This is a genomic window from Rhizomicrobium sp. (assembly GCA_037200045.1).
Lineage (GTDB): Bacteria > Pseudomonadota > Alphaproteobacteria > Micropepsales > Micropepsaceae > Rhizomicrobium.
Genome location: JBBCHM010000002.1, coordinates 568,331 through 799,016, shown reverse-complemented (window position 1 = coordinate 799,016; position 230,686 = coordinate 568,331). Strand labels below are relative to the sequence as shown.

Below are 230,686 nucleotides of genomic sequence, written 5' to 3'. Positions count from 1 at the left end.
GGCCCGCGCATCGCGCTATGGGCCGCCGGTCTCGTCATCGCCCTGCTCGCCGCCGCGATCGTCTGGCTGTATTTCCTCGACTGGAACACGATGCGCGGGCCGGTGGCGCGCTACGCCTCGGCGCGGCTGCACCGGCCGGTGCGCATCGACGGCGATCTCGACGTCCATCTCTTCAGCTTCACACCCAGCGTCTCGGTTTCCGGCCTGAAGGTCGCCAACCCCGACTGGGCCGGCGCCGGGCAGGCCGCCGACATCGCGCATCTTGCCTTCAGCGTGCGGCTTCTGCCTTTTCTGTTCGGCCACACGATCCTGCCTTTGGTGCAATTCGACCGGCCGGACATCGTCGTTGTCCGCCGCGCCAACGGCATGACGAATTGGGATTTCGGCGGCGGCAATACCGGCTGGAACATCCCGCCGATCCAGCGTTTCCTGGTCCAGGACGGCCATATCCGGATCGACGACCGCGTGCGCAAGCTCCTGTTTACCGGCTCCGTCTCGTCACGCGAGACCGCCGGCGGCGGCGGCAGCGCCTTCCAGCTCACGGGCAACGGAACGCTCAACGGCAACGCGTTTATGGCTGAGGTGCATGGCGGGCCGCTGATCAACGTCGATCTCAGCAAGCCCTATGGCTTTCAGGCCGATATCCGCGCCGGCGCCACCCATATCGTCGCCGACGGCACCGTCACCCATCCCTTCCACCTCGGAGAATTCACCGCCACGACGACGATCTCCGGCGCGAACCTGTCGAATCTTTACGACCTGACGGGCCTCGCCATGCCGCAGACGGCCCCCTATCGCGTGTCGGGCACGCTGACGCGCGACGGCGCGCTTTATCAGTTCCGCGACTTCTCCGGCACGGTCGGATCGTCCGATCTGCGCGGCTCGCTGAAGGTCGATGCCTCCGGCGCCAAGCCGCTGGTGTCCGGAGCGGCGTCGTCGAAGGTGCTCGACTTCAAGGACCTCGGCGCGCTGTTCGGCGGCAAGTCGCGCGACGCGATCGCCACCGGCCGTCTGCTGCCCGATCTGCCGCTGCATGTCGACCGCCTGCGCCAGATGGACGCCGATGTGGACTACGACGCGCAGACCATCCGCAGCCGCGACTTCCCGCTGCGCGGCGTGCATACGCATATCGCGCTCAACAATTCCGTGCTGGTGCTGAAGCCGCTGTCCTTCCAGTTCGCCTATGGCAAGCTCGGCGGCTCATTGCGCATCGACGCGCGCAACGCCGTGCCGGTGACGAGCGTCGACGCCCGCGTCACCGACATCAAGGTCCAGCAATTCCTGGGCGGCGGCGGCGCGCCCGCGGCGACCGGATTGCTCGAAGCGCGCGCCCGGCTCGAAGGCGCGGGCGACAGCGTGCAGAAGGTCGCGGCGAGCGCGAACGGGCCGGTGACGCTCGTCATGCCCCGGGGCGGGTTCAACGAAAAGCTCGCCGAGCTGACCGGCATCGACCTGCTCGACGCGCTCCTGATCGGCGGCCGCAAGAACACGAATTTGCGCTGCGCCGTGGCGCATTTCGAGACGCATAACGGCGTCATGACGTCCCCGTATTTCGTGTTCGATACCGATCCGGTGCGCATCGAAGGCAAGGGCGCGATCGATCTTCGGGACGAGACCCTCGACATGACCCTGGCCGGCAAGCCCAAGGAATTTCGCATCGGCAGGCTGCGCGCCCCGATCCGGATCGACGGCCCCCTGGCGCATCCCCATGCCGGCATCGAGGCCGGCCCCCTGGCGCTGCAGGGCGGCATCGCGATCGCGCTGGGCATCCTGTTTCCGCCGGCCGCGATCCTGCCCTTCGTCGATCCGGGATTGGCGAAGGACGCCAACTGCGCCGGCCTCTTGACCGCGGCGAAGGCCCAGGGCGCGCCGGTTCACCGGTCCAGATAGGCGAATTCGCTGTCCTGCATCCAGTGCGCGCGTTCCAGATGCGTGCTGACGACATGGAGCGCCCAACCCGGATGCGCATCGACGCCGATGCGGAAATGGGCGCTGGCCATCTCGCGCAGCGAGGCGCCTTGCGCTTCGGCGTTCAGCAGCTCGTTGTAGAGATGGACGTTCCGCAGATCATAGGCGGTGACGGCGTCGCTCCACGGACAGGCGTTCCACAGCCGGATCGCATGGTCCGCCGGCCGTGGAGCGGGCAGGGGTGCCCGATCCGGCTGGCCGGCGTCGCAATAGGCCTGACACTCGCCGAGCTCCACGGCACCGCTCATGCGGCGGGCGGGAAGAACACCAGGGCGCGCACCTCGATGCTCTCGCGCGGCAGCGCGTTCGGCGGCGCCGTGGGATCGTCGAAGCCGGTATGCGGCGTGAAGCGGGACGGGATCGCCGTATCGGAATCGAAGCCCTTGATGAGGATGACCTCGTCGCGCTGCATGCGCGGGAAATAATACCAGCGGTGCTTCGGATTGAACTGCACCGCATAGGTCTCGCCGACCTTGTCCTTGTAGATCAGATCGCTCGCGATGAGATCGTCGGGCGCCACCGTCCGCGCGTCGAGCACGGCGAGCGGCGTGTCCTCCAGCGGGCCGCGGATCGGCCGCCAGACATTGACCTCGATGAAGCGGTTGCGCAGCCGCGCCGCCGCCTCCGGGCCGTCCAGATGGTCGGTGACGCGCCGGCGCCCCGACAGCTCGGTGTAGTCGTTGTGGACCCGCCGCACCGGCTCGCGCATGCCGGCGATGCCGGCCTCGAATTTGGGCAGCGAGCGGATCGTGTGATCGAAGATAATGACCTTCTCGCCGCCGGTCTCGCGCTTCAGGAACGCGTCGATCTCCGGATAATAGCGGTCGCGGATCTGGTCCTCGTCGTAGAAGTCCTCGACCGCGCTCTCGTGGCGGCGCAGCGCGAAGCCCTGTTCGTCGAGGGAGAGCGCGTCCGCCGCCGGCCGCGCGTCGCGGATCAGGACGTTGTCGATCGCGTTCACCTCGCCGTAGCGCGCCGGCACGCCGGGCGGCGGATCGAAGGTGTAGTTGTAGGGCTTCTTGTCGGTGCGAAGCAGGTAATTGAGCGTGGCGCGGACGCCGCCGAGCGAGTCGAGCTGATGAATGTTCATGCCGTCCTCCTGTCGTGTTAATACTATAGTTCATCAATAGACAAAGACAAGTAAGCAAAGCGCGCGGGGCCCATGCGCAAACGGGGGAGCTGTCGGCCGCGTCCGGCGCTAGGATGGCGGCGACATTCGAACCGGACGGCTCCCCATGACCGATCAACCCAGCATCCTCGTCGTCGGCGTCGGCGCCTCGCACGGCCTCGGTGCCGCCATCGCCCGCCGGTTCGCGGCCGGCGGGTTTTCCGTCGCCATCGCCGGACGGAACCGCGAAAAGCTGGCGCAAACGGAAAAGGAACTGGAGGAATCCGGGACCAAGGTCGCCGCCATCGTCGGCGACGCGGCGAAGGCGGGCGATGCGGCGCGTTTCGTCGCCGCCGCCGAACAGCTCGGGCCGCTGCGGGTCGTGGTGCACAATGCCGGCAGCAACAATCCGGCGCCGTTCCTGAACGTTGCGCCCGAGCAGTTCGAGCAGCATTGGCGCGAGCACGCGCTGGGTGGCTTTCACGTCGCGCAGGCCGCGATTCCGGTGTTCCTGGAACAGGGCGGCGGCACGCTGATCTTCACCGGCGCTTCGGGGAGCCTGCGCGGCAAGGCGAATTTCGCGCCCTTCGCCGCCGCCAAGGCGGCGCTCCGGGCGACGGCGCAAAGCATCGCGCGCGAATACGGTCCCAAGAACATCCATGTCGGCCATGTCGTCATCGACGGCGGCATCGAAGGCGACCGCCTGCTGTCCCGCGTTCCGCAGCTCAAGGACCAGCGCGGGCCCGACGGGCTGCTCAAGATCGACGCCATCGCCGAGGCCTATTGGACGCTGCATCACCAGCACCGCAGCGCCTGGACGCTGGAGCTCGATCTGCGCCCCTGGGCCGAGCCGTTCTGAGAAGGCGTCAGCCGACCGGCAGGCGGGCCAGGGCGTCCGCCACGCGGCGCACCGCGACGCCGGCGGCGGGAATGGCGCCGCCCATGGTCATGAAGCCGTGGATCATGTCGGGGAAGTAGAGCTGCTCCACCGCGACGCCGGCGCAGCCCAGCCGTCCGGCATAGGCGGCGGCCTCGTCGCGCAACGGATCGAACCCCGCATAGAGCACCACCGCCGGCGGCAAGCCGCTCAGGTCGTAGGCGAACAGCGGCGACAGCCGCCAATGCTGCGGCTTGACGAAATCGCGCACGTAATTCTCGCGATACCAGCGATAGAGCTTGGACGTCAGCAGATAGCCCTCGGCGAACGCCTTGTGCGACGGCATCGAGGCGCGCATGTCGAGGCACGGATAGAGTAGAATCTGGAAGCGCGGCTGCACCTCCGACCGCGCGTCGCGTTCGGCGAGGCACACGGCCGCCGCCAGATTGCCGCCCGAGCTGTCGCCGGCGATGCCGATGCGCGTGGGATCAACCCCCAGCCAGCGATGATTGTCGTGCACCCAGCGCAGCGCCTTGCGGGTGTCCTCGAACGCCGCCGGGAAGGGATGCTCGGGCGCCAGCCGGTAGCGGACCCAGATGACGACGCTGTCCGTGGCGTTGGCGATCTGCCGGCACAGCGGCTCATAGATTTCGAACGTGCCGACCGTCCAGCCGCCGCCATGCAGGTAGACGATCGCCGGAGACGCCGCGCGCTCGGCGCCGCCCCTCGGCCGGATGATGCGCAGGGAAGGCCCGTCCCCGATCCGCGGAAAGACCTGGAAGACCCGGTCGACATCTTCCAGCGGCGCGAGCAGCGGCCGCCGGCTTTCCTCATAGCGCCGCCGGACCTCCTCGATATCGGCGGAGGGCCTTGGGCCGTTATGCGCGAGTTGCTCGATCACCCGGAGCGCCGCCGGCGCCGGCGTTGCCGGCTCCACGCCCGGGATGAGGCGCAGGAGCTCGGCGCGCGGCGGGTACGATTCGGCGTCCAGCCTGCTCCCAACGCCGATCGTCATGGCTTGCGATCCGATTGAATTCGCCTTTAGTCTATCAAGTTAATATAGTAAGTCCAGTGCCACGGCCGGCGGACCTGTGAACTCTCCCGGCCGTCCCGCGACGAGGATGACGACATGCCGCGAAACGTCGATGGCGAATGGGGTGGCGACCTGTCCGGCTGTGCGGGGGAATGCCATATGGTGGCCGCTTGGCAATTGAAAAGCTCGCCGCTTTTTCTCGCGGGGATCGAGATCGAGGCGGCCTGCGATTGCGAGGCCCGGCGCGCCGCCCGCCCGCCGCGCCCCTGGTCCGGGCTCGGCCTTGCATTCACCCGCAAGGCGGCGACAATCGCGGCGTGGGTCCTTCGCGGCCCGCTTTCCAAGGGACGCAAGTGACGATGGGTTCCGCCCAGACGCCGATCGAAGGCTTTCACGCCCATGTCTACTACACGCCCGCGACCAAGCCGGCGGCGGCGCGGCTGCGCGACGCCATCGCCCGCGATTTCACGGTCGTGCTCGGGCGCTGGCACGACGTTCCGGTCGGCCCGCACGACGCGGCGATGTACCAGGTCGCCTTCGCGCCCGAAGCGTTCGCCGGGCTCGTGCCCTTTCTGATGCTGCACCGCGACGGGCTGAGCATCATGGTCCATCCGCTGACCGGCGACGATTACGAGGACCACGCGACCCACAGCCTGTGGCTCGGCGCCCAACTGCCGCTCCGCCTCGACGTGCTGCGGGCCGAATCGGCCGGCTAGCGCCATTCGGATAGCGATGTGCTAGACATTGCCGCGCGTTCTTGCGGATCGGGCGGGGGCGTTCTATATAGCGCGCAAGGGCTGACATGCTTTCCAACAAGGCAAAATACGCATTCAAGGCGATGTTCGCGCTCGCAAAGCTCGAACCCGGCGCCCTGCTGCAGGCGTGGGACATCGCCCGTCAGGAGACCATCTCCAAGAAATTCCTCGATCTCATCCTCCTGGAGCTGCGCGGCAGCGGGTTGGTGCGCACCGTTCGCGGCCAGCATGGCGGCTACGCGCTCGCCAAGCCGCCGAGCGAGATCACGCTCGGCCAGATCGTGCGGATCATCGACGGGCCCCTGGCGCCGATCGCCTGCGCCAGCGTCACCGCCTATCGGCGCTGCGCCGACTGCAAGGACGAGGCGGGCTGCCTGGTGCGCCAGAGCATGCGGCGGGTGCGCGACGCCGCGTCGGACATCCTCGACCACACCACGCTGGCCAGCGCCCTGGCGATGCAGAAGGCCGGCAAGGCGCGCGCCAAGGCCAAGCGTCCGCGCGCCGCCTGATCACCAGTCCAGCAGCGGGAACAGCGTGTCGGCGACCCAATGGGCGCGCCTCAGATGCGACCGCACCACGCCGCGCGCATAGGCATGTCCGGGATCGAGCCCGAAGATCGTCCGCGCCAGCTCCTCTTCCGTCGCGCCCTCGGACTCGTCGTGCAGCAGCCACGCATAGGTGGAAATGTGGCGCTTGTCGTAGTCCGAGACCTCTTCGCTCCACGGGCAAATGGTCCAGGTGCCGCGCGCCCTGATGCCGGGCGGCGGGCGGTACGGCGCGCGGCGCGCCGGCGCGGGAAAAGCCAGAACGGTCCCCATGTCCTCCGCCGGCCCCTCCGCTATTCCGCCGCGACCTTCAGGTCCGGCCGCCGGACTTCCTTGCGGCGCGTCAGGCTGTGGCGGCCGTCGGCGCCGAGCGGCACGTCGCCGTCGATCGTCACGCGATGCAGTTCGCGCTTCTCGGTGAAATCGCCGATGCCGTAATGCTGCGTCGCGCGGTTGTCCCAGATCGCCACGTCGCCCGGCGCCCAGTGCCAGCGCACCGTGTTCTCCAGCCGCGTGATGTGATCCTGGAAGATCGCGATCAGCCGCGCGGAATCCTCGCGGTTCAGCCCGACGATCTTCTGCGCGAAATTGCCGAGCAGCAGCGTGCGCTCGCCGGTCTCCGGATGGATGCGCACCAGCGGATGTTCGGTCTCGTACACCGTCGAGGCGAACACGTTGGCATGGTGCTTCAGCCGGTCGGCGGAGGCGTCGGGCCGCGCCGCGGCATAGTCATAGGCGTTGCTGTGCACCGCCCAGAGCTTGTCCGCCAGGTCGCGCAGCGGCGCCGGCAGGTGGTCATAGGCCGCGGCGGTGTTCGCCCACACCGTGTCGCCGCCCCTGGACGGCAGGATCACCGCGCGCAGGATCGAGGCCAGCGGATAGGCGTCCACGAAGGTCACGTCGGTGTGCCACTGGTTCGCGGCATAGGTGCCGTCGGACAGGATGTTCAGCGCGCTCTCCGTGCCCTCGATCTTCGGCACGGTCGGATGCGGCACGAGATTGCCGAGAAGCTTGCCGAACGCCTCCTGCCCGGCATCGTCGAGATGCTGCTGCTCGCGGAAGAAGAGGACCTTGTGGGTCAGAAGCGCCTGGCGGATGGCGGCGACGGTCTCGGCCGCAAGGTCCCCGCCCAGCTTGACGCCGAGAATCTCGGCGCCGATCCGTCCGGCGACCGGCCGGTGGGCCAGCCCCGTCGCGTCGCCCTTGCGGCTGATCTGCTCATGCAAGCCCATGTCGTTCTCCTGTGTGTGCGAGAGATGGTTGGGGGAGGGCGGACGGCGTACCGCGATCCGCGGCAAGCGGAATGCCGAGCGCGGCGAAGGCCACGCGCCGCGACGCCGGCTGCCGTTCCTTGCCCCGCTCCCACGCCGCCTTATCCAAGCGCCTCTCCGTCCTGCACGTGCGGCACTCTTACCACGGAATCCCCATCTTTCAACTAGACATTCATGCCGGGCGCGTTGAAAATCCATCTCATTGCTGGACATTCACCGCGAAAGGCGGGTTTGCGCATGCGCTCGATCACCAAGCTGGAAGTCGTCGGCTACGCAGTTTTCGCCGGCCTGTTCGCAGCGGTCCTGGCGCTGCGCCCCGCGCACGGCGCGGAAGCGCCGCTGCAACGCGCTCCGGCGGCGGACGTCAACCGCATGTTGAGAGCGAAGTTCGATCCGACAAACCCGCTCGCTGTCATGCCCGCGCCGGCGGGCATCCAGCGGGCCGCCGGATAGAGCCCGGGTTCCCGCTTGCGCGGGAACGACAGCGTTGGGCACATTGCTCCGACGGGCGAGTGCCGTTGGCTCGCCAGCATAATGGCCACCTGGAAATTCATCCAAAAACCGTGAAAAACTCCCGGCTTGAAGGTGCTGGAATATCGCCATGAAAGTGTATTTCGCCTCGGATCATGCCGGATTTGAAATCAAGAATAAACTTGTCGAATATGTCCGCGACCAACTCCATTGCGACGTCGAAGATTGCGGCGCCCTGGTAAACGATCCGCGGGACGACTACCCCGGAATCATCGCCGTTGCCGCCAGGAAACTTTCGGACGACGTCGCCGCGGGGAAAGACAGCCGTGCCATCGTCGCCGGGGCTTCCGGACAAGGCGAAGCGATCGTGGCCAACCGGTTCAAAGGCGTTCGCTGCGCGCTCTACTATGGTGACCCCGGGAACAGCCAAGTGGACGCGTCCGGAAAACATCTGGATATTCTCGTGTCGACGCGCGAGCACAATAACGCAAACGCGCTCTCCCTCGGCCTTCGGTTTCTGACGTTCGATCAAGCCAAGGACGCCGTCGCGCGCTGGCTCGCGGCGCCGTTTCCAGGAGAAGCGCGCCACGCGCGCCGGATCACGCAGACGGATCAGGTTTCGTAATAGCGACGCGGGCGGGCAAAGTAGGGTTGGCGTGGCGGCTGCTTTGCCCGCCCGCCAACAAAGATGGTGCCGGCTACAGGACTCGAACCTGTGACCCCCTGATTACAAAAAAGTTCTACGGGGTTAGTCAACGCATTGATTTCTAAGGCTTATTGGCCGAATTGTTACGGTAAGTAGTTGATACTGCTACTATTTCATTCCCTTCCGCGTATCGTCGCCATATCATCTGCCCGCCAACGCATTGCATTCGCTTTGCGCATATTTCGCATATAGGCAGGAGATAGCATGGCTAAGAGAATGCTGACCGATCAGATCGTCCGAGCGCTTCTACCCCCAAAATCCGGCATGAGTGTTCTCCGTGACGACAAGGTCCGGGGCTTGGGCGTGCGGGTCCTGCCGTCAGGAACGCGCGCATTCGTTCTGGACTATACCGCCAATGGGCGGCGGCGCATCTACACCATTGGAAAGTTCCCGGAGTACACCACCAATGGCGCGCGGGCCAAAGCCGCTGAACTAAAGGACGCGATCAAGCACCGCGGGGCCGACCCGGCGCGAGAAGCAGAGGACGCTAGGGAAGCGCCTACGGTGGCGGACCTGTGCGAGCGGTTCAAGGAAGAGCATCTTCCCAAGCTTCGGGCTTCGACGCGCAGTGACTATTCCCGCATGATGGAGAACGACATCCTTCCTCGGTTTGGGAAGCGCAAAGTCGTAGATATCAAGCGAGCCGATGTGGAGGGCCTTCACCGCGCGATCAAGGATCGCGACGCCCCGACCTCGGCAAACTTTTGCCTCGCGCTATGCAGCAAGCTTTTCAACTTCGCCATTGATGCCGAGTGGATCGAGAAGAACCCGGCCAAGGGCGTGAAGCGCAATCCGGTAGAGGCGCGAACCCGCTACCTAACGAAGGTGGAAATCATATCGCTGACGAAGGCCCTCAACGGGCATCCCGACCAGAACATTGCTGACCTGTTCCGCCTGCTGCTCTTGACCGGCGCCCGGCGCGGGGAAACCCGTTCGGCAACTTGGGACCAGGTTGATCTGGCCGAGGGCAACTGGACCAAGCCGAGTCACGCCACCAAACAAAAGCGCGAACACCGCGTTCCGTTGGCAGCACCGGCGCGCGCATTGCTTTCGAAACGACGGGCGCTAGCTGATGCCGATCTGAAACGCCTGAAGGTCGAAGTTGGTAAGGCCGCGCCGGAGGATCGACCCGCACTGGAAGAATGGCGGCGCAGAGTGGAAGGCTTCGTCTTCCCGGCGAAGGATGGCAAGAGCGGCCACGTAATCGACCTGAAGAAGCCATGGGCCGCTCTCTGCAAGAAGGCTGGCATTCCCCGAACCGGAAAGAATGCCGCCCGCATCCATGATCTGAGGCACACGGCGGCCAGCGTTTTGGCATCCAGCGGCGCAAGCCTACCTTTGATCGGACAGCTACTGGGCCATACCCAGGTCACGACGACAGCGCGCTACGCCCATCTCTTCGACGACGCGCAGAGAGATGCTGTAGAGCGTCTGGGCGCAGTCATGGCAGGCGGTCCAAGCGCCAAAATCGTTCAATTCAAAGCGCGCGGTCTGAAACGCAGCTAAATCGGGGCTTTCTGCGATTTCAGAGATTTCGCCAAAAATATTTATTTGGCGGATTTCCTCTACTTTCCATGCCAAACGCGCCGCATTCGGCCTCCAACAGCCGAAAACCTCGATGCCGTCGGTACGTCTTTTAGGCATGAAGCTTAGGAGACGTCAGTGGATGCACAGAAAGTTCAAGTAGCAAACCGTAAAGACAAGGCCGCGCGCAACGTGCCGCCCGTTCGCGTCAAGGATCAGCCAATGGAGCTGTTCGATGGGCGGTTGGTGAACAGCAAGGCCATTTGCAAAATCCTGCAATGCGGTCCCTACCGCCTGTCAATGATGATCGGCCTGCCAGATGGCATGCCGTTTATCCGCATCGGCGCGCGCAACTGGTTTGATCCCGAAGCGGTCCTCACTTGGCTGAAGACCCGGCAGGATCAAAAGAACCCCAAGTCAAAACGTCGCTAGGGGCGGCTGATGCCATCGGGAGTCGAACTGCGTCCGCAGTCTCGCTGGCTCGCGCGCAAGATCGCGCGCGACAGTGGGATCAGTGAAGCAGAGGCAGAGCGTGGGGTCTTGGAACTCATCGCGCGTGGACACCTGCGCATCATTCCAAACGCAGGCCCCGAGGGCACCGATGCCTTCGAGCCGATCATCAAAGGATTGCCCCAATGACCGCGCGAATGCCTCTGCGCACCGTGAAGGCAATCTGGCGGGACCAAGTTTGTGCCGACAACGGATTGCGGCCTGCGGCCTTCAAGATCGGATACGTCATGGCGGATTACATGACGATGGCAGAGTCAGCGGAAGAATATCGCCGCACCGGCAAGGTGATCATCTGGCCGTCGCAGGAGAGCCTGCACCTGCGAACTGAGCTTGCGCATGACACGATCCGATCAAGTGTGGCGCAGTTGATTGAACGAGGGCATCTACGAAAGCTGAAGCGCGGCAATCAATTCACAGGGTCGAACACGTATCGGATCATTCTGCGGGCTGGAGAAAGCAACTAGGAAAAATCGGCGATGCTGTCCCCTAAATATCCGCGATGCTCCCCCCTAAAAATCAGGTGCTAATCCTTCTTGAGTCAATCCGTTCTTATCGAAGCCGTTCTGAAAGAGAAATTGCGCTACGCGCGATTTACCTTCGGTTGGCAGGGCCATGAGGAAATGAAGATGGTTAGGTTCGATCAATCCGGGGAAGGAAGAAATCGGTTCCTGCGCAATCTTCACAGATCGCCCCTGAGACAGCGGGCATTCGATGTACTTGGAGAGGAAGGGCCGCGCCTGCTCGCAGAAATGAAAGAGGCTCACCCAGAGGACTTCGACGAATGGGCAAGGAACATCCTGCGCAAGTGCGCGCGCCTCGACAGCAAGCGCAGAAGACACCGCTACATCGCCGGCTGCATATCCAGGCACCGCCGCATCGAAGAGTTGTCGAAGTGGCAGGTAGACAATCCTGATCCGCACGACGTGCTTGATCTGGATGAAATCAGAATGATCGGCAGGGATGAAAGTCGGGCGTACTATGCGAAGGCAGTGCGCGTCGAATACGAACTGGTGGCGCTGTCCGAAGGAAGGGGAGGGTATAGTCTACTGATTGAGAGAATGGGTGCCGAGCGAGCTTGGAAGATGGCTACCCGCCTTATGGCGTTCATCGACGCTGATAGGTGCGCCGACCAGATCAACACAATCTTGACGTGCGCCGCGCGAGAGACAATTCGGTATCCTGAGCGCTACATCGCCAAGGTCATCGAGAATGAGCGAGGGGAATAGTTCAAGCGAAGCGTTCGGTATGACGAAAATCAGATCGTGCCGAATGAATGAGCGCGGCGATCTTCGACCATCTTTGCGCCGCGCCAAATCAGTTGCATGCGCAATGCCGCGATCCGGGCCATTCTGAGACGATCCAATCACTCTCCAATACATCGCCAACTTATCAATTATAAGGGGCCAATGACGCGCCAACGCTTGATATCATTGCTTTACCTTTGCATGTCGCCTTAGCCTTTCCGCGAAATATGCGCATCAAGTTTCGATGCCATGCGGATTTGCGGCCAAGAATGAAGCGGCGGACCCCAACGCAATGCTCGATCTGCAATCACCGGGAACATGCGTCGATTGATCTGGCGTTAGCGCGCGGCGTCTCGGTGCGCGCCCTGAAGCGCAGATACAAGCTTGGTATCGACTCACTCTATCGCCACGCCAAGAACCATCTGCCGCCGCAGCTCCGCGCCAGATTGATCGCAGGCCCAAGCATCGAAGGCGTCGACCTGGACCGGCTCCGCGAGACGGAGAGCCAGTCGCTCTTGATGAACCTAGTAGCCCTGCGCAATCGGTTGTTCTCCAGCCTCGATGTTGCAGAGGAGTGCGGCGATAGCGCGATGGTGGCGCGGGTCGCGGGGCAGCTTCATCGCAATCTCGAAGTGACCGGCGAACTGCTTGGCGACCTCTCCACCGGCAGCACGACCATCAACAACGTCTTGGTCCTGCCCGCCTACGTCGAGATGCGGGTGGAACTGGTCAAGGCCTTAGCGCCATTCCCGGACGCCCGGCAGGCCGTCGCAAAGGTCCTGCATCGGATCGAGAGCAAGGCCGCAGAGACAATCAGGACCAACGAGGAACGAGGGCTAGCCGCATGACCAAGGCAGCAGACCACATAGCGAACTTCCTGCAGATGCAGGCGGTCACCACGATCATCAGCGAGGAAGCGAAAAAGTATCCGTCACCGCCTGAGTATCCGAAGACGAATGACACGCTCGATTTTGCCACTGGCAAAGTCAAATCGAAACGGCCGGGCCTATGCTAGCCCGCGATCTCGCCCGGTCCTTGGATAGCGCCTACTGGTTTCAGGACGCGGGCATCATGCATCCCGATAACTGGCAGGTGCAGGCGATCCGTTCGCAATCGAAGCGCCAGCTTTGGAACGTCCACCGGCAGGGCGGCAAGAGTACGACCGCGGGCCTCAAGGCAATCGAGAAGGCGGTCGCCCAGCCCAACTCACCCGTGCTGGTTATCAGCCCCAGCCAACGGCAATCGGCGGAGACAGTCCGAACATGCCTATCCCTGCATTCGAGGGTCTGGGGTTTGCCAAGGATCGTCGGAGAGTCCGCCCATCGTCTTGAGTTGGAGAATGGCTCCCGGATAATCAGCTTGCCGTCCAGCGAGACGACTGTGCGCGGCTTCGCAAATGTCGCGCTCCTGATCCTCGATGAGGCTTCGCGCATTCCCGACGAGATTGTTGCCGCGTGCCGCCCGATGCTGGCGGTCAGCGATGGCGACATTATCGCCCTCAGTACGCCGCAAGGCCGTCGCGGCTTCTTCCACGATTGGTGGGAGAACGGCGGCACCACTTGGGAGCGCACGCGGATCACGGCCAACCAGTGCAGCCGCATCAGCCCTGCGTTCCTGGCCGATGAACGAAAGGCGCTCGGCGAGGCGCTTTATCGGCAGGAGTACCTTTGCGAGTTCGTGGAAAATGACGAGCAGGTCTTCCCGAGTGAAATCATTCGGGTCGCCTTCAGTTCGGAGGTTGTCTCGCTATGGCAATGACAACCAGCCGACAAATCAAACGCGGTCTCAAGGCTGTCTCGGAACACAGTTTTGTTCTGGCAGCAGATCTTGGTCAGAGCGCCGATCCAACAGCGATAGCTGTCATGGAGCGTGTTGTTACCTCGCACGTCTATTATAGCGGCCAAGAAACGGCAGCCGGCGAGACATTTGATGTTCGCTACCTGCGGCGGCTCCCGCTTGGCTTGAGTTACGTCGATCAGGTTCAGGAGATGGCGAGGCTCCTTGGTCGCCCGCCACTCAGCGAGGGCTGCGAGTTCGTGATTGACGCCACCGGCGTCGGTCGTCCCGTTGCCGATCTTTGGGATCATGGCGGGCACAAGCCGATCCGCGTCACGATCACGGGCGGTGATCGTCAGTCGGCGCGCGGCGTGCGGAATTGGCATGTGCCAAAGCAAACGCTGATTAGCGCTCTCGACGCCCGGCTACATTCCGGCCAGCTACGGTTTGCGGCTGATCTTGCTGAAGCGGGCGCGATGGCCGACGAACTCAAGAACTTCCGCCGCAGCGTCAGCGCCGCCGGTCGCTACTCGTATGACGCGCGAGTCGGCAAGCACGACGATCTGGTTTTGGCAGTTGCGCTCGCGCTCTGGGTCTTCGTCGGTAAACCAAAATACCAAACCGCCTCTGTCGGAAAATACTCGCTAACCTGAAAGGAGAATTGACATGCCTGCCTCATTCCCCGGTCGCTCCGGCCAACACCCGCAGCGCCATGAAATGTTCGAACAATGGGCCGCTCGCTTCCCGAATGCCGATGACGGCCTCTCTAGCGCGATCAAGACGCTCCTGGGCGGCTACCAGACGTTTCGCCAGCATCACGCGCGATATACGGCCGATGAAACGAGCACGCAGGGCGCTCGGCTTGTTAAGAGTTCGAAGGCTGCCCGCGCGATCCTGCCTCTCGTTGAAGCGCTCGATGTGGCGAATGAGGCCGCCATGCAACGGGCGGCGCATCTCGAGGCGATTACCGCGAAGGCCTACAATCCGCCGAACCCGCAATACCCGACTTGCATGCGCCATCAGGAAATCAGAGCGCACTTCAAGTCCCTGCCGAACGGTGATCGGCTGAACCTGTTGGAGGCAGCGCGCAAAGCGGGCGACGAGGACACTCTTCTGGCTGTCGCCAGTTGTCAGGCGTACCTCTCCGGCGTCGTCCCGGAGATGCATCAGTTTGTTCGCGATACCTTGATCGAAGCCCACGCACCGAACGAGGCGGCGGCACTGAAAGGCCTTCGCGAACAACAAGGCTACGCACAACAATTCCGCGACACGATGCTTCAGTCGGTTGCCGATACCGTCGATTTCAAGAAGGCCGATGAACTGATCGCGGCTGCCCGGGACGACCTGGCGGCCTGAACCTGCGGCGCGTTCCAACGCTGCTAGCCCGCGAAGGTGGGACCTTTCCTAGCAGCGCGCCGACGCAGAGGGGCCGGGCGGCATCCAACGTCCGGCCCCAACTCTTATATGCTGGGGCGGCGCGGGCCTTGGGTTGAGCGCAGCGACCGCCATCGACTCGAATTCCTTCCAATACAATCTGTAAAGCCGAGTCGCCGCGACGTATTGACATCTAGACTTCGACCCCACATAGTGTGCCGCAGAAGGGGGCGGGCCACCAGGGCATTGATTCTGGTGTTCCGCCTTATTGTTTTTGGGGCATCCCGTGGCAGAAGCAGCAGTCGGCAGTCAAACGCTCAACGAAAACAATGCCAAGAGCTTGTTCGCCGTGCTCGCACTGAACGCGGCGGCCTTCTATTTGGTGGAACACGCGATGGCGATCACGGTCGGAGACTGGATCGCCCTGGCGACGGGCTGGATGTCGGCATTGCCGGCTGGCGTGGGCGTCGTATTGACCGGAATTCTCAACGCGCAGATCGGCGACGAATTGAAGGCCCGGATGGTCTTTCTGCGTTGGCGGTTCCCGTATCCGGGCTCCGAAGCCTTTTCACGGTATGGCCCTCGTGATCCGCGCGTCGACATGGCCGCGCTATCGACCGCGTTCGGTCCGCTGCCCACCGAACGGAAGGAGCAGAACGCTCTCTGGTATCGCCTGTATCGGACGATCGCCAGCCATCCGGTCATCGAGCATGTGCATCGCAAATTCCTGTTCGCCCGCGACTATTCCTTCATCTCGCTGATCCTGGTCGTGATCCTGGGCGCCGCCGCCGCCGTGACCATGCCGATCAAGACGGCCGCCATCTACGTCATCGTCCTCGTCCTCCAATGGGCGCTCGCCACAAGAGCCGCAAATGTCAGCGGCCATCGATTTGTAACCACCGTCCTCGCGCAGAAAGGCGCGGGAAACTAACCAGAAAGGATTTGGGTAATGGGTATTTTTCACTTCTTGAACGTCAAGCAGGGCGACTGCTCCATCATTGAGCATCCGAACGGTCATGTAACCGTGATCGACGTCTGCAACGCGCGGCACGATTATTCCGCGCAAGACAATGAGCTGACCAAGTTTCTGAGGGCGGAGGCCGCGCGCCAGTCTCCGAAAGGGAATTTTGGGCAGAAGGAATTTCCTGTGAACCCGATCGAGTACATGCGGCGTCGCGGGATCAAGAGCATCTTCAGGTTCCTCCTGACGCATCCCGACATGGATCACATGGACGGCATCAAGGATGTCTTCGAGGCGTTCCCGGTCTACAATTTCTGGGACACGCAGAACACCTGCGAAGACAAGCCGTTCGGAAATAACGCACCGTTCCGTGAGGATGATTGGGACTTCTACAAATCGCTGCGCGACGGCACTTTGGTGAGCGCGCCCAGGCGCCTCACCCTTCATGCCGGTGACCGCGGCAAGTACTGGAACGAAGACGACAGCGGCACCGGCGGCGATGGCCTCCACATTCTCGCGCCGACGAAGGCGCTGATTGCGAGTGCCAACGAGAGGGGTGAGCACAACGACAGCTCATATGTGATTTTGTATAAGTCGGCGGCGGGCCGGATCATCATCGCCGGTGACTCCCATGACGATACCTGGGAACACATCCTCGCCAATCATCGCGCCGATGTCGAAGACGTCGATCTTCTCGTCGCACCTCATCATGGCCGCCACTCAGATCGTGACTTTGGCTTTCTGAACGTCCTGCGTCCGAAGCTCACGCTTTTCGGCAATGCATCTTCCGACCATCTTGCCTATGAAGCTTGGTCTAACCGCGGGCTCCAGGTGATCACCAACAACCAAGCCAATTGCGTGATCGTGGATACCAACGGGGCCACCATGCAGGTCTTCGTGACGAACGAGACCTATGCGCGGACCATGAACCAGTTCACGTATTTTTCGGCGGCGCACGGAGGCTACTTCATCGGTCAGATTGCCGTCGGCGCGCGCTCGGCCGCGTGACGCCGGTCGAGCTGCCGTCGCCGACTCGCAAGCCCGCGCTCTGGCGCGTGGTTGGCGGCGCGAAGCTATCCAAGGAGGGCCGGAAACAACGCCTCTCCTGCGCCTTCCTAGTGGGTCTGCGGGCATTTTGAGTTGCAGATAAATTGCGCATAAAATCTGCGTCGGATTATGCGCCAGATGTGGACTGCCGATTAAATAGTTGAATATATTGAATAAAACGGTGCCGGCTACAGGACTCGAACCTGTGACCCCCTGATTACAAATCAGGTGCTCTACCAACTGAGCTAAGCCGGCCGGCGTCCCCGGGATACTGAGATCGCGCCGCCTAGGCAAGCCGGCCGGCGGCCGCCGCCGCGACCTTTGCATTGCCGCCCCGCCCCCTTAAGGGTGGACGCGCCCGCGCATCCCGCTAATCTGCGCGCCCTTTTCGAGCCGGCCATGAAACGCGTCCTCATCACCTCCGCCATCCCGTCCGTCAACGGCGTCAAGCATCTGGGCAACCTCGTCGGCTCGATGCTGCCGGCGGACGTCTATGCCCGCTTCTGCCGGGCCAGGGGCTATGAGACGCTGGCGATCTGCGCCACCGACGAGCACGGCGCGCCCATCGAGCTCGCCGCCGCCGAGGACGGCATCCCCGTCGCCGAATATTGCGACAAATGGCACGCGGTGCAGGCCGATCTCGGCGCCCGCTTCGGCCTCTCCTGGGACCATTTCGGCCGCTCCTCCTCGGGCCAGAACCGCGAGCTGACCTGGCATTTCGCGCGCCGGCTGTGGGCCAACGGCCATCTCGACGTGCGCACCACCAAGCAGGCCTATTCGGCGACCGACGGCCGCTTCCTGCCCGACCGCTATGTCATCGGCACCTGTCCGCATTGCGGCTATGACCGCGCCCGCGGCGACCAGTGCGAGAACTGCACCCGGGTGCTCGATCCGGTCGACCTGATCGACCCGCGCTCGGCGGTCTCCGGCGCCAAGGACATCGAGATCCGCGACAGCGTGCATCTGTTCCTCAAGCAGTCGAAATTCGTCGACGAACTGCGCGCCTGGATCGCCGGCCACCGGAACGACTGGCCGGTGCTCGTCAGCTCCATCGCCAACAAATGGCTGGACGAGGGCCTGCAGGACCGCGGCATCACCCGCGACCTGGAATGGGGCTTTCCCGTACCCGACGACATCGCCGACGGCGCGCTCAAGGGCAAGGTGTTCTACGTCTGGTTCGACGCGCCGATCGAATACATCGCCGCCACCAAGGAATGGGCCGACAAGAACCAGCTCGACGACGCGGCGTGGCGAAGCTGGTGGTACGACGCCAAGGACGTCACCTATGTCGAGTTCATGGGCAAGGACAACGTGCCCTTCCACACCATCATCTTCCCCGCGATGATCCTGGGCACCGCCGAGCCCTGGCACAAGGTCGACCGGCTGAAGGGCTTCAACTACATCAATTACGACGGCGGCAAGTTCTCGACCTCCGGCAAGCGCGGCATCTTCATGGACGGCGCGCTCGACATCCTGCCGGCCGACTACTGGCGCTATTACCTGATGGCGAACGCGCCGGAGAGTTCGGACACCAACTTCACCTGGGAACATTTCGCCGGCGTCATCAACAAGGACCTCAACGACGTCCTGGGCAATTTCGTCAACCGGATCACCAAATACTGCGCGTCCAAGTTCGACGCCAAGGTGCCGGGCGAGGGCGCCTATGGGCCGGAGGAAGCCGCCGTCTGCGCCGAGCTCGACGCGCTGATCGCTCAGTACACGGATTATCTGGAGAATTGCGAATTCCGCAAGGCGCTCGCCGAGCTGCGCGCGATCTGCGTCGTCGCCAACGAATACATCACGCGGGCCGCGCCCTGGACCGCGATCAAGACCGACCGCGACCGCGCCGCGGCGGGCGTCCGCATGGGCCTCAACCTCGTGCACTTGCTGGGCCATCTGTGCTGGCCGGTGATGCCGACCATCGCGCGCCACATCCACCAGGCGATCATGGCCGCGCCGCCGATCGTCCCCTGGCCGGACGAGCCGATGGCGCGCTTCCTCGGCCAGCTCGAACCCGGCCAGCCGATCGATCCGCCGCCGGTGCTGTTCGCCAAGATCACCGACGAGCAGGTCGCGCAATGGCGGGCGCGCTTCGGCGGCACGTCCACGTGAGCGTCCGCCGCCTGACCGCCGACGATGCACAGGCGCTGCGCGACATCCGGCTCGAAGCGCTGCGCCTGCACCCGACCGCGTTCAGTGCCGATCCCGATGTCGAGGGCGCCTATCCGATCGCGCGCTGGCGCGACTGGACGGATACGCGCGTCTGGTTCGGCGCCTTTGTCGATGGCGCGCTCGCGGGCATCAACGCCTTCTCGACGGAGGCCACTTCGAAGAAGACGGCGCATGTCGCCCATCTGGGCGCGATGTATGTCCGCGCGGCCGCGCGCGGCTCGGGGACCGCCGACGCGCTGATGACGAACTTCATCGACTACGCGAAGGGCAGGGCGGAACAGCTTGTTCTGACGGTCGAATCCGAAAACGCCCGCGCCATCCGATTATACGAGCGCCACGGCTTCACGATCACCGGCCGCAAGCCGCGTTCGATGAAGATCGACGGGCTGTTCTACGATGAACTGGAAATGTGGCGGTCGGTCTGAGGCGACACGCGTGCTGTATGTCCAGCGCTGAGTTTCGGCGTCACAATAGTAAATCGGATTGGACGAGTACGGTTTCATAGATATTGATAACGTTGTCACCCGACAATTTCTGGCAGCTTTTATACTGTCCGTCCAGCGCCGATGAGCCAAGGAATTTCTCTTTCGCTTCCACTTCCTAGCTAGTAAAAGCAATCGCTTGAAAGATTAATTTTGGCCGATACGGCGGCGAGGAGTCGCAAACAAATTGGCAACCTAGGGGAGAGAAACACCGCTGCAATTTTATTCATCCGTTCAAAATGATATCGCACGTTTCCGTGAATGTCTCAAAGACAAAAAGTAAAATGTATATATTACAATGAGTTACTATGGAATATTCGTGGCAGAAATTGTACGGGAACGAATATTGATTTTTTCGTAACTTCTGGTACGTTTCCGCTGTAGTCGAAACAGAGTGTCACTGCCATGGCCGTTACTGCCGACCGTTCGGGCCCCTATGCTCCGCCCTCCGCGGTGTTGGAGATCATCACCCGCTATCGCAGTAGGGGTCTGGGAACGCCGATCACGGCGGACGTGCTTGGGCGTGTCGGGATCACCGAAAGTCTCCGCCCACGGACCTTGTACGCTCTGCAGGCGTTGGACTTGATTGATGAGAGCGGCGCGCCGACGCCAACACTGGAAAGCCTCCGTCTCGCACCACAGGGCGAATATCAGAAGCGTCTTGCCGAATGGTTGAACGGTGCATACGCCGATGTGCTGACGATCATCGATCCGGCAACGGCGACGGACACGCAGGTACGCGATGCATTCCGCAGCTATAATCCGCTTGGCCAGCAAGACCGGATGGTGACGTTGTTTTGCGGGCTATACGCTGCTGCCGGCATCAGGCCGGAGAAGTCGCCGGCACCGCGCACCACGCCGACGGCTAAGCCGCGAGGCCGCGCAGTCTCTACGCCGGCTATAAAATCGTCGTCGTTTGTCGCGGCGGGGCGCGAGAAGTCGCACATCCAATCTAATATGCCGCCAGCGCTTGCCGGCCTGATGGCGAGCATTCCGCAGGATGGTAAGGGATGGACGAAGGCGACGCGCGATAAGTTTGTCGCACTGTTCGGCGCGACGCTGGACTTTAGCATTCCGATCATCACGCAGGCCGAAGCGGACAAGGAAAATTCCGGCAGCGCATAGCCAGAAAACGAAATCAGGCCCGGTGTGCAATCACCGAAGCCCGATCCCGGCGGGTCACGCCCGCTAACCTCTAACCCCGTCCCAACCGGCGGAACCGAATCGAGGTGATGCTTAGTGCGGAAAGACCGCATGTTAAAAACGTAGGCTAAGGCCGCATCGGACGGGTCGTTCCCAAACGGTGCGGCCTTCGTCGTTTCTGTAACATAGTGACAGAATCTTACGCAAACCTGGGAGATGGCATGATCATGATTAAGTCGCCACCAGCGAACTTAAGTCGGTCGTCTAACCAGAGCACGGCGGGCAGCGAAATTTGCCCAAGCCATGCCGATACGCTGAAGGCACGAAGGCGAAACCATTTAGCACCCCCCTTGAACCGAGTCGGTCCAAGCACCATCTCCTCTAAATCCCAAAAATTGTAAGCGTTCGGACGGCGGTCGCACGCGGCGTCGGGAAGTCGGAACAACTACCCTCACCGAAACGGAAGGTGCATCAAGGCGCTGCGGGACGTTTCCCCCATTCGAACCGCCTTTCGCATTCGAATGCGCGCCCAGCCTTCTAAATCCGCGCCCAGCCTTCGCGGCCGAGCGCTTCCATCGGGCGGAAGCGGGTCTTGTAGGACATCTTCTCGCTGCCCTCGACCCAATAGCCGAGATAGACATGCGGCAGCCCGCGGCTCTTGGCGTCGCGGATGTGGTCGAGGATCATGAAGGTGCCCAGGCTGCGCGCGTCCTCGCCCGGATGGAAGAAGCTGTAGACCATCGACACGCCGTCGCGCAGCACGTCGGTCAGGGCGCAGGCGATCAGCGCGCCGGGCCGTCCGTCATTGGTCGGCCGGCGGTATTCGATGATCTGGGTTTCGACCGGTGTCTCCTCGACCATGGCGACATAGTCGAACAGTCCCATGTCCGACATGCCGCCGCCGGCGTGGCGCGAATCCAGATAGGTCCGCAGCAGCGCGAACTGCTCGCGTGTCGCCTCCGCCACGACCTCGCTGCGCACCAGGTCGGCATTGTGCTTTTCCACCCGCCGGAAGCTGCGGGAGATCTCGAACGCGTTGACCAGGATGCGGACCGAGACGCAGGCCGAACAGCCCTCGCAGGCCGGGCGGTAGGCGATCGACTGGCTGCGGCGAAAGCCGGAATGGGTCAGCGCCTCGCTCAGCGGCTGGGCGAAGGTGCCGGACAGCCGCGCGAACACCTTGCGCTCGATCCGGCCGGGCAAATAGGGGCACGGCCCGCCGGGCGTCAGGAAAAACTGCGGTACGCGTGCGTTATGCTGCTCGGTCACGTGCGAACCCGGACTCCCACCCCGCGACTATGACAAAACTTCGGGCGCGTACGCCAGTCCGGCGGTCGATCAGAGTTGATGGCCCGGCGCCACCGGCGGCGCCTCGCGCAGCAGGACGATGCTGAGCCGGCGGTTGGCCGAGGCGTTGGGGTCCTCCGGCAGGAGCGGCTCCGAGCCCGCCTTGCCGGCCACTTCATAAATGCGGTCCTGGACGAGGCCGCCCGATGTGAGCAGCGCCCGCGCCGCGTTGGCCCGCGCCGAGGACAATTCCCAATTGGTCATGCCGTTCGGCCCCTCGAACGGGGTCGCCTCGGTGTGGCCGCCGATCGACACCCGGTTCGGCAGCCGGTCGATGATCTTGCCGATCTCCGCCAGCAGCCGCTTGGTATAGGGCATCGGCTCGGCGGTTCCCGGCTGGAACATCGGCCGTCCGTCCTGGTCGACGAGCTGGATGCGCAGCCCCTCCGGCGTGTTGTCGATGATCACCTGCTTGGAGAGCGTCGCGATGTCGGGATTGTCCTGGATCGCCTGGTGGATCGCCTCGGCGGCGTGCTCGAAATCGCCGTCCTGGGTCGAGGCCGTGCCGGTGCCGTCGGCCGCGCCCGCCGCGCCCTGGCTGCTGGCGTCCGTCGCGCCGCCATGGGCGGTGCCGGCCTGGGTCGAATGAGTCGGCGTGGCGGGCGAGGTCGGGCTGTTCTTCTGGAACACCGACGCCGCGCCGCCGGCCTTGGAGCTGTCCTCGCTCATCACCTTGCCGCCGAGCACATTGCCGGCGCCGCTGACGGTTTCGGCGATGCTCTGCGGCGCGAAGTAATCCGCGATGCCGCGCTTCTGTTCGGGCGTGGTCGTGTTGATCAGCCACATGAGAAGGAAGAACGCCATCATCGCGGTCACGAAGTCGGCATAGGCGACCTTCCACGCGCCACCGTGATGGCCGCCGTGCCCGCCCTTCTTGATGCGTTTGATGACGACCGCGCCGTCGCTGGCCATGGCCCTTGATCCCGCTCTAATACCCGCAGACGGGTGGAGCGGTCTTTGCGCCGCGCCATGCCTCGCCTAACGTGCGAACAATGCCTGACCGCCGCTTAACCGAGTGTGAAACGCCATGACCTTCGATACCCGCGCCTTCCGCACCGCGCTGGGAAGCTACCCGACCGGCGTCGCCGTCGTGACCACCAAGGTCAGCGCCGAGCATCACCTGGGCATCACCGTGAATTCCTTCACCTCGGTCTCGCTCGATCCGCCGCTGGTGCTGTGGTGCATGGATCGCAAATCGGATCGTTACGAGGCGTTCACCAAGGCGGATTGCTACACGGTCAGCATCCTCGGCACGGCGCACCAGGACGTGTCGTCGCGGCTGGCGAGCCGGGGCAATCACAGCCTCGACGGAATCGCGCTCAGTGTCACCACACTCGGCCCGCCGGCGCTGGCCGATGCCCTGGCGGTCTTCGAATGCGAGGCGCAGACGGTGCACGATGCCGGCGACCACGCGATCCTGATCGGCCGCGTCGTCCATTTCGCGCGCCAGGACAGCGGCCCGCCGCTCGTCTTCTATCGCGGCAAATACGGCGCGCTGGCGCAGGCGACCTAGCGGCCTCGCGGCCCCTGCGGGGCGCCCCGAAATGCCTTTTTTCGCGGCTGTGCCCGGGATGTCACGCCGGAATGCCCCGAAACGGCATGCCGCGATCTGTGTCGCATTAGCTTCACAAATACGTCACTCCGCCGTTACCCACCGCTGAAAAGAAGCGCCGCGGAAGGGCACGACATCCGGGCAGACCCTTTCCAAACCATTTTGAAGAGGGGTTCCATGCAAGGGAAATCGTTTCTGCTGACCACGGTTGCCGTGGTCGCATTGGTCGCGTCGTCGGGGGCCGGCTTCGCGAAGTCGTCCGATTCGAGCTATTCGTCCGCGCCGCCGCCGGCCACCGCCGCCGGCCCGAGCAATGCCGAGCTCTCCGCGCGCATCGACGCGCTGGAAGCCGAGCTTGCCGCCGCCGAAGAGCATCGCAACGCCGACCACAGCCGCCTTTCCACGCTGGAGCAGAACTTCAACGACACGACCTGGAGCTTCGACAACGGCCGTCCGACCGTGAAGTCGGGCGACGGACGCTTCACGATGGCGTTCCGCGTGCGCTTCCAGAGCGACTTCGCCGGCTTCTCGCAGGACTCGACGCATCCCGCCGGCTTTGCCGGTCCGGGCGATCTGTCCTCGGGCGCCGTCATCCGCCGCGCCTATTTCGGCGTCGAAGGCAAGGTCTTCAACGATTTCTCCTATGAATTGCGCTTGAACGCGGGCGGCACCAATGGCGGCCTCGGCAACACGCCGGTTCCGGCCGGCACGGGCGGCGCGTACCCGACCGCCGGCGAAGGCGACCCGCTCCTGAACAAGGCGGTCATCACCTATACCGGCATCCCGCATTGGCACTTCAACGTCGGCGTGATCGAGCCGGCCTTCATGTTCGAAGGCACGACTTCCTCGGCCTCGCTGATCTTCCTGGAGCGCCCGGAGATCGACAACATCGCGGCCGACAGCTTCGGCGCGGGCGACTCGCGTCGCGGCATCGAAATCGGCTGGCAGAAGACCGACACGCTATGGGGCGGCGACAACCTTGCCGGCACCTTCGCCTATACCGGCAACAAGACGGGCTCCGCCAACAACCACGGCAATGGCGGCGACGAGAACAGCCAGATCCTGGGCCGCGTCTCCGAACGTCTGTGGACGGATGGCGTCGCGTCGAACGTCCAGATCGGCGCCAGCGGCGCGCATGTGTTCAGCTCCGGTTCGGTGACCCCCGGCGGCGTCGCCGGCTCGGGCTGCTCGACGGCGACCCCGCCGGTCTGCAGCAACGGCGGCACGGCGCAGTTCAATCTCCAGGATCGTCCGGAAATCCGCGTCGACGGCACGCGCCTGATCTCGACCGGCGGCATCAACGCCAAGACGGCCGACATGTTCGCGGTCGACTTCGGCGGCAACTGGAACAACTTCTTCCTCGGCGGCGAATATTCGGAGTTCACGCTCGACCGCAACCCGTCGCTGGGAAGTCCGGTGGTCATCGACCATCCGTCCTTCTCGGGCTGGTATCTGGAAGGCTCGTGGATCCTGACCGGCGAGGCCAAGCAGTACACGCCCGGCGCGATCAACAACGAAGTCGGCGGCTTCCAGGCCCCGATCCCGTCGGCGCCCTTCTCCTGGAGCGGCGATTCCTGGGGCGCCTGGGAACTTGCGGTGCGCTATAGCGACACCGACCTCAACTGGCACACCAATGTCGCCAGCGGCGTGTTCGGCGGCGACGAGAAGATCGTTGCGATCGCGCTCAACTGGTACATGAACCGCAATATCCGCCTGATGATCGACGACAATATCGTGACCGTGAAGAAGGGGACGCTCGCGATCCCGAATCGCGACGGACAGGACATGAACATCGTCGGCGTGCGTTTGCAGTTCGCAAACTAGTCGCAAGATTGGGGCATAACCGGAGAGTGCAAGGCTCTCCAGACCGAAAGAGGATCCAATGAGAATTTCGTTCAAACTAATCGCCACGGCGCTCGCGGGCATCGCGTTCGCCGCGACGGCCGCGGTCGCCGCGGAAATTTCCGGCGCGGGCGCGACCTTTCCCTATCCGATCTACGCCAAATGGGCCCAGGCCTATAAGGGCGTGAGCGGCGTCGGCCTGAACTACCAGTCGATCGGCTCCGGCGGCGGCATCGCGCAGATCAAGGCGCGCACCGTCACCTTCGGCGCCTCCGACATGCCCCTGCCGGCGGCCCAGCTCAACGCGGCCGGCCTGGTGCAGTTCCCCACCGTGATCGGCGGCATCGTGGCCGTCTACAACATCCCGGGCGTCGCCGCCGGCCAGCTCGTGCTGGACGGTGCGACCCTGGCCAACATCTATCTCGGCCACATCGTTCGCTGGGACGATCCGGCGATCAAGAAGCTCAACCCGGGCGTGAACCTTCCGAGCCAGGCGATCGCCGTCGTGCATCGTTCGGACGGATCGGGCACGACCTTCGTGTACTCGACCTATCTGTCGCGCGTCAGCGGCGAGTGGAAGACCAATGTCGGCGCGAACACCTCGGTCGATTGGCCGCTCGGCATCGGCGCCAAGGGCAATGAGGGCGTCGCCGGCAATGTGGCGCAGACCGCGGGTTCGATCGGCTATGTCGAATACGCCTATGCCCTGCAGAACCATCTGAAATACGCCCGCATGCAGAACAAGGACGGCAAGCTCGTCGAGCCGTCGCTTGCCACCTTCGGCGCGGCCGGCTCGCATGCGGATTGGGCGTCCGCGGCGCAGAACAACTTCTACATCATCCTCGTCGACCAGCCCGGCGCCGATTCCTGGCCGATCACGGCGACGACCTACATCCTGATGTACAAGCAGCCGTCCGATCTGGCGGCCTCGGCCGAGACGCTGAAGTTCTTCAAATGGGCCTACGCCAATGGCGACGACGCGGCGAAGAGTCTGATCTACGTGCCGCTGCCGGACAACGCGGTGCAGGCGATCGAAGCCAGCTGGAAGCAGATCCAGGGCTCGGGACAGTAAGAACACCTCCCTTGGTGTGAGGGCAGGGGCGGACGAAAGTCCGCCCCTGTTTTCTTTTGCGCGGGCCGCGCTCCATATTTCGCGCCATGACGCGCCTGACGATTCGCATCGACTTCGCCGACGGCACACAGCTCGGCCCCGGCAAGGTACGGCTCCTGGAGCTGGTGGCGGAGACCGGCTCGATCCGCAAAGCCGCGGCCCGCATGAAGATGAGCTATCGCCGCGCCTGGCTGCTTCTGAAGGCGCTGGACGATATGTTCGGCGAGAAGCTGTCCGAGACCGCAACCGGCGGCAAGGACGGCGGAGGGGCCCGCCTGTCGCCCCTGGGACGCACCGTGGTCGCGCGGTACCGGCGGGTGGAGAGCGCGGCTGGCGGCGCTGCGGCCCGGGACCTGAAAGCCCTGGCCAATGCCTTGGCGTCCCAGCGGAAAGGCCGAAGATCGGCGCCGCAGCGCGGCAAGAAATTCGAAAGGAAGCCGGCTTAAGGTCTTGTATGATAATATAACGTCCCTTATGTTATCACTGCTTAAGAATTTGAGCCCATGTCCGAATCGTTCGACCGCGATCTCCTGATCATCCTGCACGACGTGGCGCGGGCCATGCGCACCCTGTTCGACCAGAAGGCGCGTGCCAGCAACGCCATGACGCGGGCGCAGTGGATCATCCTGTCGCGCTTGGAAAAGCAGCCGGGCATGTCGCAGAACGAGCTGGCGGCGATCTGCGAGGTCGAGCCGATGACGGTCGCCCGGCTCGTCGACCGGCTCGAAGCCCGCGGCATGGTGGAGCGGCGCAGCGATCCCTTCGACCGCCGCATCCGGCGGCTTCATCTGTTGCCTGCGGCAAAACCGGTACTGGAAACCATCACCCATACGCGCGAGACGATGAGCGAACGCATCATCGCCGGCCTCGACGACAAGACCCGCGAAGAGCTGATCGACGCGCTGCTGGTGATCAAGGAAAATATCGCAAACGAAGCCCTGTCAGACCATGCGCTGGTAGAGGCCGGAGAATAGAAAGCACCGTCATGTCCGCTATGAGAACCGATTCCGTCGGCTACGCCGCGCCCGGCATGGGCACCCGCGTGCGCGATTGGGCCGCGTCGATTTGGGCCGACAAGGCCCGCCTGCGCCGCATCGCCATGATCTGGGGCCTGGCCCTCATCCTCGCATTGGCCCTCTATTTCTATCTGACCGGCGGCCGCTATGTGTCGTCGGACGACGCCTATGTGCACGCCGCCAAGCTGATGGTCTCGACCGACGTGTCGGGCCTCGTGCAGGACGTCGATGTGCATGAGGGCCAGCAGGTCAAGGCCGGCGACGTTCTCTTCCGCCTCGATCCCCGTCCCTTCCAGATCGCGCTCGACAACGCCAAGGCGGCGCTCGCGCAGACTGTCCAGGACGTCGAGGGCACCAAGGCGCAATACCGCTCGATCCTCGGCCAGATGGCGTCGCAGCAGGCCCAGGTCGACCTGAATTCCAAGACCTATGCGCGCTATCTCGCGCTGCAGCGCCAGAACGCCATCGCCGGCACCCAGGTCGATCAGGCGCGCGGCGCCCTGCAAAGCGCCCAGGCGATGGTCGTGTCGCTGCAGCAGCAGGCGCGCCAGACCCTGGCCCAGCTCAACAATAATCTCGACATTCCCGCGACCCAGACGCCGGCCTATATGCGCGCCTTGGCCGCCGTGGCCGAGGCGCAGCGCCAGCTCGACCACACGGTGGTGCGCGCCCCGTTCGACGGCATCGTCAGCGAAGTGGATTCGCTGCAGCCGGGCACGCTGGTGATCTCGGCGATGTCCGCCTTCACCACGACCAGCGCGGTCGGCCTCATCGCCAGCAAGAACGTCTGGGTCGAGGCCAATCTGAAGGAGACCGAGCTCACCTATGTCCGCAAGGGCAATCCGGTGGATTTCTCCGTCGACACCTATCCGGGCTGCGAATTCAGCGGCGTGGTGGATTCGATCAGCGCCGGCAGCGATTCGCAGTTCTCGGCCCTGCCGGCCGAGAACGCGAGCGGCAATTGGGTGAAGGTCGTCCAGCGCGTTCCGGTCCGCGTCCGCGTCACGAAGAATTCCTGCAACGTCCCGCTGCGCGCCGGCCTCAGCACGGTGATCTCGATCGACACCGGACATCGCCGCTGGTCGCGTCTGCTCGACAGCATCTGACAGAGATACCGCGATGTCGGCGCATGCAGCGACCATCCATACCGCCGACTCCTACGAGAACAAGGTAGAGCTGTGGATCGTGCTGGCCGCCTCGATGGCCGGCACGCTGATGCAGGCCCTCGACTCGACGATCGCCAATGTCGCGCTGCCCTATATGCAGGGCGAATTGTCGGCGTCGCGCGACCAGATCACCTGGGTGCTGACCTCCTACATCGTCGCGGCCGCGATCATGACCGCGCCGGTCGGCTGGATCGCCTCGCGCTTCGGCAAGCGCAACTTCCTCCTGGTCTCGCTGGCCGGATTCACCATCACCTCGATGATGTGCGGCGCGGCGCAGTCGCTCGAACAGATGGTCCTGTTCCGCCTGCTGCAGGGATGCTTCGGCGCGGCGCTGTCGCCGCTCAGCCAGGCGGTGATGCTCGATCTGTTTCCGCCGCACAAGCGCGGCAACATCATGGCGATCTGGGGCATGGGCGTGATGCTCGGCCCGATCCTGGGCCCGACGCTCGGCGGTTATCTGACCGAGGCCTATAGCTGGCGCTGGGTGTTCTACGTCAACGTGCCGTTCGGCGTCGCCGCCGTCACCGGCATCTGGCTGTTCTTCAAGGACAGTCCCCACGATCAGGGTTTGCGCTTCGACTGGTTCGGTTTCGGCGCGCTCGCCGTGGGGCTGGCTTCCCTCCAGCTCGTGCTGGATCGCGGCACCGACCAGGGCTGGTTCGGCTCGGGCGAGATCATCCTGGAGGCGCTGATCGCCGGCATCGGCATCTATCTCTTCCTCGCGCACATGCTGACGGCCTCCAAGCCGTTCATCCCGCCGGGAATATTCGCCGACCGCAACTTCCTGTTCGGCCTTGTGCTGATGTTCGCGCTCGGCGCCGTCTTGCTCGCGAGTTCGGCGTTGCTGCCGCCGTTCCTGCAAAATCTCGCCGGCTACAGCGTCTACCAGACCGGCATGCTGATGGCGCCGCGCGGCTTCGGCACGATGTTCGCCATGATGTTCGCCGGCCGCGTCGCGCTGCGCGTCGATCCACGTCTTCTCATGACGATCGGCGCCGGCATGCTGTCCTGGTCGATGTGGGACATGGCCGGCTGGACGCCGCAGATCGACGATTGGACGCTGATCTGGGTGACGTTCATCCAGGGTCTCGGCATGGGCCTGGTCTTCGTGCCGATGAATCTCACCGCCTTCGCGACGCTCGGGGCGCAGTACCGCACCGACGGCACGGCGCTGACCAATCTGATGCGCAATGTCGGCAGCGCCATCGGCGTCAGCGTGACGACCTCGGTGCTGGGAGACAGCGTCCAGGCCGCGCATGCGGCGATGGGCCAATACGCCTCGACATTCAATCGCGCGCTGGGCGTCAACGGTCCGTCGCTGATGATGAGCCCGCAGATCCCGTTCGGGCTTGCCAACCTGAACAACATGATCGAATACCGGGCGCAGGTGTTCGGCTTCCAGAACGATTTCCTGTTCATGTTCTATGTCAGCCTGCCGACCATTCTGATCATCTGGCTGATGAAGCGTCCGACGTTCCAGTCGGGCGCGCCACAGCCCGCCGCGGAGGTCATGGAATAATGCGCATCGCTTTCCTCGGTCTCGGCGTGATGGGCTACCCGATGGCGGGTCATCTCAAGCGCGCCGGCCACGATCTGACCGTCTTCAACCGCACCGCCGCCAAGGCCGAGCGCTGGGTCGAGGAGTTCGGCGGCGTCTCGGCGCCGACGCCGGCCGAGGCCGCGGCGAACGCCGATGTCGTGCTGGCCTGCGTCGGCCGCGACGCGGATGTCCGCGAAGTCGCCACCGGCCGGCACGGCGCCTTCATCACCATGAAGCGCGACGCGGTCTTCATCGACCACACCACCGCCTCCGCCGGTCTGGCGCGCGAGCTCGCGGAAGAAGCGCTGCGGCGCGGCATGTATTTTCTCGACGCGCCGGTCTCCGGCGGAGAGCAGGGCGCCAAGAACGGACAGTTGACGATCATGTGCGGCGGATCGGCCGCGGCCTATGCCAAGGGCGAGCTGGTAATGGCCGCCTATGCGCGGCAATGCCGCCTGATGGGCGAAGCCGGCGCGGGACAATTGACCAAGATGGTCAACCAGATCTGCATCGCGGGCCTGGTGCAGGCGCTGTCCGAAGGACTGAGTTTCGCGCGCGCCGCGGGCCTCGATCCCCTCGCCGTTGTCGAGGTCATTTCGAAAGGCGCGGCGCAGTCCTGGCAGATGGAAAATCGCCACGCGACCATGCTCTTGGGACAGTTTCGACATGGTTTCGCCGTAGAGTGGATGCGAAAAGACCTTGCGATCTGCCTGGACGAGGCGCGCCGGAACGGAACGACGCTTCCTGTTACATCCCTGGTGGATCAGTTTTACGCGGAGGTTGAGGCGATGGGCGGCAAGCGCTGGGACACGTCCAGCCTCTTCGCGAGACAGGAAGCACAGTGGAAGAAGGATTGATGGACAGCACAAATCCGGTCGCGCAGCCCGTGCGCACGCGGGCCTATCATCACGGTGATCTGCGCAACGCGCTTCTCGACGCGGCGCGGAAGATTCTCGAAGAAGAGTCCTTGGCGCAGCTCAGCCTGCGGGCCGTCGCGCGCCGCGCCGGCGTAAGCCATGCCGCTCCCTATCGTCATTTCCCCAATCATGAATCGCTCCTAGTCGAGCTCGCCATCGAAGGCTTCGTCGAGCTGCGCGGCGATCTGCAGGCGGCCGGCAGTTCGACCGGCGCCGAATCCGACCGCATCGCCAAGATCGGCGCGGCCTATATGCGCTTCGTGGTCCGCCGGCCCGAATTGACCAGCCTGATGTTTGGGCCGCAGCTTCCCAACCGCGACGCCTTTCCCGAGCTCGGTACCGCCGCCGACGCCATCGGCGCCGAAATCGGCGCGGCGCTGCACGATTCCGCGCTCGGACTTGCGGTCTGGGCCGCCGTGCACGGCCTGGCGATGCTAATCCTGCGAAACGTCATCGATCTGGGTCAGCGCAAATCCGGACTGGATGTGCTGCCGTCGCGCGCGGAAATCATCCTGCGCAGCCTGTTTTCGACCCGGCGGGATTGAGTTAATCCCACCTCTTTGGTGGGATACGCGCGGTAAACCAAAGCATGTGGAAGGCGTTGACCGGGAGGCGATTTACATCGCCTCTACTGGACGCGCGCATATCCATGCTTTATGAGCCCCGCCATGCGGAAAATCTCCATTGCGGCTTTCGCCCTTCTGTGGCTGTCGGGCTGCGGGGTGTTCGATTTCGGCCCGCCGCGGCAGAGCATGGCGGCGGTCAGCGAATCCTGCCGCGCCAGATCGGCGACCGAATTGTCGATGCACGGATTGGTGAACGGCGAGTCGTCCGAGGCGCGCGCCGCGATGTTCGACAAATCCTATCGCGCCTGCATGGGGGCGGAGGGCTATGACGTTTCGCCCGCGCCGTCAGTACGCCTTGAGTAGCCGCGCCGCGTCGCGGGCGAAATAGGTGAGAATGCCGTTGGCGCCGGCGCGCTTGAAGCCGAGCAGGCTCTCCAGGATCACGCGGTCGCGCTCCAGCCAGCCGCGCTCGATGGCGGCCATCAGCATCGAATACTCGCCCGACACCTGATAGGCGAAGGTCGGCATCTTGAACTCGTCCTTCACGCGGCGGACGAGGTCGAGATAGGGCATGCCCGGCTTGACCATCACCATGTCGGCGCCCTCGGCGATGTCGAGCGCGACCTCGCGCAGGGCCTCGTCGCCGTTCGCCGGATCCATCTGGTAGGTCCGCTTGTCGCCGATCAGCGCCTTGGCCGAGCCGACCGCGTCGCGGAACGGGCCGTAGAAAGCCGATGCATATTTGGCCGCATAGGCCATGATCAGGACGTCCTTGAAGCCGTTGGTCTCCAGCGCGGCGCGGATCGCGCCGACGCGGCCGTCCATCATGTCGGACGGCGCGACGATGTCGCAGCCGGCCTCGGCCTGGACCAGCGCCTGGCGCACCAGGATCTCGAGCGTCGCGTCGTTGTCGACATTGTCGCCGTCCAGCACGCCGTCATGGCCGTGGCTCGTATAGGGATCGAGCGCCACGTCGCACAGCACGCCGATCTGCGGCACCGCCTTCTTCAGCGCCCGGGTGGCGCGGCACACGAGGTTGTTGGCGTTGGCGCATTCGCGACCGTCCGGCGTCTTGAGCGACGCCTCGGTGAAGGGGAACAGCGCGATGACCGGAATGCCGAGCCTGGCCGCTTCCTCCGCCGCGGCGGGGACCTGATCCACCGACAGCCGCTCGACGCCGGGCATCGAGGGAACCGGTTCGCGCTTCTTGTCGCCATCGACGACGAAGATCGGCCAGATGAAATCCGACGCCGACAGCGTGTGCTCCGCGACGAGCTTTCGCGTCCAGTCGTGCCGGCGCAGGCGGCGCATGCGCAGGGCGGGAAAGCGGGCCTCGGTCATGCGCCTGTCTTGCCAAGTTGGGCCCGTCGGCGCAAGGCGTCGGCCCGGGCGGACCCGGTTGCGCGGCGGCGCGGCGCGGTCAATCCTTGGGCCAACATTCGGGAGCGGCCATGGATTTCGAGCTGAACGAAGACCAGCGGGCGGTCGAGGACGCGGCGCGGCGTTTCGCCAGGGACCGCCTCGCCCCCTTCGCGGCGCAATGGGACGCCAAGGAGATTTTCCCCGTCGACACCCTGCGCGAGGCCGCGGCGCTCGGCTTTGCCGGCATCTATGTGAAATCCGACGTCGGCGGCTCGGAGATGAGCCGGCTCGACGCCGCGATCATCATGGAAGAACTGTCCGCCGGCTGCACTTCGACCGCCGCGTTCATCTCGATCCACAACATGGCGTCGTGGATGATCGACCGCTTCGGCACCGACGAGCAGCGCAAGCGCTTCCTCCCGAAGATGGCGACGATGGAGAAGATCGCGAGCTATTGCCTGACCGAGCCGGGCTCGGGCTCCGACGCGGCATCGCTGAAGACGCGCGCCGTCAAGGACGGCGATGCCTATGTGCTCAACGGCGGCAAGGCCTTCATCTCCGGCGCCGGCGTCTCCGATATCTATGTCTGCATGGTGCGCACGGGCGAGGACGGTCCGCGCGGCATCTCCTGCCTCGTGGTGGAGAAGGGCACGCCGGGCCTTTCCTTCGGCAAGAAGGAGCGCAAGATGGGCTGGAAAAGCCAGCCCACCGCCCAGGTGATCTTCGAGGATTGCCGCGTGCCCGTCGCCAACCGCATCGGCGGCGAAGGCGAGGGCTTCCGCATCGCGATGATGGGCCTGGACGGCGGCCGCATCAATATCGGCGCCTGTTCGGTCGGCACCGCGCGCGCCGCGCTCCACGAGGCGCTCGCCTATGCCAAGGACCGCAAACAGTTCGGTCGCCCGATCGCCGATTTCCAGGCCAGTCAGTTCAAGCTCGCCGACATGGCGACGGAACTTGAGGCGTCGCGCCTGATGATCCGCAACGCCGCGGCGGCGCTGGATCGCCGCGATCCGGCGGCCACCATGCTCTGCGCCATGGCCAAGCGGTTCGCCACCGATACCGGCTTCAAGATCGCCAATGACGCGCTGCAACTGCACGGCGGCTACGGCTATCTGGAGGACTTCCCGGCCGAGCGCCATGTCCGCGACCTGCGGGTGCACCAGATCCTGGAGGGAACCAACGAGATCATGCGCGTGATCGTGGCGCGCGAGCTGTCGCGGCAACAATAATACGCTGCAATGCGGCGGTTTTTACCGCCTTTTAAGAAATCGCTCCTACTCTGTCAGCATAACAAAGGTGGGCTTCCGCAAAAAGCGGAAGGAAGACGATGACAGCATTCACGAAACCGCAGACCGCGGTGCTCGAGAGCGCCCGCGTGGAAGCGAAGTACTATCTGGAGACGCTCAATCTGGTCGAGCGTCTGCATCGCCAACTGCTCGATGTGATCAAGGACGAACTGGACCGCCGCGACGAGCGGGAGATCAACAGCGTCCAGGCGCTGCTCCTGTTCAATGTCGGCGACCAGGAGCTGACCGCCGGCGAGCTGCGCACGCGGGGCCACTATCTGGGCTCCAACGTGTCGTACAATCTCAAGAAGCTCGTCGAGTCCGGCTACATCCACCACGAACGTTCGGAAGCCGACCGCCGTTCGGTGCTGGTGCGCCTGACGCGCAAGGGCGAGGCGGTGCGCGACACGCTGCGCGAGCTGTTCGAGCGTCATCTGGGCTCGCTGAACGCGGTCGGCAATGTGGCGGCGAACGATCTGGACCTTTTGAACGTGACCTTGAAGCGTCTGGAGCGCTTCTGGATCGACCAGGTCCGCTTCCGGCTATAGGTATCTTTCCGAAGGGGCTCGTCAACACGTCGGAAAGGCCGGCGGTAGAGCATGCGCGTGCAATGTCTCACGCGAACCCAGCCATGGCCTCTCACGCCCAATACCTTCGGATCCAACCTCTCGGCGGGCCGCAGGCCGAATGGTGCGGCCGCACCGTCGAGCTTGTCGAGAAGCTTCACCGCGGCCTTCAGGAGCTGGTGAAGGACGAGCTCGATCGCCGGAAGATCCAGGACATCAACGGCGTCCAGGCGCTCATGCTGTATCACTTCAGCGAGGAAAGCCTCGCGCCCGGCGATCTGCGCGCCCGCGGCCACTACCAGGGAACGAACGCCACCTACAATCTCAAGAAGCTCGTCACCCACGGCTATGTCGATCAGAAGCCGTCGGAGACCGACCGGCGCTCGGTGCGGCTGTCGCTCACGGTCAAGGGCGAAGGCGTGCGCGCGGCGCTGCGCGCGCTCTTTTGCCGGCACGAGCAGTCGATGGGCGTGGTGGCGGATCTGCCGTCCGATTCGATGGTCGCGCTGAACACCCTGATGGGGCGCCTGGAGCGATTCTGGGTCGACCAGGTTCGCTTCCGCCTCTAGCCGCCCCGGCCGGTCCACGGGCGGTGATCCAGATCAAGGTATCCGGCGCCTCGCGCGGCCACGATGATGTGTGGCTCAAGGACCAGTCATGTGACAAAAGGCATAGGCTCCACCGGGCGGATTGGGGTATCTTCCGGCCCGGTTGAATCCGGCCGGGGCCGGCCCCAGGTAAGGTTGCACGGGACTGGAAATATGTCGTTTCCCTATCTCACCCGCTTCCGCGACGCGCTCGCCGGGCTGCGGCGCGAGGGGCGCTACCGCATCTTCGCGGACATCGTGCGCCAGCGCGGCGGCTATCCCAAGGCCGATTTCTATACCGATGCCGACAAGCGGCCGATCACGGTGTGGTGCAGCAACGACTATCTGTGCATGGGCCAGCACCCGGTCGTGCTCGCCGCCATGCACGAGGCGATCGACGCGACCGGCGCCGGCGCCGGCGGCACCCGCAACATCTCTGGCACCACGCACTACCATGTCGAGCTGGAGCGCGAGCTCGCCGACCTGCACGGCAAGGACGCCGCGCTGCTCTTCACCTCCGGCTATGTCTCCAACGACGCGACGCTCGCCACGCTCGGGAAGATCCTTCCCGGGTTGATCGTGTTCTCCGACGAGTTGAACCACGCCTCGATGATCGAAGGCATCAAACATGGCGGCATGGAGAAGCATCTCTTCCGCCACAATGATCTTCAGCATCTGGAGTCTCTGCTGGCTTCGGCCGATCCTGCGGCGCCCAAGCTGATCGCTTTCGAGTCGGTCTATTCGATGGACGGTGATTTCGGGAAGATTTCGGATTTCTGCGACCTCGCCGAGAAATACGGCGCCCTCACCTATCTCGATGAAGTCCACGGCGTCGGCCTCTATGGTCCGCGCGGCGCCGGCGTGGCGGCGCGCGACGGGGTGATGCACCGCGTCGACATCATCGAGGGCACGCTCGCCAAGGCGTTCGGGGTCATGGGCGGCTATATCGCGGCCTCGTCGGAGCTCATCGACTGCATCCGTTCCTTCGCGCCCGGCTTCATCTTCACGACCTCGCTGGCGCCGGCGATCGCGGCCGGCGTGCTCGCCAGCATCCGCCATCTGAAGGCCAGCGATGTCGAGCGCGGTCGCCTGCATGAGCGGGCCGCGCGGCTCAAGCGCCTGTTCGCGGAGGCCGGATTGCCGGTCATGGATTCGCCAAGCCACATCGTTCCGGTGTTCGTGGGCGACGCGGCGCTGTGCAAGTCGGTGTCCGACGCGCTGTTGCGCGATCACGCGATCTATGTGCAGCCCATCAACTTCCCCACCGTGCCGCGCGGCAAGGAAAGGCTGCGCTTCACGCCTTCGCCGATGCACAGCGACGCGATGATGGACGCGCTGGTGCAGGCGCTGGATCAGGTCTGGACGGCGCACCGGCTGAGTCGCGCCGCCTGATGCCGCCGGAAGACGGCGCGGTCTACGTTGAATTCGTCGTGCAGGGCAGCGTGGTCAAGGTGACGGCCGTCGATTCCAGGACGGGCACCGAGGCGAGCGTGATGGGGCCGGCCGGCGCATCGCGCACAGCCCTCTCCGACGCCGCGCTGCGCAAGCTGAATTACGTCCTGCGGAAAAAGAACGGCGGCGCCCGACCGCCGCCGTCCACCTAGCCCCGGCGGCGGCTCTTGGGCGGCGATGTGCGGCCCAGGCCGATTTTCTTGGCGAACTCGGACCGCTTGGCGGCGTAGTTCGCGGCGACCATCGGATAGTCGGCCGGCAGGCCCCATTTGGCGCGGTACTGGTCCGGCGTCAGCTTGAAGCGCGAGCGCAGATAGCGCTTGAGCATCTTCAGCCTTTTGCCGTCCTCCAGGCAGATCAGATAGTCCGGCGTGATCGACTTCTTCACGGGAACCGCGGGTTTCTGCGAGGTGACGAAGTCAACCCCTTCGATGCCGGAAAGTCCGCCCAAGGTGGGCGTGGACGCTCTTGATCATCGCGGGAAGGTCCCCGACCGCGACGGGGTTGTTGCTGACATAGGCTGCAACGATATCGCTGGCGAGCTTCAGAATTTCTTCGGAGCGCCCGACCGGCATGTCTTCGCTACTCATAGGTACACACCCTCTACTCATGGGTTTCAATCAACGTATTGGTATTGCTTGGTCTGGGCGCGAAATCAATACATACAAGTTACTTTGAGTGTGCGTGGATTGCCTGCGGCAATTTATTCTTTTCTATTTGAGTTAATGCCGGTTTCGACTTGAGTCGATTCGTTCGTCTTTGTGAGACAGCAATCCCATCGTCCCTTCGTCATGAAATCGCTGTCAACTCTCCTTGGGGAAGTCTTGGAGCGGCCAACATCTCGCCCGGCCTGACAGCGCCCAGGCGTCGCAGACCTGGGAGGGGCGGGGCGATCTGGCGCTAGATTTGGTAAAGGGGTAGGGGTATCCAGCCGGCTCCGAGGGGCCGCAGGTCCAACGGTATTCGAGGTCGCAATGGTGGCAGTCGCCGACGCTGCAGGAGTATTATTGTCAAGCTTTTTCAACGGCAAATTGGCCGAAACCGATCCCGATGTGGCGCGCGCCATCGCGCTGGAACTCGGCCGCCAGCGCGAGAAGATCGAGCTGATCGCGTCCGAGAACATTGTCTCGCGCGCGGTTCTCGAAGCTCAGGGTTCGGTGCTGACCAACAAGTACGCCGAAGGCTATCCCGGTCGGCGTTACTATGGCGGCTGCGAATTCGTCGACATCGCCGAGGAACTCGCGATCGGCCGCGCCCGGCAGTTGTTCGACTGCGACTTCGTCAACGTCCAGCCGCATTCCGGCGCGCAGGCCAACCAAGCCGTGTTCTTCGCCCTCATGCAACCTGGAGATATTTTTCTGGGCCTCGATCTGGCGGCCGGTGGCCATCTGACGCATGGGGCGCCCGCCAACCAGTCCGGCAAGTGGTTCAAGCCGGTGTCCTACACGGTGCGCCGCCAGGATCAGCGAATCGACATGGACGAGGTCGAAGCGCTCGCTCGCGCCCACAAGCCGAAGATCATCATCGCCGGCGGCTCGGCCTATCCGCGGATCATCGACTTTCCGCGCTTCCGCGCCATCGCGGACGCGGTCGGCGCCTATCTGATGGTGGACATGGCGCATTTCGCCGGGTTGGTCGCGGGCGGCGTGCATCCCAATCCGCTGGAGCACGCCCATGTCGTCACGACGACGACGCATAAGACGCTGCGCGGCCCGCGCGGCGGCATGATCCTGTCGCGCGACGCCGAGCTCGGCAAGAAGATCAACTCCGCCGTGTTCCCGGGCCTGCAGGGCGGCCCTCTGATGCACGTGATCGCCGCGAAGGCAGTCGCGTTCGGCGAAGCCCTTCGCCCCGAATTCAAGCTCTATGCGAAGGCCGTGGTCGACAACGCGAAAGTCCTCGCCGAGACGCTGCAGGCTGCGGGGGCTCGACATCGTCTCGGGCGGCACCGACACGCATCTGATGCTGGTGGACCTGCGCCCCAAGGGCGCCAAGGGCCGTGACACCGAGAAGGCGCTGGACCGCGCCGCGATCACCACCAACAAGAACGCCGTGCCGTTCGATACCGAAAAGGCCGGCGATCACCTCCGGCATCCGCCTCGGCACGCCCGCCGGCACGACACGCGGCTTCGGCACGGCGGAATTCCGCGAGATCGGAAAACTGATCGTCGAGATCGTCGACGCGGTCGCCAAGAACGGCGAGGCGGAGACGTCGCGGTCGAGGCCTCCGTCGCGGCGCGGGTGCACGATCTTTGCCACCGATTTCCCATCTACCCATAAACGAGAGCGACCATGCGCTGCCCTTTTGCGGACATGACGATACCCAGGTGAAGGACAGCCGTCCGAGCGAGGACAATTCGGCGATCCGGCGGCGGCGCCATTGCCCGAATGCGGCGGCCGCTTCACGACCTTCGAGCGCGTCCAGCTGCGCGAATTGATCGTGGTGAAGAAGAACGGGCGGCGCGAGCCCTTCGAGCGCGAGAAGCTCGAACGCTCGATGAACCACGCTTTGCGCAAGCGCCCCGTGGAGCGCGAGCGCATCGACCGCACCATCACCGGCATCGTGCGCCGGCTCGAAAGCATGGGCGAGAACGAGATCCCGTCGCCGGTGATCGGCGAGCTGATCATGCAGGCCCTGCAAAGCCTCGACAAAGTGGCCCTATGTGCGCTTCGCCTCGGTCTACAAGAATTTCGCGAGACCAAGGATTTCGAGATGCTGATCGGCGAGCTCGAAGGCGGGGACGACAAGACCTGAAAATCTTGTCGCGAGCGCCGATGGCCGAACCGTCAGTCCCAGAGCCCGTGCCAAGCCGGCGCGACGGCCGCGTGCGATGGTGGGACCTCTTCATCGCCTTCTTCGGCGGGACCTTCGCCGGCATCGTGCTGGCCGCGCTGGCGGGCGTCGCCGGCGTCCTGATCGCGATGCGATACGGTTTCCACCCGACGGCCGCGAACCTCACCGCCTTCCTGCGCACCAGCTTCACGGCCAACCAGGCGCTCATCGTGCTGAGCGATGTCGGCCTCCTGGTCGTCGTCTGGCTGGTGGCCCGCTGGCGGTTCGAGCGGCCGACGGCGCATTTCTTTTCTTCGGTTCGCGCGCCGGCTTTGTCTTGGCGGTCCTGAGCGGTCTCGGCTTGTCGATCCTGCTCAACGGCGGAAACGAGCTGCTGCAGCGCTTCCTGCATATCCGGTTCGAAGAGACCGATATCGAGCGCATGCTCGAACCGCACGGCGCCGGCCAGTTCGTGCTCGCCCTCGCGGTCATCGCGTTGTTCGCGCCCTTCGTCGAGGAGTATTTCTTTCGCGGCCTGTTCCTCTCCTGGGCGCTGCGCGCGACGGGGGGCGTGGCTGGGCACGCTGATCACCGCGCTCGGCTTCGCGCTGGCGCACGGACATCTCTTCATCCATCCCGGCCTTCAGGGTCTGGTATTCACCGCCGAGCTGTTCGCGGCCGCGTGATCCTGGCGCAATGGGTCGTGCGCACCGGCTCGCTGCGGACGTCTTTCGCGGCGCACGCCGCCTACAACGCGACCGCCATCCTGTTCTCGGTGTTCTACCCATGACGGCGGAGGCCGACCGCCGCCACATGCGCCACGCCATCGCGCTGGCGTCGCGCGGCGTCGGCCGCACCGGCCGGGTGCCTTCGGTCGGCTGCGTCCTCGTCGCGCCGGACGGCAGCGTCGTGGCGCGCGGTCGGACCGACGAAGCGGCCGCCCGCACGCCGAGGCGGTGGCTCTGCCGCGGCCGGCGCGGCGGCGCGCGGCGCGACGGCCTATGTGACGCTCGAACCCTGTTCGCATATCGGGCTGACCGGAGGCCCCTGCGCCGATCTTCTGATTCGCGGCCGGCGTGGCGCGCGCGGTGGTCGCTTGCGGCGATCCTGATCCGCGCGTGGACGGGCAGGGATCGCCAGGCTGACGGCGGCCGGGATCGCCGTCGATGTCGGGATCGAGGAACAGGCGGCGGCGCCCGCCCTCGAAGGCTTCTTCAGCCACATCCGGCGCGGCCGGCCTTTCGTCACGCTGAAGATCGCCCAGAGTCTGGACGGCAAGACCGCGACGTCATCCGGCGACAGCAAATGGATCACCGGCCCGCAGTCCCGCCGCTTCGGACATCTCCTGCGCGCGCGCAACGACGCGATCCTGGTGGGCATCGGCACCGCTTTGGCCGACGATCCGGAACTGACCTGCCGCATCGCGGGGTCTCGAGCGCCATTCTCCCCTGCGGGTGGTCCTCGACTCGCGCTTGCGGCTGAGTGCGACCGCGAAATTGGCGGAAGGAGCCTTCCGCAATCCGACGGTTGTCTTCACCACGATCGAGGCGGATGGTGCGAAGCTGTCCGCCAAGGGCGTCGAGATCGTCCGTGTCGCGCCGGACGCGCGGGGCAGACCGGACCTGAACGCAAATGCTGACCGAAACTGTCGAAGCGGAACGTTACGCGGCTGTTGGTGGAGGGCGGCGCCGCCGTCCACGCCGCCTTCCTCGACCAGGGCTGGCGGATGCGCTGGAGATATTCACCGCGCCGATGGCGCTGGGCGGCGGTGGGCACGATGGGATCGGTGCGCTGGCGGCCGCTACCATGGGCGCGGCGCCAAGGTTTACGCTGGAGTCGGTGCGGAAAATCGGCGCCGATCTGCTGGAAAGCTATCGGGCCAGAGCCTAAAAGGAGCGCCATGTTCACCGGAATTGTCACCGATGTCGGGTCGCGTGCGCCAGGTCGAGAAGCGCGGCGACACCCATGTCGTGATCGCGACCGACTACGACGTGTCGCGGATCGAGCTCGGCGCCTCCATCGCCTGCGCGGGCATCTGCCAGACCGTAGTCGACAAGGGCACCGCCAAAGACTGCTGGTTCGCCGCCACCGCCTCGGGCGAGACGCTGTCGAAGACCACGCTGGGAAGCTGGAAGCCGGGCGACGGCGTCAACCTCGAACGCCCACCATGCGGGTCGGCGACGAGTTCGGCGGCCATATCGTCAGCGGCCATGTCGACGGCGTGGCCGAGGTCAAATTGGTCCTCCCGGAAGGCGAATCCATCCGCGTGGTGTTCGAGGCGCCGGTCGCGCTGGCCAGGCTCATCGCGGCCAGGGCTCGGTGGCGCTCGACGGCGTGTCGCTGACGGTCAACGACGTCGACGGCGCCCGCTTCGGCGTGAACATCATCCCGCACACGCAGAAGGTGACGACCTTCGGAAAGCTGAAGCCCGGCATGAAGGTCAATCTCGAGATCGATCTTCTGGCGCGCTATGTGGCGAGGCTCGTGAAGGGATGAACGTCGCGGTCTATCACGATTACATTTCGAAGATCGAAGACGTCATCGAGGGACGCGCGCAACGGGCGCATGTTCATCCTGATGGACGCCGACGACGCGAGAACGAGGGCGACCTCGTCATCCCGGCGCAGATGTGCACGCCCCAGGCGGTCAATTTCATGGCCAGGTTCGGCCGCGGCCTGATCTGCCTGGCGCTGACGCAGGAGCGCGCCAACGACCTGAACATCCCGATGATGACCCAGGTCAACGGCACCCCGAACCAGACCGCCTTCACGATCTCCATCGAGGCCCGCGAAGGCATCTCGACCGGCATCTCGGCGCATGACCGCGCCCACACGATCTCGGTGGGCGATCGATCCGACCAAGGGCGCCGCCGACATCACCTCGCCCGGCCATGTTTTTCCGCTGGTCGCCCGCCATGGCGGCGCGCTGGTGCGGGGCGGGGCACACCGAAGCGGCGGTCGACATCGCCCGCCTGGCCGGCCTGATCCCGGCCGGCGTCATCTGCGAGATCATGAACGACGACGGCACGATGGCGCGGCTGCCCGACCTCGTGCCCTTCGCCCAGCTCCACGGCCTCAAGATCGGCACCATCGCGGATTTGATCTCCTACCGCCGCAAATACGACCACTTCGTCAAGCGCACGGTCGAAGGGCCGTTCGAAAGCCACATGGCGGCCTCTGGACGATGTATGTCTACGTCCAACGAGCTCGAATATGCCGAGCATATCGCGCTGGTGAAGGGCGATCTGTCGGGGCCGGAGCCGGTGCTGGTGCGCATGCACGCGGTCAACATCTTCACCGACATGCTGGACTGGAAGTCCGCCGAAACGCGACGTGCTGGGCGAATCCATGCGCATCATCGCCAAGGAGGGGCGCGGCGTCGTGGTGCTGCATGCGCACCACGCGTCCGACCTTCGTCTCCGACATCGTGACGCGGCGGGTGACCGAGGACATCGACCGCCGCCGGGTGAAGGAGTTACGGGCGTCGGCGCGCAGATACTGCTCGATCTCGGCGTGAAGGACATGGTCCTTTTGACCGACACGCCGGAGAAGAAGATCGTCGCGCTGGAAGGCTACGACCTCAACATCGTCGGCACGCACGCCATCCGCGGCGAGGAACAGACCCATGATTGAAAAGCCGAACATCCTGATCGTCGAGGCGCGGTTCTACACCCACATCTCCGACGCGCTGCTCGACGGCGCCACGGCGGCGCTGGAGAAGGCCGACGCGCATTTCGAGCGCCTCGCGGTGCCCGGCGCCCTCGAGATCCCGCCCGGCCATCGCCATCGCCGCGCGTTCGGGCGAGCATGGCGGGCGCGGCTATGACGGCTATATCGCGCTCGCTGCGTCATCCGCGGCGAGACCTATCATTTCGAGATCGTCTCCAACGAATCCGCGCGCGGCCTGATGGATCTCGGCATCAATCACGGCTTGTGCATCGGCAATGGCATCCTGACAGGTGGAAGACGAGGACCAGGCCCGCGAACGCGCCGCGGTCGAGATCGGCGACAAGGGCGGCGACGCGGCGCGGGCGTGTCTGGCGCTCGTCCACGCGCGCAATCGCCTCGGCGTTCACCGGTGACCGCCAAGGATTACGATTCCCGGCGCGCCGCGCGCCTGAACGCGGTTGCAGGCGGTCTACCAGATGGAGCTCACCGGCGAGGACGCGGAAACCGTCGCCCTCGAATTCATCGAGCATCGTCTGGGCCGCGAGCCGGAGATCGGCGGCGGCGAGGCCGACGCGGATTTCTTCGGAGCCATCGTGCGCGGCGTGCCGCAGCACCAGGTCGAGATCGACCGCTCCATCGCCAAGATACTGGCGGCGGACTGGCGGCTGGAGCGCGTGGATTCGATCCTGCGCGCCATCCTGCGCGCCGCGACCTTCGAGCTGATCGCGCGCCGCGACGTGCCCGCCCGGGGTGGTGATCGACGAATATGTCCGAGATCGCCCACGCTTTTTTCTCCGGCCGACGAACCGTCCTTCGTGAATGCCGCATTGGACAAGCTGGCGCACCGAAAACGCGCCGCCGAATTCGGCGAAACCCGCCGGACGGACGAATAGCAGTTCTAGGGAGCGCTACTCCCTACACAGTGCATACACACGATGGCTTGCGCATGGGCGCGGTGTTGTGTATATCTACACAAGCCGAGGGGGGGCGATGTGAACAAGCGTGGGACGATGACGCCTCGGGAGGTCGTCCGGCGGCTCATCGATGATGGCTGGGGTGGTGAAGCGCAAGGGCCCCGGCGACCACGTTCAGTACACGCATCCTTCAAGGCCGGGGCGCGTGACCATCGATATGGGCGCGCGGGATATCCCCTCGGAACCTTGCGCAGCGTCTTCCGGCAGGCCGGCTGGAGACTGGTAGCGGCGCCTATCTCGAGTTCGCCGATCAAGGAGGTCGCATGTCGAAAACGGTTTGGGCATTGGTTCACGAGGAAAAAGTGCGAAGCCGCACGGTGTACGGAATTTCCTTTCCGATTTTCCCGGCGTCGTATCGGCGGGATCGTCGGTCGACGAGGGCCATCGAGCGCGGCCGCGAGACGCTGGCGTTTCACGTTGCGGCATGATCGAGGATGGCGAACGCCTGCCGAATATCCATTCCCGTTCCACGGTGACCATCAGCGAAGGCGATCGCTCTTACGCCGGCGGTTTGGTGGCCGACAATGAAGGCGATATCGAACAATCCTATGCCACCGGCTCCGTGACGGCTGGCAACCACCAAAGTCTGGCGGGAGGGCTGGTGGGGTTCAACAATGGCCTCATCGGGCAGTCTTATGCCACCGGTGCCGTGTCCGCCGGCGACGGCGGAGCTTCTGTCGGCGGTCTGGCAGGCGCGAATGCCGGCCTCATCGGCGGGTCATATGCGACGGGTTCGGCCACGGCGGTGACGGCGGCGCTTGGGTCGGCGGTCTCGTCGGCACCAGTATTGGCGGCATCCAGCAATCCTATGCCACGGGCGCCGCGACGGCCGGCGATGGCGGGGCTTCTGTCGGCGGTCTGGCCGGCGAGAACGATGGTCTCATTTTGCAGTCCTACGCGACAGGCGCGGCCACGGGCGGCGACGACAGCGCCTGGGTGGGCGGTTTGGTCGGCGACAACGCCGGCGCCATCTTGCAAAGTTATGCGACGGGTGCGGCGCATGCCGGCCTGAACGGCGGCGGAGGCTTCGTCGCATCCGTCGGCGGATTGGTGGGCGAGAACGAGGACGGGGGCGCGATCGCCGAGTCCTATTCCACCGGCGCGGTGAGCAGCAGCGACCCGGCGGCGGCGGTGGGCGGCTTCCTCGGCAACAACGACGACACGATATCCTCGGATGTCGACGTCAATTATTTCGATACGCAGACCTCCGGCACCGCGTCTGGCAGGGGCGCGGGCAATCCGGTCGATGGCGTCACCGGCGAGACGACGGCCCAGCTTCAGGGCACGCTGCCCGCAGGCTTCGACAGCACGGTCTGGGGCACGGGTGCGGGGCTCTATCCGTATTTCCTGTGGCGATATCCGGCGACGCCGGAGGCGATCACGGGCGTCGCCTACAGCGATGCAAGCGTGACCCCGCTGGCGTCCGGTTCGGCCGGCGCGGTGAATGTGTCGGCGCTGGTCGACGGCACCGGCGTGGGCGGCGCCACGACGGGCGCGAACGGCTACTATTATATCCTGGTGTCTCACGGCACGCTGGCCGGCACGCAGCAGGTGCTGACCTATCTCGACGGCGCCTCCGTCGCCGCCAACACCTATGTCGACTCGCCGGCGGGCAATGTGACGGCCGATCTCTACGGCAACTATCTGCGCCTGCTGTCCCGCGCCGGCACAAGCTCCGCGATGTTCGGCGGCGTGACCGCGGCGATCGGCGGTAACAGCGGCAGCGATTTCCTGTTCGGCGGCGGCGGCCTTATGCCCGGCACCAATCTCGCGATTCAATCGAGCAATGGCGGCGGCCTGGTGCTCGACGACCTCCCGGATCTGAGCAGCGCCTCCCTCGTCCTGGACGCTTTCCGGTCCGGTCACGCAAAGCGTGGCGATCGCCGCCGCGAACCTGGATCTGCTGGGTGCGGGCGCCAGCTATGAGCTGACCGACAGCACCAACAACATCGGCACGCTGGCGGCCAACACCGGCACGGTATCCGTCGCCGATAGCGGCGATCTCGGAATCGGCACGGTGAACGGCACAGCGGGCGTGACCAGCACCGGTGCGGTCACCGTGACCGGCGCCGGCGACATCACCATCGCCACGGGCAGCCAGGTCACGGCCGGCACTGACGAGGACGTGGTGCTGGCCGCGGCCGGCGCCTTCGTCAACGACGAAGGCAGCGATGCCGTGAACGTCTCCGGCACCGGCCGCTGGCTGATCTATTCCAGCGCGCCCACCGACGACACGTTCGGCGATCTCGACAGCGGCAACACCGCGGTGTGGCACGCGACCTTCGCGACCTACGCGCCGGGCAGCGTGACGCAGAGCGGCGATCGCTACATCTTCGCCTATCGGCCGACGCTCACCATCACGACCGCCAACCTCACCAAGACCTACGGCAACGATGCCACCGCGGACGTGGCCGCGGACTATAGCGTGAGCGGTCTGCAATCCGGCGTGACCGGCGCCTTCCTCGGCGACACGGCGGCGGCCGTCTATTCGGGTGCGCCATCGGTGACGTCCACCGGCGCGGTGGCGACGGCCAGTGTGGCCGGGAGTCCCTACACGATCGCGGGAACGACGGGCACGTTGTTGTCGCTCGACGGCTATGCAATCAGCTTCGTGAACGGCGCGCTGACGGTCGATACGCGCCCGATCACGGTGACGGCGGACGGCCAGACGCGGCACTATGGCGATGCCAATCCTGCGCTGACCTATGTGGTGGGTGGCGACGGTCTCGCCAACGGCGACGCGTTGTCGGGCGGCCTGGCGACGGTTGCGGGCGCGACCAGCAATGCCGGCGATTTCGCCATCACCCAGGGTACGCTGGCGGCGTCGGCCAATTACGATCTGACCTATATCGGCGGCGTGCTGACGGTCGATGCGCGCCCGATCACGGTGACGGCGGACAGCCAGACCCGGCACTACGGCGATGCCAATCCCGTGCTGACCTACGCGGTGGGCGGCGGCGGCCTCGTCAATGGCGACGCGTTGTCGGGTGGTCTGGCGACGGCCGCAACGATGGCCAGCAGTGTCGGCGGCTATGCCATCACGCAAGGAACCCTGACCGACGCCAACAATACGAATTACGACATCAGCTATACCGGCGCCACGCTGAGCGTGACGGTGCGCCCGATCACGGTGACGGCGGACGACCTCACACGGCATTACGGCGACACCAATCCGGCGCTGACCTACGCGGTGGGCGGCGGGGGGCTCGTCAACGGCGACGCGCTTTCGGGTGGCCTGGCAACGTCCGCGACGACGACCAGCGGTGTCAACGGCTACGCCATCACGCAAGGCACGCTCGCGGCATCGGCCAACTACGATCTAACCTATGTCGGCGGCGTGCTGACGGTCGATGCGCGGCCGATCACGGTGACGGCGGACGACCTGACGCGGCATTATGGCGACACCAACCCCACGCTGACCTACGCGGTGGGCGGCGGCGGCCTCGTCAACGGCGACGCGCTTTCGGGTGGCTGGCAACGTCCGCGACGACGACCAGCAATGTCGGCGGCTACGCCATTACGCAGGGCACGCTGGCGGCGTCGGCCAATTATGCGCTGACCTATATCGGCGGCGTGCTGACGGTCGATGCGCGCCCGATCACGGTGACGGCAGACGACCTGACGCGGCACTACGGCGACACCAACCCCACGCTGACCTATGTGGTAGGCGGCGAGGGTCTCGTCAACGGCGACGCGTTGTCGGGCGCGCTGGCGACGGCCGCAGCGACAACCAGCAACGTCGGCGGCTATGCCATCACGCAGAGCACGCTGGCAGCGTCGACCAATTACGCTCTGACCTATGTTGGCGGCGTCCTGACGGTGGATGCGCGCCTGATCACAGTGACGGCGGACGACCTAACGCGGCATTACGGCGATGCCAATTCCGCGCTGACCTATGCGGTGGGCGGCGAGGGCCTGGTGAACGGCGACACGCTCTCGGGTGCGCTGGCGACGGCCGCAACGACAACCAGCAATGTCGGTGGCTATGCCATCACGCGAGGCACGCTGGCAGCGTCGGCCAATTATGCGCTGACCTATATCGGCGGCGTCCTGACGGTCGATGCGCGCCCGATCACGGTGACGGCGGACGGTCAGACGCGGCATTACGGCGATACCAATCCGACACTGACCTATGCGGTGGGCGGCAGCGGCCTCGTCAACGGCGATGTGTTGTCGGGCGCGCTGGCGACCTCTGCGACGACGACCAGCAATGTCGGGGGCTATGCCATCGCGCAAGGCACGCTAGTGGCGTCAGCCAATTATGCTCTGACCTATGTCGGCGGTGTGCTGACGGTCGATGCGCGCCCCATCACGGTGACGGCGGACGGCCAGACCCGGCACTACGGCGATGCCAATCCCGCGCTGACCTATGCGGTGGGTGGTGGGGGGCTCGTCAACGGCGACGCGTTGTCGGGCGCGCTGGCGACGACCGCGACGACGACCAGCAATGTCGGCGGCTATACCATCACGCAAGGCACTCTGACCGATGCCAACAATACGAATTACGACATCGGCTATACCGGCGCCACGCTGAGCGTGACGGTGCGCCCGATCACGGTGACGGCGGACGACCTGACGCGGCATTACGGCGATGCCAATCCCGCGCTGACCTATGCGGTGGGTGGCGACGGTCTCGTCAATGGCGATATGCTGTCGGGTGCGCTGGCGACATCTGCCGCTGGGACAAGCAGTGTCGGCAACTACGCCGTCACGCAAGGCACGCTGGCCGCGTCGGCCAACTACGATTTGACCTATGTCGGCGGTGTGCTGACGGTCGATGCGCGCCCGATCACGGTGACGGCGGACGACCTGACGCGGCACTATGGCGATGCCAATCCCCGCGCTGACCTATGCGGTGGGTGGTGGGGGGCTCGTCAACGGCGACGCGTTGTCGGGCGCGCTGGCGACGACCGCGACGACGACCAGCAATGTCGGCGGCTATACCATCACGCAAGGCACTCTGACCGATGCCAACAATACGAATTACGACATCGGCTATACCGGCGCCACGCTGAGCGTGACGGTGCGCCCGATCACGGTGACGGCGGACGACCTGACGCGGCATTACGGCGATGCCAATCCCGCGCTGACCTATGCGGTGGGTGGCGACGGTCTCGTCAATGGCGATATGCTGTCGGGTGCGCTGGCGACATCTGCCGCTGGGACAAGCAGTGTCGGCAACTACGCCGTCACGCAAGGCACGCTGGCCGCGTCGGCCAACTACGATTTGACCTATGTCGGCGGTGTGCTGACGGTCGATGCGCGCCCGATCACGGTGACGGCGGACGACCTGACGCGGCACTATGGCGATGCCAATCCCTCGCTGACCTACGCAGTGGGCGGCGAGGGCCTCGTCAACGGCGACGCCTTATCGGGCGCGCTGGTAACGGCCGCAACGACAACCAGCAATGTCGGCGGCTATGCCATCACGCAGGGCACGCTCGCCTCGTCGACCAATTACGCTCTGACCTATGTCGGCGGCATCCTGACGGTGGATGCGCGCCCGATCATGATCGCCGCGAACGATCAGAGTCGCGTCTATGGCGACGCCAATCCGGCGCTGACCTATGCAGTGGGTGGCGACGGGCTCGTCAACGGCGATATGCTCTCGGGCGCGCTGGTAACGGCCGCGACGACAACCAGCAATGTCGGCGGCTATGCCATCACCCAGGGCTCGCTGGCGTCATCGGCGAACTACACCATTGTCGGCTTCACCGGCGCCACGTTGACCGTGACGCCGGCCGCGCTGAGCGTGAGGGCAGACGACATCGCGTCCGTCTCGCTCGATGCAGCGACGCCGACGGCAAGTTACACGGGCTTCGTGCTCGGCCAGGACAGTTCCATCGTGACCGGACTCGAATACGGCCTCTTCCCGGTCGCGGACGATCCGCTGAAGTACAACATCGTGCCGTTCGGCGCGACCGCCCCCAATTATGCGATCATCTATTTCGCGGGTCTGCTAACGCTGACGCCCGTGGTGCCGAACGGCTCGACGGCACCGCTGATATCGGACGGCGGCTATCATGGCCCGTCCAGCTTCACGCTGACCGGCAGCCTGGGCACCTTCACATTGAGCAACGTGGTGACCGGCACGGTCGGATCCGACGACAATGTGCTTTTGTTCCAGGTTGGCCTGCCCGGAACGATCAGTCCGTTCAAGCCGGTCAGCATCACGGATTTTTCGAACGCCATAGACGCCACCGACCGATTGTTGTCCGCAGGATGATCCCAGGCGCCAAATCGAAGCGAAGCGTGCGCGCGGTCGTTGCCGGTCTGTGCCTGCTGGCCGGTCTTTCGGCCCTGTCGGCGGCGGCTCAGGATTTCAAACAGATCGCGCCCAAGGAACCGAAAACCCAGATGGCCACTCCGGTGACCGTGCCGCCGGAGGCAAACCCGGTCGTGCCGACGGCCGTGCGCAAGAAGCTGCTCGATTCGCTTCTCGGGCTGCGCTTCGTCGACAAGCTCGCCAAGGTCGTGCGTAACGGGGTCAAGGTCTCGGGCGTGGAGGTGGACGGCGGCCTGCCGTTGCTGAACCGCGATGAGATCAAGACCCAGCTGTCGGCCTTTCTAGGCCGGCCGCTCTACACCGATGATCTGCCGCGCATATCCGAAGCGGTCGTCAAATGGTATCGCGCGCACGACCTGCCGGTGGTCGATGTTGGCTTTCCCGAGCAGGACATCTCCACAGGTACCGTCCAGGCGGTCGTCACGGTCTATCGGCTCGGCCAGGTGCATGTCCAAGGCAATGAATGGTTCTCGACGCCGCTTCTGACCGGCGAAATGCGGCTCGAACCCGGCGACCGCATCGATTTCCAGACTCTGCGGATCGATTTGAACCGGCTCAACCGCAATCCGTTTCGACGTGTCAGCGCGGTTCTCGAGCGCAGCGCGACCACCGGCGCTACCGATCTGGCGCTCAAGGTCGACGATCGTCTTCCGTTTCGCGTCTATGCCAGCTTCGACAATGACGGTCTTCCGGTGACGAATCGCGAGCGCTACGGCGCGGGAATCAACTGGGGCAATGTTTTCGGCCTCGACCAGCAGATCTCCTATCAGTTCCTGACGAGCCCCGATCTGTTCCGCTCGCGTGATCGCGGGCCGGGGCATTCCGACAAGCCGCGGTTCACGGCCCATTCGCTCGACTATCTGGCGCCGCTGCCTTGGGGCGACGACATCGAGGCTTTCGGCTCCTACGTCGAATTGGTGCCCGATCTCGGGCAGAATTTCGATCAGGTCGGCCACAGCTTGCAGCTTAGCGTGCGTTATGTCGGCATCGCGCCGCCCTGGGACGGCCTGTCCCAGACACTCAAATTCGGTTTCGACTACAAGCGCAGCGACAACAATATCGCATTCGGCGGAACGCAGATCTTCGCCAACACGACCAATATAGAACAGTTCCTCTTGATCTACGACGGCACTTTGCCGGACGCCCACGGCCAGACCGCGATCGAAAATCAGGTCGTCTACAGTCCCGGCGGGCTTTCGAACGGGAATTCGACAGCCGTTTTCGCCGCTTCCGGGACGGCGGGCGCCAAGGCTAATTATCTCTATGACAATATCGAAATCACGCGCGTGACCTATCTGCCCTATCAGTTCAGCAGCGTCGTTCGCGTTGAGGGTCAGATCGCCGACGCCGAGCTCCTGCCCAGCGAGCAGCTCGGCGCCGGCGGAAACGACAGCGTGCGCGGCTATGACCCGCGCACGGTGGACGGCTCGCAAGGCGCGCTGTTCAGCGCCGAATTGCACGGCCCCGCATTCCATCCGCTGAAATCGATCTTCGACACCGATGTGCAGGATCAGGCGCAGGGGCTCGTCTTCTACGATATGGGCTTCGTCGCCTATCGCAACGCGCAGCAGAACCTGCCCAAGAGTGCGACGCTCCAAAGTGCCGGCCTCGGTCTGCGCTACGGCATCGATCGCTTCGTGGATCTGCGCGCTGACTATGGCTGGCAATTGCAGGCGCCGCCTGGCGGCAAGTCGGGCGGAAGCCTGCTCAATCTTTCGGTAACGCTTGCCTACTGATTGGACGCGACCCCTTCTTGATGGGGCCGCGCGCCGCCGAGGTTTCGGCAACCAACGGTCAGTCCAGCGATTTGCGAAAGCGAAAGACGCTCGCGGCCAGAAGCACCGTTGCAAGGATCGCGAGTGCGCCAAGCTCGGGCCAGAGGACCGTGAAACCGACGCCCTTGAGAAAACAGGCCCGGATCAAGATCAAATAATATCGAAGCGGGTTGACGTAGGAAAACCATTGCAGCGCACGCGGCATGCTGGCAATCGGAAAGCTGAAGCCCGACAGCGTGAAGAGCGGATTGACGACGAAGAAATTCGTCGCGAAGGCCTGCTGCTGGGTCGTGCAGATCGTCGAGATCAGCAGGCCGAGCGCCAGCGTGCTGAGAAGGAACAGCGACGTTCCCACCAGCATGACGAGCGGATCGCCGTTGAACGGCACCTGGAACCAGAGCATTCCGACCGCGGTGACGAGAGCCACCTCCCCGAGCCCGATGACGAAGAAGGGCAGCGTCTTGCCCAGAATGAATTCGATCGGCCGGATCGGCGTGACCATGATCTGCTCGAGCGTCCCCACCTCCCGCTCGCGAACGATGGCGAAGGCCGTGAGGTTGACGATGAGGGTGAGCGTCAGCGTGCCGATCACGCCCGGAACGAAGAACCATCGGCTGTTGGTGTCTTCGTTGTACCAGGGGCGCTGGTCGATCGTCACCGATGCCTGGCGCAGGCTCAGCCCGCCGCTCGTTCGATGCAGGAAATTGGCGGCATAGTCTTGCGAAAACGTCGCGGCGACCTGTCCGACATAGCCAAGGGCGATGAGCGCGGTGTTCGAATTGGTGCCGTCGACCGCCACCTGGACCGGCGCCGTCGCGCCCTTGCGGAGCAATTCGGCGAAGCCCGGATGGATCACGATGGCGATCGCCGCGTCGCCGCGGTCGATGATGCGGGTGACGTCGCCCTCGTTTTGCGCATACGCGGCGATGGAGAAGCGCCCGCTCGCCGTGAAATGCGACACCAAGTCCCGGCTTTCCTGCGAATGATCCATGTCCAGGATCACCGTGGAGACGTCGAACACCTCGAAGGTCGCGGCATAGCCGAAGACGAGCATCTGGATAATCGGCGGCACGATGAGGCGAAAACGCGCCCACCTGTCGCGCTTCAGCTCGATCATCTCCTTGATGAAGATCTGGATGATGCGGTCGAACATGGATCAATCCAAGGTCTTCTTGAACGCGCGGGACGCGAAGAACGCTATCACGGCCGCGTAGAGCACGAGTGCGAGAATCGGGCCGCCCAGTTGGACCAGGCCGAGCCCCTTGAGGAACACCCCCTTCAGGATCGTCACATAGTATCGCGCGTGAACCAGATAGGTTATCGCCTGGATCGGTACAGGCATCTGGTCGATCGGAAAGGCGTAGCCCGAAAGCAGCGTCGTCGGCAGCATCGTGAGCAGCAGCGCGATCTGGCTCGCCCCGAGCTGGCTTCGGATCGATACTGAGATCAGGTATCCGATGCCGAGCACGACGACAAGGAACAGCGCGGTCGTGGCGAAGAGCGTGAAGAACGCGCCGCGAAACGGCACCTGAAACCAGAATATCGCCAGCGCGATGCAGATACCGGCGTCGATGAGACCGATGCCGAAATAGGGCAGCAGCTTTCCCAGCATCACCTCCATCGGCGTCACCGGCGTCGAAATGAGAAGTTCCATCGTTCCGCGTTCCCATTCGCGCGACACGGTCAGCGATGTGAGCTGCGCGCCGACGAGTGCCAGGATCATCGCCGCCAGGCCCGGGATGATGAAATCCTTGCTTTCCAGGTCCTCGTTGAACCAGACCCGCGACTGGATCGCGATGGGCGTGATGGCCAAAGGTGGCCCCTGCGTGCCCGACGCATCAAGCTGCACCTTCGTGGAGAAGCTTGCCACGACGGCCTGGGCATAGCCGGCGGCGACACTGGCCGTGTTGTCGTCGGTCGCGTCGACGATCGCCTGAACGGAACTCTTCCCGCTGTCGTTGAGACGCAGGGAGAAATCCGGCGGGATCACGATCGCGATCCGGCACGTACCGTCGTCGATGGCGGCGGCGAGCTGGCGGTCATTCGCCAGGATTTTCACGACGTCGAAGTACTGCGACGCGGCAAAGTCCTTCAGTAGCAACAGGCTCTGCTGGCTTCCCTCCCGGTCCAGCGTGCAGAGGGGAACATGCTTGATGTCCAGACTCACGCCATAACCCAGCATGAACATCTGAACCACCGGGAGAAGCAGCGCGATCATCAGGCTGCGCGGATCGCGCCAGACCTGAAGCAACTCCTTGCGGGCGATCGCCCAGAGCCGGATGAAACTCATGGCGCGGACGCATTCGCCGGGGGGCGGGCAACGAGCCCGACGAACACGTCTTCGAGACCCGGCTCAATGGGCGAAATCCGCGTGATCGGAATGTTGTTCGTTTCCAAGGGACCGCGAATCGCCGCGTCGCCGGCCAGCGAGCCATCCGTCAGGACATGCAGGGCATCGCCGAAGGCCGCCACGTCGCGCACGCCCTTTGCGGCGCCGAGCACGTGCAAGGCGCGGCCGACGCTGCCGCATTCAACCAGAAACAGATTGCCGCTCAACGAAGTCCGCTTGAGCTCCGCGGGGCTGCCCGACGCGACGATGCGGCCCTGATTGATGAGAACAATGCGGTCGCAATATTCGGCTTCGTCCATGTAATGCGTGGTGACGAGGATGGTCACGCCGCTCGCCGCGAGGTCGTGGATCAGGTCCCAGAAGCGCCGGCGCGAGATCGGATCGACGCCGGATGTCGGCTCGTCGAGAAACAGGATCGGTGGGTTGTGCAGGATGGCACAGCCGAGTGCCAGGCGCTGCTTCCAGCCGCCGGCGAGCGAAGACACAAGGGCATCCTCGCGGCCGGCGAGCCCGGCCATGTCGACCGCGTAGCGAATGCGCTCGGCCAGCCTTTCGGCCGGAACGCGATAGATGCCGCCGAAGAAGCGCAGGTTCTCGATCACCGAAAGATCGCCGTACAGGGAGAACTTCTGGGACATATAGCCGATATGCTGGCGCGCGGCCTCCGGGCTGCGCGCCACGTCGATCCCCGCGACGAAGACCTGCCCCTCGGTGGGGCGCAGCAGACCGCACAGCACGCGGATGATCGTGGACTTTCCCGCGCCGTTCGGCCCGATGAAGCCGAGGATCTCGCCGCGCGCGACTTCGAAGCTGACATGATCGACGGCGACGAACGTGTTGAACCGCTTGGTGAGGTTGCGCGCAACGATGGGCGGCGCGGTGCGCCCGGCGCCGCTCATGCCGCCGCGTCCTTCCTCGGATTCTGCAAGGTGACGAACAGATCCTCTATGGTCGGCTCAACCCTCGTAAGCGAATCGAACGGAAGGCCGCTTGCGGCCAGCGCTTTTTCGATTTCTGGCATGCGGCGGTCGGCGTCGTCGACGACCACATGGATGCTGTTGCCGACGAGCATGGTATTCAGCACGCCGGGGCAGCCGCCGACCGTGTCCCTGATCGCGCGCGCGCTTCGCGACGCGATCGACAGGATCGCGCCCGGCATGTGCCGCTTGAGCGCGGCGGGCGTATCGCATTCGAGGAGTTCGCCCTCATACAGAAGGGCCAGGCGATGGCAGCGCTCCGCCTCGTCCAGATAGGCGGTCGATATCACGATCGTGAGGCCACCTTCGCGAAGGTCATATAGGATGCGCCAGAAATCGCGGCGCGAGACCGGATCCACGCCGGTCGTCGGCTCGTCGAGCAGGACGATCTTCGGTGCATGGATCAGCGCGCAGGTAAGGCCCAGCTTCTGCTTCATCCCGCCGGACAGCACACCGGCCAGCCGGTCGCGGAACCGGCCCATGTCGGACGCCGCGAGCAGCCGCGCCGAACGCTCCTCGCGCACCGCCCTGGGTATGCCGAACAGATCGGCGTAGAAACGGATGTTCTCGTCCACCGTGAGGTCTTCGTACAACCCGAAGCGCTGCGGCATATAGCTGAACCGCGCCTTGGCGAGGTCGGGGTTGGCCACGACATCCACCCCGTCGACGATGATCGATCCTTCATCCGGCCGCATCACGCCGGCCAGCATGCGCATGGTCGTTGTTTTTCCGGCGCCGTCCGGCCCCACCAATCCGAATATCTCGTTGGGAAGGACGGAGAAGCTCAGATGCGATACCGCCCTGTGCGGCCCAAAGCTCCTGCTGACATCGCGGATATCGATAGCCGGCGCGGCGCTCACGGCTTGCCTTCCGGGAGGAGTTCGATGCGCGCATCGGCCGGCAGTCCGGGAACCAGTTCGTGCGACGGATTCTCCAGATCGATCTTCACGCGATAGACCAGCGTGACCCGCTCGGCATGCGTCTCGACGCTCTTGGGCGTGAACTCGGCCTGCGAGGAGATGAAGGATATCCGGCCGCGATAGATCTTGTTCGGATAACTATCGGTGGTGACGGCGACGCGCTGGCCGAAGCGGATTTTTCCGATGTCGGGTTCGTTGACATAGGCCCGGAGCCAGACGTGATCGAGATCCGCCAGCGTGACGACCGGCGTCCCCGGCACCTCGACTTCGCCGAGCTCGGCCTGCCTCGTCAGGATGACGCCGTTGAACGGGGCGCGCAGAACCGTGTAGCCGAGCACGATCCGCGCCATGTCCAGGGCGGCTTGCGCGCTCTTCACATTCGCCACGCCGAGATCGGTATTGCGTTCGGCAACCCGCTCGAGCGCCCGATCGCGCTCCAATGTGGCGCCGGATTGGGTCATCGCGGTGCGCGCGAGATCCCTGGCCTGCGCCGAGGTGGCGTGCTGCGACCACAAAGACTGCTCCCGCCCGGCATCGACGGTCTTTTCCGAAAAGTCCGCCGCGTCGTCCGCGATGGTCTGTCTGGCCGCTTCGACGGATTGCCGCGTGGCGTCGAGCTGGCGCTGTGCCGCGTTCAGCGCGGCCTCGGCGATGACGACCTGCTGGCGATAGTCGCTATCGTCGACACGCGCCAGCACGGTGCCGGCGCTGACCGTCGCGCCCTCGTCGAACGGCAGAAGAACGATGCGCGACTGAACCGTCTTGAAGCTCAGGACGCTTTCATGGGCCTCGATGTCGCCGGAAACGACCAGGACGGAAGCGGAGCGGGAACCGCCGAACCAGCCGGCGTACCAGCCGACTCCCGCGACGACAGCCAGAGCGATGATGCCAAAGACCAGATAGCCGAACCGGCCGCGCACGAATGAAGACGTCCGCGCAAAGGCGGCATCGAGTCCTGTTCGCGGTGGAGAGATGTCTTCGGGCACGTATCTGGCGGACGGTTGATCGACATTCTCACTATCGCGCGTCGAGCGCAATCTTGCCTTGATCGAAATCAGCGCCGCGCCGCACGCCCGCGATTTGTCGTGCCAAAATGCGTCAGGGAACCACGACCACGCTGCAATTCGCCAAACTCACGAGCTTTTGGGATGTGCTGCCCAGCAACAATCCCTTCAGCCGCCCCCGCCCGCGCTTGCCGACCACGACGACGTCGCTCTTGCCCGCTTTCGCGGCAGCCAGGATCGCTGTCGCCGCATCGCCTTCCTCGGCCAAGGTTTTCGCCTTGGCGACGCCGTTCTTCGCCGCGATCGAACGGGCGCGCTCGAGCAGTGCCTTGGCCTCGGTCTCGAGGAGTTCGTCGAGCGCGATCTTCTCGATGCGCCGGAACCGCTCCAGATCGTCGCTGATCGCTCGATCCATCACGGTGATGATGGTCAGTTCACCGCCGATCGCGGCAGCCAGGCCTGCCGCCAATGCGACGGCACGGTCGCCGCCTTTCGAGCCGTCCGACGCCACCAATATCCGTTTCATGTTTTTATCCTCCCGACAGCCGCGGGCTCGCCTGCGTCATTTGAACGGAATTCAATTGAGATCGAGATCGCGGCGCGCGGGCTGACATGGATCAAGTAGCACAACGATAGTTGGGAGATAGTTGAGTGGTGCCCAGCATCGCTGCAGGAGTTCATGCATGAATAAGATAGCCGCTTCTTTCCTCGCCGCTATGCTTGCATCGAGCATGTGCATCGCGCCGCTCGACGGCGCGAATGCCGTCACCGCCGTCGGCTCGTTCGCTGGCGGCGGCTCCCACGGTGGCGGTTCCCATAGTGGTGGCCCCCATGGCGGCGGCGCTCATGGCGGGTGGCCACATGGTGGCGGCCTGCACGGCGGCGGTGGCAGAGGCCATGGAGGCGGACACTATCCGGGCGGATATGGCGGCGGTGTCATTTGGGTTGGCCCCTATTCCTATTGGCCTTACCCGACATATCCGTATCCCTATCCGGACAGCTATCCTTATCCCGATGCGCCGGATTCTTCCCCAACGTCGCCGGTGCCAACGCATGATGCATCCGACAACACGCCGTCCGGACCGTTCTGGTATTACTGCGACCAACCCAATGGCTATTATCCTTATGTGAAGGCCTGCGGGCACGATTGGAAGGCGCTGCCGATCGCGGCCCCGCCGCCGGCGACCGGCGCACCGATTTCCGACGGGACTTGGGAATGGTGCGATCAGGCGAAGGGTTATTTCCCTTATGTCGCCGCATGTCCGGGCGGCTGGACCGCCGTCCCCGTCACGGTTCCGCTTTCGGAAACCGCATCCGACACGCCGCCGATCCTGGCCGACTGGTTCTACTGCGACGATCCCGCAGGCTATATGCCCTATGTGGAAACCTGTGCGCGCGATTGGCGGGCCGTTCCCGCGATGCCGCCGCCGAACGCCGCCGCGCCCGCGACGCCTGTCACTCGCACACACTAAGGGATTCATGAACCTCCGATTAGGAGCCTGAACAAGGCCGGGCCGCCTGCGAACCTGCCAAGCCTACTTTGCCGCCAGAGCGGGCGGAGTGGCCGAGGAACTCGCCAGCCGTGCCGTATATTTCGCGAGGTCGGCTTGGTCCAGGATTTCGTGGGCGAGCAAGTCGGCGGCGCCTGCCTCCAGCAGCGCGCGGTTGCGCTCCAGAATGCCGCGGGCGACTTGGAACGCCTGCGCCACGAGAGCCTTGAGCGCCGAATCGATCGCGGTTGCGGTCTCGTCGCCATAGGCGCGCGGCCGCCAGGACATCTGCCCGCCAAGCATGGGCGCCGATTCCGATTCATAGGCCACCTGGCCGAGTTCGGGCGTCATGCCGAAGCGCATGATCATGCTGCGCGCAATGTCCGTGGCGCGGACGAGATCGTCCGCCGCGCCGGTCGAGACTTCGGCGAAGACAAGGCTCTCGGCGGCGCGCCCGCCCAGCAGCACGGCGATGCGGTTGAACAGTTCCGAACGGCCCAGCACGAAGCGATCTTCGGTCGGCCGCCGCATCGTATAGCCCAGGCCGGCAATACCGCGCGGAATGATCGAGACTTTCTGGACCGGATCGGTGCCGGGCAGGGCCATGGCGACGAGCGCATGACCCATCTCGTGATGCGCGACGATGTCTCGCTCGCGTTTGGTCAGGATGCGGCTCTTCTTCTCCAGTCCGGCGACGATGCGTTCGATGGCCTGGGTGAAGTCCTCGATGGTCGTCGACTCGCCGCCGCGCCGCGTCGCGACCAGCGCCGCCTCGTTCACGAGATTGGCGAGATCGGCGCCGGTAAAGCCCGGCGTAAGGCCGGCAATGGCTTCTACATCGATATTCGCGACGGTCTGGATATTCTTCAGGTGCACCCGCAGGATGTCGGCGCGGCCCTTCTTGTCGGGGCGGTCGACCAGCACCTGCCGGTCGAAGCGTCCCGCGCGCAGCAACGCCGGATCGAGAATCTCCGGCCGGTTGGTCGCGGCCAACACGATGATGCCGGCGCTGGGATCGAAGCCGTCCATCTCGGCCAGCAACTGGTTGAGCGTTTGCTCCTTTTCGTCATGGCCGCCGGTCGGAAAATCTATGCCGCGCGCGCGGCCCAGCGCATCGAGTTCGTCGATAAAGACGATGGCCGGCGCGCTGGCCCGCGCCTGTTCGAACAGATCGCGCACGCGCGCCGCCCCGACGCCGACGAACATTTCGACGAATTCGGATCCCGTGATCGAGAAAAACGGCACATTGGCCTCGCCCGCGACGGCGCGCGCCAGCAGGGTCTTTCCCGTGCCCGGCGGCCCGACCAGCAGAACGCCCTTGGGGATGCGCGCGCCCAGCCGGCCATAGATCTGCGGGTTCTTGAGGAAACCGACCACCTCGGCCAATTCCTGCTTGGCCTCATCCACGCCGGCGACGTCGGCGAACGAGACCTTAAGGTCGCGCTCGGCATAGATCTTCGCCTTGCTGCGCCCGACGGAGAGAAGGCCTCCCGACATCCCGCCTTCGCCCGCCATGGGGCGCAGAAGCAGAAACCAAAGAAAAGCGAACCCCACCATTGGCAGCAGCCAGGACAATAGGCTTCCGAAGATGCCGCGCCTTCTTCGCCAGAGAATTTGACGCCGGAATTCTGCAGGTCTTTCGCAAGGTTGCCGTCGACGCGTATCGTCGCAAATCCGGCGGGCCCACCCGGCTTTGGTTGCCTGTACTTGCCGGAGATCGTCGTGTCGCCGACAACGAGGTCGTCGATTTGACGCGTCTTCAGCAGCGTCTGAAAATCGCTGTAGGGGATCGCGGGATTGGCGCTCGACAGACCCGCGATGTCGTGCACGATCAGGATCACGAGCACCGCGCCCAGCAGATAGGTGAAGTTGAATTTGAACTGCCAGGGCTTCTTGTCGGCCATGGTCAGCGGCCGTACTCATCGCTGACGTCCAGCGGCACCCAATCGTCGCCGACCTTGTGATAGCCCCTCTTTACGGCAGCCCAAGCCACGCGATGGGCGATCTCTTCGCGGCGGGCGCCCTTATGCGCATAGCCTTGCCAGGCATGATTGAACGCCTCCCGAAAAATGCTCTGGGCATGCTCAGGCATATGCTGCCGGATCGCCGACGGCAGGTCGCTGTTGGCTTGATAGGGCATGACCAACAATTCAGAGGGTTCAGCACTACCTTAAGCCCCGATGATTTTTGTTTCTTGATGCAGATCACACAGGTTCTTCCGATGGCCCCAACGGGTCGAATGGCCCCCGACTTAAAACGCCGGCATCGCGATCAAACACTTTCGCTGAAGCGCGCGCGAGCGCATGCGTCCCCAGAGCTCCGCTTGAGCGACGCGACCGGGACAACGCTTCGTCGGTATTTGCATTGTGTTTTCGTAGTGCGCGCCGCAATCTCCGTGGAAAGAAATCGAGCGAGCGGTGTGATGATGAGTAGCCTTTCTAAGCAATCAGGCGATGATGAACAGTTTCACAGTCTGAAGGCCCTATTTGATTTGTCCGGGCGGACCGCACTGATTACCGGCGGATCGCGCGGCTTGGGCCTTCAGATCGCCGAGGCGTTGGGTGAATTCGGCGCGCATGTCGTGCTAACGGCCCGCAAGACGGACGAACTCGCTGCCGCCGTCGAACATCTTGGACAGCTGGGCGTCGGCGCATCGTCCGTGACCGCCGACATTGGGAACGCGGGCGACATCGACAAAGTCGTTGAAGCCGTCGCCGCCGCGGGCCGCGAGATCGACATCCTGGTCAACAATGCGGGTACCTCCTGGGGCTCGCCGAGCGAAGAATTTCCCCGGCACGCTTGGGACAAATTGCTGGCGGTGAACCTGACCGGGCCGTTCCTGCTGACGCAGGCGGTCGCCCGTCGCTGGATGCTGCCGCGCGGAAAGGGGCGCATTTTGAATGTCGCATCGGTCGAGGGTCTTGGCGGACATCACCCGCGCATGGTCGGCACCATCGCCTACAATGCGAGCAAGGGCGGCATGATCAATTTGACGCGCGCGCTCGCCGCCGAATGGGGGCCGCGCGGAATTACGGTGAACGCGCTGGCGCCGGGCTATTTCGCCTCCAAGCTCACCGCGTACACGCTGGACAATTTCGGGGACGAGCTGATCGCCGACACGCCGCGCGGCCAGTTGGGCGGCCCGGCGGATTTGAAGGGCGCTGCGTTGCTTTGCGTCTCGGATGCCGGCGCGCATATCACCGGGCAGGCCATCGTCGTGGATGGCGGCGCTTCGGTCATTTGATTTTGGCTCCGGCGAGCACATTCAACGCTCGCCGCTCCATCTTTTGCGCGCATCTTCGCGCAGCTCAGCCTTGGCGATTTTGCCGCCGGACGAGCGTGGCAAATCGTCAAGTACCACCAGATGTTCGGGGAACCACTCCTTGCTCACGCCGCGCAGGGCAAGATGCGCCGTTATGCTTTGCAGATCGACCGTGCGGCCCGGCCGCACCAGCGCATAGATGCAGACCCGTTCTCCCAGCACCGGGTCGGGCGCGGGAACGGCGGCCACCATCGCGATATCGGGATGGGTGGCGACTTCGGCTTCGACCGCCGGCGCGCTGATGTTCTTGCCGCCCCGGATGATGAAATCGGATGTACGCCCGACAACGCGCAGATATCCTTCCTCGTCGATCTCGACGATGTCGCCCATGAGCATGTGGCCGCTTTCGGTGAACAGCTTGCGATTGGCCTCCGCGTCGTCCCAGTAGCCGATGCATGTCGCCGGGCCGCGGCAGCCCGGCTGGCCGATGCGGCTTGTCTCCGTGATGTCCGCCAGCGTGTCGGGATCGAACAGGCGCACATCCATTTCCGGGATGATCCGGCCGGCGGTGCGCAGCCGCCGGTCGCGCGTGTCGGCGGCCGTGGTGCGGCTGAGCGCGCCGGTTTCGTTGGAGCCGTAGAATTGCAGCACCGCCGCGCCGGTCACGCGTTCGAATTCGGCCGCGCGCTCGAACGGCACCGCCTCTCCGCCGGTGAACATGGCGCGCAGCGAAGACAGGTCGCGCGGGCGTTCGGCCTGTGCATTGAGCAGCATGATGAACTGGGTGCTGACGCAGCAGAGCACCGTCACGCGCTCGCGTGCGATCAGGTCGAGCGCCGCATCGGCGTCGAACCGCGCCATCAGCACGGAGGGGCAACCCAGGGCGGCAGGCGAGAAATGCGCGGTCCACAAGCCGAAGCCGAACGGGCCCGGCACGATGGGCATGAAGATCTCGTCGTCGCGGAAGCCCGCGGCCGCCGCGGCCAGCTTGTGGAAATAGAACCAGCGATTCTGCGTGTGCATCACGCATTTTGGCAGGCCGGTCGTGCCCGATGTGGAGTTGATCAGGAACAGCTCGTCGGGGCCGAGCGGCCGCTCCGCCATGCCAGACGCGGGATGCGCAAGGCATTCCTCAAGCCGAACGACGCGCGGCTTGGCGCCATGCGCGGCCAGCATCTCGATGATGGTCGCGGTCTCGCGCAAGCCGAGGCGCTGCGTCGTGAGCAAAGTCCCGGCCTGCGTCCGCTTCAGGATGTGGGCGATCTCCGCCTCTCCCGCGCGCGCGCCGATCCCGACCGCGACAAGTCCTGCCCGCTCGCAGCCGACGAAGGCGGCATGCAGTTCGGCGCCGTCGGGCAGCAGCACGGCGATGCGGGCGCCTTTCGGCAAATCGAGGCGCAGGAGACTCTGCGCGATGCGATGGGACAATTCGGCATATTCGCGCCACGTCGTTCGCCTGTCGCCGACGATAAAAGCGGGTTGAAGGGGCGCGCGCCGCGTGAGTTCGTCAATGCGCTGAGCCAGAGTCTGGTCGCCCCACCATCCGGTTGCGCGATATTTGTCCGCGGTGGCTTGCGGGAAGCCCGGGAGGGACGTGCCGTCGCCATCACGCATGTGCAATCTCTTCCGTCGTCGTGAATGTATATTCGGGGCCGAGTGCGCCCTCGCACAGTAGGCAGGCGACGCGTGCGCGATGAAACCTCGCGCTGCCCCAGGCGCCGGCGAGCGCCAATGCTCGCTTCAGATGGAAATGCACGTCGATATCCCATGAGTAGCCCATGGCACCATGAACCTGGATAGCGGCCCGCGCGGCGAACTCCGCGGCTTCCAGGGCGGCAAGCTTCGCGTGGGACACCCTTGCGCGCGAGCGAACGGTTTGCGCGCCGATCCCCGCTGCCGCGACATACGTCACCGGCCGCGCGAATTCGAGCTTCACCTGGGCATTGGCGAGAAGATGCTTGACGGCCTGGTTCGCACCGATCGGCGCGCCAAACTGGAAGCGCTGCTGCGCGTGGGCGGCGGCCATGGCGATGCAGGCCTCGGCGATTCCAAGCCCCTGAGCCGCGGCGAAAAGCGCGCCACGGTCCAGCGCCAAATCCAGAAGCGCGGCGGCGCTGGCACCGGATACAAGCGGTATTTCGATACTCGGTTCCCAGGTCGCGACGGAGAGCCGTCGGAACGGATCGGCGCTCGCGACGGGCGTTAGCTTTACGGCATCGCGCGACACGAGATAGAGCGTTCCCTCGCGGACGAGCAGCAAGGCCTGCGCGGTGTCCGCGTCGCACAGGAATGGATTTTCCGGATGGCCGAACACCACAAGGATCTGTCCGGATATCGCGCTCGCGAGCGCGTCTCGTGCTTGCTGACTGTGGGCAACGTCCGCAAGAAGGGGCAGGGCAACGCCCGCCGCTTCCACCAGCGGTTCCGGCAACAGCGCGCGACCTGCGGTCTCCGCCAGCAGCACAAAATCGGCCTCCGACAGGCCAAGGCCGCCAAGGTTTTCCGGCACGCAGGCGCCCGACAGCCCCATGTCGGTCAGGATCCTCATGCGCGTCGAATCGTGGCTCGCGCCGGATGCGAGCAGCCTGCGCAAATCGGCGCCGCTGCATTTGTCGGCGAGCATGACGCGGAGCGCCTCCGCCATCATCCGGTTCTCTTCGGCGAATCTACAGTTCACGTGGTCTCAGCCTTTCGGAAGCCCAAGCATCCGCTCCGCGATGATGTTGCGCTGGATTTCGTTGGCGCCGGCATAGATCGGTCCGGCGAGCGAGAAGAAGAAGCCGTCGAGCCAGGGTGACGCGACGGAGGGCGCATCGCCGACGGCGCTTATCTCCGCGTTCGCGCCGAGGATCGAAAGGGCGGCGCGATGCAGCGCGATGTCGAGTTCGGACCAGAATATCTTGTTGCAGCTCGCCTCAGCCCCGATCTTGTCGCCGGCCATGATGCGCGCCGCGGTGGCGTAGACCGAACAGGCATAGGCCTCGGCATCCATCCAGGCGCGCAAGACGGCGTCGTCTATGGCGGGGTCCGGCGTGTGCGATCGGCGGCGCCACAGTTCCACCAGGCGCTTCGCCGTTGCCTGAAACCGGCCGGGGCTGCGTAGCATGAGGCCGCGCTCGAAGCCCGCCGTTGCCATGCAGACCTTCCAGCCTGCGCCTTCGTCGCCCAACCGGTTCTGAGCCGGTATCCGAACATCGTCGAGGAAAATCTCGGCAAAGCCCGGCTCGCCCCCGATCTGCCGGATGGGCTGCACCCGTACGCCCGGCGCATGCAGCGGGAAGAGGATCAGGGAAAGCTCCTTGTGCCGCTGCGAGGACGGATCGGTGCGGAACAGGCCAAACGCCCAATCGGCAAAGACGGCGCGCGACGACCAGATCTTATGGCCGTTGAGGACGTAGACGTCGCCGTCGCGCGTGGCGCTGGCGCGCACGGCGGCCAGATCGCTGCCGGCCTGCGGCTCGGACCAGGCCTGCGCCCAGATCTCGTCGCCTCGCGCCATGGCGGGCAGGAACCGCGCTTTCTGCTCCGGCGTGCCGAACTCCATCATGGTCGGCGCGAGCAAAAAAATGCCGTTCTGGTTCACCCGGCCCGGTGCCTGCGCGCGATAGTATTCTTCCTCGAAGATCAGCCACTCGATGAGGTTGAGACCGCGGCCGCCATATTCCTTGGGCCACGTGACCGTGCCGAAACCGCCGGCATGCAGGCGCCGTTCCCAGCTACGATGCGCTTCGAATCCTGCCGGCGTGTCGAAGGAGGCAAGCGGTTCGGCCGGAACGTTCTCCTCCAGCCACGTGCGAGCCTCGGCGCGGAATGCCTTTTGCTCGAAGGTGTAAGTCAGGTCCATCGCATGCGCCTCAAAATTCGGCCTTGTCGCCCTTGCTGACGAAGGCGTCGCGGGATTTCTGGCTGTCCGCGTGCATGTACATTTCCAGCGTGAAGCCCTGTTCGAAGCGGTAGTCGCGGTCGACATCGCGCGCTTCGATGCCGTTGAGCGCCTGCTTGGCCAGCACCAGCGCCGTTCGGCTCTTGCCGGCGATGACCCCGCAGAAGGCCCGCGCCTCTTCGACCAGCTCAGCCTTCGGCACGATCTTCTCGATCGCGCCCAGCCGCCAGGCTTCCTGCGCCGTAATGCGGCCGCCGGTGAAGAAGGCAGCGCGGACCTTGTGCAGCGGCAGCATGCGCAACAGGTGCGAAGCACCACCCATGGCGCCGCGGTCGATTTCGGGCAGCGCGAAATGGCAATCGTCGGATGCGATGATCGTGTCGCTCGCGCCGCACAGGCCGATGCCGCTGCCCATGACGAAGCCGTGCGCGGCAACGACGACCGGAACCGGACATTCGCGCACGGCCTTGAAGCTCAGATAATTGCCGCGGTTGAGAAGCGTGATGCGCTCGGGATGCGCCTGCATCTCCTTGATATCGACCCCGGCGCAGAAGCCGCGTCCCCGGCCGTAGATCAGGACGCAGTGAATATCTTCGCGAGCCCCAAGCTCGCGGACGTGGCCGGGAAACGCGTTCCACAGCGTCGAATCGAGCGCATTGACGGGGGGATGGTCCAGGATGATCTCGGCGATGCGACCGTGAATCTCGGTGGCGATGGGCATGACGTCCTCACGCTTGTGCTGCTGCGGCTGCGTACGGCGCCAGTGCCGCGATGCATTGCCGGGCTTCTTCTGCGATGCGATCCACCAGGTCGTGGCAGGTAGGGATCTCGTCGATCAGGCCGGCGATCTGCCCGCTGGGCAGGATGCCGTTCTCGGGTTCGCCTTCGACGATGGCTTTGCGTATCAGCGTCGGCGCGGTGCCCGCCATCATCGCTTGGGCCAAGCCGAGGCCGCCGCTTCTTCTCATTTTGCGGGCGGCGCTGAACAACTTAGGCCAGCTCGCGCCTGTTTGCCGCTTCATCGCAACGGCCGCCCGCAAGCCGCGCAGCCACATGGACCAGCGCCCGGATCGGTCGATGCGAGCCAGAACGCGGTTGCGGATCATCCGCTGGGGCAGGCCGTCCAGCTTGGTCGAAACCACGATGTCGCCAGCGTCGGCTGCTAGGTAGCGCTGTTTGGTGGCCGCAGGCACGGGACTTTCCTGCGTCAGAAGGAAGCGCGTGCCCATGGCGATTCCCACCGCGCCATAGGCGAGCGCGGCCGCAAGGCCGCGGCCATCCGCGAAGCCGCCCGCCGCGACCACGGGGACGGCAACCGCATCGAGCACCTGGGGCAGCAGCACGGTTGTCGCCACGCCGCCGGTATGGCCGCCACCTTCGCCGCCTTGCACGACAAGCATGTCCACGCCGAGCTCCTCCATTTTGCGCGCATGTTTCAGCGCGCCGACGGTGGGAACGCAGAGGATGCCGGCCTTGCGGAACCGGGCGATCGCCGTGGCATCCGGCCCGCGACCGAAGCTCACCGCACGGACGCGATGGGCGATGACGATATCCACGATCGCGGCCGCCTCGGGCTGGAACATGTGAAAGTTCACGCCGAAAGGCGCTTGCGTCTTTTCGCGGACCTCCGCGATGGCGGCTTCCAGTTCGCGCGCGGTCATCACCGCGCCGGCAAGAAAGCCGAACGCGCCGGCTTCACAGGCTGCGGCCACGAGCCGGGGTGTCGCGACCCAGCCCATCGCCGTCTGGATGACGGGATAGCGGCAGCCCAGGAGGCGCGTCAGCGGTGTCGTCAAGGCATTGCCCAACCGCGTTATCCCTGCGTCTTGTTCGCCTGCGCCATGGACTTGCCGTCCAGTCCCGCCAGGCTGTCGCCGCTCACCAGGTCGTTCTGGGCGTGCGCGAAATGGTGCATGTGAAAGACGGCGTCCATCGCCGTGCGCTTGCCGCGCAATTCCTCCACGTGATTGATCGCCTGCTTGCTCAGCCACACGCCCAGGCGCGGCTGCGCGGCGAGTTTCGCCGCCATGGCGCCGACTTCGTCCTTGAGCGCGGCGCGTGGAACCACCCGGTTGACCATGCCGAATTGCGCGGCGCGTTCGGCGGACATCCGCTCGCCCAGGAGCAGGAACTCCTTGGCAATGCGCGGCGGCAGCTCGAAGGCATGCGCGAAATATTCCACGCCGGGGATTCCCATCCGCACCACCGGATCCTGGAAGAAGGCATCGTCGGACGCGACGATGAAGTCGCACACCCAGGCCAGCATGAGCGCGCCCGCGATACAGGCGCCTTGCACCATGGCGATGGTCGGCTTGGGCAGGTCGCGCCAGCGCCGGCACATGCCGAGATAGACTTCCTGCTCGCGCGTGTAGAGAAGTTCGGCGCCGGGCTTGTTGACGTGATCGTAGAGCAGGTGGCGGCGCTCGAAGCTGTGATGCAGATCGCGGCCCGGCGTGCCGATGTCATGCCCGGCGGAGAAATGCTTTCCGGCGCCGCCCAGCACGATCACCTTGATCGCGTCATCGTCCACAGCCCGCCGGAAGGCGGCGTCGAGGGCGTAGGTCATCTGCGAGTTCTGGACGTTGTGATACCGCTCGCGGTTCATCGTGATCCACGCGATCGGGCCTTCCGCGACATAGATGACCGGCGCGTCCGTTTCGTAGACGACATCGGTCTTTTTCGGTTCGATGAGATCGCTCATGCCGGCTCCTTGGTCGCGACGAACGCGCCGTCGCTGTCGTCCTTGAACACGCCGAGCCGCAACCCGAGAGGATCGAGTCTGGTGCGGATGAGATCGAGCTGGGCGGGCGTGGGTGCCGGCGTCTGCGCGAGGCCGGGCGCCTTTTCCAGCGCAAAGCCGGTTTTGTCCTGCACGTCTTCGAACGAAACGCCGGGGTGCAGCGAACGCACGCGGATCGCATGGTCGGGGCCCTCGAAATCGAGCACCGCGAGATTGCTGACGATCAGCCGCAGATCGAGCTCGGGCGGTTTTTTCCCGTCCGGCCATCGGGCGGGGTTGTAACCGGCGGCCGACACGAAATCGACTTCGCCCGCCACGAAGGCGCGCTTGTTGTGCGTCGGGAGGAAATAGCTGTTGGGATGATGCACCGAATTGCCGGGATAGCCGCGCGAACCGAGCAGCGCCGTCTTGGGCCTGGCATGATCGCCGACAACGCTGATGTTCGCCTGGCCGAAGCGGTCGATCTGCGTCGGCAGGACGAAGGCGTGGCGTTTGCCGCCCCACAGCAAATCGAAGGTGCGCGCGTAGGAGGCCCAGCCTTCGAATTTCGGCTGATAGCCGTTTCGCGGGCCGAGCGGCACCGGCTCCGACACGAAAAACGCTTCGCTGTCGGTCATCAGCAGCGCGTCGTTGAAGGTGAGCTTTGCCAGTCCCGCGGCGAGGCGCGGGATGGGTGTGATGCCGGTCGCCAGAACTTCGCCATCGTGGCGCCAGGCTTCGGCCGCGGCGCAGATGCAAAGGTCGGCGAGGGCGTAGCCGTAAGTCATGGCGGGGCTCAATAGATGGGCGCCGGCAAGGCGCCGAGATTCTCGGCGCCGCCGACGCTGGCGAGATATCGTTCGGGCTCGACGGCGATGAATCGCGCGCGATATTCCTGCCAGGCGCCGGGCGCCGCGCTTGCGGCGTATTCCTTCAGATGCGCCATGTCGATGCCGTAGTCCGGTGTGGCGACCGTGGGATGCGCGCCGAAAGGTGCCAGGATCACGCCCTGCACGACGCTGCGTTCGAACGGGTTGAAACGGGCGTTTTCGGCGATGGCGAGATCTTCGGTGCTCACCAGGCGCTCGGTGGAGATGTAGGTGCGCTCCGCCGCCCTCGCCATCAATTCGTCGAAGAACGGGTCGGGACCCAGGATCAGCGCATTTCCGTGCCGGTCCGCGCGATGCACATGGATGAGCGCCGCATCGAGCCTCAGCGCCGGCATGGCCAGCAGAAGCTCGCCGTCGGCATAGGGGCTGCGGATCGTCTTCAATTCCGGCTGGTTGGCAATGTCGGTCGCGAGGCCGCTGCGGGATGGCAGAAACGGCAGATGCATGGCCGCGGCCCTCAGGCCCCAATGCACCATGCCTTCGTCCAGTTCCAGAATCTCGAAGGCGCCGGCCTGGCGCGCGGCGCGGAAATGCGGATCGAGCGGGATGTGATCCAGCGATACGAATCCGAAAACGAGCTTCCGGATCTTGCCCTCCGCCGCCAGGATGCCCACGTCCGGACCGCCATAGGAAACGACCGTCAGGTCCTTCAGGCCGGAGCGCGCGATGGCGCGCACCAGCGTCATGGGCTTGCGGCGGGTCGCCCAGCCACCGATGCCGATCGTCATGCCGTCGCGAAGACTCGCGACGAAGGCGGACAACCCGATTTGTTTATCGATCATGCATTTCGCTCATAGGGTGTTGCCCAGCCGCGCACCGTCCAGCGAGGCATGCAGCATGCGCCGCGGCGCCAGCGCGTCGCCGATGACATGGACCGGAAGTCCAAGGTCGCGCACCGCCCTCTCGAGCGCCGCGCCGGGAAAGCGATTGTCGGCACAGACGACGGCATCGATGTCGGCAAGGTTCGTCGTCGCGCCTGTCCAGACGTTCCGAAGGCTCAGCGCCCGATTTTCGAACGCGCCCGCGCGTGTGCCGGGAACGATGGCGACGCCTCGCGCGCTCAGCGACGCCAGAAGCGCGATGCGGCTAGCCGCCTCGACTTTTTCGCCCGGTGCCGCGGATTGGGTGACCAGCGTGACGCGGCATCCCATTTCGGCCAGCCGGTTGGCGCAGATGAGCGGGGGAAGGTGCTTGCCGACGCCGCCGTCGACCACGACATGGCGGCCCGATAGGGCGGGCGTGTTCATCGCAGCCACCGGATCGGTATATCCCGGCCGGGATGCACGCACGGCGCCTGTCGCCAGCACCACGACATCCGGCGAGAGCTGCACGATCAGCGCGGCATCCGCTTCAGTGTTCAGCCGAAGGTTGACGCCGCGCCGGCCGAGCATCGTGGTGGCATAGCGCAGATAGGCTGCGTAATCCGCCTGTTCGGTGCTTCGCGCCAGAAGCGCGGTCAGCCCGCCGATCTCGCCGTCGCGTTCGACGAGTTCGACAGGGTGTCCCCGTTCGGCGGCGGTCAACGCGCATTGGATACCGGCGGGGCCCGCGCCGATCACCAGCACGCGCAGCGCTTTTTCGGCCGCCTTCGGCATGCCGAGTACCTCCCAGCCGATCGACGGATTGGTGGGGCACGCCACCATCTGTCCGGTGTGGCATTCATTGCAGGCGATGCACGGGGTCGGAAGCTCGTCGGACTTCTGGAAATGCTTGGCGGCCAGGCGCGGCTCGGCGATCAGCCCGCGCACGATGCCGACAACGTCGGCTGCTTCGGACCGCACGATGTCTTCGGCAATGGCGAGATCGACGATACGGCCGGTGACGATGACCGGAACGGCAACGGCGCGCCGGACGGCGGCGGCTGCGGCGACGTTCGGCGGCGACCTCACGAAGCCAGGTGCGACATAGGGCAGGTTCTTCCCGCCCAGAAGGCCGGCATAGGTCCCGGCGGAAATGCTGATATAGGCGGCGCCCGATTGCGTCGCGCGCGTCGCGACATGGACGATATCTTCGAGGCTGAGGCCGCCCTCGGCATTGTCGGGCCCTGTCAATCGCAGGCCGACGGGGCAGGCGTCGTCGATGGCGTCGCGGACCGCGGCCAGGATCTCCAGAACGAGCCGGAGCCGGTTCTCCAGCGTGCCGCCATAGATGTCGTCGCGCTGGTTGAAGAGCGGCGACAGAAATTCGTGCAGCAGGTATCCGTGCGCGGCATGTAGTTCCAGCCCGTCGCAGCGCGCCTCCAGCGCCCGCCGCGCTCCCAAGGCATAGGCCTGAGTCAGATCGGCGATATCCTTGCGGGTGAGGGCGCGCGGAACATTGCCCTCGAGTTCGTCGGCAACCGCCGACGGTCCGACGGCCGGCTGATAGTTGTCGGCATGGCGGGCAGCGCCCGGATGATAGAGCTGGCCGATCGACTTGGCGCCATGGCGATGAACGGCGTCGCTCCACACGCGGTAGGTGCCGATCTGGCCGTCATAGAAAGTGCGGCCCTCGGCCGTGCGGGGGTGTGGTGGGACGGCGTCGGGCTCGGCGGCAAAGGGCGGCGCTGTCCGCCCCGGTCCGAAGGGAAACGGCGAAATCCCCAGCGCCCCGACGTTGAAGCCGAAGAGACCGACCCCACCCGCCGCCCGGGCCTCCAGATAGCCTAGGTAGCGTGCCTGCGGCAGGCGCGGCCCGTGCGTCGCCATCATGATCCGGTTGGGGGCGGTCATCGCCCCGATGCGGATCGGAGAATTGAGAAGTGAGGTCGTGGTCATGTGCCGGCTCCGGCAAAAGCACTAGCATTCTGTCTGACAGTCGGTCAAAATGATTGTGCACGGGAGGACACAAATCCCGGAATTCCGCAGAAAAGAGCCAGAGAGGGAAATCGGATGTCGAACACCACCGCGCGACCGCCTGCCGCTTTCGTGATTTCCATCACGCCGTTCGACCGGGACGGCCATATCGATGAAGCCGGCTTCCGCGGGCATCTGCGCCGGTTGGCCGCCGCCGGAATCGGCGTCTATATCGGTGGGAGCGGCAGCGGCGAGGGCTACACGTTGACCCCGGCGGAGACCCGCCGCCTATTGGACATCGGCGTGGAGGAATTGAAGGGCAAGGTGCCCGTGCGCGCGATGGGCGTGGAGCCCCGCACGCCCCGTCAGATGGTGGAATTCCTGGCGCTCTGCAAAGCCGCCGGCGTCGATGCCGCGCAAATCTATTCGCTCGACGTGGGCCACGGCCACCCGCCTTTGCAGGAGGAGGTCGCCAGCTATCTGACCGAAGCGCTGGAATCGACCGATCTTCCCGTCGTGATCTCCACCCACCAGTCGGTCGGCTACCGCGTGCCGGTGGAAACCATTTCGCGTCTGCTCGAGACCTATCCGCACATCATCGAGGTCAATTGCAGCCATCAGGATCTGCGCTATCTCGCCGACATCGTCGACGCTACGCGCGGGCGCGTGGGCGTTTTTGTCGGCGGGCCGGTTCAGGCCTTGGTCGGCTGGGCGCTCGGCGGGCAGGGCTATCTGTGCTCGGAAGGCAATCTGGCGCCGCATCTGTGCATGTCGCTGGTCCGCGCCTATGCCGCCAACGATTTGGAGGGCGTCATGCGCGCCTACGGAAAGATCGTGCGGCTGCACGGACTCATCTATGCCAATGGCGGGATCCGGGCGACCAAGGGCGCGCTCATAGATCTCGGCCTGCCCGGCGGCTATCCGCGCAAACCGCGCGCCGAGCTTCCGGCGGCGCAGCAGAAACAAGTGCGCGCCGCGATCGACGCGCTCGATATCGCGACGCTGGAAGGCTGGCGGGGCTGAGCCGGATCAGACGTTGACCATCTCGAGCGGCGTATCGAAATCCAGCCCGGTCAATTCGTAGCCACGGCGGAAATCGTCCATATGCCGGTGCATCCATTTGCCCGCGCCTTCGGGATCGCGCTTCTTGAGGAAGTCGAAAATATGCCGATGCGCGTCGAGCACGCGGCGATAGGTCTTCAGGCGCGGAAGTATGAGACGTCCGGCCGGAATGAACAGGGTGGTGACAGGCTCATGCGCCAGGATCAGGACGCGATTGCCGGTCGCGTTGACCAGCAATTCGTGAAATTTCCGGTCCAGGTCCACGAACCCGTCCGGCTTGTCTTCCAGCCCGGTTTCCAGACGCTCGACGCTCTCCTCCATCTCGGCGATGTTGGCCGAAAGCTTCGCAATGTCGGCCTCGGTGATGTTTCGCGCCGCGAATTCCGCCGTCGACGGCTCGATGACCATCGAGGCCTCCCACAATTCGCGAAAGGTAACGGCATGCAGGATCAGCGCGCGGCTCGCGGCCGAGGCCAGGTCGCGATAGCGCGGCGCGGCGATCCGGGGGCGCTTTCCGCCCTTGCGCTCCACCAACCCGCTTTTCTCAAGAAGGCGGATGCCCTCGCGCACCGTGGAGCGGTTAACCTTGAAACGCTCGGCCAACTGCAATTCCGCCGGCAACGGATCGCCGATCTTCAGGCGCCCCGCCAGGATCTCGCGTTCGATGGCGTCATGAACCAAGCGATAGGTCGGCGCCCGTTCCAGTGGCACCAGCCCACTTTCCTGCTTGGTCTCGATTACTGCCATGAGCGGAATCTCTCAGATTTCCCTTGATGGATATCCCCTGCGCTGCTTACAATGCAACTGTCGGACAAACGGACAATACGGCAGCGGATGAGCTGGTGAGCACGGAAAACGAAGTCCTTATCTCTTTTGCACCAGGCCGTGCCCGGGTCACCCTGAACAGACCTTCCAAGCTGAATCCTCTTGATTGGGCAACTATTGGGAAGTTGCGTGCCGCAGTTTCGGAAATCGAGGCGCGGAACGACATTGGCGTCGTCGTGATCACGGGAAGTGGCCGAAGCTTTTCGGCGGGCGGAGATCTGGAAGGCTATTTGGGACTCTACAAATCCCCAGAACGTTTCCAAGACTTCCTGTCGAAATTCCACGATCTTCTCGACACGATCGAGGCTTCGCCAAAGATCTACATTGCCGCCATCAATGGTGTGTGTGTCGCCGGCGGCCTTGAACTCTTGCTCGCCTGCGATCTGGCCGTGGCGGCCGACACGGCTTCCATCGGCGACGGACATCTCAATTTCGGCCAATTGCCCGGCGCCGGCGGATCGCAGCGCCTGCCGCGCGCGGTCGGCTTGCAGATGGCCAAATATCTCATGCTGACGGGCGAATTGCTGCCGGCGGCGGAAGCCCATCGCATCGGCCTGCTGTGCCGCGTATTTCCAGCGGCCGAACTCGACGGCGGCGTGGATGCGCTGGTGGACGGGTTGCTTGAAAAGAGCCGCACGGGCATGGCGACCGCGAAACGGCTCGCCAATCTGACGCTGAAGACGGATCAGGCATCGGGACTGAAGCAGGAGATCAGGATCGTCCATGATTATGCGACGACGCATCCCGACGCGGCCGAAGGTCTGATCGCCTTCAAGGAAAAACGCAAACCGGATTACGACAAGGGTTGAGCCATGTGGAGCCTACGCGACAAATACGCGATCGCAGGAATCGGCTGGACGGATTTCTCCAAGAAGTCGGGACGCACCGTCCGCAGCCTGGCGTCCGAAGCGTGCCTGAAGGCGATCGCCGACGCCGGCCTTGAAGCGGCCGACATCGACGGCGTCATCAGCTTCCACTTCAACGATTCCGCGCCGGCGATGGCGGTTGCCACCGAACTCGGCCTCGATAATGCCGGCTATGCCGTCGACTATCTGAGCGGCGGCAACGCCGCCAATCTCATCACCCTGGCCGCGACGGCGGCGATCGAAGCCGGACTTGCCCGCAACGTGCTGTGCTTTCGCGCGATGAACGGACGTTCCGGCTTCCGGCTGGGCGGTGGTCGCGATCTTTCCGCGCATGGAATCACGCAATACACCGCGCCCTTCGGCTGGATCACCTATCCGCAGGCCATGGCGATGTGGTGCCGCCGGCACATCATCAAATATGGCACGGCGCCCGAACAGCTCGGCGAGATCGCGGTCACTTTTCGGGAAAACGCAACGCGCAATCCGCGCGCCATGCAGCGCCAACCGATCACCATGGCCGACTATCTCGACTCGCGCATGATCGTCGAGCCGTTCCGCATGCTCGATATCTGCCTGGAAACCGACGGCGCCTGCGCCGTGCTGATCACCGGCACGGAACGCGCGCGCGACATGAAGAAGAAGCCGGTCTACATCATGGGCGGTGCCTATGGCGGCGGGCCGGACCAGGGCGAGGATCTGTTCGATGCGATCCGCTGGCCCGATCAATCCCACAACTTCGCCAAATACATCGCCGACGATCTGTGGCGCAGCGCCGGCGTCACGCAGCGCGACGTCGATTTCGCCGAGATCTACGACTGTTTCACCTACAGCGTGATCATGGCGCTGGAAGGCCTCGGCTTCTGCAAGGAAGGCGAAGGCGGCGCCTATGTGCAGGGCGGCCGCATCGCGCGCGGCGGCGAGCTTCCGCTCAACACCGCCGGCGGATTGCTGTCGGAAGGCTATATTCACGGTCTGAACCACGTCATCGAGGCGGTGCAGCAATTGCGCGGCGAGGCTGGGCCTCGCCAGGTGCCCGATGCCAGGATCGGCCTTACCACCGCCGGCGCGATGACCTGCGGCAGCGCGATGATTTTGCGGAATTGATCCATGACATATGCCAAGCCGTTGCCGGTCCCCGATCCCGAGAGCGCGCCCTTCTGGGAAGGGACGCGACGACACAAATTGCTGATCCAGCAATGCGGCAATTGCGGCCGCAATCGCTTTCCCCCCACGACGTTCTGCTCGCATTGCCGTTCGGACGCCGTACGCTGGCTGGAAGCGTCCGGGCGTGGCAAGGTTTTCAGCTGGATCGTCGTGCGCCACCCGGTGCCGAAAGATGTCTATGCGTCCGACGTGCCGTATGTCGTCGCGATCATCGAGCTGGATGAAGGCGTGCGGATCGTATCGAACATCGTCGAGTGCGATCCGTCGGACGTTCGGGCGGAGACGCCGGTACGCGTGATATTCCGCGACGTGACGGACAGCGTGACGCTCCCGCTCTTCGTGCCGGCATCTTCCTAGGTCGACGGTGAGGACAGCGTGCGCACGGGCATGAAAAATCCATATGAGGATTCGCCGTATCTGGCCAGGCTCGCCGCGCTGTCGCGCGACGAGCTTGAAGGCCTTCAATTGGTGAAGGTGCGCCGCCAGGTCGCGCGCCTTTACGATTCGAGCGCCTATTACCGACAGAAGATGCAGTCCGTCGGGCTGCGTCCGGACGATATCGAAACGCTCGAAGCGTTTGCGCAGCGCTTTCCGACATCGTCGAAGGCCGATTTCCTGGCCGACCAGCAGGCCGCGCCGCCTTTCGGCACGCGGCTCGGCATTCCGCGCACGGATGTTGCCCTCGTCAATCTGACGGGCGGCACTTCCGGGCAGGGGCAGGAGATTTATGGCCGCAGCCAGCGCGACGTGCACATGCTGGGCTATCTGCATGCGCTCGCCTGGCACCTGGCGGGTCTGCGCCGGGGCGACACCGTGCTGAACTGCGTGCCGGCCGGCGGGATGACCACGGGCGGCTGGGGGCCGGGCGAAGGGCTGCGCATCATCGGGGCGACCGGCTTTCATCCCGGCGGCAATATGTCGACCGATGCCAAGATCGATCTGATGCTGCGGCTGGGCGGTCTGAATTTCATCTACGCGTCCACCAACTATCTTCACACCCTGACCGACGCGCTGCTGCGCCGTGGCATTGTCCCGCGCGAGGCGTTTCCGGACATGCATGGCCTGTTCATCGCGGCGGAAGGTTACCCGGTCGAGTGGGCGCAGAAGATCGAAGAACATTGGGGCTGCGGTCTGCAGGAAGGCTATGGCAGCACGCAATGCGCCGGGTTCTCCGCATCGACGCTCGATCGCGGCGCCGTCACGCGCGGCGGTGCCCGCGGATTGATGCGGATGTTCGAATGGGAAACCCTGACCGAGGTCGTCGATCCGCAGACCATGCGTCCCGTCGCGTCCGGCGAGGCCGGCGAGATGGTCGTCACCAATCTGTCGATCGAAGGCACGCCGGTCATCCGCTTCCGGACCGGCGATGCGGCACGCTTTGTTTCTTACCGCGATGCCGGCGGCGGGCTCTGCTGGAACGCCATCGAATGCGGCACGATCGGCCGCTTCGACGACATGTTGAAGATCCGCGGAAACAACGTGTGGCCGAGCGCGGTCGACGCCGCGGTTTTCGCGTTTCCCGAGGTTGTCGAATATGCCGGCCGCGTGTTCACGACCCCGGACGGCAAGACCGATGTCGAGGTGCTCATCGCTTTCGCCGCGGGCGGCGCGGAACGGCTCGAGGAGATTCGCGCCGCGATCAAGCAGCGCACCAATGTGTGGATGACCCTGCGCGAAGTGGCGCGCTCGGAACTGCCGGAATTCGCTTATAAGGCGAGGCGCTGGAGCGACGAACGCCAGCAGGGCTACAAATTGTAAGGAGTACGCGCATGGTGCACGCGCAACAAAAGAGCGCCGATGACCTGACGATTTTGCGCGCCATGCTGGAAAAGGCCGAGCATCTGTGCCGATGCGACGACGGCCTGCTTGCCGGCCAGTACGAACATCTGCGCGAGCGCATTCGCGCGCTCATCGAGCTTCATATGCCGCTCGACTTGAAGAAGGACTAGGCCGATGTCCGAGACCTCGATCCTCGACAGTTTCCGGCTCGACGGTCGGGTTGCCGTCGTGACGGGTGCCGGCGGCGGTATCGGCTCGGCCGCCGCGCGCGCCTTTGCCCAGGCCGGCGCCGACGTGGCGCTCGTAGCCCGCGACCGCGCAAAATTGGAACGCGCTGCGCAAGCCGTGACGGGCGCAGGCCGGCGCGCCGTTATCGTGGAAGCCGATGTGACCGACGAGGCGGCCGTGAACCTGGTCGCGGAGAAGGTGCAGGCGGGGTTCGGCCGGGCCGACATTCTCTTCAACAATGCCGGCGTCACCGCGCCGAAGCTGATGACCGAACTTTCGGTGGAGGAATGGCGCCGCATCGTCGATGTCAACGTGACCGGCGCGTTCCTGTGCGCGCGCGCCTTCGTGCCGGTGATGGCCCGGAACAAGTATGGCCGCGTCATCAATATGGGCTCGGTTCTGTCCGGCCGCGGCATGGCCAACCGCACGCCCTATTGCGCGAGCAAGGCGGCGCTGGCGAATTTTGGCGCCTCCCTGGCCTTCGAGGTGGCCGGGGACGGCATCACGGTCAACACGCTGGGGGCGACGGTCATCGTGACCGACCTCAACCGCGATCTGATCCGGCTGCAGCCCGACTTGTATGACGGTATCAAGCGCCGGATCGCCGTCGGCCGGTTGGGCGAAGTGGGCGACCTTTTGGGGGCGCTGGTGTTCCTGGCCTCGCCCGCCTCGGCCTTTATGACCGGCCAGACGCTATATGTAGATGGTGGCTATACCGCCGGCTAAGGCGGATTGACCAACTGTCCGACAGTTTATAGCCTCCTTCAAAACAAGCACAGGGAGGAACAGCTATGACGGGCAAGACTGGGCTTCGCACACTCGCCGACGGGATCAGCTTTCCGGAAGGGCCGCGCTGGCGCCATGGCGCGCTGTGGTTCTCCGACATTCACGGCCATGCCGTGATGCATCTCACTGCGGACGGCAAACTCAGCAAGGTCGTCGGGATCGACGACCGGCCGTCCGGACTGGGCTTTCTCGCCGACGGTACGCTGCTGATTTCCGCGATGCTTGACCGCAAGCTCCTGGCGTTCAAGGACGGCAAGCTGTGGACCCATGCCGATCTTTCGCCGCACTGCGCGTCGTTCATCAACGACATGGTGGTGGACAAAGAAGGGCGCGCCTATGTCGGCGGCCGCAACGGCGGAGCCACGGGTTCGGCGACGGATAATGTCATTCTTGCGATGCCGGACGGCACCTGCCGGGTCGTGGCCGAAGACATGGTCGCGCCGAACGGTTCGGCGGTCACGCCGGATGGCGAGCACCTGATCGTCGCGGAAGCGCGCATCGGCCGCCTCACGCGCTTTCGCATCAAGTCCGACGGCTCCTTGACGAACCGCGAAACGATGGCGGAACGACCGGGCTTTGTCATCGACGGCATCTGCCTCGACGCCGAAGGCGCGGTATGGTGCGGCGGCGGCAATGTCGGCGCCTATCGCCTGGGCGCGGATGGAAGACTGCTCGACGAGATTCCCAATCCGGGGCGCGATACGCTGGCGCCCGCGCTCGGCGGCCCCAACGGGACGACGCTGTATCTCGCGACCACCGGCTTCGAACTGATCGACAATCTGCGGTACATCGGTTCGGACCGCCGCAAGGACGCCGAAGTTAATTCAAGCGGCCAGATCGACATCGTCGAAGTTTCCGTGCCGGGTGTCGAAGCGCCATGAGCGGCGCGGGCGATATCGCCGACGTCGTGATTGTCGGCAGCGGCGTGGCGGGGCTTTGCGCCGCGCGCCGCGCACAGCAGCTCGGGCTCCGCGCCATCGTGCTCGAGCGCCACGACAGCGCGCCGGGTTTTGGCAATGGACGCATTTCCGGTGGGTGGTTTCACGCCGCGATGTGGGATCCCAAGATCCGCACGCCTGACGAACTCTACAACAAGGTGATGGACGAAACCGGCGGGCACGCGCGCGCCGATGTCGTGCGCGCCTGGGCGAACAATGTGCGCCGGGCCTATCGTTTCCTGGCCGAGGAAGGCGCGCCGTTCGGCGTGCTCAATCCGGCCGAGGAGGCGATGCAGAACGTGCTGCTGCCCCAACGCGACTCCACCGTCGGGCGGGGCTGGCGCGACAAGGGGCCGGACATCCTGCTTTCGAAGATGCATGCCGCCTTCGTCGCCGCGGGCGGGGATCATCGCATCGGCCATCGCGCGGTGGCGGCCGAGCGGATCGACGGCGGCTATGCGGTGCGCGTGCGCACCGCGACATCCGACAGCTTTGTCCGCGGCCGCAATCTTCTGCTTTGCGATGGCGGCTTTCAGGGCAATCCCGAACTCGTCGCGAAATACATCACGCCGCACTACAAGCTGCGCGGATCGCCCAACGATACCGGCGATGCGCTGCGCATCGGCCTTTCGCTGGGCGCGAAATGCGTGAACATGGAGTGGTTCTACGGCTATGCGCTGTCGCGCGACGCGCTGACCGACGACCGGCTGTGGCCGCTGCCCGCGCCGGGCGCTCTGATCTATACCGGCCTGCTCGTCGACGGCCATGGCGAACGCTTCGTCGACGAAAGCGCGAAGGGCGAACGCGTCGCCAACGCGATCGCGCGGAGCCGCACGCCCGACAATTGCTGGGCGATCTTCGATTCGAGCATGTGGGAGCGCGAAGGCCGCTATGGCGATGTCCCCGCCAACCCGTTGTTCGTCGAACTGGCGGCGACGCTGTTAGAGGCCGGCACGATCGGCGAGCTGGCGGAGAAGGCCGGTCTTCCGCGCGACGCCGTCGTGCGCAATGTCGAAGCCGTGAACGCCTATTGGGCGAGCGCGGCCGGCCCCGCCGCACGTGCCTCGCTCTATGAGGTCACCGGCGTTCCGGGAGAGGAGGTCTTCGAAGGTCCGGCGCGCAAGAACGACGGCGCGGCTTCGGGCGCGGCGCTCCTCGCCCCGCCCCGCAGTCCGGGCGGCCGTGCCCTCAGTGTCCCGCCCTATTTCGCCATGCCCGTCATAGCCGGGATCACGTTTGCGATGGGCGGCCTGGCGGTGACCCCGGACGCCCAGATTGTCGACATGACGGACCGTCCGATCCCAGGCCTCTATGCGGCGGGCGGCGCGATGGGCGGCCTCCAGGGCGGGCCGCGTCTTGGCGTGGCCGGCGGTTGGTCGGAGGCGTCGACCTTCGGGATCCTCGCCGCGGAACGGATAGCGGCAGAAAAGTAACGGCTGGCGTCTTTCTGAGGCGGGCCGACACTCGCGTCTAGACGGAATTGTCCGACAGACCTACAGTATGACCAAATTCAGCCGATGGCTGAGGCGCTCGGGAAGGGGCGTTAAAAAATACCGGAGGAGCGAATGACGTACGACATTAGACGAAAAGTGCTGGCAAGCACGGCGATCGGGCTGGCGTTGCAGATAGGTGCCGTCTCGGGCGCCTGGGCGCAAACCGACACCGGAACGCCGCAGGCGGGTGGCGCCCAAATCGAAGAGGTCGTCGTCACCGCCCGCAAGGTCAGCGAAGACATTCAGCGCATCCCGGTGGCGGTCACGGCCCTGACCGGCGCGCAATTGGCCGACCAGACGATCGTAAGGCTGGAAGACCTGTCCAATGTGGTGCCGAATCTTATTCTGACCCCGTCCTCCGCGGCGGGCACGGGCGCGCTCGTCTATGTCCGCGGCGTTGGGTCCAATTCGAGCAGCCTCTATGCCGACTCGCCGGTTGCGGTCTATGTCGACGGCGTGCTGATACCGCATGGCGCCGGCCTGTCCTTCGACCTGCCGGACGTGGATCACGTCGAAGTGCTGCGCGGCCCGCAGGGCACGCTCTTCGGCCGCAACACCACCGGCGGTGCCGTCAACATCTATACGACCAAGCCGACGGAAGATTTCGGCGGCAGTCAGGTGATTTCCTACGGCAGTTACAACCAGATCATCTCGAAGACGGTTCTGAACACCGGCGAGATCGGCGACACGAACCTTTATGCCAAAGCCACGTTCGGGCACGACCAGCGTGACGGCTTCGCCAACGCGCCGGGCTTTTCCCGCGCCGATTGGGCGGGTTCGCGCAACACGAATTCGGCGAGCTTCGAGCTGTTGTGGAATGCGACCGACGCGCTGTCCTTCGATTATCGCTTCGACTGGTCGCACGCCGAACAGCGCCCCTATGCGCAGTTCGAATTCGCCGCGGCGACGCCGCTTGCCTATTACGGCAATTCACCCGCCAATGGCGGCGCGCCGTTCCTGGTCGGCACGAAATATATCGGCAAGGAATATCTCGATCCCCGCCTGCAGGCGAACCGGGTCGAGAACACGGGCAACGAATTGACCGTCGATTGGAACGTCTCCGACGCCTTCAACATCAAATCGATCTCCGCGACGCGCAGCCTGAGCCAGAATCTCTATCCGCAGTTCATGGGCAGCGCGGGTCTACTGGGCCCGGTCCTCAATCCCGCCAATCCGGCGAACCCGATCGAGCCCGTCGGTCCCTTCATCAATGTCGGCGAGCCGGGCCATCAGAACCAGTTCTCCGAGGAATTGCAGGTCACCGGCACGCTCGGCGATTTCAGCTATGTCGCCGGTCTCTATTACTTTCATGAGAAGATCGGCGAATACCTGCCGGCGGACATCACCTTCGTGCTGTCGCCGACGAGCGCGCTGCAGATCCACAAGAGCCGCCGATACACCAACAACGTCGATTCCCAGGCGGCCTTCGGACAGGTCTCTTATCGGCCGTCCTATTTCGACGAAAAACTGGAAGTCACCGGCGGGCTGCGCTTCACGACCGATCGCAAGAGCATGTACGAATACGACACGACGACCTCGGGCCCGTCGCCGGTGTCTCAGTACCTGCGCAACAGCTGGTCGAACCGCAGCGCGCTGTTGAGCGTCTCCTACCAGTGGACGCCGGAGCTGATGACCTATGGGCGTGTTTCAAATGCCTACAAGGCCGGCGGCTACAATCCCGGATCGCTGCAACCCGCCTACGCGCCGGAGCAGGCTCTGTCCTGGGAGGCGGGCGCCAAGTCGCAATGGCTGGACAACCGGTTGCAGGTGAATCTCGCCCTCTATGACACGATCTACACCAACATGCAGATCAGTCAGTTCAACGGCGTGAACGGCGCGTCGCAGATCGTGAACGCGGCCAAGGCGCATTTCCAGGGCGGCGAGTTGGAAGTGGTCGCGCTGCTCGGGGATTCCGTGCGCCTCAACGGCAGCCTCGGCTATGTCGATCCGGAGTTCGTGCATTACTTCAACATCGACGCGATGGGACATCCGGTCGACGTCGCCGCGCAGGCGCTGGTTTCCGGCGTGTCGCATTTCACGGCCAATATCGGCGCGGAATACGAGTTCCCGCATTTCAGCTTTGCGAGCCCGCGCATCCGCGTCGATTATGCCTATCGCAGCGCCCAGAACGCCTACACTCTGGCCAGCCTCAATCCCTACTCGGCCAATCTGCCGATCGACGTGGTTCGTGACCTGAGCGCGCATCTGATCCTGTCCGATATCGCGACGGGTTACAGCGAAGTGCCGCTTCAGGTGCAGGTCTATGGCGAAAATCTGCTCGATCTGCATCCCAGGACCGGGGTCGTGGACTTCGGCACCTCGCTCGGTATCGCGTCGGGCTATTACGACATAGGTCGAACCGTCGGAGTCGAATTGTCGGCCAAGTTCTGACGGCGAGCGGTCGCACTGATCGCCTGACGAAGCCGCCCGGACCATGCTTTCTATGGTCCGGGCGCGTACCGATGAAGGATGAGGCATGACGCTGGAAAGCGAAGAGGAAGTCCTTGCCGCCGAAGTGGCGCCGAAGGCGCCGCGCGAGGCCAGCATCGGCATGCCGTCCAATCCCACTCTTCGCATTCTGGCCTATGTGCTGTTGCTGTCCAGCTCGCCCTGCGCCACGCTGGTCTTCGCGGCGCTCGCCCCGATCTTGCCGACGCTGGCGGAGAATTTCGGCGGCGGCACCCGCGGGCCCTTCGTGGCGCAGATGATGATGGCGATGCCGGGCCTTGGCACGATCATCGGCGGCGCCCTCTCGGGATTCCTGCTGGAGCGGCTGGGCCTCAGGCGGGTTATGCTGGGCGGCCTCGCCATCTATGTCGTGACCGGGTCCGCCGGCCTCTATCTCAGCGACATGTGGCCTCTTCTGATCTCGCGCCTTCTGCTGGGCCTGGTGGTGGCGACCCATTCGACCTGCGTGATGATGCTGCTTTCCGAGTGGGCGGATGGCGGCCTCCGCGCCAAGCTGCTCGGCTATACGGGCGCGGTGTCGGGCATCGTCAGCGTCAGCGCGATCAATCTGTCCGGGGCGCTCGCCCATGCCGACGGATGGCGCGCGCCGTTCTACATCTATCTGCTGCCGCTGGTGTTCCTTCTGTGCGTCGCGCTGACCGTGCGCGGCAACCAGGCGCTGGTCGGTGCATCCCAGGCGAAAGAGAAAGGCGGCCTGACACCGCTGATACCGCTCTATCTCCTGATCCTCGTGCTCTATGTCGCCGTGATGATGTCGGCGATCCAGGTTCCGTTCCTGCTGGCGGCCGATGGGGTCAGCGAACCGACGACGCGCTCGTTCATGATCTCGCTGGGCTCGATCGGCAGCATGTCGGCAGGCATGCTGTTCGGCTGGATCTTTGCCTTTCTCGGCCGCAAATGGATCGTGGTGCTTTTCACCGGCCTGATGTCGCTCGGCTTCATCGTCGCCGGCACGGTCACGCACATCCCGATCGTCGCCGCCGCCTGCCTGGTTTTCGGATTCGGCTGCGGCATGACAACGCCGTTCACCGGCCATCTCATTCTGGAAAAGGCCGCGCCCGCCGTGCGGGGCCGTGCCGTGGGCCTGGTGTTCGTCATCGTCTCGGTGGCAGACTTCCTCAATCCGGCGGTCATTGCCCCGATCAGCGCTCAATTCGGCATTCACGGCGCCTTCCTGATTGCCGGCGTTTTGCTCGCGATAGCCTCCATCGTGCGTGTGTTCATGCCCACGCCGGCCGCGACCGAGCCCGGTCCGGCGACCGTGGCGGCGTCGCAACACTGAGCGCGCACCCTTGCGCCGCCATCCCGTTGCCGAGGGTGCTTTGGCCACATCGAAGCGCTTTCATCTCCGCTCGATGCTGAGGTAGCCGAGGCCCAAGGCCGGCAGCGCGCTTCCCATCATGATGATGCCGGCCCAACCGAAACGGAAATAGCACCAGCCGCTCGCGGCTGATCCGATGGCGCCGCCGATGAAGAAGGTGGTCATGAACAGGCTGTTGATCCGGCTGCGCTGGTCCGCCGCCAGCGCGTAGATCGCGCGCTGTCCAAAGACCAGGTTGGCCGAGACCGCGAAATCAAGGGCCATGGCACACAGCGTCACGAGAACGACGCCCGCCGTCGAACCGCCGCGCGCCAGCCCCGTCGCAAGGAACGACGCAACGGCCAGGAGCATCGCTCCCATGGTGCCGCTCCGCGTGAATCCTTTATCGGCCAAGCGGCCGGCAAGAGGCGGTGCCACCGCGCCCGCGACGCCAGCAAGCGCGACCAGGGCGATGCCGCGCTGCGATAGGTTGAACTGGGAACCCGTCAGCCATAAGGGCACGGCCGTCCAGAAGACGCTGAACGCGCCAAACATGAGAGCCTGATAGAAGGCACGGCGGCGCAGGACGGGGGTCGTCACGAAGATGCGGCCCATCGAAAGCAGCAAGGCGCCATAGCGTCCTTCGGACGTCGGCCGGCGCGGCGGCAACGCGAACCACAAAGCGATAAAGAGCAATGCGAGCAGCGCGGCCGAGATCTGGAAGATCGCCCGCCACGAGCCCAAGTTGGACGCAAAGCTCGACAACGGCCGTGCCAGCATGATGCCGAGCATGACGCCGCTCACCACCTTGCCGACCGCCTGGCCGCGTGTCGCCTCGGGCGTGGCATAGGTCACATAGGGTACGAGGATCTGGACGGCCGACGCCATGGCGCCGGCGAGGAAGGCCGTGCCGAGAAACTGTCCGGCGCTCGATAGGAGCCCGAGCAGCAGGACGCAGACCGCTTCGCCGCCGACCAAAGCCAGCACCAGACGCCGGTTCTCGAGCAGATCCGCGAGCGGCACCAGCAACAGCAATCCCGTGCCATAGCCGGCGAGCGGCAGCGTGACGATCAGACCAACACTCTGTTGCGGCAATCCAAGCGCCGCGCCGATCACGCCCGTCAAGGGCTGCGCATAATAGAGATTTGCGATCAGCACGGCGCAGGCCGTGCCGAGCAGCCACTGCAGACGAACGATGCCTCGGATTCCCATATGTTCGGCGGCCGCGCTCGCGGTTGTTCCTGACGATTGTCTTCAACCCGGAATGTTTTGCGCGGCTTCCCAAGATCGGTCGGCTGGCGCCGGCGCGGCGCGGCCCAGATTCTCCCGGCGCCACGCCGCCGGGGTCGCGCCCGTCACGCTTTTGAAGACCCGCGTCAGATGACCCTGATCCACGAATCCGGTCTCCAGCGCGATCTGTGCCAACGGCAACGCCGAGCCGAGTATGAGAGCCTGGGCGCGGCGGACCCGCCGCTCCTGCAGCCAACGGTGCGGCGACGATCCCGTCGACACCTTGAAAGCGCGATAAAAGTGCGACTCCGAAAAGCCGGTCAAAGCCGCGAGCTCACCGAGCCGAATTTGCCTGGGCAGGAACGCCTCGACGAATTCTTCGATCCGTTTGAGATTCCTCGGCGTCAGGCCGCCGCCACTATTCGTCGGCGTGGGCGCCCCGAGGTGCGCTTGAACAGCGGAGGTAAGCGCCGCGACGACGCATTCCGCATACAGATCGCCGAGCGGAAGGGCGGTCTCGCACTCGCCGGCCAGCAGGCCGGCGAGGTCGCGGATGCGGGAATCCTCGAACATGAGCAGGGCCGGCGATGCCGCGAAAGACGGCGGCCGGCCCGCCAGCGCTCCAAGCGTCGCCACGTCGAAATGCAAAGCGAGCCGGCGCAGATGCAAGACGTCGCTCGCATGTTCCCAGGCCGGGATATCGGGCGGCAGGATGTTCAACTGGCCTCGTCCGGCCCGGCCGCCGCGGCCGGGCCTGTCGGGCGCGAGGCGCATCTCGATCGAACGACCGACAAAGCCGAGCACGGCCGTGACGCGAAGCGTGCCGGCGGCGAACGGCTCCTTCCACGCCCCGTCCGGCCGCACATCGACCAGTTCGGCGGCCACTCCGCCCCATGTCCGGCGCGAGCGGATATTGCCGGCGGGGATCGTTCGGCACTGCGGCCGTTCGCCTGGCATCACGCCGCCCACGGGCCTCGGAAACGAAGTTCGCGTCGATATCGGGATTGCCGCGTGCATGACCGCCTCCTGCAGGAACGACGGCACGTTCGCAGAAGCCGTCCGGCGGCCAAAGACCAGTTCAAGCGAGCACGCGCTCCCTCGTTCGGGGGAGGCATTTGCCGCGGGGGGCTTGGATCAGAGCTCGATGATGCCGCGCTTCAGAGCGGTGGTGACGGCCTGCGTCCGGTCGGTGACGCCGAGCTTGGATAGGATGCTCTTGATATGGGTCTTCACCGTTTCTTCGGCGATCGACAGCTTTTCGGCAATCTGCTTGTTGGTCCGCCCCGTCGCCACGAGGCGCAGGATCTCGACTTCGCGGCCGCTGAGGGCATCGTCGCCGGCATGCTCGGCGATCTTCATCGCGATATCGGGCGGCAGCCTGCGTCCCCCCGCATGGACCGTCCGAATGGCGTCGAGCAGATCCTTGCGCAGCGCGCTCTTCAGAAGATAGCCGGCAGCGCCCGATTTGAGCGCGCGCAGAACCTGCACATCGCCGGAATAGGTGGTGAGCACGAGCAGGCGCGCCGCGGGAAATTCCTCCCGGATGCGACGGATGGCTTCGGTGCCGTCCATGTCCGGCAATTGGATATCCATCAGGGTGACGTCGGGCCGTAGCGCGCGGAACAGCTCGATCGCTTCGCCGCCCGTCGCCGCCTCGCCGGCCAGGGCGAGGTCCGGTTCCGACTGAAGCAGGCTCGCGATGCCTTGGCGCAGCATCGGATGATCGTCGACCACGAGGAGGCGGATGGGTTCGGTCGATTGCGGTGTGGACATGGCTCAGAGTCCCAGAACACGTCTCAGCGGCGACGGCCAAGCCGCCGCGCGCACCGGTCGCGCATAAGCGATTCGGGCCGGAACGACCAATTCGATCTCCGTCCCGATCGAGAGCGCGGTGGTGATCGTGAGGACGGACTGTATCCGTTCCGCGCGCTCGCGCATCCCCTTGAGGCCATAATGGCCCTCCCGCCCGCCGCGCACCAGCACCTCGTCCGCGATGCCGGCGCCGTCGTCGCGCACGCACAACCGGAATCGTCCGCGCCGATAGGACAGTTCGACCTCGATAGCGGCTGCATTCGCGTGCCGGCAGGCATTGATGAGCGCCTCGCGGCCGATCTTTAGGATTTCCTCGTGGATGACCGGATGCAGGCGGCGGGGCTGGCTGCGCTGCAAAATCCTGCAATCGGGCGTTCCCGAGGGCGACAGCTCGGCCGCGGCGTCCTTCAGATCGTTCGCGAGATCCCGATTTTCGCCGGCCACGCGCAGATCGTGGACGCTTTCGCGGCCTTCGATAAGGACATTGTCCGCGCGTTCGAGCACGCCCTCCATCTGTTGATGCATCGGCTCCTGCGCGGGGATGCGGTTTGCGATGGCCTGAAATTCCAGGATCAGGCCATGCACGCCTTGCAGCAGCGTGTCGTGGAGCTCGCGCGCGATGCGTTCGCGCTCCCGGAGCCGCTCCTCGAGCATGCCCGTCAGTCGCGCCGTCACCTGCCTGAGACGCAACGTATAGAGAAGCCAGAGCGCGCACAGCAGAAGCACCCCGCAGAGCGCGTAGAAAGTCTTCGTCTGGTAGAAGGCCGGCTGCACGGTGAAGGAAAGCGCGGCACCGGTCGTATTCCAGACGCCGTCATCGTTCGCGGCGATGACCCGGAAGCGGTAATCGCCCGGCGAAAGATTGGTGAAAAACGCCTGCCGACGCGCGCCCGCATCGGTCCAGTCCCTGTCCAGCCCCTCCAGCATGTAGCGGAAACGAACACGCTCCGGCACCGGCAGGCTGACGCCGGCATAGTCGATACGGATATCACCCGTTCCCGGCGGCAGGGCCGCTCCGGCAAGCGGAAACGCCCTGTCGTCGGCGACGAGGCCAAGGATCGAGACGGGCGGCGGCTTTGTGTTCAGACGCAGGCGGCGCGGATCGGCGGTCACGATGCCGTGGTTGGTGATGAACCAGAGCGTGCCGTCCGCGCCCGCCAACGCCGTATGCGCGATGCCCTGTTGGGCCGCCCCGACGACACCGTCGCGGTAGTCAAACTGGCGCCAGGGAAGCTGGTAATCCCGATCGCGCAACGCCCTTAGAAAGTCGTGCCGGTTCACGCGCACGATGCCGAAAATGCCGTTCAGCCATACCGCATCGTCGCCGGAGACCACGATGCCCGTGATGCCCCGGAACGGCGCAATCCGTTTGGCGCCGATCGTTTCGAACCGCTCGCCGTCGAATCGCGCCAGCCCCTCTTCGCCGCCGATCCAGACGGCACCATCCACATCGTCGATGGTCGTGATGGTTCCCACCGACAGTCCGTCGCGGGCGGAAAAGAATCGCGCCGTACCGTGGTCGACGAGCGCGGCAACGCCGGTCGAATAGCCGATCCAAAGGCGGCCCCGACGGTCGCGCAGCACTTTGCCGTAGCCTTGAGACGGCAAGGTAGGCCGCGCCTGCAGCGGCGACCATGCGCCGTCCTTGTACCGCATGATGCCATAGGGACGGAACGCGACGAGAAGGCTGCCGTTGGAATCTTCGGTCAGCACTTCGGTGCTGTCGGCCGGGATCGTGCCGGGCAACGGAACGGGCGTCAGCCGATCGCCGTCGAGGCGCGCGACGAGCCGGGATTTGAAATCGCGGTTGAGGCCAGCCAGCCAGATTGGGCCTTTCGGGTCCACGACGACGCTGCCAACGATGAGCGGGAGTGTGATTCCGCGGTCAATGGCCTGCGTGCTTCTCGCATGAAACAGCCCCACGCCGCTGGCGATCAGGATCGACCCGTCCGGTTCGCGGCCGAAGGCATAGCCCGAACCCAGCGGATCCGGTATCTGCTTGATCGGCGTGAAGGCGATGTCGCGGAACCTGTCCAAGCCCAGATTTGTGCCGACCCAGATATCGCGCTCCGAATCTTCAAGAAGCGGCACGGCGATATCCGCCGTCAATCCGCTTTTCTGATTGAAGACATCGCTGATATCGGCCCGCTGCAGCGCGCCGGCATGTGCCGAGGGATGCACGACCCGGAAGATGCCGCCGCGATCGGCATCGCTGGCCCAAAGGACGCCATCCCGGTCGAAGAGGAGCGATTTCGCGCGCAGGATGTCTCGCCCCGATCCTGCGGGGACGGGTGACGGCCGATCGAGCAGCCGCCCGCCCGGTCCCGTGAGCGCGAAGATGCCGGCGGACTGTTCGGAGATCCAGATCGTTCCGTCGAGGGTCTCGACCGGCCGGGCCCGCGCCAGGGCAGGCTCCAGCACGGTCTGGAAGCGCCGCGCATGCGGTCTCAGGCAAAGGATCGATTTGTCCGTCGTCACCCAAAGCGTTCCGTCATGCGAAATCATCAGGTACTGGGCGCCACCAGGCGGAAAATTCCAGTCGCTGCCGACGGTCTGCCACCGCCTTCCGTCATAGCGCGCCAAACCCTGCTTGGCCGCCGCCCAGACCACGCTGGACGCCTCGATCGCGATCCCGAAGACCCGTCCCGCGGGGAAGCCTTGCTGGACGGTGAAATTCGTCAGGTGTCCGTCCCTGAGCCGGCTCACCCCGCCGGCGTAATAGCCGATCCAAACATCGCCCGCGGACCGCGTGGCGACAGAGGTGATGTCCATCGACGGGAACTGACCGTTATCCGCCGGCTGGATGCGTTCGAACGTAACACCGTCGAAGCGATAAAGCCCGGCGCCCGTGCCCAGCCAGAGGAAGCCATCGGGGCCTTGCGCGAGTGCCCAGATATCGGGCGGCGCGCCGTCACCTGTCGACCAGGCCATGTGCTGGAACTGATCGATGGCGCGCGTGTTGTCGAGCGCCCGGCAATCGGCGACGGCGGCGACCCAGAGCAGCCATCCCAAGACGATTACTTTCAGGCAGAAGCCCATCGGCGAATTGCACCTTCGATGCGCCAATGCCGGGCGCCCGCGTGAGTGTCATGACATTTCATTCGGTCGGCAAGGCGCCGGCGCCGTTCGAGACGGCGGCCGTTTTCGCTTGCTCGGTCGGTGATCGGAAAATCCAAATCACGCAGGTTCGCTGCAATTTTTCCGGACAGCCGCTCGGCAAGAGTCCAAACCGGCGGCGCGTCGCCTTAAGGAGGAAAAAGTGTCGAAGAAGCTCGAAGGCAAGATTGCGCTCGTCACCGGCGGCTCGCGCGGCATCGGGGCGGCCATCGCCAGGCGTCTTGCCGCCGACGGAGCCAAGGTCGCCATCACTTACACGAAAGGCGCCGATGCCGCGGCGTCGGTCGTCGAGGCCATCAGGCGCACCGGCGGAACAGCGATCGCGATCCAGGCGTATGCCGTCGACGCCAAAGCCGTTAAGGCCGCGTTTGAAAAGACAGTTGCTACCTTCGGCGGTTTCGACGTGCTTGTGAACAACGCCGGCACGGCCATTCCGAAAAGGTTCGAGGAGGCGACGCTGGAGGAACTGGATCGCGTTATCGATCTCAACGTCCGCGGCACCTTCATCGCGACACAGGAAGCGTTGAAGCACATGAAGGACGGCGGCCGCGTCATCATGATTGGCTCTTGCGTGGGCGAACGCATGATGACCCCCGGGCTTGCGGCTTACGCGGCCACGAAGGGCGCGATCAAAATGTTTACACAGGGGTTGTGCCGGGAGGTCGGCGACCGCGGCATCACGGTCAACAATGTCCAGCCCGGCCCGATCGATACGGATTTGAATCCCGCCGCGAGCGAATGGGCGATCCCCCAGAAGGCCAATACGGCGCTCAAACGTTACGGCAGTGTCGACGATATCGCGGCGATGGTGTCGTTCATCGCCGGTCCCGAGGCTTCGTACATCACCGGCGCGAGCCTGACCATCGATGGCGGCACCAACGCCTGACCGATGCGAACCAAGTGCCTGAACCCGTCAATGTGAAAGGACCCAAGCCATGACCAATACCCTCTCCGGCAAGACCGCTCTTGTTACCGGCGCCTCCCGCGGCATCGGCCGCGCCACCGCTCTGGCCCTCGCCAAGGCCGGAGCGCAGGTGCTCGTCCACTACGGCAGGAATGCCGCCGAAGCGAACGCGGTCGTCGGCGAGATTCGCGACGCCGGCGGCCGCGCTCAGGCTCTAGCGGCCGATCTGGCCGCCGCGGACGGAGCGCACAAACTGGCGGCGGAGGTGCGCCGCATCGTCGGCGATCGTCTCGACATCCTGGTCGCCAATGCGGGCGTCGCCAAGTCCGCTCCGATCGAAGACTACACAGTCGAGGATTTCGACAACCTGTTCGCCGTCAACGTTCGCGCGCCCTTCTTCCTGGTCCAGCAGTTGATGCCGGTCCTGGGCAACGGTTCCAGCGTGGTCCTGCTCTCTTCGCTGGCCGCCCATGCCAATGTCGGAACGCTCTCGGCCTACGCGGCCACCAAAGGGGCCATCGACACGCTGGTGAAGCACTTCGCCGCGGCCCTGGGCGAGCGCGGCGTGCGGGTCAATGCGGTGGCGCCCGGCGTGGTGGAGACCGACATGTCAAGCTTCGCCGGCACCGAGGCCGGGCGGGAGATCGTCTTCGGGATACAAGCCCTCAAGCGCGTCGCCCAACCCGCCGACATCGCCGACGCCATCGCCTTTCTCGCTTCCGACGCCGCCCGCTGGGTCAGCGGCGACACGCTGCGCGTCGACGGTGGCTCGAAGCTTTGATCGCGCGCACCGCGCCGTTCCTGGACGCGTGACACATCAGCGGGGATGCGCTGGCCGGCACCGCGGTCGAGTTGGCACGAGACTAACCGTGGATGACGATCGCACCGGTGGTCGAAGACTTCACCGGCCGGTTTGATTTGCCGGCTTCCATGGCGGGGTGCCGCAAGATCGGCTTCTTTCCGGACTCGACGAGCGGCAACCTGAGAGCCCGTGGGCTCTCGTGAAATGCCGGCGCGCCCGGATGGCAGGTGCCTGTGCGCTATGTGAAATCCGGCCGGACGATCCCGCTTAACGGATGCGTCCCGGATGCCTTAGCATCGGCTGACCGGTCCAACCTCGCCAGCGCCATTCGGCCAAGATCCGCCCATGACCTCGACGCTCCAGATTTTGATTTCCCTGCTTTTCGTGATCGCCGGGGCTGCGTTCGCGGCGTCGCGCCTGAAAATCCCGCCATCCATACTTCTTGTCCTGACGGGCGTCGTGCTGGCGCTGATACCCGGATTGCCCCCGCTGCAGCTGGCGCCCGAACTGGTGCTGCTTCTGGTGCTGCCGCCGGTGATCTATTCGTCGGCCGTCGCGATGAGCTGGCGCGAATTTCGCTTCAATCTTCGGCCCATATCGCTCCTCGCGGTGGGCTGCGTCGTGTTCACCACGGGCGCGGTTGCCTGGGCGACGCACGCCTTTCTCGGCCTTCCATGGCCTGTGGGCTTTACCCTGGGCGCCATCGTTTCGCCGCCGGACGCCGTGGCGCCGCTTTCGATCGTCCGCCGCATGCAGCTTCCCAGGCGCCTCGCGGTCATTCTTGAAGGCGAGGGACTGGCAAACGATGCCACGGCGCTGATCCTGTATCGCTTCGCGGTCGTCGCGGTCAGCACGGGTTCGTTTTCCCTTGGTCACGCCGCAGGGGCGTTCGCCGCCATCGTCGTCGGCGAGATTCTCTGGGGCATCGCCATCGGCTGGGCAATGCTGCGATTGCGCGGCTGGGTCGCGGAGCCGCGCATAGAGATCCTGCTTTCCGTCCTCACGCCCTTCCTCGCCTATTGGCCGCCAGAAATGTTGGGCGGTTCGGGCGTGCTCGCGACGGTGACGGCCGGGCTTTACATCAGCTGGAACGGGCTTCGGATGATCAGCGCGGCGACGCGCCTGCAGGGCGTCTTCTTCTGGAGTTTTTTCATATACCTGATCGAAGGCATGGTGTTCCTCATCACCGGCCTTCAGGCGCGCGCCCTGCTGGAGGGCATCCGCGGCTATTCGATTTCCGAACTGGTTTTTTCCGCCGTCATCGTCAGCGCGGTGGTGATCGTCTCGCGATTCGTATGGATGTATCCAGCTACCTACCTGCCGCGATGGCTGATCCCCGCAATCGCGCGGAAGGATCCTTCGCCGCCATGGCAATGGCCGTTCGCGCTGGCGTTCACCGGCATTCGCGGCATCGTTTCGCTGGCGGCCGCGCTCGCCATCCCCATCGCGATCGAGAACGGGACGCCGTTTCCGCATCGCGACCTCATACTTTTCCTGACATTCTCGGTCATCCTGGTCACGCTGGTCGGGCAGGGCCTGCTGTTGCCGGCGGTGATGCGCGGCCTTGGCCTCGCCCGCGCCGGCGCGCAGGAATTACAGGCCAATCGGACCGAGGAATTTGCCGCCCGGCGGCGGGCCGTCGAGGCGGCGATGGCCCGGCTCGAGGATATCGCCATGGAGCGGCAGCTCTCGGACGACGTCGTCGAGCCGCTCCGTGTCCTCAACCGCGACCGGCTGAATCAGATCGATCAGAGAAGCGGTCGCGATGAAATCAAGCAGAGGCTTTCCGAACTTCACGACGATATCGAGTTTCAATTGATTGCCGCCGAGCGGGCGTTCGTCAACGAACTCTATCGGAGCGGCGGGCTGAAAGACGAAGCGCGGCGTCGAATCGAGCATGAGCTCGATCTTCGGGATGCCGACATCGCCAATCAACAATCCGACGAATAGCCTCACGCGCCGCGACGGGATGGCCTAAAAACTTCCCGGATAGAGACCGCCGTCGATCAGGATGTTCTGGCCGGTCAGATAGCCGGCATGCCTGCTGCACAGAAATGCGCAGACCGCGCCGAGTTCGTCGGGATCGCCGACCCGTCCCGCGACGGGATTGCTGGTGAGATGACGCGTGATCTCCTTCGAATTGCGCAGGCGGTTGGTGTCGAAGGGGCCGGGCAGGAGATTGTTGATCGTGATCCCCTTGGCCGAGACCTGGGGCACCAGACCGAACACGAAATTCGTCAGGCCGGCGCGCGCCGCATTCGACAGCCCCAGCACCGGGATGGGGACGCGGACGGTGGATGAGGTGATATTGACGATGCGGCCGAAGCCGCGTTCCGCCATGCCGTCGAGCGAAAGGCGGATCAGCTCGATCGCGCTCAGCATGTTGGCGTCGAGGGCGGCGATCCAGGTCTCGCGGCTCCAGTTGCGGAAATCGCCGGGCGGCGGCCCGCCGGCATTGTTCACCAGGATGTCCGGATCCGGGACGGCGCTCAGCATGGCCGCGCGACAATCGGGGTCGGTGACGCTTCCGGCCACCGTGAGGACCGAGACATTCGGCGCCTGCCGCCGGATCGCGTCGGCGGCCGCTTCGAGCGCATCCGGGTCGCGACCGTTGATCAGCACGTCGACGCCTTCGCGCGCCAGCGCGGTGGCGCAGGCCTTGCCAAGGCCGTGACTGGCCGCGCACACGATAGCCTTGCGTCCCGCGATACCCAGATCCATGCCACAGCCTCCGCTAAGACGTCGCGCCGCGCGCGGCCAGCAGGTCGAGCGCGACGTCGACGATCATATCCTCTTGCCCTCCGACCATGCGACGGCGGCCAAGCTCGACCAATATCTCGCGCGTGTCGATGCCGTGGTCGGCGCTGGCCTTTTCGGCATGGCGCAGGAAGGAGGAATACACGCCGGCATAGCCGAGACTGAGCGTCTCGCGGTCCACCCGGACCGGCCGGTCCTGCAACGGCCGCACGAGATCCTCGGCGGCGTCCATCAGCTTGTAGAGATCGCAGCCATGCCGCCAGCCCTTGCGGTCGGCGGCGGCGATGAAGACCTCCAGCGGCGCGTTGCCCGCCCCGGCACCCATGCCGGTCAGGCTGGCATCGATACGGATGGCGCCCGCCTGTACCGCCACCAGGGAATTCGCCACGCCGAGGCTGAGATTATGATGCGCGTGGATCCCGCGCGCCGTCCGCGGCTCCAGCACGCGATCATAGGCTTCCAGCCTTTCGCGCACGCCGTCCATGTCGAGCGCGCCGCCCGAATCCGTCACATAGACACAGGTCGCGCCATAGCTTTCCATCAGCTTGGCCTGCGCCGCCAGCCGGTCGGGCTCGATCATGTGGCTCATCATCAAAAAGCCGGCCGTGTCCATGCCGAGATCGCGCGCGGCGGCGATATGCTGCCGGGCAACGTCCGCCTCGGTGCAGTGCGTTGCGATCCGCACCGAGCGCGCCCCCAGCCGGTAGGCCTGTTTGAGGTCGTGCACCGTGCCGATGCCGGGCAGCAGCAGCGTGGTGACGACGGCGCGCTCGACGCAATCGGCCACGGCTTCGATCCATTCCCAGTCGGTGTGCGCCCCCAGGCCATAGTTGAAGGACGAGCCTTCGAGCCCGTCGCCATGCGCGATCTCGATGGCGTCGACACCGGCGCCGTCGAGCGCCGCCGCGATGGCGCGGACATGGCTGAGGCCGTAGCGATGACGGATCGCATGCATGCCGTCGCGCAGCGTCACGTCCTGGATGTAGAGCTTGGTCGTTGTCGGATCGAACGCCATCACGCCGCTTCCTTGCGCCGCCGCTCGGCGATCTGTTCGGCGGTCCGAAGCGCGGCGGAGGTCATGATGTCGAGATTGCCGGCATAGGCCGGGAGATAGTCGGCCGCGCCCTCCACCTCGATGAAGGCCGTGGTCTTGATCCCCTCGAACGTTCCCTGGCCCGGAAACCGGATCGGATTGTTCGAACCGAACCGCTCGAACTGCAGGGCCTGCTTGAGGCGATAGCCCGGCACATAGCTTTGCACCTTCGCCACCATGGCTAGGATCGCAGCCGCGATCGTCGCCTCCTCGGCGCCGGACGACAAGGTATAGACCGTGTCGCGCATCAGGAGCGGCGGCTCGGCGGGGTTCAGGATGATGATCGCCTTGCCTTTGGCGGCGCCTCCAACTTGCTCGATGCCGCGCGCCGTCGTCTCGGTGAACTCGTCGATGTTCGCGCGAGTTCCGGGACCGGCGCTTTTCGACGCGATGGACGCGACGATCTCGGCATAGTGCACGGTCGCGACCGACGACACCGCCGCCACGATCGGAATGGTCGCCTGTCCGCCGCAGGTCACCATGTTCACATTGGGCGCGTCGAGATGGATATCGCCGTTGACGACCGGGATCACATAGGGACCGATGGCGGCCGGCGTGAGATCGATCATCGTCTTGCCGGCCTCGCGGACCAGCGCGGCGTGGAGCGAATGCGCGCCGGCCGAGGTCGCGTCGAACACGATCTCGATGTCCGGCCAGACGGGCAGCGCCATCAACCCTTCCATCCCGTCATGCGTGGTCGCGATGCCGAGCCGGTCGGCGCGCGCAAGCCCATCCGATTGGGGATCGATGCCCACCATCGCGGCCATCTCCAGCACCTTGGAATGCCGCAGGATCTTGATCATCAGGTCGGTGCCGATATTGCCGGAGCCGATGATGGCGGTTTTTTTCTTCATATTCTCAGCGCCCGAATTGCACATGGACCGAGCCGAGTCCGGCGATCGATGCCGTGAAGGTGTCCCCCGGCGCGGCCGCGATCATCGGACCAAGCGCGCCAGCGAGCACGATGTCGCCTTTCGCAAGGGGACTTCCCAGGCTGGCCATCCTGCGGGCGAGCCATCGCAGCGCAATCAGCGGATTTCCGAGACAGGCGGCGCCGGCGCCGAACGATGTCGGCTCGCCGTTCTTTTCCAGCACCATGCCGCAGAGTTGCAGGTCGATATTGCGCAGCGCCGCGGGCGTCGTGCCAAGCACGAACAGGCCCGACGACGCATTGTCGGCGATGGTGTCGATCAGGCCGATATTCCAATTCTCGATGCGGCTGTCGACGATCTCGATGGCCGGCAGCGCATGGGCGACTGCGTCCGCCAGTGCGGACAGATCATCGGCCGCCGGATCCGGCGTGTGGCCAAGCACGAAGGCGATCTCCGCCTCCACTTTCGGCTGGATCAGCCGGCCCGCCGCCACCGTGCCGCCATCCTCAACCTGCATGTCGGCGAACAGCGCGCCGAAATCCGGTTGGTCGACGCCCAATTGCGCCTGTACCGATTTCGCGGTGAGACCGATCTTGGCCCCGACCCGCTTGCGCCCTTCGCGGAGCCAGAAGCGGGTATTTTCGGACTGGATTGCATAGGCGTCGTCGGCCGTCGCGCCGGCGAGGGCGTCGCGGATCGGTGCCAGCGGCCGGCCGGCATAGGCCTCGCGCAGGCGCGCCGCTATGGCCGCGTGATCGATACCGGCGGTTGCCGTCTTGGTGCCCGCTGCCATTTCCGTCCCCATGTCTTGTCCGCCCTTAAGCGGCGGCCGTTCGTTCCGTGTTCGACCATCTTGCATGCTAGCATATAATCTATATGATCGGTGCGACGTTTGCTCAAGCCCTTTTCTCGACCCGGGCGGGCAGGCGCCACAGACCCGAAGAGTGTCTGGACGAACAGAAACGGCGACTGGGAGGCGATTGCGATGACGGATGCCGGGGGGAAGCCTGCGTCTTACGAGGCGCTGCATCGGAAATATCTCGACGAACGCGACAAGCGGCTGCGGCGCGACGGCCAAAGCCAATACATCGAAGCCACCGGCGAGTTCGAAGGCTTCGTTGCGGACCCCTATATCGACACGCCGCTTGTGCGCGACGCCGTCGTCGAGGATGTCGATGTCGCGATTGTCGGCGGCGGCCTCGGTGGCCTTCTGACCGCGGCAAAGCTTCGCGATCTGGGCGTCAACTCGTTCCGTATCATCGAGCAGGCCAGCGACTTCGGCGGCACCTGGTATTGGAATCGCTATCCCGGCGTGCGCTGTGACATCGAATCCTATGTCTATATGCCGTTGCTCGAGGAAGTCGGAACGATCCCGCGCGAGAAATACGTGGCGGGCGGGGAGATTTTCGAGCATTGCCAGGCGATCGGCCGGCACTACGGCCTCTACGAGCAGGCCCTGTTCCAGACCAAGGTCCTCACCATCGCCTGGGACGAGGCGTCGGCGCGTTGGCATATCAAGACCGATCGCGGCGATGTGCTGCGCGCCCGTTTCGTTACGGTGAGCCAGGGCCCGCTGGCGAAAGTGAAATTGCCGGGCATTCCCGGGATCAAGTCGTTCAAGGGCAAGCTGTTCCACAGCAGTCGCTGGGACTATCGCTATACCGGCGGCGACGCCAGCGGCGGGCAGACGAAGCTGTCCACCGAGCGCGTCGCGGTGATCGGCACCGGGGCCACGGCGGTGCAGATCGTGCCCAGGTTAGCGCCGCATGCCGGCCATCTGTTCGTGTTCCAGCGCACGCCGTCCGCCATCGATGTGCGCGACAACGCGCCGACCGATCGGGACTGGTTCAAGAGCCAGCCGCCCGGCTGGCAGCAACAGCGCATGAACAATTTCCTGGCGCTCATCTCCGGCCTGCCGCAGAGCGAAGACATGGTCGGCGACCGTTGGACGGATTTCTGGAAGCGCTTCGGCGCCCTGATGGCCGAACAGCACGAAACGGGATCGCAAGTCCCGCCGCCCGAGCTGATGCAGCGCGTCGACTACGAAAAGATGGAAGAGATCCGGCAACGCGTGTCCGAGATCGTCAAGGATCCCAGAATCGCCGAAGCCGTGAAGCCCTGGTACAATTATCTCTGCAAGCGGCCCCTGTTCAGCGACGATTTCCTGCAGGCCTTCAACCGGGAAAACATCACGCTCGTCGATACGGATGGGCATGGCGTCGATGCGATCACCGAAGCGGGCGTGGTCTTCAATGGCCGTGAATACGCCGTCGAATGCATCGTTTTCGCGACCGGCTTCGACGTCGGCGCGCCGCCGCACAAGGTGGGCGGCTACACATTGATCGGCCGAAACGGTGTGACGCTCGACACGAAATGGGCGCATGGCGTGCGCTCGGTGCACGGCACGCAGATCGCCGGATTTCCCAATTTCCATATCGTCGGCGGCACCGCGCAGGGAACCACGGCGTTCAACTTCACGCACACGCTGTCGATGCAGGCGGTCCACGCGACCGATCTCATCGCGCGCTGCCTGGAGAGCGGCGTCAGGACCATGGAGGTCACGCCCGAGGCCGAGCAGCGCTGGCTGGCGGAACTGCAAGCCAAGCACCACGACATGACGCATTTCTACGAAGAGTGCACGCCGGGCTTCCTGAACAACGAGGGCGAGTTCCGGGACAAGCCGACCTTCGTCGGCGGGACCTATGGCGCCGGCCCGTTGGAATATGAGCGCGTGATCGGCGAATGGCGCGCCGGCGGCTTCGCGGCCGACACGGTCGTCACTTACGGGGATGCCTCCGTCCAGTCCGGCCGTACGTCGTCGCCGCTGAAGGAGCCTGTCGCGTAGGCCGGTGATTGCTTGACGGGTTAGCGGTCCTTCAGGCCCGACAGCACCGCGCTGGCGACGGCCGCGATATGGCCCTCCGCCACCAAGCGCGCTCGCTCCGGCTGCCGCTTGGTGATCGCATCGATGATCTGTTCATGCTCGCGCACCGCATCGGACATGAAGGCGCCAAACCCCGCTGAATGGGTGATGAAGAAGTCGCTCATGTTGAAGTTGGCGCGCTGCTTCTCGTCCAGCAGCGGCGAGCGCGCCATGATGTGCAGCAGGTGATGGAACACGCGATTGAGGGCGGCATGGGCGTGGGCATCCGCGGTGCGCTCGATGGCCACGAGGCGTTCCTGCGTCCGGACCAGTTCGCGCAGCTGCTCCTCGGTGCGCCTTGTCGCGGCGAGCTCCGCCAGAAGGCCCTCCATGCGCTGGAACATCAGGAAGAAGTCCGCGATCTCGTCGCGGCTGGGATCGATCACCTGGCAGCCGACCTGCGGGATGATGCGGACGAAGCCGTCGGCGCTCAGCCGGTTGAGCGCGGCCATGATCGGCTGGCGGCTGGCGCCCGTCTCCGTCGCCAGTTCTTTCACCAGCAAGCGGTCGCCGAAAGCGTAGCCCGCGTTGACGAGACGGTCGATGACCAGATCGTAGATCCGGTTGTTCTTGCTCAATTCCGGCGTCCTTCTCGCACCCGCATTGCGTCTGCGAGCGGTGGCGGTTTCCGCCAACGCTTCTAAAGGGTTCGAAGCCGTGCCGCCAATATCTTGCATGCTAGTATTTACATCTCCATCTTACATGCTAGTATACATCAAAGTGGACGCTCGGGGAGGGCGCTATGGCCTATCTGTGGCCTGAGATCGCGAACGGAGCGATCCGGCTGGGCTTCGTGAATGCCGGCGGTATCCGCACCCGCTATATCGAGGCCGGCGACACGGCTTCGTCCGAAGCCGTGGTGTTCGTGCACGGCACCGGCGGCCATCTCGAATCCTTCACGCGCAATCTGCTGCCGCATGCCGAGCGGTTCCGCACCGTCGCGCTCGATATGGTCGGCCATGGCTTCTCGGACAAGCCCGATCACGACTATGAGATTCCGCACTATGTCCGTCATCTGCTCGATTTCTGCGATGCGCTCGGCATCGAACGCGCCCATCTTCACGGCGAGTCGCTGGGCGGTTGGATCGTCGCGCAATTCGCCATCGACCATCCCGAGCGCGTGGCCTCGCTGACGCTCAACACCGCCGGCGGCCTCAACACCGATCCGGTGGTCATGAAGCGGGTCTACACCGTCACCATGAAGGCAGTGGCCGAGGCGAGTCCCCAAACGGTGCGCGCCCGTCTCGAATGGCTGATGAACGATCCATCGCGCGTGACCGATGATCTGGTCGAGCTGCGCCATCGCATCTACACCCAGCCGGGGTTCCTGCGCGCGATGGAACACATTCTGTGTCTCCAGGACATGGAGATCCGCATGCGCAATGTGCTCACCGACGAAGGCCTCACGCGCATCGGCGCGCCGACGCTGGTGATCTGGACGGAGCACGATCCCACCGCGCCGGTCGCGACCGGGGAGCGTTTCGTCGCCGCCATCCCCGATTCGCGCCTGGTCGTCATGAGCGATTGCGCGCACTGGCCGCAATGGGAGAAGGCCGAAGAATTCAACGCGCTCCATCTCGATTTTCTTGCGGAACATGCGGGTTCGGTCCCGCGCATCCGCGCCGCCGCGGCCGGAGACCGATAATGACCGTGCGCCTCATCTGCGCCTCGCACACGCCGCTGATGGACCACGTCGCCGCCGACCCGCTCGTCGACCGCGAGGTGCGCGCGCACTTCTCCACTCTCGCGGACCAGGTTCGCGCCTATGACCCGCAACTGGTCATCATCTTCGCACCCGACCATTTCAAGGGCTTCTTCTACGACATGCTGCCGCCGTTCACGATCGGCATACGGGCCACGGCGATCGGCGACTACGATATCGGCGCCGGCGACTTCGACGTGCCGGAGGCGCTGGCCGTGGATTGCGTCCGGTCGGTGCTGGCCGACGATGTCGACATCGCCATGTCCTATCGCATGCAGGCCGATCACGGCTTCGCCCAATTGCTGGTGCTGCTGACCGGACGCGTCGACAGCTACCCGGTGCTGCCGGTCCACATCAACTGCGCAGGACCGCCGCTTCCGTCCTTCCGTCGCGTCCGCAGGCTGGGAGAGGCCATAGGAACCTGGGCGGCGGCGCTCGATTTGCGCGTGCTGCTGCTGGGGTCCGGTGGGCTGTCGCACGATCCGCCGATCCCGAAAATGGCGAATGCATCGCCCAAGGTCGCGGAGATGCTGATCGCGGGGCGCAATCTTCCAATCGAGGCCCGGCGCGCGCGCGAGCAGCAGAATTTTGAAACGGCGCGCAAGCTCATGAAAGGCGAAGGCGCCGCGCTGCCCCTCAATCCCGACTGGGACCGCTCGTTCATGGACGGATTGGCGCGCGGCGAACTCGATCTGCTCGATCGCGTCACCGACGAGGAACTCACGCGCACAGCCGGTTGCGGCGGACACGAAGTCCGCTCCTGGATTGCCGCCTATGCGGCGCTCGGCGCGTCCGGCCCTTACCATTCGAAAACCCTGTTCTATCGCGATATTGCAGCATGGAATGCCGGCATGGGCATTGCCGCGGCGGTGCCGGCCGTCGCGGACCGCCGGGTCCACGATCTCAAAGCTTCGATGGGAGGAGGCCAATGATCAACGCACTACGATACCTTGCGCTCGGCGTACCGGATTTGCGCGCCGGCATGGAGTTCTACACGACGTTCGGCCTCAACGCGCGCGAGGGGCAGGGCGACCGGATCGGTTTTCGCTGCGACGGCCGCGATCACGACGAAGTCGTGCTGATTGAAACCGGGCGCGACCGCAAATTCCATCACATTTCGTTCGGCGCCGATGCGAGCGGGTTGGCGCAGATCGATCGCAATCTGAAGGCGCGCGATATCGCGCGGCTCGATCCGCCTCACCGGGATGCGCCGGATGGACTCTGGTTTCACGATGCCGACGGCAACCTCGTCAATGTCCATGTCGCCGAACCGGCTCTGCCGCACGGCGAACCCGTGCCCGACATCAACTGGCCCGGTTCGGTCAGCCGGATCGGCCGGCGCGGATGCCCGCGGCCAGACATTGCCGCCAGGCCGCGCCGGCTGGGGCATCTTATCCTCTTCACGCCGGACGTGACGCGACAACTGCGCTTCTATTCCGACGTGCTCGGCATGCAGGTGAGCGACACCATCGTCGACGCCTACGCCGCCTTCCTGCGCACCACGGGCGACAGCGATCATCATGTGCTCGGCCTGCTGAACTCGCCGGCGCCCGGATTCCATCACGCCAGCTTCGAACTGGCATCGATCGACGAAACCGAAATCGCCGCGAAACGGATTCTGGGGAAGGGGTATCGCCACGCCTGGGGCCCTGGCCGCCACGGCGTCGGCTCCAACTATTTCCACTACTTCCGCGATCCCTGGAATGGGATGGCCGAATACTTCTTCGACATGGACCGGGTCGGGAAGGACACCGAGTGGAAGCCCGTGGACTGGACCAAGAAGGACGGGATGTTCCTGTGGTCCGCTGACGGGCCGCCGCCGCCGGATTTCGGCAAGAACTACGAAATCGCCTGAGCAGCAATTTTCACGGGAAACGGGACTCGGAGGAGGTCGTCCAGGAGAGACGAACCAAGACGCCAAAACAAAAAAAATAATCGGTGCTCGCCCGTAGCGAGCGAGAAGGGGAGGGATTTCACCATGAATTTTCGCAACAGCACCGCTGTGTGGATGGCGCTCGCGCTCGGCTCGGCCGTTTCGGTGGCGCAATCGAACGCCGCGCTCGCGGATGCTTCGGCAAGCGGGTCGCCGTCCGGCGCCGAGGCTATCGAGACGGTGGTCGTCACCGCCGAAAAACGCGCCGAAGACGTCCAGAAGGTTCCGATCAACATCACCGCGCTCGGCGCCAACAGGATCGCGACGCTCGATATCCGCAACGTCCAGGACCTGACGGCCTATGTGCCGAGCTTTCGCGTGACCGAGCCCGGCAATCCCGCGGTCTCCGCGCTCAGCCTGCGCGGCGTCGGACAACGCGACATCAACGTGCAGAACGAAGGCGCGGTCGCGGTGTTCGTCGACCAGGCCTATGTGAGCTTCATCCCGGCGGTGGCGCAGCCGATCTTCGACGTGGACCGCATCGAAGTGCTCAAGGGTCCGCAGGGAACGCTGTTCGGGCGCAACGCCACCGGCGGCCTCATCAACATCGTCACGCGTCAGCCGTCCCAGACCTTCGACGCCACTGCGATGGTGGAATATGGCAGCTACAACGAGGTCAATGTGCAAGGCGCCGTCGGTGGGGCGCTCAGCGACACGTTGAGCGCGCGGTTTTCCATCGCTTATGACCGGGACGACGGCTACATCAAGAACAGCATCGGTCCGTCGCTCGACGCGGAGAATAGCCTGGCCGCTCGGCTGCAGTTCCTGTGGGAGCCGACTTCCGACTTTCACTACACCGTATCCGCGCACATCTGGCGCTTCCTGCCGAGCCCGAGCGTCAGCGTCGCGCCGACCCCCTTCGTCCAGGAGCCCAGCGGCCTGGTGCGCCATCCAACCAGCGCCGCCGACTATGCCGCGTTCTGCGCCGGCGTCACGCACGGACTGGTGCCGACGCCGGCCGGCGCGTGGCAAGGCGGCAATTGCTTCGTCACGCAGCCTGATCCTTTCCACACCGCCGTCAGCCCGGAGGCGCGCTACAACCAGACCTATGGCGGCCTGACCGGCACCGGCCAGTGGGACATCAGCGACGACGTTACGCTGACGTCGGTCACCGACTATCAGCATCTCAACAACGACTTCCTGGTCGACGAGGACGCCGCGCCGCCGACGCTGTTCAACTACGAGATCCACGACAAGGACTCCAACCAGTTCTCGCAGGAACTGCGGCTGAGCGGCGCCAATTCGTGGCTCACCTGGGTCGCGGGAGCCTATTATCTCAATATCGACCACCACATCCTGGTCGTCACCGATCTGTACAACCATCCCGGCTTCGGCGTGCGGCTGCCCGCCGACTACCGCCAGCACACCGAGAGCTATGCCCTGTTCGGCCAGGCCGATATCGGCCTGACGGACAAGTTGACGCTCAGTCTCGGCTTGCGCGGCATCAACGACAACAAGTCCCTCCACAACGTTTCGACCTGCACGTCCAATCCGATGGCGCCGCCGAATCTCTGCGACATCCTCGGCACGGCCGTGTTCCCGGGCGCTATTGCTTTCAACCGCACCTATGACGGCAGCTTCAGCCACGCCGACTGGTCCGGCCGCGCCGTCATGAAGTACGAGCCCACCGACAACATCATGGTCTATGGCGGCGTCACCCGCGGCACCAAGAGCGGCGGCTTCAATTCGGGCGGCGCCGAATTCTATCCCGCCTCGGCCGTGGAGTTTAAGCCGGAAACGCTGATCAACTACGAGATCGGCGCCAAGGCGACGACCGACGACCGGCTTCTGACCGTGGATACGTCGTTCTTCTACTACGACTATAAGGACTACCAATCCTTCGCGGCGAGCACGGACGGCGGCTTGCGTGTGCTCAATGTCGACGCTCGCGTCAGGGGCGCGGAGCTCGCGCTCACCTTGCGGCCGTTGCCGGATCTCACCCTCATGGGGGCGGGCACCTATCTCGACACGCTGCAATACAATGTGCCGTTCCCCAGCGGCGGCAGCGGAAATTTCCAGATGCCCGACGCGCCGAGGTGGAGCTTCAACGGCGAGGTGCGTTACGGCTTCGAGGTGCAGGGCGACGACGAACTCTCGCTACAGCTCAACGGAGTCTATGTCGGCAGGCGTTCGATCAGCGCGATCGACTATCCGGACGAGCGTATCCCCGCCTATCACCGGTTCGACGCGCGGATCAACTACGATCTGCCCGGCGGCAAGTGGACGGCGGCCGCGTTCGTCAACAACTTCACTGACGAGACGATCATCGCGACGCGCGTGGATTTCGTCGGCCAGGTCGGCGCCGCCGTCGACACGCTCGATCGCCCGCGCTGGTTCGGCGGGTCTCTGACCTATCGCTATTGAAGAAAGGGACGCAGATGAGAAATCTTCGGCCGGTCGGCCTGATGACGGCGGTGGCGATATCGACGTGCCTGGCATCCGCCGCGACGGCCGGCGACATGTCCGGCCACTTCGGAAACACGGTCCTGTGCAAATACGCCAATGGCGACGTCACGAAGGTCCTAGTGGATTCGAATGGCGGCTTCACGGTGATCCCCACCGGCCATCCGTCCAGCACCGGCCGCTGGGCCGATGATGGAACGGCGGTCTGCTTCAATCAGACCAATCCGCCGCCGGGCGCCGGCGAAAAGCCGGTTTGCTATTCGTCCGAAGCCCGCAAGGTCGGCGATAGCTGGCCGATCACCGACCCGTTCGGCAATTCATGCACGGCGACCTTGGTATCCGGTCGCCCATAGACCGTCCATTTCCGCCGTGACGCGCACCACGGAGAACGGATCGGCACAGTCGGGAAGGACGGACAGGTCGAACGGAGGAGATTTGAAACCCGCGGCGACGTGTTGGGAGGTACATGGCCCTGAAGGGCGGGGCCATGTGTTTCGCTATGGGCGCGTGTCGGAGCCTGCGCATGCTTCCAACCGCAGCCTTCTGGCGTTCATCCGCAAATGCGAGGCGGCCGGAGGGCCGGTTGTCGGCCGGGATCTGCCGTCTCGCGAGATTTCGTCTCTCCTGCATTCCATCATGGTCATCGAGCCCGCCAGCGACGGCAATTTCCGCATCCGAGTCGCCGGATCTGGATTGCGACGTCCTTTCGGCCAGGAAGTGACATCGCTTCGATATTCGGCAATCCATGCGCATCCCCATGACGGGCCACATCAGGAAAACATGGCCGCCATTGTCGCCTCGGTGCTCGACACGGGCGAACCGTTCATCCTTGGCGTCCAGGAACTCCAACACGGCCTTGTCAAAGAGGCACGAGAAGCCGTGTTCGCGCGGATCCTCGCGCCGGATAGATTGACGCCCTGGGTTCTGGTGAGCGTCCTCTATTCCGAATGAAGCTTTGGAGTCCGGTTTTCGCGCGTATCCCGGAGCACGGGCCCCCAGCGCGACAGCCGCTACGTCCAGTCAGCTTCGGTCCAGAACTTCAAGGCGCCGGCCGCCTTGGATATGCTGGCGAACGGGCGCGGGGATGTGAAGGCTGGCTCGGTCGGCAAGCTCGGCAAGCGCCTGCACGCTCCGTGAAACCGCGTCCCGCTGGTCGGGCACGACCAGCCAGCGCAGATGCGCGGCCACGCGCTCTTCGTCGCCGTCTTGCGCCGCGGCAATAAGCGCCAGCATCGCCTGCTCGTCTGTGGTGCGGTGACTGCACCTCGGAGGTCCGACGCAGAGCCTATGCCGGCTGCCATTGCCGAGGGTCGTCAGAAAAACGCTCAACGCCGACAGAACATCCATCGCCTGCGCCCCGGCCGCGGCGGCGAGTTCGTCCCGCAGCACCGGGCATCGCGCCCGTCCGGCGACCAGCATGCGCCAGGCGAAGACCATCACATGTTCCGCATGATCGCCTTCGGCCTCCCCCAGTGCGGGCGCAAGCATGACGGACCCTTTATCCGAATGGTTTGTCGGAATCACCATGTGTAGCTATAGCTGGCGAGGATCTTGATGTTGCGTCCCGCCGCGCTCACGCCCTGGGCATAGGGCGCGTAATCGGCGTCCGACAGATTGTCGATACCCGCGTCGACCCTGAACCCCTGCAGCCTGCCCTTGGGCTGCCAACTCGCATAGAGGTCCAGCAGCGTGTAGCCCTTGCGGTCGTCGGTCGGCGGATCGTTGCTGGCCGGATCGTAGCTCTTGTGGAACGAGCCCGCGTTTTGCACGCGCAGGTTCAAGGCGCTGTCCACTTCCGGAATTTTGAGCGTCGCGATCAGCGAGACGATATCGGGCATCAGCGAGTTCAGCGCGAAAGGCGTGCCGCGTTCCTTGCCGCTGATCGTGCCGTAGTCGGCCTGCAGCGCCCAACGCGGCGCGTCGTAGATCGCTTCCACCTCGGCGCCGTGCAGACTCGCATCGACATTGACCGAAGTCGTCTGGCCGACATTGCAGCCGGCCAGGAAGGTCGGCGGCGTGAAGCAACCCATGCTGTAGAAGGTCGGCGGCGTGAAAACGCTGAGATCGATGAAGTCGTCGACGTTCTGATTCCAGTACGAGGCCTTGCCGCGCAGCGTGTCGCCCGCTGTGACGACATCGTTGAATAACACGCCGGCGCCGGCCTCCCAATATCTCGACGTCTCCGGCTTGAGATTGGGATTGGGCTGGAACGTGTTCGCCACCGAAACGCCGGGCAGAATCGGGTGCGGCACTTCGAAGTGAATACCGCTCAGATAGAGTTCGTTGATTCCCGGCGCGCGGAACGCCTCGCCGACATTGCCGAAGATGAAGAACCAGTCGACCGGCGCGTAGGTTGCGGCAAGCTTGGGCGAGGTCGCGCTCTTGTTGAGGTCGGGATTGCCCGTGGAGGAGGAACTGAACGAATCGTAACGCACGGCCGGGATCAGCGTCAGCTTGCCGGGCGCGCCCAGCGGATGATCGACAGTGGCTTCGATCTGCGCGAAGGCGCCCCAGAACTCGTCCTTGCCGTTCGGCACGCCGGAGCGCACGCCGCCGACCCCGGCGCTGTCGGTGCCGACTTGGCTGTCCTGATACCACTCGCCGCCGAAGGTGAAGAGGCCGGAAACGTTGGCGAAGGCGAAGGGAATGCGGTTGTCGGCGCTGAAACCGTCGGTCTTGATGTCCTGTACCGCGCGATCGCCCGTCGCCGGATCGATTTCGAGGACCCTGCCTTCGACGTGATAAGGCGTCAGGTGCAGATCGACGAGGTCGGTGCCGGAGGGCTTCCAGTCGATTTCGCCGGAGACCTGCTGATTGGTGACGCGCTTGTCGATCGGCGCCCCAGTCGAAACGCCCTGGCCGTCGTCGGGTTCGACCGCGTCGTCCTGATAGCCCTGATAGGATACCTTGACGCTCAGCCCATCGCCGAAATCGTAGCCGATCTTGCCGAAACCGGTGACGACGTCGTCGTCCGCGGCGAGCGAAGCGCCGGAGCCGAGCTTGATGTTGCCGGAACTGCGTTCGCCGATGCTGCCGATGACGTCGAGATCGCCGATATGGGTGAAGCCCGTCGCCATGCGCAGGAACTCGTCGTCGACGCCCTGATAGCCGAGCGCCACGCGGACGCCGGCGGTCAGGCCCGCGCCGAGCAGGTCCGAGGCGTCGACCGTGCGAAACGCGATCACGCCGCCCAGCGCCCCGGAACCATAGAGCGACGAATTGGGGCCGCGCACGACATCGACGCCGGCGAGCAGCGACGGATCGAGGAAGAACTGGCCGTCATGGCCGGACGTCCAGCTTTGGCGAACGCCATCGACCAGTACCAACACGTCCTGGCCGCCCAGGCCGCGAATACTGGGGCTCTCGCCGGTGCGCCGCGGACCGCCGACGAACTGGACGTTCGGCATCCCGTAAAACAGGTCCGACACGGTCGACGGGATGTCCGCCTGGATCTCGTTGTAATCGCGCACATCCACCATGCCGGGAAAGGTCGCGACCGCTGTCGGATTGCGCGTTCCCGTCACCGTTACGGTTTCGACCGACGCCACCTGCAGCGGCGCGGCGCCATCGGCCCAGGCCGCTCCCGCGCCGGTCAGAAAACAAACGGACGTCAAAAGCAAACGGCGAAAATTACGCATTAAAGAGCCCCTCAATCTGGCTTGACTGCGAATGACTCGCAGGTGCAATCTCAATGCACCATTTTTGCAATTGCGAGTCAATTGCAATACAGATCGTTATCGGAGGACCGAATGAGCGACGCCGCAATTGCCGCACCCACGAAGGGCAAACGTCTGTGGGGGGCGACCCTACGCAGTGCCTGGAACGAGCTCAACGAGCGGACCGGCGGAAAACTCCGTTCGCGTGACGCCGCCCTGCGCCTGCGCGTCAGTGAAGGCGAGTTGATCGCGAGCCTTGTCGGCACGAGCGCGACGCGTCTTCGCACCGACGGGGCGAACATCGTCAAGGACATCCCCGCCCTCGGCCCGGTGATGGCGCTGACCCGCAACGAGCATTGCGTGCACGAGAAGATCGGTCCCTATCTGGACGTCACCATCAATGCGATGCATGGGCTGGTGTTGGGCGAGCAGATCGACCTGCGCATCTTCCCGTCGCGCTGGCACCACACCTTCGCGGTGATCGATGAGACCGACGACGGCCCGCGCCGCTCGCTGCAGATCTTCGATGCCGATGGCGCGGCGGTTCACAAGATCTATCAGAAGCCGGCAACGGACATCGCGGCCTTCGACCGGCTGATCGAAAGCTGGCGGGCGGCGGACCAGTCGCCGGTGCTCGAAATCGCGGACGTGCCGGCGTCGAAAGGCGACCGCGCCGATACCGAGATCGATGTCGAACGCCTGCGCCGCGAATGGTCGGCGCTGGAAGACACCCATGAGTTCTTCGGCATGCTGCGGGGCCTCGAAGTCGGGCGCCTGCAGGCTTTGCGGCTCGCCGGCTCCTCGTTTGCGCGGGCCGTCGTGCCCGATGCGCTCGCCCGCGTCCTCGAAGCCGCGCACGATACTTCGACGCCGATCATGGTGTTCGTCGGCAATCCCGGCTGCATCCAGATCCATACCGGCACGGTGACCAATCTCAAGCGCATGGGGCCGTGGTTCAACGTGCTCGATCCGACCTTCAACCTGCATCTGCGCGAGGACGCGATCGCCTCCGCCTGGGTCGTGCGCAAACCGACGCGGGACGGCGATGTCACTTCGCTCGAACTGTTCGACAAGGATGGCTTCTGCTTCACGCAATTGTTCGGGGCCCGCAAGCCCGGCAAGCCGGAACTTGCAGCGTGGCGCGCGATCCTCTCCGCCATTCCGGTATCTCCATGAAGCGTGCGATCGGCCTTGCGGCCGCTTTGTGGCTCGTGGCGGCGCCGTCTTCGGCGGCGCCCGCCGGGCGCATCGTGACGCTGGGTGGCGACGTGACCGAGATCGTCTTCGCGCTCGGGCAGCAGGGCCGCATCGTCTGCGACGACCAGACCTCGCTCTATCCGGCGGCGGCCACCAAGCTGCCGCAGGTCGGTTACCTGCGCACGCTCGCGGCCGAGGGCGTGCTCTCCTGCAAGCCTGATCTCATTCTCGCGTCGGAGGATGCGGGGCCGCCGGCGGCGATGACGCAACTCGGCACCACGGGCATCCCAATCGTCCATGTGCCGAACGCCCATAGCGCGGACGCCGTGCCGGCGAAGATCGCGATTATCGCCGAGGCGCTGGGCGTCGCAGACCGCGGCAAAGCTTTGCAAGACAGATATCGAACCGCGCTTGCCGGCGTGAAGGTCCGGCTCGCGGCTTTCCGCGACCATCCGCGCGCGGTCTTCCTGATGGCGCAGGGGCCCGGTGGCGCCATGGCGGCCGGCCGCGACACCGCGGCCGATGTGATGCTGACGCTCGCGGGGGCGCAGAATGTCGCTTCCGGCTTCAGCGGCTATAAGCCGCTCACGCCGGAAGCGGCCATCGACCTCAAGCCCGATGTCATCATCGTCGCCGATCACGCCGTGCGCATGCTGGGCGGCATCGAGTCGCTGCGCGCCCGCCCGGAGATCGCGATGACGCCCGCCGGCCAGTCGGGACGCATCGTCGCGATGGATGCGCTGCTGTTGCTGGGCTTTGGGCCGCGCACGCCCGATGCGCTTGCGGCGTTGGCGGCGGCGCTGCACGCGCCTGCAATCGCGACGCTGCACTGATCGCCATGGCGGTTGTCGCGGAAAGTACTTTCGATCCGGTCCGTGATCCGCTGCGGTTGCGCCGACACATTATATTGGCGGGACTGGCGGGCGCGCTGGCGGCGGCCTGCCTGCTCGCCGCCACGGTCGGCGCGCTGTCGATTCCCTTCTCCCATGTCGTGGCCGCGCTGCTTGGCCGTCTTGGGATCGACATCGGAATACCGGTCTCGTCCGTCGAAAACGCCGCACTCTTTAGTATCCGCCTGCCGCGTGTCGCGCTCGGCCTCGGCGTCGGTGCGACGCTCGGAGTCTCGGGCGCCGCGCTGCAGGCGCTGTTCCGCAATCCGCTGGCCGATCCCGGCCTGATCGGCGTGTCGGGCGGCGCGGCCTGCGGCGCGGTCGGCTGGATCGTCCTGGGCGCCAGCGCGCCGCTATGGATGCACGGCGCCTTTGCGCTGCCCATGGCGGCCTTTGCCACCGCGCTTCTGGCGACGGCCCTGGTCTATGCGATCGGCCGTTCGCGTTCTCGCACGGATGTAGCGACCTTGCTGCTCGCGGGCCTTGCCGTGAACGCGCTGACAACCGCGATCGTCGGCTATCTGACCTATCTGGGCAGCGACGCCCAATTGCGCGCCCTGACGTTCTGGCTCCTGGGCGGCCTCGGCGGCGCGACCTGGGATCAGATCTGGCCGGTGCTGCTCCTGATGGCGGCGGCACTCGCCGCGTTCGGGCCGTTGCTGCGCAGCTATGACGTGCTGGCACTGGGCGAAAGCGCCGCCGGCCATCTCGGTCTATCCGTCGAAACCATCCGCCGCGTCACCATCCTGTTGACGGCGCTGGGCGTGGGTGCCGGCGTGGCGCTGACCGGCATCGTCGGCTTCGTCGGCCTGGCGGCGCCGCATCTGCTGCGCCTGATGGGCGGCTCGGCGCATCGCTTCGTCCTGCCCGGTTCGGCTTTGCTGGGCGCTTTGCTGGTCGTGCTCGCCGACGTCGCGGCGCGGCTGCTCGTCATGCCGGCCGAGCTTCCCATCGGCGTCGTGACCAGCGCGCTCGGCGCGCCGTTCTTCATCTGGCTGTTGCGCCGCCGCCTGGGCGAGGCCGCGCCATGAGCCTGCGCGGACAGGACATTGTCGTGCGAGCCGGCGCACGCCGCATTCTCGACGGTGTCACCATCGAGGTGCCACCGGGCACGGTGACCGCCGTCGTCGGACCCAACGGCGCCGGCAAATCGACGCTTCTGAAAGTCCTCTCCGGCGACATCGTGCCGGAAGCGGGACACGTCACGCTCAACGGCAAGGCCTTGTCGTCCTGGCGGCCCGAGGACCTCGCATTGCAGCGCGCCGTCCTGCCGCAATCGCCCGAACTCGCCTTCTCGTTCCGCGCCTGGGACGTGGTGGAGCTCGGCCGTCATCCTCATCGCGGCCGCGCCAACCGCGATGCCGACCGCGCTGCGGTGCATGGTGCGATGGCTGCCACCGAGACGGCCGCGTTCGCGGCGCGCGATTGCCGGACCTTGTCCGGCGGCGAACTACATCGTACGCACTATGCGCGCACGCTGGCACAATTGTGGGATCCGCTGACCGACGGCCGGGCTCGTTTCCTGCTGCTCGACGAGCCGACATCGAGCCTCGATCTGTTTCACCAGCACGCGATTCTCGCCAAGGCGCGCGACATCGCGCGGGCAGGCGCCGGCGTATTGGCGATCCTGCACGACCTCAATCTCGCCGCGGCCTATGCCGACCGGTTGATCGTGCTGGCGCATAGCCGCGTCGAGGCGGAAGGCGCGCCGCAGGACGTGCTGACCACCGAACGGATCGCGCGGGTGTGGCGCGTCGACTGTTCCGTCATATCCGCCGGCGGAATCGTGCAGGTCATGGTGGCACCGCGCTAGGTGCCTCTCAACCCGCCGCGCGCGCCCTGGTATCGCTTGAGAATATGGTGGAGGCACCGGCGCCAAGACCGAGGGCCGGAAACAACAGCTCCGCGACGCGATAGGCTTCCTCCAGATGCGGATAGGCCGATCCGATCACCGTATCGACGCCCAGGGCCTGGTATTCGCGGAGGCGTTCGGCGACCGTCTTCGGATCGCCGACCAGCGCCGTCGCCGCGCCTTCGCGCACCAGCCCGATGCCGGCCCACAGATTGGGACTGATCTCCAGCTTGTCCGTCTTGCCGCCGCCGTGCAGTTCCACCATGCGGCGCTGGCCTTCCGATTGCTCGACGCGCTTGGCGATGCGCGCCTGCGCGGTCGCGATGATCTCGGGCGTTAGCCGGCTGATGAGGCGATTGGCCGTGTCCCAGGCTTCGGCTTCGGTTTCGCGCACCACGAAGTGCAAGCGGATGCCGAAGCGGATTTTGCGGCCGGCCCTTGCCGCGGCCTCGCGCACTTCCTTGAATTTCTCCGCGACCTGCGCGGGCGGTTCGCCCCAGGTGAGATAGAGATCGGCATGCTCGGCCGCGACCGCGACACCGGCGGGCGATGAGCCGCCGAAATAGATCGGCGGATACGGCCTCTGCACCGGCGGGAAGACGAGCGGCGTGCCGCCCTTCGCCGAAAGGTATTTGCCGTGGAAATCGATCGGGGCGCCCGCCATGATGCGCCGCCAGAGCGTGAGAAACTCGGCGGTCTGCTCATAGCGCTCGTCATGCCCGAGGAACAGGCCGTCATAAGCAAGCTCCGTCGGATTGCCGCCGGTCACCACATTGAGCAGCAGCCTTCCGTCGGAAATCTGGTCCAGCGCGGCGGCCTGCCTTGCGGCGAGCGCCGGCGTCAGGATTCCGGGCCGCAGGGCGACGAGGAATTTGAGCCGTTCGGTGAGCGGCGCCAGCGCCGACGCCAGCGTCCAGCCGTCGAAGCAGCCATGGCCGGTCGGAAGCAGCACGCCGCCATAACCCAGGCGGTCGGCGGCCAGCGCGATGTCGCGCATATAGCCGAAATCCGCCGGCCGGCGCAGTTCCTCGGAGCCGAGATAGCTGCCGTCGCCGGCGCTCGGCAGGAACCAGAAGAAATTGAGTTTCTTGTCTTGGGTCATGGGATGTTCGCTTTCGATGAGAGGTTCATTTCCAGTCGAGATGCGCCACGGCGTCGGCCACCTTCACGGGATGTGGAATAATGCCCAGGCGGGCGAAATCGTCCGCCACGTCCTGCTGGCGGGCGATGATTCCGGCGTCGAGCGGCACGATCCCGAAATCCGCCCGCGCGAACGCCGCGCTGACGATTGCGAGGTCGAGGCCATTGATCTTCGAGACCAGTTCGCTGGCTGCGGCCCGATTGGCGGCGATCCATTGTCCGACCGTGCACAGCTCGTCAAGGATGGCGCGGACCACGCCGGGATTGCGTTCGGCGAAGGCCCTTGACGCCAGGAAGAACGAGGCGCTGTGGACGAAGGGCTCGGCGTTCGATAGGACCCGCGCGCCGGCGTTGCGCTCCGCATCGGCATAATAGGGGTCCCAGATAAACCAGGCATCGAGACTGCCGCGCACGAAGGCCGCCCTTGCATCGGACGGCGCAAGATAGATCGGCGTAACGTCGGACAGAGTCAGGCCCGCCGAATGCAGCGCCGAGACGGCGAAGTAATGCGCGCTGGAACCACGCGTGAAGGCGACTCTGCCGCCCTTCAAATCCGCGATGCGGGAGATTTTCGAGCTGGGTGGAAGCAGGATCGCCGAACTCCGACCCCGCACGGGGACGGCGGCGACGTAGACGAGGTCGGTGCCGGACGCCTGGGCGAAGATCGGCGGCGTGTCGCCGGTCGCGCCAAAATCGATGCCGCCGGCCGCGAGCGCCTCGAGAAGCGGCGGACCGGACGGAAATTCGGCCCATTCGACCTTGCCGATCCCCGACGCGGCGAGGTGTTGCTCCAGCCGCTTCTGCTGCTTGGCGATGACGAGTACGCCGTCCTTCTGGTACCCGATGCGGACGGTGTCGGCCCGCGCGGCGGTGTTCCGGCCGCAGCTGGCGAGCGGCACGGCCGTCAGCGCAAGCGCCGCGCCGCCGTGAAGCAGGCCGCGACGGGACAGGGTCTCAAGCATCGCGGGTCTGCGCCTGTGTGATGTTGCTTCCCGGCGGCACGCTTTGCGTCAGCCAGACATTGCCGCCGATGGTCGAGCCGCGACCGATGGTGATGCGGCCAAGGATCGTGGCGCCGGCATAGATCACGACGTCGTCTTCCACGATCGGATGGCGCGCGATGCCCTTCACCAGAATGCCGTCGCGATCGACGGGAAACCGCTTGGCGCCCAGCGTCACGGCCTGGTAGAGCCGCACGCGGTCGCCGATGACGGCGGTTTCGCCGATCACCACGCCGGTGCCGTGATCGATGAAGAAGCTCGTGCCGAGCTCGGCGCCCGGATGGATGTCGATGCCGGTCCGCGAATGGGCGATGTTGGAAATCAGCCGGGCGATCAGCGTCGCGCCAAGTAGATGCAGCGCGCGCGCCAGTCGGTAATGGATGACGGCCACCATGCCGGGATAGCCGAGCAGGATTTCGGTCACCGTCGTCGCGGCGGGATCGCCCTCATAGGCCGCTTGCAGATCGGCCACGAGCAGGGCGCGGATCGCAGGAAGCCGTGCCGCGAAAGCGGTCGTAATGTCGCGCGCCACGCGATCTGCGGCGTCGCGCTCCGCCGTGTCGCCGCCGAGCGGAAGGGCGCGGCGGATCTGTTCTTCCAGCGCCACCAGCGTGTCTTCCAGCATGCCGCGGACGAACCCGTCGATCCGCTCGCCGCTCAGCTCCGGCTGGCCGTAATGAGTGGGAAAGAGGGCGGCCGACAGTCCTTCGACGATCCCGGCAATGGCCGTGCTGGACGGAAGCCGACGGGCGATGCCGCCCTCGCGAATATTGTGCGTCACCTCGCGCGATCGGCGCAGCTCGGCCACGACGGTGTCCAGATTCAGCGGGCTCGCCGCGCCGTCCGCGCCCGGGGCGCCGCCGGACGATCCGGAGGGTTCCTCGCGAAGCGCGACTTTCGAAGAATCTCTCATGACGTGATGTCCGCGGGCCGGCATCGCCGGCCGCGGCGCGGCCCTCAGCAACATCTACTGATATTCTATCAGAATGATAGAGTATGTCCAGTCAACTGCTCAGCCGAGCAGCTTGCGCACTGCGGCACGGGCGCGCGCGTTCTCGTCGGGCAGGCCGATGGAAATGCGGGCCCAGCGGTCGAGCGGCGGGAAGGCCCGGGCGATCTCGATGCCCTCGGCCAGCAGGGCGGCGGCAAAGGTCTCATGGGGCTGGCGCGTCTCGAAGAAGACGAAATTGCCGCGCGAGTCGCTGCGGCGGACACCCAGGCCGTCGAGCAGCGTATTCCAGGCCTGGCGCTCGGCCACCACTTTGGCGCGAATCGCGGGGATACAGCCGCTATCGCGCAGGCTGGCCGACGCCGCCGCCAGCGCGAGACGATTAAGTTCGTGCGGCGCGCCGAGCCCTTTCTTCTTCAGCGAAGCCGCGAGCGGTTTCGGCGCTACGGCATAGCCGATGGACAACCCCGCCAGGCCATAGATTTTCGCGAAGGTGCGGAAGACCATCACATTCGCGCCCCCGCGCGTCAGCGTGACGGCGGTGCGCTCCGCGAAGTCCGGCTCGAATTCGAGATAGGCTTCGTCCACGATGACCGTCGTCTTCGCGGCGGCCGCGCGCAGGAAAGCCTTGAACGCGGCGGTCTCGCTGACCGTGCCGCTCGGATTGTGCGGATTGACGAGATAGATCGCGCGCGTCCGCGGCGTTATGCGCGCCGCGACGGCGGGCAGGTCGTTCTCCAGCCGATCGTTCAGCGGCACGCCGACGACCGCGCCGCCGCCTGGCGCCACGGCATCGACCAGCGCGGTATAGCCGGGCTCGGAATAGACGAACTCACCGCCGGGACCGCCGTCCAGCGCGAGCTGCAGGCCCAGCGCGTCGAGGATTTCGCCTAGGATGATCTGGTCGGCGGACACCCCTTCGATCGCCGCGATCTGTTCTTCCAGGGCGCGCGCCTCGCCGCCGACATAGCGGTCGGCCTCGTCAAGCTGCTTCAGGATCGCGCGGCGCGCGAGCGGCGATGGGCCGAACGGGTTCTCGTTCAACGACAGGCGCGCATGCACCGGCGGCGCGGCTTCGACCGCGCTCGACAGCGCCACGCTCCCGGCCGCCACCGCACCGAGCCATGCGCGCCGCGTCAGGCCGTCCCCGCCGGCCGTCACGCCGGGGCGGCCGTCTTGGCGAAGAAACGGTTCTCCGGCCGGGGCAAGCCCAGATTCTCGCGCAGCGTGGTGCCTTCATATTCGCGCCGGAAGATGCCGCGGCGCTGAAGCTCCGGCACGACCTGGTCCACGAACTCGTCCAGGCCCTGCGGCACGGTGGGGAACATGATGTTGAACCCGTCGCAGGCGTCGCTGAAAAGCCACTCTTCCATCTTGTCGGCGATTGTCTTCGCCGTGCCGACGAAGGCAAGCCCGCCATAGGCGCCGACGATCCGCGCCAGCTGGCGGATGGTCAGGTTGTCCCGCCGCGCGCGGTCGATCAGCGCCTGGCGACCGCTCTGGCTGGCATTGGTCTCGGGGAGGTCCGTCGGCAACGGCCCGTCAAGGTCGAAACCGGAGACGTCCGTCCCCAGCCGCATCGACAGGTTCGGCAAGCCGCTGTCCGGATGGACGAGGCTGTCCAGCAATTCCTGCTTGCGTCGCGCCTCCGCATCCGAATCTCCGACAACAACCAGCGCGCCCGGCAGAACTTTCAAATGGTCGCGCGGCCGGCCGAGCCTGTCGAGGCGGCCTTTCACATCGGCATAGAAGCGCTGTGCGTCGGCCAGCCTTCCGCCGGCGGCGAAGATCACTTCGGCGGTTTCGGCGGCGATCTGCTTGCCGGCCTCCGACGCACCGGCCTGCACGATCACTGGCCAGCCCTGGATCGGCCGGGCGACGTTGAGCGGACCACGCACCTTCAGGAACTCGCCCTTGTGGTCGAGGACGTGCAGCTTGTCGGGATCGAAATAGACCGCGTTCTCGGTGTCGCGGATGAAGGCGTCGTCCGCCCAGCTATCCCATAGCCCGGTCACGACATCGAAGAACTCGCGCGCCCGGCGATAGCGGGTGTCGTGCTCCCAATGCTCCTCCCGTCCGAAATTCCACGCCTCCGTCGGGTTGCCGGAGGTGACGAGGTTCCATCCCGCGCGCCCGCCGCTGATGTGGTCGAGCGAGGCGAATTTGCGCGCGACGTGATAGGGCTCGTTATAGGTCGTCGACGCGGTGGCGACGAGGCCGATGCGCTCCGTCACCATTGCCAGCGCCGGCAACAGGGTCAGCGGATCGAACGAGGTCACCGTGGCGCTACGCTTCAGCGCCGACATCGGCATGTTCAGCACCGCCAGGTGATCGGCCATGAAGAAGGCGTCGAATTTGCCCTGTTCCAGCTTCTGCGTGAACCGCACCAGATGCTTCAGGTTGAAATTGGCGTCCGGATAGGCGCCCGGATAGAGCCACCAGGCGGTGTGGATCCCGACGGGTCGCATGAAGGCGCCAAGCTTCAACTGCCGCGAACTGCTCATGGGAGGCTCTCTTTCTTCCGGGGCGCGATGCCGCCCTGTGTGTGGACACCCAGTTCTGTAAGTAGTGTCGCCCGCATCGCAGAAAAGCCCGTCATTGTCGGATCGCGCGGTTGTCGCCAGTTCGGACTTGATCCGTCCGTCGGCCGGCACAAAGGTGCGGCCGGCCAGCGGCGGTCGGAGGCGAAGGAAGAGGCTGCGAGCGACATGGGGCGCTTTAAGTCTACAAGGACGATATAGTATATCTTGTCGATGGCTTCAAACGGCGCAGACCCGTCATGCATTTCCGAAGCCGGGGTTTCGCATGCGTGCTGCGGGACCGGCCAGCGGCCGGTGTTTGAGAGACAGGAATGACGGTGCAGGATATGTCCACGACGACGCGCATAACGATTGCCGTGGTGGGCGGCGGTTTCAGCGGGGCGGTGTTTGCGCTCAAGGCCCTGCGCGGTCTGCCGGATGCGGACATCGTCCTCATCGAACGGCGCCGAGCCCTCGGGCGCGGGCTGGCCTATGGCGCCTGTGCGCCGTTCCACCTGTTGAATGTCCCGGTCAGCCGCGCCGAGATCGGGTTGGAACCGGGCTTTGCGGACTGGCTGAAGGACCAGTCCTTCGATCTGACGGCCGCTCTCGCCGAAAGCGGTGGCGATCTTACGTCGGCCTTCGTCGTGCGGGACGCATTCGGCGCCTATCTCGAAGCACTGACGCGCAAGGCCGCGGCCGGCCGGTCCCGCCTGAAGGTCGTCCATGCCGAGGCCGTCCGGTTGGAGGACTCGCCGACGCCGGCCGTGGTCCTGGACGATGGCCGGACGGTCAAGGCCGACAGCATCGTATTGGCGACCGGCAACCTTCCCGCGAGTCCGCTGGCCATTCCCGGACTGATGTCGGATGTGTCCGTGGCGAACGATCCCTGGGCGGCGGACGCGCTCGACGGCATCGATCCTTCCGCGCCGGTGCTGCTGGTCGGCACGGGTCTCACCATGGTCGACGTTGTCTTGAAGCTGGTCGAGGGCGGCCACCGTGGACCGCTGCTGGCTCTGTCGCGCCATGGCGTCGTGCCCGCGACGCACGCCGCGGGCGGATTCTGGGCACCGTTCATGGACGCGGGGCATGTCTCGCCGTTGCAGGCGCTGCGCAGTGTCAGGGCCGCGATTGCGCAGGCCGAAGCGCAAGCCGTGCCGTGGCAGCGCGTGATCGATGCCGTGCGTCCCGCGACCGCGCGAATCTGGCACGGCTGGTCGGGCGCCGAGCGCCTGCAGTTCTTCCGGCATCTGCGGACGCTCTGGACATCGGTTCGCCATCGCATGGCGCCGCGCGTCGCAAGCCGGCTGCGGGATCTGACGGCAAGCGGCCAGCTTCGCATCGCGGCGGGACGCATTCGTCGCGCCGAGCCGTTTCCGGACGGTATCGACGTCGCGTTCGGGACGCCGGGAGCGGGACAAGAACATTTCCGGGCCGCCCGTATGTTCAACTGCACCGGACCGCGCGGCGATGTGTCCGCCATCGCGCATCCCTTGCTCGCGGACCTTGTCCGCAAACACCTTGTGTTGCCGGACGCTCTTGGTCTCGGCATCGAGACCGACGACAGCGCCGTTCTCGATTCACGCGGCAATATCTCCCGCTGGCTTTTCGCGCTCGGCCCCCTGACACGGCCGGCGTGGTGGGAGATCACGGCGATCCCGGAAATCAACACCCAGATCGAGCGGCTGGTTCAGAAGCTTGCCGTGACGCAGGCCGGACGGCCGCCGCAATGGTCGTTGCTCGCCGACGAGTTCGTCGATCTGGGCGCGGGGATTTAGGCGGCCGAGTTCTCCGTGCCGTAATTACATCTCATATATAGTGAATTGCTATTGTAACGAGCTTGAACGCGTCCGGCGTCGGCGCGTGACGCTGGGGCAGCACGCGCATATCGCCTGTGGCACTTTTACCTGACGCTCCCGCGAATTCGCCCGATGGGAACAATCCTATTGACCGCCTGCGGGCTTGCTCCTATCCATACAATACTAAGTTGATAGACTTTAAGTGGCACATGCGTGGTGCTGTGTGGCAGTCAGAGTAGGGGTAAATCGCGTGTTTTCATTCCATCCGACCGGTGCGATGCATTCCGGTGCAAGATTCTCGTCCATCCGACTGGCGCTGCTGGCTGGCAGCGCTCTTTTGGTGACCTCCGGGGCATATGCCGCGAACGCCAATGGGAGCGCGGCGGGACCGATCGCGGTGGCCGATGCGGGCGCGCCGCCCGAAACCATCGAATCGATCGTCGTGACCGGCCGGCATCGCGCGGAGAACAACCAGGACGTCCCGCTGCCGATTTCCCTGATCGCGGGCAGCAATCTGAAGCTCGAACATGCGGACCGCATCGCCGACTACGCGGACAAGGTCCCGAACTTCTCCGCCGTGCAGCAGAACACGCGCGTGTCGCAGTTTTCGATCCGCGGCCTCGGCGGCAACGCCAATTTCGACGGCGTCGAATCCGGCGTCGGTCTGATCGTCGACAACGTTGTGTTCACCCATGTCGGCTTCAGCTGGTTCGACTTCGTCGATCTAGACCATGTCGAGGTCCTGCGCGGGCCGCAGGGCACGCTGCTGGGCAAGAACACCACCATCGGCGCCGTCGTCATCACGACCCAGGAGCCGAGCTTCGATTACGGCGCCGACGTCGCGCTCACCTACGGCAACCATGACAGGGAGCAGATCCGCGCCAACGTGACGGGCCCCATCGTCGACGACGAACTGGCTTTCCGGCTCACCGTCTCCGGCGACAAGGGGAATGGCTGGATCAAGAACAACTACAATGACGACCACCTGCTCAACACCGACCGGTGGTCGGTGCGCGGCCAGCTCCTCTTCACGCCGACCAGCAATTTCCGCGACCGTCTCATCATCGAGCACAACCAGACCGACGAGCTCAACAATTACACCCCGCCGGTCGCCGATCCGAACTACGCCAACGGCGTGCCGCGCGCCGGCTGGTCGGCGATCCTCAAGGGCATATTCGGCTATACGCCGAGCTTCGATCTGACGCATGGTGCCAACATGGACACGCAGGGGATCACGCACTCCTCGGTCAACGGCATCTCCAACCAGTTCGATTTGGACGTCGGCGATCACACAATCACCTCGATCACCGCGTTCCGCAGCCTGCGCTTCCGGCCCTACAACGACTCCGATTATTCGCCATTCCCGATCCTGCGCGGCGGCTACGATGTCGACGTTTCGCAATATTCGCAGGAATTGCGCGTCGCCTCGCCCACCGGCCAGACCTTCGAATATCAGGGCGGCTTCTACGCGTTGCACGAGCGCGTGCTCAGCAACGATCGCGACATCTTCTTCGCGGACGCATCCGAGGCCCTGCTCGGCAGCCGGACGGCGCCGTCCGCGGTCCTCAATGGCGTGGAGTACGACCAGTCCGGCCGCGCCACGACCGACAGCTATGCCGGCTTCGCCCAGGGCACCTGGCACATTACCGAAGCCGCCACGATCACCGGTGGCCTGCGCTACACCTGGGAGCACAAGGCGGGCTCGGACAATGCCTCTTCCTTCGGTGGCGCGACGCTGCCGCCGACTCTGGCGCCTTACCGCACGGCCGTGCTCGCCTCGTTCGGTGGGCCGTTCGTCGTGGCCGATAAGAAGGATTTCGGTTCCGTCTCCTGGCTGATCAATCCGTCCTACAAGATCGACGACAACATCTTCGCCTATTTTTCCGTCAGCCATGGCGAGAAGTCGGGCGCGGTCAACACCACCGCGGCGCCGGGCATCCCCGTCATCATCAAGCCGGAACGCGCGACGGACTACGAGGCAGGCGTCAAGACGACTTGGCTCGATGGGCGGCTGATCGCCAACTTCGACCTCTACTGGAACAACATCTCCGACTATCAGGCGTCGGCCGCCGTGACCACCGGACCCACGACCCGGATCTATCTCACCAACGCCGCACGCGTGCGCCAGCGCGGCATCGAGCTGGAGACGACCTATGCGCCGCTCGACAACCTGACGATCTCGCTTAGCGGCGCCTACAACAACGCGACCTATGTTTCCTATGTCGACGCGCCGGCGCCGATCGAACTCACCAATATCACGAAGTCCGTGGACCTCTCCGGCAGGCAGCTTCCCGGCGCGCCGCTGTGGAACGCCCAGCTCAACATCAACTACGAAGTGCCGCTGGACGACGATTTCACCGGCTTCACCTATCTGAATCAGACGTTCCACTCCAAGGTCTCGGTCTACAATTCCTATTCGAGCTATGGGTGGCAGGATGCCTATGGGCTGACAAATTTCGGCATCGGCGTGCGCACGACCGACGGGAAATACTCCCTGCTGTTCTGGTCCAAGAATCTCGCCGACCAGCGCTACCTCATCGGCGTCGGCGCCGCGTCGGCCATCACGCCGGCCGTCGGCGTGCTCGGCGATCCCAGGTCGTTCGGCGTCACATTCGACGCGCATGTGGAATAGGCATGGCGCGGCCCGCAAGCGGCGCCAATCGATGCTCTTCAAGGAGGCAGGTATCCATGTATCGAAGAACGCTGATGACCGCTTGCGTCGCCCTGCTGGCGCTCACGGCCACGGGGCGCGCTCAGGACGCCAAGCCGTACCAGGTGGAATGGGTCTACCGGATCCAATACGGACACCAGGCCGAATGGTGGAAGATCTTCCAGAAATACCAGATCGCCATTCTCGATCGCGAAAAGCAGCTCGGCTATGTCACGAACTACATCGTCGACCGGCCGGGTCTGCACACCAGCGAGGATTCGCGTTGGGACTACCGGATCGTCATCACATATCCCGACTACAATGCCTCCACGCATGAGCGGGAAGTTCAACGTCAGCTCTTTCCCGATAAAACGACGCTGGAGCGCGAGGAGCAGAGGCGGTGGGAACTGACCCTGAACCACTGGGATCTGCCGATACGCGAGGTCGATCCCCACAGCATGGACGATTGAAGTAGCTGTCGATCGCCGCGCTTGGCTCGACGCGCTTGCCAGCAATGTTGGTACGCACCTCGGTGTGACCACTATTTCGGCGTGCATTCTAATTTAACGACAACTTTTCGTGCCGGGCGAACGTCCCTGCGGACAATCCGGTTTTTCTCTAATCCATCCGAGATAAGGCCCGGTTGCGTGGTCGGACGGGGCGATGCGCGGGCATGTAAACGCAAATCACAACCAAAATTTAATTGTCGCTCAATAAATCGCGTTAATATTCGCATCGAATCGATGCCGAGCAATCGCGCATGACTTCATCATCAAGTGGAGTTGAAGGTCCGATGGCCGCGGACCGGCAGGATTTCGGCGCTCTCTTCACCCAGGCCCCCGGCCTCTATCTCGTTCTCGACCCGGCATTCACGATCCGCGCGGTGAACGACGCCTATTGCCGCGCCACGATGACCCGTCGCGAGGAAATCATCGGGCGAAACCTGTTCGAGGTCTTTCCGGACAACCCGAACGACCCGGCTGCGGATGGCGTCGCCAAGCTGCGCCTTTCGCTTCAGCGCGTTCTGGATTTGCGCCGGCCGGACGTGATGAGCATCCAGAAATACGACATCCGCAAACCCGATTCCGAAGGCGGCGGGTTCGAGGAACGCTACTGGAATCCGATCAACACGCCCGTTCTGGACTCCGGCGGCGCGGTCCAGTCGATCCTGCATTGCGTCGAGGACGTCACCGAACTGATGCGCATGCGCAAATCGGAGACGACCCATATCGCTATGGCGCGCGAGCAGCAGCTCGTCATCGATCGTCTGCGCGATGCCAATGCCAAACTCGCCGACCAGATGGAACAGATCAGGGCGCTGCGCCGCTACACCTATTTCTTCGCGCTTCTGGTCGAGAACTCGATCGATCCGGTCATCACCTTCCTCATGGACGGCGAGGTCAAGTCCTGGAACCGGGCCGCCCAGGAGATGTTCGGTTATGACAAGACCGAGATCGTGGGTCGCCACGTCGACATGATCCTGCCGCCGGACCTGAAGGCCGAGCAGGATGCGCTTTGGGCGCGGCTTCGCGCCGGCGAGAAGATCCACGATTTCGAGACGCTGCGCCGCGCCAAGGACGGCACCGATGTCACCGTGGCGCTGACGCTCTCGCCGATCCGCGAGGAGAACCACGAGATCATCGGTGCCTCGCAGGTCGTGCGTGACATCACCGAGCAGAAGCAGACGCAGAAGAAGCTGCTCGGCCTCCAGGAAGAGCTGATCCATCTGTCGCGCTGGAACACGATGGGGATGCTGGCCTCGACCATCGCCCACGAACTCAGCCAGCCGCTCACCGCGGCGATGAACTATATCCGGGCGGCGCATCGGACGGTCGGCGGGCTCGACCTGCCCGAGGTCGCGCGGGCGCGCGATTTCCTCGACAAGGCGGCGAACGAGACCAAGCTTGCCGGCGGCATCATGCGTACGCTGCGCGAATTCATCGAGAAGCGGAAAACCAACCGCGCGGTCGACGATCTGAACCGCCTTGTCGAGGAAACCGTGGTGCTCGGCGCCGCGGGCAGCGCCGAGGTCAAGGCGATGCTGCGGACGCAACTGCTTTCGGGCCTGCCCCCGATCTACGTCGACAGGATCCAGATACAGCAGGTGATCCTCAACCTGGTGCGCAACGCCGTCGATGCGATGTCGAACAGCGAGCGGCGCGACCTGATCGTCGCGACCGCGATGGACGGACCGGGACATGTTTGCGTCACCGTGTCGGATACCGGCCCCGGCATCGCGCCCGACGTGATGGCCAGGCTGTTCCAGCCTTTCGTCACGACGAAGGAGAACGGCATGGGCGTCGGCTTGACGATCTGCCAGTCGATCGTCGAAGCGCATGACGGGAAGATTTGGGGAGAAGGCAATGAACGCGGCGGCGCCACCTTCGGTTTCCGCTTGCCTGTCGCCGATCCGGTAGAGAAGCAGAATGCAGCCTGAGCCGACCGTCTTCATCGTCGACGACCATGACCGCGTGCGCGGCTCCATACGCGCGCTGCTGGAATCCGCCGGCCTCAAGGTCGAGGATTTCTCGTCCGCGGTGGATTTTCTCGGCCAGGCGCAACCCGGGCCCGGCGACTGCGTCATCGCCGATGTGCGCATGCCGCAAATGAGCGGTCTGGAGCTGCAGGAAGAACTGACAAGGCGCGCGGTGCGCGTCGCCGTCATCATCGTGACCGGCCATGCCGACGTGCCGCTCGCGGTCAAGGTGCTCAAGGCCGGTGCCTCCGACCTCATCGAGAAGCCGTTCGACGACGAGGCGCTCCTCGGCGCCGTATCGCGCGCGCTGGAGAACGGGCGCCAGGCGCGGGAGCTTGCGGCTTCCGCACAGGAAGCCGAAGCCTTGATCGCGCTTCTGACCGAGCGCGAACAGGAGATATTCCACCAGCTCGCGACCGGGCGCTCCAACAAGCTCGTGGCGCATGCCCTGGGCATCTCACCCCGCACGGTGGAGGTCCACCGCTCGCGCATCCAGGACAAGATGCGGATTTCCAGCCTGGCGGACCTGGTGCGCATCGCCCGCGCCGCCGAAAGCGCGCAGGCGGCGCTTCGTAAGTAGAAACTACGCATATTCCCGTATTGGCACGACGGCTACGTTTTTCGCCGTTGGGTGCGTATCGGAGGCGTATTTTCGTGTCCAAGCCGGCTGCCGGCACCACATGGCTCGTCGACGACAACAGGTCCGTCCGCGATTCGACCGGGGCGTTTCTGGAAGCGATCGGATTGACGGTGCGGACCTACGCGTCTGCCTTGGAATTCCTGGACAAATTCGAATCCGACCGGTCCGGCTGCATCGTCGCGGACTACGACATGCCGGGAATGACGGGCCTGGAATTGCTCGAGACCCTGCGCCGGCGCGGCAGCCGGCTTCCGGTCATCATCATCACCGGGCGCGGCGACGCCGCGCTAGAGCAGCGCGTGCTGGCGGCCGGCGGCTTTCGGATGCTGCACAAGCCGATCGATGGCCTGGAGCTCGCCGATCTCGTTGAACAGGCCGTGTCGGAGGCCGCTTAACGGGCGGCCGGCCGTACGCACAATCTGCGTACGCACACGATCCGGATATATTGTTGCGCCGGCCGCGATCATGATCGGGACGAAACTGATCAAGAGCAGCGGTCATGTCCAACAACGAAATCTGGGTAGTGGTTGCGACGGACGCGAGCGGCGCCCGCATTCTCGCCAACACGGAGGGAACCTCCCGCGTCCTCGAGACGCTCGCGACGCCGCCCCGCCCCGTGGTCGAAAGGAACACCAAGGTCGTCAACCTGCTCCACGCGCGCCGCCCCGGCGCCACGCTGGCGCGGCAGATCATGTGCCACCTGATCGAAGGCGCGATCCAGGGTTGCTATGAAGGTCTCGTCATCGTCGCTTCGCCCGACATGACGCGCGAATTGCGCCTGGCGATGGACCGTCGCGTCTTCGACCTGGTGCTCGGTGAGATCATCGAAGACGCGCCGGTCTCCGCCGGCGCCGCGCGGCGGAGCGCCTGATGTTCGCCCGTGCCGCCCTCGCGCTCGCGGTCATCGCGGTGCTGCTGCCGCATGCGCCGGATCTCGGCCTCGGCCGCGCCAGTGTCATGCCCGCCCTAGACCCGAACGGTCTCGTCCAGGCTTGCCGCAAGATGGGCGGCAGCGAAACCGACTGCCAGGCCGCCACCGGTTCGGGCGATCTGCAGGCGCTGGTGTTCGACAAGCTCCGCGCCGTCAAGGCCGACCTGCAAGCCAGTCGCGCGTCTTCCATCGTCGCGAGGAATTCGGTGGGGGACGAGAGGGGGGACGCTGCGGGTCTGGGTCCGGCGATCCCCCCGCCGTCCTCGCATTGACGGGAGCGTCGTCATGCCGGTGCCGAGCGAAAATGTCTGCGTCGTGGACGGAGAGTTCGATGTCGCCGCGCTTGCGGGCAAGGCGGTGTACTGGTTCGACCTCGGTCTCGTTCTGCATCGCCGCGGCCAGGTCGGGCCGGCGCGCCTGAGGCTGATGTGCGAGCAGCATGTCATGCGGCTTGTGCCCGACGAGCTCGTCCTGTTTCAGCCCGCGGGGTTCTATCTGGTCGTGCGCAGTTGCGCCGCCGCGTCGGCGTTGCCGGTCGCGCAGACGGTCAATGGGGCGCTGCTCAAGCTGTTCTTCGGAACCGAGGCGGCTGAAAAGATCGCCCCCCTGTTCCGGGTGGCGCAGATCGCGGAGATTGGTGGCCGCGAGAATGCGGGCACAGCGACAAGTCCGGCCCCGGCGGCCGAGCGTGTTCCGGATTCCGCCGCGCCGAGCGAAACCGATCCGCTTGCGGATCTCGCCGTCGGCAGCCACGCCGGATGCGACGGTCTGCGCCTGGGCTTTCTTCCCGTCTACGATCTGCGGCGCGGAACCGCGTCGACCTTCCTCTGCACGCCGACGCGCGGCGCGCCGGCCGAGCCCGCCACGCTTGATGGTATCGATCCCCGCGTTCGGCCGTCGCTCGACGTGGCGATGCTGGAGCGGTGTCTGCTCCTGACGCGCGAGATTGCCGCCCGGCGCCTGACCGCGGCCGCCGTCGCGCCGGTCAGTTTCGAGACGCTGGCGTCGCCGCGCGGCCGCCGGCTCTATCAATCCGCGTTGCGCCGCGCCGGTGCCGTGGAAAATCCATTCCTGGTCGTCAAGATCGAGGATGTTCCGCCCGGAACGCCGGCCGCGCGTCTCGCCGAGATCGTCGCGATGGTCCGCGCGCATGCGCGGCGGGTGTTCGCGCAGCTTCCCAGCGCGCAGGCGCGACTGATCGAAGGCGGCCGGCTGGGCGCCACGGGCCTGTTCGCCAAGTTCCCCGACGAATCCGGCCCGGCCGCGATCGCGGCTCTCGCCAAGTCTCTCATCCGGTCGGCGGAAGCCCAGCACGCATTCGCCTATGCCGAGAACGTGCACGACGCGTTGGCGCTGGGCCTAGTTCGCCGCGCGGGCGTGCGGCTGGCATCCGGCCGGGCCCTCGGCGGCGGCCAGGTCCACGCCGCGGCGCCGGATGTCCTTCTTTCGCTCGAAAAGGCCGGCGCGCGGGCGGCCTGACGCGCCTCGGCGAGTCAGGGCGGACCGCCGTTCTTAGGCAAACGCGCTCAAGATCTGTCCGTAGGCGTCGGAATGGCTGACGAAAGGGAGCGTGACCGGCGCTCCCGATCCATGTGAGTTTTCCGATCGCCATGGACCCGAAAGTCGCTGCCGGGCATGTTGTTGCCCCTCCGTGTACGCAGAATCCCCTGTTTGGCCCCTCGATTCGACCCCGGAATCGCTCTGCCTACGGACAAGTACCGACTTTTCTCCAAGCGAATCTCCGTACGCGGATTTCCCAGCTATTGATTCGATCCGATCTTAACGATGCTGTTACCACATCGCGGACGTCGCGGTGCTCAAGGGAGCAGAAAGCCATGACACTCAACATCGCTCAGAAGGACGCGACTTTCAGAAGCGCGGTCCCGTTTCCCCTCATGGGCGCTCCGGCGGAGCGCGCGCCGGAAAGCCTGCAGGAGCATCTGAGCGTCCTGCGCGAGCACGGCAGCAGCCTGCGTTTCGCCCGCAACGAATCGGTTTTCCAGGAAGGCGACCGCGCCCAGAACATCTACCGCCTCGTCAGCGGCACGATCCGGCTGTGCCGCCACACGCCGGACGGCCGCCGCCACATCGCCGAGTTCGTCCTGCCGGGCGATCTGTTCGGCGTTTTCGGCGGCACGGAACAGGCGTTCACCGCGGAAGCCGTAACCGACGTCACGCTCGTCGCCTATTCCCGCGTGCAATTCGACCGGCTCTCCGAACGCGATCCGCGCTTCCGCGCCAATATCCTGCGGCATCTGTCGACCACGCTCATGACCGCCCAGCTTCACACCTTCGTGCTCGGCTGCCAGAGCGCCAAGGAGCGTCTGGCCTCTTTCATCCTGCGCCTCGCCGACCGCACCGGCGCGATGGACACCGGCCGTCTCGACCTCACCATGGGACGCCAAGACATCGCCGATCACCTCGGCCTGACGATTGAAACGATCTGCCGCGCCGTGACCGCCCTGAAGAACGAAAAGCTCATCGCCGTGCCGACCACCCATCAGCTCGTCCTCCGGAACGTCGAGGCGCTTTGCGAACTCGCCGACGGCGGCGCGTCGGCCTGAACGCCACTTCCCCATCTCGATATCACCGCCAAGCGACACGGAACGCACAATCATGCACGCCGTCTTCGACATGCTGTTCAACGGTTATCTTCATCTGATCGATTGGACTTCGATGCTCGCCGATCTGATGTCCGGCCTCGCGCATCGCGCGACGCAGCCGGGCGAGATCGCCATGGCGTCGATCGTGATCGCGTCGCTGCTGATCGGACTCTTCGCATGCGTCTGGGCGTTCGTGGAGCGTGCCCGTTCCGCGACGAGGCGGTACGTCATGCTCGGCAATCTGGCGCGCGCCCAGTCGGAAATCCGCTTCCGCGAAGCCATGATCCAGGCCTCGCCCGAGGCGATCGTGATCATGGGCTCGGACCTGGCGTCGCCGCTCAGCTATCACGGCGGCAGCGCCTTGCTGCAAGCCTGCCTGTCGGGCGCGGATTCGGCGCAGCTCGCGGCCAAGCTGGAAGGGCTGCTTCAGGGCGGCACGCCGTTCACGGCGATGGTCCGCACGGGCCGCCATCCCGGCGTCTCGGTGAAGGGCTGCGTCATCGGCAGCCGCGCCGCGCTGTTCCTGCGCGTGGAAGAAGGCGTCACGGAGCTCGAGCGCGATCTCAAATCCGTGCTCGAGGCACTGCCGGTTCCGGTCTGGATCCGCAACCGCAAGCTCGCCCTGACCTGGGCGAACCGCGCTTTCGTCACCGCCACCGGTTCGGGCACGCTGGAAAAAGCGCTGAAGACCGATCCGCGCCTCGTCCGCGCCGAACGCGATCTTGCCGGCGCGGTGCTGGACGGCAACGACGTGCTCAACGAGCGCCGCTACACCGTCACCGAAGGACGCCGGCGTGCTCTTTCGGTGGACATGTTCCGCCTGCCCAGCACCAGCGTCGCGGGGGTCGCGCTCGACGTAACCGACTCCGCCCATGCCGAGGCCCAGCTCAAGCTTTCCACCGACGCCTATGGCGACATGCTGGACCGCGTCGACACCGCCATCGCCGTTTTCGGCTCTGACCGCCGCCTGGCCGTTTCCAACAAGCTGTTCGCCAAGATGTGGGACCTGTCCGAAGCCTGGCTGGAATCCCATCCGGCACTGGACGACATCTTCGACCGCCTGCGCGAGACCCGCCGCCTGCCGGAGCAGCGCGACTTCCAGGCCTGGAAGCGCGAACACATGCGGCTGTTCGACGTCGACGACGGCCAGATTGATGAAACCTGGCACATCGCGGGCGGCAGCAGCGTGCGCGTGAAAGCCTACCCTTACCTGCTCGGCGGTGTGTACTATGTCTTCGAGGACATCAGCGAAACGCTGCACCTCAACACCTCGCTTCACATGCTGACCCAGACCCAGCGCGCGACGCTGGACGCGATCGAAGACGGCATGGCCGTGTTCGGCCCCGACGGCCGGCTCAAGATGCACAACTCGGCATTCACCGACCTTTGGCAGTTCGAAGAGGGCGAATTGTCGGCGGAGCCGCATTTGAGCCGGATCGCCGCCACCAGCGCCGCCAGGATCGGGCGCGACAGCATCTGGAGCATGGTGTCCGCCGGCGTCACCGGAGGCGAGCCTTCACGCTACGGCGAATGGGGCCGGGTGACGCGCGCCGACGGACGGATATTGTCCGTGTCGCTCACGCGGCTGCCGCTCGGCGCGACGCTCGTGGTCTTCGAGGATCTGACGGATATCGAACGCTTCGACGCGGCGCTCCGTGAAAATCCGGCGGCGGCCTGAGCGGGATGAAAGTCGGGCCCTATTCGCCGTCGTTAGCGCTGTGCCGAACGGGGGCTCGTGCGTCGAGCTCCGCGGCAGCGGCCAGAAGCTTCGCGGCGACGGGTCCGTCCGACACGGCGCTGGCATAGGCGCGCAGGTCGCGCGCGATGTCGCCCACCGGCTTGGATCCGATCGGTGATGAGTTGGATTCTTGGCGCACCCCGTGCTCCATCGCTATGTCCAGTTGGCGAGTCTGCCCGACCGCCACGCGCGGCTGCAGTCAGGGATTTCCTTTAAGGACATCTACCTAGCCGAGGAAGGGGTGCGGCCGAGGTCTTAACGAAGTCTGGAACTTTGATTTGCCAAACAATGAATCAATTATTATTTGTAGTAATGTTTCCTTTTTGGTGAGCAAGCTTCTGTTGCTGAAGGGGTGATTTGCGTACGGACAACGGAATGTGTCGCGTTGAACGGACATAGAAGCACTCGATGCCGCATAACGAGGACGCGCTTTTCAAGGCGCTCATGGACACGGCTGTCGATGGCATCGTCGTCATCGACACGGGCGGTATTGTGCAAATTTGCAGCGATGCCTGCGAAGGACTCTTCGGCTATCGCCGGGATGAGATCGTCGGGCGGAACGTGAAGATGCTCATGCCGGAGCCCCATCGCGGTGAGCACGACGGCTACATCTCCAGCTATTTGAAGACCGGCGAAAAACGGATCGGCGGCTGCGAACTCGCCGGACGCCGCAAGGACGGCTCGACCTTTCCGATGCATCTTTCGGTCGGGAAAAGCGAGGTCGGCGGGGAACGCATTTTCGTCGGCGTCATCCGCGATCTGGCGCCGCTCAAGGCCGAAGTGGCCAGGCACGTGGATGTCGACAGCCTCATGGCGCAGATCGTCCAGTCCTCGGAAGATGCCATTCTCAGCAAGACGCTGAGCGGCATAATCACGAGCTGGAACGCATCCGCCGAACGGATATTCGGCTACACGGCCGACGAGGCGCTCGGCGCCAACATATCGATGCTGATTCCGCCCGACCGCATGGCGGAAGAGGGAAGCATCATCGGGCAAATCTGCGCCGGTCGGGACGTCGAGCACTTCGAGACGGTTCGCCGGCACAAGAACGGCAACGACATACATGTGTCCATCACGATCTCGCCCTTGCGCGATGGTGCCGGCGATATCGTCGGCGCGTCCAAGATCGTCCGCGACGTCAGCGAAAGGAAGCGTTCCGAACTTCGCATGCAGGCGCTCCAGTCGGAATTCGCCCACATCAACCGGCTAAGTTCGATGGGGCAGATGTCGACGGCGATCGCCCATGAGCTCAACCAGCCGCTCACCGCCATCGCCAACTATGTGAAGGCGGCGCGGCGGATCCTCGAGCGGGTCGAGCCCGCGAACATGGAGCGCGCCAGGAACGCCATGGACAAGGCCGCCGCCCAGGTGCTCAGGGCGGGCGCGATCATCCGCAATCTGCGCGACTTCGTGGAGAAGCGGAAAAGCAACCGGGCGCCTGAAAATCTCAACATGGTCGTCGAGGAGGCGATTGCCTTGGGTCTTGTAGGCACCGCCCACCAGGGCGTGCGGGTGTGTCTTCGATTGGAACTGAAGCTCCCGTCGGTGCTGATCGATAAAGTACAAATTCAGCAGGTTTTGATAAATCTCATCCGCAACGGTTTGGAGGCAATGCAAGCTGTCGACATGCGGGAGCTCATCATCGAAACGGCGATCGACAACAAGGACTTCGCCCGGGTTACCGTCCATGACAGCGGGCCGGGTCTGTCCGAGGCCGTATCGAAGCGCCTGTTCCAGCCATTCGTCACCACCAAGGAGAAAGGCATGGGGATCGGACTGACGATTTGCCAATCGATTTTGGAAGCGCATGGAGGAAACATCGTGGCCCTGCCGGACCATCGGCCGGGCGCCGCGTTCCGCTTCTGTGTGCCGTTTGTCGGACAGAGGGAAGCAGCATGACAACCGATACGTTGATTTTCGTGGTCGACGACGATCACGACGTTCGCGATTCCATTCGGATATTGCTGGAATCGGCGAATTTCGCGGTGAAGGATTTCGCTTCCGCCAAGACCTTCTTGGCGGACAAGGCAAGCGCGGGACACTGCCTGATCGCCGATATCCGCATGCCGGAGATGGATGGCCTCGAACTTCAGGAAGAAGTCGTCAAGCGCAAGCTTGGCCTTCCCGTCGTGATCATCACCGGCCATGGCGATGTGCCGCTGGCGGTTCGCGCGATGAAGGCGGGGGCGGTGGACTTCATCGAAAAGCCGTTCGACGACGAGATGCTGCTCGGCTCCATCCGCCGGGCCCTCGAAATCGGCAGCAAGACACGCAGCCAGGCCGCCGAAGCCGCGGCGGCGGAAAGGCTGCTCGCTCTGCTGACGCCGCGGGAGCGCAACGTTCTCGACCAGCTCGTCGTCGGACGCTCGAACAAGGTCGCCGCCTATGAGCTTGGCATCTCCCCCCGCACCATCGAGATCCACCGCGCCCACATCATGGACAAGATGAACGCCCGGAGCCTGTCGGATCTCGTGCGGATATCGCTGGCCGCCGGACGCTCGCCCGAGGGCAGCGCATAGGGGTTGCAGCGCGTAGGGGTTATTGCGTATGGAACCCGGGGCGGCCGGCCCGATAGCGTCGCCTCTTGCCATTGCGCAGGTGCCGGATTGAGCCCCCAAAGCAACCGCCTCGTCTTCGTCGTGGACGACGATGAGGCTGTGCGCGAGTCGATGCTTATTCTGCTCGACGCCGAAGGCATCGCGGCCCAGGCCTTCGCGGGGGCACGGGACCTTCTTGCCGGCGCCGATCTGGCGCGCGCCGCCTGCCTGATCCTGGACGTCCACATGCCGGAGACGAGCGGCATCGAGCTGCTCGCCGAACTGCGCCGCCAGGGCGTGACCACGCCGGTCGTGGTGATGTCCGGACGGAGCGATCACACGATAGCGCTGGCCGCCGAGCGCCTGGGCGCGACGATGCTGGCCAAGCCGCCGGACGACGAAGTGCTCATCCAAATCATCGAGACCGCGCTCGCCGCGCCTACGTAGAGTTTCGTAGACGTTTCTCCGAATGGCGCGCGGAAGACGACGGCACTATGTGTATTAAGCTTCCGCGATCTCCCCCCTCGCGGAAGCGACAAGGCGGGCGCGGCGAATTTTGTTATTGTCCCCGCGCCCATTCTTTTAGCGGCCGGTGGAACTTCAATCGCGCCCATACGCATTACTCCATACACGATGCAACGCAAAATCGGCCTTCGGCTTAAGGGCCGCGAAAGCAAACCAGCCTAGCTTCGCGCAAGGTTTGCCATCGAACCGGTACGCCCACCGCATTGTCCAGGAGTGCCGGCCGTGAGCGTCGAATCGAAATCGCGTCAGACGACTTTGCGTTTACTCGGCTGGCGACCTTCGCTGACGACATTCGCGGCGATCATGGCGCTGTCCTTCCTGGTGCCGCTCTGGGCCGGCTATTCCTGGCTCACATTCGTCGAGCACGGCGACGCGATCTCGGACGTCGAGGCCGACATGGCATCCTTCGCGGGTGCGAACGCGGATTTCGCGGCCGCGTTGATCGCGCTGCACGGCGGCGACGAGATCGACATGCGCCGGCCGCCGGCCTGGCTGAGAGCGGCTCTGGCGCAATTTCGCGAGATGGCCCTGCCGCCCGAACATGCCACGCTCGTCGTCGGTTTCGATCGCGTGCCGGCCGAGCGAACGGCCGGTCCCAAAGCCTTGGTGCGCCCCAGGACGCATGTCGAAAACGGCTGGGTCGTCGCGACCGCGGTCCGTCCCGCCACCGGGATCGTGGCCACGGCGCGCGTCACCGAAGCCGAGGCCCTGGCCGGCTGGCGCCGGGGCGCGATCACCGAGGGATCGGGCCTGGTCCTCATCTCGCTTCTCGTCGGCGCGTTGAGCGCGATGCTGTTCCGGCTCGTCCGCCGCCAGGAGGCGATGGCCGCCAATCTGCGCGACGCCAAGGAACTCGCCGACGCGGGCAACCGCGCCAAGTCGGAATTCCTCGCCAATATGAGTCACGAGATCCGCACGCCGATGAACGGCATTCTCGGCATGACCAGCCTGCTCATGGACACCGATCTCGACGCGGAGCAGCTCCGTTTCGCCTCGACCGTCCAGGAGTCCGGCGAGGCGCTCCTGACCGTCGTCAACGACATCCTCGACATTTCCAAGCTCGAAGCCGGCAAGATCGAGCTGGAGATCATCGATTTCGACATCGTCAACACGGTGGAGAGCGCCGTCGCGCTGATGTCGCCGCGGGCCCGCGAGAAGGGCATCGACATCGGTGCCTTCGTCGATCCCGATGCGCAGGGCGTCTATCGCGGCGATCCCACGCGCATCCGCCAGATACTTCTCAACCTGATCGGCAATGCCCTCAAATTCACCGAGAAGGGCGGCGTATCCGTCCGGGTCCACGTCAAGCGCCTGCAGGTTGACGCGTCGCCGGACGGGCTGGTCCCGCTGCGCTTCGAGATCGAGGACACCGGAATCGGCATGCCGGAAAGCGTGCGCGAGCGGTTGTTCGTGAAGTTCAGCCAGGCCGACAGTTCGATGACGCGCCGCTACGGCGGCACCGGCCTGGGCCTGGCGATCTGCAAGCAGCTAATCGACTTGATGGGCGGGCGGATCGAAGTGACGAGCCGCGTCGGCGCGGGCTCGACCTTCGCCTTCGAGCTACGCCTGCAGCGCTCGCGCGGCGCGGTGGTCGCGCGCGACGCGCTGCCCGAGCAATTGCGCAATCTACGTGTTCTCCTGGTCGACGATATCGCGATGAACGTCGAGGTCATCAGCCGCATGCTCGGGGCCCTGGGCATGAACGTCCGCAGCGAGCAGGATGGCTTCGGCGCGATGGCCGAACTGGAGCGCGCCTGGCACCGCGGCGCGCCCTACGACATCGTGTTCCTCGACCGCATGATGCCGGGACTTTCCGGCGACGTCCTAGCCGAACGGATCCGCCGCAATCCGCATTTGTCCGACGCGAAGCTGGTGCTCGTCTCGTCCGGCGGGCGTCACGGCCTTGATCACGCACGAGACCATTTCGATGCGATCCTAGAAAAACCCGTGCGGCAGCACGAACTGTTCGACTGCCTGATCAATATTTACGGCCAGCGGCAAAGCTACAAGCCGGACGGCCCCGCCAACGCGGCCGGGCCGAAGCCGGCCGGCGCCGCCCTGCGCGTGCTTCTCGCGGAGGACAACAAGATCAATCAGCAATTCGCCGTCCATCTTCTCGCCAAGGCCGGTCACACCGTCGTCGTGGCCAACAACGGCCATGAGGCGGTGGACGCGCTGCGCGCCGGAGACTTCGACGTCGTCCTGATGGACATCCAGATGCCGGAGCTCGACGGCATCGAGGCCACCAAGCAGATACGCAAGCTGCCCTCCGCCAAGGCGCGCATTCCGATCATCGCGATGACGGCGCATGCGATGTCCGGCGCGCGGGAAGAATATCTTCGGGCCGGGATGGATGACTACATTTCCAAGCCGGTCAGTCCGAGCCTGCTGCTGCAAAAGCTGGCGCGGATTCCAGGCGCCACCAGACCGGTGCCCGCGCCCATGCCGGAAGAGGCCGCCGAGGCGCTCCTGCTCGACGAGCCGACGGTCAAGATGCTCACGGACGTCATGGGCGCGGCCAAGGCCCGCGAATTCCTGTTCGAGACGATGCGCGAATGCGAGCGCCAGGTCGCCGAGATCGCGGCGGCTTCGGAAGCGCATGACCTGAAGCGGGTGGCCGGGGCGGCCCACATCATCGTCAGCGCCGCCGGGAACGTCGGTGCCCGGCGTGCCGGCGCGCTGGCGCGGTCCCTGGAAGAGCTGATCCGGCGCGGCGAAGACGCCGACTGCGTGCCGGCCATCACGGCCTTGCGCGACGCCGTCGCGGCAGCGGCTGTCGCCGTCGCGATTTGGATCGACCTGCACAAGGCCTCGGTGCCGACCGAATATCGCGCCGCGAGCTGAGCGGCGCGACAACCTGACCGTCGCGGCGGATTGCTGCAGACGCATTTGCCCCAACCATTGATTCTGATCAAGCAAGGCGCGGACGTTCCGGGCCAAGCAGGCGGTGAAACAGGGGAGCCCTGCATGCCGCCAGAGTCACAGCAATCCACCGCGGGCTGGGAAGCCTATTGCGCCGCGGCCCACGCTCTCGCCGCGCCAAGCGCGCCCGCTCGTTCCGAACCCGCCAAAGCATCCCCCCAACGTGAGGCCGAAGATGCAAGCTGCCGCTGAACGTCCCTTCCGCTTCGATCTGGCCGTTCTGCCGGTGCTTGTCGGCGCCGGTTTCATCGCCGCGATCATCGAGGCGGCGCGATCCCCCGATTCGGCGATGGTCATCCAGGCTTGGACCTTCGCGGCCTGCATGCTGGGCATCGGCATCTTCTATCTCGTCAACTATGGCGGCGGCGTTCCGGCGGAGGAGGGGTCCGGCTACCGCAACAACGTCGTCAAGGCCGGCGTCATCGCCGCGATGTTCTGGGGCATTGCCGGCATGCTGGTCGGCCTGATCATCGCGCTGCAGCTCTCCTTCCCGAGCCTGTTCTACTTTCCCGATTGGCCGTGGACGAATTTCGGCCGCCTGCGCCCGCTCCATACCTCGGCTGTGATCTTCGCCTTCGGCGGCAATGTGCTCATTGCCACGTCGTTCTATGTTGTGCAGCGCACGACAAGGGCGGCGCTGTTCGGCGGCTCGCTCCCTTGGTTTGTGTTCTGGGGCTACAATACCTTCATCGTGCTCGCCGGCACCGGCTATCTGCTCGGCGTCACCGAGGGCCGCGAATATGCCGAGCCGGAATGGTATGCCGATCTGTGGCTGACGATCGTGTGGGTCTGCTACCTGCTGACCTTCCTCGGCACGATCATCAAGCGCAAGGAGCCGCATATCTATGTGGCGAACTGGTTCTATCTGGCCTTCATCGCGACCATCGCGATCCTGCACATCGTCAACAACCTGTCGCTGCCGGTCTCGCTGCTCTCGACCAAGAGCGTGTCGGTGTTCTCCGGCGTGCAGGACGCGCTGACGCAGTGGTGGTACGGCCACAACGCGGTCGGCTTCTTCCTCACCGCCGGCTTCCTCGGCATCATGTACTACTTCATTCCCAAGCGCGCCGAGCGGCCGATCTATTCCTACCGGCTCTCCATCGTCCATTTCTGGACGCTGATCTTCATCTACATCTGGGCCGGCCCGCATCATCTGCTCTACACCGCGCTGCCCGACTGGGCGCAAACCCTCGGCATGACCTTCTCGATCATCCTGTGGATGCCGAGCTGGGGCGGCATGATCAACGGCCTGATGACGCTGTCGGGCGCGTGGGACAAGCTGCGCACCGATCCGGTTCTACGCATGCTGGTGGTCTCCGTCGCGTTCTACGGCATGTCGACCTTCGAGGGCCCGGTGATGAGCGTGCGCACCGTCAACGCGCTGTCGCACTACACCAATTGGACCATCGGCCACGTCCATTCCGGCGCGCTCGGCTGGGTCGGCTATATCAGCTTCGGCGCGCTCTACTGTCTGGTGCCGTGGCTGTGGAAGAAGAAGGCGCTTTATTCCAACGCGCTGGTCGAATGGCACTTCTGGATCTCGACGCTCGGCATCGTGCTCTACATCACCTCGATGTGGGTCGCCGGCATCATGCAGGGCCTGATGTGGCGCGCCTATAACGACTTCGGCTTCCTCGAATATTCCTTCGTCGAGACGGTTCAGGCGATGCATCCCTACTACATCATCCGCGCGGTCGGCGGGGCGCTGTATCTGGCCGGCACCCTGATCATGGCCTACAATCTCTGGCGCACGGTCCAGAGCGGCGCACCCGCCGCGGCACCCGCGCCTCTTCTCGCCGCGGAGGCCGTGTCGTGAACCATCAGATCCTCGAAAAGAACTCGATCCTGCTGTTGATCGGCATCCTTCTCGTCGTCGCGATCGGCGGCGCCGTGGAGATCGCGCCGCTCTTCTGGGTGAATGGCACGGTCGAGAAGGTCGAAGGCATGCGGCCCTACACGCCGCTCGAACTCGCCGGCCGCGACATCTACATCCGCGAAGGCTGCTATGTCTGCCATAGCCAGATGATCCGTTCGCTGCGCGACGAGGTCGAGCGCTACGGTCATTACAGCCTGGCCGCCGAAAGCATGTACGACCACCCGTTCCAGTGGGGCTCGGAACGCACCGGCCCGGATCTTGCCCGTGTCGGCGGAAAGTATTCCGACGAATGGCAGCGCGCACATCTTGCCGATCCACGCTCGGTCGTGCCGGAGTCGATCATGCCGCCCTATGTCTTCCTCGAAAAGACGCCGCTCAACTATCGCGACATCGCCGACGTGATGCGCGCCAACCGGACGGTCGGCGTGCCCTACACGGATGCCGACATCGCCAACGCGGCCGCGGACCTTGAGGCGCAGGCCAACCCCGACGGCGACGGCGTCGACGCCTTCAAGAAGCGCTACCCCAAGGCCGCCGCGCGCGACTTCGACGGCAATCCGAAGGAGGTCACCGAAGCCGATGCCCTGATCGCCTATCTGCAGATGCTCGGCACGCTGGTGGACTTCAAGACCTATCGCGCCAACGCGCCCGAGAACCGGAGATAGTCATGGAACGCTGGGCTTACGAAGACGTGCTGGCCTTTGCCCAGAGCTGGGGCGCCGTCTATTTCATCGTCATGTTCGCGGTCGCCTTCGCCTATGCGTTGTGGCCCTCCAACAAGAAGCGCTTCGAGGAAGCGGCGCAAATCCCCCTGAACGAGGGAGAAATCTGATGTCGGACCACGACAAGGACATCGACCAGGTCTCCGGCACCGAGACCACCGGCCATGAATGGGACGGAATCAAGGAGCTCAACACGCCGCTGCCGCGCTGGTGGCTCGGCCTGTTTTTCATCTGCATCGCCTGGGCGATCGGTTATTGGATCCTGATGCCGGCATGGCCGGGCATCTATGGTTACACCCATGGCGTCCTTAACCATTCGCAGCGCGACGAAGTCGCCGCCGACGTTGCCGCGCTCAAGGCCGCGCGTCTCGGCAAGGATCGCGAGCTGGCCAATGCCAGTCTCGCGCAGATCCAGGCGAACCCGGACTTGCTCCAGTTCGCGCTGGCCGAGGGCCGCGCGACCTTCGGCGACAACTGCGCCGCCTGCCATGGCAGCGGCGGACAGGGCGCGCACGGCTATCCGAACCTCAACGACGACGTCTGGCTGTGGGGCGGCAAGCTTGCCGACATCCAGCACACGATCACGGTCGGCGTGCGCTCGACCAGTCCCGACACGAGGCAGTCGCAGATGCCGGCCTTCGGCCGCGACGGCATCCTGAAGCCGGGACAGGTCGACGATCTGACGGAATTTGTCGTTCACATCTCGGGCCGCCCAGCCGATGCCCGCGCCGTCGCGCGTGCGACCAAGCTGTTCGCCGACAATTGCGCGATGTGCCACGGCCCGGCCGGCAAGGGCGACCGCACCGTGGGCGCGCCGAACCTCACCGACAATGACTGGCTCTACGGCCCGACGCGCGACGACATCCACGACCAGATCTGGAACGGCCATGGCGGCGTGATGCCGACCTGGGGCGGGCGCCTGTCGCCGGAAGAGATCAAGGCGTTGGCCGTCTACGTTCACAGCCTCGGTGGCGGGGAGTAAGGCAAATCGTGACCGCGCGCACTGTCATCACGATGCGTAACGCCACGCCGGTCGTCACGCACGCGGCCGATGGCGTGGAGCGGTCCGACGCGCAGGCGAGCAACAGCGCCGCCAACCGCCAATTCTACAAGTCGCGCGTCCCGATCTATCCCAAGCTGGTCCACGGCGCCTTTCGCAAGGTGAAATGGGCGGTGATGATCGTCACCCTCGGGATCTATTATCTGGTGCCGTGGATCCGCTGGGATCGCGGGCCGTCGGCGCCCAACCAAGCGGTGCTCGTCGACCTCGCGCATGAGCGTTTCTACTTCTTCTCTATCGAGATCTGGCCGCAGGAGGTCTATTACATCACCGGCCTGCTGGTGCTGGCCGCCGTCACGCTGTTTCTGATCAACGCGCTGTTCGGCCGGCTGTGGTGCGGCTACGCCTGCCCACAGACGGTGTGGACCGATCTGTTCATCTATGTCGAGAACCTAATCGAAGGCGACCGTGCCGCCCGCATCCGCCTCGCCGCTTCGCCCTGGACGGCAGGCAAGGTCGCCAAGCGCGTTTCCAAACACACGATCTGGATTCTGATCGCCATCGCGACGGGCGGTGCCTGGGTGTTCTACTTCACCGACGCTCCCACGCTGGCCGCCGACCTCTTCACCGGTCACGCCTCCCTTGTCGTCTACGCCGCGATCGCCGTGCTGGCCTTCACGACCTATACGCTGGGCGGTCTGATGCGCGAGCAGGTCTGCACCTATATGTGCCCCTGGCCGCGCATTCAGGGCGCGATGACCGACAATGAGGCGCTCGGCGTCACCTATCGCTCCGACCGCGGCGAGCCGCGCGGCCCGCACAAGAAAGGCCAGCCCTGGGAGGGCCGCGGCGCCTGCATCGACTGCAACCAGTGTGTCGCCGCCTGCCCGATGGGCATCGACATCCGCGACGGCGCCCAGCTCGAATGCATCAATTGCGGACTGTGCATCGACGCCTGCGACGACGTGATGGCGCGCATCGGCCTGCCCAAGGGCCTGATCGCCTACGACACCGACGACAATGTGCGCCGCCGCGGGGCCGGCCAACAAGCGCGCTTCCGCTTCGTGCGTCCGCGGACCCTGCTGTACGGTGCGGTCCTGGTCGTCGTTTCGGCGATCATGCTGTTCAGCTTTCTGACCCGTCACACGATCGGCCTCGATGTCATCCGCGACCGCAACCCGAACTTCGTCGCCCTGGCGGACGGTTCGGTGCGCAACGGCTATACGCTCAAGCTGATGAATCACGCCGATACCGCACGCGGCTTTTATCTGTCGATTACGGGCGTCAAGGCCGCGAAAGTGAACGTGATCGGCCTCGGTGTCGTCTCGCTGCCGGTCAAGTTGGCGGTCGATCCGGACAAGGTCCGCGCCGTGCGCGTTCTGGTGACCGTCGCCCGCCCCGATCTGCGGGACGGCTCGCAGGATATCGATTTCGTCTTGCGCGACGCCAAGGGCGGCGAGACCCGCGAGGCCGGCGCCGTCTTCGTGTCGGGAGAACAGCCATGACCCATCCCTTGACCGGCCGCGGCGTGCTCGTCTGGCTGGGCGTCTTCTTCGCCTGCATCTTCGCGGTGAACGTCTATTTCATCGTGATCTCGGTCGAGACGTTCCGCGGCGAGGACGAACAGAAGCCCTATCTTCAGGGCATCGAATACAACACGACGCTCGAACGCCGCGCCGCGCAGGCGCGGTTGGGCTGGAAGGCCGACGTCGCGGTACAGCGGCTGAAGGACGGCCATGTGCGGATCGAGATCGGCTTGAAGGACGCGGCCGGTCGCGCGCCCGGCGGCGCGGTGCTGGCGGCGGAGCTTCGCCATCCGGCGGACGAGAATCGCGACCATGTCCTTCGCGTCGTCGCGGCCGGCGGCGGCCGCTATTGGGCCGATGCGGGCAACGTCACCTCCGGCGTCTGGGACATCCTCCTGTCGAACGACAACCGGCGCGTCCCGTTCGAGGCGACGGCCCGGCTATGGGTGCCGTGAGCGCGGCGCCGGCGGACAATTATTCGGCCTTCGTGCGGGCGGAGCCGGATGGCGTCTCGGCCATGGACCTCGCCGTGCGCGGCGCGCGCTGCGCCAACTGCCTCGCCAAGATCGAAGGTGGGGTGCGCGGCATTTCCGGCGTGACCGAGGCTCGCCTCAATCTCTCCACCGGCAAGCTGCATGTCGCCTGGCAGGGCGATGCCGTCGCGCCGCTGGCCGTTATCCATCGCGTGCAGGCCCTGGGCTATGAAGCGGCGCCCTATGATGCCGCCCAGTCGCTCGACGCCGGTGAGGAAGAGGGCAGGCGCCTGCTGCGATGCCTCGCCATCGCCGGTTTCGGCACGGTGTTCGTCGTCGGCCTGACGGACGCGGTGTGGTACGGCGCGAGCGACATGAGCCCGGCGACCCGCCAGCTTTTCTTCTGGCTCGCCGCCGCCATCGCCGTGCCGGTGTCGCTGTTCGCGGCGCAGCCCTTTTTCCAGTCGGCGCTGAAAAGCCTCGCCAAGCGCCAGACCAACATGGATGTGCCGATCAGCCTAGCGATCCTCTTGTCGCTCGCGCTCAGCCTCTATCAGACCGCGTTGCACGGCGCGCATACCTATTTCGACGCCGCCGTCATGCTGGCTTTCCTGCTGTTGATCGGCCGTTATCTCGACTATCTCCTGCGCGACCGTGCGCGCGGCGCGGCGCAGCATCTGGTCGCGCTCCAGGCGGTGACCGCGCGCCGGCTGAAGGCAGCCGGAGAAATGGAAACGGTTGCGGCACGCGAACTCGCGGCCGGCGACCGCATCCTGCTCGCCAGCGGCGAGCGCGTTCCGGCCGATGGCGTCGCCGAGGACGACAGCGATGCCGATATCTCGCTCGTCACCGGCGAGAGCGCGCCCGTCGCGGTCCGGCGCGGCGATGTCCTGCGCGCGGGCACCATCGTCGTCGGCCGCCCTGTCGTGCTGCGCGCCACCGCGAGCGTGGACGACTCGCTCGTCGCCGATCTCGCGCGGCTGCTCGAAGCGGGTCAGCAGACGCGCAGCCTCTATGTCCGCCTGGCCGACCGCGCGGCGCGCGCCTATGTGCCCTTCGTCGCCGTCGCATCGCTCCTGGTGTTCGCGGGGTGGCTTGTCGGCGGCGCCGCGCTGCCGGTCGCGTTGACCAACGCCATCGCCGTTCTGATCATCACCTGTCCCTGCGCACTGGGTCTCGCGGTGCCGGCGGTGCAGATCGTCGCCACCGGCCGGCTGTTCAATCGCGGCGTCTTCGTGAAGTCCGGCGACGCCTTGGAGCGCCTCGCCGAGATCGACCGCGCGGTGTTCGACAAGACCGGAACGCTGACATTGGGCACGCCCGAGCTGCGCAACGCCGCCGAAATTCCGCACGCCACGCTGGACGCAGCCGCGCGGCTCGCACGTGCCAGCCGCCATCCGCTCGCCCGCGCCGTCGCCGGGGCCGCCGGCATGGGGCCGGTTGCCGCCGGGGTCACGGAGATCGCCGGCGCCGGACTCTCCGCCGCCGTCGGCGGCGAAGAGCATCGCCTCGGAAGCGCGCTGTGGTGCGGCGCCGGGCTGGCCTCTAATGGCAGCGAATTGTGGTTCCGCGCCGGCGACGCGGCGCCCGTGCGGTTCGAGTTCCACGACAAGATCCGGCCCGACACCAAACAGACGATCGCCGACCTCAAGGCGCGCGGCATTGCGGTCGAGATGCTAACCGGCGACCGCGCCGAACCGGCGATGCAGATCGCGCAAGAAGCCGGCATCGAGTGCTGGCAGGCCGCCATCGGTCCCGCCGAGAAGGCCGCGCACATGCAGGCCCTGCGGGCGCGGGGCGAACGCGTGCTCATGATCGGCGACGGGCTGAACGATGCCGGCGCTCTCGCTTTGGCGCATGTCTCCATCGCGCCCGGCAGCGCCGCCGATGTCAGCCAGCGCGCCGCTGACATGGTGCTGCGCGGCGATTCCATCGCGCCGATCGTCGAGGCGGTCGATATCGCCCGCAAGGCCCGCCGCCTGGTGCTGCAGAATTTCGCGTTCGCCGCGGTCTACAATCTCGCCGCGATCCCGCTCGCAGCCGCCGGACTGGTGACGCCACTGATCGCCGCCGGCGCCATGGCGGCCTCTTCGCTGATCGTCACGTTGAACGCCTTGCGGCTTGCGAGGCTGTCGTGAACGGCATCGCCGTCATCATCGCCGCGGCGCTCCTTTTTGGTTTGATCGCGCTCGGACTTCTGTTGTGGTCGTTGAACAGCGGCCAATATGACGATCCGGAGGGCGACGCCAACCGCATATTGCTGGACGACGACAAAGACCTCTGAGCTAGCCGCGCGGCGACGTCCAGCCCAAGAGGCGCGTATATTCCTCTTCGGTGCGGCCATAGAACCCGGCGGATTTCTCCCAGAGCCCCCGGCGGTCGACGATCGCGATCAGTCCGCGATTAACGCGCGTCAGCCCCTGTTCCTCCAGGACCTTCAGCGCGACGGAAACGCCGGGGCGCCGCACCGACAGCATCGTCGCGATGTAGTCATGCGTGATCGCGAGCGTGTCGCCCTCGACCCGGTCGTGCAGCATCAAAAGCCAGCGGGCCAGCCTCTGTTCCAGGAGACCGGCGCCGTTGGCCAGCGCCGTATGCGCCACCTGGATCGCGAAGGCGCGCGCGAACAGCAACAGCCGGTCGCGCAGGCTTGGACTCTCCGCCAGCAATTCGCGCAGCCGCGGCGCGGCGACCCGATGGCCCTCGCCCGCGATCTGCATGACGATCAACTGGGCGGCGCGGGGATCGCCCATCGCGACACCGGTGCCGGTCATGCCTTCGAATCCGATCACTCCGGTCTCGACCTGGCGGCCGCCCGAACTTTCGGCGATGACGGAGGCAATGCCGCTTTGGAGAAAATAGACCCACTCCACGGCACCGCCGCGTATTTCCAATTGCTTGTGCACGGCAAGCTTCACCGGCTGAAGCTCCGGTGCCATCCGCTGCCAATCGGGGTCGTCGAGCGAGGCGAGCAAATGATTGCGGCTGCGGTCCTGCAAGTGAAAACTCCTTGTCGCTTCCGCCGCACCCTCCGATGCATGAATAGCAAAGCCTCCAGGGGAACGTTGGTTCCCCGATGCATCGCGTTGCCGACCCGACCTAAGCCGTGCCCGCCGGGCCCAGCAGGCGCTTGCAGACCGTCACCAGAAGCTCGGTCCGCGACGGCTTGCCCAGAAACACGCCGCCGGGCACCATCCGCGAATCGTCCCGCGGACTGGCGGAGGCGTAGATCACCGGCAACTCCGGAAACGCACGCCGGCCGGCCTGCGCCACGTCCCAGCCGTCGAGCGGACCGGCCAACCGAATGTCGGTTATGAGGATGTCGAGCGGCTTTTCGCAGGCGAGATAGGCCATCGCGGCTTCGCCGCTGCCGGCCTCCTCGACCAGCCATCCCTGTTCGGCCAGCGCGTCCGCGATCTCCATCCGCACGAGCCATTCGTCTTCGACGAGCAACACGACCGGCGTATGGGCGTTATCGTTCAATTCCGTACCTTGCGTGAATTAAGTGCCCGCCTGATAACGCGGACCGACCGCCATCGCGACGCGCGTAGGGGATGAATATCGCGCAACGCCGCACGGTATTTTTGGTTCCCCGCGGCATGGAACTTTCTCCGCTGTATCTTCTTACCAAAGCATCCCTAAAGTGGGGCGGAAGGCACATATGGGTGGGATGCGTATCGATGATTTTGCAAGGGGCCCCATGACGGTCCACCCCGCGGCCCCGCCCGTTCCCGATGCGGCGCTGCATCTCGCCGCCATCGTCGCATCGTCCGACGACGCGATCATCAGCAAGGATCTGACCGGCATCGTCACCAGTTGGAACGCGGGCGCCGAACGGCTGTTCGGCTATCGCGCCGAGGAGATGATCGGCCAGCCGATCCTGGTCCTGATCCCGACCGAGCGGCACAATGAGGAGCCCGGAATCCTCGAGCGCATCCGGCGCGGCGACCGCATCGATCACTACGAAACGGTCCGCCTGCGCAAGGATGGCAGCCAGGTCCACATCTCGTTGACCGTCTCGCCGATCAGGAGCGCAAGCGGCGAGATCGTCGGCGCGTCGAAGATCGCGCGCGACATTTCCGACCGCAAGCGAGGCGAGGAAGCCCGTGAACTCCTCCTCAACGAGATCAAGCATCGCGTCAAGAACACGCTTGGCACCGTGCAGGCGATCGCCTCGCAGACATTCCGCTCCGCGCCGCAGGAGGAACGCGCGGCGTTCGTCGCGCGGCTGCATGCGCTCGCCGACGCGCACGATCTTCTGACGCAAAAAAGCTGGGTATCGGTCGGTGTTCTCGATGTCGTCGAGCGGGGCTTGGCGCCGTTCCGGCAGAGCGACCGGCCGCGCTTCGCGCTCGCGGGTCCGGCGTTTCAGCTCAATCCCTCGAACGCGCTGCTGCTTGCGATGGTGGTCCATGAGCTCGGGACCAACGCCGTCAAATACGGCGCGCTGTCGAACGAAGCCGGCACCATCCAGGTCGCCTGGTCGCTGTCGGACGCGCGCGACAGGCTGTGCCTGGAATGGACCGAGACAGGCGGGCCGGCCGCGAAACCGCCCGGGAAAAAGGGCTTCGGCACCCAGATGATCGAGCGCACGCTGCGCGGCGACCAGGGTGCGGCGCGGTTCGAATTTCTGCCTCGGGGCCTCTCGTGCAGGCTCGAGATCAAGGTCTGACGCAAGACGGGCCGCAAGGTCTCCGAGGGCCGGGACGGGCTGACGGCGCCGCCGGCGAGCCCTATAACAACGCGTCCAATCGGGGATAGCGTTGAAGCCTTTCATCATCCTAGCGCTCGCCGCGACCGCCTTCGCCGGCGCCGTGCCGGCACGCGCCGCCGATTATTTCCCGCCCAAGGGCATGTGGCAGACCCATACGCCGCAGGCCGAGGGTTTCGATCCCGCCAAGCTGAAGGCGGCGATCGATTTCGCGGTCGCCAACGAGTCCGAGGTCTCGGCCTCGCTCGATGGCGTGATCGACCAGCGCGATTTGCGCATCACGATTCCGCTGCAATTCGCCGGACCGTTCTCCGATCCGATCGGCCCGCTGAAGCCGCACGCGCCCGCCAACGGCATCGTCATCCGCCACGGCTATATCGTGGCCGAGTGGGGCGACACCGGCGCGATCGACATGACGCATTCGGTGACCAAGACATTCCTCTCCTCCATCGCCGGCATCGCCTATGACCGCCACATGATCCGCGACGTGAACGACCGGGTCATCGACTATGTCCGGCCGACGCCGGATTTCCTCGTGGCGCACAACCGGCCGATCACCTGGGACCAGATGCTGCGCCAGACCTCGGGCTGGGTCGGCACGATGTGGGGCAAGCCGTGGTGGGCCGACCGGCCGGGCAAGAATCCGTGGGACGAACTCGCCGCCGGGCCGCCGCCGGTCGGCGCGCAATGGAAGTATTCCGACGTCCGCGTGAACGCTTTGGCCCTGGCGCTCACGCATCTTTGGAAGCGGCCGCTTCCCGACGTGCTACGCCAATATCTGATGACGCCCATTGGCGCGTCGGATGCGTGGCATTGGGAAGGCTATCGCAATTCCTGGGTGACGATCGGCGGACGGCGTATCCATGTCGTTCCGGGCGGCGGGCATTGGGGCGGCGGCATGTTCATCTCGGCGCGCGACCTGGCGCGCATGGGCCTGCTCGGTCTCAACAATGGCACGTGGGACGACAAGCGGGTTCTCTCCGACGCCTGGATCAAGATGGCGAAGACGCCGACGGGTCCCAATCCCGGCTATGGCTACATGAACTGGTTCCTCAACACAGACCGCAAGCTGTTTCCGGCGGCGCGCGAGGACGCGGTCGCCTTTATCGGCAATGGCGACAATATCGTGTTCATCGACTATGAGCACGACGTCGTGGCGGTGGTGCGCTGGATCGACGACGCGCAAAAGGCCGAGTTCGTGGCGCGGCTGGAAGCTTCTATCGCACCCTGAGGGTCGCGATCTGAAACGGCCGCAGAGGCAGAGTGCAGATATTGCCGCTCAACGGAATCGGTTCGCCGGCATCCTCCAGCGTGTTGCTGCGCGCGATGCCGTGCACCGCCGTGCCGAAAGCCAGCCGCGCCTCGGTCGAGTCGCCGCTGCTTTCATGGAGCCGCACGATCCAGCCCATCCCGTCTTCCGCCGGCTTGATCGTATCGATCACGACGTTCCCGGGTTCGGCCGAAACCAGCGGCTTCGACAGGATCGCGGCCGGCGCGCCCTTCGCCCACAGCAACGGGCGATTGAAAAGCGCGGCCTGCACGACCGTGCCGGCCCGCCGCCAATCGTCCGCATGCGGATAGAGCGCATAGCGCAGGCGATGGATGCCGATATCCGCCATGCGGTCGGGCGATTGCGTGCCGCGCAGCAGGCTGAGACTCATGACGTTCTCGAACGTCGCATAGCCGTAGCGGGAATCGGTCAGCAGCGAGACGCCAAAACCGGGTTCCGACAGATCGGCCCAGCGATGGCCGGGCACCTCATATTGCGCCAGGTCGGCATCGGTGTTGGCGTGGGTCGGCCGCTCGACGGCGCCGAACATCGTCTCGTAGGTCGCGCGCGGTGCCTGGACGGCAAGCGGGAAGGCGACTTTCAGCAGCGTGCGCCGCTCGTGCCAATCGATCTCGGTGTCGAATTCGAGCCGATCGGCGCCGGCGTCCAGGCGGACGGTCTGCGTCAGTCGGCTTTTCTTGCCGATCCGGCGGGCGAACCGCACTTCGGCGCGCAGCGGCCCGTGCGCGACGATCTCGCAGCTTTCGGCGGGCGCGCATTCCCGGCCGGTCTCCAGCGCGAAGGGATCGATGTCCCAGGCCTCGTACTCCGTCGGCCGGTCGTCGTAGAAGACGAAACGGTTGGCCTTGCCGGCAAGGGCTTCGTGGCCGCTTGCAAGATGCGTCAGCGAAAGAACGCTTCCGTCCTTGCCCAGCACCGCGCGAAGCCGGCCATTGTCGAGGACGATATCGCCGGCATCCTCGACGCGCACGCTTCTCGGCGCCGTTTCGCTCCGGCCGGCCGAGAAGGGCTCCGCGACGACGCGCTGCAAACGGCCATCGGGCGCGGCGACGATCTCGTCCCGCGCGAAACCGGTGGGATTGAACGGCGTGGTGCCGCCGCCACTCGACAAGTCATCGAGCAGCTTTTGCGAAAGCGCCTCGGCCTGTTCCGCCAGTTCGGCCAACTCCATCCGTGTACGGATATATACCTCGCCGATGCTGCTGCCGGGCAGGATATCGTGGAACTGGTTGGTCAGCAGCACGCGCCAGAGGTTCTCGATCTCGTCGCGTGTCGGCGCCTTCACGTTCGCGAGCATTGCGGCGGTACAAAGCAATTCCAGCGTCTGCAATCGCCCCTCGATCAGGCGGTTGAGCCGCTTGACCTCGGTCTGGCTGGTATAGGTGCCGCGGTGGTACTCGAAATAGAGCTCGCCCTCGATCGTCGCGAAGTCGCCGGCTTCGCGTTCAAGACGGTCGTAGAAGTCGTTCGGGTCGCGGGTGGTGCTTTTCGGCACGCCCAGCAGATCGCCGGTCCGCCGCAGCGTTTCGATCATGGTCGCGTTCGGCCCGCCGCCGCCGTCGCCATAGCCGAACAGATAGAGCGCCTCGCCCGAGCGGTCGGCGTCCTTGTAGTTCGCGGCGTGGTAGCGCAGCTCCTCGACGGTGCCCATGCCGGTATAGGTGTCGGACGGCGGAAAATGCGTCAGCACCGCGCTGCCATCGATGCCGCGCCAGTGAAAGCTGTGATGCGGCGGCACGGTGAAGCGGTTCCACGACAGCTTCTGCGTCAGGAAGCGGTCCATGCCGGCCTCGCGCATCAATTGCGGCAACTGCCCGGCATAGCCGAACACGTCGGGGTTCCAGAAAATGCGGGAGCGCGCGCCGAAGGTCTTCTCGAAATAGCGCTGGCCGTAGAGGAATTGCCGGCAGATCGACTCGCCGCTCGGCAGGTTGCAATCCGGCTCGACCCAACTCCCGCCGATGGGAATCCATTGGCCGTTCGCGACCTTGGCACGGATGCGCGCGAAGAGATCGGGATCGCTCTCTTCCATCATCACATATTGCGCCGCCTGGGAGCAGGCGAATTTGAATTCGGGATACGCCTCCATCAGGGCCAGGACGTTGGCGAAGCTGCGCTGGCATTTGCGCCGCGTCTCCTCGATCGGCCACAGCCAGGCGGTATCGATATGGGCGTGGCCGATGGCGGTGAGTTCGTGCGCCACGGTGCCGTTCCTCGCCGCAAGCAGCCCGGCCAGAATTGGCCGCCCCGCATCCCAGGTTGTGCGGTCTTCGGGATCGATCAGATTACAGGCACGGTTCAGATCGTGGAGCAGCTTGCCGGCCCAGGTCGTATCGAGCGCGGGCCGCACCAGCTTGGGTGCCACGCCGCCGGTCGAGCGCGGCGTCTGCGGCGGCTCCCGGTCGGCCTCAAGCTGGCGCAGTACGTCGAAATCGTGGAACAGCGACCAGGCGTCGGGATCGAAGCGGCCGATGTCGCAGGCGATGAGCTGATAGGCCTCGGTCGCCGGATGGCCGGCTTCGGCGGCACCGAAGGCTCGGTTGCACGCGATCTCAATATATAGAGTGATAGTCTCGCCGCCCCTGGCGGCCGGCGTCAGGGGAGCGGTGTGACGGCCGCTGTTGAGGCCCTGAACGGAGCGTCCGTCCCGCCAGATCAGGGCCTCGGACCGGGTGTCCCAGTAGAGGTCGACGCGGGCGCCACGCCAGCCTTCCGGAATCTTCACGGTTATCCGCGCCCAATAGGTCGCCCAGAGCGGGCCGAGCGGGGCGCCCAATTCGGCGGGGCGATAATCCAGGTCTTTCGCGCGTTCGAACGGAATGCGGTCGGTCGGTCCGGCCAGCTCGATCCGCTCGGCGGGGGCGCGGTCGGGATAGATGGCGCGGTTCAGCCGCCGCGCGAACTGCTTCAGCCGCGTGCGGGTGTAGCCGGCATAGCGGCCGCGCAGGCGCTGGAATTCGCCGCGCGGGGTTGGCGATCTGTCGTCGGTCATGGCGGCACCTTAGGGCAATTTCCGGGTTTTCTGCACGCGGTTGACAGGCTCGGCCGCCTGTCCCTCTGATCGGCCGGCATGAGCCAGGCCACCGCATCGCTGCAGACGGCGCTCGCGCATGCCGCGCGGCTGCTCGACAGCGATCCGGCGGCGGCGGCGGCGCAGGCGCGCGAGATTTTGAGCGCGGTGCCCGGCCATCCGCAGGCGCGGCTCTGCCTTGGCTCGGCGCAGCGGCGCCAGGGCAATGTCGCCGTATCGCGCGGCACGCTGGAGGCGCTGGCCGCCGAGCAGCCGAAGGCGCCATCGGTCTGGTTCGAGCTCGGCCTGGCGCGCGCCGCGCTGGGCGACACCGAGGCGGCGATCGACGCGCTGCGCAAGGCGACCCGCCTCAATCCCGATTTCGGCGACGCCTGGGCAGCCCTCGGCGAACAATATGGGCTGATCGGCGACGATGCGCGCGCGGCCGATGCCACGGCGCAGCAGCTTCGCCTCGCGACCAAGGACCCGCGCCTGATCGAAGCCGCCATGGCGCTGTGCGACAACAAGCTCGCGGCCGGCGAAAGGCTGCTGCGCGCGTTCCTCAAGACGGATCCGTCGAACATCGCGGCGCTGCGCATGCTGGCGGAGATCGGCGCGCGGCTGGGCCGCTATGGCGACGCGGAAATCCTGCTGGCGCGCTGCCTGGAGTTGGCGCCCGCTTTCGCGGTGGCGCGGCACAACTATGCCATCGTGCTGCATCGCCAGAACAAATCCGAAGAGGCCATCGCCCAGATCGATATCTTGCAGCGCGACGACGCGCGCAATCCCGCCTATCGGGCCCTCAAGGGCGCGGCCTATGGTCAGATCGGCGAATACGCCAAGGCCATCGCCTGCTACGAGGACGTGCTCAAGGCGTTCCCCAACCAGCCCAAGGCGTGGATGAGCTACGGCCATGCGCTGAAAGCCGTGGGCCGCCAGGCCGATTGCATCGCCGCCTATCGCAAATCCCTGTCGCTGGCGCCGACGCTGGGTGAGGCGTGGTGGAGCTTGGCGAACCTCAAGACCGTCGCCTTCGCAGCCTCCGACATCGAGACGATGCAAGCCGGGCTGGCGCGGCCCGATCTGGGCGGCGAGGATCGCTATCATCTGCATTTCGCGCTCGGCAAGGCGCTGGAGGATGCGCGCCGCTACGCCGAAGCGTTCGAACACTACGCGCAGGGCAATGCGCTGCGCCGGACGTCCGTGATCTATGACGCGGACGAGACCTCCGATCATGTCCGCCGCTCCAAGGCCGTGTTCACGCGCGAATTCTTCGCGGCGCGCGACGGCTGGGGAAACCTCGCGCCCGATCCGATCTTCGTCGTCGGGCTGCCGCGCGCCGGCTCGACGCTGCTCGAACAGATCCTGGCGTCTCATAGCCAGGTCGAAGGCACGATGGAGCTGCCCGACATCATCTCCATCGCCCGGCGGCTCTCCGGCCGCAAGGCGCGCAGCCAGGCGTCGAATTATCCCGAGATGCTCGCGGACCTCGCGCGCGAGGAGTTCTCCGACCTCGGCGCCGAATATCTCGAACGCACCCGGGTACAGCGCAAGCTCGGCCGGCGGTTCTTCATCGACAAGATGCCGAACAATTTCGCCCATGCCGGGCTGATCCACCTGATCCTGCCCAACGCGAAGATCGTCGATGCGCGGCGCCATCCGCTCGGCTGCTGCTTCTCGGCGTTCAAACAGCATTTCGCGCGCGGCCAGGCGTTCAGCTACGACCTGACCGAACTCGGCCGCTACTACGCCGATTATGTCGAACTGATGCGCCACATGGACGAGGTCCTGCCCGGGCGCATCCATCGCGTGATCTATGAGCGCGTGGTCGACGATCCGGACGCGGAGGTGCGCCGCCTGCTCGATTATTGCGGCCTGCCGTTCGAGGAAGGCTGCCTGCAATTTTATCAGAACGACCGCGCGGTGCGCACCGCGAGCTCGGAACAGGTGCGCCGCCCGATCTTCCGCGACGGCGTCGATCAGTGGCAGCACTTCGACCCCTGGCTCGGCCCCCTCAAGGCGGCGCTGGGCCCAGTGTTGCAGGATTACACTTAACTGCCTCTTTTTGCGCAGTGCAGCATTTTTCCGCAGCTCGGCCGCCCGCCCGGCATTGACGGGCCCTTTGGCCGGGGTTTCAACTTGTGACACTTGCGAGACTGTAGTTTCGAGTACCACTTTTCCAGGGGACAGGGCATGTGGGGGATTTCGACGGGCGGCCGGGTGCGGCCGGCGCTTTGGCAGGTGCTGCTGACCTCCACGATGCTGACGGGGCCGGCCTTCGCCGCCGATGCCGACAAGCCGGCCGGCATCGAGACCGTGGTGGTCACCGCCGAAAAGCGCTCCGAGGACATCCAGCGCGCGCCGCTCAGCATCCAGGCGTTGCCGACCGAGAAGCTCGAACAACTGCACGTCACGAATTTCGAAGACTATGTGAAATTCCTCCCCAGCGTGACCTATACCGTGGGCGGCGCCGGCGCCGGCAATGGCGGGCCGGGCTTCGCCAATGTCTCGATGCGCGGCGTATCGAGCGGCAATGACGGCAACCATTCCGGCTCGCTGCCGACCGTCGGCATCTATCTCGACGAACAGCCGATCACCACGATCGGCGGCGCCCTCGACGTGCATGTCTACGACATCGCGCGCGTCGAATCGCTGTCGGGCCCGCAAGGCACGCTGTATGGCGCGAGCTCCGAGGCCGGCACGATCCGCATCATCACCAACAAGCCCGATCCGAGCGCCTTCTCGGCCGCCTATGACGTGAGCGTGAACACGGTCGACCACGGCAGCATCGGCTATGGCGGCGAGGGTTTCGTCAACATCCCGCTGGCCGATAACGTCGCCGTCCGCCTCGTCGGCTACAGCGAACACGACTCCGGCTACATCGACAACGTACCGGGCACGCGGTTCTTCCCGACCTCGGGCGTGACGGTGAGCAACGCCTCCATCGCCAAGAACAATTTCAACAGCGTCGATACCTATGGCGGCCGCGCCGCGTTGGAGTTCGATCTCGACGACAACTGGACGATCACGCCGACCGTCATCGCGCAGCACACCCAGACCAGCGGCATCTTCGCCTACGATCCCAGCGTCGGCGACCTGAAGGTACAGCACTTCTTCCCGGAATACGCGCACGACACCTGGGTTCAGGCGGGGCTGACGATCCAGGGCAAGATCGCCAATCTCGACGTCACCTATGCCGGCGGCTACATGGACCGGCAGATCAACGCCGCCTCGGACTACACCGACTATTCGTTCTTCTACGACACGCTGTACGGCTACGGCGCCTATATCAACGACAACCACGGCAATTTCATCGATCCGAGGCAATACATCTTCGAGAAGGATCACTTCACGAAGATCAGCCAGGAGCTGCGCTTCTCCACGCCGGCGGACAACGATCTGCGCTTCGTCGGCGGGCTGTTCTACGAGCGGCAGGGCCACTACATCCTGCAGAACTACCAGATCGCCAATCTGTCCGACGCCAACGCCGATCCGGGCGTGCCCCAGCTTTCGGTGCCCAACTGGCCGGGCACGCTGTGGCTGACCGATCAGCAGCGCTACGACAACGATTATGCGCTGTTCGGCGAACTCGCCTACGACGTCCTTCCGAAGCTGACCGTCACGCTCGGCGGCCGCGTCTTCTACGCCGCCAATTCGCTGAAGGGCTTCTTCGGGTTCTCCGACGACTATAGTTCGCACACCGGCGTGTCGCAGTGCTTCGCGCCGACCAGTGTCGACAACGGCCCCTGCACCAATCTCGACAAGAGCGTCTACGAATCCGGCTTCACGCACAAAATCAACGTGAGCTACAAGTTCGATGACGACCGCATGCTCTATGCGACGTGGTCGACCGGCTTCCGCCCGGGCGGCGTCAACCGCCGCGGCACGATCCCGCCCTATCAGCCGGACCGCCTGACCAATTACGAGATCGGCTGGAAGACCGCCTGGTTCGACCACACCCTGATCTTCAACGGCGCCGCTTATCTTGAGAACTGGAACAATTTCCAGTTCTCGTTCCTCGGGCTCAATTCCTTCACCGAGATCCACAATGCCGGCGCGGCCCGCATCTACGGCCTGGAAAGCGACGTGACCTGGATGCCGGTGACAGGCCTGACGATCAACGGCTCGGGCGCCTACAACGACTCGCATCTGACCAAGGATTATTGCGGACCGGTCGGCGTTACCGTCTGCCCCGGCACCGCCGACGCGCCGGCCGGCACGCCGCTGCCGACGCCCAAATTCAAGACCAACTGGACGGCGCGCTACGAATTCCCGCTGGTCCGCGATTTCCTCGGCCATATCCAGGCGAGCGTGATCTACCAGGGGGCGAGCTGGCCCGATTTGCGCGTCATGGCGCCCAATCCGGTCACCGGAGTCGACGTGCCGATCCGCGCGGCATTGGGGCGCCAGCGCGCCTTCACCAATGTCGACTTCACGACCGGCATCGAGACCGACAAATGGGCGCTCGAACTGTCGATCCAGAACGCCTTCGACGAGCGCGACGATCTCTACCGCTACGCCGAGTGCACCGTGCAGATCTGCGGTGCCGAGCCCTATGTCGCGACCAACACGCCGCGCCAGATCGGATTGCGGTTCAGCCAGAAGTTCTGAGCTCCGGTCGAGTTTAGTCCAGTGCTTCTTCCAGATAGCGGCGGCGGACGTGGCGCTTCAGCGCTGCGCCCGAGAGTTTCGAGCCGGTGGCCGCGACGACGATATCGTCGAAGCTTTTCAAGCTCGCCTGTTCGTGGATGCGCGGGCGCACCCAGGCGAAATAGGGCCTGAAGTCGCCGTTGCCCAGCGCCGGCAGGATCGACGGATCGGCGGCGCAGGCGGTCTCGAACAATTGCGCCGCCAAGGCTTCGCCCAGCGCGTAGTTCGGGAAATAACCGAACAGCGCCGCCGCCCAATGGATGTCCTGCAGGCAGCCCTTGGCGTGGTTGGGCGGCACGCGGCCGAACAGCTTGGCGAACATCTCGTTCCAGGCGCCCGGAATGTCGTCCACCGCAAGATCGCCCGACAGCAGCGCGCGTTCGAGGCGGTAGCGCAGGATCACATGCAGCGGATAGGAAATCTCGTCGGCGTTGACGCGGATGAAATCGTCGTCGACGCGGCGGAAGAAGTTCAGCACGTTGCGCGGCGCCCAGGACGCCGCCTCGCCGCCGAGATGGTCGTGCAGCAAGGGGCTCAGGAACCGAAGAAACGCCTTGGATCGTCCGGCCATCATCTCCAGCATCAGCGACTGGCTTTCATGCGCGGTCGCGCCGCGCGCGAAGCCGACGGGCGAGAAGGCGAGCTTGCGCGGCAGGTTCAGCTCGTACATCGCATGCCCCGCCTCGTGCAGCGTCGCCGTCACGGAATAGCGGAACTTGTCCTCGCTGTAGCGCGTCGTGAAACGCACATCGCCCGGCGAATGCGGCATCGAGAAGGGATGCGGCGCCTCGTCGATGCGGCTGGTCTCGGGCGAATGGCCGACGACGGCGGCCAGCTTTTGCGCCAACGCCTTCTGGCGCTCCTTGGAGAAGTCGCCGCCGAATTCCAGAACCGCGGGCCACGATTTCTGGCGCTCGCGCACCTCGGCGAGGATGCTGGGCAGGTTGGCGGCCAGATCGTCGAAGATCGGATCGATGATGGCGGAGGTCAGGCCCGGATCCATCTCGTCCATCATCGCGTCGTAAGGCTGAAGGCCGAGCGCGGCGCCCTTGGCGGCCGCCACCTCCTTGTGGATCGCCATCAACGTCTTGAAACCCGGCGCGAACAGCGCGAAGTCGCTGGTGGCTTTCGCCTCCAGCCACGCCGCCTGCAGCGCCTGGCTGACGCGGGCGCGCTCGACGACCAGATCCTTGGGCACCGCCGCGCGGTGCACCCAGAGCCGGCGCATCTCCTTGAGATTGGCGCGATCGGCTTCGTCGAGCGCGTCGGCATAGCCTTGGGCCTCGTCGAGCAGGGCGCCGACCTCGGGCGAGCCGGTGAGATCGGATGTGACCTCCGCCAGCGCGCCGCGCTGTTCGCCGCGCGCCCAGCTTCCGCCCTTGGGCATGTTGGTCTGGGCGTCCCAGTCGATCAGCGCCTCGATGCTGGCGAGCTTGCACGACAGCGCGAACTTCGCCGCCGCGCGGGCGTAGGGATCGGCCTGGAGGGATGACATGACGGTGCCCCGGATTGTGCGGGGCGAGAGTAGGGGGAGGACGGGCGGTTTCCTACCCTCCCCTTGAGGGAGGGTGGTTTCAGATCACCATCTGGGTCTGGATCACCATTGCCACCAGCTTGCCGTCGGCGCGGGTGATGGTGGTCTGCCAGACCGAGCTGCGGCGGCCGACATGCAGCGCCACGGCCTCGGCGAACACCGGCTCGCCGGCCTTGGCCGCGCCGATGAAGTTCGTCTTGCTTTCGATCGTGGTCGTGGCCGCGCCCTCGGGCAGGTTGAGGAAGGCGCCGCAGGAGGCGACGATGTCGGCCAGCGACATCAGCGCGCCGCCATGCAGCGTGCCACCGGAGCGGCAGAGCTCGTTGCGGGCGGCGAGCGTGGCGCGGACGCGCTTGGGCGTCGCCTGGGTGATCTCCAGCCCGATCAGCTTGGGGAAGGGCTGCTCGGCCGGGGTGAGGCGCGGCAGGGCCACGGGTTCGCTGTCATTGGCGGGAAGAAGCTTGGCTGTATCGACGTGAAGCATCTTGGCCTCCTGCTGCACCGGATCGGCACGAAGATCGTGCCCGTTATCCGGGACTGAAACCTGCATGCGACATCTCTGCACGGATCGTGCCTGTCCCAATCTTGGACTCGCGCTCCGCATTCAGGATTTGTTTTTCACGCGGAGGCTAGGTTCGCCGCCGCAAACGACCGCAAACGCTCGTGCTCGACCGTCTCACCGCGCCTTGGCTCGACCGCTCCAACTATCCGTTGGATTGGAACGGCCCCGTCGCGCGCGCCGCGACGACGCAAATCGATCTCGGCCAGCCGATCTTCGAACTCTTTGCCAAGGCCGCGTCGCGCCATCCCGACCGCATCGCGCTCGACGATGGTGCGCGGTCCCTCAGTTATGCCGAGACGCTGGCGGCGGCGCGCGCGCTGGCGCAGCGGATCGCCTCTGAAACGGCGCAAGGCGATCTCGTCGGCATTCTGCTGCCGTCGTGCTGCGACTTTTCCGTCGCCATGCTGGCCTGCCTCGCGGCGGGGCGGCTGTTCGTGCCGCTCGATTCCCATTATCCGCAGGCCTGGCTCGCGGGCGTGGTGAAGGATTGCGGCATGGCCGCCGTGATCGGCCGGTTCGACGACGCCGAAACCGACCAGCTCGTGCCGCAAGGCGTGCGCCGCATCGATCTTGGCGAGTCCAAGATTTCGCCCGCCGTGCCGTTCGCGCCGGTGGGACCCGACGCGCCGGCCTTCGTTCTGTTCACCTCCGGCAGCACCGGCAAGCCCAAGGGCATCGTCAACAGCCAGCGCGCCTTGCTGCGCCGCGTGGCGCAATATGCCGAGGCCGCGCATATCGACGAGACCGACCGCTTCCTGCCGCTGAGCTCGGAATGCACCATCGCGGGCCTGCGCGAACGCTTCACGGCGCTGTTGAGCGGCGCCACGCTGCATCTCATCGACGTGCAGCGCGCCGGCGCGCGCGCGATCCTGGACCGGCTCGCCGGCGTCACCCTCGTCTATGCCGTGCCGGCGCTGCTGCGCTCGCTGACGCCGCTCGGCGCGGCGCCGTCCTCGCTGCGCGTGCTGCGCGTCGGCGGCGAGGCGGTGCTGTGGAGCGACATCGACGCGCTCCGGGCCTGGCTGCCGCCCGATTGCCGCATCGAACTGGGTTACTCCTCGACCGAGGCGCCGATCATGCAGTGGTTCGTGCCGGCGGATTTTCCGCGCGAGGGCGAGCGCGTGCCGCTCGGCTATCCGCTCGCCGGCAACGCGCTGGCGGTGGTCGGCGAAAGCGGCGAGGCCGCGACGCCGGGCGACGCCGGCGAACTCGTGCTGCGCAGTCCCTATGTCGCGCTCGGCCGCTGGGTGGACGGCAAGGTCGATGCCGGCGATTTCCCGGCCGATCCGAACGATCCTTCCTGCCGCATCCATCGCACCGGCGATTTGGTGTGCCTGCGCGCCGACGGGCTGATCGACCTCGTCGGCCGCAAGGACCGCCAGATCAAGATCCGCGGCGTGCGCGTCGAGCCCGGCGAACTCGAAGCCGCCATCCGCCGCCGGCCCGGCATCCGCGACGTCGCGGTCTATCCGCGCCGCGTCGGCGCGCAGTGGTGGCTCATTGCCTATGTCGTCGGCAACAGCGTGGGCCTCAAGGCGGCACTGCGCGACTCGCTGCCGGCCGCGCTGCAGCCGCAGCGCATCCATTGCATCGATGCCATTCCCCGGCTGGCCAGCGCCAAGCTCGACAGGACGGCGCTCGCCGCCCTCGACGAGGACCGGCAGCGCCAGGAGGTCGAATGCGCCGCGCCGGCGAGCGCCGCGCCGCTCGGCAAGACCGAGGAGACCGTCGCCGCGATCTGGCGCCGCGTCCTGAAGCGCGACCGCATCGGGCGCGACGACGATTTCTTCGACTGCGGCGGGGATTCGCTTTCCACGCTCGAACTCATGTTCGCCCTCGAAGAGGCGCTCGCCGTCCGCCTGCCGGTAACGGCGATCTATGCGGCGCCGACGATCGCCCGCCTCGCCGCCGCGATCGACGACCGCCGCGTGGCGGAATTCTCCCCGCTGGTGCCGATCAAGGACGGCATGGGCATCCCGCTTTTCATCGTGCACGGCCTCGGCGGCAATGTGATGGAGCTGTTCGCCGCCGGCCGGCGCATCGCGGGCGACGCACCGGTCTATGCCATCCAGGCGCGCGGCGTCGACGGACGCGAAACGCCCGCCACCGCCATCGCCGCGATGGCGGACGACTACATCGCCGAGATCCTCAAACTCTGTCCCCATGGGGCCTTCCACCTCGCGGGTTATTCGTCGGGCGGCCTTATCGCCTTCGAGATGGCGCGGCTGCTGGCGCGGGCCGGCGAGCCGCCCGCGTCGCTGACGCTGATCGACGCGCAGACCAGCGCGGAGAACTGGCCGTTCGCCGTGTGGCTCGGGCTTCTGTCGCGGCGCGCCGCCCATCATGCACGCGCCTTGCGCGCAATCCCGACGGGCGAGCGCCTGCGCTATGCGCGAACGGCCGCCCTGTCCTTCGGTCACAAGCTCCTCTTGCGGCTCGGACTGGAGCAAGCGGCGGCCGAGCAGGTCCCCGGCCTTCGCATTCCTTCGGCGCTGCAGGCGGTGGCCGATGCGACGACCATCGCCATCGCGCATTACGCGCCCGGTTTCTACAATGGGCCCGTGCATCTCATCGTGCCGCGGATTCCCGATCCGCAGCGTCCCGATCCGGCGCTCCTGTGGCGCGACCGCTGCGCCGCGATGACGGTGAGCGTCGTGCCGGGCGATCACCGTTCCATGGTCAGGGGCGAGAACGCGGCGCGGCTCGCGGCCGTGTTGTCGGAGGTTGTTGCGGTCTGAGTCATGTGCGGTTGCTCCACGGCGGAGACGCCGTTTGGGTATGCCTGCAATGATGGGGATGTGAGTGATTTGGTGCCTGGACCGACTCGGTTCAAGGGGCGGGCGGAAATTTTTTCCGGCGTGATTTTCGGCGCGGTTATCCGACAGAGGATTCACGCGGAGCCGCGGAGAACGCGGAGGATTTGAATTTGTTGCGGGGATAAGTTTTTCGATTGCGATGCGGCGGACGATATTTTCTTGCCGCGAAAATTATTTTTGCAGCGCTATGACGCCGCGACGGCGAGGCTCCAGCCGCGCTCGCGTTTCCAGCTTCGCGTCAGCGCGAAGACGCGTTCGGTCAGCACGAGGTCGCCGATCAATATCCCCACGAGAGACGCCACCGGTCCGAACAGCAGGAGCAGCGCGGCGGTCGTGGTGAGCGCCACGACGCTCGAGATCACGCTGGCGCTGGCGAGCGGGCGGAAGGCGCGCGCCGCCTGCAGCAGCACCGCCTCGGGCGCGCGCCAGGCGCGCACCGCCATGATCGCGGCCCACAGCACGACGACGAGGAGGATGTCGCCGAGGCCGTAATCGGATTTCAGGATCGCGCGCGGGAACCAGGCCAGCGCCGCCGCCGACAGCGCCAGGGTGAGGACCCAGATCGCCGCCGCGGCGGAGCGGAATTCGCGCACGCAGCGCTCGGTGCCGGCGCGGTCGCCGTTCATCAGGGTACGGACCATCAGCGGGCGCTCGCGGTCGGGCAGGGCGGTCAGGCAGAGCGACACCGGCCGCATGAACAGCGAGCCCGCCGCGATCAGCGCGAAGGCCTTGGGGCCGGCGAAGAAGGTCACGAGATAAGCATGCGCGTTGAGCGACAATTCCGAGGTCACCACGCCGAGCAGCGCCCATTGCGTCATCTCGCGCCAGATCGGGGCATAGGCGGCGAGCGCGCCGTCGCGCAGCGAGCGGAACTGCCGCACCAGGAAGCCGCGGCCGAAGACCGCCAGGCCCGCGCCGGCGCTGAAGCACAGCACGACGGCCGCGCTCGCGATGCTCAGATCCCGCAGGGCGGCCAGCGTCGCGAGCCCCGCCACCAGGAGGACGCCATAGGCGATATCCGACAGCACGGCCCGCAGGGGCCGCTGGGTCGCATAGGCCAGCCAGCGCGCGAACCAGCGCAGGCACATCACCCCGCCATAGAGGCCGAGCAAGGCCGCGCTCGCCCCGTCGGCGCCGCTGGCCGCCATCAGGGCCGCCACCGCGACGCTCGCGACGAGGCAGAAGACGAGATTGGCCTTCATCAGTGTTGGCAATTCGCGCCAATCGCTGTCGCCGGGCCGGCGCGTGGTGGCGAGCGGCGCGCCCAGGAGCGCGACCGAGATTCCGAGCCAGAACGGGACAGCCACCAGCACGAAGGCGAACAGGCCGAAAGCGGCCGGCGCCATGGTCTTGAGGAACAGGATCGAGGCCAGGAAATGGGCGCCCGCCATGGCGAACGGGCCCAGCGCCGCCAGCGCGTGGCGCCGCGCGGCGGCGAACCGGCCGGCCGTCCCATCCCGGGGCAGTTCACGCGAGGATGCGCCGTTCATGGCCGGCGCGGCGCAAGCGCCATGCCTAAGAAAAAGTAAACGGCGCCGGGGGACCGAAGCCGTTCAGGAAGAACAATCCGTCTTTCTAATGTCCCGAGTCAGATATTCGCAGCACGCGGTGTCATCCGCCGCGAATGCGGCGGACCCAGTTGAAATCTGCGCAGATTTCAACTGGGTGGCCCGCATTCGCGGGCCATGACACCTGTAGTTTGAATCCAGCGAACGGCGCTGGTGTCGAGAAAGCTCAAACCGAAACGACTCTAATAAGCGTCCGCGATGCCCTCTTCGGTCTCGCGGATGGCTTCGTTGGTCAGGCGCAGCGCCTCGGCGCGATGGCCCGCCTTGTTGTGCTCGGCCGCCTCGAGTTCCCCCTTCGCGGCGCGCAGGTCGTCGAGCGCGGCGTGCATGTGCGGCTGGGCCGCCAGCGCCTGGCCGATGAACACCCCCGCCGTCAGCGTCGCCGCCAACGCCGCCACGCCCAATCCCGTCTTTACACTCCTATTCACGTTCCCACTCCCGTCCTTGGCCACGGCAAAGGCGCCGCGCCGGGAGTTTGTCCCGCGCCAGGCACACCGGCCTAGTGGGTCGCGTATGGCGGAAAGATGAAATATTGGACATGTTCGTTTTGTAGGCAGAGAAAACACTTGATCGCGCTGGCCGGTACGATCCCGGACCGGGCAGTGGCGAATTTTGGAACGCTGGGACGGCGACCTGATTATTTTTGACTTCCCAGCCCCGGCGCGGCCCGAAACCTGCTTATTTCCCTCGCTATACGAGTGTTGGCGCTGATAAAACGTGGCGGATTGAGACACTTATAAAATTCTTATGTCGCCCGGATTGGGGTTTGGCGGTGGCCGGGCCGCTGGGTGCGCGTGCGAGTGGGGACTGGGGTGACGGGTTTTCGAAAGGACGTGTTTGCGCTCACGGGCGCCGGCCGAGCGGCATTGGCGCTCGGCGTCCTTGCGCCGCTGGCCGCCTTGCCCGCGGCCGCGCAGGTCCTGCCCGGCGCCGTGCAGCCCGGCCGCGACCGGCAGGGTCCCGCCGCGCCGCCGCAGCCCGACTTCGATTTCAGCATCGTCACGCCGCACCGCTCCGCCGTGCCGCGCGCGGTCGACGAGGTGCGCTTCAAGCTCGCCGACATCAAGGTCGTCGGTTCGGCCAAGATCGCGGCCGAGCAATTCCGCCCGCTCTATGCCGGGCTGATCGGCAAGGACGTGACGCTGGGCGACATCATCGATGTCGCCGACGCCATCGAGAAAGCCTATCGCGACAAGGGCTACCTGCTGGTGCGCGCCTTCGTGCCGCCGCAGCGCGTGCGCGACGGCGTGTTCACCATCAATGTCGTGGAGGGCTATCTCGGCGCCGTCACCGTGCAGGGCGGCGACAACGCCACGCGGCGCGACATCGACGGCTATCTGCGCCCGGCGATGCTGTCGCGCCCGCCCAGCCTCGAAGTGGTGGAGCGCGGCCTTCTGCTCACCAACGACATCCCGGGCGTCAGCGCCGCCGGCGTGCTGAAGCCCTCGCCCGACAAGCCCGGCGCCTCCGACCTGGTGGTCGACATCTCCCAGCCGCCGATGACCGGCGGCGTCTCGGTCGACGACCGCGGCTCGCGCTTCTCCGGCATCTGGACGGTGCAGGGCGATGTCGAGTTCAACTCGATCTTCGGCGCCGACCAGCTCGCCGCCACCGTCACCTCCTCGCCGAGCTCGCTGGAGCAGATCGCCGGCACGCTGCGCTACCGCCGCGCCATCGGCGACGACGGCCTGGTCGGCACGCTGGTCGGCACGGTCACCCATGGCGAGCCGGGCTCGACGCTGTCCGCCTTCAACGTGCTGACCGACAGCTGGGCGGCCGGCGGGCGGCTGACCTATCCCTTGATCCGCAGCCGGGCCGAGTCGCTGATCCTGGACGGCGGCTTCACCGCGCAGGACGCCCGCGTCGATGTCGCCGGCCCGGTCAGCCACGACCAGTGGCGGGTGATCGACCTCGGCGGCAGCTATCAGCGCGCCGGCTTCTGGGGCAATGCGGTGTGGACCTCGACCTTCGATGTGTCGCAGGGCCTGCCGATCCTGGGCGCCACCGCCAATGGGGCGCCGACGCTGTCGCGGCTGGGCGGCCACACCGATTTCACCAAGCTGACGGGCACGACGCGGCTGGTCCTGCCGCTCGGCGGCGCGTTCAGCACCGCGCTGAACGCGCAGGGCCAGGTCGCGTTCGACCGGCTCATCACCGGCGAGCAGATTGCCTTCGGCGGCACCCAGATCGGCCGCGGCTACGATCCCGGCGCGATCACCGGCGACCACGGCCTGGGCGGCTCGGCGGAGCTGCGCTACGACATCCGCTTCGCCGATTTCTTCGTCCAGGGCCTGCAGCCTTATGTCTACGCCGACGCGGCGGAGACCTGGTACATGAACCACAGCCTGTCGCTGCCCAATCAGAATATCGTCTCGGTGGGCGGCGGCGTGCGGTTCTGGCTGCCGTATAATATCGCCGGGGCGATCGAGGGCGCCCATACGACGCACGCGGTGCCGGGCAGCGACGCGGGCAAGGAATCGACCAAGCTGCTTCTCGATCTGGCCGTCAGGTTCTAGTGGAACAGACACGATGAACAAGACCAACGCCGCCATCGTCCGCATGCTCCTCCTGGGGACGAGCTGCCTCAGCGCCTTCGCGGTCGGCGCGGCGCGGGCCCAGCCGGCCGGCGGCAGCGTCGCGCTCGGCAGCGCGACCATCACCAGCAACGGCGCCAATTCGACGCTGATCGACCAGAAGACCGGCAAGCTGGTCATCAACTGGGACAGCTTCAACATCGCGGCCGGCGGCACGGTGCAGTTCAAGCAGCCCGGCGCGTCTTCGATCGCGCTCAACCGCATCCTCGGCGCCGATCCGAGTTCGATCTACGGCAACCTGCTCGCCAACGGCCAGGTGTGGATCGTCAACGGCAATGGCGTGATGTTCGGCCAGGGCTCGCGCATCACCGTCGGCGGTCTGATCGCCACCACCGCCGACATCGCCGATGGCGATTTCGCGGCGGGCAATTACAATTTCTCCGGCGGCACCGGCGCCTCGGTCGTCAACCAGGGTACGATCCGCACCGGGCGCGGCGGCTATGCCGTGCTGTCGGGCGCCGGCGCCTCGAACAGCGGACTGATCTCGGCCGACACCGGCACCGTGGTGATCGGCGGCGCTTCGGCCTTCACGATCGATTTCCAGGGCGACGGCCTTTTGAGCTACGCGGTGACGACGCCCGGCGGGCGCGCCACCAGCGGGCCGACCGGCGCCTCGAATTCCGGAACGATCAAGGCGGGCCATGTCGTGATGACGGCGCGGGCCGCCGCCGGCGTCGCCGACGCGGTCGTCAACAACACCGGCATGATCTCGGCGTCGAGCGCGCGGGTGCAGAACGGCGAGGTCATCCTCGACGCCGGCGACGGCGATGTGAGCGTCGGCGGCACGGTCAGCGCGACGGGCACGGGCTCGGGCACGACCGGCGGCGATGTGACGGTCACCGGCCGCAATATCACGGTCGCGGACGGCACCAAGATCGACGCCAGCGGCGATGCCGGCGGCGGCACGGTGAGGATCGGCGGCGACCTGCACGGCGCCGGCCCGACGCCGGACGCCGCGAACACCACCGTCGGCACCGCGACGATCAAGGCGGACGCGACGCACACCGGCAATGGCGGCACGGTCGTCGTGTGGTCGAACGGCACGACCGATTTCGCCGGCGTGGTCAGCGCCAAGGGCAGCACGGCCGGCGGCGATGGCGGGCTGGTCGAGACGTCGGGCCACACGCTCCATGTCGCGCCGACCGCGAGCGTCGACACCCGCGCGCCGAAGGGCGCCACCGGCACCTGGCTGCTCGATCCGGACAGCATCGTCGTCGCCGCCGACTGCACGGGATGCGATCCCGATTCGACGCTCGTCACCCCGGCAACCATCACCGGCTCGCTCGCGACGACCGACGTGACGCTCGAAGCGACCACCGGCATCGACGTCGTCGATCCGGTCATCTACAGCAGCACGCACGCGCTCAGCCTGCTGTCCGAGGGCGACATCAACGTCCTGGCCTCGGTCCAGAACACGCTGGTCAGCGGCGGCGGCGCCATCAATGTGATCGCCGGCTGGGACGGCACGACGCTCGCTCCGGCGTCGTTCACCGCCGCCGGCGTCTACGGCAACAACAGCGGCTCGGTCTTCGTGGGCGACGCGGCGGACGGTGTGGTCGCGGTCGGCGCCGCCAGCGGCACGACGACGATCGCCGGCGATGCCGTGATCGTCGGCAACGACGATTTCTATGCCCAAATCGGCTTTCACGGCGCCGGCGGCGGCGCCATCGTCGTCCGGGCGACCGACACCGTCGGTCTCTCGGCCGGTTCCGCCGACGGGGCTTATGCGCAGATCGGCAACGGCGCGCGCAACGGCGACGTCACCGGCAACGTCGCCGGCAATATCGACATCGCGGCCGATGGCGACCTTAACCTGTTCGCCGGCGAAGGGACGGGTGCGGGCAACTGGATCGGCAATTTCACCGCCGGTTCCGGCGTCGGGGCGGGCAATGTCTCGCTCGTCGTCGGCCAGGTGACCTATTCGGGGACGGCCGGCCCGCTGGGCGCGATGCTGCTCGCCGATCTGGGCACCACCGCGCACGCCGGCAGCGGCGGCAATGTCGTGTTCGGGGTCACCGATCCGCAGACCGATTTCATCAACAAATATCTCGGCGTCGGAGCGATCGACTACTCCAGCCCGCACGCGTTCACGCTGCTCTCGACCGGAAGCATCACGCTGCCCTATTCGATCCAGAACGACGGGACGGGCGATCTCACCGTCCTCGCGGGCTGGAATCCGAGCGTCGCGCCCGCCGACGTGCTCACCACGCCGGGCGCCTATGGCAATCTCGTCACCGAAATCGATGACGGCCAGGGGATCGAGGTCAACGCGAATGTCTGGGTGGTCGGCGCGCCCAACATCTCCCTCGTCGACACCAATCCGGGCAGCCATGGCGGCTTCGTCGTCGGCGCGTCCGGCACCGGAACGGCCATCGGCAGCAAGGGCGGCACCACGACCGTCGGCGCCGGACAGATCTATATAGAGGGCCTCACCGGCTACGCCCAGATCGGCTACCACGCGGACGGCGGGACCGGCGCGATCAATGTGATCGCCAACGGCGTGCCGGGCAACAACGGCCTCACCGGGATCAATGCCTGTTTCGACGGCGCCGCGAATATCTGCCTGATCGGCGGCCGGGACGGTCTGACGGCGCCGAACGGCAACACGCCCTATGCGCAGATCGGCGATCTCGGCCTGGGCGTCGCCGGCACGGCGAGCAGCGCCATCAACGTCTCGGCGACCGGCAACATCGCGATCGCGGGCGGCGGCATCTACGACAGCAATGAAGGCTACGATCCGTCGATCGCCAATGCCTATGGCCAGATCGGCAACGGCGATGCCAGCCGCACAGCGGTGCAGACGGTCAGCGGCGCGATCACCGTTCAGGCGGGTGGCCAGACGAATTTCGCCAGCAGCGCCGGCGCCGGTTCGCCGGCCTGGCTCGGCAACCGGACCGGCGCCGGCGGCAGCCAGAGCGGCGACGTCACGGTGCTTGCCGGTTCGTTGAATGCCAGCACAAGCCCGGAGGCGATGTTCGTCGAGGATCTGGGGACGAGCGCGACCAGCGGCGGCAACCTCGTCATCGGCCTCAGCGGCACCGGCGATAACGGCCTGGCCGCCGGGGACTACAACAGCCCGCACGACTTCACCTATCTGGCGGGCGGCAACGTCTATGTGGTCGGGTCGATCAAGAACGACGGCACGGGCGCCATCACCCTGGTCGCGGGCTGGGACGGCCACACGCTCGGTCCCGCCGTCCTCGGCCAGGCCGGCGCCTATGGCAACAACGACGCGACGCTCACCATCGGCGGCGATTACGCCAGCGGCAACGTCTCCGTCGGCAGCGCGGGCGGCGCCACCACCGTGCTGGGCGGCGACGTCGACATCGCCGCCGTCTGGGGCAATACGCAGCTCGGCTATCACGGCGCGGGCACGGGCGACATCACGGTCCGGGCGACCGGCGATATCGATGTGTTGGGCGGCGATCCGAACGCGGACGGCTACTACGCCATGATCGGCAACGGCAAGCCGACCGCGCCCAATTTCACCGGCTCGGTCGGCGGCAACATCCAGCTCTCGGCCGGCGGAACGTTCATCCTGGAAACCGCGACCGAGGAATGCGGCGAGTGCGGCGATCCGGTCACCATCTTCATCGGCAACGTCGCCGGCACCGGCGGCCAGGCGAGCGGCAACCTCACCATGCTCGCCGCCGATTTCGACGACAATTACGACGCCAATGGCGGCTTCGGCAACGTGCTGGGCGCCAATATCCTGCATGGCGACGTGACGGTCGGCGAGACCGATCCGCAGAACGCGATCTCGCTCTCGGACGGCGGCGTCTACAACAGCAGCCACACGCTGACCCTGCTGTCCGCCGGCGATATCAACATCGCGGGCGGATTCCAGAACGCCGGCAGCGGCGCGATCACGCTCGTGGCGGGATGGAACGGCGTCTACGATCCCAATGCGATCGGCGCGGCCGGAACATACGGCGTCGACAACCAGGGCACGATCGTCATCGGCGGCTATGACGCCGCCGGTTTCGCCGGCATCGGCGCCGCGCAGGGCGATCTGCGTCTCTACGGCGCCAATCTCTACCTCGACGCGGACAACGGCGCCGCGCAGCTCGGCTATCACGGCGCCGGCGGCGGCAACATCGTCGTCGCCATGACCGGCAATATCGAGGGCTATGGCGGCAACGCGGCGGGCTACGACGCGCTGCTCGGCAATGGCGGCCTCGACGGCGATGTCGGCGGCGACGTCACCGGCAACATCTCGCTCAGCGCCGGCGGTTACACGACCTTCACCGACAAATACGTCAATTCGGCCCTGGTGGGCCGCAGCTGGCTCGGCAATGTCGCGGATGCGGGCGACAGCGAGAGCGGCGACGTCACGGTGCTGACCCGCGGCGGCTCGTTCCGCGGCGACTACATGACGGCCGATCTCGGCGGCGCGCCGGGCACCGGCGGCGACGTCTTCTTCGGCTTCACCGATCCGGCGGTCACGCCGATCACGCTGGGCGGGATCCATTACAACAGCTCCAACGATTTCACCTGGGCGGCCGCGGGAAGCCTGACATTGCGCGGCGGCGTGACGAACGGCGGCACCGGCGCGGTTACGCTGGTCGCCGGCTGGGACGGTCACACGGTCGGCGGCGCGGCCGATCTCAAGGCGGCCGGGGCCTATGGCCGGGCCGGCACGGCGCTGACGCTCGGCGACAACGCCAATCAGTTCGAAAACATTTCCGTCGGTTCGGCGAGCGGGCTCACGACGGTTCTCGCCGACGATCTGACGATCGCGCCGAAGAGCGGCTACTACGCCCAGCTCGGCTATCACGGCGCCGGCGGCGGCGAGATCGATGCGTTCGTCTCCGGCAATCTGACGCTGCAGGCCGGCAGCGGCGCGACCGACTACGCGATGATCGGCAACGGCTCGCTGAGCGGCGACGTCACCGGCGACGTCTCCGGCAAGATCGACGTCGAGGTCCCGTTCGGCACGACCGGATTCCACGACGGCGCCGGCGGCGCGCGCGCCTGGCTCGGCAATGTGACGAGCGGCGACGGCAAGGCGAGCGGCGACGTCACGATCCTCACGGATTTCGGCACCGTGCCGACCGACATGCTCGTGGCCGATCTGGGCACCAGCGCCGACACCGGCGGCGACGTCTTCTTCGGCTACATCGATCCCAATGATGGCCAGGTCAGCTTCGGCGGGATGGCCTACAACAGCCCGCACGATTTCACGATCGCCTCGCCCACCGATCTGCTCATCGGTACATCGATCCAGAATGCGGGCACCGGCGAGGTCACGATGGTGGCCGGCTGGGACGAGCACACGATCGGCTCCTCGGCCGTGCTTCTGGCGGCCAACGCCTATGGCCTGCACGATTCGACCTTGACGATCGCCGGCGACGACGTGGCGGCGGGAAGCGCCGGCGGCCTGACCACCGCGCTCGGCACCGATATCGTGCTGACAAGCGGCGAGGGTTACGCCCAGCTCGGCTATCACGGCGCGGGCACGGGCGCGGTGAACGTCATCGCGCTGGGCGCGCTCACGCTCGACGGCGGCACCGACACGGCGCATTTCGCGCAGATCGGCTCGGGCTCGATCTTCGGCGCCGACACGGATGCGGGCGACGCGAACGTCGCGGCGTCGTCGGTCCAGGCGAGCGGCTTCGCGTCCGTCGTGGCCGACGATCTTTCGCTGACCGCGGGCGCCGTCGGCAATTCGAACGCGCCGCTCCAGATCGCGGCCAATACGCTGACGCTGGCCACGGCCGGCGGCGACGCCTACCTGACGACGCCCACGAGCCTCGCCATCGCCGGCGCCGATCTCGCCGGCGGCAATCTGACGATCGCCGCGGCCGGCGCGGTCACGCAGACGGGCGCGATCCTCGCCGGCCTGCTGAACGTCTCGACCGCGTCCGGCGCGATCACGCTGACCAATGCCGGAAACGCGGTTGCCGGCACGGTATCGTTGTCCACGCCGGGCGCGGCCAGCTTTACCGACTCGCTCGACCTCTCGATCGGCGCCGGCACGGTCGGCGGCACGCTCACCCTCGTCGGCCCGAGCATTTCGCAGACCGGCGCGATCGTCGCCGCCGGTCTCAACGCCACCGCGACCAGCGGCGCCATCGTGCTCGACCATGCGGGCAACAGCTTCGCCGCCCTATCGCTGTCCACGACGGGCGCGAACGACGCCTCCGTCACCGACGGCTCGGCCGTCGCGCTCGGAGCGTCAGTCGTGGGTGGCACGCTGACCTTGTCGAGCGCCGGCGCCATCACCCAGAGCGCGGCGATCACCGCCGGAACGTTGAACGCGTCCACCAGCGGAGCCGACATCACGCTGGGCAATGATGCCAACCAGATCGGTGTCGCGACGGTGACGACCGGCGGCGGCGATGCGCGGGTAAACAGCGACGGTTCCATGGTCCTGGCCGGCGTCGATGTCGGCGCGGGAAGCGCGGGCTTTGGTTCGTCGCATGGTTCGCTCTCGCAGACCGGCGCGATCGTCGCCGGAGACCTTGAAGCCACCGCATATGACAACGTCACGCTGACCAACGGCCAGAACGTCTTCAGCGCGCTCAACACGGGGAGCCTGGCCGGCGCGATCGCCGTCACCGATTCGACCGGGTTCACGTTGCAAGGCGCGAGCACCGGGACAGACCTAAGCATTACGCTGTCGGCGGGCGGCGACATCCGGGAGAACGGCAGCGGCGTCATCGAATCCGCCGGCCCGCTCACGCTCACGACCTCGGCCGGTTCGATCGATCTCGACGGCATCAACGATATTTATGGGCAGATTAGTCTCAACGCGACGGGCGATGCGACTTTGCTGAGCCAGACCTCTTCGATTATCGCCGCCTCAAGCGTCGGCGGCGCGCTCACGCTTGTCTCCGCTGGCGGCATCACGCAGACCGGCGCGATCCAGGCCGGCGGTGTCTCCGCCACGGCCAATGGCGGCGACGTCGTTCTCGCGGATAGCGGCAATGCCTTCTCGTCCTTGACCCTTTCCACGGCCGGCGCGGCCCGCGTGGCGGACTCGACGGCCGTGACGGTCGCCGGCGCCAATGTCGGCGGTACGCTGACACTGGTCGACGCGGCCGGCATCGCGCAGAGCGGCGCGATCGATGCCGCGGCGCTGAACGCGACGGCCAATGGCGGCACCATCGTGCTGACGAACAGCGGCAATTCCTTCGCGGCGCTGACGCTCTCGTCCTTCGGCGACGCGACGATTGCGGACTCAACAGGAGTGACGCTCGGCGCATCGAGCGTCGGCGGGACGCTGACGCTTTCGGCCGGCGGCGCGGTGAGCCAGAGCGGGTCGCTGCAGAGCACCGGGCTCTCGGTCGCGACGACGGCTGGTGCCATCGTGCTGAGCAATGCCGCGAACGCGGTGTCGGGTCTCGTGTCGTTCACCACGCCCGGCGCGGCGAGCTTCGCCGACACGCTGGGCGCCTCCATCGGCGCGTCCGCCGTCGGCGGCGACCTGACGCTGCTGTCGAAGGGCGATCTCGCCTTCGTCGGATCGATCCAGAGCAATGGCGGCGCGATCACGGTGGTCGCCGGCTGGGACGGCACGACCACCAACCCGGCGCAGTTCGGCGCCGGCGGCGTCTACGGCAATGGCGGCGGCAGGGTCGCCATCGGCGGGTCCAGCGGCATCGTCGCGGTCGGCTCGAAGAGCGGGGCGCTCGCGGTCTATGCGTCGAGCGTCGACATCCTGGGCACGAATGGCGCGGCCCAGCTCGGCTATCACGGCGCGGGCGGCGGGTCGATCAAGCTCGTCACGCTGCATGACCTGAACCTCGTCGGCGGCGCGGGCAACGCCCTGCTCGGCAACGGCTCGCTCGGCACGGATGTGAGCGGCAACGTCACCGGCGACATCGACGTGCGCGTCGGCGGCAACGCGATCTTCACCGATGCCGGCAACGCCATCGCCTGGCTCGGCAATGTCGCCAATGCGGGCAGCGAGACCGGCAACCTCGTTCTCGTCGCCGGCAATGTCGGCGGCAACCAAGCCAGCCGCACCGCCGATATCGTCGGCGCCGCGCTCGGCGGCGGCGACGTCACGCTCGGCTTCACCGCCACGGGCGACCAGGGAACGGCCGGAAACTTCAGCTACACGTCCGGCCACACGCTGAACCTTTTGACCGCGGGCAATCTGGTGATCGCCGGCTCCATCCAGAACGCCGGCAGCGGCGCGATCAATCTCGTCGCCGGCTGGGACGGCCATACGCTGGCGCCCGCCTCTTTCGGCCAGTCCGGCGTCTTCGGCGGCGGCGCCAAGGGCGTGACCATCGGCGGCAGCTCCGCCAAGGGCGGCGTCGCCATCGGCAGCGCCGGCGGCACGATCTCGGTCTATGGCGCGAGCCTCGCGCTGTCCGCCGTCAACGGCTATGCCCAGCTCGGCTTCAACGGCCATGGCTCGGGCGCCATCGCGGTGACCACGACCGGCGCGGTGACGCTGACCGGCGGCGGCGCGAGCGGCGCCTTCGCCCAGATCGGCAATGGCGGCCAGAAGGCGAGCGGCAACAACAGCGGCGCCATTTCGATCGCCGCCGGCGGCAATATCGTGCTGACGGCCGGCGCGGGCGGCGAAGCCTATGCCCAGATCGGCCATGGCGGCGCGGAGTCCAACACCGGCTCGACCGGCTACAGCAACAGCGGCGCCATCGGCCTGACCGCGGCGAACCTGACGCTGACGGCCGGCGCGGGAACGGCCGCCTATGTCCAGATCGGCCAGGGCGGCTACAAGAGCGGCCTCAGCCTCGCCGGCGGACAAGCGGTCAATGGCGGGAACATCACCGTCACGGCCGCCCATGCGGTGACGCTGACCGGCAACGGCATCGACGCCTATGCCCAGATCGGCAATGGCGGCAGCCAGAGCAACCTCAACGCGGCGGCCGCGGCCGGCGGCACGGATTCCGGCGTCATCGCCGTCCTCGCGCCGAACGGGCCGAACGGCGCGATCGCGCTCACCGCCGGCGCGGGTCCCAACGCCTATGCCCAAATCGGCAATGGCGGCTATGCCGTCAATTCCGGGCCGACCACGACGGCCGCGAACTTCACGGTGACGGGCGACGTCACCGTCGCCGATCTGGCGCTGGCCGGCGGCGGCGCCAACGGCTATTCGCTGATCGGCAATGGCGATGCCTCGCACAGTTCCTTCGGCACGATCAGCGGCAACGTCGTCATCGACGCCAACGGCGCCATCACCTACACGTCGGGCACCGGCGCGCATTCGCAGGCCACGATCGGCAACTTCACCGGCAAGGGCACGACCAGCGGCACGATCACCGGCGCCAATCCGCCGTCGGAGATCGGCAACGATCCGGGCACGCTCGGCGTCGTCGTGACCACCATCGCCAACACCAAGCCCACCGGCAACAGCACGCTCACGACGATCGACACCGTGGTGGTGCCGGCGGTGGAGCAGAATGGCGGCGCCGCGGCGCTCGCGGCCCATATCGAGACCAACACGCCGCCGCCGCCCGGTCCGCTCGCCTCGCTCAGCGGCAACTCCGGCGACAGCTCGACGTCGAACACGTCGGACGGCGCGACGGTGGTCATCGCCGATTCGCTCGACGGCGCGAAGAAGGCGGGCGTGACCCAGGCCATCCTCGCGGGCATGCTGACCCAGATGAACCCGACCAGCGCGGGCCATACCGTCCATGCCGTCCCGCCGGCGGACCAGGACTTCTCCAGCTGGGGCAACGAGGCCCTGTGGCAATGATGCGGCGGCGATCCACCCTGCTTCTGGCCTGCGCTCTTGTCCTGGGGGCCGCCGCCTATGGTCAAGCCCCGGCGAACGGACCCGACGCGCTCAAGACCTATGTCGAATCCGCGCGGCTCTACAGCGGTGCCGACAACTACGCCGGCGCGGAAGACGCCTATCGCCACGTCCTCGACATCCAGACCGCGCAGTATGGCGCCAATTCGCAGGCCGTCGGCGAGACGCTGGCGGAACTGGCTTTGCAGGTCTCCAACCAGGGCCGTTTCGACGAAGCCGCCGCTTTGTTCCGCCGCGCCTCGCCGATCATCGAGGGCGCGGCCGGCGTCTCGACGCGGGCGCGCTTCGCGTCCTACCAGGCGCTCGACGCCGCCAATCAGCGCAAATACGAGGACGCGCTGAAATACGCCCGCGCCGCCACCGCGCTGCGCCGCGGCGAGGTCGATGCCGCCCGCGCCGCCGCCGTGGCCGACGCCAATGGCAGCGAATATGTCGCCCCGGTGGCGCTCGAAGGCGAACTGGCGCATTCGCTGCGCATCGAGGCGGAGATGGCGCTCCGGCTGGGCGACAATGCGAGCGCGCAGGCCGCCGCCGAAGAGGCGCTCTGGATCATCACCGAGGAGCCGGGCCTGCCGCTGTGGTGGCGTCCCGAGATGATTTCGCTGATGGGCGAGGTCAATGCCGCGCAGGGCCGCGTCGTCGTCGCCGAGCGCGACTTCACCGATGCCTTGGGGATGGACAAGAAATTGTTCGGCGACACCGCGCCGACGGCGCGGGCCCAGCTTCGGCTCGGGCGGTTCTATGCCGAGCAGCAGGTCTATGCCGCGTCGGTCGCGTCGTTCCGCGCCGCCTTCGCGATCCTGGCGAAGGATCCGATCGCCCGCTCGCAGATCGTCTCCGACCAGATCGTGCCGTTTCTCGCCGCGGCCGCCGCGCTGGGCGCGCAGGACCCGGCGCAGAAGGCGGCGCTCGACGCCGACATGTTCCGCGCCGCGCAGCTCGCGGCCTCCGATCTCGCCGACCGCACCATCGCCCGCGTCGCGGCGCGCCAGGCGGCAGGCGACGCGGCGCTGTCCGCCCTGGTGCGCCAGCTCGAACAGGCGCAGGCGGCGCGCGACGATGCGCGGCTCGAACTGGTGGCCGAGAACGCCAAGCCGAATGACGAGCGCAACGCCGCGCTCGCGGCGAAATACGACGCCGATTTCCGCGCCGCCTCGGCCAGCGCCGATACGCTGGCGGGCGAGGTCGCCAAGAGCTATCCGGCCTATGCGCGGCTGGCCGATCCGGGCCCGGTCGAGCTGGCGGATTTCGAGAAGCTGCTCGCGCCGGGTGAGGCGTTCCTCTCCTTCGTGATCGGCGCCAAGGGCAGCTATGCGCTGGTGACGACGCCGAGCGGGCTGGTGACGGCGCCGCTCGCGGCGACGACGCAGAGCCTGGCCGACGATGTCGCGAATCTGCGGGCGGCGTTCGTGCCCAAGCTCGGACGGCTTCCCGACTTCAGCCTGAAGTCGAGCTACGCGCTCTATCGCGAACTCGTCGCGCCGGTCGAGCCGGCGCTGGCCAATGCGAGCCATCTGATCGTGGCGCCGGGCGGCGCGCTCGACAGCCTGCCGCCGGCGCTGCTCGTGACCGCCGAGCCCAAGGACGGCTATGCCAACGCCGACTGGCTGGTGCGCCGTTTCGCCGTCAGCGAAGTGCCGTCGCCGCGCGCGCTGGCCGCCTTGCGCGGCGCCCGGGTCGCGCGCGCGCCGCGCCCGTTCTTCGGCGTCGGCAATCCCAGCTTCACCGGCGCCACCGGGCCCAAGGCGCTGTCGGCGCTGGCCTCGGCGTGCCAGGACGGCGGCGCCGCCGATCCCGCCTTGCTGCGCGCTTTGCCGCCCTTGCCCGAGACCGCGAACGAGGTCGAAGCGGTCGGCCGCACGCTGGGCGCCCAGCCGGGCTCGATCCTCACCGGCGCCGGCGCCAGCGAAGCCGCGGTGCGCGGCGCGGGCCTCGACCAATACGCCGTCCTCTATTTCGCGACCCATGGCATGCTGCCGGGCGAGCTGCATTGCCAGGCCGAGCCGGGCCTGGTGCTGTCGCCGCCGCCCGCCGCCGCCTCGTCGGCCGCGTCGGACGGGCTCTTGAGCGCCAGCGAGATCGCCGGGCTGAAGCTGAACGCCGATCTCGTCGTGCTGTCGGCCTGCAACACGGCGGCGGAGGGCGGCACCAAATTCGGCGGCGGCGCGCTCGAAGGCCTCGCCGATGCCTTCTTCAACGCGGGGGCCCGCGCGGTGCTGGCGAGCCATTGGGAAGTGCCCTCGGCGGCGACGGAGACGCTGATGACCGGCGTCTTCGCGCGCTACGCCAAGGATCCGTCGCGCGACCTGGCCGAGGATCTGCGCCAGGCCCAGCTTGCGGCGATCGCGACCGGGGCGCATCCGTTCGACTGGGCGGCGTTCACGCTGATCGGCGACAGCGGCACGGTCACGCGCACCGCCAGTGCGTCGGGGAGCGGACAATGAGGATGGAACGAAAGACATTCCTGGCCATCGCCGCGGTCGCGGCGCTCGCGACGGGCGCGGCGCGGGCGGCCAACCTCACCGTGGTCGAGGCGCGCGGCATCGGGCTGGCGCCCGGCAGTTCGGTCGATTCGACCAAGCCGCTGGTGCTCAAGCAGGGCCAGCATGTGACGCTGATCTCCGACACCGGCGCGACGCTCTCCATCGACGGACCCTATAACCAGCCGCCTTCGGCCGGCGGCAGCGGCAAGAGCCTGGGCGCCACGCTCGCCGCGCTGGGCACCGAGCGCAACGCGCGCACCGGCGAGGCCGGCGTCACGCGCGGCGCCGCGCCGAACACGCTGCCCGATCCCTGGCTGGTCGATGTCACGCGCAGCGGCAATGTCTGCATCCAGGAGAACAAGGACCCCATCTTCTGGCGGCCCGACGCCAAGACCGCCACGGCGCTCGCCGTCATGCCGGTGGACCGGAGCTGGAAGTCCCGGGCCGATTGGCCGGCCGGGCTCGACCGGCTGAAGGTGACGACCGACGTGCCGGTGCATGGCGGCGCGGCCTATGTGGTGAACTATGCCGGCACCGAATACGCGCTGGCGATGAACACGGTGCCGTCGAGCTTGGGCAACGACCAGATGCGCGCCGCCTGGATGCTGCAAAAGGGCTGCGAGGCGCAGGCCGAGGCATTGCTTCGACCGCGCAAATGAATGCACTGATCGGCCGCCTGAAGGTCCTGGCTCGCCACAAGGCCGCCACCGCCCTCGCGGTGGCGCTCGCCATGGCGTTCCTCGCGACCTATGCGGTCAATCGCATCTCCTTCCTCACCAGCGCCGAACGCTTCGTCGAGGACTGGCAGATCGCGTTCAAGACGCCGCCCGAGCCGCAGGACCCCGACCTGCTGATCCTGAGCGTCGACGAAGGCGTGATGCAGCACTTTCCCTATCGCTCGCCGCTCGACCGCGGCTTCCTGGCGAAATTGCTGACCGCGCTCGACGCCAAGCATCCCAAGGCGGTCGTGCTCGACTATTTGTTCGACAGCCCCACCGAGACGGACAAGGACGACGCGCTGCGCCAGGCGCTGCTGCGGATGAAGACGCCGCTGGTCGTCAGCTATTACGAAGCGGGCTCGACCGTCAGCGCCGACCAGACCGCCTATCTCAACGCCTTCGTCCCGGCCAAGGATCGCGCGCTGCCCAATCTCGGCACCGACCAGACCGACACGGTGCGCTGGATCAATCCCGGCGGCATCACCTCCGGCGGCGAACGCCTGCTCAGCGTGCAGCGCCGCGCGGCGCAGATCGCCGGCATCGAGACCCCGGACGCGCAGGTTCCGATCGTCTGGCACGCCGACGAAGGCGAGAACAAGCCGGCTTTCTCGGAGCTGCCGGCCTGCCTGGGGCCGGCCTGCATTCCGGCGCCGACGATCCTTCCGGAGACGATCTTCAAGGACAAGGTCGTGCTGATCGGCTCGCATCTCACGCTGGTCGATCAGCACCGCACGCCCTTCGCCACCGATCCGGGCGATCCGCGCGCCACCATGCCCGGCATCCAGGTCCTGGCGCACGGCATCTCGCAGTTCCTGCATCACCGCGCCCCGCCGCAACTTTCCTGGGGCGAGAATCTCGCGCTCACGATCCTGATCGCGCTGCTCGGCGCCCTGCTCGGCACGCTGGAATGGCCGCTCTGGCTGCGCGCCGGGCTGGTCGGCGTCGCGATCCTGCTCCTGTGGTATCTCGGCGTCTTCGTGCTCTACGAACGCGCCGGGATCATCATCGGGCTGATCGCGCCGTCGATCGCGATCGCGGGCTCCTTCGCCGGCGTCGATTCGATCGCCGGCCTCGCGGCCCGCCAGCAGCGCGCCTTCATCCACAGCACCTTCTCGCTCTACCTCGCGCCCGAGCTGGTGCAGCAACTGGTCGACGATCCGACCAGGCTCAAGCTCGGTGGCGAGCGGCGCGAGATGAGCATCCTGTTCAGCGACATCGCGGGCTTCACCACGCTGGCGGAGGGCCTCGACTCGCAGGAGGTCGGACGCATCCTCAACAATTATCTCGACGGCATGACCTCCGCCGTGAAGGTGCATCAGGGCTATATCGACAAGTTCATCGGCGACGCCATCATGGCGATCTTCAACGCCCCGGTGGACGTCGACGACTACGCGACCAAATGCGTACGCTGCATGCTCGACCTCGACACGTTCACGGAGGATTACCGCAGGAAGATGAACGCCGAGGGCGTGCCCTTAGGGATCACCCGCATCGGCGCCCATACCGGCGCGGCCGCGGTCGGAAATTTCGGCTCCCGCGACAAGTTCAGCTACACCGCGTCCGGCGACGTGGTGAACGCCGCCTCGCGGCTGGAGGGCCTCAACAAGACCTTCGGCACCCGCGTCTGTGTCAGCGGCGCCACCCGCGTGCTATGTAAGGGAATCGCATTCCGCCCGATCGGATCGGTAATCCTGAAGGGCAAGACGGAGGCGCTCGACGTGTGGGAGCCCTTGCACGATGGCGCCTATGGCGCGGACTATCTCGCGCGCTATCAGGCCGCCTATGACGCGACGCATGACGGCCATGGCGACGCGATCGCCCTGTTCGCGGCGCTGGCCAAGGAACGGCCGGACGATCCGCTGGCGCATTTCTATCTCGAGCGCCTGTCGCAGGGCGAAACCGGCGTCAAGATCAAGATGACCGAAAAATGATCGTCTGGTACGCCGCAGCGCTCGTCGTGCTCCTCGCGGCCCGCATCTGGGGGCCCATGGCGCTGGGGGGCGCGGTGACGGCCGAGGTGGCGGACGAGATCGCCCGCGGGCTCTCGGTCGCCATCGTGGTCGGCGCCACCCTGCTGGCCGACGCGCTGATCCGCCGTTTCTATTGGGTGCGCTATCTGCAGCGCCGGCTCAACCGCGAGACGCCGGCCCTCATCCAGGACATCCTGACCGTCGCGCTGGTCCTGCTCGGCCTGTCGCTCGGCCTGTGGTGGGAGGAGGGCTTCTCCTTCACCGGCTTCGTCACCGCGTCCGGCGCCACCGCCGTCGTGCTCGGCATCGCGCTGCAGACCACGATCCAGGATTTGTTCTCGGGCCTCGCCATCAATCTCGACGGCTCCTATTCGCTGGGCGACTGGCTGACGATCTATTCCGACCAGATTCCCGAGCCGATCTACGGCCGCGTCACGCACATGACGTGGCGCTCGACTTTCCTGGCGCTCGACGACGGACGGCGCGTGATGGTGCCCAACCATATCGCGACCAACAACGCGGTGATGAACCACAGCCGCCCGGCGGACGCCAAGCGGCTGTCGGTGGAGGTGGCGATCGACAACCGCATGCCGTCGGACCGCGTGATCGACATGCTTTTGGGCGAGGCCTTCAAGGCGGTGCGCCGGCCGGGCCTGGCGCGCACGCCCGAGCCGAGCGTGATCCTGACCAAGCTCACCAGCGATGGGCTCTATTACGAGGTGCGCTTCTATTTCTTTCCCGACCAGATCGAGCCCGGCGCCGCGAAATCGGTGGTCATCGCCGCGCTGCAGGACGTGATCATCCAGAACCGCATGCCGCAGCCGGTGACGCAGATCGAGCTGGTGAAGGAGCCGGTCATCGATCTGGTGCTCGACCAGAACGAGAAGCGCGCCGCGCTGGAGCATGCCAGCCTGTTCAGCCGGGTGCTGGACGAGGAGCAGTCGCACGAGCTGGCGCATCTCAGCCGTCCGGCGGAGTTCGCGCGCGGCGCCAATCTGATGGTGCAGGGCGATTCGGCCTCCTCGATGTTCATCATCCTGGAAGGCGCGGCGCGGGTCAGCGTGCTCGGCCAGAACAACGATCCGCGCGAGGTCGCGGTGCTGGCCACCGGCGACGTGGTCGGAGAAATGTCGCTGATGACCGGCGCGCCGCGCAACGCGACGGTGACGGCGCTGACCCGGCTGCGCGCGCTGGAGATCACCAAGGACCCGATCGAGGCGCTGCTGCGGAAGTCTCCCAACCTCTTGGAGCGCTTCAGCCATGTGCTCGCCAGGCGCGAGCAGGAGCGCGCGGCGATCGCCCAGAAGACCATTCAGGTCGCCGCCGTCGAAAGGGATTTGATGGCCCGGATGAAGACCTTCTTCAGCCGCGTGCTGTGGTCGGAGACCCACGCGCCCTGAGGGGCCGCTCTATCCCGCCACGCCCGCGATCAGCACATAGACGATGCCGAGATAGGTGAGCTGGTGCACGAACTGGTCGGTGCCGAACAGGATCCAGTAGCGCTGGTCCGTCGGGCCCCAGCGATAGACCCGGTCGATGAAGGCCTTCGTCCAGTCGGTGTGATAATGGATCGCGAATTCCACGATCAGGATCAGCGCCGCGGTCTGCAGCGACGCGTTCAGGATGATCAGCGCCGGGATCGTGCCCAGGATGTGCAGCCCGGAGTGGATGAAGCCGCCGGGATGGCCATAAAGGGCCTTGGTGCGCACCTGGTAGGCGGTCTGCAGCACGAAATCGCACAGGAAATGCTTGGCCTGCAGCGCCAGAAGCGCCCACAGGACCAGGGCCGTGTCCTGGCTCATTCCCGTCCCCTTCGCGCGCCCGACCGCGATTGGAGATAGTCCATGTCGCGGCCGGCGGCAAATATAAGTCTCATAAGAGCCTGCCGCGGTGCGGCAATTCCCGTGTTTCGCCAATCCGATCCGGCGCTTGCCAAGGCCGGTCGTCGCGAATGCCGCCCCGGCGGCGCGTCAAAACGCGTGTCGCAGACTGTCGCCGCGCGTTGAACCACCAGACGCGCCTGCATAGCTCTCGGCGGTGAGGGCTTGCATTGGCTAGAGAGGCCACACGATGAGTAAGGTCACAGCAATTCTGTTTGCCATCGGATTGTCCATTTCGGGACTTTCCGGGGCGGCGCAGGCCGCCGGCGGTCACGGCGGAGGTGGCGGAGGCGGTCATTTCAGCGGTGGCGGCGGCGGTCATTTCGGCGGCGGCCATGGTGGCGGTCATTTTGGCGGTCACGGCGGTCACGGCGGTGGCCATTACGGCGGTCATTACGGCCATGGTTATGGCGGTTATGGCGGCTTCGGGTATGGCGTCGGTCTCGGCTTCGGCCTGGGCGCTCTGTACTACAGTTCGCCCTATTGGGACGATTACGGCTATTACGGCCCGCCGCCCTACTACTACGACGACTTTCCGGACGATTCGGCGCCGACGCCGGATGTGGCGCCCGGCAATGTCGCGCCGGCGCAGGTGCCGGGCTACTGGTATCACTGCGACGCCCCGGCCGGCTTCTATCCGTATGTGGCGACGTGCACGCATCCCTGGCAGGCCGTTCCGGCCACGCCCCCGCCGCCCTCCGGTGGGAATGACTGATCTGGTCACGGGCCCCGGAGCGGCGACGCTCCGGGACCGGCCGGAACTGTCTTAACCGCGGTTCATGGCCGAGAATTCACTAAGCCCCCGGAAAATGCGAATGTAGGCACGATCCCGGTGGGGGCCGGGATGGGTGGAGCGCTTTCGCATGCATGTGCCGTTGCACAGCCTTGGCTGGCTTTTGGTTGCGTTGTCTCTGGCGGGCGCGCTCTACACCCTCTTGGCCGCGAGCATCGTGGGGCGCTTCGCCGCCGTCGCCGCGCCGGCGCCGAGCGCGTTTCCGCCGGTCACGCTGCTCAAGCCGCTGCATTTCGATTCGGTCGGGCTCGAAGAGGATCTCGATACCTTCCTCGCGCAGGATTATCCCGCGCCGATCCAGATCGTGTTCGGCGTGCAGGACGCGGCCGATCCGGCGATCGCGGTGGTGAACCACCTGAAGGCGCGCCATCCCGGCATCGACATCGCGCTGGTGATCGATCCGCGCCGCTACGGCTCCAACGCCAAGGTCTGCAACCTGATCAACATGATGGAGCATGCCAAGCACGGCGTGCTGGTGCTGAGCGATAGCGACATCTCCGTGCCGCGCGATTATCTGCGCCGGGTGGTCGGCGCGCTGCGCCAGCCGGGCATCGGGGCGGTGACCTGTCCCTATACCGGCCGCGCCGGCGCCAGCGCCTGGTCGACGCTCGCCGCGATGGGCACGTCCTATGAGTTTCTGCCCAACATGATCTTCGGCACCTGGTGGGGCGTCGCCGATGCCTGCCTCGGCTCGACCATCGCGCTCAGCAGGACGACGCTCGATCTGATCGGCGGCTTCGACGCGTTCTCCAATTACCTGGCCGACGATTACGAGATGGGCCGCGCCATCCGCCATCGCGGGATGCGCGTGCGCGTGCTGCCGATGGCGGTGACGCATCGCTGCACCGAGGAGACGCTGCGCGACCTCTTCCACCACGAATTGCGCTGGAGCCGCACCGTGCGCATCCTGCGCCCGGGCTCGCATCTGGGAACCATCGTGACCTTCCCGGTGCCGGTCGCGCTGATCGCGCTCGGCCTTCTCGGCGGAACCGTCCCCGGGATCGTCGCGGTCGCGGCGGCTTTGTTTGCCCGTTTTATCCTTAAGCGGCGTGTGGAAAAGGCCTTCGGCGCGGCTTCCGGGCCGAGCTGGCTGTTGCCGATCCGCGACACCCTCTCGCTGGCTGTTTTCATTACGTCGTTTTTCGGTCAGAAGGTGGCCTGGCGCGGCACCCGCTTGAAAGTCGAACCTTCCGGCGCCATGTCGCAATTGTAGAGGTCGGTATGAAAGCGCTTTTTCTCCAGGCACCCTCGTTCGACGGTTATGACGGCGGCGCCGGCGCGCGCTACCAGATGAAGCGCGAGGTGAAGTCGTTCTGGTTCCCCACCTGGCTGGCGCAGGCCGCCGCCATGGTGCCCGGGAGCAAGCTGATCGACGCGCCGCCGCACAATCTGTCGTTCAAGGACATCGAGGAGGATGTGAAGTCGCACGAGCTGATCGTGATCCATACCTCCACGCCCAGCTTCAAGTCGGACTGCAAGACGGCGGCGATGATCCGCGACATCAATCCGACCGCCAAGATCGGCTTCATCGGCGCCAAGGTGGCGGTCGAGCCGGTCGAGAGCATGGAAGCCTGCGGCGCGCTCGATTTCGTCGCGCGCAACGAATACGACTTCACGATCCAGGAGCTGGCGAACGGCGCCGACTGGTCCACCATCACCGGCCTGACCTATCGCAACGCGGCGCGCGAGATCGTCTCCAATCCCGAGCGCGAGATCCTGGTCGACATGGACAAGCTGCCCTCGGTGCTGCCGCTCTACAAGCAGCTCGACGTTAAGCAGTATTTCGGCGGCTACCTGATGCATCCCTACATGTCCTGGTACACCGGCCGCGGCTGCAAATCGCGCTGCACCTTCTGCCTGTGGCCGCAGACCATCGGCGGGCACAAATACCGCTTCATGTCGATCGACCGCGTGGTGGCGGACGTGAAATACGTCAAGGAGAATTTCCCCGAGGTGAAGGAGATCTTCTTCGACGACGACACGCTGACCGACAATCACGACCGCGTGGAGCAGCTCGCGCGCGCGCTCGGGCCGCTGAACGTTGTGTGGTCGTGCAACGCCAAGGCGAACGTGCCGCGCAAGACGCTGGAAGTGATGAAGGCGAACGGGCTGCGCCTTCTGCTCGTCGGCTATGAATCCGGCAACCAGCAGATCCTGCACAACATCAAGAAGGGCCTGCTCGTTCCCGTCGCCAAGCGGTTCTCGAAGGATTGCCACGAGCTCGGCATCGTGGTGCACGGCACCTTCATCCTGGGCCTGCCGGGCGAGACCCGCGAGACGATCCAGGAGACGCTCGCCTTCGCCAAGGAAGTGAACCCGCACACCATCCAGGTGTCGCTGGCCGCGCCCTATCCGGGGACGTTCCTCTACAAGCAGGCCAAGGAGAACGGCTGGTTCGCGTCGGACGTCGATCTTCTGACCGACGACGGCACGCAGATCGCGCCGCTCAACTATCCGCATCTCGGCCACACCGAGATCTTCGATTCGGTGGAGGACTTCTACAAGAAGTTCTATTTCCGCCCGTCCAAGATCATCGAGATCGTCAAGGAGATGCTGACCAGCCGCGACATGCTGGTGCGCCGGTTGCGCGAAGGCATGGAGTTCTTCCAGTTCCTCAGGAACCGCGAAGACATGATAGTCTCCTAACGTGCTACTGGTGTCATGGCCCGCGAATGCGGGCCACCCAGTTGAACGTGGTCGGCCATCTCAGGAAGTGCTCCGTCTTTGTCCGCTCGATCGGTATCGATGTCACCTGGATGGCCCGCATTCGCGGGCCATGACATCGTTTGTTTGGGGCGCAGCCCCGACAACGCGCCTTGAAATCCCTCATCGTCACGGCCGACGATTTCGGCGCCGCTCGCGAAGTCAACGACGCGGTCGAAGAGGCGCATGCCAACGGCATCCTCACCGCAGCGAGCCTGATGGTCTCGGCGCCCGCCGCCGGCGACGCGGTGGCGCGCGCCCGCGCCTTGCCGCGCCTGCGCGTCGGGCTGCATGTCGTCCTCGTCGAGGGCAGGCCGACGCTGCCGGCTTCGGCCGTGCCCGATCTCATCGATGCGTCGGGGAATTTCCGCAGCGACATGGCGGCCTCGGCCGCGAACATGTTCTTCCGCCCCAAGGTCCGCCGCCAGCTCGAAGCCGAAATCGAGGCGCAGTTCGATGCGTTCCGCGCGACGGGACTGCCGCTCGACCACGCCAACACGCACAAGCATTTCCATCTGCATCCGACCATCGCGTCGGCGATCCTGCGCGTCGGCAAGGCGCATGGCCTGCGCGCGATGCGCGTGCCGCTGGAGCCCAACGACGTGCTGCGCAAGGCCGATCCAACCGTGAAGCTGCCGTCGGCGCTCGCCACCGCGCCCTGGGCGACGCTGGCGCGGGCGCGGCTGCGCGCCGCCGGGATGCGCGTGCCCGACCAGGTGTTCGGCCTGGCGTGGTCCGGCGCGATGACGGCGGCGCGGGTGCTGGGACTGATCGAGAACCTGCCCGAGGGGCTCAGCGAGATCTATCTGCACCCGGCGACGGGTTCCTATCCCGGCTCGGCGCCGGGCTATCGCTATGCCGACGAACTGGCGGCGCTTGTCGCGCCGCGCGTGGTGACGGCATTCCGCAACGCCGGCATCGCCAAGGGCGGCTTCGCGGATTTCTAAAGGCCGCAGCCTATTTGGCGGCGTCGGGCCTGCCGGCGGTGTCGAACAGCAGCGGCACGCGGCGGATGAGGATCGCCGCCACCAGCAGCGGCGCGGCGAGCGCGGCGCAATAGACCGGCCGCGACCAGCCCGCCGCGATCAGCACGCCGCCGATATAGGGCCCGATCACGGCGCCCAGCCGGCCGACGCCGAGCACCAGGCCGGTGCCGGTGTTGCGCACCCGCACCGGATACATCGCGCCGATGATCGCGTAGAGCCCGCTGATCATCGCGATCATGAAGAAGCCGACCGCCGCGGCCAGGATCAGGAGCAGGGTCAGGTTGGTCCCCACCGCGCCGAACCCGGCGATGGCGGCGAAGAACAGCACCATGCAGAGCGAGGTGAGCTGGCGCAGCCCGGCCACGTTGGCGATGACGCCGAACAACAGGCCGCCGAGGATGCCGACGCCGTTCATCACCACCGCGCCGGAGATTCCGGTGGAGACCGACAGGCCCTGGTCGACCAGGACCTTCGGCGTCCAGTTCAGCATGAAATAGAACGGCAGCATCGTGAGGAAATAGGCGCAGACGATCAGCAGCGTGCGCGAGAAGAAGGCGCGGTCGAACACCGAAAAGGCGCCGAGCGCCTCGTCGCCCGTCGTCGCGGGCTCGGGCAGCACGGCGAGCGCGGCGTGTCCCATCCGGCGCAGCAGGACGTTGAGCCGCGCGAGCGCGTTGCGCGGCCGCCGCGCCAGCAGGAATTCCAGCGATTCCGGCAGCGTGACGAAGGCGACGGGGATCAGGACCGCGGACAGCGACGCGCCGAAGAAGAACACCGAGCGCCAGCCGTGATAGGCGATCAGGAACACCGCGATGGTGCCGCCGACCGTCGCGCCGATGGGATAGCCGACCGCCATGATGGCGATCGCGAGACTCTTGCGCTTGTCGGAGGCGTATTCCGTCACGATGGTGTTGACGCTGGAGAACAGCGCGCCGATGCCGAGCCCGGTGAACACGCGCAGCAGCGCCAGCTCCGTCAGGCCGTGCGCCAGTCCGCACAGCAGCATGCCGGCCGTGATGAGGCTGAGCCCGCCGAGCACCACGGTGCGCCGGCCCAGGATGTCGGCGAAGGGCGACAGGACCAGAGATCCGATCATCATGCCGGCGAGACCCGAACTGAACAGCAGGCCGAGCTGCGTCGGCGGCAGCAGCCACTCCTTGGCGATCTGCGGGCCGGTGAAGGCGATCGACAGCACGTCGAACCCGTCCAGCGCGTTGATCGCCATGCAGACGATGACGGCGGCGATCTGGAAGCGCGTCATCCGCCCATCGCGCACCAGCGCGCGCACATCCTTGCTCATTCCATCCCCTTCGGCGCTTGTTCGGCGCGTTATCCGTTCCGCAGGTTAGTGCCTCGCGCGCACCGGCGCCATATCGTTAGCCGCGGACCGGCGTCGGCATGGCGAGCGCGGCGGCGACGGCCGGCCGCGCCTTCGTCCGCGCATGCCACTCCATGACGCGGGGCGAGACCGCGTCGCTCATGATGTCGGAAAAGCGCGCGGGCATGTGCGCGGCCATGGCAAACATCGCGATGTCGGCGAGGGAATAATGCGGGCCGGCGAGCCACGGCCCGGACGCCAGCGCGGCCTCCATCTTGCCGATGCCTTCGGCCAGCGTGCGCCGCCACGCCGCCATCTGCTCCGGCGTATAGCCTTGCGCCGCGGCGATGCGCCATTTCTCGCGCTTCTCCTCGCGCGGGATGCGGGCGAGCTTGGCCTCGAACTCCTCGGGGCTCAGCTTGTCGGTGACGGTATGGATCATGAGCTGCCAGCCGATCTGGCTGAGGGCGATCCGGAAATACTCGTCGACATATTTGGTGAAGACGCGCATGCGCGCCGCCTCGACCGGGCTCTGGGGCCTGAGCGGCGGCGAGGGGAAGATCTGGTCGAGATATTCGTTGATGACGGTGGACTCGGTGATCACCGTTCCGTCATGCACCAGCGCCGGCACCTGGCCCTCGGGGTTGATCTTCAGGAAGGCGGGTTCGTGCTGCTCGAAGGCCTGGATGTCCATCAGGTGGCTGACGAAATCGACGCCCTTCTCCTTCAGGCAGATGAGCACCTTCAAACTGTTGGAGGCGGGCTCGGCGTGATAAAGCTCGAGCATGGCCGTCACGCCTTGCGCACGGGCCGGCGACGGCCCATCGCCCGGGCCTTTTCGGGGTCGCGCGGCTCGGGATAGGCGGCGAGGATGTCCTCGAACCGGCTCTCGCACCAACCCTTGAACTCGCCATGGGTGATGACATAGAGGCGGTTCTCGCGGATCGCGCCCACCACCATGCGGCCGGCCTCGATCGGCTCCAGCCAGTCCGCCGCGTCTTCGCGCGTCTCCAGCCGCGCCTCGACCTCGCGATACCCCGACTGCGCCTGATAGCGCGCCGGGCGGTTCTTGCCCGCCTCGCGGATGTTGGTCTTGAACGGGCCGGGCATCAGCACCGAGGTGCCGATGTCGTGGTCGGCCAGCTCGTCGCGCATCGCCTCGCTCATCGCCAAGGTGGCGGCCTTGGTCGTGGCGTAGATCACCGAGTCGCGCGGCGAGGGCGTCAGCGCGGAGATGGAAGATGTCGTGACAATATGCCCGCCTTCGCCTTGCGCGATCATGCGCGGCAGGAAGGTGCAGATGCCGTTGACGACGCCGCCCAGATTGACATCGATGCCGAAATCCCAATCGGCGAAGGTGGCGCCGACCAGCGGGCCGAGCACGCCGACGCCGGCATTGTTCACCAATACATGCACCTTGCCCAGTTTCGCGAAGGCCTCGTCGGCGCCGCGCGCGAACTGGGCGCGGTCGGTGACGTCCAGCTCCACGGCGACGACGTCGCGGCCCCGCTGGATCGATTCGAAGAACGCCAGCGCGGTCTCGATGTGATCCTTGCGGAAATCGGCGATCGCGACCTTCATGCCGGCCTCGACCAGCGCCCAGGCGATGCCGAGCCCCAATCCGCTCGCGCCGCCGGTGACGAAGGCACACTTACCTTCGAGCTGTTCCATGCTCAACTCCTTCCAAGACCTTCAGCCGCGACACTTCCCGTCCATAGGGCTTGACGCCCCAACTGATCGCAAGCACCGCGAGCGGCATCACCACGGCGGCGGTCCCGGCCAGCGCGAGGCGCAGCGCGTGTTCGTCGCGCAGGACGAAATCGGTCGTCGCCGCGATGAAACTCGGCCCGATGCCCTGGCCCGCCACTGTGTAGGTCAAGAGATAGAGCGCGGTGATGCGCGCGCGAAGATCGCCCGGCGCCACGCTCTGCAGCGCGGCGTTCTGGGTCGGCGCGCCCATCATGCTGAACATCGCCGACAGAAGCGCGCAGGCGGTCGCCAGCATCGGCGTCGGCATCAGCGGTCCCGCGACGATGAAGGGCGTCGCGGCGATCCACGAAATCTGCACCACGCGCACATTGGCCGCGTCGTCCTTGCGCATCAGCCGCTCCGCCAGCCAGGCGCCGAGCCACAGCCCGATGGGCGAGCCGATCAGCGCGGCAAGGCCGGTCGCCAGGCCGGCCTGGTGCGGCAGCCAGCCATAGGTCCGCTGGAAGAACGCCGGCCGCCACGCGGCGGTGCCGCCGCTTTCGATGGCGCTCAGGATCAGGCCGAGGAACATCGGCAGGAAGACGCGCCAATGCGCCGCGAGATATTGGAACAGCCTGGCGTCGGGAATGCCGCTCGCCTGCGTCGTGCCGGCCTTGCGCCGCGGCGGCTCCGGCACGGTCAGCATCAGCAGGGCGAACACCAGTCCCGGCAAGCCCATGATGACGAACACCATCTGCCATTGCCGGATCTCGCCGATCCAGGGAATGACAACGCGCGGCAGGTGGGTCAGCGCGGCGATGACGACCGATCCCAGGATCAGCGACAGGCCGGTGCCGGCGATGGTGCCCAGGATCATCGCGGCGATGGCGCGCGGCAGCTTCTCGCGCGGGAAATAATCGGCGATCAGCGAATAGGTCGCCGGGCCGTTGACGGATTCCGCCGCGCCGACCCCGACGCGGCAGAGGAAGAGCTGCCAGAAGGTCTGCGCCAAGCCGGTCAGCGCCGTCGCGACGCTCCAGCACACCACGCCGATGGCGAGGATGGCGCGCCGCGAGCGCGTGTCGACGAAGGTCGAGAGCGGCACGCCCAGCACCGCGTAGACCAGCGCGAAGGCGAAACCGAGCAACAGGCCCATCTGGCTGTCGCTGAGCGCGAGGTCGCGTTTGATGGGTTCGACCAGGAGCGAGAGGATGCCGAGGTCGAGTTGCGCCGACAGCCGCACCAGCGCCGTGACGAAGATCATGTACCAGGCGACGCGGCTCGCGGGCCAGGGCGGCTCGAGCGCGACCGACGGCGATGCGCTCGGCGTGCGCTGGTCCATCAGGCGGCCGCGTCCGCCGAGGTTTCCGGGCCGTATTCGTTGATCGTGGTGCGCCGCACGTCGCGCTTGTAGGCGTCGGATTCCAGCGGCGTCGCGCGATGCAGGGTGCAGCGATTGTCCCAGATCACCAGATCGCCCTGGCGCCAATGGTGTGCATAGATGTAACGCGGCTGCGTCGCGAAGGCGTAGAGCTCGTCGATGAGCGCCAGGGCCTCGGCCTCCGGCCATCCGACGATGCCGACCGCATGGCCGCCGACATAGAGCGCCTTGCGGCCATAGGGCATGGTGCGCACCAGGGGATGGGTGACCGGCGGCATGCTCGCGCGCTGCTGCTCGGTCACGCCGGTCAGTCCGGTGCGCTCGCGGCCGCGCCAGAAATCGTGGATCGCGATCAGATCGTCGATCTTGTCCTTCGTCGCCTGGGGCAGGTCGTCATACACCGCACGCGTGTCGATGAAGTGGGTGTCGCCGCCTTCCGGCGGCACGATATGGCCGAGCAGCAGCGACCACTTGGTCGGCAGGTGGTGGAAGGAACTGTCGCTGTGGAATTTCTCCGCGCCCTTGGCGAGTTTGCGGGCTTCCGACATGTAGGGAATGATGTTGCCGTTGGCGTCCAAATTCGACGCGTCGAACAATTCGCTCCTCAGCCGCCGCGCCGCATTGAAGCGGCCGAATTTGGGCGGCAGTTCGAGCGGCCCGAAGGCGCGGCTGAAGCGGATGTGATCGTCGTCGGAGACGCCGTCGGTGCGCAGGATCGTCACCGCGTATTTCGCCATCGCGTCCTCCACGGTGCGGACCAGTTCGTCGTCCGGCGGCCGCGCCAGATCGGCGCCGACGATCTCGGCGGCGAAAATCGGATGCAGGGGATTGACGGTCAGCGTCATGGCGTCCTCCCGATGATTAAGTCAGTGCACGTTTCGCTCCGCGCCCGCCCAGTACTTCGAGCGGATCGTCTTCTTGTCCATCTTGTTGTTGGCGGTCTTGGGGATGTCGTCCCAGAAGTCGACCGATTTGGGCGCCTTCACGCCGCCCAGCCGCGCCTTGCAATGCGCGATGATCTCTTCCTCGGTGACGTTCGCGCCCTGCGCCCGCACCACGACCGCCTTGATCGCCTCGCCCCATTTCTCGTGCGGCACGCCGATCACGGCGCATTGCGCGACGGAGTTCAGCTCCATCACGCAGGCCTCGACCTCGGTCGAATAGACGTTGAAGCCGCCGGTGACGACCATGTCCTTCTTGCGGTCGACGATGAAGACGTAGCCGTGCCTGTCGCGATAGGCGACGTCGCCGGTGTGGTGCCAGCCGAAGCGGCGCACTTCGGCGGTGGCTTCCGGCAGCTCGAAATAGGAATGGCTGACGAGCGCGCCGCGCACCACGATCTCGCCGGTCTCGCCGGGCGGGAGCAGATTGCCGTCGTCGTCCATGATGCCGACCTTCACCGGATAGGTCGGCTTGCCGGCGCTTTTCAGCCGCTCGGGATGATCGCCGCGCGCCGCCGCCGCGACGATCTCGGGCGGCAGCCAGGTGGTGATCAGCGGGCTTTCCACCTGGCCGTAGCACTGGCACATGCAGTCGCCGAAGGTCTCGACCGCCTGTTTCAGCTTCTCATGGCTGACCGGCGAGCCGACCAGCAGGAAGATCTTCAGGCTCGAATAATCGTAATCGTGGCGCCCCGGATGATCGAGCAGCGAATAGAGCGCGGTCGGCGGCAGATACAGATGCGTCGCCTTGTATTTCTGGATGTTCTCCAGCACGCCGGTCGCGTCGAAGCCCGGCATCACCACGATGGTCGCGCCGAAGCTCAAACAGGCGCTGCTCACCGGACCGGCCGCGTGGGTCAGCGGCGCGGTGACGAGGCAGACCGGATCGACCGTGTCGCGGCGCCAGAAATTGGCGCACATCTCCTGCATCGTGCCCCAGCCGAGATTGGTGACGTTGACGCCCTTGGACGGGCCCGTGGTGCCGCCGGTCGGGAAGATGCCGACCACCTCTTCCAGATTGCAGAAGGCGTCGCATTCGTCGACGAAGGCGCTCGCCTCGCCTTCCTTCAGGAAGGCGTCGAGCGAGGGATGGCCGTCGTCGTTGCGGTCGATGCAGACGATGCCGCGGATCGAGGGCACCTTGGCCGCCAGTTCGCGGGCCTCCTCGCGATATTGCGAATGGTAGAACAGCCAGGAGACGCGGACATAGTTCATGTACTGGATGTTCTCGGCCAGCCCGTTGCGGGCGTTGACCGGAATCCATTTCTCGCCGGCGCGCCACAGGCCGAGCAGGCAGACCAGCACGCCCCAATGATTCGGCCCGTAGATCGCGATCGGCTCCTGCCGCTTGACGCCGTTGACGCGCAACGCCGAGGCGAATTTGAAGGTCAGGTCCTGCAATTCGCGGAAGGTCAGCTTCTTGTCGCCCTCCACCAGGGCGAGCCGATCCGGATCGATGTCCACGCCGCGGTCGAAATAATCGATGGCTCTCATATGCGATGTCTAACCCCAGCGGCTGTGTTCGGGACCCGGCGTGTAGGCCTGGCGCGGTCGGCCCGTCTTGCCGGCGCCGAGCGCCGCCTTGACGGCGGGTCTGAGGCCGATCTTGCGCAGCCAGGATCGCGTGCGGGGCGCGTCGTTCAGAAGATCGGGCGCCAGGTCGCGCAGCGGATCGATCAGGCTGAAGCCATCGATGTCGGCCAGCGAATAGGCCGAGCCGACGAGCCAGTCCGATTTCGCCAGGCCCTCCTCGATCTTGGCGACGCCGATCGCCGCCTTGCGCCGGCAATCCTCCAGCAATTCGTCGGAATAGGAATCGTCCAGCGCCGCGCGCCAGCCGGCCCGCTGTTCCTCGGTCGGCATCGCGGCGATGGCTTTCTCGATCTCGCCGCGGTCGCGCGCCGCCAAGGCGGGGGCGAGATATTTCTTGGCGCCGAGCGTGCTGACGGAAGGCGCGACCGCCTCGTTCAGGAAACGCGCCCAGGACAGAACCTCCCAGCGGCCATAGGCGCCGGCCGGCCGCAGCGGCGTCGCCGGCGCCAGCTCGTCGAGGAACAGGGTGATAAAAAAGGACTCGGTCATCGCCGTACCGTCGCTCACCAGGATGGGGCCGTCGAGTTCGGGATTGTAGGCGACTTCGATGTTGCCCGCGAAGGGCAGGGCGTAGTGCTCGAACTTCAGGAAATCGACGTAGTGGCTCGTGAAGGGGATGTTCTTCTCGTTGAGCGCGATCAGCACCTTCAGCGAGAAGGTGTTCGGCTCCCAGTGATACAGATCGAGCATGGCCAAGCCTTTCAGCCGTTCAGATAGGTGACGCGGCTGGCCATCGGGGTGCGGCCCATGGCCCAGGTCGCCTTGGTCGCGGGGCGCGCATAGATCCTGCGCAGCCACGCCATGATGTGGGGCGTCTTCTCGTCGTTGCAGAGCTGCGGCTGCGCCAGCGGCAGCGCATAACCGAGATTGAACCCGTTGATGTCCGCCAGCGAATAAGTATCGCCGGCCAGCCAGGGCCGCGACGCGAGGGCTTCTTCGAGGCATTGGATACCGATGCCGGAACGGCGGCGCGATTCGGCGAGTTCGGCTTCCGAGAAGGTGTTGTAGATCGCCTTGGACCAGGCGATGCGGCGCTCCTTCAGCGGAATGCGGTCGATCGCGGCCTTGAGCTCGCCCGGATCGCGCGAGCGCACCGAGGGACCGACGAACACGCTCCAGCCGATCATGCTCACCGAGGGCGCGAAATACTGATCGAAGAAGCGCATCCACCAGCGCATGCGCCAGCGCTCTTGCGGCGCGGCGGGGCGCAGCGGCGGGCCGGGAAACGCCTCGTCGACATATTCCATGATCGCGGTCGATTCGGTCAGCACCATGTCGCCATGGACCATCGCCGGAATCGTGCCGTTCGGATTGACCGCGAGATATTCGGGCTTGTGCTGATCGAAGTTGAGAAGGTCCAGGTAATGGCTCTCGAACGCGACGCCCTTCTCCTTCAGCGTCAGCATGGGCTTGCCGGAATTGGCGTTCGGCTCCCAGTGATAAAGTGTCAGCATGTGTTCGAGCCTCGGACGCGCGGTCGAGAGAATCTTTGCGCGCCAACCTGTTCGACGCTTCGCTCACACTGAAGGACGAACTCGCTAATTCGGAACCGTCGGGCGCGAAGACGAAAACGTCGGGTGCGAAAACAGAAATTCGCAAAGCGCGACTTTTCCGCAACCAATGGCGCCGTCTATTGCGGTGCACCCAACAGCCCGTTCCAAGGGCGAACGACGACTCTGCCGCCGGAGAACTCAGGGCAGTATTTCCAGCACCTGCCGTTAAGACTCCAAGCAGAGTTCGACCGGTGTTCAACGTCTTTCCTTCGTAAGCTCGGCACACGGACTGTTTGCGCCGACCACGCTTATGCTATTTTGCCGCAACAAAGAGTCTGGTGCGCCAAGCGTGTACCGATCACAGCGGCCAGGGCCGCTATCAGGGAGGGGCTTATGCCTGTAGTTCATCAAACGAGGAATCGTACCCGCTCGCGCGTTCTGAGCGGTCTGTTCGTTGGCGCATCGACTCTCGCAATCGCCGCCGGCCTTGCGACACCGTCCGTCGCGGCGGACGCCACCGCGGGCGGCGGCATCGAAACCATCGTGGTGACCGCTCAGTACACGGAGCAGAATCTCCAGTCCACGCCGCTCGCCATCACGGCCGTCACCGGCGCCGATCTGGAGGCCCGCGGCATCAACGATTTGTCGCAGCTGGGCACCTCCATCCCCGGCCTGTCGCTGACCAAGGCGCCGGCGGCGTACGGCAACGGCGTGCAGACCTATATCCGCGGCGTCGGCCAGTACGACACGGCGTTCGCCAGCGAGCCGGGCGTTGGCTTCTACATCGACGACATCTATTACGGCACGATGTCGGGCTCGGTCTTCGACCTGATGGACCTGAACCGCGTCGAAGTGCTGAAGGGGCCGCAGGGCGTGCTCGGCGGCAAGAACGACATCGGCGGCGCGATCCGCATGATCACCCAGAAGCCCGGCGACGACAATGCCGGCTATATCGAGGCGACCTATGGCTCGTTCAACGAGATCAACGTCAAGGGCGCGATCGACTTCACGATCATCCCCGACCATCTGTTCGCGCGCGTGTCGGCGACGTCGCGCCAGCAGGACGGTTATGTGAGCGTCATCGACTATGCCTGCGCCCATCCGGCGACGGCCGGCTCGCTGGTGCCGGTGACGACACGGGCGGACTGCAAGGTCGGCACCCAGGGCGGCACCGATGTCGACGGCGCCCGCCTGGCGCTGCGCGCGGTCTTCACGCCGCAAATCGAGGATAATTTCTCGGTCGACGTGATCCGCGACAATTCCGAATCGCAGCCCGACGTGCTGTACGCGGCCGATCCGGGCACCGCGGCCGATCCGACCGGCGCGACCGGCAACGTCTACTACAATCGCGGAAACGGCGTGGTGTCGGTTCCGCGCGCGGTCTTCGTCGGCCTAAACTCGGACGGCGCCCCCGTCGCCGCGACCGGCATTCCGACCTGGAATAACGCGAATACGCCGCCCTTTCCGCCCGGCCCGATCGCCGCGTACGGCATCCCATGGGACCAGCGGTTCATCCCCGCCAATCCCTACACGACGACCTACGGCACCTATCGCAGCCAGGCGGGCCTGGATTACAACGAAGGCGCGCAGATGCACGCCTACAGCCTGACCAACGTCTTCGACTGGCAGATCATTCCGCAGGTGCATTTCAAGTCGATCACCGGCTACCGCTACTACAACGGCGCGTACTCGAACGACTCCGACGTGTCGCCGATGTCGTTCCAGCTCACGACGACCTATCCCACGAACCGCGAATTCCAGCAGGAAGAGCGCTTCACGGGCAAGCTGTTCGACGACAACCTCGAATGGACGGCCGGCTTCTTCTATTACGACCGCGTCAATCATGCGCACGGCCCCGTCATCCTGGACGCCGACTATGACGAAGGCTCGACGTTCCTGGTGTTCGAGCAGAACGACCTCTACACCACGGTCAACCGCTCGGCCTACGCCCATGCGATCTATCACATCTGGGACAATCTCGAGATCTTCGGCGGCGCCCGCTACACGGTCGAATCGAAGACCTATTACTTCGATCACTCCGGCGTGGTGCCGGGCTATCCGATGGGCGGCTTCTTCCGCGCCACGGTCGATCCGACGCTGGACTGCAACCTGTTCGCCGGCCATGCCTGCGATCACTCGATCCACCCGGCGCTGACGCCGCATACCTCCCGCACCGACCGTCCCGACTGGCGCGGCGGCATCGACTATCACGTCACCGACGACATCATGACGTATTTCCAGTACTCGACCGGCTATCGCACCGGCGGCACCAACTCGCGTCCCTTCGCGCCGGATCAGCTCAACAGCTACGGCCCGGAATCGATCGCGAGCTATGAAATCGGCGCCAAGACCGACTGGTTCGACCACCGGCTGCGCGTCAACGTCGCCGGCTACATCTCCGACTACTCGCACATCATCACGCCGCTCGCCGAGACCGACATGAGCCTCGGCTTCCCGCTGCCCGAAGTCCTGTATGTGAACCTGGGTTCGGCGCGCAACGAAGGCGTCGAGCTGGAGGCGACGGCGGCGCCGATCGACAACCTGCTGATCGACGCCAGCTACTCCTACATCCACACCACCTCCAACCCGGCCCCGGGCGCGGTGCCCGGCTATCTGGACGGCTGCTCGGCGGCGGCCGTCACCGCCGGCATCTGCCCGCAGGTCGCGGCCGGCACGGTGCGCGTCGGAACCCATGGCATCCTGATCCCGAGCCAGCAGCTCCATCTGGATGCTCAGTACACGATCGATCTGGGCGAGGGTGTCGGCTCGGTGACGCCGCGGCTGGATTATTCCTGGGAGTCGACCGTCTATCAGGACGCCAACAACAATCCGTACACGGCAATTCCGGCGCACGGCATCCTCGACGCCCGGATCACCTGGGAACCGAGCGCCGGCGGCTGGCAGTTGTCGGCGGCCGTCACCAACCTGACGGACAAGAAATACTTCCTGGACATGACGGACTTCGCGGTGTTCGGCGAAGGCACGGTGGAGGCGCAGCCCGCCCAGCCGCGCGAATGGATGCTCACGCTGCGCAAGGCGTTCTGATCTAGTCTAGGAGTCCTTCTCTCGGGGCGCAGAACGCACGCAAATGCGGCCTGCGCCCCGATTGTTTTTGTTGCATACCAACGACAAGATGAAGGCGCGCATCGCGCTCAGGGAAACGCACGAAAATGACCACCGAACAAAAAGTCCAGGAACTGGAATCGACCGTCGCCAAGCTCGCGGGCCGCGTCGGCATCCTCGAAGACGAAAGCGCCGTGAGGCGGCTGCAATACACCTATGGCTATCTGATCGACAAATGCCTGTACGACGAAGCCGTCGACCTGTTCGCGAAGGACGGCGAGGTCCGCTTCATGGGCGGCATCTACAAGGGCAAGGAGGGCGTGCGCCGGCTCTATGTCGGCCGCTTCCGCAAGAACTTCACCAACGACTATAACGGGCCGGTGTTCGGCTTTCTGCTCGACCATCCGCAGATGCAGATGGTGATCGACGTCGCGCCCGACGGCAAGACCGCGAAGGTCCGCGGCCGCAGCATGATGCAGGCCGGCCGCCACGAGAGCATCGTCGAGGCCGGCACGCTGCCGCGCCAATGGTGGGAAGGCGGCATCTACGAGAACGAATACGTCAAGGACGGCGGCGTCTGGAAGATCAAGGTGCTGGACTACAATCCGCTGTGGCACGGCAATTTCGACAAGGGCTGGGCGCACACACCGCCCAACGCCTATCCCTTCGCGAGCAAGACCTTTCCGGAAGACCCGCTCGGTCCCGACATCATCGCGCCGGAGCCGCATCGCCGGCTGTGGCCCGAGACGCCGGTGGTGCCGTTCCACTATCCGCATCCCGTGACGGGAAAGCCGATGGTGGCGCAGCAGCCCGAGCAGTGGCGCGCGAAATAGCGCGCGCGGCGTCAACGGTGCTTTGAAGGAGACGGCAGCCATGAGCGACAGCGTCGGGACCGGCGTGCATTTCCCGTCCCAGCCGATGGTGACCTTCGGCGGCGGCGGCAGCGCGGGCGGCGCCGTCAACCGCGCCGAGATGGAACTGTTCGACTGCGAGGTCGAGGGCGCGCTGCCCGCCGATCTCGACGGCGCGTTCTATCGCGTCGGGCCCGATCCGCAATATCCCAAGCAGCCGCGCTACGTCCACGACATCGGCTTCGACGCCGAAGGCCATGCGAGCATGTTCCGCTTCAAGGGCGGGCATGTCGATTTCAAGAGCCGCTGGGTGCGCACCCAGCGCTGGAAGGCGCAGCACGCGGCGCGGCGCTCGCTGTTCGGGATGTATCGCAATCCCTTCACCGACGACCCGTCGGTCAAGGGGCTCAGCCGCGGCACCGCGAACACCCAGGTGTTCTTCCATCACGGCAAGCTGATGGCGTTCAAGGAAGACAGCCCGCCCGTGGTGCTCGATCCGCATACGCTGGAGACGCTCGACGATTATTATACCTTCGACGGCGCGCTGGAGGGCGAGACCTTCACCGCCCATCCCAAGATCGATTCCGACACCGGCGAGCTGCTCGGCTTCGGCTATGAGGCAAAGGGGCTGGGTTCGACCGATGTCGAGATCCTGGCGCTCGACCGGAACGGCAAGCGCACCTGGCACACCTGGATGAACGTGCCTTATGCCGGCATGATCCACGACTTCGCGGTGACGGCCAGCCATGTCGCCTTCCTGGTCGTGCCGCTCGCGGTCGACATGGAGCAGATCAAGGCCGGCGGCCTGCATTATTCCTGGGATTCGACGCTGCCGACCTGGTTCGGCGTCTTGAAGCGCGGCGGCGACGGCAAGGACGTGCGCTGGTATTCCGGGCCGACGACGATGTGCACCCACACGATGGGCGCGTGGTCGGAAGGCGACAAGGTGTTCGTCGACATGGATGGCGGCGACGGCAACCAGTTCCCGTTCTTCCCGAACAAGCATGAGCCCTGGGACCCGGTGAAGGCGCAGGGCCGCATTCGCCGCTTCTCGGTCGATCTCGCCGACCGGGCGACGAACAGCTTCAAGATGGACATCCTCCATCCCGAGGTCGTCGGCTTCCTCGCGCGCCAGGACGACCGCTATCACACGCGGCCCTATCGCTACGGATTCCTCATGGGCAGTTCGGCGATGGGCGGCGGCATCGCCTGGCATAGGATCGACCATCAGACCGGCAAGGTCTCGACCTGGTCGCCGGGCCCGGACGCGCTGGTGAACGAGATGTGCTTCGTGCCGCGCAACAGGCGCGCCGGCGAGGGCGACGGCTATCTCGTCGGCATCGTGACCAGGACGGCCGAGCGCGGCCGCTCCGATCTCGTGCTTGTCGACACGCACGACCTGGCGGCCGGGCCGGTCGCGACGGTGAAGATGCCCCACAAGATCGTCGGCCAGGTCCACGGCTTCTGGGTCCCGGGCGAGGCGCTCTAGGTGGCGGCCGATTATCCCGAGCTCGGTCTTCTGATCGGCGGCGAACGGCGCGGCGGCCGCGACGGGGCCGATGTCGTCAATCCCGCGACCGAAGCGGTGCTCGGCCGGATTCCGTTCGCGACATCGCGGGACCTCGACGACGCGCTGGCCGCGGCGCAGAGCGGCTTCGCGCTGTGGCGCGCCGTGCCGGCGCAGGAGCGCGGCCGCATCCTCAAAAAGGCCGCCGAGCTGATGCGCGAGCGGGCGCCGAGCCTCGCCCGCACCGCGACGCTCGAATCCGGCAAGCCGCTCGGCGAGACCCGCATCGAAGTGCAGATGTCGGCCGACATCATCGAATGGTATGCGGAGGAAGGCCGCCGCGCCTATGGCCGCCTGCTGACGACGCGCGCGCCGGGCACGCGCATGAGCGTGCGCAAGGAGCCGGTCGGTCCGGTCGCTGCCTTCGCGCCGTGGAATTTCCCGCTGGGCAATCCGGCCCGCAAGCTCGGCGCCGCGCTGGCCGCCGGCTGCTCGTGCATCTTGAAGCCCGCCGAGGAAACGCCGGCCTCGGGCCTCGGCGTGGCGCAGGCGCTGCTCGATGCCGGCCTGCCCAAGGGCGTGCTCTCCGTCGTGTTCGGCGTGCCCGATACGATCTCGCGGCATCTGATGGCCTCGCCGATCATCCGCAAGCTGTCCTTCACCGGCTCGGTCGCGGTCGGCAAGCACCTGATGAAGCTCGCCGCCGAGGGCATGAAGCGCACCACGATGGAGCTCGGCGGCCATGCGCCGGTCCTGGTGTTCGGCGATGTCGATGTCGAGAAAGTTCTAGACGAGGCGGCCGCGGCCAAGTTCCGCAACGCCGGACAGGTCTGCGTCTCGCCGACGCGCTTCTATGTCCATGACAGCATCCATGCGCGCTTCGCCGAAGGGTTCGCTGAGCGCGCCCGCGCCTGGCGGGTCGGCGACGGCCTCGCCGACGGCACCCAGATGGGCCCCTTGATCCATGCCCGCCGCCGCGAGGCGATCGACGCGCTGATCCGCGACGCCGAAAGCCACGGCGCCACCGTGCTGGCCGGCGGGCGCCGCCTCAACCAGCCCGGCTGGTTCTTCCAGCCGACCGTGCTCGCCGACGTGCCCGACGGCGCGCGCGTGATGCGCGAGGAACCGTTCGGTCCCATCGCCATCGTGAACGCCTTCTCCGACACCGAAGCGGTGATCCGCGAGGCCAACCGCCTGCCTTACGGCCTCGCCGCCTTCGCCTTCACGCAGAACCTTGGCGTCGCCAACCGGCTGGGCGACGCGCTGGAGGCCGGCATGGTCGGCGTCAACACCTTCCGCATCTCGGTGCCCGACTCCCCGTTCGGCGGCATCAAGGAAAGCGGCCACGGCTCGGAGGAAGGCATCGAGGGTCTCGAGGCCTGCCTCGTCACCAAATTCGTCAGCGAGGCCTGATCATGCCGGCACAAGTCCCCTACAAGCGCATCGCCACGGAAGAGGCGTTCGCGACCCAGGAATTGTTCGACCAGTTCGGCAAGCTGCTCGACAGCGGCTTCCGCGATCCCGGCTTCGAGAGCCTGTGGGGCTTCTATCTGCGCAGCGCGGCGGAACGGCCGGTGTTGATCCGCGCCCGGCTGCTCGATCTGGGCGCCCGCCGCATCGCCGACATGGATGCCACCGGCATCGACGTGCAGCTCCTCTCGCTCACGGCGCCCGGCGTGAACATGTTCGAGCCGGACGTCGCCCGCGCCGTATCGGTATCGGCGAACGACGAGCTGGCCGAGGCCGTGGCCCGTCATCCGACGCGCTTCGCCGGCCTCGCGGCGTTCGCGCCGCAGGATCCGGCGCACGCGGCGAAGGAGATCGAGCGCGGCGTTGGCAAGCTCGGCCTCAAGGGCGCGATCTTCAACGGCCACACCCGCGGCCAGTGGCTGGACGATCCGAAATACTGGGCGATCTTCGAGGCGTGCGAGGCGCTCGACGTGCCGATCTATCTGCACCCCACCGGCCCGCATCCCGATCTCATCAAGCCGTTCCTGGAACGCGGCCTCGACGGCGCCGTGTTCGGCTTCGGCGTCGACACCGGGCTGCACGCGCTGCGCCTGATCGTGTCGGGCCTGTTCGACCGTTTCCCCAGGCTCAAGCTGGTGCTCGGCCATCTCGGCGAGGCGCTGCCGTTCTGGATCTTCCGCCTGAACTTCATGCATCGCGCCGGCGTCGCCGCCAAGCGCTATGACAGCATCAAGCCGCTTAAGCGCTGGATCCCCGAGGTCATGCGCGAGAACCTCTACGTCACCAGCAGCGGCATGCCGTTCGAACCGTCGATCAAGCTCTGCCAGGAGGTCCTCGGCATGGAGCATGTGCTCTATGCGATGGACTATCCCTATCAGTATGTCGCCGAGGAAGTGATGATGCAGGACGACATGGCCATCGGCGCCGAGGACAAGAAGAAGTTCTTCCAGACCAACGCCGAGCGCCTGTTCAAGCTCTGAGCCGCCCCTGCCCACGCGCCGGTGGGCCCATCCCAACGAGTGGGATGCGGCGGAACCCGATGCGGCCAATTGGCCGTTTACCGTGCGCGCTGCACCGGCGGCGAAGCCAAAGCGATCGCGCAGCGCGCTCCGTGGGCAGGTAGAAATAATACCCATTGACGTTGTCGCGGCATGCGGAAAAACCTTTGTATGCGACAACAACAATCTGACGTCGGGACGGAACGCATGGCGGTAGAGACCGCGATAACCGCGAATGCGGGGCTGCTGGACAGCGCCTCGATCGAAGTCACGCCGCGCGAGCCCGGCGTGGCGCAGACGCTGCGCGAACATTTCGCGCCCGGCACCGACGTGCACGTCACCTTCCTGCCCGACGACAGCGCGGACAAGGCGGCGGAGACCTGCGTGCGGCTGCGCGAGGCGGGGTTCAATCCGATCCCGCATCTCACCGCGCGCAATTTCCCCGACCGCGATTTCCTCGAACGCCAGCTCGCGCGCCTGAGCGGCGAGGCCGGCGTCACGCGCGCCCTCGTCATCGCCGGCGATGTCGACCGGCCGCGCGGCACGTTCGCCTCCAGCATCGAGGTGATCGAGACCGGCCTGCTGGAGCGCAACGGCCTGCGCACCATCCTGATCGCCGGCCATCCCGAGGGCCATCCCGCGGTCGCGGACGATGTCCTGGAATCGGCGCTGCTGGAGAAGGTCGCGGCCGCCCGCGCCCATGGCCTGCACGCCGAGATCGTCACCCAGTTTTGCTTCGAGGCCGAGCCGATCGCGCGCTGGCTCGCGCGGCTGCGCGCCGTCGGGATCGACGTGCCCGTCCGCATCGGGGTCGCCGGTCCCGCGAGCACGGCGTCGCTGCTGAAATTCGCCATGCGCTGCGGCGTCGGCAATTCGCTCAGGGCGCTGCGCCAGCGGGGCGGCATGATCGGCAAGCTGATGGGCGACACGACGCCCGACGCGGTGCTCGACGACCTTGGCAAGACGCTGCGGGCCGGCAATTTCGGGCCGATCGCGGGAATCCATCTTTACATGTTCGGCGGGGTGCGCAAGACAGCGCAGTGGCTGAACGGCGCGCGGGCGCAAAGCGAAAACGCGCCGCGACGGATCGCTGGACAATAGACATGACCAATCCTCCGAAGACCGACCATCCCCTGGGCGTGCTGACGATCGCCTGTCCCGACCGCCGCGGCATCGTGGCCCGCGTGTCGCGCTTTTTGTTCGACGCCGGCTGCAACATCATCGACAGCTCGCAGTTCGGCGACCGCGGCAATGGCCGCTTCTTCCTGCGCATCTATTTCGACTCCGAATCCGGAACGCCGATCGAGACTCTCGAAAAGTCCTTCGCGCCGCTGGCCCAGGAATTCGAGATGGACGCGCATTTCTACGACACCGCCAGGAAGACCCGCACCATCATCATGGTGTCGAAGTTCGGCCATTGCCTGGTCGACCTGCTCTACCGCATCCGCATCGGCGCGCTGCCGATCGACGTGCCCCTGATCGTCTCGAACCATCGCGACCTCGCCGATGTCGCCGCCGCCAGCGGCATTCCGTTCCGCTACCTGCCGGTAACGCCCGACAACAAGGCCGAGCAGGAAGCCGCCCTCAACGAGATCATCGAGAGCAAGCGCATCGACCTCGTCGTGCTGGCGCGCTACATGCAGGTCATGTCGAAGGATTTCTGCGCCCGCTGGTCGGGCAAGATCATCAACATCCATCATTCCTTCCTGCCGAGCTTCAAGGGCGCGCGGCCCTATCACCAGGCGCATGAGCGTGGCGTGAAGCTGATCGGGGCGACCGCCCATTTCGTCACCGAAGACCTCGACGAGGGCCCGATCATCGAGCAGGAGGTCGAGCGCGTGAGCCACGCCCAGTCGGCGGAGGAATACGCCGCGGTCGGGCGCGACATCGAAAGCCGCGTCCTGGCCCGGGCGGTCAAATGGCATGCCGAGCACCGCGTCCTGATGAACGGGCGGCGCACGGTGGTGTTCAACTGACGCGGTATCCGCTCTAGGCTTGGCCATCCCATTTCCCACCGATTTCGGTTCTCTTCTGGAACAGACGCCCCGGAACCCGAAAAGGCATACAAATTGGCGGCAGGAGGACGATAAGACATGACAGCGAACAACCTGGAAGGCGTGCTGAAGGCCGCCGGCAACCCCGTGACCATGCTGCGCAATTCGCAGATCGGCGCCTATGTCTATCCGGTCGTCCCGTCGGAATTCTCCAACTGGCGCGACGAGCAGATCGCCTGGCGCAACAGCGCGGTCCTGTTCGACCAGTCGCACCACATGGCCGAAATGATGGTCGAGGGGCCTGACGCGGCGAAGTTCCTGTCCTATCTCACCATCAACACCTTCAAGAATTTCCCGGTGAACCGCGCCAAGCAGATGGTGCCGCTGTCGCATAGCGGCCACGTCATCGGCGACGGCATCCTGTTCCACCTGGCCGAGAACCTGTACGACTTCGTCGGCCGCGCGCCGACGGTGAACTGGATCGAATTCCAGGCCAAGACCGGCAAATGGGACGTGAAGATCACCCGCGACGACCGCTCGCCCTCCGCCCCGATGGGCCGCGCGGTGAAGCGCAACCATTACCGCTTCCAGATCCAGGGCCCCAAGGCCAAGGACGTGATCGCCAAGCTGAACGGCGGCCCGATCCCCGACATCAAGTTCTTCTTCATGGACGAGATCACCATCGGCGGCCGCAAGGTGCGCGCGCTGCGCCACGGCATGGCCGGCGAGCCGGGCCTCGAAGTCTGGGGCCCCTATGAGCAGTATCTCGAAATCCGCGAAATCATCCTGGAGGCCGGCAAGGAATTCGGCCTGACCGCGGTGGGCAGCCGCGCCTATGCGTCCAACACGCTGGAGTCCGGCTGGATCCCGTCGCCGCTGCCCGCGGTCTATTCCGACGAGCGGATGAAATCCTATCGCGAATGGCTGCCGGCCGGCGGCTATGAGGCGACCGGCTCCATCGCCGGCAGCTTCGTATCGAACAAGATCGAGGACTACTACACGAACCCCTATGAGCTGGGCTATGGCCCGTTCATCAAGTTCGACCACGACTTCATCGGCGCCGACGCCGTGAAGGCGATGGAAGGCAAGCCGCACCGCCGCAAGGTGACCTTCGCCTGGAACGGCGAGGACATCGCCAAGGCCTATGACTGCCTGTTCGAGCCGGGCCGCGACATCTACAAATATTTCGAGATCCCGATCGGCAATTACGGCTCGTCGAGCTTCGATTCCGTGCTGAAGAACGGCAAGGTCGTCGGCCTGTCGATGTTCTCGGGCTATTCGGCGAACGAGCGCCAGGCGCTGTCGCTCGGCGTGGTCGATCCGGACATCCAGGAAGGCGACGTGCTGACGCTGCTGTGGGGCGAGCCCGAAGCCGGCGGCGGCTCGAAGAAGGCGACGGTCGAGCGCCACAAGCAGCTCGAGGTTCGCGTGAAGGTGTCGCCGGTGCCTTATGCCCGCGACGCGCGCGAGACCTATGCCCAAGGCTGGCGCACCGGAAAGGCCTGAGGCGCCGTCAGGTCCGACCGAGCGTGTCGGCGAGCTTGCGCGCGTCGACCGCCCGTTCCCATTTCGCGACCACCAGCGTGGCGACGCAATTGCCGATGGCGTTCACGAAGGTGAGCGCTTCGGCCAGCAGGCGGTGGATGCCCAGGATCAGGGCGATGCCGGCGACCGGCACGATCGCCGAGGCGCTCAGCGTCGCCGCCAGCGCCATAAGGGCGGCGCCCGCGACTCCGGCGGCGCCCTTGGAAGTGAGCAGCAGGATCAGCACCAGCCCGATCTGCTGGCCGAGCGAAAGGTGCACGTTCGTCGCCTGCGCCAGGAACAGGCTCACCGTCGCCAGGTACAAACAGGTGCCGTCCAGATTGAAGGAATAGCCGGCCGGCACCACGATGCCGACCACCGCCTCGTCGCAGCCGGCGTCGCGCATCTTCTGCACCAGCCGCGGCAGCACCGCCTCGGTCGAGGTCGTCGCCGCCACGATGAGCAATTCGTCGCCGATGTACCACACCAGCCGGCGCAGGCTCAGCCCCAACGCGCGCAGGATGGCGCCGAACACCACGGCCGTGAACAGCGCGCTCACGACGTAAAACTCGATCAGCAGATTGCCCAGCGCCAGCAGCGCATGCGCCCCGAACGCCGCGACGGTGAAGGCGATGGCGCCGAACGCGCCGAGCGGCGCCAGTCCCATGATGAACCCGACGATGCGGAACACGATCTCCGACAGGCTGCCGATCAGCGCGAAAACGGGGCGGCCGCGCTCGCCGGCCGCCGCGACGCCGAAGCCGAACAGCACCGACACCAGCAGCACCTGCAGCACATTGGGCTGGGTGAACGCGCTGACGAACGTCGCGGGGATGATGTCGAGGATATATTGCTCCACCGATTGGGCGCCCGCGGCGATGCCGTGCACCAGCTTGACGTCGAGGCCGCGCGGATCGATGTTCATACCCTTGCCGGGCTGCCAGATGTCGACCGCGGCGATCGCCACGATCATCGCCAGCGTCGTGACCGCCTCGAAGTAAATCAGCGCCTTCAGGGCAAGCCGTCCGGCGCGCCGCATGTCGTTCATGCCGCCGATGCCGTGCACCACGGTCACGAAGATCACCGGCGCGATCATCATGCGGATCAGCGCGATGAAGCCGTCGCCCAGCGGCTTCAGGGCGGCGCCGAGCCTAGGATCGGCCCAGCCGACGGCGATGCCGAGCAGCGTCGCGACCAGGACCTGGACCCATAATTGCCGGATGAGACGCAGGATCATGCAGGTTTCCGCGCGTTGACAGAATTGTGTGCGGGACATACCAATCGCCTCGGCCGGCGGCCATCGCAACGACGGGGCTTCGCGGCGTTTGGGAGCGTAAATGCCGAATTCCAGCAGCTTCGCGGCATCCGTCGGCGATCCGGTCCAGAGCGATATCGATTTCCTTGCCTATCACGCGCGGGCCAACGGCGCACGCATCGCCTGCGTTGATCTGCCGGAGAACCGAAGCCTGACTTATCGCGAACTCGACGATCTGGTCGCGCGGTGCACCGGCTGGCTGGCGGGCCTGCTCGAACCCGGCGCGCGGGTGGCGCTGCTGGCGCGAAACAGCCCGGACGCGCTGGTGCTGCATTTTGCCTGCGTGCGCGCCGGCATGATCTTCCAGCCGCTGAACTGGCGCCTGTCGGGCCGCGAACTCGGCGTGCTGCTCGCCGATGCGGGGCCCGAGGTCCTGATCTATCAAACGGAGTTCGAGGACGCGGCGCGCGAAGCGTTGGCGGCGCACGATGTGCGGCGCGTCCTTGCTTGCGCGCCCGGTGACAACCGTTTCGCCGCCGCCATCGCGGCGCAGGCGCCGCATCCGGGCGGCGATTTCGGCGCCGATGCGCCGATCACCCTGCTCTACACCTCCGGGACGACCGGCAAGCCCAAGGGCGTGATCGTCACGCGGCGCAACGCGTGGGCGACGGCGTTCAACTTCGCGATGGCGAACGAGGTCGCGCCGCGCGACGTGCTGCTCTGCGACATGCCGCTGTTCCACGTCGCCGGCCTGTTCGGCGTGGCGCGCGCCGCGCTGTTCATGGGCGGCACGGTGCTGATCTCCGACCGCTTCATCCCGTCCGTGGCGCTGGCGCGGATGTCCGATCCCGATCTCGGCGTGACGCATTATTTCGCCGTGCCGCAGATGGCGGCGTCGATGCTGCAGGACCCGTCCTTCGAATCCTCCAATCTGTCGCGGCTGAAGGGCCTGGTCATCGGCGGCGCGCCGCTGCCCAAATCCGTGGTCGAGCGCCTGGTCGCGGGCGGCGTGATGCCGGTCGAAGGCTATGGCCTGAGCGAAGGCGGCACGGTGCTCGCCGTTCCGCTCGATCCCGAGACGGTGCTGCGCAAGGCCGGCACGTCGGGCGTCGCAGCCCCGATGATCGACATCCGGCTCGTCACCGCCGAGGGGCGCGAGGCCGAGGACGGCGAGGTCGGCGAGATATGGCTGAAGGGCCCGAGCGTCACGCCCGGCTATTGGAACCAGCCCGACGTCACGGCCAAGTCCTTTTCCGGCGGCTGGTTCAAGACCGGCGACGCAGCGCGGCGCGACGCCGACGGGTTCTATCAGATCGTCGACCGCTGGAAGGACATGTACATCAGCGGCGGCGAGAACGTGTATCCGGCCGAGATCGAAAGCCTGCTCGCCGAACATCCCGCCATCGCCGAGGCGGCCGTGATCGGCGTGCCCGACCCGCAATGGGGCGAGAGCGGCGCGATCTATGTCGTGGCGGCGTCGAAGATCGAAGCCGACGAGGTGCTGGGCCATCTGATGGGCCGGATCGCCCGCTACAAGATGCCCAAGCATGTCGCCTTCGTCGAGACGCTGCCGCGCACCGGATCGGGAAAGGTCAAGAAGGACGAATTGCGCAAGGCCTTCCAGGCGGAGCGTTGACGGGCGCGCTATCCGGCAACGATCCGGCATAGTATTTTATCGCAACACCGGCGCGAAGATCGCCGGGCAACGGGGAGGATAGTCCATGTATTCGAGGATCCTTTTGTCGGCCGTCGCTTCGCTGTGCCTGGCGTCGGCGGCGCTGGCGTCGCCTGAGAGCGATGCGAACAAGAAGCTGGTGACGGACGCGGTGACGATGCTGTTCATCGATCACAAGGTCGACCAGGCGGTCGATACCTATTTCGATCCCAACTACATCCAGCACAATCCGCTGGTGCCGACCGGTTCGGCGCCGATGCGCGGCTTCTTCAAGAAGTTCTACACCGACAATCCCACCGCCACGATAGAGATCAGCCATGTGCTGGCCGACGGCGATTTGGTCGCGGTGCATTACCGCTTCAAGGTGAATGCCCAGGATCGCGGCATGGCGGTGGTCGACATCTTCCGCGTGGGCAATGGGCGCATCCTGGAGCATTGGGACGTGGGGCAGCCGGTGCCGGAAAAAGCCGCCAACGGCAACGGAATGTTCTGAGCGGCGCGTCGATGGACAGGCCCCGGCCTTTCTGCAAGATGATCCGCGCACGTCATCGGAGACAATCGCATGTCGAAATCGGGCCTGCAGCAGAAGCTCGAAGCCGGAACCTTCGTCCTGACCGCGGAGATCACCCCGCCCTTGTCGGCCGATCCGCGCGATCTGATCGAGCGCGGCGCGCCGCTGAAGGGCCTGGCCGACGCGGTCAACGTGACCGACGGCGCCAGCGCGCGGGCGCATCTTGAATCCACCATCGCGGCGCATCTGCTGCTGCAGAGCGGCATCGAGCCGATCCTCCAGCTCACCTGCCGCGATCGCAACCGCATCGCGCTGCAGAGCCAGCTCGTCGGCGCGGCGGCGCTCGGCATCGTCAACGTCCTGGCGCTGACCGGCGACAATCCCAAGGCCGGCGACCAGCCGGACGCCAAGCCGGTGTTCGACCTGGATTCGAGCGGGCTGATCGCCACCGCCGCCTCGATCCGCGACAAGCATCAACTGCCGCACGGCCGCGCCGTGGCCGGTTCGCCGAGCTATTTCATCGGCGCGGCCGACGCGCCGGTCGATCCGCCGGAGAATTGGGTGCCGGCGAGCCTGGAGAAGAAGCTGAAGGCGGGGGCGCAGTTCACCCAGACCCAGTTCTGCATGGATACCGGCGTGCTCAGGCGCTATGTCGCCCGGCTGGCGCAGCATGGCCTGCTCGAAAAGGTCTACATGATCGTCGGCGTCGCGCCGCTCGCCTCGGCGAAATCGGCGTTGTGGATCCGCAACAATCTGCCGGGCTCGGTCGTGCCGGACTGGATCGTCGAGCGCCTGGAAAAGGCCGGCGATCCGAAGGCGGAAGGCGAGGCGATCTGCGTCGAGCTGCTTCAGGAAATGAAGGGAATCGCCGGCGTCGCCGGGGCGCATATCATGGCGCCGCTCAACGAGCCCGCCATCCCGCGCGTGATCGCCAAGATGCGCTGATTGCTGCGTAGGATTTCCGGCACCCCGACGCCGAGGAACGAATAATCGACTTTGCGCGCAGTGCCGCGTCTTGCGCTTTGCAAGGCGCCGCCGCTGTTCTATGCGTTGGCGATGAAAGCCGGTGACGTGAACAGCGCGGCGACGCGCGGCGCCTGGAGCGAGGATCGCGCCCGCGCCGCCGTCGCGCCGCACGCGGCCGTGCCGGGTGGATTGCTGCCCGCCTTGCATGCGCTGCAGGCCGAATTCGGCTTCGTGCCCAAGCCGGCCATCGCGCTCTTGGCGCACGAATTCAATCTCAGCCGCGCCGAGGTGTTCGGGGTGGCGAGCTTCTATCACGACTTCCGTCTCGACGGCCCGGCCGGCCGGCATGTGCTCAAGCTCTGCCGCGCCGAAGCCTGCCAAGCGGTCGGCGCCGAACGCATCGCGGCGGCGGCGCAGGCGGCGCTCAAGCTCGGCTGGAGCGAAACCAGTTCCGACGGCGCATGGACTCTGGAGCCGGCCTATTGCCTGGGCCTCTGCGCCAGCGGACCTTCGGCCATGCTCAACGGCGAGCCGGTCGGGCGCCTCGACGAAACGAAGCTCGCCGAACTAATCGAACAGGCCGGGCCATGACGGTCCGCGCCCGCCTCTCGCACGACACCGCGTCCGTCGCGCTTGGCGGCAAGGCGGTGGCGCGCGCGCTTCGCGAGGCCGGCGTCGAGATCGTGCCGGTCGGATCGCGCGGCCTGTTCTGGCTCGAACCTTTTGTCGAAGTGCGGACCGCGTCGGGCTGGCAGGCCTTCGGGCCGGTGGCCGCGACGGACGTTGCCGGCATTCTCGAAGCCGTGCGCAATGCGGCGCCGCATGCTTTGTCGCTCGGACGGATCGAGGATCATCCTTTCCTAAAGGCGCAGACGCGGCTGACCTTCGCGCGCTGCGGCACCGTCGATCCGGCCTCGCTTCAGGACTACGAAACAGAGGGCGGGCTGGCCGGACTGAAACACGCCATCGAGATCGGACCCAAGGCAATCCGCGACGAAATCCTGGCGTCCGGCCTGCGCGGCCGCGGCGGCGCGGGCTTTCCGGCCGGCATCAAATGGAACGGCGCCGCCGACGCGCCGGGCGACGTCAAATACCTCGTGTGCAACGCGGACGAGGGCGATTCCGGCACCTATGCCGACCGCATGCTGATGGAAGGCGATCCGTTCCTCTTGATCGAGGGCATGGCCATCGCCGCGGTCGCGACCGGCGCGACCAAGGGGTACATCTATATCCGGTCCGAATATCCGATCGCCATCGCCGCGATGCGGCGCGCCATCGCGGTGGCGCGGGACAAGGGATTGCTCGGCGCCAGCGTGCTCGGTAGTGCCTTCGCCTTCGATCTCGAAGTGCGCGTCGGCGCCGGGTCCTATGTCTGCGGCGAGGAGACCGCGCTGCTCGAAAGCATCGAGGGCCGGCGCGGCCAGGTGCGCGCCAAGCCGCCGCTACCGGTGCATAGCGGATTGTTCGGCAAGCCGACGGTCATTCACAACGTGCTGACCTTCGCCGCGGCGCCGACCATCCTGACCAAGGGCGCCGGCTTCTATCGCGATCTCGGCCTCGGCCGGTCGCGCGGCACCATGCCGATCCAGTTGGCCGGCGACATCAAACATGGCGGGCTGTTCGAGACGCCGTTCGGCATCACGCTGGGCGAACTCGTCAACGACATCGGCGGCGGCACGGCGAGCGGCCGTCCCATCCGGGCCGTCCAGGTCGGTGGGCCGCTCGGCGCCTATTTCCCACCCGCCTTGTTCGACACGCCGTTCGACTACGAGGCGTTCACCGCCAAGGGCGGCCTGATCGGCCATGGCGGCGTCGTGGTCTTCAACGACACGGTCGACATGGCCCACCAGGCGCGCTTCGCGATGGAATTCTGCGCCGTCGAAAGCTGCGGCAAGTGCACGCCCTGCCGCATCGGGTCGGTGCGCGGCATGGAGACCATCGACAAGATATTGAAAGAGCCGGCCAACGCCGCGCAAATGGCGCTGCTGCGCGATTTGTGCGACACTATGAAGTCCGGTTCGCTCTGCGCGCTGGGCGGCTTCGTGCCCTATCCGGTCCTCAGCGCCATCGATCATTTTCCGGAGGATTTTGTCGCGCGATGAGTCTGGTCGAAGACATCGATTACGGCACCCCCGCCTCCAAAGCGGGCAAACGCGTGCGCGTCTCCATCGACGGCAAGACGCTCGACGTGCCCGAAGGCACCTCGATCATGCGCGCCGCGATGGACGCCGGCGTCGCCGTCCCCAAGCTCTGCGCCACCGACAACGTCAAGGCCTTCGGCTCCTGCCGGCTCTGCCTCGTCGAGATCGACGGCCGGCCGGGCACGCCGGCCTCCTGCACGACGCCGGTGGCCGAGGGCATGAAGGTCCGTACCCAGACGGATCGGCTGAAGAAGCTGCGCCGCGGCGTGATGGAGCTTTACATCTCCGATCATCCGCTCGACTGCCTCACCTGCGCGGCCAACGGCGACTGCGAATTGCAGGACATGGCGGGCGCGGTCGGCCTGCGCGAGGTCCGTTACGGCTATGCCGGCGACAACCATCTGGCGGACACCAAGGACGAGTCCAATCCCTACTTCACCTATGACCCGTCGAAATGCATCGTGTGCTCGCGCTGCGTGCGGGCCTGCGAGGAAGTGCAGGGCACCTTCGCGCTGACCATCGGGGCGCGCGGATTCGAATCCCGCGTCACCGCCGGCGCGGCGGAGGATTTCTTCGACTCCGAATGCGTCTCCTGCGGCGCCTGCGTACAGGCCTGCCCGACCGCCACGCTGATCGAGAAATCCGTCATCGAAATCGGCCAGCCGGAGCATTCCGCGGTCACGACCTGCGCCTATTGCGGCGTCGGCTGCACCTTCAAGGCCGAGATGCGCGGCGAGGAAGTCGTGCGCATGGTGCCGCACAAGGACGGCAAGGCGAACCACGGCCATTCCTGCGTCAAGGGCCGCTTCGCCTGGGGCTATGCCCAGCACAAGGATCGAATCCTCAAGCCGATGATCCGCGCCAACATCGCCGATCCGTGGCGCGAGGTGAGTTGGGACGAGGCGTTCGCCCACACGGCGTCGGAGTTCAAGCGCATCCAGGCGAAATACGGCCGCGGCGCGCTCGGCGGCATCACCTCGTCGCGCTGCACCAATGAGGAGGCCTATCTGGTCCAGAAGCTGGTGCGCCACGTCTTCGGCAACAACAATGTCGACACCTGCGCCCGCGTCTGCCACTCGCCGACCGGCTACGGCCTCAAGACCGCGTTCGGCACCTCGGCCGGCACGCAGGATTTCGATTCCGTCGAACAGGCCGATGTCATTCTCGTGATCGGCGCCAACCCGACCGACGGCCATCCGGTCTTCGCCTCGCGCATGAAGAAGCGGCTGCGCGAAGGCGCCCGGTTGATCGTGGTCGATCCGCGCCGCATCGATCTGGTGCACACGCCCCATGTCGCGGCGGATTATCACCTTCCGATCAAGCCCGGCACCAATGTCGCGCTGCTGACCGCGCTGGCGCATGTCATCGTCACCGAAGGGCTGGTCGCCGAGGATTTCGTGCGCGAGCGCGGCGACGCCGATTCCTTCGCCGAATGGTCGGCCTTCGTCGCCGATCCGTCGCGCAGCCCGGAAGCGACCGAAATCTTCACCGGCGTGCCGGCGGAGCAGGTGCGCGGCGCCGCGCGGCTCTACGCGAAGGGGCCGAACTCCGCGATCTATTACGGCCTCGGCGTGACCGAGCACAGCCAGGGCTCGACGACGGTCATGGCCATCGCCAATCTCGCCATGGCGACCGGCAATATCGGCCGCGAAGGCGTCGGCGTGAATCCGCTGCGCGGCCAGAACAACGTTCAGGGCGCGTGCGACATGGGCTCGTTCCCGCACGAGCTGTCCGGCTACCGCCATGTCTCCGACGACGCGACGCGCGCCTTGTTCGAGGCCGCCTGGGGCGGCGCGCTCGACAGCGAGCCGGGCTTGCGCATTCCCAACATGCTCGACGCGGCGGTCGAGGGCCGCTTCAAGGGCATCTACATCCAGGGCGAGGACATCCTGCAGTCCGATCCCAATACCAAGCACGTCATGGCCGGCCTCGCGGCGATGGAATGCGTCGTGGTGCACGACCTTTTCCTCAACGAGACCGCCGACTACGCGCATGTCTTCCTGCCGGGCTCGACCTTCCTGGAGAAGGACGGCACCTTCACCAACGCCGAGCGCCGCATCCAGCGCGTGCGCAAGGTGATGGCGCCGAAGGCCGGCCTCGCCGATTGGGAGGTCACGCTGCGCCTGGCCGACGCGATGGGCATTCCCATGGCTTATGAGCATCCGTCGCAGATCATGGACGAGATCGCCCGCCTCACGCCGACCTTCACGGGCGTCAGCTACGCCAGGCTGGAGGAGATGGGTTCGATCCAGTGGCCGTGCAACGACCAGGCGCCGGACGGCACGCCCGTCATGCATATCGGCCATTTCGTGCGCGGCAAGGGCAATTTCGTGCTGACGGAATATGTGCCGACCGACGAGAAGGTCGGCCCGCGCTTCCCGCTGCTGCTGACCACGGGGCGCATCCTCAGCCAATATAATGTCGGCGCCCAGACCCGCCGCACCGCCAATGTGGCGTGGCACCAGGAAGACCGGCTGGAGATCCATCCGCACGACGCCGAGGAACGCGGCATCCGCGACGGCGACTGGGTGAAGCTGCAAAGCCGCGCCGGATCGACCGCGCTGCGCGCCCTGATCACCGACCGCGTGGCGCCGGGCGTCGTCTACACGACGTTCCATCATCCCGACACCCAGGCCAATGTCGTGACCACGGAATATTCCGACTGGGCGACCAACTGCCCGGAATACAAGGTCACCGCGGTCCAGGTCGCGCCCTCCAACGGGCCGACCGAATGGCAGGACGCCTACCGCAGGCACAGCGCCGAGAGCCGGCAGATCGCCGCACCCGTGGCCGCCGCGGAATAGGCCGCCGCCGCTCATCAATTGGTCAGGACGTCTCCGCCCGGCTTGTTTGCCAGGCGGACGCGGCTTGCGCTAACATCGTGTGTGTTGCTTACAAATAAGACGAAACGGGGGGAATTGCGCATGGCGCATCTGAATTTCGGCCAGCCCGACAAGGGCATCATGCAGATGGCCTATGTCGTGAAGGATCTGCGCGCGGCGATCGACGAATGGGTCAAGCGGCTGAACGTCGGGCCGTGGTTCGTGCTCGATCACTTCACCGGCGTCGATCCGGTCTATCGCGGCAGGCCGTCCAAGGCCGACATCACGCTGGCGATGTCGTTCGCCGGCCACATGAACATCGAGCTGATCCAGCCCAATGACGATCATCCTTCCGTCTACAAGGAACTGATCGACCGCAGCGGCTACGGGTTCCATCACTGGGGCATCGCGAGCGCCGATTTCGCCTCCGACCTCGCGCGCTACGAAGCGATGGGGATGGAGGTCGCGTTCCGCCTCGGCGTGCCGACGGGCGGCGAGGTGGCCTATCTCGAAACCAAGGGTTCGCTGCCCGGCTTCGTCGAATTGATCGAGACCAGTCCCGGCATGGAGCGCGCCTTCGGCGGCTTCTATGGCGCCGCGCTGACCTGGGACGGCAGCAATCCCGTCCGCTCCTTCGGCTAAAGAGAGAACGCCCGTGTCCGAACCCAAATTCACCACCGTCTCCTATTCCATCGACAGCGGCATCGGCTGGCTGCGCTTCGCCCGCCCCGCCAAGCGCAACGCGATGAGCCCGACCCTCAACCGCGAGATGGCGCTGGCGCTCGACCATCTGGAATTCCGCGACGATGTCGGCGTCTTGGTGCTGACCGGCGAGGGCGAGGCGTGGTCCGCCGGCATGGACCTCAAGGAATATTTCCGCGAGACCGAGGCCCAGGGCCTCTCCGGCACGCGGCGCGCTCAGCGCGCGGCCTATACCTGGTGGCGCCAGCTTCGCTGGTACCAGAAGCCGACCATCGCGATGGTCAATGGCTGGTGCTTCGGCGGCGGCTATGGCCCGCTTTTCGCCTGCGATCTCGCCTTCGCGGCGGAGGAGGCGAAGTTCGGCCTCAGCGAGATCAATTGGGGCATCCTGCCGGGCGGCGGCGCGACCAAGGTCGCCACCGAGCTGATGCCGATGCGCGATGCGATGTACCACGCCCTCACCGGCGAGCCGATCGACGGCAAGAAGGCGGCGGAGTGGCGGCTCGTCAACGAGGCGGTGCCCCTGGCCGGGCTGGAGGCGCGCGTCCGCGAGGTCGCGAGCGTCCTCTTGCAGAAGAACCCCGTCACGCTGAAGGCGGCCAAGGACGCGGTGCGGCGCGTGCGCGAGATGACCTATGAGAACGCCGAGGAATACCTGATCCGCGCCCAGGAAGCGGCCAACAGCTTCGACAATGACGGCCGCAAGGAAGGCATCCGCCAGTTCATCGACGACAAGTCGTACAAGCCGGGCCTCGCCGCCTACGACAAGACCAAGCGCCGCTGATTTACGGACAAAATGATACGATTATAAAATTTACGATAAGCGGCGAATGGAATATTGATCCGGGAGGGGCGAGGCTTGATATACTGCCCGAGGGGCTAATCGTGGAGTGTATCATGAGGCTACCGACTGCCGTTTTCGCCCTGGCCCTGGGATCGATGCTGCCGCTGGCCGCGGCCCGCGCCGACGAAGCGCCGTCGACGAAGGCGCCCCCCGCCTGTTTTCAGATCCGCAATTTCGAGAACTGGAAGGCCGCCGACGCCAAGACGATCAACGTCCGGGTGAACATGCATCAATACTACCGCCTGGACCTGGCCGCCTCCTGTCCCGCGCTGCTGTGGCCGAGCGCCTATCTCGTCACGCAATGGCGCGGAAGCTCCCTGGTGTGTTCCGCGCTGGACTGGGACATCAAGGTCGGCCAGACGCCGGGCGGCATCCAGTCGGTGTGCATCGTCAAGACGATGACGCCGCTGACGCCGCAGGAAGCCGCCGCGATCCCGAAGAAGTTCAAGCCCTAAGGCCGCCGCTCAGCTCGCGGACTTCGCCGCGATATAGCGGTCGATCACGCCGTCGAGCACGTCGAGCGGCACCCGGCCGCAGTCCAGGCCGGCCTCGTGGAAGTCCTTGATGTCGTATTTGGCGCCGAGCGCGGCCTTGGCGCGCTCGCGCGCCTTGGTCCACACCGTGTGGCCGAGCTTGTAGCTGCAGGCCTGGCCGGGCGTGGCGCAATAGCGCTCGACTTCGCGGGTCGCGAAGCCGGGCGCGTCGCCGCCATGCTCGACGAAATACTGGATCGCCTGCTCGCGGCTCCATTTCAGGTGATGGATGCCGGTGTCGACGACGCAGCGGTTGGCGCGGAAGAGCTGGAATTTCAGATAGCCGATGCGGCCCAACGGATCGTCGTCATACATGCCGATCTCGTCGGCGAGCTGCTCGGCATAGAGCGCCCAGCCCTCGGCATAGCCGGAGAAGCCGGTGATCTTGCGGATCAGCGGCAGGCCGGCATTGCCGAGCGCGAGGCCGCCTTCGAGCTGGTGCCCCGGCAGGCCCTCGTGGAAGACGGTGGTCGACAGGCACCATTTGGGCCATTCGGCGCTGTCATGCAGGTTGAAATAGACGATGCCGGGCCGCGTGCCGTCGAGCGTCGGCGGCTGCGAGAACGCCGAGGCCGCGCCGGGCTCGGTCTGCACCGGCACGCGGCGGACCTCGAATTTGTAGTCGGGCAGGCGCTTGAAGACGCTGGGCAGATGCGGGCGGATCTCCGCCAGCCGCTGGTTGCAATAGGCGATGCACTGCGCCTTGCCGTCGTCGGTGTTGGGATAGACCTCCTGCTTGTAGAGCGCGAGGATGCGCTCGCCGACCGTGCCCTGCGTCATGCCCTGCTTTTGCAGCAGCGTGTCGATCCGCGCCGCGATCTCCTTGCCCTGGTCGAGGCCGAGTTGGTGGATCGCGTCGGGCGAAAGGCTGGTCGTCGTGGCCGAACGCAGCGCCGCGGCATAGAACGCCTCGCCCTGGGCGAAACGCCAGAGCCCCGCGTCATGCGCGGCGGTGGCGCGCAGCGTCTTGGTTTCGGCGATCAGGCCGTCCAGCGCCGGGCCGATCTTCGCGTCATAGATCGCGGCGGCCTTCGTCGCATAGTCGTCGCTCAGCCCCTTCTCCTTGGCGCGCCGCGCGATGGAGGCGACGAGCAGCGATTTGTCGGCGGTGGTGCGGGTCGCCGTCATCTGCTCCAGCGCGCGGTCGAGCAGGAAGTCCGGCGGCGCGACGCCCTCGGCCGCGTCGTGGCGCATGCGTTCGGTGTTGTCGGCGATCTGGCCGGCGAAGGCGTCCAGCCGCGCGAGATAGGCGTCGGCGTCGGCCGCGGTCTCGATGCGGTGCTTGGTGTCGAGGAAGTCGGGCACCGACTGGTAGGCGCCGGTGAGCTGGCTCACCACATAGGGCGAGGGACCATAGGACGTGCCGCCGAAATCGAAGGCGCCGATCGCGACCGCCGATTCGCGCGTATAGAGAAGCGTGTCGTAGTTCACCCGGTCCATGCCGGTCAGCGCGTTCGCGTCGATCTGGCGGAGGCGGCGGAGCTGGTCGGCGGCCAGCGCCTTCGACGCCGCGATGCCGGCGCCGGATTCGTCGCGCAGCTTGCTCTTGAGATCGGCGTTGGCGCCCTTGTCGAAGCCGAGCTGCGTCGCGCCTTCCGGATTCTGCCGCAGCGTCTCCTGGAAGATGGCGTCGAGCAGCGCGTTGAGCTTGGCCGCCTCGCCCGAAGCGGGCGCGGCATAGAGCGGCTGCGCGGCGAGCGCGCCCGCGACGGCGACGGTCGAGGCGAGGAATTTGCGGCGGCTGAGCATGGAAACCCCGGCGGAAAGGCGCCGGGAAGGCTAGGGCGGGCGGGGCGTCGGTCGCAAGGTTCCGGCCCCGGCTATTCGGTCGCGCCTTGCCGTGCGGTGCTGATATAGTGCCGCACATGAGCGAGTTTTCCATTCTGGATGTTGATCGCGCGAACATCGCGCCGCCGACTTTTCCGTTCGACAACAGCTATGCGCTTCTGCCGGAGCGGTTCTATGCGCGCCAGGCGCCGACCCCGGTCGCGGCGCCGCGCCTGATCAAGGTCAACGCCGAATTGGCACGTCAACTCGGCATCGATCCCGCGCGTCTTGCATCGGCGGACGGCGTGGCGGCGCTCGCCGGCAATCGCGTGCCCGCCGGCGCCGATCCGCTCGCCATGGCCTATGCCGGGCATCAATTCGGCAATTGGGTGCCGCGCCTGGGCGACGGCCGCGCCGTCCTGTTGGGCGAGGTCGTGGCGCGCGACGGGGTGCGCTACGACATCCAGCTCAAGGGCTCCGGCCCGACACCGTTCTCGCGCAACGGCGACGGCCGCGCCGCGCTGGGGCCGGTCCTGCGCGAATATATCGTCAGCGAGGCGATGGCGGCGCTCGGCATTCCGACGACGCGCACGCTGGCGGCGGTGACGACCGGCGAGCGCATGCTGCGCCAGGAGGGCCTGCTGCCCGGCGCGGTGCTGACGCGGGTGTCGAAGAGCCATGTGCGGGTCGGCACTTTCGAATATTTCGGCAATCGCGGCGATACCGAAGGCGTGCGGACGCTCGCCGACTATGTGATCGCGCGGCTCTATCCCGAGGTGGCGCGGGGCGACTATCGCGCCCTGCTGGACGCGGTCATCGCGCGGACGGCGAGCCTGGTGGCGCGCTGGCAGCTCATCGGCTTCATCCACGGCGTGATGAACACGGACAACACCTCCATCGCCGGCGAGACGATCGACTACGGTCCCTGCGCCTTCATGGACGCCTACGATCCGGCCAAGGTGTTCAGCTCCATCGACCAAGGTGGCCGCTACGCCTTCGGCAACCAGCCGCGCATCGCCCAGTGGAATCTGGTGCGCTTCGCCCAGGCGCTGTTGCCGCTGCTGGGCGTGGACGAGGACAGCGCGATCAAGACCGCGCAGGCGGCGATCGACACCTATCCGCCGTTGTTCGAGGCGGCCTATTACGAAGGGCTGCGGGCGAAGTTCGGATTCGCGCAAGGCTATGACGACGACCTGCCGCTGATCGGCGAGTTCTTCCGCCACATGGCGGACGGCCGCGCCGATTTCACGCTGACCTTCCGCCGCCTCGCCGACAGCGCGGGCGACGCAGGCGCGGTCGAAGGCCTGCGCGCGCTGTTCGACAACGCCGCCGCGCTCGACGTCTGGCTCGACAAATGGCGCGCGCGGCTGGCGCTGGAGCATGTCGCGCCGGCGGCGCGGGCCACCGCCATGCGCGCCGTCAATCCCGCCTTCATTCCGCGCAACCATCGCATCGAAGCGGCCATCGCCGCGGCGCAGGAGCGCGACGATTACGCGCCGTTCGAGGAATTGCTGACCGTCCTGTCGAAGCCCTATGACGATCAGCCGGACTTCGCCGCCTACGCCGACGCGCCCCAGCCGGACGAGATCGTGCTGCAGACCTTCTGCGGCACCTGAGTCAGGCGAGCGCGACGGCGCGGGGCCGCGTGCCCATCGCCACCGCGAAGAAGAACAGGACGGCGGCCAGCCCCGCCAGGGCGTCGGCGAGCAGCAGGCCGTTGGCGTGCCAGCGCCCATAGGCGAAGCCTTCGATCGCCGTCATGTACATGAGCGGCACGTTCGAGAGCGCGGCGTAGAGATTGTATTTCGTGGCGGCGGCGCCGCGCCCGATGGCCTCCAGCACCACGGCGCTGAACGAGGCATAGTTGAAGCCCTGGACGAAGGCATAGAGCAGGGTGAAGGTCACGAACATCTGCGGCGTCCGCGCCGCCGCCGCCATCGCCAGCGCGCCGGCGGCGAGGAACACGCCGTACAGCGCATAGGCGAATTTGCGGTCCATGCGGTCGCAGAAATAGCCGCCGACGACGCAGCCGACCGCCGAGACGATCCCGCCCATCACGCCGTTGACCAGCGCGACGGTATCGGCGCCGGCGTGCCATTCGCCGGCGGTGGCGGACCACAGATTGGAAGCGGCGCCCGAACCGATCGGCAGGAAGCAGATCAACAGCGCCAGATAGCCGGCGCGCGACTTCGCCGTGTTCCACACATCGAGCCCGACATTCGCGAGTCTGCGATAATAGGAGGCGTGGCGGTGGTCGGCCGCCGGCTCGTCGACGAACAGCAGGGCCAGGCAGCAGGCCAGGAACAGCGCCGCCATCGCCGCGCCGGGCAGCCAAGTGTAGGGAAAATGCTGCGCCAGCCACAGCGCGCCGCCGCCGCCGATGCCCGAGCCGCCGAGATTGCCCGCCTGGTACCAGCCGCCGGCGCGGCCCTTCTGCTCCTGCGGTGTCGCATGCGCCATCAGGTTCTCGGCCGCCATGGCGAGGAACGTCGTGGCGGTGCTGTTCGCCACGACCAGCACCGTGATGGCGAAAAGACCCACCTTGGTGATCGGGAAGAAGCCGATGGCGCCCAGTGTGACGGCGCAGACGATGGCGGCGAGCAAATACCAGGCCTTGCTGGTCAGCGTCGTGTCGACGACGGGCGCCCAGAAGAACTTCCAGGTCTGCGGCACCAGGCTGAGCGCGATCAGTCCCGCGATGGCCGAAACCCCGACGCCGGCCTGCGACAGGAGGAAGCCCAGGGTGACGACCAGATAGCCGTTGGAGGCGCCGAACGGCGTGCAGAGCACCAGATAGACGACGGGATGCGTGGTTCTCGGCCCGGTTGCGCTCACGCCCTGTCCCGTCCTGCGGCAATCGACTGTAACGGAACCCGGACGCTGTGCAACGATAGCGACATGAAGTTGTCGGCGTATTGTCGCGAAGGCGCCGCCGCGGCGTCGCGTTTCGCGGCGGTTCCCGGCGCCGGTTCGGCTCGCGCGGATTTTGGTTGCACGGCCGGGCGAAACCCGTGTGAAGTCGCCGTGGGAAGTCCCCGTGTGAAGTTTATGTCATGAAAGGCCCCTAAGAGGCCGTTCCTGGGAGATGCATTATATGAGTAGCCCGACGTCGAGTGCGCCACCGGCCAAGCGACTGCCGGCGCGGCTGCTGGCGCCGTTTTCCAGCGCGGCGATGCCTTACTCCGCGCTCGGCATTCCGCTCACCGTCTATCTGCCCAACTATTACGCGAGCCATATCGGCCTGACGCTCGCCGCCGTCAGCGCCGCCTTCGGCGTGGTGCGCCTGACCGACATCTTCTTCGATCCCATGATCGGCATCGCGGTCAATGCGACCGACACGCGCTTCGGGCGCTTTCGGCCCTGGATGATCGCCAGCGTGCCGCTGCTGATGCTGGCGTCCTACATGATCTTCATGGCCGCGCCGGGCTCCAGCCGGCTCTACCTGGTCGTCTGGCTGCTGGTCCTCTATGCCGGCTATTCGATGATCACGCTGGGCCACGCCGCCTGGGCCGCGGCGCTGGTGCCGGAATACCATCAGCGCAGCCGCATCTATAGCTGGATGCAGACCATCGGCGTGATCGCCATCGTCGTCATCCTGGCGCTCCCCGTCGTGCTCAAGCTCGGCTGGCACATGACGGACGCCCAGGGCGTGCAGGCCATGGGCTGGTTCCTGCTGGTCGTCACGCCGCTCACGGTGCTGCTGTGCATCGCCGCGGTCGGCGAGCCGCGCCAGGCGGAAACCGCCAACCGCATCACGCTGAAGGACTATTGGACGATGATCGCGCGGCCCTCGCTGCTTCGCGTCCTCGCCGCCGACCTGTTTCTCGCCCTCGGACCCGCCATCACGGCGGTGCTTTATCTCTTCTTCTTCACCCAGGCGCTCGGCTTCACCCGGACCCAGACCAATTCGCTGCTGCTGATCTACATCGCGGCGGGCCTGTTCGGCGCGCCGTGCTGGTCGCTGGTCTCCAACCGCATCGGCAAGCACAAGACGGTGATGTGGGGCTGCGTGCTCTACGGCCTGGCGCAGGCGCTGGTGTTCGTGATCCCGCGCGGCGCCATGGTGTTCATGGTGCCGGGAATGATGTTCGCCGGCTTCGTGGTGAGCTGCTTCACCTTCCAGATCCGCTCGATGATCGCCGATGTCAGCGACGAGGTGCGGCTCGATATCGGCAAGGACCGTTCGGCGCTGCTCTACGGGCTGATCGTGGCGACCTCCAAGATCGGCTCGGCGCTCGCCGTGATCATCACCTTCCCGATCATCCAGGCCTTCGGCTTCGATGCCAGGGAAGGCGTGGTGAACACCGGCCTCGCGCTGGATGCGCTGGAGGCCTGCTATGTCGTCGTGCCGGTGCTGACCATGTTCGTCGGCGCCTGGGCGCTGTGGGGCTACAAGCTCGACGCCGCGCGGCATGACGGCATCCGCGCCGACCTCGCGACGCGCGCGGCGGAAATCGAGGCGCAGGCCGTGGCGGGCGCGGCCGGCGTGGCGGAAAGCCTGTCGGGCTCGGAGCCGGCGCTCGGCGCGCCGCAGACCCTGCCGCTCGGCGCGGGGGAATAGCGCCTACGCCCGCTTCGCCCTATAGCCCTCGAACAGCACACGGAACGACTCGCCGCTGATGCGGTCGAAATCGTATCCGGCGCCCAGCTTGCCCGCGAGCGTGAGCACCACCGCGCCGTGCAACGAGGCCCAGAACACGTGGCCGATCAGTTCGGGATCGCCGTCCAGGATGCCGTCCTGCACCAGGGCGCGGACATAGGCCGTCATGGTCGCGCGGGCGCGCGTGGCGGCCTGGACCAGTTCGGGATAGGCCGACTCGTCGGGCTGCGACAGATCGAACATCAGCCGGTAGGCGGCCGGCTCGCCGAAGGCGAAGCCGATATAGGCCTGGTACACCGCGGCGGATTTCTCCGGCGCGGTGGCGGCGGCCCTGAACGCGGCTTCCAGCGAATCCGCGAAGCGGTTGAAAGCGCGGGCGCGCACCGCCGCCAGGATGTCGTCCTTGTCCTTGAAATAGCGGTAGGGCGTCATCGCGCTGACGCCGATCTCGCTCGCCAGTTCCCGCATGGTGAAGCCGTCGCGGCCCTTGGCGTCGAACAGCTTGGTCGCGGCTTCGCAGAGCCGCTCGCGGAAATCGGCAACGTCGGTCTGGCTGAGGACGCGGGGCATCGGGAATCCTTTGAGTAATTCTAAACTTGCCAAACAGAATGGGTATATGCTATAAATTTACAACGTAAAGGTTCACCTTGCCGCGAGGTCGACCATGAATGCGCCCGTCCGTCTGAACCCTTACCTGTCCGGCAATTTCGCGCCCGTCGCGAGCGAGGACGATTTCACCGACCTTCCGGTCACCGGGGAGATTCCCGCCGCGCTGCGCGGCGCGTTCTATCGCAACGGTCCCAACCCGCAGTTCACGCCGCGCGATCCGAACCACCACTGGTTCGTCGGCGACGGCATGCTGCACGGCTTCTTCGTCGAGGGCGGCAAGGTCTCCTACAAGAACCGCTATCTGCGCACGCCGAAATGGGAGCTGGAGCACGCGGCGGGCAAGTCGCTGTTCGGCTCCTTCGGCAATCCGCTGACCAGCGATCCCTCCGTGATCGGCAAGGAGAGCGGCGTCGCCAACACGAATGTCGTGTGGCACGCCGGCAAGCTGCTGGCGCTCGAAGAGGCCCACCAGCCGCTGGAGGTCGATCCGCTGTCGCTCGCGACCCGTGGCTATCTCGATTATGCCGGCAAGGCCAAGTGCTTCACGGCGCATCCCAAGATCGATCCCGAAACCGGCGAGATGGCGTTCTTCGGCTATGGCGTCGGTCCGGTGCCGCTGTCGGCCGGCATGGCCTATGGCGTGGTCGACAAGACCGGCAAGGTGACGCGGCTCGACACCTTCGACGCGCCCTATGCCAGCATGGTGCACGATTTCTGCGTCACCGACCGGCATGTGCTGTTCCCGATCCTGCCGCTGTCGGCCAGCCTGCCGCGCGCGATGAGCGGCAAACCGGCCTACGGCTGGGAGCCGGAACTGGGCGGCCGCATCGGCTTGATGGCCCGCGACAAGGGCGTCGAGACCATCCGCTGGCTCGACACCGATCCCTGCTATGTCTTCCATCCGATGAACGCCTGGGAAGAGGGCGACAAGCTCTATGCCGACGTCATGCAATACGCGCAGGCGCCGCTGTTTCCGAACGCCGACGGCTCGCCGGGCAAGCCGTGCTCGGCCTATCTGGTGCGCTGGGAGGTAGACCTTTCGGGCAAGACCAACACCGTGAAGCAGACCAGGCTCGACGATCTCGCCGGCGAGTTCCCGCGCCTCGACGAGCGCCGCGCCGGGCTTTCCTACCGCCATGGCTATTTCGCCGCCGACACCGGAAGCAGCGGCAAGATCCTGTTTGACGCCGTCGCCCATATCGATTTCAAGACCGGCAGGCGCGACGTCCACGAACTGCCGAAGGGCGACGTCCCGGGTGAGCCGATCTTCATTGCGAAAAGCGCGACGGCCGCCGAAGGCGAGGGCTACCTGGTCGCGCTGATCTATCGCGGCGCCGAGGACCGCACCGATTTCGTGGTCTATGACGCGGCGGATGTTGCCAAGGGTCCTATCGGCACCGCCAAATTGCCGCGCCGCGTGCCGTTCGGCTTCCATGGGAACTGGCGTCCCGGCTGACATCTGTCATCGAACGGTGGTTTTGGCCGCGGCCGGGATTGCTGCATAGTGGCGCGATGATACGCATCGGCTTTCTCGCGCTCGCGGCATTCCTCGCCGCCACCAACCTCGCTGCCGCCGCCATGTGGGTCCAGATGGGACCGGGCGGCGCGGTCGAGGCGCGCGCGACGACGGCGGCAGCCACCTGCCCGGCGGCTATGCTGGACGGATCGCCCGCCACCATGACGGTGCGGGCTCCGGCCGATGCGAACTTCCCGCTGCTCTGCGCCCTGGCAATTCCCGCCGGCGCGAAGGCGCTGACCATCGACGGCAATGCGGTTGCGCTTCCCGTCGCCGATCCGCGGCGCATCCTGGTGCTCGGCGACACCGGCTGCCGCATCAAGGGCACGGCGCTGCAGGCCTGCAACGATCCCAAGGCGTGGCCCTTCGCGACCCTGGCGAAGGCCGCCGCGGCGCAGCATCCCGATCTCGTCCTCCATCTGGGCGATTACCTCTACCGGGAATCGCCGTGCCCGGACACCTTCCCCGGCTGTGCCGGCTCGCCCTGGGGCGACAATTGGGCGGCGTGGGACGCCGATTTCTTCACGCCCGGCGCGCCGCTGCTCGCCGCGGCGCCGTGGATCGTCATCCGCGGCAATCACGAGGACTGCTTCCGCGCCGGTCCCGGCTTCCTCCGGCTGATCGGGCCGACCGCCTACGATCCGGCGGCGCCGTGCAACGCGCATCTGGATCCCTATGCCGTCCAGGCCGGCAGCCAGACCATCGCGATCATGGACAGCGCCAGCGCGCCCGACACCTCGGTCGATCCGGCGCAGGTGCCGCTCTACGAGAAGGATTTCGAAGCGCTGAAGGCGATGGCCGATGTCGGGCCGGGCCGCGAATTGTGGCTGGGGACGCACCGGCCGCTATGGGGCGCGATCACCTTCCTGGGCCTGCCGGCCGGCGGCAACGCCACCATGATCAAGGCGGCGGGCGATCTTTCCGCCTTCGCCGCCATCTCGCTGATGCTGTCGGGCCACATCCACAGCTTCGAGGCGATCAACTACGAGGCGAAAGTTCCGCCGCAGATCGTCGGCGGCAATGGCGGCGACAATCTGGACGTCACGCCCCTGAACCTGCGCGGCACGATATTCCAGGGCGATTCGGGCGTGCATGTGAAAACCGGGTTCTCGGTCCGCGGCTTCGGCTTCATGATGCTGACGCGCATGACGGGCAATGACGGCTGGCTGATCCAGCTCTACGATTCGGAAGGAAATCCGATCAAGCAGTGCGCTTATCAGGACCGCAACGTCTTCTGCCCCGGCACGCGCTAGCGTCCTGAAACCAGAAGCCCGCTGAATTCAAAATAGAGGTGTCATGGCCCGCGAATGCGGGCCACCCAGGTGAACCCTGCTGCGGCGGCGCAGATTTCACCTGGGTCCGCCGCATTCGCGGCGGATGACACCGAGTGGTGCGACTTCTGGCTCGCGACATTGGCTTGCAACGCACGCGCAGCATGGGGTCGCGAAACAATTTTCGCATCTGCGCGCATTTGACAATATCCCGCCTTTTTCGACGCCGATTGTGCTTGTGACGAATTGCTGCGCATGGTGCGCGTGATAAGCTCGTTCGTCGGGCGTTTCGGGGGAAATACGTGGACAACAATCGGCGTTTCGTGATGATCGGCGGCGGCATCCTGGCCGTCATCGCGGTCGTGACCGGCGTGCTCTATTTCCTCGGCGGCAAGAACACGCCGCTCGGCGCCGGCTTCTTCTCCCGCATCGCGAACGGGCTGTCCTCCGTCACCGGCAGCATGACCCCGGCGCAGATGGCGCAGGCGCCGTATTTCGCCTTCCGCCGGCTGGAGGTCGACACCACCAAGCCGCAGGCCGAGGC

207 protein-coding genes, 1 tRNA gene and 4 pseudogenes (2 of these 212 cut by a window edge) are annotated in these 230,686 nt (G+C 65.9%); 144 read left to right on the top strand and 68 right to left on the bottom strand.

Annotation, left to right across the window (positions count from 1 at the left end; genetic code table 11):
* Positions 1 to 1,890, top strand: the 3' portion of a protein-coding gene (locus WDM86_18900; GenBank protein ID MEI9992092.1) for an AsmA family protein. Its footprint begins 117 nt before the window's first position; the window shows 1,890 of its 2,007 coding nt (coding positions 118-2,007); its start codon lies off the left edge, out of view; the stop codon is at positions 1,888 to 1,890.
* Here WDM86_18900 and WDM86_18895 read toward each other — a convergent pair.
* Together WDM86_18895 and WDM86_18890 are read right to left on the bottom strand one after the other, a co-directional pair.
* Entirely contained in the window at positions 1,875 to 2,216 is a 342-nt protein-coding gene (locus WDM86_18895; GenBank protein ID MEI9992091.1) for a hypothetical protein, read from the bottom strand. The genes WDM86_18900 and WDM86_18895 overlap by 16 nt on opposite strands.
* A complete protein-coding gene (locus WDM86_18890; protein MEI9992090.1) occupies positions 2,213 to 3,058 on the bottom strand; it encodes a CmcJ/NvfI family oxidoreductase in 846 nt (281 codons plus the stop codon). The genes WDM86_18895 and WDM86_18890 overlap by 4 nt, the downstream gene beginning before the upstream one ends.
* Before the next feature lie 145 nt (positions 3,059 to 3,203).
* Between WDM86_18890 and WDM86_18885 the strand changes: the two genes are divergently transcribed.
* On the top strand, positions 3,204 to 3,935 hold the full coding sequence (locus tag WDM86_18885) for an SDR family NAD(P)-dependent oxidoreductase (GenBank protein ID MEI9992089.1): 732 nt from the start codon (positions 3,204 to 3,206) through the stop codon (positions 3,933 to 3,935).
* 7 nt (positions 3,936 to 3,942) lie between these two features.
* On the opposite strand, the gene WDM86_18880 is transcribed toward WDM86_18885, so the two are convergent.
* Positions 3,943 to 4,968: an alpha/beta hydrolase gene (locus WDM86_18880; GenBank protein ID MEI9992088.1), complete on the bottom strand. Its 1,026-nt coding sequence runs from the start codon at positions 4,966 to 4,968 to the stop codon at positions 3,943 to 3,945.
* 114 nt (positions 4,969 to 5,082) lie between these two features.
* Here WDM86_18880 and WDM86_18875 point away from each other — a divergent pair, with 114 nt between their 5' ends.
* From WDM86_18875 to WDM86_18865, 3 genes are all read left to right on the top strand, one after another.
* Positions 5,083 to 5,343, top strand: a complete 261-nt coding sequence (locus WDM86_18875) for a hypothetical protein (GenBank protein MEI9992087.1) — start codon at positions 5,083 to 5,085, stop codon at positions 5,341 to 5,343.
* Between the two features lie 2 nt (positions 5,344 to 5,345).
* The gene (locus WDM86_18870; protein MEI9992086.1) at positions 5,346 to 5,702 is read left to right on the top strand and encodes a DOPA 4,5-dioxygenase family protein; all 357 of its coding nucleotides are present in this window, start codon (positions 5,346 to 5,348) and stop codon (positions 5,700 to 5,702) included.
* A gap of 86 nt (positions 5,703 to 5,788) precedes the next feature.
* Positions 5,789 to 6,250, top strand: coding sequence for an Rrf2 family transcriptional regulator (locus tag WDM86_18865; protein MEI9992085.1), 462 nt, complete (start codon positions 5,789 to 5,791; stop codon positions 6,248 to 6,250).
* On the opposite strand, the gene WDM86_18860 is transcribed toward WDM86_18865, so the two are convergent.
* Both WDM86_18860 and WDM86_18855 read right to left on the bottom strand, forming a co-directional pair.
* Positions 6,251 to 6,559, bottom strand: coding sequence for a hypothetical protein (locus WDM86_18860; GenBank protein ID MEI9992084.1), 309 nt, complete (start codon positions 6,557 to 6,559; stop codon positions 6,251 to 6,253).
* 20 nt (positions 6,560 to 6,579) lie between these two features.
* Positions 6,580 to 7,518, bottom strand: a complete 939-nt coding sequence (locus WDM86_18855) for a TauD/TfdA family dioxygenase (protein ID MEI9992083.1) — start codon at positions 7,516 to 7,518, stop codon at positions 6,580 to 6,582.
* Between the two features lie 276 nt (positions 7,519 to 7,794).
* On the opposite strand from WDM86_18855, the gene WDM86_18850 reads away from it, so the two are divergent.
* From WDM86_18850 to WDM86_18785, 14 genes are all read left to right on the top strand, one after another.
* Complete coding sequence (locus WDM86_18850; protein ID MEI9992082.1) at positions 7,795 to 8,010, top strand: hypothetical protein; 216 nt, start codon at positions 7,795 to 7,797, stop codon at positions 8,008 to 8,010.
* A gap of 148 nt (positions 8,011 to 8,158) precedes the next feature.
* Complete coding sequence (locus tag WDM86_18845; GenBank protein ID MEI9992081.1) at positions 8,159 to 8,653, top strand: RpiB/LacA/LacB family sugar-phosphate isomerase; 495 nt, start codon at positions 8,159 to 8,161, stop codon at positions 8,651 to 8,653.
* 297 nt (positions 8,654 to 8,950) lie between these two features.
* Entirely contained in the window at positions 8,951 to 10,240 is a 1,290-nt protein-coding gene (locus WDM86_18840; GenBank protein ID MEI9992080.1) for a tyrosine-type recombinase/integrase, read from the top strand.
* Between the two features lie 156 nt (positions 10,241 to 10,396).
* The gene (locus WDM86_18835) at positions 10,397 to 10,690 is read left to right on the top strand and encodes a hypothetical protein (protein MEI9992079.1); all 294 of its coding nucleotides are present in this window, start codon (positions 10,397 to 10,399) and stop codon (positions 10,688 to 10,690) included.
* 9 nt (positions 10,691 to 10,699) lie between these two features.
* Positions 10,700 to 10,897, top strand: a complete 198-nt coding sequence (locus WDM86_18830; protein ID MEI9992078.1) for a hypothetical protein — start codon at positions 10,700 to 10,702, stop codon at positions 10,895 to 10,897.
* Positions 10,894 to 11,232: a hypothetical protein gene (locus tag WDM86_18825; protein MEI9992077.1), complete on the top strand. Its 339-nt coding sequence runs from the start codon at positions 10,894 to 10,896 to the stop codon at positions 11,230 to 11,232. Before WDM86_18830 ends, WDM86_18825 begins: the two co-directional genes overlap by 4 nt.
* A gap of 69 nt (positions 11,233 to 11,301) precedes the next feature.
* Positions 11,302 to 11,994, top strand: a complete 693-nt coding sequence (locus tag WDM86_18820) for a hypothetical protein (protein ID MEI9992076.1) — start codon at positions 11,302 to 11,304, stop codon at positions 11,992 to 11,994.
* 287 nt (positions 11,995 to 12,281) lie between these two features.
* Entirely contained in the window at positions 12,282 to 12,860 is a 579-nt protein-coding gene (locus WDM86_18815; protein MEI9992075.1) for a hypothetical protein, read from the top strand.
* On the top strand, positions 12,857 to 13,027 hold the full coding sequence (locus WDM86_18810; protein MEI9992074.1) for a hypothetical protein: 171 nt from the start codon (positions 12,857 to 12,859) through the stop codon (positions 13,025 to 13,027). Before WDM86_18815 ends, WDM86_18810 begins: the two co-directional genes overlap by 4 nt.
* 20 nt (positions 13,028 to 13,047) lie before the next feature.
* A complete protein-coding gene (locus WDM86_18805; protein ID MEI9992073.1) occupies positions 13,048 to 13,770 on the top strand; it encodes a terminase family protein in 723 nt (240 codons plus the stop codon).
* Positions 13,761 to 14,441, top strand: a complete 681-nt coding sequence (locus WDM86_18800; protein MEI9992072.1) for a hypothetical protein — start codon at positions 13,761 to 13,763, stop codon at positions 14,439 to 14,441. Before WDM86_18805 ends, WDM86_18800 begins: the two co-directional genes overlap by 10 nt.
* 13 nt (positions 14,442 to 14,454) lie before the next feature.
* Positions 14,455 to 15,144, top strand: a complete 690-nt coding sequence (locus WDM86_18795) for a hypothetical protein (GenBank protein ID MEI9992071.1) — start codon at positions 14,455 to 14,457, stop codon at positions 15,142 to 15,144.
* A 304-nt stretch (positions 15,145 to 15,448) separates the two neighbouring features.
* The gene (locus WDM86_18790) at positions 15,449 to 16,093 is read left to right on the top strand and encodes a hypothetical protein (protein ID MEI9992070.1); all 645 of its coding nucleotides are present in this window, start codon (positions 15,449 to 15,451) and stop codon (positions 16,091 to 16,093) included.
* 18 nt (positions 16,094 to 16,111) lie between these two features.
* Positions 16,112 to 17,131 carry a hypothetical protein gene (locus tag WDM86_18785; protein MEI9992069.1) on the top strand — a complete coding sequence of 340 codons (1,020 nt, stop codon included), beginning with the start codon at positions 16,112 to 16,114 and terminating at the stop codon, positions 17,129 to 17,131.
* A gap of 221 nt (positions 17,132 to 17,352) precedes the next feature.
* Here WDM86_18785 and WDM86_18780 read toward each other — a convergent pair.
* A tRNA-Thr gene (locus tag WDM86_18780) sits at positions 17,353 to 17,425 on the bottom strand.
* Positions 17,426 to 17,569: 144 nt separating this feature from the next.
* Between WDM86_18780 and metG the strand changes: the two genes are divergently transcribed.
* The 3 genes from metG to WDM86_18765 all read left to right on the top strand — a co-directional run bounded on the left by metG (position 17,570) and on the right by WDM86_18765 (position 20,949).
* Complete coding sequence (gene metG / locus WDM86_18775) at positions 17,570 to 19,282, top strand: methionine--tRNA ligase (protein MEI9992068.1); 1,713 nt, start codon at positions 17,570 to 17,572, stop codon at positions 19,280 to 19,282.
* Positions 19,279 to 19,767, top strand: a complete 489-nt coding sequence (locus WDM86_18770) for a GNAT family N-acetyltransferase (protein MEI9992067.1) — start codon at positions 19,279 to 19,281, stop codon at positions 19,765 to 19,767. Before metG ends, WDM86_18770 begins: the two co-directional genes overlap by 4 nt.
* A 462-nt stretch (positions 19,768 to 20,229) precedes the next feature.
* The gene (locus WDM86_18765; protein ID MEI9992066.1) at positions 20,230 to 20,949 is read left to right on the top strand and encodes a DUF5343 domain-containing protein; all 720 of its coding nucleotides are present in this window, start codon (positions 20,230 to 20,232) and stop codon (positions 20,947 to 20,949) included.
* A 555-nt stretch (positions 20,950 to 21,504) separates the two neighbouring features.
* On the opposite strand, the gene WDM86_18760 is transcribed toward WDM86_18765, so the two are convergent.
* Together WDM86_18760 and WDM86_18755 are read right to left on the bottom strand one after the other, a co-directional pair.
* Positions 21,505 to 22,236 carry an arginyltransferase gene (locus tag WDM86_18760; protein MEI9992065.1) on the bottom strand — a complete coding sequence of 244 codons (732 nt, stop codon included), beginning with the start codon at positions 22,234 to 22,236 and terminating at the stop codon, positions 21,505 to 21,507.
* A gap of 69 nt (positions 22,237 to 22,305) precedes the next feature.
* Positions 22,306 to 23,226 (bottom strand): flagellar motor protein MotB, encoded by a 921-nt coding sequence (locus WDM86_18755; protein ID MEI9992064.1) that lies wholly within the window; start codon positions 23,224 to 23,226, stop codon positions 22,306 to 22,308.
* 115 nt (positions 23,227 to 23,341) lie between these two features.
* Here WDM86_18755 and WDM86_18750 point away from each other — a divergent pair, with 115 nt between their 5' ends.
* The 10 genes from WDM86_18750 (at position 23,342) to WDM86_18705 (ending at position 32,387) form a co-directional block, all read left to right on the top strand.
* Positions 23,342 to 23,827: a flavin reductase family protein gene (locus tag WDM86_18750; GenBank protein ID MEI9992063.1), complete on the top strand. Its 486-nt coding sequence runs from the start codon at positions 23,342 to 23,344 to the stop codon at positions 23,825 to 23,827.
* 216 nt (positions 23,828 to 24,043) lie between these two features.
* Entirely contained in the window at positions 24,044 to 25,690 is a 1,647-nt protein-coding gene (locus tag WDM86_18745) for a porin (protein ID MEI9992062.1), read from the top strand.
* Between the two features lie 58 nt (positions 25,691 to 25,748).
* Entirely contained in the window at positions 25,749 to 26,780 is a 1,032-nt protein-coding gene (pstS, locus tag WDM86_18740; GenBank protein ID MEI9992061.1) for a phosphate ABC transporter substrate-binding protein PstS, read from the top strand.
* Between the two features lie 86 nt (positions 26,781 to 26,866).
* Positions 26,867 to 27,265 carry a LysR family transcriptional regulator gene (locus tag WDM86_18735; protein MEI9992060.1) on the top strand — a complete coding sequence of 133 codons (399 nt, stop codon included), beginning with the start codon at positions 26,867 to 26,869 and terminating at the stop codon, positions 27,263 to 27,265.
* Between the two features lie 57 nt (positions 27,266 to 27,322).
* The gene (locus WDM86_18730) at positions 27,323 to 27,793 is read left to right on the top strand and encodes a MarR family transcriptional regulator (protein ID MEI9992059.1); all 471 of its coding nucleotides are present in this window, start codon (positions 27,323 to 27,325) and stop codon (positions 27,791 to 27,793) included.
* 11 nt (positions 27,794 to 27,804) lie between these two features.
* Positions 27,805 to 28,941, top strand: a complete 1,137-nt coding sequence (locus WDM86_18725) for an HlyD family secretion protein (protein ID MEI9992058.1) — start codon at positions 27,805 to 27,807, stop codon at positions 28,939 to 28,941.
* Between the two features lie 13 nt (positions 28,942 to 28,954).
* Positions 28,955 to 30,520, top strand: coding sequence for a DHA2 family efflux MFS transporter permease subunit (locus WDM86_18720; protein MEI9992057.1), 1,566 nt, complete (start codon positions 28,955 to 28,957; stop codon positions 30,518 to 30,520).
* On the top strand, positions 30,520 to 31,398 hold the full coding sequence (locus tag WDM86_18715; GenBank protein MEI9992056.1) for an NAD(P)-dependent oxidoreductase: 879 nt from the start codon (positions 30,520 to 30,522) through the stop codon (positions 31,396 to 31,398). Before WDM86_18720 ends, WDM86_18715 begins: the two co-directional genes overlap by 1 nt.
* Positions 31,398 to 32,003: a TetR family transcriptional regulator gene (locus WDM86_18710; protein ID MEI9992055.1), complete on the top strand. Its 606-nt coding sequence runs from the start codon at positions 31,398 to 31,400 to the stop codon at positions 32,001 to 32,003. Before WDM86_18715 ends, WDM86_18710 begins: the two co-directional genes overlap by 1 nt.
* A gap of 123 nt (positions 32,004 to 32,126) precedes the next feature.
* Entirely contained in the window at positions 32,127 to 32,387 is a 261-nt protein-coding gene (locus tag WDM86_18705; protein MEI9992054.1) for a hypothetical protein, read from the top strand.
* On the opposite strand, the gene hemB is transcribed toward WDM86_18705, so the two are convergent.
* Positions 32,370 to 33,365 (bottom strand): porphobilinogen synthase, encoded by a 996-nt coding sequence (gene hemB / locus WDM86_18700; GenBank protein ID MEI9992053.1) that lies wholly within the window; start codon positions 33,363 to 33,365, stop codon positions 32,370 to 32,372. The genes WDM86_18705 and hemB overlap by 18 nt on opposite strands.
* A gap of 110 nt (positions 33,366 to 33,475) precedes the next feature.
* Between hemB and WDM86_18695 the strand changes: the two genes are divergently transcribed.
* The 5 genes from WDM86_18695 (at position 33,476) to WDM86_18675 (ending at position 37,432) form a co-directional block, all read left to right on the top strand.
* Positions 33,476 to 34,618 carry an isobutyryl-CoA dehydrogenase gene (locus WDM86_18695; GenBank protein MEI9992052.1) on the top strand — a complete coding sequence of 381 codons (1,143 nt, stop codon included), beginning with the start codon at positions 33,476 to 33,478 and terminating at the stop codon, positions 34,616 to 34,618.
* Positions 34,619 to 34,716: 98 nt separating this feature from the next.
* The gene (locus WDM86_18690) at positions 34,717 to 35,223 is read left to right on the top strand and encodes a winged helix DNA-binding protein (protein ID MEI9992051.1); all 507 of its coding nucleotides are present in this window, start codon (positions 34,717 to 34,719) and stop codon (positions 35,221 to 35,223) included.
* 83 nt (positions 35,224 to 35,306) lie between these two features.
* Positions 35,307 to 35,810: a winged helix DNA-binding protein gene (locus WDM86_18685; GenBank protein MEI9992050.1), complete on the top strand. Its 504-nt coding sequence runs from the start codon at positions 35,307 to 35,309 to the stop codon at positions 35,808 to 35,810.
* Between the two features lie 192 nt (positions 35,811 to 36,002).
* Positions 36,003 to 37,220, top strand: coding sequence for a 5-aminolevulinate synthase (gene hemA, locus WDM86_18680; protein MEI9992049.1), 1,218 nt, complete (start codon positions 36,003 to 36,005; stop codon positions 37,218 to 37,220).
* On the top strand, positions 37,220 to 37,432 hold the full coding sequence (locus WDM86_18675; GenBank protein ID MEI9992048.1) for a hypothetical protein: 213 nt from the start codon (positions 37,220 to 37,222) through the stop codon (positions 37,430 to 37,432). Before hemA ends, WDM86_18675 begins: the two co-directional genes overlap by 1 nt.
* Here the strand turns inward: WDM86_18675 and WDM86_18670 are convergent.
* A pseudogene (locus WDM86_18670) lies at positions 37,429 to 37,870 on the bottom strand (MucR family transcriptional regulator). The gene WDM86_18675 and the pseudogene WDM86_18670 overlap by 4 nt on opposite strands.
* A 417-nt stretch (positions 37,871 to 38,287) precedes the next feature.
* Between WDM86_18670 and glyA the strand changes: the two are divergent.
* From glyA to WDM86_18645, 5 genes are all read left to right on the top strand, one after another.
* Positions 38,288 to 39,283: a serine hydroxymethyltransferase gene (gene glyA, locus WDM86_18665; GenBank protein ID MEI9992047.1), complete on the top strand. Its 996-nt coding sequence runs from the start codon at positions 38,288 to 38,290 to the stop codon at positions 39,281 to 39,283.
* Positions 39,243 to 39,560 carry a hypothetical protein gene (locus WDM86_18660; protein MEI9992046.1) on the top strand — a complete coding sequence of 106 codons (318 nt, stop codon included), beginning with the start codon at positions 39,243 to 39,245 and terminating at the stop codon, positions 39,558 to 39,560. The genes glyA and WDM86_18660 overlap by 41 nt, the downstream gene beginning before the upstream one ends.
* A gap of 100 nt (positions 39,561 to 39,660) precedes the next feature.
* On the top strand, positions 39,661 to 40,035 hold the full coding sequence (locus tag WDM86_18655) for an ATP cone domain-containing protein (protein MEI9992045.1): 375 nt from the start codon (positions 39,661 to 39,663) through the stop codon (positions 40,033 to 40,035).
* A gap of 71 nt (positions 40,036 to 40,106) precedes the next feature.
* On the top strand, positions 40,107 to 40,403 hold the full coding sequence (locus WDM86_18650) for a hypothetical protein (protein MEI9992044.1): 297 nt from the start codon (positions 40,107 to 40,109) through the stop codon (positions 40,401 to 40,403).
* Entirely contained in the window at positions 40,391 to 40,843 is a 453-nt protein-coding gene (locus WDM86_18645) for a CPBP family intramembrane glutamic endopeptidase (protein ID MEI9992043.1), read from the top strand. Before WDM86_18650 ends, WDM86_18645 begins: the two co-directional genes overlap by 13 nt.
* Before the next feature lie 498 nt (positions 40,844 to 41,341).
* Here WDM86_18645 and WDM86_18640 read toward each other — a convergent pair whose 3' ends face one another.
* Positions 41,342 to 41,626 carry a hypothetical protein gene (locus WDM86_18640; GenBank protein ID MEI9992042.1) on the bottom strand — a complete coding sequence of 95 codons (285 nt, stop codon included), beginning with the start codon at positions 41,624 to 41,626 and terminating at the stop codon, positions 41,342 to 41,344.
* Between the two features lie 59 nt (positions 41,627 to 41,685).
* On the opposite strand from WDM86_18640, the gene WDM86_18635 reads away from it, so the two are divergent.
* From WDM86_18635 to WDM86_18590, 10 genes and pseudogenes are all read left to right on the top strand, one after another.
* Positions 41,686 to 41,943, top strand: coding sequence for a hypothetical protein (locus tag WDM86_18635; GenBank protein ID MEI9992041.1), 258 nt, complete (start codon positions 41,686 to 41,688; stop codon positions 41,941 to 41,943).
* A gap of 32 nt (positions 41,944 to 41,975) precedes the next feature.
* A pseudogene (locus tag WDM86_18630) lies at positions 41,976 to 42,155 on the top strand (riboflavin synthase).
* Positions 42,156 to 42,220: 65 nt separating this feature from the next.
* On the top strand, positions 42,221 to 42,397 hold the full coding sequence (locus WDM86_18625) for a hypothetical protein (protein MEI9992040.1): 177 nt from the start codon (positions 42,221 to 42,223) through the stop codon (positions 42,395 to 42,397).
* Complete coding sequence (locus tag WDM86_18620) at positions 42,373 to 42,549, top strand: hypothetical protein (protein ID MEI9992039.1); 177 nt, start codon at positions 42,373 to 42,375, stop codon at positions 42,547 to 42,549. The genes WDM86_18625 and WDM86_18620 overlap by 25 nt, the downstream gene beginning before the upstream one ends.
* The gene (locus tag WDM86_18615) at positions 42,546 to 43,037 is read left to right on the top strand and encodes a 3,4-dihydroxy-2-butanone-4-phosphate synthase (GenBank protein ID MEI9992038.1); all 492 of its coding nucleotides are present in this window, start codon (positions 42,546 to 42,548) and stop codon (positions 43,035 to 43,037) included. Before WDM86_18620 ends, WDM86_18615 begins: the two co-directional genes overlap by 4 nt.
* The gene (locus WDM86_18610; protein MEI9992037.1) at positions 42,968 to 43,483 is read left to right on the top strand and encodes a 3,4-dihydroxy-2-butanone-4-phosphate synthase; all 516 of its coding nucleotides are present in this window, start codon (positions 42,968 to 42,970) and stop codon (positions 43,481 to 43,483) included. Before WDM86_18615 ends, WDM86_18610 begins: the two co-directional genes overlap by 70 nt.
* Positions 43,401 to 43,685 carry a hypothetical protein gene (locus WDM86_18605; protein MEI9992036.1) on the top strand — a complete coding sequence of 95 codons (285 nt, stop codon included), beginning with the start codon at positions 43,401 to 43,403 and terminating at the stop codon, positions 43,683 to 43,685. Before WDM86_18610 ends, WDM86_18605 begins: the two co-directional genes overlap by 83 nt.
* Positions 43,678 to 43,956: pseudogene (locus tag WDM86_18600) on the top strand (6,7-dimethyl-8-ribityllumazine synthase). Before WDM86_18605 ends, WDM86_18600 begins: the two are co-directional and overlap by 8 nt.
* A 55-nt stretch (positions 43,957 to 44,011) precedes the next feature.
* A complete protein-coding gene (locus WDM86_18595; protein MEI9992035.1) occupies positions 44,012 to 44,134 on the top strand; it encodes a hypothetical protein in 123 nt (40 codons plus the stop codon).
* A gap of 45 nt (positions 44,135 to 44,179) precedes the next feature.
* The gene (locus WDM86_18590) at positions 44,180 to 44,614 is read left to right on the top strand and encodes a transcription antitermination protein NusB (protein ID MEI9992034.1); all 435 of its coding nucleotides are present in this window, start codon (positions 44,180 to 44,182) and stop codon (positions 44,612 to 44,614) included.
* 493 nt (positions 44,615 to 45,107) lie between these two features.
* Here WDM86_18590 and WDM86_18585 read toward each other — a convergent pair whose 3' ends face one another.
* Positions 45,108 to 45,239, bottom strand: a complete 132-nt coding sequence (locus WDM86_18585) for a hypothetical protein (protein MEI9992033.1) — start codon at positions 45,237 to 45,239, stop codon at positions 45,108 to 45,110.
* 341 nt (positions 45,240 to 45,580) lie between these two features.
* Between WDM86_18585 and WDM86_18580 the strand changes: the two genes are divergently transcribed.
* The 4 genes from WDM86_18580 to WDM86_18565 all read left to right on the top strand — a co-directional run bounded on the left by WDM86_18580 (position 45,581) and on the right by WDM86_18565 (position 52,717).
* Positions 45,581 to 46,621 (top strand): hypothetical protein, encoded by a 1,041-nt coding sequence (locus WDM86_18580; protein MEI9992032.1) that lies wholly within the window; start codon positions 45,581 to 45,583, stop codon positions 46,619 to 46,621.
* Positions 46,569 to 48,254 (top strand): MBG domain-containing protein, encoded by a 1,686-nt coding sequence (locus WDM86_18575; protein ID MEI9992031.1) that lies wholly within the window; start codon positions 46,569 to 46,571, stop codon positions 48,252 to 48,254. The genes WDM86_18580 and WDM86_18575 overlap by 53 nt, the downstream gene beginning before the upstream one ends.
* A 1,263-nt stretch (positions 48,255 to 49,517) precedes the next feature.
* On the top strand, positions 49,518 to 50,921 hold the full coding sequence (locus WDM86_18570; protein ID MEI9992030.1) for an MBG domain-containing protein: 1,404 nt from the start codon (positions 49,518 to 49,520) through the stop codon (positions 50,919 to 50,921).
* A gap of 26 nt (positions 50,922 to 50,947) precedes the next feature.
* The gene (locus WDM86_18565; protein MEI9992029.1) at positions 50,948 to 52,717 is read left to right on the top strand and encodes a ShlB/FhaC/HecB family hemolysin secretion/activation protein; all 1,770 of its coding nucleotides are present in this window, start codon (positions 50,948 to 50,950) and stop codon (positions 52,715 to 52,717) included.
* Positions 52,718 to 52,775: 58 nt separating this feature from the next.
* On the opposite strand, the gene WDM86_18560 is transcribed toward WDM86_18565, so the two are convergent.
* The 6 genes from WDM86_18560 to WDM86_18535 all read right to left on the bottom strand — a co-directional run bounded on the left by WDM86_18560 (position 52,776) and on the right by WDM86_18535 (position 58,533).
* The gene (locus tag WDM86_18560) at positions 52,776 to 53,909 is read right to left on the bottom strand and encodes an ABC transporter permease (GenBank protein MEI9992028.1); all 1,134 of its coding nucleotides are present in this window, start codon (positions 53,907 to 53,909) and stop codon (positions 52,776 to 52,778) included.
* A gap of 3 nt (positions 53,910 to 53,912) precedes the next feature.
* Complete coding sequence (locus WDM86_18555) at positions 53,913 to 55,046, bottom strand: ABC transporter permease (GenBank protein ID MEI9992027.1); 1,134 nt, start codon at positions 55,044 to 55,046, stop codon at positions 53,913 to 53,915.
* Complete coding sequence (locus tag WDM86_18550) at positions 55,043 to 56,005, bottom strand: ABC transporter ATP-binding protein (GenBank protein MEI9992026.1); 963 nt, start codon at positions 56,003 to 56,005, stop codon at positions 55,043 to 55,045. The genes WDM86_18555 and WDM86_18550 overlap by 4 nt, the downstream gene beginning before the upstream one ends.
* Positions 56,002 to 56,943: an ABC transporter ATP-binding protein gene (locus WDM86_18545; GenBank protein ID MEI9992025.1), complete on the bottom strand. Its 942-nt coding sequence runs from the start codon at positions 56,941 to 56,943 to the stop codon at positions 56,002 to 56,004. The genes WDM86_18550 and WDM86_18545 overlap by 4 nt, the downstream gene beginning before the upstream one ends.
* Positions 56,940 to 57,923 carry an efflux RND transporter periplasmic adaptor subunit gene (locus WDM86_18540; GenBank protein ID MEI9992024.1) on the bottom strand — a complete coding sequence of 328 codons (984 nt, stop codon included), beginning with the start codon at positions 57,921 to 57,923 and terminating at the stop codon, positions 56,940 to 56,942. Before WDM86_18540 ends, WDM86_18545 begins: the two co-directional genes overlap by 4 nt.
* A gap of 178 nt (positions 57,924 to 58,101) precedes the next feature.
* On the bottom strand, positions 58,102 to 58,533 hold the full coding sequence (locus WDM86_18535) for a universal stress protein (protein ID MEI9992023.1): 432 nt from the start codon (positions 58,531 to 58,533) through the stop codon (positions 58,102 to 58,104).
* A 121-nt stretch (positions 58,534 to 58,654) separates the two neighbouring features.
* Here WDM86_18535 and WDM86_18530 point away from each other — a divergent pair, with 121 nt between their 5' ends.
* Entirely contained in the window at positions 58,655 to 59,479 is an 825-nt protein-coding gene (locus tag WDM86_18530) for a hypothetical protein (protein MEI9992022.1), read from the top strand.
* 63 nt (positions 59,480 to 59,542) lie between these two features.
* Here WDM86_18530 and ftsH read toward each other — a convergent pair whose 3' ends face one another.
* From ftsH to WDM86_18515, 3 genes and pseudogenes are all read right to left on the bottom strand, one after another.
* Positions 59,543 to 61,054, bottom strand: a complete 1,512-nt coding sequence (ftsH, locus tag WDM86_18525) for an ATP-dependent zinc metalloprotease FtsH (protein MEI9992021.1) — start codon at positions 61,052 to 61,054, stop codon at positions 59,543 to 59,545.
* 104 nt (positions 61,055 to 61,158) lie between these two features.
* Positions 61,159 to 61,401: pseudogene (locus tag WDM86_18520) on the bottom strand (hypothetical protein).
* 2 nt (positions 61,402 to 61,403) lie between these two features.
* Positions 61,404 to 61,637, bottom strand: a complete 234-nt coding sequence (locus WDM86_18515; protein ID MEI9992020.1) for a ChaB family protein — start codon at positions 61,635 to 61,637, stop codon at positions 61,404 to 61,406.
* Between the two features lie 183 nt (positions 61,638 to 61,820).
* Between WDM86_18515 and WDM86_18510 the strand changes: the two genes are divergently transcribed.
* A complete protein-coding gene (locus WDM86_18510) occupies positions 61,821 to 62,741 on the top strand; it encodes an SDR family oxidoreductase (protein ID MEI9992019.1) in 921 nt (306 codons plus the stop codon).
* A 21-nt stretch (positions 62,742 to 62,762) separates the two neighbouring features.
* On the opposite strand, the gene WDM86_18505 is transcribed toward WDM86_18510, so the two are convergent.
* The 9 genes from WDM86_18505 to WDM86_18465 are packed head-to-tail and all read right to left on the bottom strand — an operon-like array spanning position 62,763 to position 73,007.
* Complete coding sequence (locus WDM86_18505) at positions 62,763 to 64,373, bottom strand: class I adenylate-forming enzyme family protein (protein ID MEI9992018.1); 1,611 nt, start codon at positions 64,371 to 64,373, stop codon at positions 62,763 to 62,765.
* Positions 64,366 to 65,406 carry an acyl-CoA dehydrogenase gene (locus tag WDM86_18500; protein MEI9992017.1) on the bottom strand — a complete coding sequence of 347 codons (1,041 nt, stop codon included), beginning with the start codon at positions 65,404 to 65,406 and terminating at the stop codon, positions 64,366 to 64,368. Before WDM86_18500 ends, WDM86_18505 begins: the two co-directional genes overlap by 8 nt.
* Before the next feature lie 36 nt (positions 65,407 to 65,442).
* On the bottom strand, positions 65,443 to 66,603 hold the full coding sequence (locus WDM86_18495) for an acyl-CoA dehydrogenase family protein (GenBank protein ID MEI9992016.1): 1,161 nt from the start codon (positions 66,601 to 66,603) through the stop codon (positions 65,443 to 65,445).
* A gap of 10 nt (positions 66,604 to 66,613) precedes the next feature.
* Positions 66,614 to 67,363 carry an enoyl-CoA hydratase family protein gene (locus WDM86_18490; protein MEI9992015.1) on the bottom strand — a complete coding sequence of 250 codons (750 nt, stop codon included), beginning with the start codon at positions 67,361 to 67,363 and terminating at the stop codon, positions 66,614 to 66,616.
* A 7-nt stretch (positions 67,364 to 67,370) separates the two neighbouring features.
* The gene (locus tag WDM86_18485; protein MEI9992014.1) at positions 67,371 to 68,438 is read right to left on the bottom strand and encodes a nitronate monooxygenase; all 1,068 of its coding nucleotides are present in this window, start codon (positions 68,436 to 68,438) and stop codon (positions 67,371 to 67,373) included.
* Positions 68,439 to 68,455: 17 nt separating this feature from the next.
* Positions 68,456 to 69,343, bottom strand: coding sequence for an enoyl-CoA hydratase (locus WDM86_18480; protein ID MEI9992013.1), 888 nt, complete (start codon positions 69,341 to 69,343; stop codon positions 68,456 to 68,458).
* Entirely contained in the window at positions 69,340 to 70,149 is an 810-nt protein-coding gene (locus tag WDM86_18475) for a hypothetical protein (GenBank protein MEI9992012.1), read from the bottom strand. The genes WDM86_18480 and WDM86_18475 overlap by 4 nt, the downstream gene beginning before the upstream one ends.
* Before the next feature lie 8 nt (positions 70,150 to 70,157).
* Entirely contained in the window at positions 70,158 to 71,033 is an 876-nt protein-coding gene (locus tag WDM86_18470; protein MEI9992011.1) for a CoA-transferase, read from the bottom strand.
* A gap of 9 nt (positions 71,034 to 71,042) precedes the next feature.
* Positions 71,043 to 73,007 carry an FAD-dependent oxidoreductase gene (locus WDM86_18465; protein ID MEI9992010.1) on the bottom strand — a complete coding sequence of 655 codons (1,965 nt, stop codon included), beginning with the start codon at positions 73,005 to 73,007 and terminating at the stop codon, positions 71,043 to 71,045.
* 114 nt (positions 73,008 to 73,121) lie between these two features.
* Here WDM86_18465 and WDM86_18460 point away from each other — a divergent pair, with 114 nt between their 5' ends.
* Positions 73,122 to 74,048, top strand: coding sequence for a dihydrodipicolinate synthase family protein (locus WDM86_18460; GenBank protein MEI9992009.1), 927 nt, complete (start codon positions 73,122 to 73,124; stop codon positions 74,046 to 74,048).
* 6 nt (positions 74,049 to 74,054) lie between these two features.
* On the opposite strand, the gene WDM86_18455 is transcribed toward WDM86_18460, so the two are convergent.
* Entirely contained in the window at positions 74,055 to 74,834 is a 780-nt protein-coding gene (locus WDM86_18455) for a FadR/GntR family transcriptional regulator (protein ID MEI9992008.1), read from the bottom strand.
* 95 nt (positions 74,835 to 74,929) lie between these two features.
* Between WDM86_18455 and WDM86_18450 the strand changes: the two genes are divergently transcribed.
* The 10 genes from WDM86_18450 (at position 74,930) to WDM86_18405 (ending at position 85,917) form a co-directional block, all read left to right on the top strand.
* The gene (locus tag WDM86_18450; protein MEI9992007.1) at positions 74,930 to 75,721 is read left to right on the top strand and encodes an enoyl-CoA hydratase/isomerase family protein; all 792 of its coding nucleotides are present in this window, start codon (positions 74,930 to 74,932) and stop codon (positions 75,719 to 75,721) included.
* A gap of 3 nt (positions 75,722 to 75,724) precedes the next feature.
* Positions 75,725 to 76,882: a hypothetical protein gene (locus WDM86_18445; protein MEI9992006.1), complete on the top strand. Its 1,158-nt coding sequence runs from the start codon at positions 75,725 to 75,727 to the stop codon at positions 76,880 to 76,882.
* Between the two features lie 3 nt (positions 76,883 to 76,885).
* Positions 76,886 to 77,299, top strand: coding sequence for a Zn-ribbon domain-containing OB-fold protein (locus WDM86_18440; protein ID MEI9992005.1), 414 nt, complete (start codon positions 76,886 to 76,888; stop codon positions 77,297 to 77,299).
* 30 nt (positions 77,300 to 77,329) lie between these two features.
* Complete coding sequence (locus tag WDM86_18435; GenBank protein MEI9992004.1) at positions 77,330 to 78,700, top strand: AMP-binding protein; 1,371 nt, start codon at positions 77,330 to 77,332, stop codon at positions 78,698 to 78,700.
* Positions 78,701 to 78,711: 11 nt separating this feature from the next.
* The gene (locus WDM86_18430; protein MEI9992003.1) at positions 78,712 to 78,891 is read left to right on the top strand and encodes a hypothetical protein; all 180 of its coding nucleotides are present in this window, start codon (positions 78,712 to 78,714) and stop codon (positions 78,889 to 78,891) included.
* Positions 78,892 to 78,895: 4 nt separating this feature from the next.
* Positions 78,896 to 79,675 carry an SDR family oxidoreductase gene (locus WDM86_18425; protein MEI9992002.1) on the top strand — a complete coding sequence of 260 codons (780 nt, stop codon included), beginning with the start codon at positions 78,896 to 78,898 and terminating at the stop codon, positions 79,673 to 79,675.
* Between the two features lie 65 nt (positions 79,676 to 79,740).
* The gene (locus tag WDM86_18420) at positions 79,741 to 80,616 is read left to right on the top strand and encodes an SMP-30/gluconolactonase/LRE family protein (protein MEI9992001.1); all 876 of its coding nucleotides are present in this window, start codon (positions 79,741 to 79,743) and stop codon (positions 80,614 to 80,616) included.
* Positions 80,613 to 82,106 carry an FAD-dependent oxidoreductase gene (locus tag WDM86_18415; protein ID MEI9992000.1) on the top strand — a complete coding sequence of 498 codons (1,494 nt, stop codon included), beginning with the start codon at positions 80,613 to 80,615 and terminating at the stop codon, positions 82,104 to 82,106. The genes WDM86_18420 and WDM86_18415 overlap by 4 nt, the downstream gene beginning before the upstream one ends.
* A 132-nt stretch (positions 82,107 to 82,238) precedes the next feature.
* A complete protein-coding gene (locus WDM86_18410; protein MEI9991999.1) occupies positions 82,239 to 84,557 on the top strand; it encodes a TonB-dependent receptor in 2,319 nt (772 codons plus the stop codon).
* Positions 84,558 to 84,642: 85 nt separating this feature from the next.
* The gene (locus WDM86_18405; GenBank protein ID MEI9991998.1) at positions 84,643 to 85,917 is read left to right on the top strand and encodes an MFS transporter; all 1,275 of its coding nucleotides are present in this window, start codon (positions 84,643 to 84,645) and stop codon (positions 85,915 to 85,917) included.
* A 60-nt stretch (positions 85,918 to 85,977) separates the two neighbouring features.
* Here the strand turns inward: WDM86_18405 and WDM86_18400 are convergent, their stop codons facing one another.
* The 4 genes from WDM86_18400 to WDM86_18385 all read right to left on the bottom strand — a co-directional run bounded on the left by WDM86_18400 (position 85,978) and on the right by WDM86_18385 (position 92,016).
* Positions 85,978 to 87,147 carry an MFS transporter gene (locus tag WDM86_18400; protein MEI9991997.1) on the bottom strand — a complete coding sequence of 390 codons (1,170 nt, stop codon included), beginning with the start codon at positions 87,145 to 87,147 and terminating at the stop codon, positions 85,978 to 85,980.
* Positions 87,148 to 87,189: 42 nt separating this feature from the next.
* Positions 87,190 to 88,050: an AraC family transcriptional regulator gene (locus WDM86_18395; protein ID MEI9991996.1), complete on the bottom strand. Its 861-nt coding sequence runs from the start codon at positions 88,048 to 88,050 to the stop codon at positions 87,190 to 87,192.
* A 249-nt stretch (positions 88,051 to 88,299) separates the two neighbouring features.
* The gene (locus WDM86_18390) at positions 88,300 to 88,938 is read right to left on the bottom strand and encodes a response regulator transcription factor (GenBank protein MEI9991995.1); all 639 of its coding nucleotides are present in this window, start codon (positions 88,936 to 88,938) and stop codon (positions 88,300 to 88,302) included.
* A 3-nt stretch (positions 88,939 to 88,941) separates the two neighbouring features.
* Positions 88,942 to 92,016, bottom strand: a complete 3,075-nt coding sequence (locus WDM86_18385) for a triple tyrosine motif-containing protein (GenBank protein ID MEI9991994.1) — start codon at positions 92,014 to 92,016, stop codon at positions 88,942 to 88,944.
* Between the two features lie 220 nt (positions 92,017 to 92,236).
* On the opposite strand from WDM86_18385, the gene WDM86_18380 reads away from it, so the two are divergent.
* From WDM86_18380 to WDM86_18365, 4 genes are all read left to right on the top strand, one after another.
* Complete coding sequence (locus WDM86_18380) at positions 92,237 to 92,980, top strand: 3-oxoacyl-ACP reductase family protein (protein MEI9991993.1); 744 nt, start codon at positions 92,237 to 92,239, stop codon at positions 92,978 to 92,980.
* Positions 92,981 to 93,029: 49 nt separating this feature from the next.
* Positions 93,030 to 93,779, top strand: a complete 750-nt coding sequence (locus WDM86_18375) for an SDR family oxidoreductase (GenBank protein MEI9991992.1) — start codon at positions 93,030 to 93,032, stop codon at positions 93,777 to 93,779.
* 92 nt (positions 93,780 to 93,871) lie between these two features.
* Positions 93,872 to 94,003, top strand: coding sequence for a hypothetical protein (locus WDM86_18370; GenBank protein MEI9991991.1), 132 nt, complete (start codon positions 93,872 to 93,874; stop codon positions 94,001 to 94,003).
* A 142-nt stretch (positions 94,004 to 94,145) separates the two neighbouring features.
* Entirely contained in the window at positions 94,146 to 95,750 is a 1,605-nt protein-coding gene (locus WDM86_18365) for a Na+/H+ antiporter (protein ID MEI9991990.1), read from the top strand.
* A 24-nt stretch (positions 95,751 to 95,774) separates the two neighbouring features.
* Here the strand turns inward: WDM86_18365 and WDM86_18360 are convergent, their stop codons facing one another.
* From WDM86_18360 to WDM86_18345, 4 genes are read right to left on the bottom strand one after another with little or no spacing between them, the layout of a single operon-like run.
* A complete protein-coding gene (locus WDM86_18360; GenBank protein MEI9991989.1) occupies positions 95,775 to 96,521 on the bottom strand; it encodes an SDR family oxidoreductase in 747 nt (248 codons plus the stop codon).
* Positions 96,522 to 96,534: 13 nt separating this feature from the next.
* Positions 96,535 to 97,572 (bottom strand): 4-hydroxy-2-oxovalerate aldolase, encoded by a 1,038-nt coding sequence (gene dmpG / locus WDM86_18355; protein MEI9991988.1) that lies wholly within the window; start codon positions 97,570 to 97,572, stop codon positions 96,535 to 96,537.
* Positions 97,572 to 98,504, bottom strand: a complete 933-nt coding sequence (locus WDM86_18350) for an acetaldehyde dehydrogenase (acetylating) (GenBank protein MEI9991987.1) — start codon at positions 98,502 to 98,504, stop codon at positions 97,572 to 97,574. The genes dmpG and WDM86_18350 overlap by 1 nt, the downstream gene beginning before the upstream one ends.
* A 4-nt stretch (positions 98,505 to 98,508) precedes the next feature.
* Complete coding sequence (locus tag WDM86_18345; GenBank protein MEI9991986.1) at positions 98,509 to 99,315, bottom strand: fumarylacetoacetate hydrolase family protein; 807 nt, start codon at positions 99,313 to 99,315, stop codon at positions 98,509 to 98,511.
* 192 nt (positions 99,316 to 99,507) lie between these two features.
* Here WDM86_18345 and WDM86_18340 point away from each other — a divergent pair, with 192 nt between their 5' ends.
* Complete coding sequence (locus WDM86_18340; protein ID MEI9991985.1) at positions 99,508 to 101,367, top strand: NAD(P)/FAD-dependent oxidoreductase; 1,860 nt, start codon at positions 99,508 to 99,510, stop codon at positions 101,365 to 101,367.
* A gap of 20 nt (positions 101,368 to 101,387) precedes the next feature.
* On the opposite strand, the gene WDM86_18335 is transcribed toward WDM86_18340, so the two are convergent.
* The gene (locus WDM86_18335; protein MEI9991984.1) at positions 101,388 to 102,023 is read right to left on the bottom strand and encodes a GntR family transcriptional regulator; all 636 of its coding nucleotides are present in this window, start codon (positions 102,021 to 102,023) and stop codon (positions 101,388 to 101,390) included.
* A 164-nt stretch (positions 102,024 to 102,187) separates the two neighbouring features.
* Here WDM86_18335 and WDM86_18330 point away from each other — a divergent pair, with 164 nt between their 5' ends.
* The 6 genes from WDM86_18330 to WDM86_18305 all read left to right on the top strand — a co-directional run bounded on the left by WDM86_18330 (position 102,188) and on the right by WDM86_18305 (position 108,434).
* The gene (locus WDM86_18330) at positions 102,188 to 103,090 is read left to right on the top strand and encodes an alpha/beta fold hydrolase (protein ID MEI9991983.1); all 903 of its coding nucleotides are present in this window, start codon (positions 102,188 to 102,190) and stop codon (positions 103,088 to 103,090) included.
* Complete coding sequence (locus WDM86_18325) at positions 103,090 to 104,079, top strand: 3-carboxyethylcatechol 2,3-dioxygenase (GenBank protein MEI9991982.1); 990 nt, start codon at positions 103,090 to 103,092, stop codon at positions 104,077 to 104,079. The genes WDM86_18330 and WDM86_18325 overlap by 1 nt, the downstream gene beginning before the upstream one ends.
* A complete protein-coding gene (locus tag WDM86_18320) occupies positions 104,076 to 105,002 on the top strand; it encodes a VOC family protein (GenBank protein ID MEI9991981.1) in 927 nt (308 codons plus the stop codon). Before WDM86_18325 ends, WDM86_18320 begins: the two co-directional genes overlap by 4 nt.
* Before the next feature lie 123 nt (positions 105,003 to 105,125).
* Complete coding sequence (locus WDM86_18315; GenBank protein MEI9991980.1) at positions 105,126 to 107,444, top strand: TonB-dependent receptor; 2,319 nt, start codon at positions 105,126 to 105,128, stop codon at positions 107,442 to 107,444.
* A gap of 14 nt (positions 107,445 to 107,458) precedes the next feature.
* Positions 107,459 to 107,836 carry a hypothetical protein gene (locus WDM86_18310; GenBank protein ID MEI9991979.1) on the top strand — a complete coding sequence of 126 codons (378 nt, stop codon included), beginning with the start codon at positions 107,459 to 107,461 and terminating at the stop codon, positions 107,834 to 107,836.
* Between the two features lie 136 nt (positions 107,837 to 107,972).
* Positions 107,973 to 108,434 (top strand): PAS domain-containing protein, encoded by a 462-nt coding sequence (locus WDM86_18305; GenBank protein ID MEI9991978.1) that lies wholly within the window; start codon positions 107,973 to 107,975, stop codon positions 108,432 to 108,434.
* Between the two features lie 69 nt (positions 108,435 to 108,503).
* Here WDM86_18305 and WDM86_18300 read toward each other — a convergent pair whose 3' ends face one another.
* Positions 108,504 to 108,971 (bottom strand): hypothetical protein, encoded by a 468-nt coding sequence (locus WDM86_18300; protein MEI9991977.1) that lies wholly within the window; start codon positions 108,969 to 108,971, stop codon positions 108,504 to 108,506.
* Positions 108,972 to 109,003: 32 nt separating this feature from the next.
* A complete protein-coding gene (locus WDM86_18295; protein ID MEI9991976.1) occupies positions 109,004 to 111,097 on the bottom strand; it encodes a TonB-dependent receptor in 2,094 nt (697 codons plus the stop codon).
* 135 nt (positions 111,098 to 111,232) lie between these two features.
* Here WDM86_18295 and WDM86_18290 point away from each other — a divergent pair, with 135 nt between their 5' ends.
* The 4 genes from WDM86_18290 to WDM86_18275 all read left to right on the top strand — a co-directional run bounded on the left by WDM86_18290 (position 111,233) and on the right by WDM86_18275 (position 115,039).
* A complete protein-coding gene (locus WDM86_18290; protein ID MEI9991975.1) occupies positions 111,233 to 112,315 on the top strand; it encodes a ChuX/HutX family heme-like substrate-binding protein in 1,083 nt (360 codons plus the stop codon).
* Positions 112,312 to 113,169: an ABC transporter substrate-binding protein gene (locus tag WDM86_18285; protein ID MEI9991974.1), complete on the top strand. Its 858-nt coding sequence runs from the start codon at positions 112,312 to 112,314 to the stop codon at positions 113,167 to 113,169. Before WDM86_18290 ends, WDM86_18285 begins: the two co-directional genes overlap by 4 nt.
* Positions 113,170 to 113,243: 74 nt before the next feature.
* On the top strand, positions 113,244 to 114,257 hold the full coding sequence (locus tag WDM86_18280) for an iron ABC transporter permease (GenBank protein ID MEI9991973.1): 1,014 nt from the start codon (positions 113,244 to 113,246) through the stop codon (positions 114,255 to 114,257).
* Positions 114,254 to 115,039 (top strand): heme ABC transporter ATP-binding protein, encoded by a 786-nt coding sequence (locus tag WDM86_18275; GenBank protein ID MEI9991972.1) that lies wholly within the window; start codon positions 114,254 to 114,256, stop codon positions 115,037 to 115,039. The genes WDM86_18280 and WDM86_18275 overlap by 4 nt, the downstream gene beginning before the upstream one ends.
* A gap of 7 nt (positions 115,040 to 115,046) precedes the next feature.
* Here the strand turns inward: WDM86_18275 and ssuD are convergent, their stop codons facing one another.
* The 5 genes from ssuD to WDM86_18250 all read right to left on the bottom strand — a co-directional run bounded on the left by ssuD (position 115,047) and on the right by WDM86_18250 (position 120,672).
* Positions 115,047 to 116,180, bottom strand: a complete 1,134-nt coding sequence (gene ssuD, locus WDM86_18270; GenBank protein MEI9991971.1) for an FMNH2-dependent alkanesulfonate monooxygenase — start codon at positions 116,178 to 116,180, stop codon at positions 115,047 to 115,049.
* 25 nt (positions 116,181 to 116,205) lie between these two features.
* A complete protein-coding gene (locus WDM86_18265; protein MEI9991970.1) occupies positions 116,206 to 117,180 on the bottom strand; it encodes an aliphatic sulfonate ABC transporter substrate-binding protein in 975 nt (324 codons plus the stop codon).
* Entirely contained in the window at positions 117,173 to 118,132 is a 960-nt protein-coding gene (gene epsC, locus WDM86_18260; GenBank protein ID MEI9991969.1) for a serine O-acetyltransferase EpsC, read from the bottom strand. Before epsC ends, WDM86_18265 begins: the two co-directional genes overlap by 8 nt.
* 99 nt (positions 118,133 to 118,231) lie before the next feature.
* Positions 118,232 to 119,329: a histidinol-phosphate transaminase gene (locus tag WDM86_18255; protein ID MEI9991968.1), complete on the bottom strand. Its 1,098-nt coding sequence runs from the start codon at positions 119,327 to 119,329 to the stop codon at positions 118,232 to 118,234.
* Positions 119,326 to 120,672, bottom strand: a complete 1,347-nt coding sequence (locus WDM86_18250) for an LLM class flavin-dependent oxidoreductase (protein ID MEI9991967.1) — start codon at positions 120,670 to 120,672, stop codon at positions 119,326 to 119,328. The genes WDM86_18255 and WDM86_18250 overlap by 4 nt, the downstream gene beginning before the upstream one ends.
* 395 nt (positions 120,673 to 121,067) lie before the next feature.
* On the opposite strand from WDM86_18250, the gene WDM86_18245 reads away from it, so the two are divergent.
* The 11 genes from WDM86_18245 (at position 121,068) to WDM86_18195 (ending at position 133,464) form a co-directional block, all read left to right on the top strand.
* Positions 121,068 to 122,465 carry an FAD/NAD(P)-binding protein gene (locus WDM86_18245; protein MEI9991966.1) on the top strand — a complete coding sequence of 466 codons (1,398 nt, stop codon included), beginning with the start codon at positions 121,068 to 121,070 and terminating at the stop codon, positions 122,463 to 122,465.
* A gap of 361 nt (positions 122,466 to 122,826) precedes the next feature.
* A complete protein-coding gene (locus WDM86_18240; protein ID MEI9991965.1) occupies positions 122,827 to 125,118 on the top strand; it encodes a TonB-dependent receptor in 2,292 nt (763 codons plus the stop codon).
* A 56-nt stretch (positions 125,119 to 125,174) separates the two neighbouring features.
* A complete protein-coding gene (locus WDM86_18235; GenBank protein MEI9991964.1) occupies positions 125,175 to 125,606 on the top strand; it encodes a hypothetical protein in 432 nt (143 codons plus the stop codon).
* A gap of 323 nt (positions 125,607 to 125,929) precedes the next feature.
* On the top strand, positions 125,930 to 127,573 hold the full coding sequence (locus WDM86_18230; GenBank protein MEI9991963.1) for a PAS domain S-box protein: 1,644 nt from the start codon (positions 125,930 to 125,932) through the stop codon (positions 127,571 to 127,573).
* Positions 127,563 to 128,192 (top strand): response regulator, encoded by a 630-nt coding sequence (locus WDM86_18225; GenBank protein ID MEI9991962.1) that lies wholly within the window; start codon positions 127,563 to 127,565, stop codon positions 128,190 to 128,192. Before WDM86_18230 ends, WDM86_18225 begins: the two co-directional genes overlap by 11 nt.
* Before the next feature lie 74 nt (positions 128,193 to 128,266).
* On the top strand, positions 128,267 to 128,647 hold the full coding sequence (locus WDM86_18220) for a response regulator (protein MEI9991961.1): 381 nt from the start codon (positions 128,267 to 128,269) through the stop codon (positions 128,645 to 128,647).
* 104 nt (positions 128,648 to 128,751) lie between these two features.
* Positions 128,752 to 129,123, top strand: coding sequence for a host attachment protein (locus WDM86_18215; GenBank protein ID MEI9991960.1), 372 nt, complete (start codon positions 128,752 to 128,754; stop codon positions 129,121 to 129,123).
* Positions 129,123 to 129,455 carry a hypothetical protein gene (locus tag WDM86_18210; protein MEI9991959.1) on the top strand — a complete coding sequence of 111 codons (333 nt, stop codon included), beginning with the start codon at positions 129,123 to 129,125 and terminating at the stop codon, positions 129,453 to 129,455. Before WDM86_18215 ends, WDM86_18210 begins: the two co-directional genes overlap by 1 nt.
* Before the next feature lie 13 nt (positions 129,456 to 129,468).
* On the top strand, positions 129,469 to 130,662 hold the full coding sequence (locus WDM86_18205) for a hypothetical protein (protein ID MEI9991958.1): 1,194 nt from the start codon (positions 129,469 to 129,471) through the stop codon (positions 130,660 to 130,662).
* Positions 130,663 to 131,018: 356 nt separating this feature from the next.
* Entirely contained in the window at positions 131,019 to 131,747 is a 729-nt protein-coding gene (locus WDM86_18200; GenBank protein MEI9991957.1) for a cyclic nucleotide-binding domain-containing protein, read from the top strand.
* Between the two features lie 52 nt (positions 131,748 to 131,799).
* Positions 131,800 to 133,464 (top strand): PAS-domain containing protein, encoded by a 1,665-nt coding sequence (locus tag WDM86_18195; GenBank protein ID MEI9991956.1) that lies wholly within the window; start codon positions 131,800 to 131,802, stop codon positions 133,462 to 133,464.
* A 19-nt stretch (positions 133,465 to 133,483) separates the two neighbouring features.
* Here WDM86_18195 and WDM86_18190 read toward each other — a convergent pair whose 3' ends face one another.
* Entirely contained in the window at positions 133,484 to 133,663 is a 180-nt protein-coding gene (locus WDM86_18190) for a hypothetical protein (GenBank protein MEI9991955.1), read from the bottom strand.
* A gap of 269 nt (positions 133,664 to 133,932) precedes the next feature.
* On the opposite strand from WDM86_18190, the gene WDM86_18185 reads away from it, so the two are divergent.
* The 12 genes from WDM86_18185 to ccoS all read left to right on the top strand — a co-directional run bounded on the left by WDM86_18185 (position 133,933) and on the right by ccoS (position 147,389).
* Positions 133,933 to 135,423, top strand: coding sequence for a PAS domain S-box protein (locus WDM86_18185; GenBank protein MEI9991954.1), 1,491 nt, complete (start codon positions 133,933 to 133,935; stop codon positions 135,421 to 135,423).
* Positions 135,420 to 136,043: a response regulator FixJ gene (gene fixJ / locus WDM86_18180; GenBank protein ID MEI9991953.1), complete on the top strand. Its 624-nt coding sequence runs from the start codon at positions 135,420 to 135,422 to the stop codon at positions 136,041 to 136,043. Before WDM86_18185 ends, fixJ begins: the two co-directional genes overlap by 4 nt.
* A gap of 87 nt (positions 136,044 to 136,130) precedes the next feature.
* Positions 136,131 to 136,508, top strand: a complete 378-nt coding sequence (locus WDM86_18175) for a response regulator (GenBank protein MEI9991952.1) — start codon at positions 136,131 to 136,133, stop codon at positions 136,506 to 136,508.
* A gap of 300 nt (positions 136,509 to 136,808) precedes the next feature.
* On the top strand, positions 136,809 to 139,430 hold the full coding sequence (locus tag WDM86_18170) for a response regulator (GenBank protein MEI9991951.1): 2,622 nt from the start codon (positions 136,809 to 136,811) through the stop codon (positions 139,428 to 139,430).
* A gap of 253 nt (positions 139,431 to 139,683) precedes the next feature.
* A complete protein-coding gene (ccoN, locus tag WDM86_18165; protein MEI9991950.1) occupies positions 139,684 to 141,324 on the top strand; it encodes a cytochrome-c oxidase, cbb3-type subunit I in 1,641 nt (546 codons plus the stop codon).
* A complete protein-coding gene (gene ccoO, locus WDM86_18160) occupies positions 141,321 to 142,049 on the top strand; it encodes a cytochrome-c oxidase, cbb3-type subunit II (GenBank protein MEI9991949.1) in 729 nt (242 codons plus the stop codon). Before ccoN ends, ccoO begins: the two co-directional genes overlap by 4 nt.
* A gap of 2 nt (positions 142,050 to 142,051) precedes the next feature.
* Complete coding sequence (locus WDM86_18155) at positions 142,052 to 142,216, top strand: cbb3-type cytochrome c oxidase subunit 3 (GenBank protein ID MEI9991948.1); 165 nt, start codon at positions 142,052 to 142,054, stop codon at positions 142,214 to 142,216.
* The gene (ccoP, locus tag WDM86_18150) at positions 142,216 to 143,088 is read left to right on the top strand and encodes a cytochrome-c oxidase, cbb3-type subunit III (GenBank protein ID MEI9991947.1); all 873 of its coding nucleotides are present in this window, start codon (positions 142,216 to 142,218) and stop codon (positions 143,086 to 143,088) included. The genes WDM86_18155 and ccoP overlap by 1 nt, the downstream gene beginning before the upstream one ends.
* Positions 143,089 to 143,096: 8 nt before the next feature.
* Complete coding sequence (ccoG, locus tag WDM86_18145; GenBank protein ID MEI9991946.1) at positions 143,097 to 144,611, top strand: cytochrome c oxidase accessory protein CcoG; 1,515 nt, start codon at positions 143,097 to 143,099, stop codon at positions 144,609 to 144,611.
* The gene (locus WDM86_18140) at positions 144,608 to 145,087 is read left to right on the top strand and encodes a FixH family protein (GenBank protein MEI9991945.1); all 480 of its coding nucleotides are present in this window, start codon (positions 144,608 to 144,610) and stop codon (positions 145,085 to 145,087) included. The genes ccoG and WDM86_18140 overlap by 4 nt, the downstream gene beginning before the upstream one ends.
* Positions 145,075 to 147,243 carry a heavy metal translocating P-type ATPase gene (locus WDM86_18135; protein ID MEI9991944.1) on the top strand — a complete coding sequence of 723 codons (2,169 nt, stop codon included), beginning with the start codon at positions 145,075 to 145,077 and terminating at the stop codon, positions 147,241 to 147,243. Before WDM86_18140 ends, WDM86_18135 begins: the two co-directional genes overlap by 13 nt.
* Positions 147,240 to 147,389, top strand: coding sequence for a cbb3-type cytochrome oxidase assembly protein CcoS (ccoS, locus tag WDM86_18130; GenBank protein MEI9991943.1), 150 nt, complete (start codon positions 147,240 to 147,242; stop codon positions 147,387 to 147,389). Before WDM86_18135 ends, ccoS begins: the two co-directional genes overlap by 4 nt.
* 1 nt (position 147,390) lies before the next feature.
* On the opposite strand, the gene WDM86_18125 is transcribed toward ccoS, so the two are convergent.
* Positions 147,391 to 148,104, bottom strand: coding sequence for a Crp/Fnr family transcriptional regulator (locus WDM86_18125; GenBank protein MEI9991942.1), 714 nt, complete (start codon positions 148,102 to 148,104; stop codon positions 147,391 to 147,393).
* A gap of 100 nt (positions 148,105 to 148,204) precedes the next feature.
* The gene (locus tag WDM86_18120; GenBank protein MEI9991941.1) at positions 148,205 to 148,588 is read right to left on the bottom strand and encodes a response regulator; all 384 of its coding nucleotides are present in this window, start codon (positions 148,586 to 148,588) and stop codon (positions 148,205 to 148,207) included.
* Between the two features lie 217 nt (positions 148,589 to 148,805).
* On the opposite strand from WDM86_18120, the gene WDM86_18115 reads away from it, so the two are divergent.
* Positions 148,806 to 149,777 (top strand): PAS domain S-box protein, encoded by a 972-nt coding sequence (locus WDM86_18115; protein ID MEI9991940.1) that lies wholly within the window; start codon positions 148,806 to 148,808, stop codon positions 149,775 to 149,777.
* Positions 149,778 to 149,868: 91 nt separating this feature from the next.
* Positions 149,869 to 151,047: a serine hydrolase gene (locus tag WDM86_18110; protein MEI9991939.1), complete on the top strand. Its 1,179-nt coding sequence runs from the start codon at positions 149,869 to 149,871 to the stop codon at positions 151,045 to 151,047.
* On the opposite strand, the gene WDM86_18105 is transcribed toward WDM86_18110, so the two are convergent.
* The gene (locus tag WDM86_18105) at positions 151,034 to 154,099 is read right to left on the bottom strand and encodes an alpha-mannosidase (GenBank protein MEI9991938.1); all 3,066 of its coding nucleotides are present in this window, start codon (positions 154,097 to 154,099) and stop codon (positions 151,034 to 151,036) included. The two genes, WDM86_18110 and WDM86_18105, sit on opposite strands and share 14 nt — an antisense overlap.
* Positions 154,100 to 154,177: 78 nt before the next feature.
* Here WDM86_18105 and WDM86_18100 point away from each other — a divergent pair, with 78 nt between their 5' ends.
* Both WDM86_18100 and WDM86_18095 read left to right on the top strand, forming a co-directional pair.
* Complete coding sequence (locus WDM86_18100; GenBank protein MEI9991937.1) at positions 154,178 to 156,172, top strand: sulfotransferase; 1,995 nt, start codon at positions 154,178 to 154,180, stop codon at positions 156,170 to 156,172.
* A gap of 138 nt (positions 156,173 to 156,310) precedes the next feature.
* Positions 156,311 to 158,728 carry a TonB-dependent receptor gene (locus WDM86_18095; GenBank protein ID MEI9991936.1) on the top strand — a complete coding sequence of 806 codons (2,418 nt, stop codon included), beginning with the start codon at positions 156,311 to 156,313 and terminating at the stop codon, positions 158,726 to 158,728.
* A 13-nt stretch (positions 158,729 to 158,741) separates the two neighbouring features.
* Here the strand turns inward: WDM86_18095 and WDM86_18090 are convergent, their stop codons facing one another.
* Both WDM86_18090 and WDM86_18085 read right to left on the bottom strand, forming a co-directional pair.
* Positions 158,742 to 160,262: a carboxypeptidase M32 gene (locus WDM86_18090; GenBank protein ID MEI9991935.1), complete on the bottom strand. Its 1,521-nt coding sequence runs from the start codon at positions 160,260 to 160,262 to the stop codon at positions 158,742 to 158,744.
* A 79-nt stretch (positions 160,263 to 160,341) separates the two neighbouring features.
* Positions 160,342 to 160,851 (bottom strand): PaaI family thioesterase, encoded by a 510-nt coding sequence (locus WDM86_18085; protein ID MEI9991934.1) that lies wholly within the window; start codon positions 160,849 to 160,851, stop codon positions 160,342 to 160,344.
* A 113-nt stretch (positions 160,852 to 160,964) separates the two neighbouring features.
* On the opposite strand from WDM86_18085, the gene WDM86_18080 reads away from it, so the two are divergent.
* Positions 160,965 to 163,601: an alpha/beta fold hydrolase gene (locus WDM86_18080; GenBank protein MEI9991933.1), complete on the top strand. Its 2,637-nt coding sequence runs from the start codon at positions 160,965 to 160,967 to the stop codon at positions 163,599 to 163,601.
* Positions 163,602 to 163,864: 263 nt separating this feature from the next.
* On the opposite strand, the gene WDM86_18075 is transcribed toward WDM86_18080, so the two are convergent.
* Both WDM86_18075 and WDM86_18070 read right to left on the bottom strand, forming a co-directional pair.
* Positions 163,865 to 165,169: a hypothetical protein gene (locus WDM86_18075; protein MEI9991932.1), complete on the bottom strand. Its 1,305-nt coding sequence runs from the start codon at positions 165,167 to 165,169 to the stop codon at positions 163,865 to 163,867.
* A 260-nt stretch (positions 165,170 to 165,429) separates the two neighbouring features.
* Positions 165,430 to 165,675, bottom strand: coding sequence for a hypothetical protein (locus tag WDM86_18070; GenBank protein MEI9991931.1), 246 nt, complete (start codon positions 165,673 to 165,675; stop codon positions 165,430 to 165,432).
* A gap of 384 nt (positions 165,676 to 166,059) precedes the next feature.
* On the opposite strand from WDM86_18070, the gene WDM86_18065 reads away from it, so the two are divergent.
* Genes WDM86_18065 through WDM86_18040 form a run of 6 tightly spaced genes read left to right on the top strand, consistent with a single transcriptional unit; the run spans position 166,060 to position 184,146 of the window.
* Complete coding sequence (locus WDM86_18065; protein ID MEI9991930.1) at positions 166,060 to 167,763, top strand: ShlB/FhaC/HecB family hemolysin secretion/activation protein; 1,704 nt, start codon at positions 166,060 to 166,062, stop codon at positions 167,761 to 167,763.
* A gap of 13 nt (positions 167,764 to 167,776) precedes the next feature.
* Complete coding sequence (locus WDM86_18060) at positions 167,777 to 177,517, top strand: filamentous hemagglutinin N-terminal domain-containing protein (protein ID MEI9991929.1); 9,741 nt, start codon at positions 167,777 to 167,779, stop codon at positions 177,515 to 177,517.
* A complete protein-coding gene (locus tag WDM86_18055; GenBank protein ID MEI9991928.1) occupies positions 177,517 to 180,018 on the top strand; it encodes a CHAT domain-containing tetratricopeptide repeat protein in 2,502 nt (833 codons plus the stop codon). The genes WDM86_18060 and WDM86_18055 overlap by 1 nt, the downstream gene beginning before the upstream one ends.
* A complete protein-coding gene (locus WDM86_18050) occupies positions 180,015 to 180,716 on the top strand; it encodes a hypothetical protein (GenBank protein ID MEI9991927.1) in 702 nt (233 codons plus the stop codon). Before WDM86_18055 ends, WDM86_18050 begins: the two co-directional genes overlap by 4 nt.
* The gene (locus WDM86_18045; GenBank protein ID MEI9991926.1) at positions 180,713 to 182,707 is read left to right on the top strand and encodes an adenylate/guanylate cyclase domain-containing protein; all 1,995 of its coding nucleotides are present in this window, start codon (positions 180,713 to 180,715) and stop codon (positions 182,705 to 182,707) included. Before WDM86_18050 ends, WDM86_18045 begins: the two co-directional genes overlap by 4 nt.
* Entirely contained in the window at positions 182,704 to 184,146 is a 1,443-nt protein-coding gene (locus WDM86_18040; protein ID MEI9991925.1) for a mechanosensitive ion channel family protein, read from the top strand. Before WDM86_18045 ends, WDM86_18040 begins: the two co-directional genes overlap by 4 nt.
* Before the next feature lie 9 nt (positions 184,147 to 184,155).
* On the opposite strand, the gene WDM86_18035 is transcribed toward WDM86_18040, so the two are convergent.
* Positions 184,156 to 184,548 carry a DUF3307 domain-containing protein gene (locus WDM86_18035; protein MEI9991924.1) on the bottom strand — a complete coding sequence of 131 codons (393 nt, stop codon included), beginning with the start codon at positions 184,546 to 184,548 and terminating at the stop codon, positions 184,156 to 184,158.
* Between the two features lie 268 nt (positions 184,549 to 184,816).
* Between WDM86_18035 and WDM86_18030 the strand changes: the two genes are divergently transcribed.
* The 4 genes from WDM86_18030 (at position 184,817) to hpnK (ending at position 189,069) form a co-directional block, all read left to right on the top strand.
* Positions 184,817 to 185,341 carry a hypothetical protein gene (locus WDM86_18030; protein ID MEI9991923.1) on the top strand — a complete coding sequence of 175 codons (525 nt, stop codon included), beginning with the start codon at positions 184,817 to 184,819 and terminating at the stop codon, positions 185,339 to 185,341.
* A 148-nt stretch (positions 185,342 to 185,489) separates the two neighbouring features.
* The gene (gene hpnI / locus WDM86_18025) at positions 185,490 to 186,632 is read left to right on the top strand and encodes a bacteriohopanetetrol glucosamine biosynthesis glycosyltransferase HpnI (GenBank protein ID MEI9991922.1); all 1,143 of its coding nucleotides are present in this window, start codon (positions 185,490 to 185,492) and stop codon (positions 186,630 to 186,632) included.
* Between the two features lie 8 nt (positions 186,633 to 186,640).
* A complete protein-coding gene (gene hpnJ / locus WDM86_18020) occupies positions 186,641 to 188,065 on the top strand; it encodes a hopanoid biosynthesis associated radical SAM protein HpnJ (GenBank protein ID MEI9991921.1) in 1,425 nt (474 codons plus the stop codon).
* Between the two features lie 170 nt (positions 188,066 to 188,235).
* Positions 188,236 to 189,069, top strand: a complete 834-nt coding sequence (hpnK, locus tag WDM86_18015) for a hopanoid biosynthesis-associated protein HpnK (GenBank protein ID MEI9991920.1) — start codon at positions 188,236 to 188,238, stop codon at positions 189,067 to 189,069.
* A 10-nt stretch (positions 189,070 to 189,079) separates the two neighbouring features.
* Here hpnK and WDM86_18010 read toward each other — a convergent pair whose 3' ends face one another.
* The 8 genes from WDM86_18010 to WDM86_17975 form a co-directional block, all read right to left on the bottom strand.
* Entirely contained in the window at positions 189,080 to 190,408 is a 1,329-nt protein-coding gene (locus WDM86_18010; protein ID MEI9991919.1) for an MFS transporter, read from the bottom strand.
* Positions 190,409 to 190,484: 76 nt separating this feature from the next.
* On the bottom strand, positions 190,485 to 191,213 hold the full coding sequence (locus tag WDM86_18005) for a glutathione S-transferase family protein (GenBank protein ID MEI9991918.1): 729 nt from the start codon (positions 191,211 to 191,213) through the stop codon (positions 190,485 to 190,487).
* 5 nt (positions 191,214 to 191,218) lie between these two features.
* Complete coding sequence (locus tag WDM86_18000) at positions 191,219 to 192,097, bottom strand: SDR family NAD(P)-dependent oxidoreductase (protein ID MEI9991917.1); 879 nt, start codon at positions 192,095 to 192,097, stop codon at positions 191,219 to 191,221.
* Complete coding sequence (locus WDM86_17995) at positions 192,078 to 193,457, bottom strand: MFS transporter (protein MEI9991916.1); 1,380 nt, start codon at positions 193,455 to 193,457, stop codon at positions 192,078 to 192,080. The genes WDM86_18000 and WDM86_17995 overlap by 20 nt, the downstream gene beginning before the upstream one ends.
* On the bottom strand, positions 193,457 to 194,341 hold the full coding sequence (locus WDM86_17990; protein ID MEI9991915.1) for a TauD/TfdA family dioxygenase: 885 nt from the start codon (positions 194,339 to 194,341) through the stop codon (positions 193,457 to 193,459). Before WDM86_17990 ends, WDM86_17995 begins: the two co-directional genes overlap by 1 nt.
* 21 nt (positions 194,342 to 194,362) lie before the next feature.
* A complete protein-coding gene (locus WDM86_17985) occupies positions 194,363 to 195,931 on the bottom strand; it encodes an AMP-binding protein (protein MEI9991914.1) in 1,569 nt (522 codons plus the stop codon).
* 9 nt (positions 195,932 to 195,940) lie between these two features.
* Positions 195,941 to 196,720 carry a glutathione S-transferase family protein gene (locus WDM86_17980; GenBank protein ID MEI9991913.1) on the bottom strand — a complete coding sequence of 260 codons (780 nt, stop codon included), beginning with the start codon at positions 196,718 to 196,720 and terminating at the stop codon, positions 195,941 to 195,943.
* An 11-nt stretch (positions 196,721 to 196,731) separates the two neighbouring features.
* Positions 196,732 to 197,484 carry a glutathione S-transferase family protein gene (locus WDM86_17975; GenBank protein ID MEI9991912.1) on the bottom strand — a complete coding sequence of 251 codons (753 nt, stop codon included), beginning with the start codon at positions 197,482 to 197,484 and terminating at the stop codon, positions 196,732 to 196,734.
* Positions 197,485 to 198,066: 582 nt separating this feature from the next.
* On the opposite strand from WDM86_17975, the gene WDM86_17970 reads away from it, so the two are divergent.
* The 8 genes from WDM86_17970 (at position 198,067) to WDM86_17935 (ending at position 208,912) form a co-directional block, all read left to right on the top strand.
* Positions 198,067 to 200,568, top strand: coding sequence for a TonB-dependent receptor (locus tag WDM86_17970; GenBank protein ID MEI9991911.1), 2,502 nt, complete (start codon positions 198,067 to 198,069; stop codon positions 200,566 to 200,568).
* Positions 200,569 to 200,693: 125 nt separating this feature from the next.
* Positions 200,694 to 201,419: a nuclear transport factor 2 family protein gene (locus WDM86_17965; GenBank protein ID MEI9991910.1), complete on the top strand. Its 726-nt coding sequence runs from the start codon at positions 200,694 to 200,696 to the stop codon at positions 201,417 to 201,419.
* Positions 201,420 to 201,459: 40 nt separating this feature from the next.
* Positions 201,460 to 202,926 carry a carotenoid oxygenase family protein gene (locus WDM86_17960; protein MEI9991909.1) on the top strand — a complete coding sequence of 489 codons (1,467 nt, stop codon included), beginning with the start codon at positions 201,460 to 201,462 and terminating at the stop codon, positions 202,924 to 202,926.
* Positions 202,927 to 204,357: an NAD-dependent succinate-semialdehyde dehydrogenase gene (locus tag WDM86_17955; GenBank protein MEI9991908.1), complete on the top strand. Its 1,431-nt coding sequence runs from the start codon at positions 202,927 to 202,929 to the stop codon at positions 204,355 to 204,357. It abuts the gene before it with no gap.
* A gap of 2 nt (positions 204,358 to 204,359) precedes the next feature.
* A complete protein-coding gene (locus WDM86_17950; protein ID MEI9991907.1) occupies positions 204,360 to 205,394 on the top strand; it encodes an amidohydrolase family protein in 1,035 nt (344 codons plus the stop codon).
* Between the two features lie 225 nt (positions 205,395 to 205,619).
* On the top strand, positions 205,620 to 206,513 hold the full coding sequence (locus WDM86_17945; GenBank protein MEI9991906.1) for a methylenetetrahydrofolate reductase: 894 nt from the start codon (positions 205,620 to 205,622) through the stop codon (positions 206,511 to 206,513).
* Positions 206,514 to 206,515: 2 nt separating this feature from the next.
* Entirely contained in the window at positions 206,516 to 207,388 is an 873-nt protein-coding gene (purU, locus tag WDM86_17940; protein MEI9991905.1) for a formyltetrahydrofolate deformylase, read from the top strand.
* A 117-nt stretch (positions 207,389 to 207,505) separates the two neighbouring features.
* The gene (locus tag WDM86_17935; protein MEI9991904.1) at positions 207,506 to 208,912 is read left to right on the top strand and encodes an aminomethyltransferase family protein; all 1,407 of its coding nucleotides are present in this window, start codon (positions 207,506 to 207,508) and stop codon (positions 208,910 to 208,912) included.
* Positions 208,913 to 208,919: 7 nt separating this feature from the next.
* Here the strand turns inward: WDM86_17935 and WDM86_17930 are convergent, their stop codons facing one another.
* A complete protein-coding gene (locus WDM86_17930; protein MEI9991903.1) occupies positions 208,920 to 210,167 on the bottom strand; it encodes a cation:dicarboxylase symporter family transporter in 1,248 nt (415 codons plus the stop codon).
* A gap of 100 nt (positions 210,168 to 210,267) precedes the next feature.
* Between WDM86_17930 and WDM86_17925 the strand changes: the two genes are divergently transcribed.
* From WDM86_17925 to WDM86_17885, 9 genes are all read left to right on the top strand, one after another.
* The gene (locus WDM86_17925; protein MEI9991902.1) at positions 210,268 to 211,821 is read left to right on the top strand and encodes an AMP-binding protein; all 1,554 of its coding nucleotides are present in this window, start codon (positions 210,268 to 210,270) and stop codon (positions 211,819 to 211,821) included.
* 85 nt (positions 211,822 to 211,906) lie between these two features.
* The gene (locus tag WDM86_17920) at positions 211,907 to 212,353 is read left to right on the top strand and encodes a nuclear transport factor 2 family protein (GenBank protein MEI9991901.1); all 447 of its coding nucleotides are present in this window, start codon (positions 211,907 to 211,909) and stop codon (positions 212,351 to 212,353) included.
* A gap of 69 nt (positions 212,354 to 212,422) precedes the next feature.
* Positions 212,423 to 213,316 (top strand): methylenetetrahydrofolate reductase, encoded by an 894-nt coding sequence (locus tag WDM86_17915; protein MEI9991900.1) that lies wholly within the window; start codon positions 212,423 to 212,425, stop codon positions 213,314 to 213,316.
* Between the two features lie 111 nt (positions 213,317 to 213,427).
* Positions 213,428 to 213,928: a formate dehydrogenase subunit gamma gene (locus WDM86_17910; protein ID MEI9991899.1), complete on the top strand. Its 501-nt coding sequence runs from the start codon at positions 213,428 to 213,430 to the stop codon at positions 213,926 to 213,928.
* Positions 213,925 to 215,439: an NADH-ubiquinone oxidoreductase-F iron-sulfur binding region domain-containing protein gene (locus WDM86_17905; protein ID MEI9991898.1), complete on the top strand. Its 1,515-nt coding sequence runs from the start codon at positions 213,925 to 213,927 to the stop codon at positions 215,437 to 215,439. The genes WDM86_17910 and WDM86_17905 overlap by 4 nt, the downstream gene beginning before the upstream one ends.
* Positions 215,436 to 218,282, top strand: a complete 2,847-nt coding sequence (gene fdhF, locus WDM86_17900; GenBank protein MEI9991897.1) for a formate dehydrogenase subunit alpha — start codon at positions 215,436 to 215,438, stop codon at positions 218,280 to 218,282. Before WDM86_17905 ends, fdhF begins: the two co-directional genes overlap by 4 nt.
* 120 nt (positions 218,283 to 218,402) lie before the next feature.
* Positions 218,403 to 218,942 carry a VOC family protein gene (locus WDM86_17895; GenBank protein ID MEI9991896.1) on the top strand — a complete coding sequence of 180 codons (540 nt, stop codon included), beginning with the start codon at positions 218,403 to 218,405 and terminating at the stop codon, positions 218,940 to 218,942.
* Between the two features lie 13 nt (positions 218,943 to 218,955).
* Entirely contained in the window at positions 218,956 to 219,786 is an 831-nt protein-coding gene (locus WDM86_17890; GenBank protein MEI9991895.1) for a p-hydroxycinnamoyl CoA hydratase/lyase, read from the top strand.
* Positions 219,787 to 219,899: 113 nt separating this feature from the next.
* A complete protein-coding gene (locus WDM86_17885) occupies positions 219,900 to 220,301 on the top strand; it encodes a DUF6491 family protein (GenBank protein MEI9991894.1) in 402 nt (133 codons plus the stop codon).
* A 9-nt stretch (positions 220,302 to 220,310) separates the two neighbouring features.
* On the opposite strand, the gene WDM86_17880 is transcribed toward WDM86_17885, so the two are convergent.
* Entirely contained in the window at positions 220,311 to 222,128 is a 1,818-nt protein-coding gene (locus tag WDM86_17880) for a DUF885 family protein (GenBank protein MEI9991893.1), read from the bottom strand.
* A gap of 116 nt (positions 222,129 to 222,244) precedes the next feature.
* Between WDM86_17880 and WDM86_17875 the strand changes: the two genes are divergently transcribed.
* Positions 222,245 to 223,762 (top strand): YdiU family protein, encoded by a 1,518-nt coding sequence (locus WDM86_17875; protein MEI9991892.1) that lies wholly within the window; start codon positions 222,245 to 222,247, stop codon positions 223,760 to 223,762.
* 1 nt (position 223,763) lies between these two features.
* On the opposite strand, the gene WDM86_17870 is transcribed toward WDM86_17875, so the two are convergent.
* Complete coding sequence (locus WDM86_17870) at positions 223,764 to 224,981, bottom strand: MFS transporter (GenBank protein MEI9991891.1); 1,218 nt, start codon at positions 224,979 to 224,981, stop codon at positions 223,764 to 223,766.
* A 259-nt stretch (positions 224,982 to 225,240) separates the two neighbouring features.
* Between WDM86_17870 and WDM86_17865 the strand changes: the two genes are divergently transcribed.
* Positions 225,241 to 226,707, top strand: a complete 1,467-nt coding sequence (locus WDM86_17865) for an MFS transporter (GenBank protein MEI9991890.1) — start codon at positions 225,241 to 225,243, stop codon at positions 226,705 to 226,707.
* Positions 226,708 to 226,710: 3 nt separating this feature from the next.
* Here WDM86_17865 and WDM86_17860 read toward each other — a convergent pair whose 3' ends face one another.
* Positions 226,711 to 227,316: a TetR/AcrR family transcriptional regulator gene (locus WDM86_17860; GenBank protein MEI9991889.1), complete on the bottom strand. Its 606-nt coding sequence runs from the start codon at positions 227,314 to 227,316 to the stop codon at positions 226,711 to 226,713.
* A gap of 94 nt (positions 227,317 to 227,410) precedes the next feature.
* Here WDM86_17860 and WDM86_17855 point away from each other — a divergent pair, with 94 nt between their 5' ends.
* The 3 genes from WDM86_17855 to WDM86_17845 form a co-directional block, all read left to right on the top strand.
* Positions 227,411 to 228,811, top strand: coding sequence for a carotenoid oxygenase family protein (locus WDM86_17855; protein MEI9991888.1), 1,401 nt, complete (start codon positions 227,411 to 227,413; stop codon positions 228,809 to 228,811).
* 56 nt (positions 228,812 to 228,867) lie between these two features.
* Complete coding sequence (locus WDM86_17850; GenBank protein ID MEI9991887.1) at positions 228,868 to 230,124, top strand: metallophosphoesterase; 1,257 nt, start codon at positions 228,868 to 228,870, stop codon at positions 230,122 to 230,124.
* 320 nt (positions 230,125 to 230,444) lie between these two features.
* A protein-coding gene (locus WDM86_17845) for an alpha-2-macroglobulin (protein ID MEI9991886.1) crosses the window boundary here: on the top strand, positions 230,445 to 230,686 show its 5' end (the start). It continues 4,651 nt past the right edge of the window; the window shows 242 of its 4,893 coding nt (coding positions 1-242); it begins with the start codon at positions 230,445 to 230,447; its stop codon lies beyond the right edge, outside the window.

Excerpts from the sequence above, each read along its gene's own strand:
- WDM86_18895 (MEI9992091.1), bottom strand. The coding sequence starts at position 2,216 with ATGAGCGGTGCCGTGGAGCTCGGCGAGTGTCAGGCCTATTGCGACGCC.
- WDM86_18890 (MEI9992090.1), bottom strand. The coding sequence starts at position 3,058 with ATGAACATTCATCAGCTCGACTCGCTCGGCGGCGTCCGCGCCACGCTC.
- WDM86_18885 (MEI9992089.1), top strand. The coding sequence starts at position 3,204 with ATGACCGATCAACCCAGCATCCTCGTCGTCGGCGTCGGCGCCTCGCAC.
- WDM86_18880 (MEI9992088.1), bottom strand. The coding sequence starts at position 4,968 with ATGACGATCGGCGTTGGGAGCAGGCTGGACGCCGAATCGTACCCGCCG.
- WDM86_18875 (MEI9992087.1), top strand. The coding sequence starts at position 5,083 with ATGCCGCGAAACGTCGATGGCGAATGGGGTGGCGACCTGTCCGGCTGT.
- WDM86_18870 (MEI9992086.1), top strand. The coding sequence starts at position 5,346 with ATGGGTTCCGCCCAGACGCCGATCGAAGGCTTTCACGCCCATGTCTAC.
- WDM86_18865 (MEI9992085.1), top strand. The coding sequence starts at position 5,789 with ATGCTTTCCAACAAGGCAAAATACGCATTCAAGGCGATGTTCGCGCTC.
- WDM86_18860 (MEI9992084.1), bottom strand. The coding sequence starts at position 6,559 with ATGGGGACCGTTCTGGCTTTTCCCGCGCCGGCGCGCCGCGCGCCGTAC.
- WDM86_18855 (MEI9992083.1), bottom strand. The coding sequence starts at position 7,518 with ATGGGCTTGCATGAGCAGATCAGCCGCAAGGGCGACGCGACGGGGCTG.
- WDM86_18850 (MEI9992082.1), top strand. The coding sequence starts at position 7,795 with ATGCGCTCGATCACCAAGCTGGAAGTCGTCGGCTACGCAGTTTTCGCC.
- WDM86_18845 (MEI9992081.1), top strand. The coding sequence starts at position 8,159 with ATGAAAGTGTATTTCGCCTCGGATCATGCCGGATTTGAAATCAAGAAT.
- WDM86_18840 (MEI9992080.1), top strand. The coding sequence starts at position 8,951 with ATGCTGACCGATCAGATCGTCCGAGCGCTTCTACCCCCAAAATCCGGC.
- WDM86_18830 (MEI9992078.1), top strand. The coding sequence starts at position 10,700 with ATGCCATCGGGAGTCGAACTGCGTCCGCAGTCTCGCTGGCTCGCGCGC.
- WDM86_18825 (MEI9992077.1), top strand. The coding sequence starts at position 10,894 with ATGACCGCGCGAATGCCTCTGCGCACCGTGAAGGCAATCTGGCGGGAC.
- WDM86_18815 (MEI9992075.1), top strand. The coding sequence starts at position 12,282 with ATGAAGCGGCGGACCCCAACGCAATGCTCGATCTGCAATCACCGGGAA.
- WDM86_18810 (MEI9992074.1), top strand. The coding sequence starts at position 12,857 with ATGACCAAGGCAGCAGACCACATAGCGAACTTCCTGCAGATGCAGGCG.
- WDM86_18800 (MEI9992072.1), top strand. The coding sequence starts at position 13,761 with ATGGCAATGACAACCAGCCGACAAATCAAACGCGGTCTCAAGGCTGTC.
- WDM86_18795 (MEI9992071.1), top strand. The coding sequence starts at position 14,455 with ATGCCTGCCTCATTCCCCGGTCGCTCCGGCCAACACCCGCAGCGCCAT.
- WDM86_18785 (MEI9992069.1), top strand. The coding sequence starts at position 16,112 with ATGGGTATTTTTCACTTCTTGAACGTCAAGCAGGGCGACTGCTCCATC.
- metG (MEI9992068.1), top strand. The coding sequence starts at position 17,570 with ATGAAACGCGTCCTCATCACCTCCGCCATCCCGTCCGTCAACGGCGTC.
- WDM86_18765 (MEI9992066.1), top strand. The coding sequence starts at position 20,230 with ATGGCCGTTACTGCCGACCGTTCGGGCCCCTATGCTCCGCCCTCCGCG.
- WDM86_18755 (MEI9992064.1), bottom strand. The coding sequence starts at position 23,226 with ATGGCCAGCGACGGCGCGGTCGTCATCAAACGCATCAAGAAGGGCGGG.
- WDM86_18750 (MEI9992063.1), top strand. The coding sequence starts at position 23,342 with ATGACCTTCGATACCCGCGCCTTCCGCACCGCGCTGGGAAGCTACCCG.
- WDM86_18745 (MEI9992062.1), top strand. The coding sequence starts at position 24,044 with ATGCAAGGGAAATCGTTTCTGCTGACCACGGTTGCCGTGGTCGCATTG.
- pstS (MEI9992061.1), top strand. The coding sequence starts at position 25,749 with ATGAGAATTTCGTTCAAACTAATCGCCACGGCGCTCGCGGGCATCGCG.
- WDM86_18735 (MEI9992060.1), top strand. The coding sequence starts at position 26,867 with ATGACGCGCCTGACGATTCGCATCGACTTCGCCGACGGCACACAGCTC.
- WDM86_18730 (MEI9992059.1), top strand. The coding sequence starts at position 27,323 with ATGTCCGAATCGTTCGACCGCGATCTCCTGATCATCCTGCACGACGTG.
- WDM86_18725 (MEI9992058.1), top strand. The coding sequence starts at position 27,805 with ATGTCCGCTATGAGAACCGATTCCGTCGGCTACGCCGCGCCCGGCATG.
- WDM86_18720 (MEI9992057.1), top strand. The coding sequence starts at position 28,955 with ATGTCGGCGCATGCAGCGACCATCCATACCGCCGACTCCTACGAGAAC.
- WDM86_18715 (MEI9992056.1), top strand. The coding sequence starts at position 30,520 with ATGCGCATCGCTTTCCTCGGTCTCGGCGTGATGGGCTACCCGATGGCG.
- WDM86_18710 (MEI9992055.1), top strand. The coding sequence starts at position 31,398 with ATGGACAGCACAAATCCGGTCGCGCAGCCCGTGCGCACGCGGGCCTAT.
- WDM86_18705 (MEI9992054.1), top strand. The coding sequence starts at position 32,127 with ATGCGGAAAATCTCCATTGCGGCTTTCGCCCTTCTGTGGCTGTCGGGC.
- hemB (MEI9992053.1), bottom strand. The coding sequence starts at position 33,365 with ATGACCGAGGCCCGCTTTCCCGCCCTGCGCATGCGCCGCCTGCGCCGG.
- WDM86_18695 (MEI9992052.1), top strand. The coding sequence starts at position 33,476 with ATGGATTTCGAGCTGAACGAAGACCAGCGGGCGGTCGAGGACGCGGCG.
- WDM86_18690 (MEI9992051.1), top strand. The coding sequence starts at position 34,717 with ATGACAGCATTCACGAAACCGCAGACCGCGGTGCTCGAGAGCGCCCGC.
- WDM86_18685 (MEI9992050.1), top strand. The coding sequence starts at position 35,307 with ATGGCCTCTCACGCCCAATACCTTCGGATCCAACCTCTCGGCGGGCCG.
- hemA (MEI9992049.1), top strand. The coding sequence starts at position 36,003 with ATGTCGTTTCCCTATCTCACCCGCTTCCGCGACGCGCTCGCCGGGCTG.
- WDM86_18675 (MEI9992048.1), top strand. The coding sequence starts at position 37,220 with ATGCCGCCGGAAGACGGCGCGGTCTACGTTGAATTCGTCGTGCAGGGC.
- WDM86_18660 (MEI9992046.1), top strand. The coding sequence starts at position 39,243 with ATGCTGGTGGACCTGCGCCCCAAGGGCGCCAAGGGCCGTGACACCGAG.
- WDM86_18635 (MEI9992041.1), top strand. The coding sequence starts at position 41,686 with ATGCTGACCGAAACTGTCGAAGCGGAACGTTACGCGGCTGTTGGTGGA.
- WDM86_18625 (MEI9992040.1), top strand. The coding sequence starts at position 42,221 with ATGCGGGTCGGCGACGAGTTCGGCGGCCATATCGTCAGCGGCCATGTC.
- WDM86_18615 (MEI9992038.1), top strand. The coding sequence starts at position 42,546 with ATGAACGTCGCGGTCTATCACGATTACATTTCGAAGATCGAAGACGTC.
- WDM86_18610 (MEI9992037.1), top strand. The coding sequence starts at position 42,968 with ATGGCGGCGCGCTGGTGCGGGGCGGGGCACACCGAAGCGGCGGTCGAC.
- WDM86_18605 (MEI9992036.1), top strand. The coding sequence starts at position 43,401 with ATGCGCATCATCGCCAAGGAGGGGCGCGGCGTCGTGGTGCTGCATGCG.
- WDM86_18570 (MEI9992030.1), top strand. The coding sequence starts at position 49,518 with ATGGCGATGCCAATCCCCGCGCTGACCTATGCGGTGGGTGGTGGGGGG.
- WDM86_18560 (MEI9992028.1), bottom strand. The coding sequence starts at position 53,909 with ATGTTCGACCGCATCATCCAGATCTTCATCAAGGAGATGATCGAGCTG.
- WDM86_18555 (MEI9992027.1), bottom strand. The coding sequence starts at position 55,046 with ATGAGTTTCATCCGGCTCTGGGCGATCGCCCGCAAGGAGTTGCTTCAG.
- WDM86_18550 (MEI9992026.1), bottom strand. The coding sequence starts at position 56,005 with ATGAGCGGCGCCGGGCGCACCGCGCCGCCCATCGTTGCGCGCAACCTC.
- WDM86_18535 (MEI9992023.1), bottom strand. The coding sequence starts at position 58,533 with ATGAAACGGATATTGGTGGCGTCGGACGGCTCGAAAGGCGGCGACCGT.
- ftsH (MEI9992021.1), bottom strand. The coding sequence starts at position 61,054 with ATGGTGGGGTTCGCTTTTCTTTGGTTTCTGCTTCTGCGCCCCATGGCG.
- WDM86_18515 (MEI9992020.1), bottom strand. The coding sequence starts at position 61,637 with ATGCCCTATCAAGCCAACAGCGACCTGCCGTCGGCGATCCGGCAGCAT.
- WDM86_18505 (MEI9992018.1), bottom strand. The coding sequence starts at position 64,373 with ATGCGTGATGGCGACGGCACGTCCCTCCCGGGCTTCCCGCAAGCCACC.
- WDM86_18500 (MEI9992017.1), bottom strand. The coding sequence starts at position 65,406 with ATGATGGCGGAGGCGCTCCGCGTCATGCTCGCCGACAAATGCAGCGGC.
- WDM86_18495 (MEI9992016.1), bottom strand. The coding sequence starts at position 66,603 with ATGGACCTGACTTACACCTTCGAGCAAAAGGCATTCCGCGCCGAGGCT.
- WDM86_18490 (MEI9992015.1), bottom strand. The coding sequence starts at position 67,363 with ATGCCCATCGCCACCGAGATTCACGGTCGCATCGCCGAGATCATCCTG.
- WDM86_18480 (MEI9992013.1), bottom strand. The coding sequence starts at position 69,343 with ATGAGCGATCTCATCGAACCGAAAAAGACCGATGTCGTCTACGAAACG.
- WDM86_18475 (MEI9992012.1), bottom strand. The coding sequence starts at position 70,149 with ATGACTTACGGCTACGCCCTCGCCGACCTTTGCATCTGCGCCGCGGCC.
- WDM86_18470 (MEI9992011.1), bottom strand. The coding sequence starts at position 71,033 with ATGATCGATAAACAAATCGGGTTGTCCGCCTTCGTCGCGAGTCTTCGC.
- WDM86_18465 (MEI9992010.1), bottom strand. The coding sequence starts at position 73,007 with ATGACCACGACCTCACTTCTCAATTCTCCGATCCGCATCGGGGCGATG.
- WDM86_18460 (MEI9992009.1), top strand. The coding sequence starts at position 73,122 with ATGTCGAACACCACCGCGCGACCGCCTGCCGCTTTCGTGATTTCCATC.
- WDM86_18455 (MEI9992008.1), bottom strand. The coding sequence starts at position 74,834 with ATGGCAGTAATCGAGACCAAGCAGGAAAGTGGGCTGGTGCCACTGGAA.
- WDM86_18445 (MEI9992006.1), top strand. The coding sequence starts at position 75,725 with ATGTGGAGCCTACGCGACAAATACGCGATCGCAGGAATCGGCTGGACG.
- WDM86_18440 (MEI9992005.1), top strand. The coding sequence starts at position 76,886 with ATGACATATGCCAAGCCGTTGCCGGTCCCCGATCCCGAGAGCGCGCCC.
- WDM86_18435 (MEI9992004.1), top strand. The coding sequence starts at position 77,330 with ATGAAAAATCCATATGAGGATTCGCCGTATCTGGCCAGGCTCGCCGCG.
- WDM86_18430 (MEI9992003.1), top strand. The coding sequence starts at position 78,712 with ATGGTGCACGCGCAACAAAAGAGCGCCGATGACCTGACGATTTTGCGC.
- WDM86_18425 (MEI9992002.1), top strand. The coding sequence starts at position 78,896 with ATGTCCGAGACCTCGATCCTCGACAGTTTCCGGCTCGACGGTCGGGTT.
- WDM86_18420 (MEI9992001.1), top strand. The coding sequence starts at position 79,741 with ATGACGGGCAAGACTGGGCTTCGCACACTCGCCGACGGGATCAGCTTT.
- WDM86_18415 (MEI9992000.1), top strand. The coding sequence starts at position 80,613 with ATGAGCGGCGCGGGCGATATCGCCGACGTCGTGATTGTCGGCAGCGGC.
- WDM86_18410 (MEI9991999.1), top strand. The coding sequence starts at position 82,239 with ATGACGTACGACATTAGACGAAAAGTGCTGGCAAGCACGGCGATCGGG.
- WDM86_18405 (MEI9991998.1), top strand. The coding sequence starts at position 84,643 with ATGACGCTGGAAAGCGAAGAGGAAGTCCTTGCCGCCGAAGTGGCGCCG.
- WDM86_18400 (MEI9991997.1), bottom strand. The coding sequence starts at position 87,147 with ATGGGAATCCGAGGCATCGTTCGTCTGCAGTGGCTGCTCGGCACGGCC.
- WDM86_18390 (MEI9991995.1), bottom strand. The coding sequence starts at position 88,938 with ATGTCCACACCGCAATCGACCGAACCCATCCGCCTCCTCGTGGTCGAC.
- WDM86_18385 (MEI9991994.1), bottom strand. The coding sequence starts at position 92,016 with ATGGGCTTCTGCCTGAAAGTAATCGTCTTGGGATGGCTGCTCTGGGTC.
- WDM86_18375 (MEI9991992.1), top strand. The coding sequence starts at position 93,030 with ATGACCAATACCCTCTCCGGCAAGACCGCTCTTGTTACCGGCGCCTCC.
- WDM86_18370 (MEI9991991.1), top strand. The coding sequence starts at position 93,872 with ATGACGATCGCACCGGTGGTCGAAGACTTCACCGGCCGGTTTGATTTG.
- WDM86_18365 (MEI9991990.1), top strand. The coding sequence starts at position 94,146 with ATGACCTCGACGCTCCAGATTTTGATTTCCCTGCTTTTCGTGATCGCC.
- WDM86_18360 (MEI9991989.1), bottom strand. The coding sequence starts at position 96,521 with ATGGATCTGGGTATCGCGGGACGCAAGGCTATCGTGTGCGCGGCCAGT.
- dmpG (MEI9991988.1), bottom strand. The coding sequence starts at position 97,572 with ATGGCGTTCGATCCGACAACGACCAAGCTCTACATCCAGGACGTGACG.
- WDM86_18350 (MEI9991987.1), bottom strand. The coding sequence starts at position 98,504 with ATGAAGAAAAAAACCGCCATCATCGGCTCCGGCAATATCGGCACCGAC.
- WDM86_18345 (MEI9991986.1), bottom strand. The coding sequence starts at position 99,315 with ATGGCAGCGGGCACCAAGACGGCAACCGCCGGTATCGATCACGCGGCC.
- WDM86_18340 (MEI9991985.1), top strand. The coding sequence starts at position 99,508 with ATGACGGATGCCGGGGGGAAGCCTGCGTCTTACGAGGCGCTGCATCGG.
- WDM86_18330 (MEI9991983.1), top strand. The coding sequence starts at position 102,188 with ATGGCCTATCTGTGGCCTGAGATCGCGAACGGAGCGATCCGGCTGGGC.
- WDM86_18325 (MEI9991982.1), top strand. The coding sequence starts at position 103,090 with ATGACCGTGCGCCTCATCTGCGCCTCGCACACGCCGCTGATGGACCAC.
- WDM86_18320 (MEI9991981.1), top strand. The coding sequence starts at position 104,076 with ATGATCAACGCACTACGATACCTTGCGCTCGGCGTACCGGATTTGCGC.
- WDM86_18315 (MEI9991980.1), top strand. The coding sequence starts at position 105,126 with ATGAATTTTCGCAACAGCACCGCTGTGTGGATGGCGCTCGCGCTCGGC.
- WDM86_18310 (MEI9991979.1), top strand. The coding sequence starts at position 107,459 with ATGAGAAATCTTCGGCCGGTCGGCCTGATGACGGCGGTGGCGATATCG.
- WDM86_18300 (MEI9991977.1), bottom strand. The coding sequence starts at position 108,971 with ATGCTTGCGCCCGCACTGGGGGAGGCCGAAGGCGATCATGCGGAACAT.
- WDM86_18290 (MEI9991975.1), top strand. The coding sequence starts at position 111,233 with ATGAGCGACGCCGCAATTGCCGCACCCACGAAGGGCAAACGTCTGTGG.
- WDM86_18285 (MEI9991974.1), top strand. The coding sequence starts at position 112,312 with ATGAAGCGTGCGATCGGCCTTGCGGCCGCTTTGTGGCTCGTGGCGGCG.
- WDM86_18275 (MEI9991972.1), top strand. The coding sequence starts at position 114,254 with ATGAGCCTGCGCGGACAGGACATTGTCGTGCGAGCCGGCGCACGCCGC.
- ssuD (MEI9991971.1), bottom strand. The coding sequence starts at position 116,180 with ATGACCCAAGACAAGAAACTCAATTTCTTCTGGTTCCTGCCGAGCGCC.
- WDM86_18265 (MEI9991970.1), bottom strand. The coding sequence starts at position 117,180 with ATGCTTGAGACCCTGTCCCGTCGCGGCCTGCTTCACGGCGGCGCGGCG.
- epsC (MEI9991969.1), bottom strand. The coding sequence starts at position 118,132 with ATGAGAGATTCTTCGAAAGTCGCGCTTCGCGAGGAACCCTCCGGATCG.
- WDM86_18250 (MEI9991967.1), bottom strand. The coding sequence starts at position 120,672 with ATGAGCAGTTCGCGGCAGTTGAAGCTTGGCGCCTTCATGCGACCCGTC.
- WDM86_18235 (MEI9991964.1), top strand. The coding sequence starts at position 125,175 with ATGTATCGAAGAACGCTGATGACCGCTTGCGTCGCCCTGCTGGCGCTC.
- WDM86_18230 (MEI9991963.1), top strand. The coding sequence starts at position 125,930 with ATGGCCGCGGACCGGCAGGATTTCGGCGCTCTCTTCACCCAGGCCCCC.
- WDM86_18225 (MEI9991962.1), top strand. The coding sequence starts at position 127,563 with ATGCAGCCTGAGCCGACCGTCTTCATCGTCGACGACCATGACCGCGTG.
- WDM86_18215 (MEI9991960.1), top strand. The coding sequence starts at position 128,752 with ATGTCCAACAACGAAATCTGGGTAGTGGTTGCGACGGACGCGAGCGGC.
- WDM86_18210 (MEI9991959.1), top strand. The coding sequence starts at position 129,123 with ATGTTCGCCCGTGCCGCCCTCGCGCTCGCGGTCATCGCGGTGCTGCTG.
- WDM86_18205 (MEI9991958.1), top strand. The coding sequence starts at position 129,469 with ATGCCGGTGCCGAGCGAAAATGTCTGCGTCGTGGACGGAGAGTTCGAT.
- WDM86_18200 (MEI9991957.1), top strand. The coding sequence starts at position 131,019 with ATGACACTCAACATCGCTCAGAAGGACGCGACTTTCAGAAGCGCGGTC.
- WDM86_18195 (MEI9991956.1), top strand. The coding sequence starts at position 131,800 with ATGCACGCCGTCTTCGACATGCTGTTCAACGGTTATCTTCATCTGATC.
- WDM86_18185 (MEI9991954.1), top strand. The coding sequence starts at position 133,933 with ATGCCGCATAACGAGGACGCGCTTTTCAAGGCGCTCATGGACACGGCT.
- fixJ (MEI9991953.1), top strand. The coding sequence starts at position 135,420 with ATGACAACCGATACGTTGATTTTCGTGGTCGACGACGATCACGACGTT.
- ccoN (MEI9991950.1), top strand. The coding sequence starts at position 139,684 with ATGCAAGCTGCCGCTGAACGTCCCTTCCGCTTCGATCTGGCCGTTCTG.
- WDM86_18155 (MEI9991948.1), top strand. The coding sequence starts at position 142,052 with ATGGAACGCTGGGCTTACGAAGACGTGCTGGCCTTTGCCCAGAGCTGG.
- ccoP (MEI9991947.1), top strand. The coding sequence starts at position 142,216 with ATGTCGGACCACGACAAGGACATCGACCAGGTCTCCGGCACCGAGACC.
- WDM86_18140 (MEI9991945.1), top strand. The coding sequence starts at position 144,608 with ATGACCCATCCCTTGACCGGCCGCGGCGTGCTCGTCTGGCTGGGCGTC.
- WDM86_18135 (MEI9991944.1), top strand. The coding sequence starts at position 145,075 with ATGGGTGCCGTGAGCGCGGCGCCGGCGGACAATTATTCGGCCTTCGTG.
- WDM86_18115 (MEI9991940.1), top strand. The coding sequence starts at position 148,806 with ATGACGGTCCACCCCGCGGCCCCGCCCGTTCCCGATGCGGCGCTGCAT.
- WDM86_18105 (MEI9991938.1), bottom strand. The coding sequence starts at position 154,099 with ATGACCGACGACAGATCGCCAACCCCGCGCGGCGAATTCCAGCGCCTG.
- WDM86_18100 (MEI9991937.1), top strand. The coding sequence starts at position 154,178 with ATGAGCCAGGCCACCGCATCGCTGCAGACGGCGCTCGCGCATGCCGCG.
- WDM86_18095 (MEI9991936.1), top strand. The coding sequence starts at position 156,311 with ATGTGGGGGATTTCGACGGGCGGCCGGGTGCGGCCGGCGCTTTGGCAG.
- WDM86_18090 (MEI9991935.1), bottom strand. The coding sequence starts at position 160,262 with ATGTCATCCCTCCAGGCCGATCCCTACGCCCGCGCGGCGGCGAAGTTC.
- WDM86_18085 (MEI9991934.1), bottom strand. The coding sequence starts at position 160,851 with ATGCAGGTTTCAGTCCCGGATAACGGGCACGATCTTCGTGCCGATCCG.
- WDM86_18075 (MEI9991932.1), bottom strand. The coding sequence starts at position 165,169 with ATGAACGGCGCATCCTCGCGTGAACTGCCCCGGGATGGGACGGCCGGC.
- WDM86_18060 (MEI9991929.1), top strand. The coding sequence starts at position 167,777 with ATGAACAAGACCAACGCCGCCATCGTCCGCATGCTCCTCCTGGGGACG.
- WDM86_18055 (MEI9991928.1), top strand. The coding sequence starts at position 177,517 with ATGCGGCGGCGATCCACCCTGCTTCTGGCCTGCGCTCTTGTCCTGGGG.
- WDM86_18050 (MEI9991927.1), top strand. The coding sequence starts at position 180,015 with ATGAGGATGGAACGAAAGACATTCCTGGCCATCGCCGCGGTCGCGGCG.
- WDM86_18045 (MEI9991926.1), top strand. The coding sequence starts at position 180,713 with ATGAATGCACTGATCGGCCGCCTGAAGGTCCTGGCTCGCCACAAGGCC.
- WDM86_18040 (MEI9991925.1), top strand. The coding sequence starts at position 182,704 with ATGATCGTCTGGTACGCCGCAGCGCTCGTCGTGCTCCTCGCGGCCCGC.
- WDM86_18035 (MEI9991924.1), bottom strand. The coding sequence starts at position 184,548 with ATGAGCCAGGACACGGCCCTGGTCCTGTGGGCGCTTCTGGCGCTGCAG.
- WDM86_18030 (MEI9991923.1), top strand. The coding sequence starts at position 184,817 with ATGAGTAAGGTCACAGCAATTCTGTTTGCCATCGGATTGTCCATTTCG.
- hpnI (MEI9991922.1), top strand. The coding sequence starts at position 185,490 with ATGCATGTGCCGTTGCACAGCCTTGGCTGGCTTTTGGTTGCGTTGTCT.
- hpnJ (MEI9991921.1), top strand. The coding sequence starts at position 186,641 with ATGAAAGCGCTTTTTCTCCAGGCACCCTCGTTCGACGGTTATGACGGC.
- WDM86_18010 (MEI9991919.1), bottom strand. The coding sequence starts at position 190,408 with ATGAGCAAGGATGTGCGCGCGCTGGTGCGCGATGGGCGGATGACGCGC.
- WDM86_18005 (MEI9991918.1), bottom strand. The coding sequence starts at position 191,213 with ATGCTCGAGCTTTATCACGCCGAGCCCGCCTCCAACAGTTTGAAGGTG.
- WDM86_18000 (MEI9991917.1), bottom strand. The coding sequence starts at position 192,097 with ATGGAACAGCTCGAAGGTAAGTGTGCCTTCGTCACCGGCGGCGCGAGC.
- WDM86_17995 (MEI9991916.1), bottom strand. The coding sequence starts at position 193,457 with ATGGACCAGCGCACGCCGAGCGCATCGCCGTCGGTCGCGCTCGAGCCG.
- WDM86_17990 (MEI9991915.1), bottom strand. The coding sequence starts at position 194,341 with ATGACGCTGACCGTCAATCCCCTGCATCCGATTTTCGCCGCCGAGATC.
- WDM86_17985 (MEI9991914.1), bottom strand. The coding sequence starts at position 195,931 with ATGAGAGCCATCGATTATTTCGACCGCGGCGTGGACATCGATCCGGAT.
- WDM86_17980 (MEI9991913.1), bottom strand. The coding sequence starts at position 196,720 with ATGCTCGATCTGTATCACTGGGAGCCGAACACCTTCTCGCTGAAGGTG.
- WDM86_17975 (MEI9991912.1), bottom strand. The coding sequence starts at position 197,484 with ATGCTGACACTTTATCACTGGGAGCCGAACGCCAATTCCGGCAAGCCC.
- WDM86_17965 (MEI9991910.1), top strand. The coding sequence starts at position 200,694 with ATGACCACCGAACAAAAAGTCCAGGAACTGGAATCGACCGTCGCCAAG.
- WDM86_17960 (MEI9991909.1), top strand. The coding sequence starts at position 201,460 with ATGAGCGACAGCGTCGGGACCGGCGTGCATTTCCCGTCCCAGCCGATG.
- WDM86_17950 (MEI9991907.1), top strand. The coding sequence starts at position 204,360 with ATGCCGGCACAAGTCCCCTACAAGCGCATCGCCACGGAAGAGGCGTTC.
- WDM86_17945 (MEI9991906.1), top strand. The coding sequence starts at position 205,620 with ATGGCGGTAGAGACCGCGATAACCGCGAATGCGGGGCTGCTGGACAGC.
- purU (MEI9991905.1), top strand. The coding sequence starts at position 206,516 with ATGACCAATCCTCCGAAGACCGACCATCCCCTGGGCGTGCTGACGATC.
- WDM86_17935 (MEI9991904.1), top strand. The coding sequence starts at position 207,506 with ATGACAGCGAACAACCTGGAAGGCGTGCTGAAGGCCGCCGGCAACCCC.
- WDM86_17930 (MEI9991903.1), bottom strand. The coding sequence starts at position 210,167 with ATGATCCTGCGTCTCATCCGGCAATTATGGGTCCAGGTCCTGGTCGCG.
- WDM86_17925 (MEI9991902.1), top strand. The coding sequence starts at position 210,268 with ATGCCGAATTCCAGCAGCTTCGCGGCATCCGTCGGCGATCCGGTCCAG.
- WDM86_17920 (MEI9991901.1), top strand. The coding sequence starts at position 211,907 with ATGTATTCGAGGATCCTTTTGTCGGCCGTCGCTTCGCTGTGCCTGGCG.
- WDM86_17915 (MEI9991900.1), top strand. The coding sequence starts at position 212,423 with ATGTCGAAATCGGGCCTGCAGCAGAAGCTCGAAGCCGGAACCTTCGTC.
- WDM86_17910 (MEI9991899.1), top strand. The coding sequence starts at position 213,428 with ATGAAAGCCGGTGACGTGAACAGCGCGGCGACGCGCGGCGCCTGGAGC.
- WDM86_17905 (MEI9991898.1), top strand. The coding sequence starts at position 213,925 with ATGACGGTCCGCGCCCGCCTCTCGCACGACACCGCGTCCGTCGCGCTT.
- fdhF (MEI9991897.1), top strand. The coding sequence starts at position 215,436 with ATGAGTCTGGTCGAAGACATCGATTACGGCACCCCCGCCTCCAAAGCG.
- WDM86_17895 (MEI9991896.1), top strand. The coding sequence starts at position 218,403 with ATGGCGCATCTGAATTTCGGCCAGCCCGACAAGGGCATCATGCAGATG.
- WDM86_17885 (MEI9991894.1), top strand. The coding sequence starts at position 219,900 with ATGAGGCTACCGACTGCCGTTTTCGCCCTGGCCCTGGGATCGATGCTG.
- WDM86_17880 (MEI9991893.1), bottom strand. The coding sequence starts at position 222,128 with ATGCTCAGCCGCCGCAAATTCCTCGCCTCGACCGTCGCCGTCGCGGGC.
- WDM86_17875 (MEI9991892.1), top strand. The coding sequence starts at position 222,245 with ATGAGCGAGTTTTCCATTCTGGATGTTGATCGCGCGAACATCGCGCCG.
- WDM86_17865 (MEI9991890.1), top strand. The coding sequence starts at position 225,241 with ATGAGTAGCCCGACGTCGAGTGCGCCACCGGCCAAGCGACTGCCGGCG.
- WDM86_17860 (MEI9991889.1), bottom strand. The coding sequence starts at position 227,316 with ATGCCCCGCGTCCTCAGCCAGACCGACGTTGCCGATTTCCGCGAGCGG.
- WDM86_17855 (MEI9991888.1), top strand. The coding sequence starts at position 227,411 with ATGAATGCGCCCGTCCGTCTGAACCCTTACCTGTCCGGCAATTTCGCG.
- WDM86_17850 (MEI9991887.1), top strand. The coding sequence starts at position 228,868 with ATGATACGCATCGGCTTTCTCGCGCTCGCGGCATTCCTCGCCGCCACC.